180 protein-coding genes, 1 tRNA gene and 1 pseudogene (1 of these 182 cut by a window edge) are annotated in these 230,686 nt (G+C 40.2%); 100 read left to right on the forward strand and 82 right to left on the reverse strand.

All coding sequences use genetic code 11. From position 1 onward, the window contains the following. The first annotated feature begins 265 nt into the window (after positions 1–265). Complete coding sequence (locus DC498_RS26745) at positions 266–418, forward strand: LuxR C-terminal-related transcriptional regulator (RefSeq protein ID WP_370443896.1); 153 nt, start codon at positions 266–268, stop codon at positions 416–418. An 82-nt stretch (positions 419–500) separates the two neighbouring features. Here the strand turns inward: DC498_RS26745 and DC498_RS06065 are convergent, their stop codons facing one another. From DC498_RS06065 to DC498_RS06085, 5 genes are all read right to left on the reverse strand, one after another. Next, positions 501–1,526: an FAD:protein FMN transferase gene (locus DC498_RS06065; RefSeq protein WP_116873257.1), complete on the reverse strand. Its 1,026-nt coding sequence runs from the start codon at positions 1,524–1,526 to the stop codon at positions 501–503. Continuing rightward, a complete protein-coding gene (locus DC498_RS06070; protein WP_116873258.1) occupies positions 1,526–2,404 on the reverse strand; it encodes an alpha/beta hydrolase in 879 nt (292 codons plus the stop codon). The genes DC498_RS06065 and DC498_RS06070 overlap by 1 nt, the downstream gene beginning before the upstream one ends. A 50-nt stretch (positions 2,405–2,454) precedes the next feature. After that, positions 2,455–2,997 (reverse strand): hypothetical protein, encoded by a 543-nt coding sequence (locus tag DC498_RS06075; protein ID WP_116873259.1) that lies wholly within the window; start codon positions 2,995–2,997, stop codon positions 2,455–2,457. Between the two features lie 142 nt (positions 2,998–3,139). Then, positions 3,140–3,817 carry a gluconate 2-dehydrogenase subunit 3 family protein gene (locus DC498_RS06080; RefSeq protein WP_116873260.1) on the reverse strand — a complete coding sequence of 226 codons (678 nt, stop codon included), beginning with the start codon at positions 3,815–3,817 and terminating at the stop codon, positions 3,140–3,142. A gap of 47 nt (positions 3,818–3,864) precedes the next feature. Beyond that, on the reverse strand, positions 3,865–5,610 hold the full coding sequence (locus DC498_RS06085; RefSeq protein ID WP_116873261.1) for a GMC oxidoreductase: 1,746 nt from the start codon (positions 5,608–5,610) through the stop codon (positions 3,865–3,867). 133 nt (positions 5,611–5,743) lie between these two features. On the opposite strand from DC498_RS06085, the gene DC498_RS06090 reads away from it, so the two are divergent. The 3 genes from DC498_RS06090 to DC498_RS06100 all read left to right on the forward strand — a co-directional run bounded on the left by DC498_RS06090 (position 5,744) and on the right by DC498_RS06100 (position 10,440). Further along, complete coding sequence (locus tag DC498_RS06090) at positions 5,744–7,210, forward strand: gluconokinase (protein WP_116873262.1); 1,467 nt, start codon at positions 5,744–5,746, stop codon at positions 7,208–7,210. A gap of 311 nt (positions 7,211–7,521) precedes the next feature. Then, a complete protein-coding gene (locus DC498_RS06095; RefSeq protein ID WP_116873263.1) occupies positions 7,522–8,136 on the forward strand; it encodes a YdeI/OmpD-associated family protein in 615 nt (204 codons plus the stop codon). Between the two features lie 93 nt (positions 8,137–8,229). Further along, on the forward strand, positions 8,230–10,440 hold the full coding sequence (locus DC498_RS06100; RefSeq protein ID WP_116873264.1) for a DUF4954 family protein: 2,211 nt from the start codon (positions 8,230–8,232) through the stop codon (positions 10,438–10,440). Here the strand turns inward: DC498_RS06100 and DC498_RS06105 are convergent. Beyond that, positions 10,435–10,935: a GNAT family N-acetyltransferase gene (locus DC498_RS06105; protein ID WP_116873265.1), complete on the reverse strand. Its 501-nt coding sequence runs from the start codon at positions 10,933–10,935 to the stop codon at positions 10,435–10,437. The genes DC498_RS06100 and DC498_RS06105 overlap by 6 nt on opposite strands. 193 nt (positions 10,936–11,128) lie before the next feature. On the opposite strand from DC498_RS06105, the gene DC498_RS06110 reads away from it, so the two are divergent. The 12 genes from DC498_RS06110 (at position 11,129) to DC498_RS06165 (ending at position 28,274) form a co-directional block, all read left to right on the forward strand. Then, complete coding sequence (locus tag DC498_RS06110) at positions 11,129–12,055, forward strand: hypothetical protein (RefSeq protein WP_116873266.1); 927 nt, start codon at positions 11,129–11,131, stop codon at positions 12,053–12,055. Between the two features lie 51 nt (positions 12,056–12,106). Next, complete coding sequence (locus DC498_RS06115) at positions 12,107–12,640, forward strand: hypothetical protein (RefSeq protein ID WP_116873267.1); 534 nt, start codon at positions 12,107–12,109, stop codon at positions 12,638–12,640. Positions 12,641–12,829: 189 nt separating this feature from the next. Beyond that, the gene (locus DC498_RS06120) at positions 12,830–13,420 is read left to right on the forward strand and encodes an RNA polymerase sigma factor (protein ID WP_116873268.1); all 591 of its coding nucleotides are present in this window, start codon (positions 12,830–12,832) and stop codon (positions 13,418–13,420) included. Between the two features lie 396 nt (positions 13,421–13,816). Further along, positions 13,817–14,374, forward strand: a complete 558-nt coding sequence (locus DC498_RS06125; protein WP_116873269.1) for a hypothetical protein — start codon at positions 13,817–13,819, stop codon at positions 14,372–14,374. 102 nt (positions 14,375–14,476) lie between these two features. Further along, positions 14,477–17,893, forward strand: coding sequence for a SusC/RagA family TonB-linked outer membrane protein (locus DC498_RS06130; protein WP_206197539.1), 3,417 nt, complete (start codon positions 14,477–14,479; stop codon positions 17,891–17,893). Positions 17,894–17,924: 31 nt separating this feature from the next. Further along, complete coding sequence (locus DC498_RS06135) at positions 17,925–19,610, forward strand: SusD/RagB family nutrient-binding outer membrane lipoprotein (RefSeq protein WP_116873271.1); 1,686 nt, start codon at positions 17,925–17,927, stop codon at positions 19,608–19,610. Positions 19,611–19,714: 104 nt separating this feature from the next. Further along, the gene (locus DC498_RS06140) at positions 19,715–20,998 is read left to right on the forward strand and encodes a hypothetical protein (RefSeq protein WP_206197540.1); all 1,284 of its coding nucleotides are present in this window, start codon (positions 19,715–19,717) and stop codon (positions 20,996–20,998) included. 177 nt (positions 20,999–21,175) lie between these two features. Then, positions 21,176–22,516, forward strand: a complete 1,341-nt coding sequence (locus tag DC498_RS06145; RefSeq protein WP_116873272.1) for a PhoPQ-activated pathogenicity-related family protein — start codon at positions 21,176–21,178, stop codon at positions 22,514–22,516. A 118-nt stretch (positions 22,517–22,634) separates the two neighbouring features. Beyond that, positions 22,635–23,408 carry a rhomboid family intramembrane serine protease gene (locus DC498_RS06150; protein ID WP_116873273.1) on the forward strand — a complete coding sequence of 258 codons (774 nt, stop codon included), beginning with the start codon at positions 22,635–22,637 and terminating at the stop codon, positions 23,406–23,408. Between the two features lie 55 nt (positions 23,409–23,463). After that, on the forward strand, positions 23,464–24,606 hold the full coding sequence (locus tag DC498_RS06155) for an Lnb N-terminal periplasmic domain-containing protein (RefSeq protein WP_165813767.1): 1,143 nt from the start codon (positions 23,464–23,466) through the stop codon (positions 24,604–24,606). A 226-nt stretch (positions 24,607–24,832) separates the two neighbouring features. Then, positions 24,833–25,663 (forward strand): alpha/beta fold hydrolase, encoded by an 831-nt coding sequence (locus tag DC498_RS06160; protein ID WP_116873275.1) that lies wholly within the window; start codon positions 24,833–24,835, stop codon positions 25,661–25,663. 247 nt (positions 25,664–25,910) lie between these two features. Next, positions 25,911–28,274, forward strand: coding sequence for a PKD domain-containing protein (locus tag DC498_RS06165; RefSeq protein WP_165813768.1), 2,364 nt, complete (start codon positions 25,911–25,913; stop codon positions 28,272–28,274). Positions 28,275–28,296: 22 nt separating this feature from the next. Here DC498_RS06165 and DC498_RS06170 read toward each other — a convergent pair whose 3' ends face one another. Then, positions 28,297–28,863, reverse strand: coding sequence for a DNA-3-methyladenine glycosylase I (locus DC498_RS06170; RefSeq protein ID WP_116873277.1), 567 nt, complete (start codon positions 28,861–28,863; stop codon positions 28,297–28,299). Between the two features lie 226 nt (positions 28,864–29,089). On the opposite strand from DC498_RS06170, the gene DC498_RS06175 reads away from it, so the two are divergent. Beyond that, positions 29,090–30,763, forward strand: coding sequence for a tetratricopeptide repeat-containing protein (locus DC498_RS06175; protein ID WP_116873278.1), 1,674 nt, complete (start codon positions 29,090–29,092; stop codon positions 30,761–30,763). A gap of 14 nt (positions 30,764–30,777) precedes the next feature. Here the strand turns inward: DC498_RS06175 and DC498_RS06180 are convergent, their stop codons facing one another. Next, positions 30,778–31,974 (reverse strand): patatin-like phospholipase family protein, encoded by a 1,197-nt coding sequence (locus DC498_RS06180; RefSeq protein WP_116873279.1) that lies wholly within the window; start codon positions 31,972–31,974, stop codon positions 30,778–30,780. Between the two features lie 283 nt (positions 31,975–32,257). Then, positions 32,258–33,331, reverse strand: a complete 1,074-nt coding sequence (locus DC498_RS06185; RefSeq protein WP_133176775.1) for a hypothetical protein — start codon at positions 33,329–33,331, stop codon at positions 32,258–32,260. A gap of 115 nt (positions 33,332–33,446) precedes the next feature. Between DC498_RS06185 and DC498_RS06190 the strand changes: the two genes are divergently transcribed. From DC498_RS06190 to DC498_RS06210, 5 genes are all read left to right on the forward strand, one after another. After that, a complete protein-coding gene (locus tag DC498_RS06190; protein WP_116873281.1) occupies positions 33,447–34,394 on the forward strand; it encodes an aldo/keto reductase in 948 nt (315 codons plus the stop codon). After that, positions 34,391–35,410 carry a zinc-binding alcohol dehydrogenase family protein gene (locus tag DC498_RS06195; RefSeq protein ID WP_116873282.1) on the forward strand — a complete coding sequence of 340 codons (1,020 nt, stop codon included), beginning with the start codon at positions 34,391–34,393 and terminating at the stop codon, positions 35,408–35,410. Before DC498_RS06190 ends, DC498_RS06195 begins: the two co-directional genes overlap by 4 nt. Positions 35,411–35,578: 168 nt before the next feature. Then, complete coding sequence (locus tag DC498_RS06200; protein ID WP_116873473.1) at positions 35,579–36,412, forward strand: alpha/beta fold hydrolase; 834 nt, start codon at positions 35,579–35,581, stop codon at positions 36,410–36,412. Positions 36,413–36,686: 274 nt separating this feature from the next. Continuing rightward, positions 36,687–37,499: a sugar phosphate isomerase/epimerase family protein gene (locus DC498_RS06205; RefSeq protein WP_116873283.1), complete on the forward strand. Its 813-nt coding sequence runs from the start codon at positions 36,687–36,689 to the stop codon at positions 37,497–37,499. Positions 37,500–37,504: 5 nt separating this feature from the next. Then, positions 37,505–37,849, forward strand: coding sequence for an L-rhamnose mutarotase (locus DC498_RS06210; RefSeq protein ID WP_116873284.1), 345 nt, complete (start codon positions 37,505–37,507; stop codon positions 37,847–37,849). 142 nt (positions 37,850–37,991) lie between these two features. Here DC498_RS06210 and DC498_RS06215 read toward each other — a convergent pair whose 3' ends face one another. Then, positions 37,992–38,429: a hypothetical protein gene (locus DC498_RS06215; RefSeq protein ID WP_116873285.1), complete on the reverse strand. Its 438-nt coding sequence runs from the start codon at positions 38,427–38,429 to the stop codon at positions 37,992–37,994. Between the two features lie 85 nt (positions 38,430–38,514). After that, positions 38,515–40,950 (reverse strand): outer membrane beta-barrel family protein, encoded by a 2,436-nt coding sequence (locus DC498_RS06220; protein WP_116873286.1) that lies wholly within the window; start codon positions 40,948–40,950, stop codon positions 38,515–38,517. Between the two features lie 459 nt (positions 40,951–41,409). Here DC498_RS06220 and DC498_RS06225 point away from each other — a divergent pair, with 459 nt between their 5' ends. The 7 genes from DC498_RS06225 (at position 41,410) to DC498_RS06255 (ending at position 51,921) form a co-directional block, all read left to right on the forward strand. Then, a complete protein-coding gene (locus tag DC498_RS06225; RefSeq protein ID WP_240627888.1) occupies positions 41,410–43,653 on the forward strand; it encodes an alpha-L-fucosidase in 2,244 nt (747 codons plus the stop codon). 26 nt (positions 43,654–43,679) lie between these two features. Then, positions 43,680–45,947 (forward strand): cation:proton antiporter, encoded by a 2,268-nt coding sequence (locus tag DC498_RS06230; protein WP_116873288.1) that lies wholly within the window; start codon positions 43,680–43,682, stop codon positions 45,945–45,947. Positions 45,948–46,160: 213 nt separating this feature from the next. Beyond that, complete coding sequence (locus DC498_RS26625) at positions 46,161–46,289, forward strand: hypothetical protein (RefSeq protein ID WP_255415829.1); 129 nt, start codon at positions 46,161–46,163, stop codon at positions 46,287–46,289. A gap of 38 nt (positions 46,290–46,327) precedes the next feature. Continuing rightward, complete coding sequence (locus DC498_RS06240) at positions 46,328–47,071, forward strand: DUF481 domain-containing protein (protein ID WP_240627889.1); 744 nt, start codon at positions 46,328–46,330, stop codon at positions 47,069–47,071. A 755-nt stretch (positions 47,072–47,826) separates the two neighbouring features. Further along, complete coding sequence (locus tag DC498_RS06245) at positions 47,827–50,142, forward strand: TonB-dependent receptor (RefSeq protein WP_116873290.1); 2,316 nt, start codon at positions 47,827–47,829, stop codon at positions 50,140–50,142. Between the two features lie 5 nt (positions 50,143–50,147). After that, a complete protein-coding gene (locus DC498_RS06250; RefSeq protein ID WP_116873291.1) occupies positions 50,148–50,957 on the forward strand; it encodes a DUF4249 domain-containing protein in 810 nt (269 codons plus the stop codon). Positions 50,958–51,255: 298 nt separating this feature from the next. Beyond that, on the forward strand, positions 51,256–51,921 hold the full coding sequence (locus DC498_RS06255) for a hypothetical protein (RefSeq protein WP_116873292.1): 666 nt from the start codon (positions 51,256–51,258) through the stop codon (positions 51,919–51,921). A gap of 263 nt (positions 51,922–52,184) precedes the next feature. Here the strand turns inward: DC498_RS06255 and DC498_RS06260 are convergent, their stop codons facing one another. From DC498_RS06260 to DC498_RS06310, 11 genes are all read right to left on the reverse strand, one after another. Then, the gene (locus DC498_RS06260) at positions 52,185–52,448 is read right to left on the reverse strand and encodes a hypothetical protein (RefSeq protein WP_116873293.1); all 264 of its coding nucleotides are present in this window, start codon (positions 52,446–52,448) and stop codon (positions 52,185–52,187) included. 125 nt (positions 52,449–52,573) lie between these two features. Further along, entirely contained in the window at positions 52,574–56,401 is a 3,828-nt protein-coding gene (locus DC498_RS06265) for a hypothetical protein (protein WP_116873294.1), read from the reverse strand. Positions 56,402–56,702: 301 nt separating this feature from the next. Continuing rightward, positions 56,703–57,902 carry a DegT/DnrJ/EryC1/StrS family aminotransferase gene (locus DC498_RS06270; RefSeq protein ID WP_116873295.1) on the reverse strand — a complete coding sequence of 400 codons (1,200 nt, stop codon included), beginning with the start codon at positions 57,900–57,902 and terminating at the stop codon, positions 56,703–56,705. A 67-nt stretch (positions 57,903–57,969) separates the two neighbouring features. Continuing rightward, complete coding sequence (kdsB, locus tag DC498_RS06275) at positions 57,970–58,710, reverse strand: 3-deoxy-manno-octulosonate cytidylyltransferase (protein ID WP_116873296.1); 741 nt, start codon at positions 58,708–58,710, stop codon at positions 57,970–57,972. Next, positions 58,707–59,417 (reverse strand): phosphatase, encoded by a 711-nt coding sequence (locus DC498_RS06280; protein WP_116873297.1) that lies wholly within the window; start codon positions 59,415–59,417, stop codon positions 58,707–58,709. The genes kdsB and DC498_RS06280 overlap by 4 nt, the downstream gene beginning before the upstream one ends. Positions 59,418–59,623: 206 nt before the next feature. After that, complete coding sequence (locus DC498_RS06285; RefSeq protein WP_116873298.1) at positions 59,624–60,631, reverse strand: transaldolase family protein; 1,008 nt, start codon at positions 60,629–60,631, stop codon at positions 59,624–59,626. 16 nt (positions 60,632–60,647) lie between these two features. After that, complete coding sequence (gene kdsA, locus DC498_RS06290; protein ID WP_116873299.1) at positions 60,648–61,499, reverse strand: 3-deoxy-8-phosphooctulonate synthase; 852 nt, start codon at positions 61,497–61,499, stop codon at positions 60,648–60,650. Between the two features lie 3 nt (positions 61,500–61,502). Further along, positions 61,503–62,585 (reverse strand): iron-containing alcohol dehydrogenase family protein, encoded by a 1,083-nt coding sequence (locus tag DC498_RS06295; RefSeq protein ID WP_116873300.1) that lies wholly within the window; start codon positions 62,583–62,585, stop codon positions 61,503–61,505. A gap of 40 nt (positions 62,586–62,625) precedes the next feature. Then, on the reverse strand, positions 62,626–63,081 hold the full coding sequence (locus DC498_RS06300) for a hypothetical protein (protein ID WP_116873301.1): 456 nt from the start codon (positions 63,079–63,081) through the stop codon (positions 62,626–62,628). A 10-nt stretch (positions 63,082–63,091) separates the two neighbouring features. Continuing rightward, complete coding sequence (locus tag DC498_RS06305) at positions 63,092–63,661, reverse strand: hypothetical protein (protein WP_240627891.1); 570 nt, start codon at positions 63,659–63,661, stop codon at positions 63,092–63,094. 554 nt (positions 63,662–64,215) lie between these two features. Further along, positions 64,216–65,646, reverse strand: a complete 1,431-nt coding sequence (locus DC498_RS06310) for a phosphatase PAP2 family protein (RefSeq protein ID WP_116873302.1) — start codon at positions 65,644–65,646, stop codon at positions 64,216–64,218. A gap of 392 nt (positions 65,647–66,038) precedes the next feature. Between DC498_RS06310 and DC498_RS06315 the strand changes: the two genes are divergently transcribed. From DC498_RS06315 to DC498_RS06340, 6 genes are all read left to right on the forward strand, one after another. After that, the gene (locus tag DC498_RS06315) at positions 66,039–67,481 is read left to right on the forward strand and encodes a hypothetical protein (protein WP_116873303.1); all 1,443 of its coding nucleotides are present in this window, start codon (positions 66,039–66,041) and stop codon (positions 67,479–67,481) included. 253 nt (positions 67,482–67,734) lie between these two features. Continuing rightward, on the forward strand, positions 67,735–68,448 hold the full coding sequence (locus DC498_RS06320; protein ID WP_116873304.1) for a glycosyltransferase: 714 nt from the start codon (positions 67,735–67,737) through the stop codon (positions 68,446–68,448). A gap of 20 nt (positions 68,449–68,468) precedes the next feature. Next, a complete protein-coding gene (locus DC498_RS06325; RefSeq protein WP_116873305.1) occupies positions 68,469–69,698 on the forward strand; it encodes a glycosyltransferase family 87 protein in 1,230 nt (409 codons plus the stop codon). After that, on the forward strand, positions 69,691–70,494 hold the full coding sequence (locus tag DC498_RS06330; protein WP_116873306.1) for a DUF3473 domain-containing protein: 804 nt from the start codon (positions 69,691–69,693) through the stop codon (positions 70,492–70,494). The genes DC498_RS06325 and DC498_RS06330 overlap by 8 nt, the downstream gene beginning before the upstream one ends. Positions 70,495–70,567: 73 nt before the next feature. Then, complete coding sequence (locus DC498_RS06335) at positions 70,568–71,479, forward strand: cation transporter (protein ID WP_116873307.1); 912 nt, start codon at positions 70,568–70,570, stop codon at positions 71,477–71,479. A gap of 69 nt (positions 71,480–71,548) precedes the next feature. Continuing rightward, positions 71,549–72,355 (forward strand): hypothetical protein, encoded by an 807-nt coding sequence (locus DC498_RS06340; protein WP_116873308.1) that lies wholly within the window; start codon positions 71,549–71,551, stop codon positions 72,353–72,355. 367 nt (positions 72,356–72,722) lie between these two features. On the opposite strand, the gene DC498_RS06350 is transcribed toward DC498_RS06340, so the two are convergent. Then, positions 72,723–75,827: a ligand-binding sensor domain-containing protein gene (locus DC498_RS06350; RefSeq protein WP_165813769.1), complete on the reverse strand. Its 3,105-nt coding sequence runs from the start codon at positions 75,825–75,827 to the stop codon at positions 72,723–72,725. A gap of 80 nt (positions 75,828–75,907) precedes the next feature. Beyond that, positions 75,908–76,540 (reverse strand): response regulator, encoded by a 633-nt coding sequence (locus DC498_RS06355; RefSeq protein WP_116873311.1) that lies wholly within the window; start codon positions 76,538–76,540, stop codon positions 75,908–75,910. Positions 76,541–76,822: 282 nt separating this feature from the next. Between DC498_RS06355 and DC498_RS06360 the strand changes: the two genes are divergently transcribed. The 12 genes and pseudogenes from DC498_RS06360 (at position 76,823) to DC498_RS06415 (ending at position 87,273) form a co-directional block, all read left to right on the forward strand. After that, positions 76,823–77,338 carry a helix-turn-helix domain-containing protein gene (locus tag DC498_RS06360; protein ID WP_116873312.1) on the forward strand — a complete coding sequence of 172 codons (516 nt, stop codon included), beginning with the start codon at positions 76,823–76,825 and terminating at the stop codon, positions 77,336–77,338. Positions 77,339–77,626: 288 nt separating this feature from the next. After that, complete coding sequence (locus tag DC498_RS06365) at positions 77,627–78,076, forward strand: hypothetical protein (protein WP_116873313.1); 450 nt, start codon at positions 77,627–77,629, stop codon at positions 78,074–78,076. 21 nt (positions 78,077–78,097) lie between these two features. After that, positions 78,098–79,225 (forward strand): annotated as a pseudogene (locus DC498_RS06370) (transposase); the annotation flags it as partial. 305 nt (positions 79,226–79,530) lie between these two features. Next, complete coding sequence (locus DC498_RS06375) at positions 79,531–80,451, forward strand: MBL fold metallo-hydrolase (RefSeq protein ID WP_165813770.1); 921 nt, start codon at positions 79,531–79,533, stop codon at positions 80,449–80,451. A 229-nt stretch (positions 80,452–80,680) separates the two neighbouring features. Beyond that, positions 80,681–81,139: an SRPBCC domain-containing protein gene (locus DC498_RS06380; RefSeq protein ID WP_116873316.1), complete on the forward strand. Its 459-nt coding sequence runs from the start codon at positions 80,681–80,683 to the stop codon at positions 81,137–81,139. A gap of 465 nt (positions 81,140–81,604) precedes the next feature. After that, a complete protein-coding gene (locus tag DC498_RS06385; RefSeq protein ID WP_165813771.1) occupies positions 81,605–82,807 on the forward strand; it encodes a TonB-dependent receptor in 1,203 nt (400 codons plus the stop codon). A 2-nt stretch (positions 82,808–82,809) separates the two neighbouring features. Beyond that, positions 82,810–83,928, forward strand: coding sequence for a TonB-dependent siderophore receptor (locus DC498_RS06390; RefSeq protein ID WP_255415833.1), 1,119 nt, complete (start codon positions 82,810–82,812; stop codon positions 83,926–83,928). A 509-nt stretch (positions 83,929–84,437) separates the two neighbouring features. Further along, positions 84,438–84,824, forward strand: a complete 387-nt coding sequence (locus DC498_RS06395; protein ID WP_116873319.1) for a helix-turn-helix domain-containing protein — start codon at positions 84,438–84,440, stop codon at positions 84,822–84,824. Positions 84,825–84,897: 73 nt separating this feature from the next. Continuing rightward, the gene (locus DC498_RS06400) at positions 84,898–85,653 is read left to right on the forward strand and encodes an SDR family oxidoreductase (protein WP_116873320.1); all 756 of its coding nucleotides are present in this window, start codon (positions 84,898–84,900) and stop codon (positions 85,651–85,653) included. A gap of 69 nt (positions 85,654–85,722) precedes the next feature. Next, a complete protein-coding gene (locus DC498_RS06405) occupies positions 85,723–86,076 on the forward strand; it encodes a DoxX family protein (protein WP_116873321.1) in 354 nt (117 codons plus the stop codon). Positions 86,077–86,080: 4 nt separating this feature from the next. After that, complete coding sequence (locus DC498_RS06410; RefSeq protein WP_206197542.1) at positions 86,081–86,509, forward strand: hypothetical protein; 429 nt, start codon at positions 86,081–86,083, stop codon at positions 86,507–86,509. A gap of 17 nt (positions 86,510–86,526) precedes the next feature. Continuing rightward, the gene (locus tag DC498_RS06415; protein WP_116873322.1) at positions 86,527–87,273 is read left to right on the forward strand and encodes a hypothetical protein; all 747 of its coding nucleotides are present in this window, start codon (positions 86,527–86,529) and stop codon (positions 87,271–87,273) included. Between the two features lie 43 nt (positions 87,274–87,316). Here the strand turns inward: DC498_RS06415 and DC498_RS06420 are convergent, their stop codons facing one another. Together DC498_RS06420 and DC498_RS06425 are read right to left on the reverse strand one after the other, a co-directional pair. Continuing rightward, positions 87,317–88,240 (reverse strand): glycosylase, encoded by a 924-nt coding sequence (locus DC498_RS06420; RefSeq protein WP_116873323.1) that lies wholly within the window; start codon positions 88,238–88,240, stop codon positions 87,317–87,319. A 125-nt stretch (positions 88,241–88,365) separates the two neighbouring features. Next, positions 88,366–89,934 (reverse strand): M81 family metallopeptidase, encoded by a 1,569-nt coding sequence (locus DC498_RS06425; RefSeq protein WP_116873324.1) that lies wholly within the window; start codon positions 89,932–89,934, stop codon positions 88,366–88,368. A gap of 398 nt (positions 89,935–90,332) precedes the next feature. Between DC498_RS06425 and DC498_RS06430 the strand changes: the two genes are divergently transcribed. The 4 genes from DC498_RS06430 (at position 90,333) to DC498_RS06445 (ending at position 97,139) form a co-directional block, all read left to right on the forward strand. Further along, positions 90,333–90,929, forward strand: a complete 597-nt coding sequence (locus DC498_RS06430; protein ID WP_116873325.1) for an RNA polymerase sigma factor — start codon at positions 90,333–90,335, stop codon at positions 90,927–90,929. A 74-nt stretch (positions 90,930–91,003) separates the two neighbouring features. Next, a complete protein-coding gene (locus tag DC498_RS06435) occupies positions 91,004–92,098 on the forward strand; it encodes a FecR family protein (RefSeq protein WP_116873326.1) in 1,095 nt (364 codons plus the stop codon). A gap of 178 nt (positions 92,099–92,276) precedes the next feature. After that, positions 92,277–95,579, forward strand: a complete 3,303-nt coding sequence (locus DC498_RS06440) for a SusC/RagA family TonB-linked outer membrane protein (protein WP_240627893.1) — start codon at positions 92,277–92,279, stop codon at positions 95,577–95,579. A gap of 18 nt (positions 95,580–95,597) precedes the next feature. Continuing rightward, positions 95,598–97,139: a RagB/SusD family nutrient uptake outer membrane protein gene (locus DC498_RS06445; protein ID WP_116873327.1), complete on the forward strand. Its 1,542-nt coding sequence runs from the start codon at positions 95,598–95,600 to the stop codon at positions 97,137–97,139. Between the two features lie 261 nt (positions 97,140–97,400). Here DC498_RS06445 and DC498_RS06450 read toward each other — a convergent pair whose 3' ends face one another. Beyond that, complete coding sequence (locus DC498_RS06450; RefSeq protein WP_116873328.1) at positions 97,401–98,381, reverse strand: LacI family DNA-binding transcriptional regulator; 981 nt, start codon at positions 98,379–98,381, stop codon at positions 97,401–97,403. 220 nt (positions 98,382–98,601) lie between these two features. On the opposite strand from DC498_RS06450, the gene DC498_RS06455 reads away from it, so the two are divergent. Together DC498_RS06455 and DC498_RS06460 are read left to right on the forward strand one after the other, a co-directional pair. Then, a complete protein-coding gene (locus DC498_RS06455; RefSeq protein ID WP_116873329.1) occupies positions 98,602–101,556 on the forward strand; it encodes a SusC/RagA family TonB-linked outer membrane protein in 2,955 nt (984 codons plus the stop codon). A 36-nt stretch (positions 101,557–101,592) separates the two neighbouring features. Continuing rightward, the gene (locus tag DC498_RS06460; protein ID WP_116873330.1) at positions 101,593–103,239 is read left to right on the forward strand and encodes a RagB/SusD family nutrient uptake outer membrane protein; all 1,647 of its coding nucleotides are present in this window, start codon (positions 101,593–101,595) and stop codon (positions 103,237–103,239) included. 113 nt (positions 103,240–103,352) lie between these two features. Here the strand turns inward: DC498_RS06460 and DC498_RS06465 are convergent, their stop codons facing one another. From DC498_RS06465 to DC498_RS06480, 4 genes are read right to left on the reverse strand one after another with little or no spacing between them, the layout of a single operon-like run. Further along, complete coding sequence (locus DC498_RS06465) at positions 103,353–104,465, reverse strand: glycosyltransferase (RefSeq protein ID WP_116873331.1); 1,113 nt, start codon at positions 104,463–104,465, stop codon at positions 103,353–103,355. Positions 104,466–104,476: 11 nt separating this feature from the next. After that, the gene (locus DC498_RS06470) at positions 104,477–105,421 is read right to left on the reverse strand and encodes a glycosyltransferase family 2 protein (RefSeq protein ID WP_116873332.1); all 945 of its coding nucleotides are present in this window, start codon (positions 105,419–105,421) and stop codon (positions 104,477–104,479) included. An 18-nt stretch (positions 105,422–105,439) separates the two neighbouring features. Next, complete coding sequence (locus DC498_RS06475) at positions 105,440–105,976, reverse strand: DUF4199 domain-containing protein (RefSeq protein ID WP_116873333.1); 537 nt, start codon at positions 105,974–105,976, stop codon at positions 105,440–105,442. 18 nt (positions 105,977–105,994) lie between these two features. Next, on the reverse strand, positions 105,995–107,254 hold the full coding sequence (locus tag DC498_RS06480) for a dihydroorotase (RefSeq protein WP_116873334.1): 1,260 nt from the start codon (positions 107,252–107,254) through the stop codon (positions 105,995–105,997). Between the two features lie 112 nt (positions 107,255–107,366). Between DC498_RS06480 and DC498_RS06485 the strand changes: the two genes are divergently transcribed. From DC498_RS06485 to DC498_RS06535, 12 genes are all read left to right on the forward strand, one after another. Then, positions 107,367–107,440, forward strand: a tRNA-Pro gene (locus DC498_RS06485). Positions 107,441–107,838: 398 nt separating this feature from the next. After that, positions 107,839–108,612, forward strand: a complete 774-nt coding sequence (locus tag DC498_RS06490) for a phage integrase SAM-like domain-containing protein (protein WP_116873335.1) — start codon at positions 107,839–107,841, stop codon at positions 108,610–108,612. Between the two features lie 3 nt (positions 108,613–108,615). Continuing rightward, on the forward strand, positions 108,616–108,756 hold the full coding sequence (locus tag DC498_RS26105; RefSeq protein ID WP_165813772.1) for a hypothetical protein: 141 nt from the start codon (positions 108,616–108,618) through the stop codon (positions 108,754–108,756). Then, positions 108,720–112,451: an RHS repeat-associated core domain-containing protein gene (locus tag DC498_RS06495; RefSeq protein ID WP_133176777.1), complete on the forward strand. Its 3,732-nt coding sequence runs from the start codon at positions 108,720–108,722 to the stop codon at positions 112,449–112,451. The genes DC498_RS26105 and DC498_RS06495 overlap by 37 nt, the downstream gene beginning before the upstream one ends. Further along, entirely contained in the window at positions 112,433–112,849 is a 417-nt protein-coding gene (locus DC498_RS06500) for a hypothetical protein (RefSeq protein WP_116873337.1), read from the forward strand. Before DC498_RS06495 ends, DC498_RS06500 begins: the two co-directional genes overlap by 19 nt. A 574-nt stretch (positions 112,850–113,423) precedes the next feature. After that, positions 113,424–114,002 (forward strand): tail fiber domain-containing protein, encoded by a 579-nt coding sequence (locus tag DC498_RS06505; RefSeq protein ID WP_165813773.1) that lies wholly within the window; start codon positions 113,424–113,426, stop codon positions 114,000–114,002. An 86-nt stretch (positions 114,003–114,088) separates the two neighbouring features. Then, positions 114,089–116,755, forward strand: coding sequence for an RHS repeat domain-containing protein (locus DC498_RS06510; protein WP_116873339.1), 2,667 nt, complete (start codon positions 114,089–114,091; stop codon positions 116,753–116,755). A gap of 18 nt (positions 116,756–116,773) precedes the next feature. After that, on the forward strand, positions 116,774–117,412 hold the full coding sequence (locus tag DC498_RS06515) for a hypothetical protein (RefSeq protein ID WP_116873340.1): 639 nt from the start codon (positions 116,774–116,776) through the stop codon (positions 117,410–117,412). 372 nt (positions 117,413–117,784) lie between these two features. Then, positions 117,785–118,363: a tail fiber domain-containing protein gene (locus DC498_RS06520; protein WP_116873341.1), complete on the forward strand. Its 579-nt coding sequence runs from the start codon at positions 117,785–117,787 to the stop codon at positions 118,361–118,363. A gap of 596 nt (positions 118,364–118,959) precedes the next feature. Continuing rightward, positions 118,960–121,083: a PVC-type heme-binding CxxCH protein gene (locus DC498_RS06525; RefSeq protein WP_165813774.1), complete on the forward strand. Its 2,124-nt coding sequence runs from the start codon at positions 118,960–118,962 to the stop codon at positions 121,081–121,083. A 45-nt stretch (positions 121,084–121,128) separates the two neighbouring features. Continuing rightward, the gene (locus DC498_RS06530; protein WP_116873343.1) at positions 121,129–121,524 is read left to right on the forward strand and encodes a hypothetical protein; all 396 of its coding nucleotides are present in this window, start codon (positions 121,129–121,131) and stop codon (positions 121,522–121,524) included. Positions 121,525–121,542: 18 nt separating this feature from the next. Then, positions 121,543–122,898 (forward strand): hypothetical protein, encoded by a 1,356-nt coding sequence (locus DC498_RS06535; protein WP_116873344.1) that lies wholly within the window; start codon positions 121,543–121,545, stop codon positions 122,896–122,898. 64 nt (positions 122,899–122,962) lie between these two features. On the opposite strand, the gene DC498_RS06540 is transcribed toward DC498_RS06535, so the two are convergent. The 5 genes from DC498_RS06540 to DC498_RS06560 all read right to left on the reverse strand — a co-directional run bounded on the left by DC498_RS06540 (position 122,963) and on the right by DC498_RS06560 (position 129,278). Next, positions 122,963–124,120 (reverse strand): alpha/beta hydrolase, encoded by a 1,158-nt coding sequence (locus tag DC498_RS06540; protein ID WP_206197543.1) that lies wholly within the window; start codon positions 124,118–124,120, stop codon positions 122,963–122,965. 5 nt (positions 124,121–124,125) lie between these two features. Further along, on the reverse strand, positions 124,126–125,295 hold the full coding sequence (locus DC498_RS06545; RefSeq protein ID WP_116873345.1) for an N-acetylglucosamine-6-phosphate deacetylase: 1,170 nt from the start codon (positions 125,293–125,295) through the stop codon (positions 124,126–124,128). A 4-nt stretch (positions 125,296–125,299) separates the two neighbouring features. Beyond that, a complete protein-coding gene (locus DC498_RS06550) occupies positions 125,300–126,772 on the reverse strand; it encodes a sodium:solute symporter family protein (RefSeq protein WP_116873346.1) in 1,473 nt (490 codons plus the stop codon). 61 nt (positions 126,773–126,833) lie between these two features. Beyond that, on the reverse strand, positions 126,834–128,177 hold the full coding sequence (locus DC498_RS06555) for a Gfo/Idh/MocA family protein (protein ID WP_116873347.1): 1,344 nt from the start codon (positions 128,175–128,177) through the stop codon (positions 126,834–126,836). A gap of 48 nt (positions 128,178–128,225) precedes the next feature. Next, a complete protein-coding gene (locus DC498_RS06560) occupies positions 128,226–129,278 on the reverse strand; it encodes a Gfo/Idh/MocA family protein (protein WP_116873348.1) in 1,053 nt (350 codons plus the stop codon). 268 nt (positions 129,279–129,546) lie between these two features. Here DC498_RS06560 and DC498_RS06565 point away from each other — a divergent pair, with 268 nt between their 5' ends. Both DC498_RS06565 and abc-f read left to right on the forward strand, forming a co-directional pair. After that, positions 129,547–130,569 carry an LLM class flavin-dependent oxidoreductase gene (locus DC498_RS06565; protein ID WP_116873349.1) on the forward strand — a complete coding sequence of 341 codons (1,023 nt, stop codon included), beginning with the start codon at positions 129,547–129,549 and terminating at the stop codon, positions 130,567–130,569. 583 nt (positions 130,570–131,152) lie between these two features. Next, positions 131,153–132,739 carry a ribosomal protection-like ABC-F family protein gene (abc-f, locus tag DC498_RS06570; protein WP_116873350.1) on the forward strand — a complete coding sequence of 529 codons (1,587 nt, stop codon included), beginning with the start codon at positions 131,153–131,155 and terminating at the stop codon, positions 132,737–132,739. A gap of 10 nt (positions 132,740–132,749) precedes the next feature. On the opposite strand, the gene DC498_RS06575 is transcribed toward abc-f, so the two are convergent. The 3 genes from DC498_RS06575 to DC498_RS06585 form a co-directional block, all read right to left on the reverse strand. Then, entirely contained in the window at positions 132,750–134,903 is a 2,154-nt protein-coding gene (locus DC498_RS06575) for a S9 family peptidase (RefSeq protein WP_116873351.1), read from the reverse strand. A gap of 184 nt (positions 134,904–135,087) precedes the next feature. Further along, positions 135,088–135,582, reverse strand: coding sequence for a DinB family protein (locus DC498_RS06580; RefSeq protein ID WP_240627895.1), 495 nt, complete (start codon positions 135,580–135,582; stop codon positions 135,088–135,090). Between the two features lie 95 nt (positions 135,583–135,677). Further along, positions 135,678–136,619, reverse strand: a complete 942-nt coding sequence (locus DC498_RS06585; RefSeq protein WP_116873353.1) for a hypothetical protein — start codon at positions 136,617–136,619, stop codon at positions 135,678–135,680. Positions 136,620–136,646: 27 nt separating this feature from the next. On the opposite strand from DC498_RS06585, the gene DC498_RS26630 reads away from it, so the two are divergent. Beyond that, complete coding sequence (locus tag DC498_RS26630) at positions 136,647–136,769, forward strand: hypothetical protein (protein ID WP_255415832.1); 123 nt, start codon at positions 136,647–136,649, stop codon at positions 136,767–136,769. A gap of 59 nt (positions 136,770–136,828) precedes the next feature. Here DC498_RS26630 and DC498_RS06590 read toward each other — a convergent pair whose 3' ends face one another. From DC498_RS06590 to DC498_RS06625, 8 genes are all read right to left on the reverse strand, one after another. Beyond that, positions 136,829–137,911 (reverse strand): agmatine deiminase family protein, encoded by a 1,083-nt coding sequence (locus tag DC498_RS06590; protein WP_116873354.1) that lies wholly within the window; start codon positions 137,909–137,911, stop codon positions 136,829–136,831. 32 nt (positions 137,912–137,943) lie between these two features. After that, positions 137,944–138,822 carry a carbon-nitrogen hydrolase gene (locus DC498_RS06595; RefSeq protein ID WP_116873355.1) on the reverse strand — a complete coding sequence of 293 codons (879 nt, stop codon included), beginning with the start codon at positions 138,820–138,822 and terminating at the stop codon, positions 137,944–137,946. A gap of 117 nt (positions 138,823–138,939) precedes the next feature. Next, positions 138,940–140,694 (reverse strand): M56 family metallopeptidase, encoded by a 1,755-nt coding sequence (locus DC498_RS06600; protein ID WP_116873356.1) that lies wholly within the window; start codon positions 140,692–140,694, stop codon positions 138,940–138,942. Positions 140,695–140,709: 15 nt separating this feature from the next. After that, on the reverse strand, positions 140,710–141,093 hold the full coding sequence (locus DC498_RS06605) for a BlaI/MecI/CopY family transcriptional regulator (RefSeq protein WP_116873357.1): 384 nt from the start codon (positions 141,091–141,093) through the stop codon (positions 140,710–140,712). A gap of 374 nt (positions 141,094–141,467) precedes the next feature. Further along, positions 141,468–143,171, reverse strand: a complete 1,704-nt coding sequence (locus tag DC498_RS06610) for a T9SS type A sorting domain-containing protein (protein ID WP_116873358.1) — start codon at positions 143,169–143,171, stop codon at positions 141,468–141,470. A 382-nt stretch (positions 143,172–143,553) separates the two neighbouring features. Continuing rightward, entirely contained in the window at positions 143,554–145,752 is a 2,199-nt protein-coding gene (locus tag DC498_RS06615) for a sodium-translocating pyrophosphatase (protein ID WP_116873359.1), read from the reverse strand. Between the two features lie 70 nt (positions 145,753–145,822). Beyond that, positions 145,823–147,334, reverse strand: coding sequence for an NAD(P)H-hydrate dehydratase (locus DC498_RS06620; RefSeq protein WP_116873360.1), 1,512 nt, complete (start codon positions 147,332–147,334; stop codon positions 145,823–145,825). 130 nt (positions 147,335–147,464) lie between these two features. After that, positions 147,465–148,514 carry a serine hydrolase domain-containing protein gene (locus DC498_RS06625; protein WP_116873361.1) on the reverse strand — a complete coding sequence of 350 codons (1,050 nt, stop codon included), beginning with the start codon at positions 148,512–148,514 and terminating at the stop codon, positions 147,465–147,467. Between the two features lie 82 nt (positions 148,515–148,596). Between DC498_RS06625 and clpB the strand changes: the two genes are divergently transcribed. Continuing rightward, complete coding sequence (clpB, locus tag DC498_RS06630) at positions 148,597–151,248, forward strand: ATP-dependent chaperone ClpB (protein WP_116873362.1); 2,652 nt, start codon at positions 148,597–148,599, stop codon at positions 151,246–151,248. 766 nt (positions 151,249–152,014) lie between these two features. On the opposite strand, the gene DC498_RS06640 is transcribed toward clpB, so the two are convergent. Next, a complete protein-coding gene (locus DC498_RS06640; protein WP_116873364.1) occupies positions 152,015–152,911 on the reverse strand; it encodes an alpha/beta hydrolase in 897 nt (298 codons plus the stop codon). 12 nt (positions 152,912–152,923) lie between these two features. Continuing rightward, positions 152,924–154,138 (reverse strand): ADP-forming succinate--CoA ligase subunit beta, encoded by a 1,215-nt coding sequence (sucC, locus tag DC498_RS06645; RefSeq protein ID WP_116873365.1) that lies wholly within the window; start codon positions 154,136–154,138, stop codon positions 152,924–152,926. Positions 154,139–154,407: 269 nt separating this feature from the next. Between sucC and DC498_RS06650 the strand changes: the two genes are divergently transcribed. From DC498_RS06650 to DC498_RS06695, 11 genes are all read left to right on the forward strand, one after another. Continuing rightward, complete coding sequence (locus tag DC498_RS06650; RefSeq protein WP_240627897.1) at positions 154,408–155,049, forward strand: superoxide dismutase family protein; 642 nt, start codon at positions 154,408–154,410, stop codon at positions 155,047–155,049. 203 nt (positions 155,050–155,252) lie between these two features. Then, entirely contained in the window at positions 155,253–156,068 is an 816-nt protein-coding gene (gene epsC / locus DC498_RS06655; protein WP_116873366.1) for a serine O-acetyltransferase EpsC, read from the forward strand. A 3-nt stretch (positions 156,069–156,071) separates the two neighbouring features. Then, positions 156,072–156,944, forward strand: coding sequence for a cysteine synthase CysM (gene cysM / locus DC498_RS06660; protein WP_116873367.1), 873 nt, complete (start codon positions 156,072–156,074; stop codon positions 156,942–156,944). A gap of 316 nt (positions 156,945–157,260) precedes the next feature. Continuing rightward, positions 157,261–157,983: a YebC/PmpR family DNA-binding transcriptional regulator gene (locus DC498_RS06665; protein ID WP_116873368.1), complete on the forward strand. Its 723-nt coding sequence runs from the start codon at positions 157,261–157,263 to the stop codon at positions 157,981–157,983. A gap of 18 nt (positions 157,984–158,001) precedes the next feature. Continuing rightward, positions 158,002–158,655 carry a carbonic anhydrase gene (locus DC498_RS06670; RefSeq protein WP_240627900.1) on the forward strand — a complete coding sequence of 218 codons (654 nt, stop codon included), beginning with the start codon at positions 158,002–158,004 and terminating at the stop codon, positions 158,653–158,655. A 193-nt stretch (positions 158,656–158,848) separates the two neighbouring features. Further along, entirely contained in the window at positions 158,849–161,404 is a 2,556-nt protein-coding gene (locus DC498_RS06675) for a PIG-L family deacetylase (protein WP_116873370.1), read from the forward strand. Further along, complete coding sequence (locus DC498_RS26110) at positions 161,382–161,543, forward strand: hypothetical protein (protein ID WP_165813775.1); 162 nt, start codon at positions 161,382–161,384, stop codon at positions 161,541–161,543. Before DC498_RS06675 ends, DC498_RS26110 begins: the two co-directional genes overlap by 23 nt. 126 nt (positions 161,544–161,669) lie before the next feature. Beyond that, positions 161,670–163,397 (forward strand): sodium:solute symporter, encoded by a 1,728-nt coding sequence (locus DC498_RS06680; protein WP_116873371.1) that lies wholly within the window; start codon positions 161,670–161,672, stop codon positions 163,395–163,397. A gap of 120 nt (positions 163,398–163,517) precedes the next feature. After that, a complete protein-coding gene (locus DC498_RS06685) occupies positions 163,518–164,090 on the forward strand; it encodes a hypothetical protein (RefSeq protein ID WP_133176778.1) in 573 nt (190 codons plus the stop codon). Positions 164,091–164,409: 319 nt separating this feature from the next. After that, positions 164,410–165,078 carry a GYF domain-containing protein gene (locus DC498_RS06690; protein ID WP_116873373.1) on the forward strand — a complete coding sequence of 223 codons (669 nt, stop codon included), beginning with the start codon at positions 164,410–164,412 and terminating at the stop codon, positions 165,076–165,078. 94 nt (positions 165,079–165,172) lie between these two features. Then, positions 165,173–165,811 (forward strand): 3-keto-disaccharide hydrolase, encoded by a 639-nt coding sequence (locus DC498_RS06695; RefSeq protein ID WP_116873374.1) that lies wholly within the window; start codon positions 165,173–165,175, stop codon positions 165,809–165,811. A 29-nt stretch (positions 165,812–165,840) separates the two neighbouring features. Here DC498_RS06695 and DC498_RS06700 read toward each other — a convergent pair whose 3' ends face one another. The 20 genes from DC498_RS06700 to DC498_RS06800 all read right to left on the reverse strand — a co-directional run bounded on the left by DC498_RS06700 (position 165,841) and on the right by DC498_RS06800 (position 193,267). After that, positions 165,841–166,980 (reverse strand): NAD(P)/FAD-dependent oxidoreductase, encoded by a 1,140-nt coding sequence (locus tag DC498_RS06700; protein ID WP_116873375.1) that lies wholly within the window; start codon positions 166,978–166,980, stop codon positions 165,841–165,843. Beyond that, positions 166,977–167,678 carry a methyltransferase domain-containing protein gene (locus tag DC498_RS06705; RefSeq protein ID WP_116873376.1) on the reverse strand — a complete coding sequence of 234 codons (702 nt, stop codon included), beginning with the start codon at positions 167,676–167,678 and terminating at the stop codon, positions 166,977–166,979. Before DC498_RS06705 ends, DC498_RS06700 begins: the two co-directional genes overlap by 4 nt. A 32-nt stretch (positions 167,679–167,710) precedes the next feature. Then, positions 167,711–168,805 (reverse strand): type III polyketide synthase, encoded by a 1,095-nt coding sequence (locus DC498_RS06710; protein ID WP_116873377.1) that lies wholly within the window; start codon positions 168,803–168,805, stop codon positions 167,711–167,713. Then, positions 168,798–169,682: a UbiA family prenyltransferase gene (locus tag DC498_RS06715; RefSeq protein WP_240627901.1), complete on the reverse strand. Its 885-nt coding sequence runs from the start codon at positions 169,680–169,682 to the stop codon at positions 168,798–168,800. The genes DC498_RS06710 and DC498_RS06715 overlap by 8 nt, the downstream gene beginning before the upstream one ends. Positions 169,683–170,077: 395 nt before the next feature. Beyond that, a complete protein-coding gene (locus DC498_RS06720; RefSeq protein WP_116873378.1) occupies positions 170,078–170,596 on the reverse strand; it encodes a DinB family protein in 519 nt (172 codons plus the stop codon). A gap of 133 nt (positions 170,597–170,729) precedes the next feature. Continuing rightward, positions 170,730–171,896 (reverse strand): Na+/H+ antiporter NhaA, encoded by a 1,167-nt coding sequence (gene nhaA, locus DC498_RS06725; RefSeq protein ID WP_116873379.1) that lies wholly within the window; start codon positions 171,894–171,896, stop codon positions 170,730–170,732. Between the two features lie 21 nt (positions 171,897–171,917). Then, the gene (locus DC498_RS06730; RefSeq protein WP_116873380.1) at positions 171,918–172,865 is read right to left on the reverse strand and encodes a transglutaminase family protein; all 948 of its coding nucleotides are present in this window, start codon (positions 172,863–172,865) and stop codon (positions 171,918–171,920) included. A gap of 13 nt (positions 172,866–172,878) precedes the next feature. After that, positions 172,879–173,820 (reverse strand): alpha-E domain-containing protein, encoded by a 942-nt coding sequence (locus DC498_RS06735; RefSeq protein ID WP_116873381.1) that lies wholly within the window; start codon positions 173,818–173,820, stop codon positions 172,879–172,881. Positions 173,821–173,932: 112 nt separating this feature from the next. Then, positions 173,933–175,381: a circularly permuted type 2 ATP-grasp protein gene (locus DC498_RS06740; protein ID WP_116873382.1), complete on the reverse strand. Its 1,449-nt coding sequence runs from the start codon at positions 175,379–175,381 to the stop codon at positions 173,933–173,935. A gap of 125 nt (positions 175,382–175,506) precedes the next feature. Further along, entirely contained in the window at positions 175,507–178,956 is a 3,450-nt protein-coding gene (locus DC498_RS06745; protein WP_116873383.1) for a transglutaminase family protein, read from the reverse strand. 333 nt (positions 178,957–179,289) lie between these two features. After that, on the reverse strand, positions 179,290–181,287 hold the full coding sequence (locus tag DC498_RS06750) for a SusD/RagB family nutrient-binding outer membrane lipoprotein (RefSeq protein WP_116873384.1): 1,998 nt from the start codon (positions 181,285–181,287) through the stop codon (positions 179,290–179,292). 19 nt (positions 181,288–181,306) lie between these two features. Further along, positions 181,307–184,462, reverse strand: coding sequence for a SusC/RagA family TonB-linked outer membrane protein (locus DC498_RS06755; protein ID WP_116873385.1), 3,156 nt, complete (start codon positions 184,460–184,462; stop codon positions 181,307–181,309). 20 nt (positions 184,463–184,482) lie between these two features. Then, positions 184,483–185,232 (reverse strand): DeoR/GlpR family DNA-binding transcription regulator, encoded by a 750-nt coding sequence (locus tag DC498_RS06760; protein WP_116873386.1) that lies wholly within the window; start codon positions 185,230–185,232, stop codon positions 184,483–184,485. A 208-nt stretch (positions 185,233–185,440) separates the two neighbouring features. Further along, positions 185,441–186,539, reverse strand: a protein-coding gene (gene prfB, locus DC498_RS06765; RefSeq protein WP_116873387.1) for a peptide chain release factor 2 whose coding sequence is annotated in 2 segments (ribosomal slippage) — positions 185,441–186,478 and positions 186,480–186,539 — 1,098 coding nt in all. Because the reading frame shifts where the segments join, the coding sequence is not laid out codon by codon here. Between the two features lie 337 nt (positions 186,540–186,876). Further along, positions 186,877–187,773 (reverse strand): hypothetical protein, encoded by an 897-nt coding sequence (locus tag DC498_RS06770; RefSeq protein WP_133176779.1) that lies wholly within the window; start codon positions 187,771–187,773, stop codon positions 186,877–186,879. Positions 187,774–187,867: 94 nt separating this feature from the next. After that, positions 187,868–188,416 carry a heavy-metal-associated domain-containing protein gene (locus DC498_RS06775; RefSeq protein WP_116873389.1) on the reverse strand — a complete coding sequence of 183 codons (549 nt, stop codon included), beginning with the start codon at positions 188,414–188,416 and terminating at the stop codon, positions 187,868–187,870. A 192-nt stretch (positions 188,417–188,608) separates the two neighbouring features. After that, a complete protein-coding gene (locus DC498_RS06780; RefSeq protein ID WP_441351061.1) occupies positions 188,609–189,025 on the reverse strand; it encodes an HYC_CC_PP family protein in 417 nt (138 codons plus the stop codon). Between the two features lie 27 nt (positions 189,026–189,052). Then, positions 189,053–191,062: a putative porin gene (locus tag DC498_RS06785; RefSeq protein ID WP_165813776.1), complete on the reverse strand. Its 2,010-nt coding sequence runs from the start codon at positions 191,060–191,062 to the stop codon at positions 189,053–189,055. 74 nt (positions 191,063–191,136) lie between these two features. After that, positions 191,137–191,955, reverse strand: a complete 819-nt coding sequence (locus tag DC498_RS06790) for a purine-nucleoside phosphorylase (RefSeq protein WP_116873392.1) — start codon at positions 191,953–191,955, stop codon at positions 191,137–191,139. An 850-nt stretch (positions 191,956–192,805) separates the two neighbouring features. Continuing rightward, positions 192,806–193,267 (reverse strand): hypothetical protein, encoded by a 462-nt coding sequence (locus DC498_RS06800; protein ID WP_116873394.1) that lies wholly within the window; start codon positions 193,265–193,267, stop codon positions 192,806–192,808. 176 nt (positions 193,268–193,443) lie between these two features. Between DC498_RS06800 and DC498_RS26115 the strand changes: the two genes are divergently transcribed. Continuing rightward, on the forward strand, positions 193,444–193,593 hold the full coding sequence (locus DC498_RS26115; protein WP_165813777.1) for a hypothetical protein: 150 nt from the start codon (positions 193,444–193,446) through the stop codon (positions 193,591–193,593). Between the two features lie 30 nt (positions 193,594–193,623). Here DC498_RS26115 and DC498_RS06805 read toward each other — a convergent pair whose 3' ends face one another. From DC498_RS06805 to DC498_RS06815, 3 genes are all read right to left on the reverse strand, one after another. Further along, positions 193,624–194,454 (reverse strand): DUF2911 domain-containing protein, encoded by an 831-nt coding sequence (locus tag DC498_RS06805; protein WP_116873395.1) that lies wholly within the window; start codon positions 194,452–194,454, stop codon positions 193,624–193,626. A gap of 117 nt (positions 194,455–194,571) precedes the next feature. Beyond that, entirely contained in the window at positions 194,572–195,909 is a 1,338-nt protein-coding gene (locus DC498_RS06810; protein ID WP_116873396.1) for an energy transducer TonB, read from the reverse strand. After that, on the reverse strand, positions 195,909–196,481 hold the full coding sequence (locus DC498_RS06815; RefSeq protein WP_240627903.1) for an RNA polymerase sigma factor: 573 nt from the start codon (positions 196,479–196,481) through the stop codon (positions 195,909–195,911). Before DC498_RS06815 ends, DC498_RS06810 begins: the two co-directional genes overlap by 1 nt. A gap of 469 nt (positions 196,482–196,950) precedes the next feature. On the opposite strand from DC498_RS06815, the gene DC498_RS06820 reads away from it, so the two are divergent. Together DC498_RS06820 and DC498_RS06825 are read left to right on the forward strand one after the other, a co-directional pair. Then, on the forward strand, positions 196,951–197,250 hold the full coding sequence (locus DC498_RS06820) for a GIY-YIG nuclease family protein (RefSeq protein WP_116873482.1): 300 nt from the start codon (positions 196,951–196,953) through the stop codon (positions 197,248–197,250). 454 nt (positions 197,251–197,704) lie between these two features. Next, positions 197,705–199,660: a vWA domain-containing protein gene (locus DC498_RS06825; RefSeq protein WP_116873397.1), complete on the forward strand. Its 1,956-nt coding sequence runs from the start codon at positions 197,705–197,707 to the stop codon at positions 199,658–199,660. Between the two features lie 50 nt (positions 199,661–199,710). Here DC498_RS06825 and DC498_RS06830 read toward each other — a convergent pair whose 3' ends face one another. Further along, positions 199,711–200,499, reverse strand: coding sequence for a zinc-dependent peptidase (locus DC498_RS06830; protein WP_116873398.1), 789 nt, complete (start codon positions 200,497–200,499; stop codon positions 199,711–199,713). Positions 200,500–200,990: 491 nt separating this feature from the next. Between DC498_RS06830 and DC498_RS06835 the strand changes: the two genes are divergently transcribed. After that, the gene (locus DC498_RS06835) at positions 200,991–202,088 is read left to right on the forward strand and encodes a Gfo/Idh/MocA family protein (RefSeq protein ID WP_116873399.1); all 1,098 of its coding nucleotides are present in this window, start codon (positions 200,991–200,993) and stop codon (positions 202,086–202,088) included. A gap of 127 nt (positions 202,089–202,215) precedes the next feature. Then, positions 202,216–205,584, forward strand: coding sequence for a reprolysin-like metallopeptidase (locus DC498_RS06840; protein ID WP_116873400.1), 3,369 nt, complete (start codon positions 202,216–202,218; stop codon positions 205,582–205,584). Positions 205,585–205,608: 24 nt separating this feature from the next. Here the strand turns inward: DC498_RS06840 and DC498_RS06845 are convergent, their stop codons facing one another. Continuing rightward, on the reverse strand, positions 205,609–206,379 hold the full coding sequence (locus tag DC498_RS06845) for a cupin domain-containing protein (protein WP_116873401.1): 771 nt from the start codon (positions 206,377–206,379) through the stop codon (positions 205,609–205,611). Positions 206,380–206,396: 17 nt separating this feature from the next. Then, a complete protein-coding gene (locus tag DC498_RS06850) occupies positions 206,397–206,702 on the reverse strand; it encodes a hypothetical protein (protein ID WP_116873402.1) in 306 nt (101 codons plus the stop codon). Positions 206,703–206,782: 80 nt separating this feature from the next. Between DC498_RS06850 and DC498_RS06855 the strand changes: the two genes are divergently transcribed. Beyond that, a complete protein-coding gene (locus DC498_RS06855) occupies positions 206,783–207,226 on the forward strand; it encodes a hotdog fold thioesterase (protein WP_116873403.1) in 444 nt (147 codons plus the stop codon). A 2-nt stretch (positions 207,227–207,228) separates the two neighbouring features. On the opposite strand, the gene DC498_RS06860 is transcribed toward DC498_RS06855, so the two are convergent. Beyond that, a complete protein-coding gene (locus tag DC498_RS06860; protein ID WP_116873404.1) occupies positions 207,229–208,614 on the reverse strand; it encodes an aldehyde dehydrogenase in 1,386 nt (461 codons plus the stop codon). 41 nt (positions 208,615–208,655) lie between these two features. Next, complete coding sequence (locus DC498_RS06865) at positions 208,656–209,279, reverse strand: NUDIX hydrolase (RefSeq protein WP_116873405.1); 624 nt, start codon at positions 209,277–209,279, stop codon at positions 208,656–208,658. A gap of 26 nt (positions 209,280–209,305) precedes the next feature. Here DC498_RS06865 and pyrE point away from each other — a divergent pair, with 26 nt between their 5' ends. Both pyrE and DC498_RS06875 read left to right on the forward strand, forming a co-directional pair. After that, positions 209,306–209,938 (forward strand): orotate phosphoribosyltransferase, encoded by a 633-nt coding sequence (gene pyrE / locus DC498_RS06870; protein WP_116873406.1) that lies wholly within the window; start codon positions 209,306–209,308, stop codon positions 209,936–209,938. A 61-nt stretch (positions 209,939–209,999) separates the two neighbouring features. After that, complete coding sequence (locus DC498_RS06875; RefSeq protein ID WP_116873407.1) at positions 210,000–210,350, forward strand: heavy-metal-associated domain-containing protein; 351 nt, start codon at positions 210,000–210,002, stop codon at positions 210,348–210,350. A 381-nt stretch (positions 210,351–210,731) separates the two neighbouring features. Here the strand turns inward: DC498_RS06875 and DC498_RS06880 are convergent, their stop codons facing one another. Further along, a complete protein-coding gene (locus DC498_RS06880) occupies positions 210,732–211,727 on the reverse strand; it encodes a helix-turn-helix domain-containing protein (RefSeq protein ID WP_165813778.1) in 996 nt (331 codons plus the stop codon). A 348-nt stretch (positions 211,728–212,075) separates the two neighbouring features. On the opposite strand from DC498_RS06880, the gene DC498_RS06885 reads away from it, so the two are divergent. The 5 genes from DC498_RS06885 (at position 212,076) to DC498_RS06905 (ending at position 216,571) form a co-directional block, all read left to right on the forward strand. Next, positions 212,076–212,594 (forward strand): plastocyanin/azurin family copper-binding protein, encoded by a 519-nt coding sequence (locus DC498_RS06885; protein ID WP_165813779.1) that lies wholly within the window; start codon positions 212,076–212,078, stop codon positions 212,592–212,594. 90 nt (positions 212,595–212,684) lie between these two features. Further along, a complete protein-coding gene (locus DC498_RS06890; protein WP_116873409.1) occupies positions 212,685–213,608 on the forward strand; it encodes a UbiA-like polyprenyltransferase in 924 nt (307 codons plus the stop codon). A gap of 41 nt (positions 213,609–213,649) precedes the next feature. Continuing rightward, positions 213,650–214,831, forward strand: a complete 1,182-nt coding sequence (locus tag DC498_RS06895; protein WP_116873410.1) for a CPBP family intramembrane glutamic endopeptidase — start codon at positions 213,650–213,652, stop codon at positions 214,829–214,831. Between the two features lie 56 nt (positions 214,832–214,887). Next, the gene (ruvX, locus tag DC498_RS06900) at positions 214,888–215,310 is read left to right on the forward strand and encodes a Holliday junction resolvase RuvX (protein ID WP_116873484.1); all 423 of its coding nucleotides are present in this window, start codon (positions 214,888–214,890) and stop codon (positions 215,308–215,310) included. A 79-nt stretch (positions 215,311–215,389) separates the two neighbouring features. Then, positions 215,390–216,571 (forward strand): M20 metallopeptidase family protein, encoded by a 1,182-nt coding sequence (locus DC498_RS06905; protein WP_116873411.1) that lies wholly within the window; start codon positions 215,390–215,392, stop codon positions 216,569–216,571. A 193-nt stretch (positions 216,572–216,764) separates the two neighbouring features. Here DC498_RS06905 and DC498_RS06910 read toward each other — a convergent pair whose 3' ends face one another. The 4 genes from DC498_RS06910 to DC498_RS06925 form a co-directional block, all read right to left on the reverse strand. Beyond that, entirely contained in the window at positions 216,765–217,244 is a 480-nt protein-coding gene (locus tag DC498_RS06910) for a hypothetical protein (RefSeq protein WP_116873412.1), read from the reverse strand. A gap of 5 nt (positions 217,245–217,249) precedes the next feature. Further along, entirely contained in the window at positions 217,250–219,097 is a 1,848-nt protein-coding gene (aspS, locus tag DC498_RS06915) for an aspartate--tRNA ligase (protein ID WP_116873413.1), read from the reverse strand. Between the two features lie 245 nt (positions 219,098–219,342). Beyond that, a complete protein-coding gene (locus DC498_RS06920; RefSeq protein ID WP_116873414.1) occupies positions 219,343–219,861 on the reverse strand; it encodes a DUF7935 family protein in 519 nt (172 codons plus the stop codon). Positions 219,862–219,943: 82 nt separating this feature from the next. Further along, positions 219,944–220,444, reverse strand: coding sequence for an Lrp/AsnC family transcriptional regulator (locus DC498_RS06925; protein ID WP_116873415.1), 501 nt, complete (start codon positions 220,442–220,444; stop codon positions 219,944–219,946). 154 nt (positions 220,445–220,598) lie between these two features. Here DC498_RS06925 and ahcY point away from each other — a divergent pair, with 154 nt between their 5' ends. The 7 genes from ahcY to DC498_RS06960 form a co-directional block, all read left to right on the forward strand. Continuing rightward, positions 220,599–221,927, forward strand: coding sequence for an adenosylhomocysteinase (gene ahcY / locus DC498_RS06930; protein WP_116873416.1), 1,329 nt, complete (start codon positions 220,599–220,601; stop codon positions 221,925–221,927). Positions 221,928–222,192: 265 nt separating this feature from the next. Then, the gene (locus DC498_RS06935; protein ID WP_116873417.1) at positions 222,193–223,218 is read left to right on the forward strand and encodes a hypothetical protein; all 1,026 of its coding nucleotides are present in this window, start codon (positions 222,193–222,195) and stop codon (positions 223,216–223,218) included. A 22-nt stretch (positions 223,219–223,240) separates the two neighbouring features. After that, complete coding sequence (locus DC498_RS06940) at positions 223,241–224,566, forward strand: T9SS type A sorting domain-containing protein (protein ID WP_133176780.1); 1,326 nt, start codon at positions 223,241–223,243, stop codon at positions 224,564–224,566. Between the two features lie 165 nt (positions 224,567–224,731). Then, complete coding sequence (locus DC498_RS06945; protein ID WP_116873419.1) at positions 224,732–226,360, forward strand: nucleoside transporter C-terminal domain-containing protein; 1,629 nt, start codon at positions 224,732–224,734, stop codon at positions 226,358–226,360. A 235-nt stretch (positions 226,361–226,595) separates the two neighbouring features. After that, positions 226,596–228,797, forward strand: a complete 2,202-nt coding sequence (locus DC498_RS06950; protein WP_116873420.1) for a zinc-dependent metalloprotease — start codon at positions 226,596–226,598, stop codon at positions 228,795–228,797. Between the two features lie 208 nt (positions 228,798–229,005). Further along, positions 229,006–229,716 (forward strand): NUDIX hydrolase, encoded by a 711-nt coding sequence (locus DC498_RS06955; protein ID WP_240627904.1) that lies wholly within the window; start codon positions 229,006–229,008, stop codon positions 229,714–229,716. 56 nt (positions 229,717–229,772) lie between these two features. Next, positions 229,773–230,686, forward strand: the 5' portion of a protein-coding gene (locus tag DC498_RS06960) for a ribulokinase (protein ID WP_116873421.1). Its footprint extends 724 nt past the window's final position; 914 of the gene's 1,638 nt are visible here — the first part of the coding sequence; the start codon lies at positions 229,773–229,775; its stop codon lies beyond the right edge, outside the window.

Raw genomic sequence — 230,686 nt, forward strand, 5'->3', positions numbered from 1 at the left:
TCCACAATATGTGCGTTAGTTGTGCAACAGCCACGTCTCGCTTGTGCCGTTTATACAATCAAGCCCTTTTGCCATAAAAATCTCTTGCGCTGCTGTAGTAAATAATTTCTAAAAGTAATTGAAACTTGAATTTATCGGCACAAGCGGGACGCTTGCGACTGCTACCGGAGTATTTTTAACAGGCTTTATTTCATGAGTGAATATGCTGGCGCTATATGGTGAAGTTGTATACCCGCCCTGTCATATCTCCGCGGCTGCAGCTAAAATGCACATAAGTCCTTACACCGTTGAAGATTACAGGGAGACCTTATTTAAAAAGTTTGGGCTGAAAAACAAGACAGAGCTGATATTATTTGCACTAAAGCATAAGCTCGTTGAACAGGGCATAAGCAATCAGCCGTTGGCAATGAGCAGGTGAATAGTGAATGGGCAATGGTGAACAGGCAATAGTGTGGGGAGATGAGAGAAACCTGAGGAACCTGGAATCTGCAACTGCAATGTTATTTGCTGATCAGTTTCATAAACTTCGTACTCGCGGTATCTGCTATACTTCCGTCTGGTTGTTTATAGATAAAATACGCGCTCATATCATTTCTTTTTTCTACAAATTCCATTGCTTTTGTAAGCCCCATTGCTAATAATACATTGTCATAAGCATCCGCAGTCATAGCGTCATTGGCAAAAACAGTTACGCTGATCAATTCATTTTGCACAGGAAAACCTGTTTCTGGATTTATAGTATGGCTGAATTTTTTCCCGTTGCTTTCGTGGAATTTTCTATAGCTGCCTGATGTAGTAATAGCACCATCTTCAAGCGTAACAATTTTTTGCAAAATGGAAGGCGTTGTTTCATCATAATCACCCGGTGCCTCAATACCTATTTTCATCTTTTCATTTTCCGGAAGCTTTCTTCCCTTAACACGTATTTCACCGCCAATTTCTACGAGATAATTATGAATATTATTTTTTTCAAAAAAACCGGCAATCACATCTACACTGTAGCCCTGGGCTATGCCGTTTACATCAATGGTTAAACAAGGCTTTTTTTTAGAGAGATAATTTTTACGGAGCGTTATTTTATCTGTGCCGGTGCATTTAAGCAGCAATTTTATTTTTGCTGAATCCGGGTACTGGTGCACATCTTTTGTGCCGAAACCCCATGCCTGCACTAACGGCATTACAGTAATATCAAATAACCCACCAGATGATTGCCAGACTTCAATTGATTTTCTAATAACAGCAGCAAAATGATCATCTATGGTAATTCCCTTTTTTGCCCGGTTAAAGGTGCTGATCAGGGAATATTTTTTATAAATAGAAAGCGAGCTGTCTAATTTATTAAGTATACTGTCCACCTGTTTTTTGGTTGCGATACTATCTTCCGCGTAATAAGTAATATGCCAGGTGGTGCCTTGTGCAAAGCCGGCAAGCTGAATTTTTTGAATATTATTTTTGGCGGAAAACGATGTCAGCAAAATGCATAACATCAAAACAGGATAAGATGCTGAACTTGTAAATCTCTTCATTACTGGTGAAAGCTTTCCCCGATAAATTTAAGCGCGTCAGTTATGCCGGTGCGCCAGTATTCCCAGGTATGTCCCCCGTCCCGAACGCGATATTCATGTTTAACCAATTTCTTTTTTAACGCTATATGCAACAGGGAATTTCCGTTAAACAAAAAATCATCATCGCCGCAGTCAATCCAGTAACGCACTTTATTAAGGTCGGCGCCGTTTTTTTTATCAATAATGCTTAAAACAGAATTATCGTACCAGGCTTTATTCAACCGGTCTTTTCCTTTAAGGTTTTTTCCGAATAAAGGAGCAAAGATGATACTCCATTGCGATTCAGGCATCATTGTCATTTCTTCATCACCAAAAATACCTGCACTTAAAGGTGCAGCTGCAGCAAACAGTTCAGGATATTTTAACGCATATATCATAGTGCCGTATCCGCCCATTGATAAACCTGCAATGCCCCTGTATCTCTTTTCACTTTTAATCCGGTATTGTTGCTCTATCCCCGGAATAAATTCTTTCACAAAAAAATCTTCATACTTTTCTTTACCATCATATGAATTGATATACCAGCTTGAATCGCCATTAGGCATTACAATGATCATGGGCGGAATAGTACCGTCAAGTATCGCTTTATCAGCATAGCGGTTTATTTCGCCAAACTGCAGCCAGCCTGTATTGTCATCCGTATATCCGTGCAGCAGGTAAACTACAGGATAGGCTCTTTGGGAATAATCATAATCCGGAGGGAAATAAATAGTATACTTTACACTTCTACCCAAAATTTTACTGCCGATAGTATTTTCCTCAATAACCTTTCCTGTTTGCTGGGCAAATACACTGCACGTTAAGAAGAATGCAGCATATATTAAGGCAATCTTTTTCATCTATTGTATTTAAAATGCATTTTTACAAATACTACGGCTATACTTTACCGTTATTTCGGTTCAAAAGTGTAGCTGAGCACGCGGTCTTCATAGTTATTCAGCGTATATACTGTTAATGTACCATTACGCCTTATATAAGTATACCGGTTTCTTTGCTGGTTGGTTTCTTTTTTATTTGCCGGTCTGAACCATGCATCCAGTTGCCCGCGATGGGTATTGTAGGTTTCTATTTTTCTCACCTTGCTTTCTTTAATACTCCTGTTCATGTTGTCAGGATTGCCCGAAACCGGCTCAAATACTGCCGGGCGAAACAGGAAACTGCTTACGGTCTGGCTACTGTCAATATTAACAGTAAGTGTATCACCTAAATATCCGTACACGTATCTGTCTCCCCTGTCGCTGATGCTGTTTTTTGCAGGCTGCCCGAAAATTTTTATTACATCAGAAAGTGTGGTAACACCTTTTTCCAGCTTCCGCACATCACCTTCCGGTATAGGATGATAAATAGCAAAAGGAGTATTAGCAGGATTGTATTTTTTGCTGCACGAAAAGAGCGCAATTACTACAATAAGAAATAACAGATATTTTGCCATAGTAAATGTTTTGATAGCTGAGTCAATAATGCAGTGGGTTATAATACATGGTGTTAACGTGAAACGACAAACGATAAACGTGAGATGCGCGAATGTTCTCCATTCCTTATCCTACGGTCTATCGTTTCACGTTTCACTAATATTATGTATATGATGCGCACTCTTTCATATCCTTTTCAGTATAAGCTACACCATATTGTTTCAATACGTCATCAGGAACGCCATTCCACTGATTAGGCTGGTTGCCGGCATACCCTATATCTTTTATTCCAATTTCAGTAGTATAAAAGCCGGTACACACCAGGTCTCTCATTGTATTGAAAAAAGAAACCCCCTGCGACATGGAAGGCTTTGCTTTCCTGGGATACGCGATGTCGTCCACTATCTGTATTCTTTGAACGTTATCACAATCTTTGAAATTTTTTTGAAAGCGTATCTGGCTTTCCCTGTCAAGCCATCTTAAACCACCACGCACCGGTACCTGGTAATGCGGCATATCTTTTACAATAAACTCAATAAAGTCGGGAACCTTTGCTTCCGTAGCGTTGCCACTTACGTCGTCTTTGGGTATAATAATATCAGAAAGAATGGCGATAGTAGCCATTTCATGTTCTGTAAAAAATGTTGAAGATATTACATTTTTATAGTGTTCAATTTCCTCCGGTTGTCTTGCAGGTCCCGCGGCAGCATCAGCAGAGCCGGCCGCAGGAGCAGTTGAGTTGTCTGCCGGCTTTTTATCAGAAAGTTTACAGGCATCTAATAAAACGGAAGATGACAAAGAACCTACACCTATTATCTTTAAATATTTTCTTCTATCCATTGTTAAATATTTTTAAAATGAACAATGTTGTTTTGTTTGAGATGAGATCAGAGATTTTGTTTTTTCATTTCATCAATAATATACTCTGAAGCACGCATGGATAATGCAAGAATTGTCCATGTAATATTTTTATCAGCCTGCGATGTAAACGCTGCGCCATCAACCACAAATAAATTCTTGCACTCGTGTGCCTGGTTCCATTTGTTCAGTGCTGATGTTTTAGGATCACTGCCCATTCTTGCCGTACCGCCTTCATGAATGATCTTCCCGGGGCTTTCCAAACCATAATCATTTTCCGGGCCCACATTTCCTCCCCATGTAATAACAGCGCCCATATTGTGCATGATCTCTTTAAAGGTTTCAATCATGTGCTTTGCCTGTTTTCTTTCATAGTCGCTCCATTTTACATTAAAGCGCAAAACAGGTATACCATACCTGTCAACTACATTAGGATCAATTTCACAGCGGTTTTCAAAGCGGGGCACTGCCTCTCCGCGTCCAGCCATCCCTACACCCGCACCATAAAAGAAGCGTTGATCTTCTTTAAGCGAAGCGCCGTAACCACCGGCTTCTTTCTTTTTACCATTCACAGCGTAGTCGCCATTCTGGCTCTGTATACCCATGCCGAAACCATAAGCCGGCATTCCCATACCGCCCCAATATTCTATATGATAACCTCTCGGGAAATCCAGTTTTTTATTATCACCCCACCAGGGTGAGTATACGTGCATGCCGCCTACGCCGTCCTCATTATATCTTTTTCTTCCGAAAAGTTTGGGCAGGTAGCCGCCAAGCGCGGACCCTGTTGAATCGTGCAGGTAGCGGCCAACCACATCGCTCGAATTAGAAATTCCGTTGGGATGAGCTTTTGATTTTGAGTTGAGCATCAGCCTTGAAGATTCGCAGGCGCTGGCAGCAAGAATTACCACTCTTGCGTCAACCTGGTATTCATTCATATCTTCCTTGCTTACATAAGAAACACCTGTTGCTTTCCCGTTTTCATCTGTAAGCACTTCACGCGCCATTGCATTGGCAACAACATCAATATTGCCTGTAGCCAGCGCAGGATTTACCAATACTGAGCCAGAAGTGAAATCCGCATAAAACTGGCAGGATCTTCCGCACTGTCCACAAAAAACACAATTACCCCTGTCTTTATTATCGGGCAGTGGTTTGGTAAGCATTGAAAGGCGGCCTGGTATAACACGCACATTCGCTTTTGTTGCAGCATCTCTTATAAAAAGCTCATGCAATCTTGGTTTGGGAGGAGGTAGAAAAAAACCATCAGGATCATTTTCCAACCCTTCGTTGGTGCCAAATACACCAATCAATTTATCTACCCTGTCGTAAAAAGGTTTAATATCATCATAGCTGATCGGCCAGTCTTCTCCAAGACCATCAATGCTTTTTCTTTTAAAATCTTTTGGCCCAAAACGGAGCGAGATGCGCCCCCAGTGGTTGGTACGGCCACCCATCATGCGTGCACGAAACCAATCCCATTGTGTGCCGGAAGCTTTAGTGTATGGTTCGCCGTCAATTTCCCAGCCACCATAGCAGGCATCAAAATCACCAAATGGGCGAAAATTGGTGCTGGCACCTCTGCGCGGAGATTCATAAGGCCATTTGAATTGCGTAACATCTTTTTTGGGGTCAAACAAAACACCTGCTTCAAGCAAGCAAACCTTTACGCCTGCTTTTGCTAAAATATAGGCGGCCATACCGCCACCCGCACCGGATCCAACAATCACTACATCATACTTTTTGGCGCTTTTTTTAATCTGGAAATCTCCCATGTCGAAATTGAATTAAACGTTCTTTAAAAGTGTGCCTAAATGTAGTACATTATCAGATAATCAAAACCAATCCTGCCGAAATTTTACCTGAGATCAGAAATAATGATAGTATATATTTGAAAAAATATAACTGATGGCAATAATTATTGGTGTTGATATTGGCACTACTAATATTAAGCTTGTTGCAGGAGATGATAAAGGGAAGATTTTATTAAACCAGAGTTGCGCCTGCCCGGTCATGCAGCTATCTGATAAAAAAATTGAACAGGATCCTGAACTTGTTTTACAATCTGTTAACAAGTTGCTCCAAAAAGCATTTGCTGTACTACCTGTTTCAGATATTAAGGGAGTTTGTTTCAGCTCGGCTATGCACAGCATTATTGCGGTTGATGTAAACGGTGTGCCGCTGACAAATGCCATTTTATGGGGAGATACCCGGAGTGAGCAACAGGCAACAGCAATAAAAGAAAAGATTGATGAAAAAGCATTTTACCAGGAAGTGGCAGTGCCCGTTCATCCCTCCTTACCTTTATGTAAAATACTTTGGCTGAAACAGGAAATGCCTGAGGTATTTAACCAAACTGCAAAATTCATTTCAATTAAAGAATATCTTTTTTTTAAATGGTTTGGTAAATATATCATTGATCATTCCATTGCCGCGGCAACAGGTATGCAGCATGTTCATAACCTGCAATGGAGCAAAACAGCATTGGGTATTGCTGGTATAACCAGCGATAAGCTTTCTGAGATAGTACCGGTTACACATACGGAAACTGCTTTGGGTAAAGAATATATTAAGCAGTTTGGCTTGCACAAAAGCATTCCCTTTATTATCGGCTCAAGCGATGGTTGCCTTGCCAATATAGGCAGCGGTGTTTTTGAAGAAAATGAAGCGACACTTACTATTGGCACCAGCGGAGCGGTTCGTATTACGTTGTCCCAACCTGTATTAAGCGAAAAGCCGGCGCTATTCTGTTACCCGGTATTGAAAAATTTGTACGTAAAAGGAGGCGCTGTAAATAATGGTGGAAATGTTTTGCAATGGTATGCACAAAATTTTACAGATGGCAATTATGAAACTTTGGTAGAAAAAGCTGCTGCTATACATGCAGGCGCGGATGGACTGGTTTTTCTGCCTTACCTGCAGGGAGAACGTGCGCCGGTATGGAATGCATCGGCACGGGGCGTTTTTTTTGGAATAAACAGTCTTCATAATAAAACACATTTTGTGCGTGCAGTGATTGAAGGAATAGGTTTTGGATTGTATGATGTGTTTTGCGAAATCGCAAAAAACAATAAGCATATCAGCACAATTTATGTGAGCGGTGGTTTTACAAAGTCAGCTTTCTGGGTGCAGATGGTCGCGGATATTTTTAATAAAAAAGTTATTGTATCAGATATTGCTGATGCATCTGCGACAGGCGCTGTTCAACTGGGAATGTATGCAGCGGGATTGATAAAAGAAGTATCGCAGAATAAAACAGCTGCAGGAGGTCAAATATTTGAGCCTGTAAGGGAGCAGCATGATATTTATAATGAAAGGTTTGAAAAATTCTGTGCGCTGTATGAAACATTGAAGCATCACTTTGCAACACGATAATGTACAGAACATGCGGATGTTATGGATTAACGCGTATAAATTCTGTGAATTTCCGTCTTATCTGATTCATTAGTGTGATCTGCCTCGTTTTGACTGCCACGAATTTCCACGTTCCCTGTGTAGAATGATTCAGGACTACAACCATTAAGGAGTTAAGAGATATTAAGACCAATTATCCGGTATCCTTAATCTTCTTAATTTCTTAATGGTTATACAAAATGCACATGTGGAATTTGATTTGTGTAAGAGGATGAAAAATATTACTGAATTCATGGCATTAATCAAAGTATCTTTAAAGATAAATCAATGGTATGCCAACTACTGATAAACGTATTGATGCGTATATTGCCAAAGCGCAGCCATTTGCGCAACCAATTCTGCAACATATAAGAACTGTGGTGTACAAAGCATGTCCTGATGTTGAAGAAACCATTAAATGGGGATTTCCGCATTTTGAATATAAGGGCGCTATATTATGCAGTATGGCTGCATTTAAACAGCATTGCGCATTCGGCTTCTGGAAAGCTTCTATCATGAAAGACCCGGAGAAAATCCTTCATATCGGAGAAAAAGCATCAATGGGGCATTTTAATAAGATTACTTCTCCTGAAGACCTTCCTTCGGACAAGATATTTACAGCTTATATAAAGCAAGCGGCAAAACTAAATGAAGACAGCGTGCAACTCCCGTCTAAAACCAAAACAAAGTTGGCAGCACCTCTAGAGGTTCCCGATGATGTGCAAAAAGCTTTACAGAAGCATAAAAAAGCACTGGAAGCTTTTAATGCATTTGCCCCGAGCCACCGCAAAGAATACCTGCAATGGATAACCGAAGCAAAAACAGCGCCCACAAGGAATAAACGTATTGAAACAATGATTGAGTGGTTGAAAGAAGGGAAATCAAGAAACTGGAAGTATGAGCGGTAAAAAGGAAATAGTTAATAGTGAATTCCAGTTATTTTCAATATCTGCAACTTCCTCTCAATCTCAAATTGAGAATTTCAAATTTTAAATTTCCACATGAACCACATCACTAAAAGAAGTATAGATTCTCTTGGTTATAATTTTATAGCACCTGAATATCTTCCTGAGGGTAAAGATGAATATCACTTGCGCAATATTCAAAACAGGAGTGGTATTGATTACCGCGAACTTACCGCATGGGAGATTGAAGTGCTGGTGCGCAACAGGAATACCTCTGACAACTGGAATAAAATATTAGTGTCAGACGCTTTCGATCCTGAACTGGTAAAGAACTGCAAATTTTTTGGATTGGTAAGAATAGGGAAGCTGGAAGCCTGCTTTCTTGAATATCATAATCTCCGTATGCCGGTAGGTTTATACAACAGCACCATCATCAGTTGCGATTTTGGTGATAATGTGGTTGTGGATAATGTTAACTATCTCTCACATTATATTATCGGGAGCGAAGTTATACTTGTTAATATCAGCGAATTGGCAACAACAAGCGCTGCCAAGTTTGGCAATGGTATTATTAAAGACGGTGAATCTGAGAGTATCCGTATCTGGCTGGAGATATGTAATGAAAACGGTGGAAGAAAAGTCATTCCCTTTACAAGGATGTTGCCCGGTGATGCCTGGTTGTGGTCAAAATACAGGGATGATGAAGTGATGCTTGAAAAATTCAAAGCCTTTACACAGGCAGAGTATGATGTGCAAAGAGGGTATTATGGTAAGATAGGCGACAGAACAATTATTAAGAATACCAATATTATTAAGGATGTATGGATTGGCTCAGACGCTTATATAAAAGGCGCCAATAAACTGAAAAACCTTACGGTTAATTCATCCGCTGAAGCGCCTTCGCAAATTGGAGAAGGCTGTGAAATGGTAAACGGTGTGATGGGATTAGGATGCAAATCATTTTACGGGGTAAAAGCTATCCGGTTCATTATGGCATCTCACTCGCAGTTAAAGTATGGTGCAAGGCTGATCAATTCTTATCTTGGCAATAATTCAACCATCTCTTGTTGCGAGGTACTGAATTCATTAATATTTCCCTCGCATGAACAGCACCACAACAATTCTTTTTTATGTGCAGCCACGGTAATGGGGCAAAGCAATATGGCGGCAGGAGCAACTATCGGCTCCAATCATAACTCAAGAAGCCCGGATGGTGAACTGATTGCCGGGAGGGGGTTTTGGCCGGGCTTATGTGTAAGCCTCAAGCATAATTCAAAATTTGCCTCATTCAATATACTTGCAAAAGGAGATTACCCTGCCGAGCTGAATATACCTGTTCCTTTTGCTTTAATAAGCAATGATATGGCTAATGATCAGTTGGTGGTAATGCCGGCATACTGGTTTATGTATAATTTGTATGCCATAGCAAGAAACGGGTGGAAATATAATGACAGGGATGCAAGAATTGAAAAAGAACAGCGGCTGGAATTTGATGCATTGGCTCCTGACAGTATTCATGAAATGGTGAATGCTGTTGATCTTTTATGCTTGTATACCGGTAAAGCCCATGCGAAGCAAACAGGCAATACAGGGAAGCAGGATAGCTGGTATATTAAAACAGGCAAAAAACTATTGGAAGCGAATGATCCTGTTATTGACACTTTGGAAATTTTGGGAGAAGGATTTGAAAACAGTGACAGGAAGGTAATTCTTATTAAAGTACAGCAGGCCTATACCATTTTCCTTGACCTGGTAACTTATTACACTACCGGGCAGTTGATCAATTATATACAGGTTAATAATATCAGCAGTTTCCCTTCACTAAAAAGAAGCGTGCATTTTACCAACAGGATAAAAGACTGGCTTAATGTGGGAGGGCAGCTAATTCCTGTGGCAGAAGTAATGAAATTCAGAAAGCAGGTACATACAGGAAAAATAAAGAGTTGGGACGATGTACATCAATTTTATAAGATACAGGGTGAATTGTATGATGAATATAAATTAGCGCATGCGCTGGCAAGTTGGTCGGTAATATCAGGAATATCCGGGAACAGATTTAATGCTGCCTGTTTTAAGGATTTATTGGTTGCAGCTGTTCGTACAAAAGAATGGCTGACAAAAGGCATATACGAATCCCGCGAAAAAGATTATACCAATCCCTTCAGGCTTATGGTATTTGATAATAAAGAAGAGATGGAGAAAGTATGGGGCAGGCTGGAAGATAACAGTTTTATAAACCTGCAGAAAAAGGAATTAAAAGATTTTAAGAAAACAGTGAATCGCCTTATAACTGATTTCAGGTTATAATGTTTTTTTCATTATATAATCATTCATAAAATAGCCATTGCCAATATCAATATCTTCTTCTCTGACAATGCTGAAGCCCTGTTTCTCATAAAAGCCTTTGGCTTTATTGTGGCGGTTTACATTAAGCTCAAGAGATACAGCGCCAAGCGGGATGATAATACTGATGATGTGTTCGATCATTTTTTTTCCCAATCCTGTACCCTGCATTGACGGTAACACATAAATTTTATGCAACCTGTAATGGCTGCCGGCTGATGCATCTGTATGAGAATAGGAAGCGAATCCTACCGCCTCTTCATTATGATAAGCTATAATAAAAATATGCTGTTTCTGCACCATTTGTTCATTAAGGGATGACGGGCTGTACATCATCTCCAGCATGTAATCCATTTGAACAGGTGTTAATATTGCCGAATAAGTTTGAGGCCATATTTTAAGGGAAAGCTCCCTTATCAAAGCGATATCTTCTATGCCGGCTTTTTTGAATGAGACCATGGCTGGTATTCCTTTTTTCCGCAAGTTGGGGTAATTCAAACAAATAATCAATTAAAGCAGGCGAATAATAAACAGCTGTTTTGATTTAGATATTGAGCAGCTAATTTTAGCATACAATCAATATATGATTGAAAACATTACACCCTTTTAGTTTTTAACCCTTTGATTTTTTCTAACTACAAACCAGAATGATATGAAGTCTTTACTGCTGAGTTTCACATTAAGCTTTTGTCTGCTGTTGGCAGCCGCCCAAATCAACGAAGTGCTCAATAATAAGTCTGTTGTTGACCTTACCACTGCGGGAATGAGTAAAAAAATTATTATCAGCAAAATAGAAAGCTCTTCCTGTAAATTCACTACGGATACAAAGTCGCTGATAGCGCTAAAAAAAGCGGGAGTGGAGGAAGATGTTATCAATGCCATGGTAGAAAAGATGTCTGCAAAGCGTGCAGCAACCAGCACGGCTGCGCAAGCTGTTCCTGCAGCTGCCAGCACCTCAACCGCCACCAAATCTACGGAGAGTAAAGATGCGGAATCCTATACCACATCAGCTTCTTCATCAAAAGCTATAGCGCTGATGAAGCAGGAGGGAAGCGGTATATATTATTACCAGGCTTCGGAAGGCAAAATATACGAGCTGGAAGCTACTGTGTTTTCGCAGGCCAAAAACAACAATTGGGCAACCGCATTAAGCTATGGATTTGCAAAATCAAGTAAAGTAATGTCTGTTAGCGGATCAGAAGCCAATGTGCAGTTTAAAAATGCCAGCCCGGTATTTTATTTTTATTTTGATCCGGAAAATAAAAGCTTAAATGCCCAGGCGCCAACCTGGTTTGCAAGTGTAAGCAGCCCGAATGAGTTTTTGCTGATCAAATTTGAAAACAAAAAAGTGAAGAATTCAAGAGCTGTTACCACTGCATCTGCCAACGCTTATGAACAGGCGCAGGGGATAGATGATAAGTTTAAAGCGTCTTTTAAATTTAAAAGACTGGAAAAAGGCATTTATGAAATATATTTTGAAAAGCCCCTGGAAGCCGGGGAGTATGGTTTTATGTATGCAGGAGCAACGGCAACGAATGGGGGATCAAGCCCGCGCGTTTATGATTTTGGCATAAAATAAGCTATAATGTATTTTTGCAACCGGATTATTTAATTGAATAAAATTATAGTTATGAAAAAAGTATTCATGTATGCATCGGTAGTAGTTATTGCTTCGTTTGGTTTATCAAATGCAAGCGCCCAGGATGGTGGAAATTATAAAAGCGCAATAGGTCTTCGCGCAGGCGGGGGGTATTATGATATTATAGCTGCTTCTTACAAAACTTTTCTTACAGAGCCGGGAGCGCTTGAGCTTAATCTTGGATTCAGACCTTACACTTATCATTATGTTTCTTCCTACAATTGGTTCAACCTCTCATTCTCCGCATCGTATCAGCATCATTTTCCAATTGGCTCTATTGAGGGTTTTCGCTGGTTTGTTGGTGGAGGTTTAACAGCATTTAATACTTTCTCTAACTATGATGACTACAAGGGGTTTGGACTAGGCGTATTTCCAACAGGTGGTGTTGATTATAAATTCAGCAATATACCTTTAAATTTATCTGCTGATATCAGGCCTACGATTGCATTAATAAAACCATACGATTATTATAATGGATTTTATGCAGGTAACGTAGGTATTTCTGCCCGCTATACTTTCAGATAATAACACAAGCATAATATTCCGTTAAAGGAGGACTAACATTTAGTCCTCCTTTTTTCATTTCATAATTTCTGCTATTTTTTTTGTAAGATTTAACATTGGCTGTTTTTTGAAATTGGAATAATCTTGATCATTGAAATCTGGTTGACTTTGTGACGGACAAAACCCTTTAACAAAAACTGCTTAATCTCTATGCCGGAGTGTATATTTCAAAGCGATTCCGCTTGCTGGAAAGAACTAAAACAAGGTAATCCCGAGGCGCTGGGATACCTGTACGACACGTACATTGACCGCCTCTTTCACACTGCTTTTAAAATGACGGATAACCGGGAGCTGGCAAAGGACGCTTTACAGGAAGTGTTCATTGAGATCTGGCATTACCGCAACAGCATAGGTGAGGTAAATCATTCCCACAGCTATCTTGCCAAGGTTTTAAAAAGCATTATCCTTAAAAAGGTGAAAACAAAAATGGTGATCAACACTTTGTCTGATAACGAGCATGGTACTGATCATGATGATAATATAGAGCAGTCTATTATTATGGCCGACCTTGCAACAGAGCAAAAAAACCGTTTATACAAAGCATTATCACAACTCACCAACAGGCAGAAGCAGGTAGTTAAACTCCGTTTTTTTGAAGGACTGACTTATGAACAGATAGCTGTTAAATTATGTATGAATTATCAATCAGTAAATAATCTTGCTTTTCGGGCTATGCTTAACCTGAGAAAGCAAATGCAGCCGGTTGTGCCGGTAATAGCGATACTATTGCTGCTGGTTTAAGTATTTTTCCCCTGGAATTTCTAATAAAACAAACCCGCCAACTAATCCCGGCGGGTTTTATTTTTTTTTAATATTTCAGATTGAGGTAATAGTGTACATAAGAATTGATAAAGCCATCATAATTTTTGCTATCCTTTTTGTAATAATTAACATTTGTTAGCAATGCCATTTTGAATAAAATTGAGGTTTAATTTATACAGGCGATTGCTACCAGTGAACGGTTTGGGAAAAGGGGTGTTTTTGAGTATTGTGGTATTGATACTGTTGCCGGCAATTCAATCGTATTTGTTTCATAAGTTATTGTTTTATGAAATCTGCCAATGCTGAACACCTGAACCTATAATTAATGTTTTTTTGAAAAATTTTAATATTTAACCAAAACTCAACCGTTTGCTCATGAAAAGAAAATTGTACACATTTACAGCAATACTGCTTTTTTTTCCAACATTGTTTTTTTCGTCTTGTAAAAAAGATGAAGCACCTAAAGCAGACCTTGCCGCCATCAAAAAAGAATGGGTAACCGGCAGTTGGAAACAGAAAGACATTCAACTGGGCGTATCCACAAATGTTAATGTTCCCGGCGTAGGAAAAATACCGCTGAAAGAAGGTATGAGTATGCTGGATGATCCTACCATTAATGCACTTTTAACTGGAGCGGTGGGAGCTAATCCATTTGTGTATACCCGCAACAATATATATGATTTCAATAGTGATGGAAGTTATGAGGTTGATGGGGTTGTTGATTTTGGTGGCGGAACCCGTTTGCTGGCCGGCGGATATGGAACCTGGGATTCGGAAGTGTACGGTTCTGTCTTGGCCTTATTCCCTGAAAAGGATCAGCGGGATCCGCATTGGATCAATAATATCACAGCATCTCAGTTAAACCTTGCCATATCTGTTTCTCTTCCGGGTTTAGGTGATGTTCCCATGAAACTATTACTTGAAAAGCAATAGTCAGGACTGTAATTCTTACTTGAAAACAAATTCTTTCCATTAAACTAATCAATTGTTATGAGGACTTGTTGTTTTATCACCAGGTTATCCCTTTTCTTTAGCATGTTGCTATTTGTAAGTTTTACCGCGGTCGCGGGCGACTTTACCGTACGTGGCTCGGTAACAGATGAAAACGGACCTGTTGCCGGGGTTACTGTTACTGAAAAAGGTACTAAAAATGCTACTACCACTGACGGGAGTGGTAATTTTTCGCTGAACGTAAAAAATACCAACAGCATTCTTGTATTTTCTTATGTAGGTTACAAAACTGAGGAAGTTGCTGTAGCCGGCCGCTCAAATATTGCGGTAACCATTGAAAATACCGGGCAGGAGCTTTCCGGTGTGGTAGTTACCGCGCTTGGTATAACAAGGGCTAAAAAATCGCTTGGCTATTCTGTTGAAGAAGTAGCAGGCAAAGAAATGAACCGCGTAGCACAGGAGAATGTGCTGAATGCAATGTCGGGAAAAGTTGCCGGCGTAACCATCAATCAAACCGGTGGCGCAGGATCTTCTGTAAGCATGATCATTCGTGGTGCTACTTCACTGAGCAGCGATAATCAACCGCTTTTTGTGATTGACGGCGTGCCTATTGCCAATACCTTAAATAACGTTTCGCAGGTAGGTAATGATAACCGCGTAGATTATGGAAATGCTATCGCAGGCATCAACCCCGATGATATTGAAAATATATCCATTCTTAAAGGTCCCAGCGCGGCGGCTTTGTATGGCTCACGTGCAGGCAACGGCGTTGTGCTGATCACTACTAAATCCGGCAAAAGCGTTAAAAAGCCAACGGTAAATTTTATTTCCAATACTGTTTTTGATAAGCCTTACAAATTTTTGAACTGGCAAACCAAGTATGCCAGTGGTGTTTTCCCCGCCATCCCGGTTTCTATTTCAGGTAATCTATTTACTGATCCATTGGGCGTGGGCGATCCAAGATTTAACCCTGACTATGTGATCATTGATGAGTCTGGCGGCGCCGGTGGACCGGAACTGGATAAAGGCTATAATGCTATTCAATGGAACAGTCCATTAGATGAAAACGGTAACCAGATTGCTATACCACTTGTTTCTTATAAAAACAATGTAAAGAATTTTGTGCAAACGGGTATCACAACTACCAACGGCGTTTCATTAGCTAATAATAATGAAAATATCAATTACCGCATTTCATTATCCAATATGCGTAACCGTGGTATTATTCCCAATTCTGATTTGTTTCGTAATACACTTAACATAAACTCTTCGCTGAAGGTCAGCAAAAATTTCAGGCTAAGTACCAATATAGATGTCAGCAGGAATAATTCCAATAACCGTCCTGCCGGCGAAAGAGGTGCAAATCCTTTGCAATGGGCTTATGCGGTTTCTGCCAATACCAATATTATGGATCTGAAAGATTATTGGGTACCCGGGCAGGAAGGGCTTGCTGTAAGATCCCAGCACCCAAGCTTTAATAACCCCTGGTTCCTGGCATACGAAGTAAATAACTCTTTTGTAAGAGACAGGGTTTATGGAAATCTTAAAGCTGACTGGCAACTTACCAAAGGTTTGAGCCTGATGCTCAGGTATGGGTTGGATACTTATGATGAGAAGAGAGAAACCAAGATGGCAAATGGTTATACCAGCGATCCGCAGGGTGCTTATGGTATAACCAATATTAAAAGTTTCGAAAGCAATGCCGAGTTTCTTTTAAACTATAAAAAAGAATTAGGCGATTTCTCCATATCAGCTTCTGTAGGAGGAAACAGCCGTTATAATAATGGTGGCAGTGAAAGAACTGCAACAAAAAATGGAACAGGTCTTATCGTTCCCGGTGTGTATACTATACAAAACATACTTCCCGCCAACCTGGATTTTAGTAGCTACAGGTACGAGAAACAGGTAAATAGTATATATGAAATGGCAACATTTGGATTTAAGGATATGGTATATCTTGATGTGAGTGGTCGTACTGACTGGTCAAGTACTTTGCCCGGGGCTAAAGGATACTTTTATCCATCCGCTTCTTTAAGTCTTTTAGTGAATGAAATGATGGGTATAAGATCCGATAAGATCAATTTAATTAAACTGCGGGGTGGTTATGCCCAGGCAGGTAACGATGCAGGCGCTTACCAGTTAAAGCAGGTTTTAAACAATGCCGGCACATGGGATAATGTTCCGCGTTTAACCACTTCCGGTACCTTATTAAATGCAAACCTGCTGCCTGAATCAGCAACTTCATACGAATTAGGGCTTGATGTGAATTTGTTTAAGAACAGGTTGCGTTTTGCAGGTACCTATTACAGTGTGGATAATAAGAACCAGATATTCAGCACAGGGTTACCGCCATCAAGTGGTGCAAGCTATAAGAATATCAACGCGGGTTTATTAAGGAGTTCAGGTATTGAGTTAACATTAGGCGGTACGCCGGTATTAACCAAAAACTGGAGGTGGGATGTTAGCGTAAACCTCACCCGCAACCGCACTAAGGTGATGGAGCTGGCAGATGAGATGCCATATTTTACTTACTGGTCTGATGCTAAAGGCGGCGCGTATACATTTTTGGGAGAAGAAGTTGGAGATATATATGGTAATAAGCTCCGTGTAGTAGAAGACAAGTCTTCGCCTTATTATGGTTATCCATTGCTTGATAATGGCAATGAAGATGGTGCAAAATGGGTTCAGCTTGATGCTTTGGCAACGCGTAATAAAATCGGCAATTTCAATCCAAGATTTATAATGGGTGCTCAAACCACGATCAGTTGGAAAAACTGGACGTTGAGCATGACTTTTGACTGGAGAAACGGCGGTCAGTTCGTATCTCAAACATACAGGTATGGTATAGAAGATGGAAGGGCATCAAGCCAGTTTGATAATTTTATAGATCCGGGTACTATGTCGGGCAAGGAGTTAAGAGATTATCTTGTAGCGCATGAGGATGAATTGATCAAAGTGCATAACGGTCGTTTTCTGCGCGTGGGTTGGCCTTCGCCTGAGCGTGCCAGTTACCCTGTTATTATTGGTGGTTATAACCTGCCTTATGGTGGTTTGTTTGCACCGGGTGTATATCCTACCGGATGGGATGCTAACGGTAACCCTACCGGATATGCAGAAAACCTCGGCGAAAATATCCTAGGACTGGATGACCCCAATAATCCCAATAAAACCATTCCTATGCTTTACGCAGTAAGCAACCCCTGGGAATTTATGGAACCAACATTATATTCTGCATCATATATTAAATTAAGAGAATTGTCACTTACATATGCGTTACCCGCTTCGCTTGTAAGAGCAATTAAAATGCAGGATGTAAGTTTCTCTGTTTACAGCCGCAATATTATTTTATGGACTAAAGCCAAGATTGGAATTGATCCTGAAAACGCGTATCAGCCTACCACAGGAGTACAGGGAGGTATACAGTTTAAACAAGGTATAGAAAGGTATAATGTTACTCCATGGTCAATACCGGTAGGCGTTAAATTGAATATCACATTTTAATCTTTTGGTTGAATACCTAAATTAAGCGAATATGAAAAAAATATATATAGTAGCAGTGCTGGTTCTTTCAGTATTCAGTTTTTCGTGCAAAAAGCATCTTATTGAACTGAACGAAAATCCTAATGGTGCGGATCCTGCAACAACAAATCCTAACCTTGTTCTCGCAACGGTTTTATCCGAATCCGGAAGAGCATTTGTTTCACTTGGTTACGGAGATATTGCCGGTGTAATGCAACACACTCAAAAAGACGGCTGGGGTGGAGGACATAATAACTACGACTGGGGCAACAGCAACAGTTGGACAGGTTATTATGATATCTTAAGAAACAACCAGTTTGTACTTGATAAAGCAGTAGCGTCTGGTTATCCGCTTCACCAGGGCATTTCATTGGTAATGAAAAGCCTGATGTTTGGTCTTTTAACTGATTTATGGGGAGATGTTCCTTATTCAAAAGCGCTGAAAGCAGACCTGGGCGGAGCTGAAAATACTTTTCCTTCATTTGACGCTCAGCAAAGTGTTTATGATAGTATTTTATCTAATCTCAGCACTGCCAATAATTTATTGTCAGAAAGCCAGTTTAATAGTTCAACAGGTTCTGCAGATATTTTTTATAATGGAGATGCGTTAAAATGGAGAAAGTTTGCTAACTCCCTTGCGTTGCGGTATTATATGCGTATATCTGAAAAACTGCCTGATGTAGCTAAATCCGGTATTGAGAAGATTGTTGCAGATCCTGATAAATATCCTATCATTACAAGTGTAAGTGATGAGCCAACCATGACTTTTCCCGGCAACAGCGATGCAGATTCATGGCCGTCTTATGCTATCCCCCAATCAGATAGCAGTAATTTCCGTCGTATTAAAATGTGTAATACACTTGTTCAGGCGATGGTTGAAAGAAATGATCCCCGTCTTGCTTTGTGGGCGGCTCCGGTAAAGATATCTATCTATCTTGATGAAAGTTTATCCGGAAACGTTGATCGTACTGTATCGGATACTGTAATAGATGGTGTGCTGAGAAGCAGGGTAAGAGTAATTTCTCAAACATTTTTATCATCAAAAGTTTTAACTGCAAGCGATATCAATCAAAATCCATTTTATGTTGGATTACCGGTTGCGCTTAATGCACCTCAAACTTATAATTTAAGCCCTGATCCGCAACAGTCATCTAAAAATCCACATGTATCATGGGTGAATGACAGGTTTTCAAAAGGTGATGCTAATGGAACGAAAGTGAGATTAATAACCGCGGCAGAAGTGAATTTCATTCTTGCTGAAGCTGCACAAAAAGGATGGAACGCAGGTGATGCTGAAGAACGTTATAATGCAGCTATTACCGCATCATTTAATGCATGGGGTATTGCGGCACAGGCACCGGCTTATCTTGCCGGATCTGAAGTGGCATATGATGGAACACAGGAACAGATCATTACCCAAAAATGGATAGCCAGCTGGAGTATGGCAACAGAAGCATGGTTTGACTGGCGCAGAACCGGGTATCCTGAATTGCACGGTGTGCAGGGACGTACTGTAGCGCCTGAATTACCGTTGCGCTTTTATTACCCGATTGAAGAACGTAATCTCAATAACAGCAATGTTGAAGCTGCCAACAAAACACTGGAAAGTACACAGTACTCTAATTTTGGAGGCAACGGATCGCAAAACAGTCCATGGTCCAGGCCATGGGTGGTAAAAGGAACAGGAAAACCCTGGTAGAAGACAGGAGGCAGAAGGTTTATGGTCCAGGGTTAGATAGTGCAATCACGCTCTTCTGCCCTACACCTTATACCTTTCACCATTCGCCTCAAAACCCAAATAAGATGAATAAAAAAGTATTTGTTTATTTTCTCTGTATAATTGGTTTCATCCCTTACGCCCACACCCAAACCTTTAAAGCCGCAGCCGCAGTAAGGATCATTACACCTGATCCTTTACTGCCGGTTTCCGGCGGTATTGGCACACCAAAGCCTGCTACTGTAAAGCAGGGCGATCTATTTGTACGTGCTATTGTTTTTGAAAAAGGAAAAACAAGGATAGCGATTGTAAATGTTGATAATTTAGGGTGGCCTTCAGTGTTAGGAAATAAATCCAGGGCTTTAATTAAAGGAATTGCTCCGGAAAATATTTTAATAGGAGCAACGCATACGCATAGTGCACCAGATGCCTATGGATTTCCGGATGAAAATGGCAAATCATATGCTGATCTCAAATATCTCAACTGGTGCGTACAGCAAATTGCTGATGCTGTTAATGAAGCAGTGAGCAAACTCGAACCTGCTGCACTTAAAATTGCTGTGGCTGAAGCCAAAGGAAAAATTTCTTATAACTATTATGCTCCCCAGTTGTTTGATCCGCGCTGCGGCGTTATACAAGCCATAGCAACAGGTGGAAAAAATAAAAGCAAACCCATAGCCACACTGGTTAATTACGCGATTCATCCAGAGGTGATAGGATCGCGGCAGGGTATTTTAAGTCCTGATTTATGCGGGCCTTTATACAGCAGAATAGAATCAAGAGGAGGGGGGATTGCTGTTTTTATGAATGGTGCGCAGGGCGGAATGGTAACCGCGGATAACAGGCTTGAAAATGGTGGAGAAGCAAATGACTGGAAAGAATGTATTCGTATTGGAGAATTATTGGCTGATGAGGCATTGCGTATTGTGCAGGATGCGCCTGTTCAACAAAATCCTGATATTTATTGTACTTCAAAAAAAGTCAGTTTTCCTATTGATGCTGATATCATGAAGTATATTTTAACGCACTCACCTTTAAATCTTGCTGCAAACAACAGCAGTGTGGATGCTGCAACTACGCAGATTAATTTACTCAATATTGGTGATGCGCAGGTGCTCACTATACCCGGCGAAGCACTGCCTAATATCGGCTACTACGTAAAACGGAACATGAAAACAAAAAAGCCGTTTTTATTTGGCTTAACAAACGATGCCTTCGGCTATATGCTTACCAAAGTTGACTTTAACAGTTTTAAAAAATATGAGTATATAAGCAGAACCAGTTTGGGCGAAAATACCGGCGATATTTATATTGAGGAAGCCTTGAAAATGGTTAAAGAGAATCCGGCGCCGGGGGAAGAGGGAAGGTAGAAGTGGAAAGTGGGAAGTTGAAAGTGAAGGGTAAAAGATGGTAAGGGTTAGTCAGGCAATAATTGATAAAATGCTGATAACCGGCAACGCAACCCCCAAAAATCATAGCCCATAGCTGACGGTTGATAGCTGACTGCCACAGCCCATAGCTCAAAAAACTTAAACAAAAAAATATAGATGAAAAAAGTATTATTAGCCAGTTTTATAATTGTATACAGTCAGTTAATTATAGCGCAAAATGCTATTACGCCTTCTACTGCTCTGCAAAGTTACCTGCATAATGGCGATGCGAGTTTTGCATGGGAAGTAAAAGAAACCTGGGATGCCGGCAATGCTAAAGCATATGTGTTGCTGCTTACCTCTCAAACATGGAGAAATATTGTTTGGAAACACCAGCTTACGGTATTTGTACCGAATGAAAATAATTATGATGGCGCTTTATTGTTTATAACCGGCGGATCGGTTAAAAATGGAATGCCCAATTGGAGCGGAAAGGATGATAAACTGCATGCAAGCATGAGCCAGGTGGCTGTTAAAAATAAGGCTATTGTGGCAGTGCTCAGGCAAACGCCTAATCAGCCTTTGTTTGATGATCTTACAGAAGATGCTTTGATATCGTTTACCCTGCATAATTTTAAAAAAGATGGCGACTATTCATGGCCGTTGCTATTTCCTATGGTAAAAAGTGCGGTGAGGGCAATGGATGCCGTACAGGAATTTTCTAAAAAAGAACTGAATAAACCCGTAAACAGGTTTGTGGTTACCGGCGCTTCTAAAAGAGGCTGGACAACCTGGCTTACCGGCGCAAATGATAAAAGAGCGCAGGCAATAGCACCAATGGTAATTGATATATTGAATATGCCTGTTAGTCTTGATTACCAGATCAGGGCTTTGGGTGGATATAGTGTACAGATAGAAGATTATGTAAAATTAGGCATACCTCAAACAGCAAAAACCGAAAGCGGAGCTGCTGTAACTACAATGGTTGATCCTTATTCTTATAGAAAAACCTTAATCATGCCCAAACTGATCTTTATGGGTACCAATGATGAATACTGGGTGGTTGATAATATTAAGAATTATCTTGACAGTATTCCGGGTAAAAATCTTTTGCATTATGTGCCTAATGCCGGGCATGATCTTGGCGGTGGTAAACAGGCTACTGAAGCATTAAGCGCATTTTTCGGAACAACCTTACAAGGGGCTGCATATCCGGCATGCGAATGGACGACCACTGTTTCAAAAAAGAATGTAAAGCTTAATATAAAAGCCACAAAAGATGAGCTTACTGATGTGATAATCTGGCATGCCGATTCTCCTGATACAGATTTCCGCAATGATAAATGGACAAGTTCCGATTTAAAAATATCCGGAAAAAGTAAAATAAAAGTTACGGAACCTTTACCTGCATCCGGCTTTCGCGCATTTTATGTTGACCTGAAATACAAGAATATTAATGGCGGTACATATACGGTAAGCACACGTGTGTTTATGACTGATACGAAGAAGATATTGTAGTTTATAGTTTGTGGTTTATAGTTATTGCAAAACTTCAAACTATAAACTACAAACTTCAAACCTGAAACTTGTAACTATGCAGCAGATATTCATTACCTTTCGGCACTAAATATCCGCTATGCTTATACCTATAGGTGATGATAACTCAGACAGAACACTGACACCCTATATCAATTATTTGTTGATAGCGCTGAACATCCTGGCGTTTATTTTTTTACAGGCAGGCGGAGCAAATCTTTATTTTACCTATGCTTTTTCTACAGTGCCTGCGGAAATCATTACAGGTACTGATATTATTACGCAGCCACAGTTAATCATTGATCCCAATACCGGGCGTCAGTTTGAGATGCCTGGTTTGCAGCCTACACCTGTATCTGTATATTTCACTTTAATTACTTCAATGTTTATGCATGGCGGATGGGCGCATCTGGCAGGTAATATGCTATACCTGTGGATATTCGGAGACAATATCGAAAACAGGATTGGTCATTTCAGGTATCTTGTGTTTTACCTGGTTTGCGGAGTGATAGCATCGTTAAGCCATGTATTCTCTACATTAATGCTTAATCAAAATTCATTGGTACCCAGTCTCGGTGCTTCGGGCGCCATATCAGGCGTTTTAGGTGCATATCTTTTATTATTTCCAACCCGCAGGGTACATGCCTTTTTCTTTATTTTCAGGGTTTCTATTCCTGCTGTTCTTGCGTTAGGTTTATGGATCGCATTCCAGGTAACAAGCGGATTGGGGATGCTGGGCGGCGAGGAATCTGGCGGCGTGGCTTATGCCGCGCATATCGGCGGTTTTATAGCAGGCTTTTTGCTCATTAAGTTTTTTGATCCCGTAAAAATAACGGTTGCTAAAGAGCCGTATATTACCCGTGTGAGACGATGAAATATTATCTCCCGTCATCTGATCATTTTTACCGAAATTGGCGCAAATTTTATTTGTGAGGAAAGTTGTTGCAATTTTTATTTTTCTTTTTGGTTGTTTTATTGCGCCGGCTCAAACAGATTCATCTCATTTGCGGATCTCATTAATTACCTGCGGGCCGGGTGAAGACCTGTATTCCATTTGGGGACATAGCGCCATACGTGTTACTGATACAACAACACATGCTGACCGCGTTTATAACTACGGCACTTTTGATTTTTATGACCCTGATTTCTATATCAAGTTTGTAAGAGGTGGCGAACGCATGCAGTACTTTCTTTCAGTAGAAAGTTTTCAATCTTTTTTAAGCAGTTACAGGGAGGAGAAAAGAAGTGTGCATGAACAGGTATTGAATTTGTCGGGAGAAGAGAAGATAACCTTGTACAAGGCATTAATCAATAATGCAAAAGATGAAAATAAGTTTTACCGTTATGATTTCCTGTTTGATAACTGTGCCACCCGTATAAGGGATATTATAAGAAAGCATTCCGATAGCAGCTTAGTTACACATCAGGTGCTGGGTAAACCGCAAACATTCCGTGAATTGATACATGTTGATTTGAACCGGACTGGCATGTACTGGAGTAAATTTGGTATTGATATTTTACTCGGATCAAGGTTGGATAAAACAGCTCAGAACGAGCAAACGATGTTCCTGCCGGTTTATCTTGCCAAAGGATTCGACAGTACCTATTTTCAGTCAAAATATCTTGTAAAAGCTAAAGCTGAATTATATCAGTCATCATTAGCAGAAAGCGATAAGTCTTTCTTTACACCTTTTGTTGCGTTTACGATATTGCTGGTATTGTTTATTGTTTTTGCGGCGTTTAAGAATAAAGTTGTTTTAACATCGCTGGATTTTTTATTATTCCTCTCAACCGGTTTATTGGGTATATTATTGATTTTAATGTGGACGGCCACCGATCATGCATTATGTAAGGACAATTACAATCTGTTATGGGCATTGCCATTCCATACAATAGCCGTGTTTTTTGTCCGTAGCAAAAAAAGCCGGATAAAAAAATACTGGCTCGTAACTGCTGTTATCAATATATTACTGCTGGCTGCATGGTTTTTTCTTCCGCAACAATTAAATAGCGGGCTCCTTCCGCTTATTATATTACTCGCATGGCGCAGCTATGCCCTGTATAAAAAATGATGTTGCTGTATATGCATGAATGTTATTGAGCTATGAAATCAACCAGTTAGTATTTATATCAGTTTTGCACAGGCATCATGGCTCCTGTTTACAACATTTTTCAGTAAATTGAATAGTGAATGGGCAGTAGTGAATAGTCAATGATGAATAGTGAATGTACAGCCTGTAATAAATATGAATGTGCTTATAGCTGGATGCTTACAGCTGATAGCTTAAATCCATATCAATGTCCCGTCACTACATAAATTATAATAATTGTAATATCTGTTACCGTAAAACGGGCAGTGGACCTTATGTGGTATTAATTCACGGTTTTGGTGAAGATGGCAGTATATGGAGGTACCAGGAGGCTTTTCTTAAAAATAATTCCACGCTTATTATTCCTGATATTCCGGGCAGTGGTAAATCTGCAGTGATGGACCAGGGAGACACCAAAGATGCAAAGCTTATTGAAACATATGCAGATATTATAAAAAAGATCATTGATGCTGAGCTTATTGAAACCTGTGCTGTAATCGGTCACAGTATGGGAGGTTATATTGCATTGGCCTTTGCGGAAAAATTTCCGGAAAAATTAAACAGCCTGGGATTATTTCATTCAACCGCGTATGCAGATACAGCAGAGAGAAAAGATGCCCGCCGGAAAGGTATTGCTTTTATACAAAAGCATGGCGCTCACGAATTTTTAAAACAATCTATCCCTAATTTGTTTGGAGATGCTTTTAAGCAATCTCATCCTGAGCTGGTACAGCAGCTTATTGAAGCGGCAGGCAACTTTAGCAGTGAAGCGCTCGTACAATATTATAAGGCGATGATGGAAAGACCAGATAAAATTGACATACTTAAAAAAGTTTCAAAACCTGTACTGTTTATTGTCGGCGAGGATGATAAAAGTGTATATTTACAAGACAGCCTCAGTCAATGTTATCTTCCCGGTAAATCCCTCGTTAATATCTATCCCAGTATAGCCCACATGGGTATGTGGGAAGCGAAAAACCAAGCCAATGCTACCTTGATGAAATTCCTCAATTATTCATCAGATGCCGTATGTAGCTAAATATTGGTTATTGTCTGTTTTCTGTCTGTGTATAGCAACTGCGCTCTCAGCGCGCCATATTACGGGGGGAGAATTATCCTATAAATTTTTATCGGGTTCTGGTGTTGATAATAGATACGAAATAACATTAAAACTTTATCGCGACTGTTTTTCCAATGGCGCCCAACTGGACGGTTCAGCATTTATTACGATCTATAAAAAATCCACAGCCGGGCAATCTCAGATATTCAAGACCTATGAGGTAAATATGACTACAAGAAACACACTAACGCTGAGAAGCCCGGGAAAATGTATTGATAATCCACCGGCGGTGTGCTATGAAGTAGGGATATATACTGTTGTTGTCACGCTTCCGGCAGAGCCTGCAGGGTATGCTATTAGTTACCAGCGCTGCTGCCGTATTGAAAATATGTCGAATGTAAGCGGTTCCGGCCAGATTGGTGCAACATATAGCGCGGAAATACCCGGTACCAGCGTTTCCGAAGATGCTCCCAAAAATTCAAGCCCTGTTTTTGCAGCAAAAGATACCACAATAGTTTGCGAGGATAATTATTTTTTATATGATTTTAGTGCATGGGATGCTGATGGCGATTCTCTTGCTTATGTATTTTGCTCAGCATATTCGGGTGGCAGCTCTAATAATCCCCAACCTCAAATTGCAAATCCTCCCCCTTATACACCTGTTCCGTATTCCTTTGGTTTTGGAGCTTCATCTCCAATGGGAGCCAATGTTAAGATTGATAGTAAAACCGGCATTGTAACAGGTATAGCCCCTGCGGCAGGTATTTATGTTATGACGGTTTGTGTAAATGAATTCAGAAAAGGCGTGCTGATAAATGTGCACAGAAAAGATATTCAGATCAAAGTAGCTGCATGTACTATTGCCGCTGCAGCGCTCGATCCGGTATATATTACGTGTGATGGCTTTACACTTTCATTTCAGAATAAAAGCAATAGCAGCCTGATCAAATCCCATTATTGGGATTTTGGTGTTCCAAACAGCACGAGTGATACCTCTACTGCAGCCCGGCCTTCTTATACATATGCTGATACAGGAACTTATAAAATCATGCTTATTACAAACCGGAATGAAGAATGCTCTGATACTGCTTTTGCTTTGGCTAAAGTGTATCCCGGCTTTTTCCCGGGCTTTGTGTTCAGCGAAGGATGTAAAAACGTACCGATTTATTTTACTGATACTACCAAAACAATTTATGGTATTGTAGATAGCTGGAAATGGAATTTTGGTGTCCGTACGTTGGATAGCGATACATCAGCTCTCAAAAACCCCTCTTATACTTTTGCCGATTCCGGTACTTACCAGGTAGCACTTACCGTAACCAACAGCAAAGGCTGTGAAAAGACCACATATGCAGACCTTGTTGTCCGAAGTAGGCCTTTGCTGGCTGTACCGCACGATACCCTGATGTGTGATATAGACACTATTTCACTTACAGCAACAGGTCCGCCAGGTACGTACATATGGTCCCCATCTTATAATATTGATCCGCTCACAGGCAATACAGTTAAAGTAAGCCCTGATGTAACTACTACCTATACCGTCAACTTGACAACAGTGCCTGGTTGTACTTCCACGGACAGCATTCGTGTGAACGTAGTGAATTATGTTACATTGAATGCAGGCGAAGATTTTACCATGTGCTTAACAGACACTGTTATGCTGACACCTTTCAGCAATGGATTAAAATATGTGTGGACCCCCGCGGAAACATTGAATGATCCCGGTGCAAAGAATCCCCTTGCTACACCCATAAATAAAAATACGCTGTATACTGTTACTGCTTATATAGGTAAATGTTTTGCTACAGATAATATAAATGTTACGGCAATTCCTTATCCTGATGTACGTACTATTGCAGATACTTCTGTGTGTTATGGAGACCCCGTGCAGTTATTTGCAGAAGGAGGAGCTTATTATACGTGGACTCCTGCCATTGCCATTAATAATTTAAGCATACCTGATCCCGTAGTCAGCCCGCCTGTTACTACTACATATACTGTTAGCGTAACGGATACATTAGGTTGCCCCAAGCCAACAATAAAAGATGTATTGGTACGCGTAATTCCTCCTGTGCCCGCTTTTGCAGGCAATGACACCGCAGTTGTGCTTGAGCAACCGTTGCAATTGCAGGCAACAGGCGCTGAGTTTTACAAATGGTATCCCGGCGCTTATCTGAGTGATACAAGTATATCTAATCCTGTAGCCGTATTTGATGCTGATGTTGGAGAATTTCATACCTATAGTGTTAAGGTAAGTACGCCTGAAGGCTGTTTTGCATACGATACCATAAACGTGCGTGTATTCAGAACAATGCCGGATATATTTGTTGCAGATGCTTTTACTCCTAATGGTGATTATCTTAATGATGTGTTTCATGCCTATCCTGTGGGTATAAAGCAGTTTGATTATTTACGGATTTTTAATCGCTGGGGGCAGCTCATGTTCTCAACAACAAATCCTGAAGAGGGATGGGATGGTAAGCATAATGGCAGAGAACAGGCCTCTGATACTTTTGTGTGGATGGTAAGCGGTACGGATTACCTGGGAAAAAGAATATTAAAAAAAGGCACACTGGTTTTGATGCGCTGATAGTGGTGATGGAATGATAATATCAATTTCTCCTTGGCGGTTTCTTCTTCATCCACATTGGCTTTTGCTTTATTACGCTATTGTATATTTTACATTGTTCGGAATGTGCGCCGGGTAAAAACCCGATGCTCATTAAAAATTCATTTACAATTTCTCCGCCGGTAAACCTGAAAGTTTGCTTAAATAGTTTTACCCATTCTTCTTTTGTTTTGGGATGATGATGCTCAAGCCATTTTTCAAAAGACCCGAACTGCTTTTGGAGCTGCAATATTGTTTTCGCGTTTTCAATAGCGGCATTTATTTTTAACCGGTTGCGGATAATACCTGCATCAGCCAGTAAGCGCTCCCTGTCTTTTTCTGTATAGGCGGCAATTTTTTTAATATTGAAATTGCTATATGCCTTCCTGAAGCTTCCTTCTTTTTTAAGAATTGTTTCCCAGCTTAATCCTGCCTGGTTTATTTCCATTATCAATCTCCCGAATAATTCATTATCGTCGTGAATGGGAAAACCGTAATGAAGGTCGTGATAGTTTTTATGCAATGTCTTACGATCTTCCGTCATTGATTCAATAGCCTTGCAATATGACATAGTGGTATTATACTGGTTTATAAAACAAAAAGGGAAGATAAGCACAATTTAATTGTAGTTGTTATCCACAGCTTAAATCATTATTTTAGTACCGTCGTTACACAATTAATATCTTATTGATCTTCCTTTAAACCAGATATACACCTTCACATCTTTACCTGAAAACTACGCAGTCTTAAGCAAAGGACTTGACCTCGTAAAAATTATTTACGCTTAATTGAATATTATGGCGGGAACGTTAACTTGTTTTGTAATAACTGGTTTTGGCAAGAAAGCTGATTTGTTAACACAGCGCACACTTGATATGGACCTGGTATACAAAAAAATGCTTAAACCGGTTTGTGATGAATTTAAGGATCCGCAGATTGATTGTTTCAGGGCATGTGATAAATTATATACCGGAACAATAGATTCTTTTATGTACAGGTGGATTTTTGAAGCGGATATCGCGATAGCTGATATCAGCACTTTAAACCCCAACGCTATTTATGAATTGGGAGTAAGATATGCGCTGAAGCCCTATTCCACCATTGTTATTTCAGAGGATCAATTAAAATTTCCTTTTGATTTTAATCATGTGCTCATACACACCTACAAACACGCTGGAAACGATATAGATGAACAGGCAATAAAAGAATTTTCAAATAAGTTAAGACAACTGGTAGCCGGGATTATTCCTCAACTCCAGGAAAAGGATGCTAATGATAGCCCGGTATACGATTATCTTAAAGCCGATATTGCTCCGCCAAAGTCAAAAAAGAAAAAGCAAATAAAAAAGGAATGGGATACAACACTGGTAAAAGTTATTAAAAACAGCAATGTTAAAAATATTGCAGAACGAAATCTGCTCAATAAAGTTTCGCAGGACCAGGTTACGCAATTGCTGGATACTGCAACTACCGGTAATGACGTGGCTGCTTCCGCAAATAAAGATGTGCTGAAGGAAATGTACCGTGTTGCGTTTGATAAAATAGGGCTTAAAAATAAATCTGTTGATACTTATGGGCCTTACCAGGGATTATTTGATAATATAGGCGAAGTAGGTTTTACAAATACTTCTTTTCTTATACAAAGCCTTTCTAAAGAGGTAAATGCTCAAAAAGCAAAAGGGATGGATGAAAAAAGCATATCTGTATTGCCGGAAGTATCAGGTATTTTAAAAAATCTTAAACAAAGTTTGTCGGAAAAAAAGCTTTCTTTAGCCCAGTTGCTGGAGAAAGCAGAGGAAGCAAAAAACGACAATCGCCTCAGGGAGTCACTTGCATATTTTGCACTGGCATTAGATTTGGATGCTACAAATATTTTTATCATACAGCGGATAGTGCTTTTAACCTATAAATCAGAAAGCCCCGATAGGTTGACTGCCTGTAAGCTGGCAGAACAACTGCTTAAAGACCATTTACGTCCTGATGAAGTGATTGATGTGGAAACATTAGGATTGGCAGGAGCTATATATAAAAGACTGGCAGAAGTAGAAAATGAAAAAGAAAATATCAGTAAGTCGCTCCGGTATTATGGAAAGGGTTTTCTTATATCCAACGACTATTACAATGGCATCAATTGTGCCTTTATGTATATTTTACGGGCTTCTAAAACCAAAGATAAGATGGAGCGTACAGCAGATTATGTGGGCGCTCAGAAAGTATGGAAAGATGTAATTGATATATGTGATGCTGCCATCAAAAAAAACGATGATGGAGGCACCAGTAAAGACCTGGTATGGATATTACAATCAAAAGCACAGGCATTGCTTGGGCTTAACGGAGGCAGGATCAATAAGCATATTTCGGCGTTATTGTCACAGATAGCCGTTTTAGACAATCAGTTTTCAAAAGGGACGTTTGAAAAACAAAATAAAAAGTTGACAGACCTGGTGGCCCTGGTTCAAAGCAAACTATAGCTTAGGTTTTATGATCAGAGTACCTTAAATCTTTCAGGAAAATGCTCTTCCATTACAGAGGTTGCGGTAGTGATCTCATCAACCACAGCGCCATTGGCGGCAGCAATTTCTCCTAGCTTATACAGGTCAAACCGGCTGTCTGCATTGCTCATTTCAACAAGGTCGTCAACCTGGCTGCCGGTATAATGTTTGTTCATTAATGACTTCAGCGTTGGCGCATCTATCCATAAATTGTATCGTAAATAAGTAAGCAATCCCTTTTTCTGTTCTTCTCCTGTTATACTGTCATTGCTTAAATTTCCTATCTCACCATCAATAGACCAGGGTGTTGCACAGTTGGAAAGCCATTGGAGTATAGCCTGGTTATGCCAACTGGCATCCTGCATCAGCATATCCGGTATTTGCTGCGCCCAGTTGAGTAAATGTTGTTCTGTAACTTTTTGTGGAATTTTGCTCCACCGGCTCATACCTGTTCCCACCGATACAAGAAAGATATTATCTGCTCCCGGCTTCCATCCAAAAGGGAAACCTTTCAGTGTTGCGATCATCAATAGTTGCAAAGACGGGTTGTTGGCCATACTTACACCACCATCAACAAATGCAGCAGTTTTTAATCCGCCGCCTACATTTATGATTTGCGGCAGAAAATAAGTGGGTGCGGCTGCGCTGGCACGTACGGCCTTCCAAAGCAATATATCTTTATTTGTTCCGAATTCGGAATCGTAATATTTGCCCTTAGGATGGTTGATGAGGGGCCACACACTGTTAGTATCCGCACGCTTAGCTACAATACAAAGCCCTGTTTTTATTTTATCGCTTCCAAGTGTAATGTCTCCAAATACATTCTTTAATTCTTTTTCCAGCGGAGCTGCATCGTATTGGACCTTAATAAATTTTTTTATAGTAAACAGGTTCCACCATTTGTATTTCTGGTCAAATATTTTGCCACCAAGGTCAAGATACATTTGCGTGATCTCATCAACCGATCTTCCTATTGCCAGGCAGGAGGCTATAATGGAACCGGTACTGGTTCCCCCAATCAGATCAAAATAATCGCATAAGCGAAAATCAGGGTTGTTACCATGCTGTTTGCGCAGCAGGTCTTCTATTCTTTTTAAATACCCGAGCGTTAATGCGCCGCGAATGCCGCCACCATCAAGTGCGAGTATGCGTTTGGGTGAGCCCGGAGCGAAATGCTGTTGAAGCGTCATTGTGTTAAGTTTATTTCCTGCGGAAAAGTAAATAAAACATTTTTTGATTGAGCCTTTATTGGCTGTTAACAGCGGTAATTTATCATAGCTATAGTAGGTGATTTACCCGGAAGATAAGGTTAAACTAATTTCAGGCTTGATAAGTTTGGAAGAAGCTTTGACAGGGTTGGGACACTAAAGTATGATTAATTAATTGTTTATGCAACAGGCAGGCGTTACAAATTAAATGATCAGGTGTGCCTGCAAAACAAAGAACATATATTTATGCAGGCAAGCATGCACATTATTGTATATGCGGGATAAGCTTTTCAGCAGCCGCTTTTATTTGTACCCAGTCTTTATCCATTTCCGAAGGAGAAAGTAAGTCGAAAGGCGTAAAATTATGTCTTGTAATCCTGTCAAGACTACGGAAAGGCTGTCCGGCTTTCCATGTAGCGTTTGCAAAACGTTCAAACAGCTTTTTCTCAGGAGTGGTAAGGCTGTCGGTTACTATATCATGCAATACTTTTGACGGCAGCGCATTTTGAGCAGTGGCAAGATAGCTTAGCCCACATTCCAGCGCATAAAACCCTGCGATATTTACAGCGATTTTTTCGTCAAGCATGCTTTTACTTTGAGTAGCTGTATCTTCTCCAGGTTTTAAAAAAGGCGGTACAGCTTTATGCAGTGTGGTATAATAAACAGCCTCGGCATTCGCAGCTACATCAAAGGCAAATTGCTTGTCTTGCAATAATGCATTTATCCTTTGCAGCTGGTGAGATATGGAGGAATCTTTTACATCCGTCATTTTTTGCCGGAGCATTTTTGCTGTACTCAGTATATGGTCATAATCTTTTTGTACTTCATCTTCAGGTAAAAAAAAGGAAGAGATAAATACGGGTCTTTTAATCCGTTCAAGTCCGCGGAAAGGTTGTCCTGCTTTCCATGTGGCGTTTGCAAACCGATTAAGTATTAATACCTGTGTACTGTCAAGCTTGTTATCAATGATCTTATCTAGCCATTCAACAGGAGTTCCATTATATACCTCCATCAGTTGGCCAATGCCACATTCAAGCGCGTATAGTGGCGCTATGCCTGTGGCTATTTTTTCATCCTTAATATTTTTTTTAACCTGTGCCGTATCAATATCACCTGCAGTAAATGAAGGCACAGGTTGCTTTTCCGCAATATAATATGCTGCCTCCAGTGTTTCAGCCATTGCTCTTGTAAAACCGCTATCCTGGAGCAGGTTGCTGATCTGATTGAGTTGTGTTTTCATTTGTTCTTTATCCGGCATATCTTTTTGTTTCTGTTCAGCACATGAAAGCGCTGCAATTAATAGCATAACAGCTATAGATAAGACCAAATGAAATTTCATGCATTTCAATTTAATCCTAAGGTACCCAAAATAACGGAATTGTTGTGTTTCTTATTTGCTATCTCTTCATTAATTTGCCTTTCTCTCCTTAATTTTATTTTTAACAGGTTTTGATATGCAATACAGGATTTTAGGTAAAACGGAACTACAGGTATCAGTATTAGGTTTTGGCGTATCGCCTGTTGGCAATGTATTTGAGCCGGTAGAAGAAAGTGAGGCGATCAATGCTTTACATTATGGTATAGATAATGGTATTAATTTTTTTGATGTTGCGCCTTTTTACGGAGATACCCTTGCTGAAACCAGGCTGGGAAAAGCATTAAAAGGAAAAAGGCAAAACATAATCCTGGCTACCAAATGCTGCCGCTATATTGATCATTTTGATTTTTCGTATAACCGGGTAATTAAGGGTATTGATGAATCGCTGCAACGTTTGCAAACAGATTATGTTGACCTGTTTCAATTGCATGACATTGAGTTTGGCTCTGAAGAGCAGGTGTTGAATGAAGCCATGCCTGCTATCATGAAGGTAAAGGAAAGTGGCAAGGCAAGGTTTGTTGGTATAACCGGCTTGCCGGTAAGATATCTTGCACACATAGCAAGGCAGGCAGGTATTGATACCGTTTTATCGTGGGCGCATTTTAATTTGCTGGAAGATGAGATTAATGATGAGCTTGTTCCGCTTTCAAAAGAAAAAGGTTTCGGATTGATGAATGCCGCGCCTTTTCTGCAGCGCATACTCACGGATGCGCCCTTACCTGAATGGCACAGGTCGCCACAGGCATTAAAAGATATACAGCCTGTGCTGCAGGCACTATGTGGTAAATATGGTTTGTCTTTAAGTGATGTAGCATTATCTTACGCTGTATCTCATCCTGCTATTGCTACTACAATTGCCGGTATGTGTGAGGTAAAAACAGTAGAAAAAAATATTAAAGCGGTGGACATAGCAATACCCCCCGGTTTACTGACTGAGATAAATATAGCGGTAGCACCCGTAAAAAACCAGATGTGGTTTGAAGGGCGCGAAGAAAATAACATTCCAAAAAAACAGGTATCATGAAAGCGTTGGTATTAACAGCCCCGGGCAAAACTGAGATCAGGGATATTGAAAAACCAATACCTGCAGATGATGAGGTATTATTGAAGATAGGTGCTGTAGGTTTTTGCGGCGGCGATTTAAACGGCTTCCTCGGGTTGTTTGAATTGCAGGAATATCCCAATGTACTTGGTCATGAAGTGGGAGCGGTAATTGAAAGCACAGGAAAAAATGTGCCGGCCGAATTTCAGGCTGGTATAAAGGTTACACTGAACCCTTACCTGAATTGCGGTAAATGTATTGCCTGCCGCAAAGGCAAACCAAACGCGTGTATAGATAATAAAACGATGGGTGTAAGGCGACCTGGAGCTATGACGGAACACATCACTGTTGACTGGCGAAAGTTGCATGCGTCTGATAAATTATCATTACAGGAACTGGCATTAGCAGAACCATTAACAGTAGGCTTTCATGCGGTTGACAGGGGAGGAGTAACTGCAAAAGATAAAGTGCTGGTGATAGGCTGTGGTATTGTTGGGCTTGGCGCTATTGCCGGTGCGCTGCATCGTGGTGCAGAGGTATACGCGCTGGATGTAAGCGATTATAAAACAGGCATAGCCAAAAAAGTTGGCGTAAAAGCTGCCATTAATGGCGCTACGCAGGATGTTGCGGCGGCAATTGCTGATTTAACAGGCGGCGATGGCCCTGATGTGGTGATAGAAGCAGTAGGAAGTTATGATACATATAAACTTGCAGTTGAACTGGTGAGTTATACCGGAAGGGTAGTATATATTGGTTATAGTAAAAAGCCTGTAGATTATAATACCGGCACATTTGTGCGCAAGGAAATTGAAATTTTCGGGTCGAGGAATTGCCTGGGAGATTTTCCTGAAGTGATACGATACCTTGAATCCGGCAAATTCCCGGCGGAAGCTGTTATTTCAAAAACAGTTTCCCTGCAGGATTCAGGTGATGCGTTGAAAGGCTGGGCGGAAAACAGGGGGAATATTACCAAGATAATGGTTGATCTTTCTATATAAATTCAATGCCTGGGTTATTTTTTTGACGGGATTCACCCCGAAGTTGTCGTTTTTACACAGTATTAAATTTTGTTGGGAACTCTAATTTTGTATTGTCAATACAATACTCTCGGTAATAAATATAATGGTATGAAAAGTTTTCTCAACATATGCAACATGCTCAGGTTAATGCTACTGCTAATTGCTTTTACGTTTGTAGCATCTCAATCAAATGGGCAACAAATCAAACCTTCCAACAGCGGTTACGCACCTGTTAATGGGATTAAAGTGTATTACGAAGTGTATGGAGAAGGGAATCCCATAATCTTGCTACACGGTGCTTTTTATACCATTGATTTGAACTGGAGTCAATTAATCCCCCAGTTGTCAAAAAACAGGAAAGTAATTGCCGTTGAATTGCAGGGGCACGGACACTCTCCCTTTTCAGACAGGAAATTATCAATCACAACTTTAGCAAGTGATGTGGAAAAACTGATGGATTACCTGAAAATTGACAGCGCTGATATAGCAGGATATAGTATGGGTGGTTCCGTGGCTTACCAATTTGCTGTACAAAGTCCTAAGCGGTTAAAAAAATTGGTGATTATTTCTTCTACTTATAAAACTGATGGCTGGCTGCCTGTAGTAAACGGCGCGTTTAAGGATTTTAAGCCAGAATTTTTTGATAATACACCATTACAAACAGCATACGATGCAGTGGCGCCTGATAAAACAAATTGGAGAAGGTTTTTAGCGCAAATGTTTGCTTTTGCCAAAGAGCCATTTAATGTAGGAGATGCTAATATTGCAAAAATAGCTGCACCCGTGTTAATTATATCAGGAGACAATGACGGACTGGATAAAATTGAGTTGATGAAGACATATAAATTATTGGGAGGCGGTGTTTCAGACCTGCAGCCAATGCCGCAATCACAATTAGCCATTGTGCCTTCACAAAATCATGTTAGCCTGATGATGCAGGCTACAACCATTGTGACCTATTTGAACAATTTTTTAAAATGATCTGAGGCGCTTAGCTTACACTATATTTTCACTTAGCAAGCGCCGTTGTCATGCCTCCGGCAGATAAATGGGCATGCAGGGCAGGCAATGCGGGTGGCGTACCAACAACAGGAAGTTAAGGAAGCTGGTGTACTAATATAGCCTGTGCTGTAGAATGTTGTTGGTGATGCCAAAGTACAATTACCTATGCACAACACCAACGGCAGCAATATTGTTACAAGATGTAAATTTGGCCGGGAACAGGTTATACCTGGTTTCCAAATAAATCAAATTAATGAAACCAGCAATTACCATAGCATTAGTACCGGAGATCACAAAAGGACCCTGGGTATTTTGGAATGATATTGAAGCAGGTATGCAAAAAGCCTCAGCTTTAGGATTTGACGCTGTTGAATTATTCACGGCATCAGGAGCAGCGTTTGAACCGGGTTATATTGAGCAATTAACCAGCAGGTATAATATTAATATATGTGCCGTGGGAACGGGCGCCGGCAAAGTAGTGAATGGCTTAACCCTTACCGACCCGGATATATCAATACGGAAAAAAGCTATTGCATATATTAGTGAGATGATCAGGTTTGGTGCGGCATTTAATGCGCCGGCAATCATTGGTTCAATGCAGGGAAATACAGTGCCGGGCGTAAGCCGGGAAGACTCACTGCAATGGTTATCCGAAGGATTGAATATTTTAGCTGAGAAGGCATATATACTTGGTGTGAACCTTATATATGAACCATTAAACCGGTATGAAACAAATTTGTTTAACCAGTTGCCGGATGCTGTTGCGTTTATACAAAAGCTGGAATGGAAAAATGTAAAATTGCTGGCTGATTTATTTCATATGAATATTGAAGAGGCGTCTCTTGCGGTGAGTATTGAGCAATGTGGTGAGTATATCGGGCATATTCATTTTGCGGATAGTAACAGGATGGCTATTGGCTTTGGTCATACCGATATGGATGGAACTGCAGGTGCAATAAAAAAAATCGGCTATAAAGATTATATCTCGGCTGAAATATTTCCGCTGCCGGATAGTGATATTGCGGCATTGCAAACTATAACAGCTTTTAAAAAATGGTTTAAATAAATGATATGAAAAAATTTTGCCTTGCCCTTGATTTGATCAACGATGAAAAAAACATAGCCGAGTACGAAGATTGGCATAAGCCGGGTGTTGGGTGGAAGGAAGTACGGCAGAACGATCTGGATTCAGGGATAACCAATATAGAAATTTACCGCACAGGCAACAGGATGTTCATGATCCTGGAAACCACTGATGAGTTTACTTTTGAAAATAAGAAAGCATTAGATGCTGATTGTGCTAAAGTATTGGAATGGGAAGCGCTGATGTGGAAATACCAGCAGGCGATACCCTGGGCAAAGCCCGGAGAAAAATGGGTGTTGATGGATAAAATTTTTCAGTTTGAAAAAGAATAGCAGTTCATGTAATTCAGGCAGGGAAATTCTTATGTTTACAGGTTTTGCAGTCTTTAATCTTGTTGAATAGTATTACTACAGTACAAGGGTGCGACGCAAGGAACGATGATAATAGCAATGCAGCCGGGCTCAAAAAAATCAGTTATTTATTCACATACTCGCTCAGTATTTTCTCCAGCTTGCCGGTTGATTTTGCAGCATGGCTTTGATCGCCGGTATGAATATCTTCCAAAGTTGGAATTAAAGTAGTTTGACCATACACCTGGGTTACTTTTACTTTATACCGTGCGGTAGCTGTTGAAGGCAAGTTGCCGGTATCTGCTATAATTATATCAGCATCGCTGTCTGCTTCATTCCCACATTGTACAGGCACCGGCGCGGTAATGATGTATTCACTTGATTTTTCCGCATGAACAACCGGTATATTCTTACTGTTGAAAAAGGCTAATGTACTTTTCCAGGCTTCTTCAATATTTTTTGAAACAGGGTATGAAGGTAGAGAAGTATATGGTTCCTTATTAAGCGCACCTTTAAACGTGCAGGATGTAAAAATAAGTATGGCGGCAAGCAGCTTCATCATGTTATCCTGATTTTAACATTAATAAATATAACACAAAACCCGTACCGCTGCTATAAATATTATACACATTTATACACATTTGGGATTATCCTTTTGGCAATCCCTGCACGTCTTCATTATTTACTCTTTTGGTTTTCTGCTGGTTGAATAACCCGCCAAATTCCCAGTTAACAGTAAGCTTAACAGCCCTGTTATAATACCTGTTTTGCAGGGCGTAATAAAACTGCTGTGTCTCAATTACCCGGGTTTGTGGTATATAGCTTGAAAAGGGGTTGGTTAGTGCAAGCGTAAGGGAAATCTTTTTTGCCGGAAATTCTTTTTTGCATGCAATGCTGTAATAATAAATAAAGGATTCAGAACCCTGTAGCATTATTTTGCGGGTATTAATTTCCCCAAAGGCCTGAATGGAAAAACTATTGGGAAGTTTGAAGGTAGTATTGAGATTAATGTGTGTTGCCCAGCCTTTGCTTAAAATCTGCAATGCATCGCTGCTGTAATCGAGGTATTCAAGGTTCAGGTTCCCGTTGGTGCTCCACCAATCGGTTAGGGTAGCCATTGCCGAAAGGTTTAAGCCGTATGTTTTATTGGCGGCAAGATTTTGCTTTTTGGTGGTGGCAATACCATTATTGTCTACAGCCGTAAATTCAACAATGGCGTTATTGGTTTGTTTCCAGAACAGGGCAGTATTTAAAAAGAAGGCGGATGTTGGGTAGAAACCGTATGTAAATTCAGCCTGGTGCGCTATTTCAGGTTTCAGGTCGGGATTGCCTGTTGATATATTTTTGGGATCGCTTGCATTAATATTAGGATTAAGGTCCCATATATACGGGCGGGTAAGCCTTTGTGTATAGCTTAATGAAAATGTTTGATTGTCATTTATTTTTTTTGATACCGTTGCCGAAGGAATAAGATTGGTGAAATGATTATCAAACTTTGTTGCCGCCCGCTCAATATCACCATTAAAAGAAGTCAGTTCCAGGCGTGCGCCTGCTTCTGCATACCAGTTCTTTTTAAGGTTTGCTTTCAGCATACTATAGCCTGCCCAAACATCCTGGCTGTATGTAAAAACATCAGAACGGGAAGGCACGGGTTCTAATGCTTCCTGGTTTTCCGCGGCGGTAACATTATAACGGCTTGAGGCATTCCTGATGATCATTTTTAAGCCGCTCTCCAAAGTAAATATGCCATTATTTGAAAATGGATGGAGATAATCGGCCTGCACTGTCCATTCGCGGCTTTTAGCTAAATTATTATTTAACTCCTGGTACAACCGGATACCGTGGTTGTCATGCTGTAACATGTGATAAGGATCACGGCTTTTATTGGGAGAAAATTGCGCCAGCAATGTTATTTCCTGTCCCGGCTTTTTAAATTTTTTGCTATAGGCAAGATTCAGATCAGCTCCAACATATTTTTCTGCGGCATCCGTAGTTTGTTTATACTGTTCAGTAATAGTACCGCCGGGCTGGCGCACTGTGGTAAGTATATTATTGTCCTGTGGCCAATTGCCAAACCAAACATTTGCACCAAAACTTATTTCGGTAGAAGAATCTGCAGTATAGGTTACTGCAATATCTCCTGAGCCATGCGGCGCGGCGTTATCACTGTTCATTTCCTGCTCCAGCAACAGTGAGGGTGAGCCGTTGTTGTATTGTATGCGGTTTGCAGCATAGGCTTCTTTACGTCTTAGCCTATGCAGGTGACCATGCACACTCGTGCTCCATTTGTTGCTGTTAACGGCAATGCGTGGATTAAAAACCTGCTCAAGATTGCTTGCACCCAATTCCAGTGCGCCGCTCACGCTCTGCCTGCTTTTTTTTGTAATGATGTTTATTACACCTGCCGCGCCTTCTGCATCATATTTTGCAGAAGGGGTTGTAATTACTTCCACTGATTTAATAATATTGGCTGGCATCATATTCAATGCATCAGCCGGGCTGCGGGCTATCTGCCCTGAGTATTTACCATCAATAAGTATTTTTAAATTACGGCTGCCGCGAAGGCTGACATTACCCTGCGCGTCTACATTTAAAACAGGGGCTTTACGCAATACATCTGCAGCGGTTCCTCCTTTAACAGACAGATCGTTTTCTGCATTATAAATGAGCATGCCAGGGCGTAACTCGATAAGTTTTTTTCTTCCGGTAACGGTTATTTCCTGCAGGCTTTTGGCAGATTTTGTCAAAAGAATGTTACCTGCTGAAAATGAATTACCTGTTGTATTAAGATTGATATCAACATGGCGTGTATCATAGCCTACGGATGTTATTTCTAAAATATATATGCCTGCCTGCTGTACCTGTATGCTGAAGTTGCCTTCCTCACCTGAATAAGCTGAGCTTACAGCAGAATCCTGTTTCAATAATGTGATGGTAGCATACATGACCGGGCTGTGAGTAGCAGAATCTGTAATTTTCCCTGTAATGAAAATACCAGCCCGGTTGCCGGATTGCGCCATTAACAACGGTAGGGTAAATAATAGACAGATAACGATCAGGGCGAGCTTAAAACACATCCGCATGATATCAATTTTTAAGTGTCATAGTAAAGCAATATTCAAAGCAACCGTATTAAACTAACCACGGCAAATAAAATATAGCAATAACATGAATTATTGAGCTATTACATGAATCCGGCGCGAAGTTGAGGGTTAAATCTGAAAAATGTATATCATATCGGGAAATAGGGTTACGAAAAAGGGAACTTGTGGTTGGGGTGAGGTATCAGCTGTCAGCAATCACTTGTCAGCCGTTAGCGGTGTAAAGGCCGCAATGAATTAAAGCAGTGGTTGAAATTACTCAATCTCTCTCTTGGTATTGCCACCGTATGGTCAGATTTTAAGTGCTATGGGCTATCAGCCGTCAACTCATAGCCCGTAGCTGACCGCTATCCCCAAAATCATCTATACTTTCAGTCTGTTATTTAAATATCTTTACCCGGTTACAACTGCCAGCATTCATCTAAATAAACATAAGGCTTCATGATCTGCAAATTGAAATATATTGTTTTGGTATCATTGGTATTATTTATTGCCCCGGCATTTGCACAGGTTGCAGGTAATGCAATGGCTGTAAAAAATACCATAGCCGTTGATCCTTCTGATGCTAAAGAAAAAATTATTCTTAAAGCCGCGCATGTAGTGCCAACGCCCAATCAATATGCAGCGCTTCGTAATGAGTTTATCGCTTTTATCCATTTTGGTCCCAATACATTTACAAGAATGGAGTGGGGTAGTGGCATGGAAGACCCTAAGATATTTGATTTAAAAGAGCTGCATACCGATCAGTGGTGCGAAGCCATGAAAGCTGCCGGTATGAAGATGGTGATCATCACTGCCAAACATCATGATGGTTTTGTATTGTGGCAGAGCCGCTATACAAAGCACGGCATTATGTCTACCGGTTATAAAGATGGCAAAGGAGATATATTCAGGGAACTGGTGAACTCCTGCAAAAAATACGGTTTAAAGGTTGGTATATATTTATCGCCTGCTGATTTGTACCAGATAGAAAGTCCCGATGGCTTATATGGTAATCTCAGTAAGTATACCAAAAGAACCATTCCCCGCGCAGTGCCGGGTAGGCCATTTGCCAATAAAAAAACATTTACTGCGGAGGTGGATGATTACAATGAATATTTTATGAACCAGTTGTTTGAGCTGCTGACGGAATACGGACCGATAGACGAAGTTTGGTTTGATGGCGCTCATCCTAAAACCAAAGGCGGACAGAAATATAATTACATCGCATGGAAAAAACTCATCAATACATTAGCGCCCCGTGCAGTAATTTTTGGTAAGCAGGATATACGCTGGTGTGGCAATGAGGCGGGCAGAACAAGAGATACGGAATGGAATATCATTCCTTACCCCGAAGATCCCGGCCTGATGAACAGCTTTCCCGACCTCACAGATGCTTCACTTGGCAGCAGGGAAGATTTATACAAAGCAAAGTTTTTGCATTACCAGCAGGCAGAAACCAATACTTCTATACGGGAAGGCTGGTTTTACAGGGATGATGAACGCCAGCAGGTAAGAAGCGCTGATGATGTATTTGATATTTACGAGCGTGCGGTTGGCGGCAATTCTACTTTTTTATTGAATATTCCGCCCAACAGGGAAGGGAAGTTTTCTTCAACAGATCATGACGTGTTGATAGAAGTGGGAAAACGCATTAAAGAAACTTACGGCAATAATCTTTTTAAAAATGCCAAAGGCCCGCAACAGGTGCTGAATGATAATGTGCAGGATTTTATTTTGATTGATAAAAACAAACCTGAAATCATTATCAGTACAGCAAAACCGGTAACCATCAACAGGATAATGCTGCAGGAAGCTGTGGCAACGCATAGTGAGCGTGTAGAGCAACACGCTGTAGATGCATGGATTGATGGTGCCTGGAAGCAGGTGGCTGAAGCAACCAATATTGGTTATAAAAGAATTTTAAGGTTCCCGGAAGTAACTTCAGACAGGTTCAGGATACGCATTCTGCAATCAAGATACACACCTGCCATAAGTAATGTTGCCGCTTTTTATTATAAGACGCGTCCGCCGCAGTTGCAGTTTACCAGGAGCATACACGGGCAGATAACTATAGAGCCAAAATTGCAGGCTTTTGCATGGAACCCTAATGGTGAAAACGCGGCAAAGAATATCAATACAGGGTATACAATTTTTTATACGGTTGATGGAAGTGAGCCAATGCGGTCTTCAACAAAATTTACAGCGCCATTCAGTATAGAAAAAGGTATAGTTAAGGCCGTTGCCTATAATAATGGAGAAAAAGGCCCGGTTGCTGAAAGAACTTTTGGTATAGTAAAGCAAAACTGGAAATTGATAGATAGTGATGGTGAAACCGCAAGACATAAAGCTGTTTTTGCGTTTGATGAAAATGCAAGAACGTACTGGCAATCTGCTGACGGCGGTGCGGAGCATTTTATTACTATTGACCTGGGAAAAGAATATACGCTCAAAGCATTTGCATACACACCGCAGATACAATCTCCCAATGGATTACTGGCAAAAGGTATTATTAAGATCAGTGCCGACGGGCAAAACTGGAAGGATACGGAAAGTTTTGAATTCGGAAACCTTATTAATGATCCGGTAACACGTACCCATTATTTTGCATCGCCTGTGCAAACCCGTTATATCCGGGTGGCATCAACGGCTTTAACCGGCGATGGAAAAAATCTGACGATCGCTGAGCTGGACTTTTTTGAATAAAAATTTTAGATAAGAAATATTGCAGGATGAAGTATAAAAATCTAAGCTTTTATGCTATAACTATCATTGTATTCTCGCTGATTATATATTTTGTAATAGACCGGGGTATTAGGTTAGAAACGGAAAAGGTAACTAATTTTGTACCGCTGATATCGGCTTCCACATGGGATCAGTTTGCTAATACATTTATGGAAAATGTAAAGCATCCGCTTGCCATATTGCTGCTGCAGGTTATTACCATAATTCTTGTAGCACGAATATTCGGCTGGTTTTGTAAAAAAATAAGACAACCTACGGTGATAGGAGAAATAGCAGCAGGTGTATTCCTGGGCCCTTCATTTGTAGGTATGTATTTCCCTGAATTTTCTTCTTTTTTGTTTCCTGCAAAATCGCTTGGTAATCTTCAGTTCCTCAGCCAGATAGGTTTGATACTGTTTATGTTTGTAATAGGCATGGAACTAGATCTGAAAGTATTGAAAAATAAGGCAAAGGATGCTGTAGTGATCAGTCACGCCAGTATCATTTTTCCTTTTGCTTTAGGTATAACGCTTGCGTATTTCGTGTATGCCAATTTTGCCCCCGACAATGTGAAGTTTCTTTCTTTCTCATTATTTATGGGTATAGCCATGAGCATTACCGCTTTTCCTGTATTAGCAAGAATAGTGCAGGAGCGGGGGCTTACCAAAACACGGTTGGGCACTATTGCCATTACATGCGCCGCCGCAGATGATATTACAGCCTGGTGTTTACTGGCGGCAGTGATTGCTGTTGTAAAAGCAGGAACAGTGCTGAGTGCCTTATATACTATCCTTATGGCAGTGGTATATGTGGTAATAATGCTGAAAATAGTACAGCCTTTTTTTAAAAGAGTGGGTGATAAATATGCAGATAAAGAATCTTTCAGTAAACCGATAGTGGCCATATTTTTTGTAACACTTGTAATCTCTTCTTACGCTACTGAAGTAATAGGCATACATGCATTATTCGGTGCTTTTATGGCAGGTGTTATTATGCCGGCTAACACCAGGTTCAGAAGTATATTTATTGAAAAAGTAGAAGATGTTTCTGTTGTGTTGTTGTTACCATTATTCTTTGTGTTTACAGGTTTAAGAACACAAATTGGTTTGTTGAATGAGCCGTATTTGTGGAAGATATGCTTATTGATTATAGGAGTGGCGGTGGCTGGTAAATTCCTGGGAAGCGCAATTGCTGCAAAATTTGTTGGTCAGAGCTGGAGGGACAGCCTGTTGATTGGCGCATTAATGAATACCCGTGGGCTTATGGAACTGGTGGTGCTTAACATCGGTTACGATCTTGGCGTACTGAGTCCCGAAATATTTGCAATGCTTGTGCTTATGGCGCTCGCAACAACATTTATGACAGGCCCGGCGCTTGATATTATAAATAAATTTTTACCGGAGAAAAAAGAAGCTCTTGTTACATCCTTGCAGTTAAGCAGTTATAATATACTTATTGCATTTAGCAGTCCAATAAAAGGCGTGGCATTATTGCGGCTTGCAAATGCATTTGTAAAAAGGTCTGTTGGAGTATCAAGTGTTACAATGCTGCATCTTTCGCCAAGCAATGATCTTAATCAATACAACGAAGCAGAGTATGAAAAAGAAAGTTTTGAGCCTGTAAATCAGGAAGCGGGTATATTGAACCAGCCTGTTATTACCATGTTTCGTCCATCTGCCGCAGTGGAAAGCGATATTATAGAAATATCGCAGGAGGGAAATTTTGATATGCTGCTTATTGGTATGGGTAATTCTGTGTTTGAAGGTACTTTGCTTGGACGTGTGCTCGGGTTTACCAATAAAATTATTAATCCGGAAAAACTTTTTGATACTATAACAGGAAAAGAAAGTTTTTTTGATAATTCATTTTTTGATGATCGTGTAAAAAATATTATCAGATCATCAAAAATTCCGCTGGGAATATTTATTGATAAAGACATAGAGAAGGTTGAAAATGTTTTTCTTCCTGTATTTTCAATAAGTGATAGTTTTCTGTTGATCTACGCGCAAAAACTGATTCATAACAGCAATGCCACGATAATTATACTTGATGCTATCGGTGTAATCGATCAAAATCCTGAAATGAGGGAAACTATACAGATGATTGAAAAAATTGCACCGCAGCAAATCATATTACACAATGACCGACGCATGGAAAAAGAATTTCTGCAAAAACAGGACCTGATGCTGATCAGTCTTGACAGTTGGAACAAGGCCGTGGAAACCCAAAGTGTGTGGCTGTCGAATGTGCCTTCGGTATTGATAGTAAAGCCGTAGTCAGCAGCTTATGTTGCTTATTTTTAAATCCTGAAAATAGCAGCGAAGTATAGTAAAGTTCGCTAAGGATTGCTTTTTCGAACCCTGTCTTACATCTCTCCTGCGTTGGAGTGACAGACTGGGGTGTATACGTTCCGCAATATTACGGACTGTATTAAGTATAACGAACAACTTGTATCTGGTGAGCAGCAGCGGTATTGTTTTTATGTATATGTGCTTAACGATAGCATATCATTAAAGCAGGATATTTCAGGCAGGGAGTTACGTAATATTATCAGGGAATATGTCATTGCGGATGGTTCACTTATGGGTGAGTATGAAGAAATGAATGTAATGGTTTAATATTGCATTTTACTATAGCATTTTAATTCTTATCTGCTTTGAAAAGATATAGCTCAGCAATTTCTTTTTTTATATTTATCACCTGTTTTGCACAACGCTTATATGCGCAGTTTAACGACAGTGTGCATTATTACAGCAAATATGCTACAACCGGTATCATCAATAAAACCAATCAAAACAGGTCTTTTGTATTGAATAATGTTTTTGCTTTTAGTGTTAATAAAAAAGAAATTGCACTGAACAGCTCCGCATCCTGGATGTATGGCAAGCAGAACGGCAGCTTAACCAATAACGATTTTACAACCGGATTAAATGTGGATTTACACAAGAATACCCGAAAATTATATTACTGGGGGTTGGTAAATCTTACTTCAAGCTATTCTTTAAATATCAGGCACCAGTTCCAGGGAGGAGGGGGAATAGGTTATAATTTTGTGAACAAACCCAATATAGAGGTTGTTGTAAGTGACGGACTGTTATATGAACGAAGCAGCCTGAAAATAGATTCGGTTACCAATGAAAATTACCAGACCATCAGGAATTCTTTAAGACTACGGCATCGCTGGGTGATCAATAATATCATTACCTGGGATGGAATGCATTTCTGGCAGCCTTCCTTGCTTAAGTTTGATGATTATATTATCCGGTCAACCAGTAATATTTCCATCAGGCTTAAAAAATGGTTGAGCTTTACTTCTTCTCTTACTTACAACAAAGTATCCCGCACTAACCGCGAGAATTTATTGTTGAGTTTTGGTATTACCGCTGAAACTTATTTTTAGGGAGGGAGGTGGAAGGTTGAGGGTTAGAGGTGGAACATTTATCGTTTGTCTTTTGACGGGGTGCAATTCAAATTGGCCAGCAGGTGCGCCTGCAAAACAAGGGATATACACCAACTCACCTAACAAATATCCCGATATCAGGGAAGACAGCCTGTAATAGCGTTTTCTTAAAACCTTAGTAACACATTGCTAATAATTGTACAACCTTATTAGCTTATAACCGCAGCCGGTTAAAGTTAAATCTGACAGTTATTGAAACGAGATGCAATAATGTAATAAGGTTGAGCTAAGTTTCACGTTTCGTTACTAAGGTCATAAGGTTCGATTTTTGTAAAGGAATATTGTATGATTTGAAATATGCTGAGGATTGTACATATAAAACGAATTTGCTGCACAATAGCATGGTAACCAGAGCGTGCATCAGAGTGTATATATAATTTTCGCGTATTGGGCAATCATGTGCAGATGCCTCGTGCCTCGGCATGACAAACCGCAGTGCTGTGTTTGACGTTAGTGCTATTGTTGAACATTGCTACTAATGTTCAATATACATTCTTCCGCCTGTCATGCCGAGGCATCTACTTTAGCTGTAGTACCTACATACGAAAAACTGAAATGCACCCGTTTAACGTTTATCGTTTCCCGTCTCTCTATTAACATTATCTTCGCGCAGGTTTTAAGCATACTCCTCTAACTTTGGTCAACTAATGATTGCCTGTTCGTAAATTCCATGTATCAGCTTAAAGTGTTACTTCATGAAACAACTGTTTTTGTTAATGTCTTTATTGTTTTTCCTGCAAGGTTACTCCCAGCAGAAATTTACCATCAGCGGCTCAGTAAAGTCAAAAAACACAGGAGAAACTATTATCGGCGCCAGCGTGAGGAGCGGCAATGCAGGCACGATCAGTAATGAGTACGGATTTTATTCCTTAACGCTTCCAGCCGGCGAACATACTGTTGAAGTGTCTGCCGTAGGATTGGCCTTTTACACAAACAACATCAGCCTGAACAAAGATATTACACTAAATATCTTATTGGAAGATGAATCCAAAACGCTGGACAATGTTACCATTACCGCATCTTCCAAAAGCAGGAGTTTAAGCAGTCCGCAAATGGGCATAGAAAGATTAACCACCAAAGAAATAAAAAATATACCTGTATTGCTTGGTGAAAGGGATGTGCTCAAAACCGTACAATTATTACCCGGCATAAAATCTGCCGGAGATGGCAACAGCGGCTTTTTTGTAAGAGGCGGCGCGGCTGATCAGAATCTTATATTGCTGGATGAAGCAACCGTGTATAACGCATCGCACCTGCTGGGTTTTTTCTCCACCTTTAATTCAGATGCTATAAAAGATGTGACGGTATATAAAGGCGGTATGCCTGCACAATATGGCGGAAGATTATCTTCAGTTTTAGATATTAAAATGAATGATGGCAATAACCAGGATTATAATGTAAGCGGAGGTATCGGGCTCATCTCCGCTAAATTGAATGTTGAAGGACCTATTCAAAAAGATAAATCTTCTTTTTTAGTTACAGCGCGGCGAACCTATGCAGATATGTTTCTTAAGCTGTCCAAAGATTCATCGCTCAACCGTAATACTTTATATTTCTACGACATCAATGCCAAGCTGAATTATAATTTTGGTGATAAGGACCGGCTCTATGTTTCAGGATATTTTGGCAGGGATGTTCTGAAAGCCGGGGAAACATTCGGGCTGGATTGGGGAAATGCAACTGGCACGGTTCGCTGGAATCATATTTTCAGCAACAAACTTTTTTCCAATACCTCTTTAATCCTGAGCAACTACAATTATAATATCTCTATACGCAGCGGTGCCAATGATTTTAATATTTTTTCACAGATACGCGATCTTAATCTAAAGCAGGAGTTCCAATGGTATTTAACGCCGCGCAATAATCTGCGTTTCGGTTTTAATTCAGTATACCATATCATACGCCCGGGCGAAGTGGTGCCTGCCAGCGATCAATCCAGCTTTAACGCGCAGTACCTGCAAAAACGACATTCCTGGGAGAACGGTATTTACGCAACCAATACCTGGAAGGCAACTGATAAAATGAATATTACTTACGGCATAAGATTAACCACTTTTAGCGTATTAGGAAAAGGAGATTTTTTTGCGTTTGATATGGATGGAAATATAACTGATACCATGCATTATACTGCCGGGCAGTTTGTAAAAACATATATAAACCCTGAGCCAAGGCTGGCAGTAAGCTACCAGTTAAACAGCACATCATCCGTTAAAGCTTCGTATGTGCGCAATGTGCAAAACCTGCATTTGCTGTCTAATTCCACCACTGCAAGTCCAACAGATAAATGGGTGGCAAGTACCAATGTTATCAGGCCCGAAATTGCTGACCAGTTTGCTGTAGGCTATTATAAAAATTTGTGGGATAATAATTATGAGCTTACAGTAGAAGCATATTATAAAGACATGCAGAACCAGATAGATTACCGTGATGGTGCGGATATATTTATTAATTCGGACGCGGTAGAAGCGCAACTGCTTTTTGGTAAAGGCCGCGCTTACGGACTGGAATGGCAGTTCAAAAAGAAAGCAGGAAAATTTACCGGGTGGTTAAGCTATACGTTGTCTAAAACAGAAAAGCTGATCAACGGCATCAATAACAATAAATGGTATAATGCAAAACAAGACAGAACGCATGATCTTGCACTGGTGGTAGCATATCAATTGAGTAAGAAGTGGTCAGTGTCTGCCAACTGGGTGTATTATACCGGCAACGCCGTTACATTTCCGGCAGGCAAATACAGGGTAGATGACCAGGTAGTATTTTATTATACCGAGCGCAATGGTTACAGGATGCCCTCTTATCACCGGCTTGATGTTGGCGCTACCTGGATTTTAAAGCAGCGCAAAAGATTTTCATCAGAGCTTACCTTCAGTTTATATAATGCTTACGGAAGAGAGAATGCTTATACCATTTCTTTTCGCGAAAGCAAAGAATACCCCGACAGGACAGAAGCTGTGCGACTGGCTTTATTTAAGTATATACCATCAGTATCCTATAACTTCAAATTCTGATCATTATGAGGAACAAAATATATGTGAGCTTATCGGTGTTGCTGGTTGTATGGATTACTTCCTGCGAAAAAGTAATTGACATCAACCTGGATGACGCTGAAAAGAAGTATGTGGTAGAAGCTGTTGTAACGGATGAGCCGGGATCCGCTAAAGTATTGATATCTCAAACAAAAAACTTTAGTGATGATAACCAGATTGCCGGCGTAAGCGGGGCAACAGTAACCATCAACGACGATGATGGCAATAGTACTGTGCTTGCAGAATCGTCCGCAGGCGTTTATCAATCGGCAGGCATTACAGGAGAGAGCGGAAAAACATATACACTTAAAGTAGAGGTGGATGGTAATGTATTCACCGCGTCATCTGTAATGCCTGCCAGGGTGAATATGGATACATTGTATGTGTCGGATGAATTTATATTTGGCGAGGCAAGGAAGATGGCGAACGTAGAATTTAATGACCCTACGGGTTTAGGACAGAGCTACCGGTTTGTCCTGCATGTAAACGGTGCAAAACGCGGTGGCGTGTATATCCGCAATGATGAATACACCGATGGCAATTTAACGAACGTAAGATTATTTTCGGGCGGCGATGATGATGACGATAAAGGCATTAAAACAGGTGATATGGTAAGGGTAGATATGTTGTGTATTGATGAAACCGTGTATAAATACTGGTACAGCTTTGAAACCGGTGGCGCTACCGGGGGAAGCAATACGGCTTCGCCCGCCAATCCCGTAACGAATATAAAAGGAGGAGCTTTAGGTTATTTCAGTGCACATACCGTGCAAACAAAAATGGTGAAGGTGCCGTGATGAAATAATTTGCCGAGCCACAATGCATGCATTTCTGTACCTGCAATTTTTCCGCAAGGCCGGCTTGTTTAATGTTTATTGTGTCGCCTATTCATTCTGCTTATTCAATGTCACGCCTGGACAACACGGATTGAAGCCCTGCGGGCTTTCATGCTTCTGCCAGGAAGATAAGATCGTATTGTACCAATGAGAACAATACAAAATGATAATTTCAAGTGGTTGATTTTTAAGATTGTTTTTTTTTAAAACTGGGTGTTATAACATAAATTTACGAGTTGGCCGCCATAACGTTGAGACCATGAATTTCAAAATTGCATTTAGTTTTTTTCTAGTCTTTTACTCCTTGACTGGACACGCTCAAACAAATGACCAAACCTCATTGTTAGATACTTCTTTTTCAAAGAAGATAACTGTTTCTGGATTTTGCTTGTGCCAAACAACGTTGCCTGACTTACAAAGACTAAGTAACGACTTCAAACCCATAGAAGTTGAAGAAATGGATTTAGGAAAAAAATGTATCGCACAAGACAGCCGTTTTGAAAATGGGAAAGGATATTTTTCGGCAAAATTTCCAGGCATGATTTTTCAGAAAGACCAAAGCACAGACCAAATAAGTAAAATAAGACTTACAAAAGACTTTAAAGGAAACCTGCCTGATGGTACACCAATTGACATGCATAATTTAAGGCTCAGAGATGTTTTCAATATCTACCCAAAATTGAAAGACACTTGGGGGTCACGTGGCTGCTCTGACTATTGGCATTTTGCAAACGACACTTTGTTTTTCTATGTCAAGGTTGACACAACTAAAAAGCCACAGTTCCCAATTGATGAAGCATATTATTATGATAAGCCAATTGAAGCTATAGACCTCATGGTTTCTTGTTATAGAATTTTTGAGAAAAATGAACGATACAAACAATTACTAAACGACCCAATTTTTTTCATTGACAGCGTTAATTAAACCCAAATAGGTTTCGAACACCTGTGGCGAGTCGCTCCTGCTACCCGAGTATTTTTAACAAGCTTTATTTCATGAGTTCATATGCTTGCGCTATATGGTGAACAAATCAAAACGCAAAAAACTTTTTCCGGCTTTTTAAAAGCAAAAAAGCCTAAAAATCGTCTGAAGTATTCAATATTATGGAAACGGGATTGGGATAACAGGCCGGTTTTGATCACCTGTTGTAGTTATATGAGATCCCCATGATAATTAAAAGCATTGTTCTAAAGATAAACCTGTAAAGCAGAAATGTCAATATTTGCAAGATAAACGTCCAGTCTTGTCGGATCATCAAAAATACTTAGCATCCTTATGGGACTTTCTTCAATTTCCTCCAAATCATGAAAAAGCTCAACATACATTGATGACAACCCATACAGATAAATATGGCTACCCCAGCAAAATCTTTCTGCCAATAACACTCCTTCATTTTTCAGTATAAAAAACTGCTCTTGATTGGATTTATTTTTGAAATCAGCTATAGTCATACCAGGAATTACTTTTTAGTGTTCAATACAAAATTTGTTGCTTATTTAAGCATCTTGTTTGTAATAATTACTAATGATAACTATTAAGTATATTATTGCTTTTATGTCTTGTGTTGCTAATTTTTTTAATGATCAATATCAGTAAGTTTATATATCTCTTTATATTTGAGATACTCTTTGTAGTTTTTGTTCCGTTGAAATATTACCGCACTTGCAATAATTCCGCTTAGTTTCGTCTTAACCCAAAAATTAAATACGGATTTTTCCTGGTCACGCACAAAGAATACAATGGCAGGTTGTTTATTTCTCCTGTGCAAGGCAATATCATTTGCGAGAAAGCTCTCAATCTTACCCAATAAAGTTGATCGCCCCGCATTTTTGGGGCTCATCACTTTAATCTTAAGTCCGTCATAAATAAAGTTCATTCTTCCGGCTGCAGCGTATTTATTGCCAGCCCACCAGGCGAATGCCGTATCAATTCTGCCAGCAATAATATTTATATTGGCGTATGGCATGGTTATATAACTAACAGATCTTAACATCCCCGGCGATAGCCCTATACGTAACTTAAATGAGGAAAGACTATCTCCGTAAGATTCACTATACCGGAAACTGTTAAGCCTTGTGTTGAACATGTCGAGTGATGCTTCAAGAAACAAACTGTCTTCAGCATTGTCCCTGTTTTTTACATTTGTGACAACAGCATTAACATGCTCCAGGGGAATGTTTACTTCTTTGTGCAATTTCGCTGTTGTTTCATAAACATTTATATTGCCATTTCTCAGGATAATACTGTCTATTGCAATGGGTATTTCCAGGTTATTGATCATTTCCGTAAGCATTGGTTTCCGAAGGGCCTGCTTAAGGGGCTGGGTGTTGCCTTTGACAGTATTTAGCTTCAGGTCACTGACTATGACTTTCCGGGCCCTGAAAACTGAATCTCCCGTATCAAAACCCGGAACGATCCCTTTTACCTGGCACCCCAATTGAAATTCAGTATAGCCCTTTTGCTCCCCATTTGTTTTAAACGCCGTCCCGCTGGCATCATTCGGAGTTAGTTTGAATATCTCAACGCTAAAATCCCGTGACGGGCCTTCGTAGTTGATATTAGCCGCAGAAATCACGGACTTGCCTGTTTCATATAATAACGCCGCGCTATGAAAGGACAAATAAGCAGAAATGTTGTTCCATGGTAAATTTTCTTTTGTTGAAAAAGAAATCAAATGCTCTTTGATGTTTCCGGAAATATCTTTTAGCGTAAATCTTGAATTGCTTTTCCGGGTTAACGATATGAATGCATCGTTCCAGTTCGCGGAGAGGCGTGAATTAATAGCAACACTGTTGTGGTTTTTTTTGATATTTCCTTCTGACAAAAGCATATTTACCGAAGGAATGATTAATTGCAGTTTTGCTTTTCGTATATCCGTCGAAACCAGGCTTATCCCAAATGTTTTCCAGGAGAATAAACTATTTGCCCTGCCGGACTGGCTGATGTTACATGCTTTTATATTAAGTTTAGCTTCCATCTTCGTGGAGTCCGATGCAAGACCAAAGAAAGATACTCTTGCCTTTTCTACTTCCAGTTTATCGATTGATATCTCCGGGAAAGCTTCGGGTTTCACAGCAATCCCGGCAGTTGCCGTTTGGGCGTTTTTATACGCCGGCCCGATCTTATGAATTTCGACAGAAGGCCGTTGTGCAAACAATGACACAAAATGCAGGCACGATAAATCGCTTGAATGCACCTGCAAATCCATACTTATCCCCGGAACGGAAATTTTCGCTTTCATATCATTCTTTACCATTTCAATATCCAGATTATTCACTGCCGTTTGGGACTGGGTATTTAGGGTTACGTCCCGGATATTGATCTTTACGTCTTTCCTTTTAATAGCCAGATCGCTGAATAATCCTTCAATATTACCCCAGGTAAATCCATGCTTTAGAGAGTTAATATTGTCAACGCAGATCTGTGCACCGTTTGCAACCACTCCTCCTGCTGCATCGGTATGGCTAAAACCTATTTTGTCAATGTCTATTCTGTCAAGATGAATAACAGGAAAATCTTTGGAAAGATTAGTTTGTTGCATCTTTTCTTTGCCTATACCAGTAGCTACAGACAATTCTTTTATGTGGATGGTGTTTATATCAATGATCTTATGGTTACGGTATTTATCCCAATCAAATATGCTCCAGGAAATATCTTTTCCTTTTATTGAAGTTTTTTTGCCATGCGTTAAATCTAATCTTGATAGCCGGTTATATCTTCTTTCTCCTTCAAATAAATAACCGGCAGCGTTAAGGTGTATTGTAGAAGATTTAACTGTTATTTTACCTATCGACAGCTTTGGTAATGACCTTTTTATATCTATTAGGGAGTCACTTGAAAAAAAGCGCTCCGGAAGAATAAGGCTGTTGATTTTTTTTACATGAATATTTGCGACGGACGTACCAGTTGACTGAAAATTAAAACTTCCATTAATTATATAGAGTTGTTTAACAAATAACAGTTCATTTAATCCATGCAGAGCGTGATATAATTTGTGATCACCCTCGTTGTATTTAGAGTGATTATGTTTTCTTTTACTCTTTTTTATTTTAAAATCAATCTGAGGTTCATACAATTCTGCTAAAGATGCATTTAGTTTTTTTTCAAGAAGATCATCGATGTCGATACCGGATAATTTTAGTAAAGGAGATTTAAAAGTAAATGCCTGTGCGTTAGAATTCTTTTCTGTAGGTTCATATACAACATCTTTTAGAAATAGCGCCCTACTTTCTACAGAAAATTTTTTTATGTTGAGCCGGTACAGACTGTCTTTTGTTATAAAGCTTATGTTTTTTTGCTTAAGCGTAATGCTGTCTACTCTTATTGAGGTACTATCTTTATTAAGTATTAGATCATATACTTTAAAGTTGCTTCCTTTTGAGATAAACAAATGTTTTTTAGTATTCTTTTCAATGAGTTCAATATCTCCATCAACAATATCAACGTATTTTAAGTTTATCACATTAAATAAATGCCTGAAGGTTTCACTGATTTTATGTGTACTATCTCTTTTTTTTTCTTTTCGGGAGATCTCTAAATAGATATTTGGCTTGTAAAGCAGTAATGTATCAAGCAATAATGCTTCTTTGTCATAAAATGCAGTCAATTGTTTTGAATTGAAGAATAGTTTTTGAGCACTTATGGAAAAAATATTATGCTGTCTATCCTTCCCTCTTAACATACAGGAGTCTAATTCAAAAAACTGGTTACCTCCGGAAAAGTGCAGATTGGTAAAGCTTACTTCATGTAATCCATCTGGCAACTTCCAATGCTGGTTTAATATGGAAAGATCAATGTCATCAGACGAAAAAAATTTTTGATCACTATTATTGCCTTTCGAAAAATTTTTTACGAACAAGCTGATCCGGTTACTTCGAAAAGGATAAGGGTTATGTATATTCTCATAGTCAAATGATGCTGTATGAATACTGAATGAACGTATGTTAAGATGTGATTTTAAATTCTGAAGGATTTCAAAAACATTAGACACATGAAAGGCAGTATGTTTTCCATTTTTCCTGGTATGTTCATGTATGCTTAACTGAGGCATAGCAATGGCAATACTGTCTATTGAGAATTTCCGGTGTAACAGCATTTCACTAATGGATTGTACGGAAAGAAATATGTCAGGGATTCTCAGGTTATAATGAGCGGAAGCACTTGCGGTGTCTTTACAAATCAGGCTTGCATTGTTGATTTTTATTTGCCGCTTTAAAAGCGAAAGTTCGATTTGTGTTGCATTAAAAGTGTAAAGTCCATTTGACTCCTTGTTAACAATAAACCGAAGTGTATCTTTAAATCGTAAAACTATCGTATAATAGGATATGCCAGCTAATATTAGCAGTATCGTACAAAATATTGCTATTGAGGTTAACCATATCCTTTTTTTTCGTTCAACCGGCATATGTAAAGTTTATTTGGCCTGAGCTGCATTTAAAAATGTGTAAACATGTAATGCAACCTCCTTTCGTATTATAGGGGCTGTTCAATGAATACTTATGTAGAAATAGTATGGCTAAGTTAGCTGGCAGCAGGATGCTTTAATGGTAAACTTTTCTGGATTTTATCGCATCAACGGCTGCTTGCAAAACGTTCAGTTCGTTTATAAAAAATATTGAGTCAATAATCATTGCTGAATTAATATTCCATTTTCCTGATCCAGACAAAATACGGGAAATGAATACAGTAAGCAGCTTGTATTAATACTATCCTGGCAAAGAATTAAGCATGCAGTACTTAATTCCGTCTGCGAGGTGCTCAATTTCTTCCCTGCTCCAGGTACAACGAATGGAAAATGAAATGAGGCGCCCTATTACTTGCTGTGATTTTGGCAATGCCAGGTTTTGATAATCCTGAGGTGTTCCTGTTATTGCTATAGGTAACCTGGCGGCAGTTTTCAACTGTTTGATATGGTTCCACTGGTTAATAAAATGATACATATTAATATACCAGTAATTGAAGCCGCTCAAACCGGCTTTATCAAACTGATCTGCTGTCGCTTTAGCTTTTGGGATATCTGGCAGCAATAGATTAAGAAATGTTGCCGAATCACCGTCGGGGTCAGGTAGTTTCGAAAAAGCAATATCAGGCAGGTCTGACAGCAGATTAGTTAGTAATGATTTGTTTATTCTGTTGCGCTGAATAATTTCCGGCACACGTCTTGTTTGTGCTGTTCCGATAGCTGCATGTAATTCGCTGATGCGGTAGTTAAACCCTATAACCGGATGTTGTTCCATGCCGCGGTTATTACCTTTATGATCATGCCCGTGATCACAGTAAGCATCTGCCAGTTTATAAATTTTTTCTTCGTTGGTTACTAATACACCCCCTTCGCCCGCAGTAGCTATTTTAAAGAAGTCGAAAGAATAGCAGCCTGCTTTTCCGAATAACCCTACTGATATGCCTTTGTATGATGCACCAAAAGCCTGACCTGCATCTTCAACCAGGATCAGGTTATGCTTTTGTATCAGTGGCATAATGCTGACCATATCAGCCATGCCTCCGCACATATGCACCAAACAAACTGCTTTGGTGCGGGGAGATAAAGCTTTTTCAATTCCTGCAGCACTAAGACAGAGTGTCTCATCTATTTCTGCAAAAACGGGCAATGCGCCGGCCAGTAAAACTGCTTCTATCGTTGCCACATAAGTAAAAGGTGGTACTATAACCTCATCTCCGGCTCCTATTCCACATGAAGCCAATGCTGCTGAAACTGCGGCAGAACCGCTGCTGACGGCATGGGCATAACGGGCGCCTGTTAAATTTTTAACCTCTGCTTCAAACGCTTTGGCTTTCCAGATACCTGCGCGCAATTGATCGTGGTTGTATCTGAACAGGATACCTGTACGCATCACATCATCAATTTCCTTTTGCTCTTCTTTACCAAACAATTCAGTTCCGGGCATATAATAATATTTTATTAAATAATAACACGGTTCTTGCTGCTGACGAACGCCTGCCTGCTTAAAGGTGTTAATGTATGATGTTGTGTATTTTCTGCAGATCCTCCGGTGTATCGATGCAGCAGCTATAATATCCGGTAACAATACATTTAATGCGTAGTCCGTTTTCCATCCACCTGAGCTGCTCAAGCGATTCGGCTTCTTCTAATGAAGATGCCGGCATCCGTGTGATTTTTGCGAGTATATCCTTTCGATAAGCATACATGCCTACATGACGATAATATGTATGTTGTGTATGCCAGCTTTGTATGTTAGCTCCTTTAATAAAAGGAATTACTGATCTGCTAAAGTACAAAGCATAGCCATTTGCATCTGTTACAACTTTTACTTCTTTGGTGTCGAAAAGAGTGTCGTTATCGTTTATGGGTGTTATTTGTGTTGCAAGTTCAATCATATCTGTTTCTTTTAGTAAACCGGCCAACTCATCTATTTGCTCCGGGTTTATAAATGGCTCATCACCCTGAATATTTATAATATAATTAAAACCCTCTCCTATTTTATCTGATGCTTCTTTACAGCGGTCGGTTCCGCTGAAATGATGCTCACCCGTCATTAAGACCTTACCTCCAAATGCTTTTATATGATCAAATATTCTTTGATCATCTGTTGCCGCCACTACATCATCCAGCAGCTTACTTTTCATTGCCTGTTCGTATACACGCCGTATCATACTTTTACCCTTTATATCAATTAACGGCTTTCCGGGAAAACGGCTGCTTCCATATCGGGCAGGAATTACACCAACTATCATTTGCCAACTATTGTCAGATTAATATGATTGTGATTTGTAGAAAAAAAATCTGTTGATATCTCGTTCCGCTGCTTTATATAGTGTTGGTATGTTTCGGAAAACTCCGTCCTTTGCCGAATAGTTTGTTCAAAATTTCCGGATAACATCATAAAAATTTCTGAGGTTTCCCTAACTGCATAATTACCGCCATCATGCTGAGTAATGTAATCTGCCAGATGAAATTTTCTGACAAACTGCAGCAGGAGCGGGTTGGCAGATCTGCCAACCATACATCTTACACCTGCTATCATTGCAGCCGATAAATCAAGCACATCATCAAAAACAAATAATGTTTCCGATGGCAGCAAAGCAAATTTTTCGCATAGCCTTATCATTGCATCTTCCTTCCTGTATTCTTTGTAAAAAACCGAATGAAAATGCTCTCTTTTTGCAAAAGAAAATGCCAGGGGGTTATTTTCTCCTGTTATTATAGCCGTTACCGGCATTACACCATATCGGAGAAAATAGCTGAACCGCATCATATTCACACCCATAGCATCTATTTCACTAAAGCTGCTTTGCCCCTCTATATCTTTTCTGCCGTCATTAAAAACACCATCCCAGTCAAATACAAATGCCTTCACATTTTGAATTTTGTGATTTAGTATTTTGTAATCGTCAATAACCGCGTGCTCAAAAGGTATGTCAGAGGTACTGTAAGTGTGCATAACCGGGGTTTAATTAAAAATCTGCTTCAATAAACGTTAAGCGAACAGGTGTGTTTTTCATAGGTCTTATTTTCCGTTTTATTATTCTATTATATACTGCTGTTAATTTAGTCGCAAAAGTCCGGAAGGTAAAAGCGTAGAATCTCACATTTTACGTTTCTCTTCTCCCGGATATATGCTGATATTAGTCTTTACATAATGCTTCACTACTCTATATCCTGTACGTCCAGCATACCTACAGGCTTGCCTTTATCGGTAACCATAATCGTATCAACATTGGTTTTTTTAAATATTGATACTGCATCATTAAGTAACATGTGAGCTTCAATGCTAACAGGAGGCCTAAATTCCAATTTGTTCAGCTTACATTCCAGAATGTCTGCTCCTCCGCATTGAAGATATCTTCTCAGGTCCCCATCCGTAAATACGCCGCTCACCTGCAGATCATCATTTACCACGATAATAGCACCAAAACCAAATTCGGTCATTTTCACTATGGCATCTTTTATATTAGTATCAGCGGACACAACAGGGTTAATTCCGTTAATAACGTCCATTACTTTTACCGTCATTAGCCTTGTATCGCGCAAAAACTGTTCAGTACCCAGTGTGGTAAAATGATTGCTTGTAAGTAATTTCAACACTTTTAAGGGAACAGTTATAGTGTGAGCACCAATATTCAGCGCATTACGTACATGCTCAATATTACGTACGGAGCTGAACATGATCTTTGAATCAAAACCATATGCATGCACAGTTTCTACACACTGTTTTACAAACGCCAGTGCATCCTGCCCCTGATCCTGTAAGCGGCCAACTAAAGGACATACATAATTTGCACCTGCTTTCATGGCCATATAAGCCTGCTGCAACGTATATACCAGATGCACATTTACCAGCAACCCTTCATTGCGAAGTAATTTACAAGCTTTTATCCCTTCAATTGAAACAGGTATTTTAAAAACGGTTTTCGCAGGATCAAGACCGAGGAGAAGTTGCCGTTTTGCCTCCTGCACAATTTCAGCAGCAGTATTACCTAATGCCTCTATTTGAAGTACGGGTACTATTTCCGATAGTTTCAATATCATGGCATCAATATCCATAATACCTTCTCTCTGCATAAAAGTAGGGGTTGTTGTAAGCCCGTCAAGAATACCTAAGGTAAAGCCTTCTTCAATTTCTTTTAGGTTCGCCGAATCAAGATATAATTCCATATTGTAATTGATAATTTTATATTTTTTGCTTCTCTTTAATCCTGTATTTTAATTCAACCGCATGAAGCGCTATTAATGGTCTTAAAAATGATGCTAGTTCATTTACGGATAACTGGCTTGCTGCATCGCATAAGGCTTTATCCGGTTCGGGATGAACTTCAATAAATACGCCGTCTACGCCGGAGGCAACACCAGCTCTGCCTAAAACGGGTAAAAATTCCCTTGCACCACCCTTGCTATCTGAACTCGGAATTCCATATTTACGTATGGCATGCGTAATATCGAATACAACCGGGTAGCCCATGCTTTTCATCCAATAGAAGCTTCGGGGATCAACCACCAGGTCATTGTAGCCCATAGTATATCCACGTTCCGTAAGAATGATTTGATCATTCCCGGCATCAAGGCATTTTCCAACCGGATGTTTCATATTCTCCGGAGCTAAAAATTGCCCATGCTTGATATTGATCACCTTACCGGTACTTGCTGCGGCTACCATCAGATCGGTTTGCATACACAGGTATGCAGGGATCTGCAGCACATCGCATACTTCAGCTACCGGTGCCGCCTGGCCAGGATAATGAATATCTGTAAGAAGCGGAAAACCGAATTGCTCTTTTATTTTCGAAAGCATTTGTATTCCTTTCAACAATCCCGGACCTCTGTAATACCTGAGACTGCTGCGGTTATCTTTCTGAAATGATGATTTGAAGATCACCGGGATTCCAAGTGTTTCGCTGACCTCTTTAAGTTTTTCCGCGGTTTTCATCATTGTAACCTCATCTTCAATAACACAGGGGCCTGATATGAGAAACAACTGATCTTCCCCGCAAATAATATTTCCAACATTTATTTTATTCAGGCTCATATACTAAAGTCTTTTATACAGCTCCTTAATTTTTTCTATGGTAATTTTTTTCTTCCAGTCAGGGCCAACAGCATGGTTCCACATATGAGATAATGCATAGGCAACTTTTGCCATTGCGGTAATGGTATCCTCTGTCCATTGCTTGCTTAAACCCTGAGGCAGGTTAATTTGGTGGCGGGCAAGCATTTGTTTCATTTCCCTTACTCCTTCCGGATAATAGTCCTCCAGGTGCTGAAATACCAAACAGTTGGCATAACAATGTTTTTCATGCAGAATTTTTGAGAGCCCGTAACTAAGGGCGTGGCAAATGCCAACTTCTGAATAGGTAAGACTCAATCCACCCATCATCGAAGCAACCATCAGCTTGTCATCATTCCCGGGTGTTTTTCCCGCATGCTGATTGAGAAAAACATCCCGGCATAGCTGCAATGCCTGTTCTGCATAAGCATGACTATACGCATTATTCAGGTATCCGTTTTCACTTTCAATACAATGTATATATGTGTCCATGCCCGTATAAAACCATTTATCAGGGGGTACTGATGCGGTGAGTTCAGGATCAAGTATAACCTGGTTAAACACAGTAGAGTCGCATTTCAGTCCTAGTTTCTTTTCCGGTCCCGTCAATACAGCGGTCATAGACACTTCTGCGCCGGTACCGGAAATGGTAGGTACGCCCACATGATAAATACCAGGATGTTTGATCAGGTTCAAACCCTGGTAGCGTGTGGATGAACCGGGATTGGTAAACATCAGCGATGCTGCTTTGGTAATATCCATAATGCTTCCGCCCCCTATGCCGACGATACCGGAAGGAAGACCAATGGAGCCAAGTATTTCGTCGCGAATATTATCAACCTGTGCTGTGGTAGGTTCATGTGGATCAACATTTATTAACTTTACAACATCACCTTTTTCAGCAGGAATACGATAGAATAAATCTTTGTCAGCGAAATACTGATCCACTATAAATAAAAAGAAGTTATTATTAAGCAAACGCTTTTGCGTGATAATAGAGGACAATCCCTTGAAACTGCCCCGTCCGAAAGCAATCCGGTCGGCATTTTTAAAGTTTTTTACATCCATGCACCTAATCTTAATATTTTTGATTGATCATAATAATATATTATGATTTTTGCTGAAGGTATTTGATGAAGTCGGCATGTAAAACATTCTCAGTTATGTTGCTTGATGTGGTATTAGAAAAACCTGAGCCCTTATTCGTGAAAAGCATTTTATCATACCATTGCCTGTGATTAGAAACGCTGGTGTTCCAACTTGCAGCGGTTGAACTTGTAGTGCCAAGAACCCTTTGCTCCATATTGTAAATTATTACACCATCAGCTCCTCTTTTCTTTGCTTCCTCAATAATCTTTGATTGTATTTCCTCAAACGTAGAACCAAATACTCCTGAAATACCATCTGTTTTACCTATTACCTCGTAGTCTTTCTTAATATCATGTGTGTCCATATACAAGTCAACATTTGCAGTGGGGTTATAACTTTTACCAATATATTGAATGGTTGGTGCGCAGGCATTGAATAATATAGACAGTGCTATTGCCATAATTGTTTTTTTCATGTTGTATTATTTATATATAGTAATAATGTTTAAAAATGTAAACAAGGTTATATACAATGAGACACCCTACCAGGAAATAATGGAATTTCTGACTATAGCTATAAATGCCTGTAAGAAACAAAAGGATATGGGATGAAACTCTTAAAATATAATCGTTTCCAAGTGACTTCAGATAATTTTCCCCTTTAAGCAGCGTATCAGCAATGTCAATAATGAACACCAGTATTAAAAAAGAAAAAAACCATTTTTTCCTCGAGAAAAAATATTCCTTATAAGATTTGTAATCATTGATCTCATCAGGAAAAATTAAAACCGAGAGTGCATAATAAAGCGTTGTATATGCAATCAGGAATAAATATGATAGAACCGTCCAGTTTTTAACTATATGCAACCTCGCCTCCCACCACCAGAAAAGTATTATAAGAAGAAACACAAAAAAAGTCCAGGCAAGATGTAAGGGATACGCTTTTCCTGACCGCGGATGATTGATGAGCTTTATAGTATTCTTTAACAGTTGTGCTACCCCCAGTCCAAGAATAATGGCAATCATCTTTTTAACATGCCCGAATATTTCTTCCATTCCTGATAATTATTTGCAACCATATATATGTTCTGCTTCCGTTAAAATTTTATTTTATTTGTTCATTTGAACAACAGGTATATTTCTCAAATCAAGATGCGGAATGTATTATCTGCAAAAAATCACAGCTGCATTTTTTTACACCACAAAATCCTAATAAGGATATCCCCTTTTCCCTTGCCGGCGCTATGTCGGGTAAACGGGTTCGGCATAATATTGTGAAATGTGATGCGCCAGACAGATTTTCACACCTCATTTTTCACGTATCACCAATGTATTAGCCTTAACACAACGATGTGTTTATTATTTGAATAAAACAACACTCCTGATATTAACTACTAGGCAGCATGTTTGATCTGCCTGGCAGTTAGATCATACAATTTAAATCCACCCGTTTTAAAAAATTACCGATAGCAAAATTGGTATACTCATTGCTAAAAAAATGGTGAATTTTTAGGTTTATATAAGCAGCAATTAAAAATTGCTGCCAGATCACAATTCCTGTAAGTATTCCTCAATTTTTCTGATCTGGATATTTCGAGGCATACAAAATATTACCACAGGTATGCAGTAAGGGCAAGGCCAAATGTAAAATTGTTGAATTTTACTTTTTCATTCGACAATGTTTTATAGGTAAACTTTCCATCAGTATCTACATCATCAATGATATCAAGCCGGAAATCGTGTTTGCTTGCAAAGTAGTTTCCATAAGCTTTTATTCCAAGATTCCTGGCAATGCGTTTTTGAATTCCCAAGCCAGTTGACCAACTGAACGCTGTTTCCGGTTTATATTGAAAGAAAGTAAGTTCATTCGACTCAAAAGCCTCCTGAAATTCTTCTTTAAGTATCAGCATAATATCCCCTTTTGCACCGGCTGAAGTGCCGGCATTTAATTTTCCTGTAATAAACCAGTTATGAGTTAAGGGTATGCTGAAGTATGGACCTGCATGCAGATATCTGATACCCATTGGTTGTGTATAATGTCCATCACCTATTACTTCAATAGCAGGATCATTAAATATAACATTTCTGTCGTCCATAGGAAAGCTGCTGAAAGCAAATTCTCCACCTACGCCAAAATTCTTATGAAAGAACCACGCACCTTCCACGCCCATATTAAATCCCCTGTTAGCATGAAGCTCTGAAGCATTTGCCGTTAGATCCTTGCTGGTTGCAACAGCAAACCCGGCCCGCATTTCTAGGAAACTCGGTTTATCATCTACCGGCAGCGGGTTATTGCGCAACGGAGCGCGTATTCCTCTGTCCTTTAACACGTGGTCGGCAATAATATAACCAACCTTGGTTGAAAGTATCCCGATTCCTGCACCAGCAAGCACATCGGATATCCAATGCCTGTTGTTCAGTTGCCTTCCTATCGCAGTTGCCGTAGCCATTGTATAACCTGCCACTCCATATAAAGGATGCCGGTATGTGCCATACTCCTCGTTTAAAAAAGTAGCATTCATAAATGAATTGGCTGTATGTCCTGAGGGAAAGGAGTTTTTTGTGCTGCCGTCCGGCCTTTCTACTTTGGCTGTATATTTTATGCTATTTACAGCAATGGCCATTACAGCCGCGGAAAAAAAATAGGAGACAGCGGCTCTTTTAACCGTATGTTTGCCTTTAACGCCTGCAGCATTTAAAGCAAATACGGAAACTGCCGGAACATACTGGAAATAGTCATCGTAATGATTCCGGAAAGTAGGTATGTACCGGTTTCTCAGCTTCCTTATTTCTGTTCTTTTGTTCCAGGTAAGCGCGCTCCCGGCAAATAAAATCACAGGCGCCGTTGAAATACGTACTGCCTTGCTGTTGAAAAAACCCTTTTTATAATCTTTTAAAATTATGGAATCTTTCTCCTGGGCAAATGATTGCTGGATGCATAATAGCCATAGTAATATAAACGCCGTGCTGAAAATTGTATGAGGAGGAATATTCATTCCTGACCGTAATAATTTGTAATTCGTTGGTAGATACATATTCATACTCTTAAAGGAGATTTATATATTGTCGTTTAATCCTTCCGGTATATCAACTACGTTCTCAGGAAAATTCCGGATAAATATTAATGAATTCCGAAGCAGTGTATACCCTGTAATTTTCTTCCTGATTTGTATACCGGTCATATATAGTTATAGCAAGAAGCAGCCGCTCATGTAACAGGCGTTCTCGGCCATTGCAATGAATGTGGCTATGTAAAATGAAAAATGCAAAATTGCTTATGACGATTAAAAAAAAATGGTAACTTTTTAAGTATTTATTTCTGTATTAAATAAATGCAGATTTCTACATAGTTTTTTTATTATTATTGATATTGCTTCCCCGTTGTTTATTAATTTTGATCATTATTATTCCTACACCATTTACTCCACTCTTTATGTTTCAAAAATTGATAATTAATGTATTATTCCTGCTGGGATATTTATATAATGCTAAAGCACAGGATGCCAGTTATTGGGCCTCAGGATATGGTGCCGCAGGATTTTTTACACCAGGTGCGGTAATTGCCAATAATCATGATAGCGGTGTTTTGTATTTCAACCCGGCGCTGCTTGCCTATGATAAACGTAATGCAGCTTCCATTAGCGGAACAGTTTATCAATGGCAGTCTGTTTTAATAAACAATGGTGCGGGTACCGGGCATCACCTTATGTCTGCAAACGAAAGTATAGTACCGCTCATTGCATCTAATACAATACGGCTCAAAACAAAAATTCCTTTTACGTTGGTTTATGCGCTGGTACATACGCCGGTAATCAATTTTCAGTCATCACAGTATAAAAACAGTTCATTTGATGTATTAGATAACAGTTATAGCCCTGGTCCGGAAAATTTTATCGGTCAGTATTCCCTGGGCAGCAATGTCCGTCAAACAACGGCCCTTGTAAGCGCCGGGCTTAAACTCAACCCTAAGCTGGCAGGGGGCATAAGTATAGAAGCCCAGATACGCAATCAAAATTACTTATTGAATTATTCATCGCAGTCCATTATTAATGATGGCAATATGATTGGGTTTCCGAAATTCACAACTGTTGCAGAGTATTATCTTGCCCGGACAATGCATGCAGGAATAAAGCTGAAAGCCGGGATTTCATATGACATTTCTGACGCACACCATATAGGCGCTATTATCAGTTCTCCTTTGATGCACGCTGCAGGTAAATCAAATATTATTGCCAATAGCGAAATCAGCAACCTGAACTTAGGAGACGGCGTAGAACTTAACCTGCTCGCCAACACGAGGCAAAACAAATTAAAATCCAAATGGAAAATGCCATTTAGTATTGCTGCCGGATATATATATCACCACAGAAAAGGCGAGGTATATATAGTCGCAGAATATTTTGGCAGGCTTAAGGAGTATAACATTATTACACCATGCAAAGAGCAGTTTATCAGAACGGATTCTTCTGATTGGTCGGTTACAACAAATCTTCTTCGCATGAAGGATGTAAGAAAGCCAATTGTTAATGCAGGTATTGGCATGAGTTGGTTTTTCAAAGAAACATTAACCGGCTTTTTATCGCTGCGTACTGACTTTACTTATGCAGACCGCACCCTGTATAGTGATACAGATGGATATTTACCTAATATAACAGAATGGAATAATTATCACTGCCAGATTGGGGTGAATACAAAAAGAAAAAGGTTCAACCTAAGGACGGGTATTTTATTAACATATGGCGGTACAAGGCAAATGATGCAGGGCATAAATTTTGACGACCCTAATGAATCAAATTTGCTGCTTGGGAATACAGGTAAAACAAGAGCATCGCTGTTCAGCGCCGGTATAATGGTTTCATATATACACAACTTATAGTATTTGCTTCAACAATGCCCGGTCAACATACCTTATTTTACACGCAGGGGTACAATCGTACAGACATAGCAATTAATACAAAAAAAGTTGTACGGAAAATCCTTAAAACTTCACCATTTTAAGCAGAGAAGCGCTTTTACCTTCGCTACTAATATCATAATTAAGACGGAGATTTTAAAACAATGCCTGTTTAAATTAAAATAATGCGCTGAATAATTGTTGCGCAATATCGGTTACATACAAATTTAGCTACATGCCGGTACTTAGTATTTCTATTGTACTGCCATTCTATAAACCTTTGCCGGGTCGGAAACTGTCATTTCTTCAAAACATTGCAGAGCTGGAGCGTAAAATTCCCCCGAAAATATGCCTGGCTTATGTTGTTGTTAATGATGGCACAGAAGATGAAGATGCAATTGATTTTTTTGAAGAAATAAGTAAGCACTACAACCTCAGGTACGTTTGTTACAAACATAACCGGGGTAAAGGACATGCACTCAGGGCAGGAGTGGCTTTAAGCAATGTTGATTATATTGTGCTGAGTGATTTCGACTTTCCGTTTGGCACGGATAACATTGTTGAAGTGATCAATCAACTGCTAATGGGCTATGAAGTTGTGCTGGCCGAAAGAGATGAACATTATTTCCGGAACTTACCGGCAAAACGAAGGCTTATTTCCAAATGGTATATGAAACTCAGTAAACTATCATTGAGGTTATCGGTTGATGATGTACAGGCGGGCATTAAAGGATTCAATAATAAAGGAAGGAAAATATTTCTGGAAACGAGGATTGACCGGTTTCTGATTGATACGGAATTTGTGCTGAGAGCTGCAAAAAACAACCTTAGTTTTAAAGTAATAAAAGTTTCTTTAAGAGAGGGGATCTATTTTTCAGATTTTGGAGCAAGAACGCTGTTAACAGAATTCAGGAATTTTATTGCTATTGTAAGAACAATAGGTATGTAACATACCTGTTATTGATTAGAATGAAAGAAAATATTATAAAAAACCATTTGCTTTCAGCGCAGTTGTTATTTAATAAAAAGCTGGCAGTAGCCCTGTGGTTTGGATTGTCTTCATTTACTATAGTGCAAAACCTGCTTTCACACAAACTGAATAATTTTATTATATACAGGTACGTATTTTACAATACACTTGAAAAGGTAAATTTATACCTGCCTTATCCGGAACATTATGATGACGTAAACTTGTATGGTCCTTTCTTCAGCATCATAATAGCTCCTTTTGCAATACTACCGCTTTCATTAGGATGCACCGCATGGGTAATGGCAAACGTATTTTTTTTATGGCACGCATTTCGGCTCTTACCGATTGACGAAAAATGGAAAAATGCATTATTGATCTTCTGTGCTCATGAAATGATGAATAATAGTTCCTGGCTTCAAACCAATGCCCTGGTGTGCGGATGCTTACTTTTAGGGTTCGCTTTTGTCAATAAACAGCAGGATATCTGGGCTTTATTTTTTATAATGCTCGCAGGATTTATCAAAATATACGGGTTAGCGGGATTACTTTTTTTTGTTTTTAGCAAACAACGGTTAACCTTTATTATTTACTTTTTTTTATGGTCTGCTGTTTTTTTTCTTGCCCCGTTAGTAATTACCAACTGGAACTTTTTGACTCAGTCTTATTGCAACTGGTATGAAGCCTTATTGATTAAAGCAGCAAAGAATGTAAATCTTGAAAACGGCAATTTGTTCCAGGATATCTCGGTTATGGGTATGATAAGAAGAATGCTTTATCCTCAGATAGACAATACATTTATCCTGGCTCCGGCAGTGGTATTAATGTTAAGCCAGCTCTGTTATTTTAAATACTATAAGATGCTTCGCTACAGGCTATACATGCTATCTTCCGTTCTGATTTTCACTGTTATTTTTAGTACAGGCTCGGAGTCTCCTACCTATATAATAGCATTGCCGGGTATTTGTATATGGTATGTTTTGCAGCAAAAGACAAAGATGGTACAGGTCTTTTTTTCTTTTGCCTTACTTTTTACTACATTTTCATATTCAGACCTGCTTACCCCTTATTTCAGAAGTACGATTGTAATGCCTTATGCACTGAAAGCATTACCGTCTGCCATCGTATGGGGCGTTATCCTTTTTCAGGTTCATTCCGGAAAGGGTTTTTCTGCAAAAAAGTATTCTTTGCGTGGGAATGTACATAATAAAATGATTACGCAGCATGCATAAAGGATATATACTTTTGAGTTTTGATGTTGAGGAATTTGATCTTCCGCTGGAATATCAACAAACAATACCAGTAAGTGAACAACTGGAAACCGGGTACCGGGGGCTGCGCTGTATGCAAGAGCTTTTGGACATTACCAACGTAAAATCAACACTATATACAACTGCATTTTTCGCAGAGCATTTTCCCACCGATATCCGGGCGTTATCAGCAAAAAATGAAATCGCATCTCATGCATACTCACATTCGGAGTTTAAGCAAAGCGATTTGTTAAACTCAAGAAAAAAGCTTGAATCCATCACCGGCAAACCCATATATGGCTTAAGAATGCCCCGGATGAAGCCTGTTTGTAACAAAGATGTGCTCAATGCCGGCTATCTTTATAATTCATCTGTTAACCCAACTTGGCTACCGGGCCGGTACAATAATTTTTTTGCTAAAAGAACAGTTTTTGTGGAAAATGGATTGGTTATTATTCCTGCATCAGTAACACCGCATATACGGTTGCCTTTATTCTGGCTGACATTCAAGAACATTCCCTATCAATTTTTCTTAAAAAAGGTTATAAAAACATTGAAGCAAGACGGGTATCTTAATCTTTACTTTCATCCCTGGGAGTTCACTGACCTGAGCAGGTACAAATTGCCCATTTGCCTCAAAGGCGCAGGGCACGATACGCTTAGAAAAAAAATGATCCGGCTAATCAGTGATCTTTCTAATGAGGGAGTATTTATTGACACAACAGGTTTTTTGCAGAGATCCGGCTATTTACAACCTTCTACACAGCTTACCGTATGAATTGCTGAATAGTGCAGTATAAAAAAGGATAAATGACTGCGCTTTATTCTAAAAAAACAATTAAAACAATACCATGAGTACTTCTATACAACTTGAACAAAGAACACTACGTATTTCATTGTGTTTAACAGTTCTGCTTACTTTTTGGGGATTGATTTTTGCGGAAATTACTGAATCAAACATTATAGAACTTGATGCAGGATCTTATATTATCAGCGGCTTGCTGGGAATAGTTACCATCTATGTTTCAAAATTGCAGGATCGCCCTTCGGACCGTATCCATCCTTTCGGCTACGCTGGTTTTGTGCCTATATTAAACCTGATCAGGAGTTTCATGATCCTGTTGATTTGTTTAAAAGCCATTAGCGGATCTCTCGGTGATTTTGTAAATGGCCCCGAAGAAACTATTCACGCGGTTGTTTTTTTGTATGCCGGTATAACAATGCTCATTAATGGTATTGCGTACATTATTACTTACAAGGCAGCAAAAAAATCCGGATCAGCCATTTTGAAAATAGATGCGGTGGAATGGTTATTCGATATTTATTTTAATGCCGGGGTACTGCTCGCTTTTGGAGTATCTTATGTGCTTAGATTGTATGGATATTCAAAGATCGCTAATCATATTGATCCCGCTTTTTGTATCATTTTGTCAGTTATCATGTGCATACCTGTAATTCATATGTTTCATGAAAATATAAAAAAGCTCAGTGTTCGTTCCGTAGACAAACAAACATATAAACGTATCAGGCACCGCTTTTCTGAAGCATTTCCTAAATACCAGCAATGGAAACCACAACTGACAGCTGTTGATATGTCCGGAGTTGTATGGGTGGAATTAAAGTTTGAACAGGAAATTATAGATGGTATGCAGAAAGAAGATTGGCAAAGCATTGAAGAGACAGGGAAAAAAATACTTGCTGAAATCGCGGACCGGTATCATTTGACATTTAAATTAACCAACTCAGATCTTGAGGATGCATAACTGCTATACCTATTCTTATTACACACTTTATACTGGTAATATAAACTACCCTACTTTAAATACAATGAAATGATTTTACACAGGCTTATAATATTTTTTCTTATTGCAGTGATGCTAAATAACGGGAAGTGTTTTGCCCAACAGGAAAAGATTGCCCAACAGGAAAAGAAATGCGCAGAGCTGTATGCAAAGCTTCTGTCTTTTGTGCAAACAAGCGGTGATAGCGTTAATTTATACGCGGCAAGATTTGAAAAAAATCTTGTAGAATGTATTCGCGAAAATCCCTCTACGCTTCATTATGCATTCAGTGTACTCACAGACAGCGGGTTTTGCAGTATTCAAACCTCTGCCGATGGTAACTTCAGGATATATAGCTGGGATACATGGACTGGTGGCACTATGCATATTTTCAAAAATATATACCAATGGAAATCAGACGACGGCATTTTTTCAAGACATGACAAAGACAGAGGGGAGGATCCCGGAAATTTTTGCTCTGCCATCTACAGTGTAAAATTAAAAGATAAACCCTATTACCTGGCCATTACCAATGGAGTTTATTCAACCAGAGATGCCATACAATCCATTTCAGCTTTTACCATTAAAAAAAATATATTAACCGATACAGTGAGGTTATTTAAAACAAAGACAAAAAGGTTGCACACAATAGATGTGGCTTTTGATTTTTTCAGTGTTTCCGAAAAAGCTGAACGCCCTCTGAAGCTGATAACATACGATGAAGAAAGTAAAACAGTATATATCCCGGTGGTAAATAAGGATGATAAGGTGGTAAATAATCAGTTTCTGGTATATACACTTAAAGATGAATATTTTGAATTTACAGGTATCAGCTCAGATAAGCGCATTTCAAATTAACCGGGGATCCGGATATTCAACAATGATCACCTGCAGGTTATTATCGCTTCTTCCCGTTATTCCATGCCTTATTTTCCCTGCGGGTTTCACCTATTGCATATGCTGCGTGCTTGTTCCTTTTTCTGATTGACTGCAACAAAGGTCATGCTTGCCGCAGCTTCCGGCAGCCGGCTATATTCTTATACCGGTATCTGCAAAAGCCTGCTCGTGCGCGAGATCTGCAATACATCCAGTTAAAGGAAATGCTCAATAACGGGTTACTGTCACTGGTCTTTTCAAAATACAAGCAAGTGGCGTTGCAGAAACGAGGTTACACCCGCGGGGTGTATCTGATCATAAGCAATATAACATTCCGTTTATTGCACAATCATTCCTGCAGATCATTTAAATGAATACGCACTTTTGTGCCTTTGTTTTTTTCACTTTCGATAAAAATTTTTGCATCCAGCCTTTTCGCAAAATCCCTGATGATCCGGTAACCAAAGCTGTTATTCGTAAACCCAAAAAAATCGGTGTTACCTTCATTCAACCCTTTTTGCAATTCTGCAAGAATTTCGGCAGAAATGCCCTTGCCTGTATCTGTTACAGTTATTATTATATCCTTCCCCTTTGCTGACGCACTCAAAATAATGGATCCGTGTTCAGTATGCTTATTTGAGTTATCTACAAGATTATGCAGGATGATCTTCAGGAGTTGCCTGTCGGTCCAAACACCCGTTTTTTTATCCATTTCCAATAGGAGCTTATTGTTATTCCATTCCAAAATATTATGAAAGAAGGATTTCATTTCATCAAAAAGCTCGGTGATTGAAATGTACTCTTTCCTGACAACAAAACCGCTTTGCTGAGCAGAAAGCCATACAAGAAATTCTTTAGTGAATGTATTAAGATGCCCGGTTGTTTTTTTTAGTTCATCTGCCAGTAAAGACAGTTGCTCCTGGTTTCCTTTTGGAAGTGCCTGCTGAAGATGGTTGCTCAAAAGATTAATGAAACGTACCGGCGACCTTATATCATGCAATACTATTGACGTAAGCTTGTCTTTGAGCAGGTTGCTCTTGTGCAGGTTTTCTTCTGAAGTACGGAGTTCTTCTATAGTTGTCTGCAACTTGTTAACTGATTGTTTGAGTTCATTAGTTCTTGTTTGTACAAGCTCTTCCAGCATCGTTTTTCTTGCTTCAAGACGCATTACCCTTGAGCGGGATTCTCCATATACCATAGCGATAAAAGCGAGCCCTACCGCCACCCAAAACCAGGTAGTTTGATAGAAGAACGGAGCTATAGAAAATGAACGGGAAAGTGTCTTATATTTATTCACTCCGAAACCCGATTTCATTCTCAGATCAAGTGAATATTTCCCAGGCGGAAGATAATTTATCTCAATTACCCCGTCAGGGCTGACCGGTTTCCATAACGCTTCATAATCATTTACCCTGTACTCAGTCATCATGTTAGTAAGATTACCGAAATATGGAGTAGATATTTCAAAACGAAAGTTTTGCGAACCTGCATTAAATGAAAGCGTTTCATCGAGGTCTATCTCAACAGTATCTACTTTTATTTTTTCAATTCTCAAATCGCCTGTTGGCAGTTCGGGATTGATTTTTGCAGGATCAAATATAACAAGCCCATTCATAGAAGGCAGGGAAAAACGCCCGTCACTTAACTGCAGTCCTACCGGATGAAATCCGCCATTGAACTCATTTGTAAAAAACCCATCGTTTTTATCGTAATAATGATAATAAACCTCTGTTGTTTTTCCTTCCATATAGGCATTTAGTTCAGCTGTTAACACCTGAAATAATCCTTTGTTGGTGGGTATCCACATAAACCCTCTGCCATCTTCCATGAAGCAATGACTGGAAGAAAGATATCCTTTTCTGTCGAGGGGCAGTTGATAAAACTTCGATCCGTTGTAGCAGTAAAAGCCATCACCATAAGTACCAATCCATATCTTTCCATCTTTGGACCTATGAAAATTTCTTATATATTTTTCCTTCATCTCTTCTATTTCTTCATCATCACCTGTTCGAAGGTCACATACAAACAAACCCCGGTTGGTACCTATCCACGCAGTAGTATCGTTGATGAAACATATAGCTTCCGTGCGCGATAATTTTTGCTTTTTTTTGTAAATAAAACGTAATCCTTCCGGCTCAAGTTTCATCAGGCTGTTATTGGTAATGCACCATATCTGTCCTTTCGGATCTTCCGCTATCTCTGTGAGATAAGTATCTGGCAGGTTGAAGGATTGTATCTTATGCAAATCGGAATCGACACATATCAGGCTGTCGAGGCGGCCATACCATATCCTGCCCATATGATCCTTCAGCAATGTATTTATGATCGCATAGTCAAAAAAAATGGTGTTAGCTCCCCTGGGTGTAAACTCAATACCGTTGGCTGTAAATATTGTTTGATCCCGTATTTCGACGGCTGCGCCAAAATTGTTCTCCAAAGCCGTTGTGTTTTGTCCCACTCTTGCTATGAACGGTTTCTCTTTAATAAGATAGAATCCATCGGTTACAGACCGTACAATATACATTTTATAGTGGTCTGAATAATAGATACCCTGCGCAGTTGGTAGTTTTACATCATCTACGCAAAGTGACAGGGAGAGCGCCCCGGCTGATTCCCGAAATGAATAAATCCTGTTTTTATATTTCATGAAAGAGCCCGTTGCATTCGAAAATACGTCGGACTGTTTTATATCGAAAGAGGTGTAATCTCCGTTCGCCGATAAAAGCCCCGCTATTGCATACGTTAAGGGTAACCTGCGCCCCTGCTCGTATACGCGGATATCTCCTTGTAGAGTGATTGTATATAATTTCTTATTGATCGTAAAATGACGCAGTGTTTGATTCGGGATAGAATCCAAAACCATAAGCTTTCCGGAATCCCAATACTTCAATACGTTGGTAATGATAAAATATGCTTTATCCTGGTCAATACTAAAAAACTCATGCGCCAGCGTACGGTTTTCTGCGTGAAGCGTAAGAGGGCTTACGTAATAAAGCGAATCTTTTTTATTTTTTACCTGCGCCCGTATATCCAAGACATAGCCGTATTTGCTCAGGAGAAAATTTTTCCTAGCTACGAACTCAGGCTTGTGTGTCATTTTTCCTGACGAATCGATAGAATGAACGACCCCGTTCTCATCCGCCAGAAAAATGGCGCCGGCTACATCCCTGCCTATTGCAAATATCCTGTTGGATGACAGCGTAGGAAGGTTCGTGGTGTTGTACATCCTGAAATTGTTCCCGTCGAACTTTACAACCCCGAATTGTGTAGATAACCAGAAGTATCCATTGGTATCCTCAACGAAACCTGTAACGTCGTTTGATGGTAAGCCGGTCTCGTCATTATAATGAACTATCCTGTATTGCCTGAACTGCGGCTGGGCATGCGCCTGTGTTAGCAAAATGCAACAGAATACCAGTAAATTCAGCCATGAATACCTTGACCAATAATGCATAAAAAATGTGTTGTTAACACGCATTTGAAGTAATACTTCTTTTACAAAACAAACTTTACTTTTCCTCCCCGTATTTTACCTTAGGCAATAATGCCATAAAGTTTTGCAAGGTCAGTCAGTTGTATAATGTTATGTACACGCAGCTTTTGAAATATATTAGCTTTATGAGTGCCGATTGTGGAAGCATGCAGGCTCATCGTTTCTGCAATCAGGGAAACCGAATCCCCCTTAATCAATTGCAGTACTACCTCAAATTCCCTTTTACTCAATTCATCAAAAGGGTTTTCTTTTTTCCTGTCAAGCGCCTCTGCAGATAACAACTGAGCAAGATTATTACTGATATACCTGTTGCCCTTTAAAACCGTCCATACAGCCTTTCTGATTTCTTCATCAGGTGATTCCTTGTTAAGGAATCCTTTTACACCCATTTGTAAAAATCGCTTTCCGTACCCTTCCTCGGAGTTCATGGTAAAAACAAGTATTTTAGTTCCGGGGTATACCGTCAGCATATATTCAATAAAGCCTACTGTATCTGTTCCAGGTATATTAACATCAAGAATAACCAGGGAATAAGCTTTATTTTTGAGGAGCGCCAGGGCATTATTTCCATCTTTCGCTTCATCAATTTCAAGTGACGCACTTTCCTGAGAAAAAAGGTACATGATGCCTGCTCTTACTACCGAATGGTCATCCACTATTAATATGCTGTTCATTGCAGTTCTTGTAAAAGCAAAAATATTAAATATGATCGATCAGCGCGGAGCATCTTTATCCTAATAAATTAGAAATATCATGAAATTTAAGTAGTTATTTTTCTATATAACATTCGTATAATACCTTGTACAATGTCTTCCTGATTTTACAATCCCTGTTGCCAGCATTTTGAACCAGCTAGTGGTTTTTCCAAATCAAATTCGTGTTATTTCCAGCTTGACTTTCAAGGCATTACCGGCTATTAGCTTTAAGTTTTCAAAACATAAAATACTTATCCGGTTATGGAAAATAGAGAAAAAAAAATAACAAGAAAAGATGAAATATTACTTGCTTTTCTTTCACTAATGGAGAAACATTTTGATGATCTGCTGAAAGGTAAAGTGCTGAAGCTTTACAGAATCAGGGACTTTGCGGCATATCTTCACATTCATCCCACGCATTTCAGTGATACCATAAAAAAAGCCTGCGGCCGTTCCCCCTGGAACATCTATGAGGAAAGGATTATTTCTGAAGCAAAAAAGATGTTGCAAAATACCAGCCTGTCCATTTCTGACATTTCCTATAACCTCAGCTTCGATGATCCGTCAAATTTCACTAAATTTTTCAAAATGCGTGAGGGATGCACACCAAGCAGTTATCGCAAACGCAAGTGTGCAGAAATTAATGATGAAATGCCCCAAACCGTTTTTACAGAAGGATCTCAACTATATTTTTACCCCCAAAATGCCTGGATTAGCATGCCTGCCGCTAAGCTTTTCACAGGGATTTTACGAAGCCCGGAACCGGATTGCATATAGCAATCGAACTGGCAGGTATTGTTGCAGCACTATACAAAACAAAGAAAGGATTGCAAATTACAATCCTTTCATGCGGACCGGACAGTATAAGTCCGATGGTTCTATCTTATTGAGTATCAGCGCTGTTCTTTTTGAGGTCTACTTTTGGCCTACTTTTGAGAGCTAATTATCGCTTATCTTACTGCTCTTTATATTACTTAACGTTAATGCCATAAAATTAGGCGCCTTTTTAATTAGTTGACCCTCAAAAAGTGGTTAGAGTTCCGTAAAAGAATCGGAACAGCAGGAATGGAGGAGATATTTAAAGAAAGCATACGCATTAATGATAAAGATAGTGATGGCGATACCTTAACAGTAGATACCACCGTACAGGAAAAAAATATTACCTATCCCACAGATACTAAACTGCATCAAAAAATAATAAAGAAATGTGTTGGCATTTCCAGAGCTGAAGGTATTGTTTTACGACAGAGTTATCGCTTTACGCTCAGGAAACTGAATGTACTGTTACGTTTTCAACATACCCGTCAAGGGAGTGCGCAGGCAAGAAAAGCCAGGAAGAAGATTAAAACAATAGCAGGACGTTTACAAAGGGAGCTATGCAGAAAACTATCTCCATCAGCCTTTGAAAAGCATCAGCAACAACTCGCTATCTACAAAAAAGTATTACAACAAAAGCGAAGTGACAGCAATAAGATTTACAGCCTGCACGAACCAGAAGTAAAATGCTACACCTAGGGAAAGGAGCATAAGAAATTTGAGTTTGGCCGTAAAGTCTCCATTCTTATTACACAAAGCAGCGGGATAATAGTTGGTGCATTAAACTTTAATGAAAACATACACGACTCCAAAACATTACCATCTGTATTAGAACAATACGAACGCTTAAACAATAAGAAACCTGTAGAAGTGTATGCAGACCGTGGTTATCGCGGTCCAAAACAGGTGAATGCTGTAGACATAAAAGTACCTGTACCTAATAAAAGTATTGCAAAAGCACAGCGCAAAAAGCATAGCCGCCGTGCTGCCATAGAACCTGTCATCAGCCATTTAAAATTTGATTACAGGCTGATGCGTAATTTTTTGAAAGGGTCTGTAGGCGATAGCATCAACCTGTTATTAAGTGCAGCAGCCTTTAACTTTAAGCGAGTCATGAACCTCTGGCGTACAGAGGCAATACAATGTTGGCAACTATTGTTTTTATTGATAAAACAGTTTATCGGGTTTTTATGCCCCCAAAAATTCAAAATTGACTTTTTGAGGGTTAACTATTTAACTTTACTGCAAAACTCAACTGACGGTTCGCTATTGTCGCACCATCGCAAAGCCGCGTATGTTAGGCACAATACAATGCGACCTTTCATAATTATAATATTGACATTTTGGACATTTAGTTCTACTGCGCAGACTAAGCTTCTGAAAATATTTAAAAAGACAGAGTACATCAATGACAATATATATAGGCAGACTTACGATACATTGATATTGACAAATCCATTTATTGACATTTTTTTCTTTAAGAAAAATTTCTATTTTCCTCATTATTTACCAGACAAGTTTATTGATGAGAAATATAAAAATAAAAGAATATCAGTATGGAGTGATCGGAAAGGCAAGAAAGACTATAAACTGAACTGGGAAAACACGTATGCTTATGACAAGGCTGGTCGTTTAACAGACTATACTTATTCTGGATGTTTAGTATGTTCAGCTTTTCCATACAATTATAAAGTGACATACAATAAACAAGGACAGGTTGAGCAACTCAAAAACACAATCAATGAAAAAGACTGTTTTAAAATCTACTATTCCGATAAAGGCTACATTATTAAACTTGAAAAATATTCAATGAACAAATTAGAAACAGAAATATTAGTGGTGAACTGAAATGTGCTGTGCCTAACATGCGGCTTGGCCATATGGCGGCTGGACAAATATATGCCCGGTATTTTGTAAACCTATGCCAGGAATATTTATCTTTAACTGTCAACTTTTTTCAGGACGGGTCATATCTTATTAAGCATTTGCTTCCAGCGGAACGTTTTTCCAATTCCGTCACATACACAAATGCACAACTGTTGTAGGCAAGCATATTCGAACAGTAGTAATTTTAAACCGGGTTGACGCTCAACACTTTTTATTAAAGCTTATTGCTTATGCAAAATAGCCGGCGAGAATTTATTCGAAACTCAATGCTGCTTTCTGGTGGAACAGGGCTTAATATATCTTCGGTTTTAAATGAGACCTATTTCCCCAATAAAATGGGCGACAGGTTAGTATTGTTGGGTACACAGGGAGGGCCATTCATTCGCTCTTACAAGCAAACACCTTCCGCCAATCTGATCGTCTATAAAGATATTCCCTTTGTAATTGACACCGGATATGGAGCCACGTTTAAACTAAAAGAGGCTGGCATTAATTTAGCAACACTGAAGTATATTTTTATTACACATCTCCATACGGACCATTACCTTGACCTTGGTCCATTGCTTTATAACGCCTGGATTTCCGGGTTATCAGAACAGATTCACGTTTACGCGCCGGCAGGCGTTAAATCGCTCATTAAGGCTTTTTGGAAATCTAATCAGTATGACATTAATACACGCATAAAAGATGAAGGACGGACTGATATCAGAAAACTTATTACAACACATGAAATAAAGGAAGGGGTGCTCATAAAAAACCCTGATGTTGAAATCAGTGCTTTGAGAAATATCCATCCACCAATTGACAACAGTTACGCATTTAGATTTAAACTTGGCAAAAAAACTATTGTTTTTTCCGGAGACACAGCCTATTTCCCTTCACTGGCTACATTTTCGACAGGAGCTGATTATCTCGTTCATGAGGTTATGTATGTTCCTGCTGTTGATGACATTGCGAAAAGACGCCCGAATGCATCGAAACTAATTGCAAGTATCAAGTCGCACCATACCAGTGCAGAAGATGTTGGAAAAATAGCTCAGGCTGCAAGTATAAAAAATCTTATTCTAAATCATTTTGTTCCTCCTGACGATAAATCCTTGACTGATCAAAAATGGTTTGACGCCATAAAAAATACTTTTTCCGGGAACATAATAATTGGAAAAGATTTGTTGCAATTCGAAATATAAAATAAGAATATCTAATGCTATGCCTGCAACAACAGGCTATGTTAGATACAACCACCCCGGAAAAGTAATCAAGGAGATTATAACATGCAACGATCAGCAAACCTGGATTAACAAAGAAACTTTGCGTAAGTTATTATTTGGATAAGCTGGTGGACGAATTGGCGAAGGGTAAAAGGCGGAGAGGGATTTTAAGAAGTCAACTATTAAATAGACTAAACAATTAATAATTATGAAAAAGATACAATTTAATGTAAGTATAAATGCGCCTGCAAACAAAGTTTATGATGTAATGCTGGGCATTAGCAATAAGTCAACTTACGAGCAATGGACTGCTTTGTTTAATCCAACATCTACTTATGAAGGGAGTTGGGATAAGGGCAGCAAAATGCTATTCATTGGAACGGATGAGAAAGGAGAAAAAGGCGGTATGGTTTCGGAAATATTTGACAACATTCCTAATCGTTTTGTTTCAATCCGGCATTATGGAATTTTAAAAGCGAATGTAGAAATCACAGAAGGCCCGGAAGTAGAACAATGGGCGAATGGATTTGAGAATTATACTTTCGAAGAAAACAAAGGAACTACTACGGTTACTGTTGATCTGGACATTACAGAAGATTTTTTAGATTATATGAATCAGAACTACCCCAAAGCACTCGGCAGACTGAAAGAAATATGTGAAAAATAAAATGTCATGAAAACCTAACCATGACAAAGCCTGTAATATCCAGACTTTCGTTTCGTCACCAGAACGAGCAATGAAGGTGCTGTTGAGCGAAACCTAAGGTAGCAGCTCTTGCACTATGGAGTTGCGGCTATTTGAGCTTGAGCTTTTTATAGACCCGCATATAAAATTTCTTACCCGTAAATTTCAGCCCCGGACACAGGTTGGGTTCATAATTTTTTTGTTACCCGCATTTCAATATTAAAGACGAAACCTCCGCTTAAGGCAATCAACAGCCCGGTCACAATAATTCATCAGCACATCATTAGCGAATCAACCGGGAGGGTCATGGATTACCGCCATCACACTGTCATATAAAAGTCATTTTACCTTTTTCGTAAATTATTTTTCTAAATAGGTAAAACCTTCACACGCAATTTGAAGGACTTTGCGGTCCGTTTTTTAATTATCAAATAAATGTTTACTTACATGACAAAACTGCTTTTCTTCCTAAGCGCCTTTATATTTTCACTGCAAACCTTATATGCTCAATCCTCCGGAAGTATTAAGGGTATAGTGACTACCAGCGATAACAAACCTGCCGCTGCCGTAACAGTCCACATAAAAGGAACCAATAAATCGACCCTTACCGACGATAAAGGAAACTTTCGTTTCAAAAATATTGCTCCTTCAGCTTATATACTTGAGGTTTCATTAGTTGGATATGCTGATGTTGACCAACGTGTAACAGTAATCTCAAACGAGGAAGCAAGGGTAGGTATTCAGCTGCAGGTTACCGCCAATACTTTGCAGGAAGTTGTAATATCCGGCGGAACCAACAAATTTGCGAAAAAAGAAAGCGAGTTTGTTGCGCGTTTGCCGCTAACAAATCTTGAAAACCCACAATCATATTCAGTAGTTACAAAAGAAATTATGCAGGAGCAGCTTGTGACCACTACAGAAGGCGCTTTAAAGAACGCGGCCGGTATCAGCAATGCGGCGCCCGGACCCGGGGGTGGTGGCACAAGTGTTGGCTTTGCCTCAAGAGGTTTTCGCACAGGCTCTACTAACACCCGCAATGGTTTAACCGCGGGAAATGTTACACTGCTGGATCCTGTAAATATGGAAAGAATTGAAGCTATCAAAGGTCCCTCTGCTACCTTATTTGGATCGCAGGCTGTATCATACGGGGGGCTGGTGAATATTGTTACCAAGCAGCCATTTGAAACCTTTAAAGGAGAAGTTGGCTATACTGCAGGCAGCTTTGGTTTTAACCGTGTTACCGCCGATATTAATACTCCTTTAAACGAAGAAAAAACAGCATTGTTCCGCATAAATGCAGCAGGTGAAACGCAAAATGGTTTCCAGGATTATGGCCAGGCAAGCACCTTTGATATTGCTCCCAGCTTTTTATATAAAGCAAACGACCGGCTTGTTATTCGCCTCGATGCCGAAGTATTTACCACTAAGCGGCCCATAATTCTGTACGCACCCTGGGGTGGCGCCGGCGCCGGCAACTTTAGCGAACTTGGATTGGATATAAAACAATCTTTTTCCGGCGAAGGTTTAGATAGCCGCCAGGCTACTACTAACCTGTTTGCAAGAGCTGATTATAAAATTTCCGGCAACTGGACTTCTCAAACCAATTTCAGCTATACACTTGGCAATAATCACACTAAATACTGTTCCTGAATATTGAGCAATATCCGGATGATTCACGCTATGTAAGCCGGGAAAATTATGACGTAAACGGTACTTTATCCAGCACTGATTTTCAGCAAAATTTTATCGGCGATTTTACAATAGGCAACTTTAGAAACCGCTTGCTGATAGGCTTCGATTATCTGCGTTATACTTATGCCTCTACCCGTATTGATGCTTATTTTGATACGGTAGACATACACTACAGCACGCCACAGCCTATCAATATTTACAATGTAAACCAGGTACTGGCTGCATCACCTGCAAGGCGGTATGCAGGCAATGATCAAACCTATAGCGCCTATATTTCTGATGTATTCAATATCACGGATAAATTACTGGCAATGGCAAGCGTTCGTATAGACAGGTATGTTGAGCCCGGTGATGATGGTTTAAAGCAAACAGCGCTTTCGCCGAAATTTGGTTTGGTGTATCAGTTGGTAAAAAACAAGGTATCCCTGTTTGGTAATTATATGAATGGCTTTCAAAATTCTTATGGCGAAGATTCAAAAGGTAATGCCTTTAAACCTCAACAGGCAAACCAGCTTGAAGGTGGTGTAAAGCTCGATGTATTTGATCATAAGCTGAGCGCTACCATTAGCTACTACAATATTAAAGTACAAGATGTTTTACGTACCGATCCCAATGATCCAACATGCTCTATCCAGGATGGTACACAACGCAGCCAGGGTATAGATGTGGATATTATCGCTAATCCTTTGCCTGGTTTAAATATTGTAGCAGGTTACGCTTACAACGACAATAAATATATACAGGCTGAAGATTATTTAATTGGCAAAAGAAATACCGGCACACCGTGGAACACGGGTAATATTTGGGTGAGCTATAAAGCTGTCAGGGGTGCATTACACGGTTTAGGCATCGGCGCCGGCGCTAATTTCTCCGGTTCAACGTATGCCTTAAATGATGATAACAGTTTTGTATTAGATGGCTATAAAATTTTTGATGCAACTGCATTTTATGATTTCACAAAATGGAGGCTCAGCGTTAAATTAAATAATATTGGTAACCTTAAATACTGGGTTGCTGATTATTATCCTGTGCCGCAGGCGCCAAGACAGTTCCTGGCGAGCTTAACGGTGCGTTTTTAATTTTTTAAATCCGGATATTCAAGGGACGTTTTTATTGTACTGTAACAGCTCAAACTTTTATAAACCTCACAGGTTGAAAGACTGTGAGGTTTATTTTTCCTCCACCGGCAAAAACACATTCACATCAGGGTGCATGGTATACAGCCTGTATCCTTTTCCATTATTTACCACAATGCCGCTCGATCTGTAAAGTAAAGACCTATAAGGTTTGCCGGGCTGGATTGCTGCGCTGCAAACCTTATAGGTCTCATAGGCTGTTTACTGCTCATATACCTTTACTAAAATTAAAAAGCGGCAGGAATAAAATGGCACGACAGAGATATTAGGAAAGATTAAAAAAAAATCAAGACTTTCAGGATATAATTTCTACCCGATAACTTTTTAGCCAGGGCAACAACTCCAGGCATAATATATTTATTGATTCAATCCATCTAAAATCCGTAAAGTTCACCATATATGTTTGCTATAGTTTGCCGAACTTTATAAGTTGATAAAATCGTATAGTTGCAATGGGTTATTCAGAAGGCAAAGAAGAAAAAAGGAGTATAGAAATAACAAGACAATATTTTGATTTTTTAGATCAGCATATAACCGATGTGATCAGTGGTCGCGTACCAGCGTTTATGGAACTTAATCAAATTGCCCGGGAGCTTGCGGTGTCACACAAGCATCTTACCGATATTATTCAACAGGAAAAAGGAAATCATCCCTGTCATTTTTATGATGCTAAAATTATTGATAAGGCAAAAAGGTTGTTGATAAATACCAATAATTCAATAGCTGAAATTGCTTTGACGCTGACGTATGATCCTTCTAATTTTTCAAAATTTTTCAAAAAATGGACCGGTGAAACGCCGGGTAATTTCAGGAAATCAAATAAAAAAAACGTTTCGTAATATTTCCGTAAAGTTCACCATAATGCACCTGTTACGTTGTGGAACTTTGCCATACAACAAAATTTTAAAGATTATGGCACGTAACGATGTAAAAGGACAAGTAATACTTATTGCCGGAGGCGGTAAAAATTTGGGAGGTTTATTAAGCAGAGATTTTGCTGCAAAGGGAGCGAAGCTTGTTATTCATTATAACAGCGGCAGTACAAAAGATGATGCCGAAAAAACACTGGCAGATGTAAAGTCAGCAGGCGCAGAAGCCGTTCTGGTACAGGGTGATCTTACCAAAATTGAAAATATCTCTAAGCTTTTTGATGCTGCTACAGAACAATTCGGAGGTATAGATATTGCTGTTAATACTGTAGGTAAAGTGTTGAAAAAACCTTTTGTAGATACTACCGAAGCAGAGTATGATAGCATGAGTGATATCAATTCCAAAGTAGCCTATTTCTTTATTCAGGAAGCCGGGAAGAAACTGAATGACAATGGTAAGATATGTACTATTGTTACCTCCCTGTTGGCAGCATATACAGGCTTATATTCTACCTATGAAGGTATGAAAGCGCCTGTAGAGCATTTTACAAGAGCCGCATCCAAGGAATTTGGCGGACGGGGCATTTCTGTAACCGCTGTTGCACCCGGACCAATGGATACGCCATTTTTCTATGGTCAGGAAGCACCGGAGGCTGTAGCTTATCATAAATCAGCTTCCGCATTAGGAGGGTTAACTGATATCAGAGATATTGCACCATTGGTTGAATTTTTAGTTACAGATGGATGGTGGATTACCGGGCAAACCATTTTTGCAAATGGCGGGTACACTACAAGATAATATTGTCTAAAATATTAGCAAAGGCAAATAGCATTTATTGTTTGCCTTTGCTTTTAAATTAATGATGAAATGCTTTTTAAAATAATTAATGCTGTGCTTATACTTGTTGCTGTATTTATGGGCTTTAAACAGGGGTATGCTATGTATTCCGGAAAACCGGAAATGATGGAAATGTTTGGTAAATGGGGATTTACAAAGAATGCTGTAATGGTTACAGGTGTAGTTACCATGCTGGCAGCTATACTGATTTTGTTTCCTAAAACATTTGTATGGGGAAATTTTCTGATGGCGGCTGGAGTTTTAATGATTATCTGTTTTCATCTTTTAGATAAAGATTTAAAAGGGGTGGCAATAGAACTTCCTTTTTTGTTATTGAACCTGATTGTAATTTATTTACAGCATCCGCTAAAATCTTTTACATAATCACATGAAATATTTTATAACACTTTTGGTTGTTTCGCTTTCATTATACACCTGCGGGCAAAATAAAAACAATCGTATATTATCAAATAAAAACAATAAAGCTGATCAGAAAATGGATATGTCAAAAATAAAAAACGAAAAAGTAAAGCAGGCCATTGAAGCGCTGCAATCCGGGGATAAAAGCTGGTATTCATTGTTTACCGAAAACCCGGTTATGACTGATGACGGTAACCAGGTAGATTTTAAAAACTTTTTTTCAAAAGCATTGGGTAAAGAAAAATTCATAACTATTGACAAAGTTGAAAATAACGGAAGAGAGGTGTACGGAAATTTTAAGGCGGGGCAATGGGGAACATTTAAAGTATTTTTTAAATTTCATCAGAACGCAGAAGGAAAGTTTGACAGACTAGATATAGGACAGGCGAATTATTAATTTCTTATGTAATCATTATGAATAATCAACACTTAGATACAGTAAAAAACTGGTATCCGAAGGCTTTAACCTCTATTGATACTGTTAATCGTTTATTAGATACGATTGAGAGAGAATTAGGATTAAAACCTAACCAGTTAATGCACGCCGACAGCATGTGTTGTGATGATGTGAACGCCATTCAATATCCGCCGAGAGCATTAAATATGCTTGGACCTTTTCATATGGGAGGATTAAATGGTTTTCCTTTTGCCGGCATTACCGGAATGAACGCTTTTGCCCATCATGTTCCCGAAGACGGAGCCGTTATTGTTTTTTACGCCCCACACATTGGTATTACGAAAGATGGTACTATCGGCGAAATTAGCCGTATTGGTCAAAGTAACAATTCTGCCTGTTGTGGAGCAGCTAAAGGCGCTTTGGGTAAATTGGTAAATGGTGAGATTATAGAAGGAAATATTTCATCCCTGGATTTTCAGATGAATACGATTGAGCAGATTTTTTTGCATCATAAAGAAAGAATATTAAAAGCCGGGAATCAGCTTTTTGAAGCTACTGAAGTAATGTATGAAGCCATTGATGACCGCATTGAAGTACTTGTGAAAGAAACACATTATTCATGTAAATATGTATTGCTTGTAGGAGCTGTTTTCATTAATGGCGATAAAGAAATGGGATCATTCTGCCAGTATAAAAAGTTCGATTGCCTGAATCTCGAAACCGGTGAAAGAAGTAGTTTGATGGATAAGTATTATGAATATTGATTTTCCTTGATTAAACATTGTTGTGTTTTCTAACGAGTAAAATCTATTTTTCTCCAAGAGGTAAAAACACATTCACATCAGGGTGCATGGTGTACAGCCTGTATCCTTTTCCATTATTTACCATAATGCCGCTCGATCTGTTATGCTGCATTATAGGATTATGCTCATACTTTTTCCAGTGAATAAGATCATCACTCATGGCAATATTAACACTCCATTCTTTCCATTCTTTAGTATCTGATGCGTGATAGTATCCATAATATTTACCATCGTATTTTATTACCTGGTTCATGGCTACGGCATATTTATCGTATGCATCAGGGCCTAAAGCCAGCACAGGATCATCCTGCACATTTGTCCAAACGTTCATATCCTTTGATGTTGCCAGCCAGATACCGAGATCGCCTCTTTCATAAAACAAATACCATGTTTTGTTTTCGTACCATATGGTTGGAGTGCCATATTCGCCTTTGTCAATAGGCTCGCCATTGGTTTTTCGGATATCAATATTGCCTTTTTCTTTCCAGTTAATACCATCCGCTGAAATAAGTATATGCGCTATATCGTTTCTGCCTTCTGCAAACATATAGTAGATACTATCGTGCTTAATGATACACATATCTTCTACCCAATCAGCATCGTATATAGGTTTGTCACTATAACGTTTCCATGTAAGTCCATCGGTTGATGTTGCATAACCAGGATGCCTGTCTGCTTTTTCATTGTTATAACCGGTATACCACATGCGGTAAATACTGTCTTCAAATAATATATACCCACGTTCCCGTATTTTTTTATCCCAGGTATTGGCATTGGTGCCGGTAAAAACAGGATTGTGCTGATAAGGTTCAAAATGAACGAGTTCAGTTGGAAAGGAATCTGATACAGGTATATTTTGTTTTTGCTGAGATTGCCGGCACCCTGATAATATAACAATAGCCAGCATTACCGTATATGATTTAGTCATAGTTATTATGTATAAATATATATGAGATAGAAAGGGTGGAAGTATACCCTGTGTTATGTAAGGGGAAATGTAAAAAATCGTTTCAGGCTCACATTTCACGAAAAATATACCCAACCCTATGTTGATTAGTTTACAGCTACTTCATCTGATGACTTTACCCAACGTACTTTTAAGTCAGGTTCCGGTATGTTTTTATCTACCGGGAACATTGGACGTTGAATGCTTTTATAAGGCAACCTTGCCAGGTCCTGGTCAACACCACCGGGTGTAAGCGCCAGTAGCCAATCAGCCCGCATATTATATAATTCTGGTTCCAGGTAACCGATCTTCACCACAACAATCGCCGCTTTGCGGGGTTCGAGCTTCAGGTTTGTAAAGTCGGCTTCTTTGTGATAGGGCTTTCTTTTTTGTGTAACAATAACAAATACCGACCCGGTTTGAATAACTGCTTCCACACCTGCATTGGCATCGCCTTCACGAATAGCATACACTGTTCCTTCTATTAATAACGGTGGCGCATACCTGCTGTCTACCTCCGCGCCAACCAGCCCTTTTACCTTTCCGCCAACGCCTGCAGCCAATGCTTTTTTTATCATATCCGGTCCCGGGATAGATGCATACATCAAAACAGGTCCGTTTGGTTTTTTAAATTCTTTTCTTGCTAATATCTGTTGCAGCGACCAGGTAACATCACCCGCTCCGCCTGCAGTGGGGTTGTCGCCGGAATCACTGATAAAGAATGGATGCTTTTCACTTGATACCGCCTTATCAAGGCATTCCTTAAGATTGCCTGTAGGCGCCACAAAATGAAACTCATTCCTTACACGCCAGAAATGATTTGCTAATTCCTCTGCAGCATTTGTTACTGCTTCTTTGTCATCACCGGTAACCATTATCACGCCATGATTACGTGGTTCATCCGCCCAGGGGTAACCCATCCATACAGCGGCTTCAATTACACCATCTTTTACAGCGGCTGTCCTTACATTTTCATATAAGCTCTTTGCCGGTTCAATGCGGGTGCTGGTTTGTTCACCGGGCAACAAAATGGGCACAGGTATCCATGCTTTGTATTTTGGTTTGCCACTGCCAGATTCAAGTCGCTGTAATAATTGTTCAACAGAGCGTTGCTTGGTTTCCTGCGCATCTTCATGCGGCGCCATCCTGTAGCAGGTGATCAGGTCCGATTGTTGTGCTAAACGCATAGACACATTTCCATGCAGATCCATTGAGGTGGAGATAATGGTTTTTGGCCCTGTTATTTTCCTGATTCTCGTTATCATATCGCCTTCGGGGTCATCCAGTCCAACAACACTCATAGCGCCGTGTATATCAAAGAACAATCCGTCGTACGGAAGATTTTTCTTCAATGAATCAAGCATATACCCAAGCATTGTTTCGTATGCTTCACGGGTTACTGCACCGCCAGGCAGGGAGCGGGCTGTAACAGCAGGCAGCCACACAGCGCGGCTTCTTACATTTGAACCGGTTTGCATAAAGCCCGGGTAAGAAGTATAAATCTGTTCTCCTCTTTTAATAGTAAAGGCGGCTTCGGTGCTTAATGCAGGAGAAAAGGTGCTCGACTCAATACCAATGCCGGCAATGCCGATACGGGGCAGTGGATCATTACTTTTAGCAAACAGGGGAAGATATGCGATCAGTAATGTTGACAGGAATATAATATGTTTGAGCATAATGCTGCTTTTTTGAATCGTTATTCAAATAGAATTATTTAAGTGTAAATTATCGAATTAATAACCATGAATAGTAATGATCATTGGCGTATGCTGAAGTTAAAGCAATTAAGGATACCGGTAATCAGTCTTAATGTGTCTTAAGTTCTTAATGGTTGTAGTGCTATATCAGAGCTGACTAAAAAACTTGTGAAATGATTGTTAGGTCGTGAATACAACCTTCTGGCTTAGTCCGGTTCCAATGATTATTGGTTTCAATAGTGTGTGAATTGTTGCAAATGAGAAAGAGGATAATAAATCTCTTATAAATGATGGCTAGTATTAAATTATTTTCGTTATTATTGTTGATTTTAGTAATTGTAACTTTTACTCCACTATTACCAAAACTTTAAGCTTGCATGAAGGATCAGTCCGAATATATAAAGGATTTATTGATGCAGATAAGTGAAGCTGATGATATGAGGGCTTATGAAAAGTTTTATTATTCCTTTTACACTCCGCTATATAATTTCGCGTTTTCTATTGTTGGTTCAAAGCAGCAGGCAGAAGATATCATATCAGATGTATTCATTAAAATATGGCGATTCCGTAAATCCTTACCTAAGGTTAATAATATAAGCACTTATCTTTATACCAGTGTTCGTAACGGGGCTATTGATTATCTCAACCGGAAACGTAAGTATAAAATTATACACTTCTCACCCAGCGATTATAAGGATATATTCATAGAACTGAGAAATCCCTCAGATCATTGTATATCTACGGAGTTGATGAAAAAGATCAATGCCGCTATCAATCAGTTGCCTCCCCAATGCAAGGTTATTTTTAGGCTGGTTAAAGAGGATGGTTTAAGTTATAAGCAGGTAGCAGAAATTATGCATATATCTCCATTGACTGTCAGGAATCAATTAGCCATCGCAACACGCAGAATGGGGGAAATTCTGCCTGAATATATTCATGAAGACTTCAGTTCCGGTAAAAAGGAAAAAGTGTAAAAAAAAGTATCCCATCCTTTGGTACATTCCGTACCCTATACAAGTCTGTATTTACCACATTGACAAAATATATTATGGATCAGCAGCATTTCTGGCTATTGGTAAGTTTAAAGTTAAGTGGTGAAGCTACTGAGGAAGAGCTGCAGGAATTGGAAGCTCTTATACAGCGTTACCCGGAAACCGGGCTTAAACTGGAAGCGATCTCCGGAATATGGAATGATAACACCCCTCCTCCGGATATGACTCATTTGTTCAATAGCCATGCAAACCGATTGAAACAGTTAGGTGACTGGACAGAAAATACGGCAAACCACTGGGAGGAAACTCCTGGGACGCTGCCTGTAATGAAAATAAAGCCAAGGCTTGCATATTTTTTAATGGCAGCCGGTATAGTAATCATTTTTTTGGTGGGTAGATATTTTATGCAAGAAAGCGGGAATTTGAAAAATGAAGAACTCAGGGCTACCAATATTATAACCACTCAAAGAGGATCCAGAACAACAGTACAACTGCCTGATGGTTCAAAAGTATGGCTCAATGCCGATAGCAGAATACATTATGATGAGCGTTTTAAAGACGATTTACGTGAGGTTCAACTGGAGGGAGAAGCTTTTTTCGATGTAAAAAAAGATTCTTCAAGACCGTTTGTTATTCACACAAGCTTTATAGATATAAAAGTATTAGGTACAACTTTTAATGTGAAATCTTACGAAGATGAAGACGCTACGGAAACTTCTTTAATATCCGGAAAAGTAGAGATAAGCATTAAAAATAATCCGGAAAAAAAGATCATCCTGAATCCGAATGAAAAGCTTGTTGTAAAACATAACATTGATAATGATGCCATTAAAAATAAAGCAGGTGATGAAAGTGCTTTGATTGTCGTAAAAGCATTGCGCAAAGATCCGGCGTATAAAAACTCGCTGGAAACTTTATGGATAGACAATAAACTGGTGTTTGACAGCGAAACCCTGGAAGAAGTTTGTAAAAAGCTGGAAAGGTGGTACAATGTAAAAATCAATATAAACGATGAAAAAATGAAGAAGGATAATTATACCGCCATTTTTGATGGAGAAACATTGCTGAATGTACTTACCGCATTGAAAATGGCAGACAAGCTCGATTTTACCATCCAGAATAACGAGGTATCCATCTTTGCCAAAAAATAGTGCATAATCGCATTTCACTAACTCCCATTTTTAACCAAACAATTGCTTTATATGAAAAGAATAACATAAAAAACAATAAACAAAAAGCGGAAGATGGTTGCAACATCCTCCGCCAAACAAAAGAAAAAATCCGCATGTAAATGCGGGATTCCTTCACTGTTAAATCAATATGCAAAATATGAAAAAACTTGCATTTGCACCTGCAAAAAAGCGGGTAGGTAGTTATTTCAAATACCTTATAATGACTAAAATTACCTTAATACTAACAATTATTTTTTCATCACAATTATTTGCGAAAGGCGTTGGACAAACTGTAAGCGTAAAATTTGAGAAAATAGAATTAAAAAAAGCGTTGAAGGTTCTTGAAGAGAAAAGCCCTTACCGGTTTGTATACAAAGATGATGTATTATTAAAATGGCCGAAAGTGACTTTGAACATGGAAGATGTTCCACTCACCACAGTGCTCGACAAGCTATTAGAGAAAACAACATTGAGATACCAAAAAGTAGGCAATACGCTCCTGGTATTAAGTAATGCAAAACCTGACGATGCTCCTTTACGCGATATGTTACAGGCTGTAACTGTTAAAGGAAAAGTATCCGGGGCAGCCGGCGAACCGCTGCATGGCGTTACAATTATGGAAAAGGGAAGCACCAACGGTACCTCTTCCGATGCAAGTGGAAATTTTACAATTGATATAACCAATGCCAATGCTGTGCTGGTATTCAGCTATGTTGGTTATAAATCTCTGGAAGTATCTGTTGCTGGTAAAACTTTTCTGGATGTAACACTTAATGAAGAGTCTGAGAGTTTAAAAGATATAGTAGTAGTAGGATATGGAACTGTTAAAAAGAAAGATGTGACTGGTTCTATAATTTCTTTGCAGGCGAAAGATTTTAATAAAGGAATTAATGTAGCTCCCGATCAGTTAATACAGGGTAAAACACCTGGTGTAATGGTGATAAATAATACCGGGCAGCCGGGTGGATCCACAACGGTAAGAATCCGAGGCAACTCTTCTATAAGGGCAGGTAACAACCCATTATTTGTATTAGACGGCATTCCATTATCAGGAGGGTCTGCCCGTCCTGGAGGAAGCGGAGGTTTTGGATCGGATGCCGGTAACCCGTTGACCTACCTGAACCCCAATGATATAGCCAGCATGGATATCCTGAAAGATGCTTCTGCTACTGCAATTTATGGCTCAAGGGGAGCCAATGGGGTAGTTATTATAAATACCAAAAGAGGAGTAAGCGGAGATCCCACGATTAATGTAATGACATCGGCCGGTATTTCAGGCCTGCTGCGAAAACCAGATGTATTAACTGCAGATGAGTTTAGGGAAGCTACTAAATTTTATACACCAAATGATGCAGCTTCTGCCGATCATGGCGATGATGTAAATGCTTTTGATGCTATTACCAGAACGGCTTTTACACAAAATCACAGTATAGCTATGAGTGGCGGTACAGACAGGGGGCGTTATCGTTTGTCGCTGGGTTATCTGAACCAGGACGGGATTATTAAAAGTTCAAATCTTCAAAAGTTTACTGCTAATCTCAATACCAATTTTAAGTTCCTGGAAAACAAAAAGCTGGGACTGGATATAAACTTATTTTTTACCCAAACCAATGAAAAAATTGCAGCTATTGATGTTGGTGTTGGTTTTGAAGGTAACCTTATTTCGCAGGCGCTTAACTGGAATCCCACCAGGGCGTTGCGGGATGATGACGGAAAGTTGACGTGGGTAAGTTCTAATGTAATTAACCCATTGGCTACTTTAGAAGCCTTTAAAGACAGGGCTACCGTAAATACTATTATTGCCAATATTGCACCTTCGTACAAGATAACAGATTATCTGGAATATAAGCTGGCTTATAGTTTAACACGTCAAACCGGGTTAAGAACGGGCATGTATGACAGGTTGTTAATTAATCCTACTAACAATGAAAAAGGATTTGCATTTGTGGGTAATAATTCCAATACCGACCACCAACTTACACACACGCTTAGTTTTAATAAAGATGTAGCGGAAGATGTAAGCCTGAATGCAGTAGCGGGGTATGAATATTTGAGTTATGATTCCAGGTGGTACTCCGAAAATGGTAATGGGTATACAAATGTAGGATTAGACTTCTATGACTATCTCGGATATTCGGTGGCTTCATCCAGAGGTATTAATTCAAACCGCTCTCCCAAAAATGAATTGCAATCATTATTTATGAGAGTAGGAGTAAACTATCATGACAGGTATCTGCTTACAGGAACAATCAGACGGGATGGATCTACAAAGTTTGGTGTAAATAACAAATACGCTAATTTCCCATCACTTGCTTTTGCCTGGAATCTTTCAAATGAATCATTTTTAAAAAACAAGCTTTTCAACAACCTGAAGCTTCGACTGGGTTGGGGTAAAACCGGTAACAGCGAATTTCCGTCCGGTGCATCAAGAGACCGCTATGTATTTGGAATGCAGAGTATCAGCCAGGCTAATTTTGGGAATCCAGACCTGAAATGGGAGACCTCTTCTACCTTTAATGCGGGACTGGATTTTGGGTTGCTTCAAAACCGTATTACCGGTTCTATTGACTTTTTTCATAAAACAACTACGGATGCATTGTTTGAAAGGACAATTGCACAGCCGGCCCCAAGTGGAAGAATTTGGGTGAATCTTGATGGAGAAGTAATAAATAAAGGTGTGGAGATTTTACTAAGCGGCAATATTGTACAAAGCGAAAACTGGGGATGGAATATAACCGGAAATGCAACCTTTTTGCAAAATAGTGTAACCGGATTACCAGGCTATTATGAGACAGCAACACTCAGAGGACAAGGGTTCTCCGGCGTAGTGGGTCAGCGCATGGTCAGTGGTCAGCCGTTGAATGTTTGGTATCTCGCAGTATTTGAAGGGGTAGACCCTTCAACAGGTACAAGCCGTTATCGCAGCAAAGATGGCCATTCCGGAACGGATGTTGACCCCGCGCAGAATAAGTTTTATGTAAACAGCCCGAACCCAAAAATGCTTTTAGGCTTTTCAACAGATGTATCATACAAAAGGCTTACGGCTACCGTGAATTTCAACGGAGCTTTCGGGCACTACCTGTTTAATAATACAATGGCTACCGTACTTGGTATTAATAACCTGTCGGGCAAAAATATTTCTCCGGAATATTTCAAACCTGAACTTAAAGAATTAGTATCCAACTCAGCAGCGCCTTCTACACGTTATCTTGAAAAGGGTGATTATATGAAGCTGGCGAATGCCACTATCAGTTACAGAGTGGGAAATATAGGCAAGGCTATCAAGAATATGAATATCTCATTAACCGGTCAAAATATTTTTGTGCTCACAAAGTATAAGGGATTTGATCCGGAAGTTAACACAGATGGAGGAACAGGTGGAATCCCATCACTCGGTATTGAATATATTCCCTATCCTTCGGCCAGGAATTTCCTGCTTGGTGTAAATTTTTCTTTATAACAATTAAAACAACTTATTATGAATACAGGGAAAAAAATTTACGCAGTATTCATCTTATCTCTTATATCCTTTTCATGTACAAAGCTGAACGAAGAGCTGAGAAGCAACCTGGAGGAAGGTGTAAGCGGGAGCACAAATACTGCGGAACTATTGATAAGTGCTTACTCTACGCTAAATGGCCCTTACCAGCATGATAACAGATGGTGCCTGCAGGAGCTGTCAACAGATGAAGCGATAGCGCCTACACGTGGCGGAGATTGGGATGATAATGGTATACACAGAGCTATCCATTTGCATACATGGAATGCTGATAATGGTTATATGAATGGTACCTACAACGGTCTGGGTACTGTAGTGTTTCAATCATCAAACGTTCTTAGGAACAACCCTTCTGCACAGCAGGCCGCAGAAGCAAGGTTTATAAGGGCATTGGCATTATTTGATATGGTGGATCTATGGGGGATTGCAGTATACAGGGAAAATCTGGATGATTTCAGAATGGACCCGGTTGTATTGAGTGCAGAGGAAGGTCTTGAATTCATTATTTCTGAAATCAATGGTATTATAAATGATCTGCCTTCATCCGGACCTGCCTATGTTGCTAATAAAAATGCAGCCAGGGTATTATTAATGAAGGTATATCTTAATAAAGGCGCTTTCCTGAATCGTGAAAGCCCGACTTTTGCAGCAGCGGATATGAATAAGGTCATAGAATTGGCGGATCAGGTAACTGGTTACACCATTTCTGCTCCTGGTAAATATTTTGACAACTTTGCCCCGGATAATGATGTTAAATCTACAGAAAACATCTTTACCTTATATAATAAGGAAGGAGACAGAGGCGGCGGCATGAGCAGGACGTATAACACTATTGCCCATTATAATATGAACCCCGGTGGTTGGAATGGATGGGCAACGCTTGGAAGTTTTTATGACAAATTCAGCGCAGGAGATGAGCGTAGAGGCATTAATTATTCATATCCCGCATTTGGCCGCCCTAATCCTGCTAACGCAACAAATGTAGGGTTCCTGATTGGCCAGCAATATAATCAAACCACGGGAGCCGCATTGATGGCAAGGAATCCATCCAGTGAATCACTTGTATTTACGCATGATATTACTATCAGAACATCAGGTAATACATTAGAGACTGCGGGGATAAGAGTGCTAAAATATGCTTATGATTATTTGTCACAAAGCGGACAAAAAAATAATGACTGGGTAGTTTATCGTTATGCCGATGTATTGCTGATGAAAGCAGAAGCCATCTTGCGCGGTGGAACCGGAACTCCTGCTGATGCATTGGATATAGTAAACAATATCCGCTCCAATAGAGGCGCCGCTGATCTGGCTTCTCTTAATCTTGACGAATTGCTGAATGAACGCGGTCGCGAATTATATTGGGAAGGTTGGAGAAGACAGGATTTAATACGTTTTGGAAAGTTTTTAGGAACCTGGGAAACAAAACCCAATGCAGGAGATTCAAAAGAATTGCTGTATGCAATACCCAGTCAGCAAATCTCTGTGAATCCGGGTCTTAAACAAAATCCGGGATACTAATGTTACGGGTAAATATTCAGTAGAGTAGTTTCTATATATGTAATGCTGAACAGAGTATGGCAGAGCTCCTTTATAATTAACTGATGGAGTAATGCAAGAAAGATGCAAGGTGCCCTTTCATGTTTCAGTATCCATATTTTTTTCACAGGCGGATGGCAACATCTGCCTGTGAAATTTTAAAGCAGGAGAAATATAAATTTTTTCCTGCTTTAATAATTGAAAGCAACTTCTGCCTGATGCAGGAGAAAAATGCTGTATGGTTTATATTGATTGACCTCTTACCAATACTGATTCAATTGTTCTGTCCTGTATAAAGGTACTGCCGGAAATTGTACTCATCATGCTTTCAAAAGCGAGCTTGCCAAGTTTTTTTCCGCTTGTTTCTATATAGGTTATACTGGGATAATATAATGTGGGTATATATCCGTTGCTGATAGCAATAACAGATATATCATCAGGAATTTTTAATTGTTTCTTTTGGATAGCTCTCATTACACCGGTAAGTATCTCATCTGTCATGCAAAAAATGCTGTCAGGGTTTTCAGCAAGATATATATTCGTCAGCTCTTCAGAATGTGTTTCGTTTGAGGAATAAGCTGTGATGCACGCTATGTTATGAGCACTCATGATTTCAGTGAAAGCGTTAAACCTCTTTTTTGTAATTAAAAAATTACTGTTACCAAACAGCGCCAGTACTTTCTTTTTTTGTTTTTCGGCTATAAGATTCGCGGCCATAGTAGCGGAGTCAATATCCGCAACGCATACCTTATGGCAATCTGATCTTTCAGGAACCCTGTCAAAGAAAATAATGGGTATATCTACTTCTTTCAGCTTGGAGAATGATTCAATGTTTTTAGTTTCAGGAGTAATGCAGGCAAATAGTCCGTTTACCCTGTTTTGCCGGCACAATTTTATATTATCGCTTTCAATTTCAGGATCATCTCCGGATTGTAATATCATAAGGGTATAATTGTTTTTCCTGCATTCTTCTTCAAGTGCTGCAATTACCGACTCATGAAAAAAATTAGAGATTGATGGTACGATTACTCCGAAAAGCCTGTTGTTTTGGGTACGCAGATGTACTGCGTTTATGTTTGGCTCATAATCTAAAGTATTAGCAAGTTCAATAACCAGTGATTTTGTTTTTTCAGATATATCGGGATGGTTTTTTAATGCCCTGGAGATAGTGGAAATACTTAGTCCTGAAACCTGGGAAAGTTTTTTAAGTGTTGTATTAACCATTGGCTAACAATTTGATAATAAAGTTAAGGAAATTATCAACTGCAAACGTTTGCGACAATGTTTGCAGTATTCTTCGCGGCAGCTTATGCTTCCTCACTGATGTCTGTGTGTTAAATAAAGCTATAGTTTTACTTTTCGATTGAATAATGTGTTACTAATTCAATGAACGCTTTATTTGAAAAAACAAATTTTAAATCTTTAACTCCAAAACAAACGAAACATGATGATTGCTTTGCGATATACCGCGATGCTATGTCTCACGGTATGTGCTTTATTCTCTTTTGCACAGGCACAAACTGTAACCGGTACAGTTATGGATAATAAGGGGGCCAATCTTCCGGGAATTTCAGTAGTAATAAAAGGCACAAGTACAGGAACGGTAACCGCTGAAGACGGCACGTTCACATTAAATAATGTAAAAGCCGGAGCCAAACTTGTTTTTTCCGGTGCTGGTTTTGCCTCGCAGGAAGTTAGTGCAACACCAGGCACTGCTATGAATATTGTTTTAGAAACTACTGTGGCTAACTTGAATGAGGTGGTAGTAATAGGTTATGGTACCGCACGAAAAAAAGATCTTACAGGGGCTGTTGCCAACGTAAACAGCAAAGATTTTAACCAGGGTCCGGTAAATAATCCTGTTCAGCAGATTGCGGGTAAAGTATCGGGTGTGGTAATTACACAGCCCAGCGGAGATCCTAACCAGAATATAAGTATACGTTTGCGCGGGCAAACTTCTTTAACAGGTAACCAGGCTCCATTGATTGTTGTAGATGGAGTGCAGCTTCCTGACCCCAATCAGATTTCCAGTATCAGTCCTGCAGATATTGTTAGTTATGATGTATTAAAAGATGCGTCAGCAACAGCAGTTTATGGAGCAAGAGGCGCGAATGGCGTTATTCTTATTGCTACCAAAAGAGGCAGCGCAGGAAGAACACAGGTTGATTATACCGGTATGGTTGGATTTGATAAAAATGCAAGAAAATATGACCTGCTGAATGCTGAAGAGTTTGTAGCCGCAGGTGGAACAACCGACAATTTTGCCGGAGGTGCAACACTGAGAAATGGTAACACAGACTGGGTTGATGCTATAACAAGAACAGCTCCTACTACAAGCCATAATATAGGTATATCCGGCGGAGCAGGCGGATTTAACTATCATGGTTCTTTAAGTTATTTAAATAACCAGGGTATAGTTATCAACTCTGGTAAAGAAATGTATGGGTTAAATTTAAATGCCCAGCAAAAAGCATTAAATAATAAGCTTACCATTAACCTGGGTGTAAATGCCAACAGGGCAAATAGAAAATGGACAGATTTTTCTGTTTTCTATTACGCGTTACAAATGGCGCCCATAGCACCTGTTCATGATTCTACCGGAAATTATTATGCTTTCCGTAACGACTTTGATATTTACAATCCTGTACCCAGGCAGGAAATGCAGTTGAACCGCTCTATTGATCAAACAAATTTGTGGAATGGTTCTATAGATTATGAAATTGTTGACGGGCTGAAATTGGGCGCGGCCGGATCAATGTCTTACTTTAACAGGCAATCTGATTTTTATCAACCGGCATTGCCTGGATATGGAAACATTAATAATGGAAACAAATATGTAGAGAATAATGATTCTAAACGTGGTGAACTGCATGCATACTATGTGAAAACTTTTAATGATAAACATAATGTAAATGCAACAGCCGTATATGAATACAATTACTTTACGACAAATAACGGACGGGCAGCCGGGGAAAATTATTTATATGATCCTAATGAAAATAATAACCTTGGCGGTGGCAACCCGGCAAGAAATTCAGTAAGCTCATTCAAAGATGCGTATAAGCTGATCTCATTTATGGGACGTGTGATGTATAATTACGATACACGTTATTATTTAACTGCGAGTTTACGTCGTGATGGTTCTTCAAAATTTGGTACCAACCACCAGTGGGGATATTTCCCGTCTGTAGCTGTTGCATGGCGCTTAACACAGGAAGAGTTTCTGAAGAACACAGGATGGCTAAATGAATTAAAAATAAGTGCAGGGTGGGGCAGAACAGGTAACTCGGATGCTATAAGTCCTTATCAAACACTTTTACTGTTAGGTGGAAGCGGTACATTTTACAATCCCGCTACGCCAAGCTTCAACTACCGTACGGCATATTCTCCTTCACAAAACGCGAATTCTGATTTGAAATGGGAAACCCGCCAGGGAATGAATTTCCAGGTTGACTTCTCTATATTCAACCGGATTACCGGTAATATTAACGTGTTTAATGATAAGACTAAGGATCTGTTATATAATTATACCGTGCCAACTCCTCCATTTTTTGTTAGCAATATATGGGCAAATGTCGGCGACTTAACAAACAAAGGAGTAGAAGTTCAGTTAAATGCGGATATTATTAAAGGAAAAGATGTAAGCTGGAATCTTGGCGGACAAATCAGTTTTGTGAAAACAAGAGTTGAAAGCCTTCATGGAACATATAACGGATACGATCTTAATACTGATCATATTGCTGCCGGTTATGCGCAGGGAAGAGGATTATCCAATAACCCCATCACGTATCTGCAGGTAGGTTATTCTCCTTATGTATTTTATCTTCCTCATTATGTTGGTCTTGATTCAGAAGGCAAGCAGTTGTTTGACGATGGAAAAGACGGCACAGTAGGTAAAGGAGATCTGAATGATGATATGAAGAAATATATTGACCCTGCTCCTAAATTTACCTATGGCATCAATAACCTGGTTACATATAAAAAATGGGCGCTTAATTTCTTCCTTCGTGGTGTTTCAGGAAACAAATATTTCAATAACACACGAATGTTGATTGATAATGTACAGAATCTTAAAAACGGCAACACAACCAAAACAGGGTTAGAAAGTGGCGACAAGGATGATAAAGTTGCTTCTGACAGATGGCTGGTAAATGCATCCTTTATAAGACTGGATAATGCTACATTGAGCTATACGGTTGGAAAAATCTCGGATCATTTTGACAATCTCAGGTTTTTTATTACCGGTAATAATCTTTTCGTTATTACCAAGTATACCGGGTTAGATCCTGAAATTCAGGTAACCGGCACCAATAACGCATATATTGATATGTATAATGCCGACAATGCTTATTACAAATCACGTTCATTCAGTGTTGGCGTTAACTTATCAATTAAATAAAACAAACAGTATCTGTTATTTAAAAATATTTGCAATATGAAGTGTTTAATAAAATCAATGCTCATTATAAGTATAGCACTATCCGGGTGCACTAAGCTGGATACACCGGTTTACAGTAACATTGAAAACTCAAACTTTTGGTCTACACCAGACCAGGTTGCTGCCGGAATAGCGCCGGCATATACGCAATTGCAGGGGCTTTGTATATGGGATTACCAGGAAATGCAGGGCGTAACTACAGATGAAATTATTATTCCTACCCGTGGTAATGACTGGTATGATAATGGTGGGCACCAGCGCATGTATCTGCATACATGGACCGCTAATGATGACATGGTTAATGGTGTTTGGTCAACCATATTCGGAGGAATTGGTAAATGTAATTTTATTCTGGATGTTGTTAATAATTTAAGTGAAAAGCCGGCTGACGTAGATAACATAAATGCTCAGCTTAAAGTATTAAGGGCTTATTACTATTTGTTAGCAATAGATACTTATGGCAATGTTCCTATAGTGGATAGTTACCAGATTGATCCCAGCAGTGTTAAAAATAATACCCGCCAGGAAGTATTTGATTTTATCGAGTCTGAGTTGAAAGAAAATGTTCCGCTGCTTTCTTCAACCGTTGATTTATCTACTTACGGCAGGGCTACAAAATGGATGGGTTTTGCAGTGTTGGCAAAATTATACCTGAATGCCCAGGTGTATACAGGTACAGCGAAATGGGCAGAATGTGCCGCGGCTTGTGACTCTATTATTCTTTCAGGAAAATATTCTCTGGAGCCCGGATACTTTGATAATTTCAAACCACAGAATGATGCCTCCAAAGAAAATATTTTTGTAGTACCGTTTGATAATAAATATATAGGCGGTAATGATAAAGAACGCCAGACCCTTCATTACAATCAGAATCCTACATTTGGCCTGCTGGCTGGTAGCATGTATAATGGATGGTGTACTCACGGCGATTTTTATTATGGTAATTATGATACAGCTTCTACTTATTCCAATAACGGTGGAAAAATCTATCGCAGCTTTAAAGATCAAAGAACGGGTCAGTTTTTGGTGGGGCAGCAATATTCAGACCTGTATCCTTATCCGCCTGATAAAAATGTTTTAAGCCATTCAACCACTAATTTATTATATGATGATATGCCATTGGCATACCAGCCAAGCTTCACATTAATTTCTGATCCTTCAAATGCAGGAAGATTAGTTGGTGCAAGGCAGATCAAATATTATCCTGAGGCCGGCGCCAATGGAAGCCAGAGTAATGATGTGGTACTATTCAGACTGGCAGATATTATTTTGATGAGGGCTGAAGCTACAATGCGGGGTGCAGCTGTAGGTGCTACCGGCACTGCAGATGAGTTGGTAAATAAAGTAAGGCTTCGTGCATATAACGGTGATGCTTCGTATAGCTGGACAGGCGCTAATATTACCCCGGCAAACCTGTTGGCAGAAAGAGCAAGAGAGCTGGCCTGGGAAGGCTGGAGAAGGCAGGATCTGATTCGCTTTGATGTAGCTGATGGTACCAATTATTTTGCCGGAGCACGTGGTGGTACACGCTCACCTGCTAAACCTGCAGATGGAGGAACTTATACAAGATTGTTCCCGATACCTGGTCCTCAGCATTCATCTAATCCAAATCTGGTTCAAAATCCGGGCTATCCTGCGTTTTAAAAAGCAGTGAATTTGTCCGTTTAATAAAGTAAATCTTTCTCATCCCAACCACAATAACGTGGTTGGGATTTATATATATATCCGTATACTTTTGTTGCTCAACATATATCATGCTATACAATACCAAGCAGGGTGGTGGTAAGTTTTGCCCAGGAGTATTTTGCTTTTTCTTCTTTTAAAAACGGTGTAAAATGGTTTGCATCAATTGAGAAAAAATTATCAATGGCTTCAGCTATTGACTGAGGTGTTGGTTCGCAAACAATACCTGCTTTCATATCAGGTACCATTACCGGCAGGCTTCCAACATTAGTAACGATCATTGGTTTTTCAAAATGATAGCAAAGCGGGGTAACGCCACTTTGTGTAGCACTGCGGTACGGTTGCACAATAACATCAGCAGCACATATATAATATTTTACTTCGCTGTCGGGAATGAAATTAGTGCGCAGGATAATTTTATCGCTGATGTTGAGATGGGCTATTTGTTCCAGGTATTGTTTTTCATCTTCATAAAATTCCCCGGCTACCAGTAGTTTATAAGGTTCATTTACCAGGCTTATGGCTTCCAGTAAAATATCTAAACCTTTGTAACGGCGTATAAAACCAAAGAATAAGATTATCTTTTCGTTGAGGGGCAGGTTAAGTTCCTGCCTTGCTGAGGCAGAAGAAACCGCATCGCCAAAATTATCGTACAAGGGATGCAATACCTGTGCAGCAGGTTTTGTTTTTTCAAAAGTTCTCAGGTCATTCAATACCTTTTCGCTCATGGTTACAAAGGCATCACAACTTTTTAAAAAGTATTTGGTAAAAGAATGATCGCCGGGTCTTTTTTCATGCGGGATTACGTTATCTGTGATGGCAACAATTTTTGTGTGTTTATTTTTTTTCACACGCCGTAAAATAGTGCCAAGGGCTGGTCCCATAAAAGGAAGCCAATAGCGAACTACGATAATATCCGGGCGCTCCTTTTTTAACCGGTTACCAACCTTTATCCAGTTGAAAGGGTTAACGGAATTGATTACTGTATGTATATCAATATCAGCAGGCGCAGGTTCTGATGAGTATTGCGTTGTGCCCGGAAAAAGAAACGAAGGATATTGCAAAGAGAATGAATAAATGCTGCATTGATGTCCTTCATTAAGGAACTGCCTGCATAAACGTTCATCAAATGTTGCTAATCCTCCACGCAAAGGATGTGCAGGTCCTATAATAATGATTGATGCCATGAGGTATGATTTTACTCAAAGCCTGATTTGGTTTCTATAAGATAATTATTCCTGTTGGGAGAATTCCTTGCAATGAGCTCACCCAAAAAACCTACAAGAAACAGCTGGGTGCCTATGATCATAATGGTTAGCGCTATATAAAAAGGAGGGCGGTTGCTTAAGCCGGTAGATGGATCGAGCAAACGGGTGATGATAAGATAAATGGTTACCAAAAAACCCAGCACAAAAAATATAGTGCCAAACAAACCAAAAAAGTGCATGGGCTTTTTGCCGTATTTGCCAACAAAAGTTACAGAAGCCAGGTCGAGAAAGCCATTTATAAAACGTTCCCAGCCAAATTTGGTTACACCGTATTTTCTTGCACGATGCTCCACTACTTTTTCACCAATTTTTTTAAAGCCTGCCCATTTAGCCAGCACGGGAATCTGCCTGTGCATTTCACCGTATATTTCTATACTTTTTACCACTCTTTTTTTATAGGCTTTTAAGCCGCAGTTAAAATCGTGCAAATGAATGCCCGACACTATTCTTGTTGCCCAGTTAAAGAATTTTGAAGGAAGATTTTTGGTAAGTTTATTATCATATCTTTTTTTCTTCCAGCCGCTCACCATATCATAACCGTCTTCTGTGATCATTTTCCGGAGCGAAGGTATTTCATCAGGCGAGTCCTGCAGGTCTGCATCCATAGTAATTACAACTTCTCCCTCTGCAGCTTTAAAACCCTCATTCAATGCTGCGGATTTTCCATAGTTGCGTTGAAATTTTATGCCTTTTACAGCAGCATTTGCCTGGCATAATTGTTCTATTACCTGCCATGAACTGTCTGTACTCCCGTCATCAACCAAAATTACTTCATACGAAAATGCATTTTCATCAGCAACCTTTTTAATCCAGGCGCATAATTCAGGTAAGGATTCTTCTTCATTATATAAAGGCACTACGATGCTGATGTCCATGCTTTATTATTATGATAATTATTGTGCTGCAGGAAACTCCGGTTTTTTCTTTTTAATTATAGCAGCTATGATGAGACTTACAATAAACCAGAAAATACATAGGAATGCAGCAGATAAGCTTGTTTTGCCCAAAGTATAATTATTTCCTTTCAGCGATTCTTCCGTGGCTTTATCAATTGCATCCTGCGGAGCGCCGAATTTCTGCATCATCTCCTGCATTTTTTCTGTGCTTTCCTGTGCTAACGCTTCCCTGAAAGGGATATCAATAAAATTGAGTAAAATATAATTGAAAAAAGATGAAATGACTGTACCGATCACAAAAGTTGTAAAAATCACTTTCAGTGCTGCTGCAAAATCAAGATAACCTCCATTGGTTTTTTTCTGTTTTGCTGCTGCTAAAACAGCTACAACAATAGGAATGGCAAATCCTAACCATGCTATTGGACTAACAAAAGATTTTGCACCATTCAAATAGAGCAGCAGCCCGAAAATTACTGAAGCAAGCCCGGAAATAAGTCCATAGGTCATACCTATGTTTGTACTTTTTGTTTCCATACTGTTTTTTTTAGAGGATCAATTATTCAAAAATACCTTCTCTCCATTAATTATCCCAATTACTTTTCCTTTCAGCGTTTTGCCAATAAAAGGAGAGTTTTTTGATTTGGAGCGAATGTCTTTTTCAGTGAAAGTCCAGGAAGCAGAAGGATTAAACATGGTGAGATCAGCAATATTGCCTTCTTCGATACTCCCTTGTGTAAAGGAGAAAATGTCACGTGGTTTTACCGCACATAATTCAATCCAGCGATCAGTAGTAACGCCAACTGATCCTGCAACAGCGTAGGCGGTTTCAAGCCCTATCATTCCATATGCGGCGTATTCAAACTCACACACTTTGCTATCCCACTCCTGGGGGAAGTGATGGGATGCTATACAATCTACCTTGCCATTATTTACGGCATCTTTCAGTGCCTGCATATGATCGGCCGTGCGTAATGGCGGGTTCACTTTAAGGTTGGTGTCATAACCCATCAAATCTTCATCGCTGAAAAAAAGATGATATGGTGTAACAGAGCAGGAGACCTTTATTCCGTTATCTTTTGCTTTTTGTATTAATGCTAATGATTTTTTAGAAGATATGCCGGTGAAATGAAGCTTGGATTCGGTGTAAGCAGCAAGTTCAACATCTCTGGCTACCATCATTTCTTCTGCAATTACAGGCTTACCCGGCAGTCCTAATCTAGTAGATATTATGCCTTCGTTTACCAATCCGTGTGTACCGATGCTTTTGTCGTCAGGCATCTGTATTATAATACCATCAAAAGCTTTTACATACTGCAATGCTTTGAGCAAAAGTCCGGAAGATTGAACAGGCTTTGTGCCATCGCTGAAGGCCATTGCCCCGCTGGAGAACATATCGTACATCTCTGCAAGGTCTTTCCCTTCCACGTTTTTGGAAATAGCGCCTATCGGGTGGATATTAACAGGCAATATCCTGCTTTTTTCTTTTATATACTCCACTTGTGATTTACTGTGCACGGCGGGATTAGTGCCGGGTAAAATAAGTACATGCGTGTACCCACCGGCAGCGGCAGCATTTGCACCTGTTTCCAATGTTTCTTTAAACTCGAATCCGGGGTCGCAGAAATTTGAAAAAATATCAATCCATCCCGGCGATACATGTATTCCTTCCTGTTCTATAATGGTATCAGCATTATCTGTAATATTTTCCCCGATTTTAGCAATAACGCCGTGAGAGATCAGAATATCTTTTACATGCCCGTTAACCGTAGAGCCAGGATGAGAAATTTTGGCTTTGCGAATAAGAATTGTCATTGTATAAAGTTGCGCGAAGATACTTGATGTTTATTGATTTTTTGAAATTGGAATTTTGAATTACTTTTGCCGCCCCTGACAATAATCCCCACAGTCAGGGATTTAAAAGAATCGGGAAGTGGCGCAGCCCGGTAGCGCACTTGTATGGGGTGCAAGGGGTCGCAAGTTCGAATCTTGTCTTCCCGACTTTTTGTCATTTCAATTGACATCAAATCCTTGCTAATCGCATGATTAGTAAGGATTTTTTTATTTCCTTCTTTTCAAATGTGTTCAAAATAACGCATTCTTCCCGTGAGTAATTCCGTGAGTAATACCCGGTATGTTGTTTGTACTCACAGAAACTGTATAAATTTCTGTATATCAAATTAGTACAACAATTTAATGGGTGTTGTTCTGATATGTTTTGAAAAATGCCGGAAAATTGGATTCGAACGGAGTTTAAAGGCTGATTCGAACCTGCGGGGAGGTTGGATTCGAATATGTTGCCCTCCGTTTTTTACTCACGGCATCACTATTTACATATCGCAGACATGAATGAAATGTGAGAACGAAATCAAATTTTTAAAACTATTAAAAGAATTTGTATGTGTGAAAGGCAAACATTCAGTATTGATTTTATTGCCCGTAAATTAAAGGGCGAAAAAGACAAAGCAATCATTTTTGCAAGAGTTACGGTTGACGGAGAAACAAAAGAAATTTCCACTAAAGATCAGGTAAAATTTAGCGCCTGGGACAGCCGGCAGGAAATGGTAAAAGGCAGAACAATAGAAGCATCTGCCATTAATAACCATATTAATGAAACCCGGTTTAAGCTTCAGCAAAAATACCGTGAGTTAGAAAAGCATGAAGCAATGATTACTGCACAGACTGTAAAAGATGCTTACCTCGGCGTTCAGAAAAAATTGAAAGGTCACAGCTTATTTGAGCTTACTGATTATTTCAAAAAAATATGGGTAGATAAAATAGAGTTTAAGAACTATGCTACCACGATTGACTATCTCAAATTATTTGTAAAAAGTCAATTTAAAACAGAGGACATATTCTTATCCCAGGTTAATAAACAATTTGCTACTGATCTGGAGTATTATATAAAAACGTATCCTATCAAAAAGCATGATAAATGTGATGGTAATGGTCTGGCAAAGCACATTCAGCGGTTTAAAAGGATTTTAAATTGGGCGGCTGACGAAATTGAGTGGATCGATTTTAATCCATGTGCTAAATATAAATGTCCACTAAAGAAGAGTAAGCGTAAGAAGCTATCCTTTCAGGATGTAATAACGATGGAAAACAAGGTCTTCGCTTTTCCTAATCTTGCATTTGCAATTTCCGCAATGCATATATATCAAAATGCTTAAGCAATGAGGCAACTGCCAACCTGGAAGGTGAGCAGTATGAATATCATTACACGCTGTATTATTATGACCAGGCTGGGAACCTGGTTAAAACCATTGCTCCGGAAGGTGTGGATCTACTACAGGGAAATGACCTGGATAATATAGATATTTACAGGAATATGGGAAGTGTCTGCGATGGCACAGGACTTCCGCAGACAGAAGACCAACAGGCTGCGTTTACTGATGTAAGCAGCAGTTTACAAAATAATACGGCAAAATCTCTTGAGCTTTGGTTGTACAGCAATGGTGGCGCTACCCGCCAGTTCCGTATTGTAACACCCGATCATAAGTATATATGCCAGGCAGCCTTGCAAAGCGGCAAGTTGTGGATTGAACTATATACGCTCAATAAGATCAATAATCAGCAGATAGCTATTACGGCAACCAATCATGTAGTGACAGATGTTTCGACTATTACATTAAAAGACTGGTCACATCTTGTAATACAATCTTCTACTGGTATAGCTTCCGGGGCGTTGAGCGTTTATTTTGATGGGCAGTTATTAACCAGTCTTGCTCCCGCTGCTTATCCGTTAAGCTGGGGAATAGACTATAGTGGCAGTAATTATGTAATGCCTGCTATAGATGCAGCAATATTTAAGCATCTGCGTGTATACAACAGGATAATTACCACCCAGGAAATTGCCGCCAATATGCAAAGCGCTTGCTTTATGCCCGAAGGCAATCTTGCGGTTACCGGCAACCCGCTACTGCTGTGGTATCGCTTTAATATTCCTTCCGGGGGAGTTGCAGAAAGTAACCCTGAAGGTCAGCCGCCTTTTTTGGTGCCGCAACACCGTATGGCAGTCAATTATTATTACAATAGCCTGAACCAGGTGGTAAAGCAAAGCTCGCCCGATGGTGGCACCTCAGAGTTCTGGTATGATCGTTTGGGCAGGTTAGCTATCTCGCAAAATGAAGAGCAGAAATCACCGGCAATGGTGGATCCTGAAAACCCGGCCGGCAGGTATAGCTATACAAACTATGATGAACTGGGACGTATAAAAGAAGTGGGAGAAAAGTTAGGGGCCGGCAACGTTACGGAAAGCAATGCCCGTACCTTGTCGTGGCTCAGTGCATGGCTGGCATCTGGTAACAACCGCCAGGTTACGCTTACGTATTATGATAGTGAGCCACTTGGTGGATGGATACCATCATCCCTCACAGGTACGTTATCAAACTTACGTAAACGCGTAGCCGCAACAGTATTATTATCCGCAGGCTCCGACCCGGCCTACAACAGGCAGGCAGCCACGTATTACAGTTATGATATCAGCGGCAATGTTAAAACGCTCACGCAGGAAAATACAGCATTAAAAACTCGGGAAGCGGCATATGTAACGGGTAGCACCGGGTTAAAGCAGATCAAATACGAGTACGACCTTGTTAGCGGTAAAGTAAATAAGGTGTTGTACCAGGATGGTAAATGGGACCAGTTTTATTATCAATACGTTTATGATGCAGATAATAGAGTGACAAAAGCTCTGAGCAGCCGCACCAATGACGGAGACCCTTATCTGTGGGTAACCGAAGCTCAATATCGTTACTACTTGCATGGACCGTTGGCAAGAGTGGAGTTAGGAAAGAACAAGGTGCAGGGGATGGATTATGCTTATACCCTTCAGGGCTGGCTGAAGGGCGTGAACGGACAGCTCTTAGACCCTGAGCGCGATATGAGTAAAGACGGCAAAGCAGGTGAACCCTTTGCCAATGTTGCAAGGGATGTGCTGGCATTTAGCCTGGGGTATTATGCAGACGATGATCCTGCAGATGGCAAGGAAGAATATGATTATGTGCCGGTTGGAGGCATGACCAATGCGCCGGCATTTAAAATACCATTCAGCGCACCGGCTTATGATAAATCAGGTGTGGTACGGGATAGTTATCATGGTAAGAATTTATTCAACGGTAATATCAGCAGCAGCACATACGCGATCAGCAATATTGAATCAGGTGCGGCAAGGGGAAAGACATACAGGTATGACCAGCTAAACCGTTTGACAGGCGCTGTTTTTAAAACAAATGTGTTAACGACTTCATCGCCCACTTGGGGATCAGGGACTTCTTATTGGAGCTACCACATGGAAAGGTTCCAGTACGATGCGAACGGTAATATTAATTTGAAGTGGTGTCTTCCCTATCCATTGTCTATGGCAGCGCAGAGAATGGATCAATTAAGTTATAAATATAATGTGGATGGCAATAATAAATTGATCAATAACCGCCTGAATTATGTTACTGATCAAGCCGCAGCGGGAAATTTTCCGGATGATATAGACAGTCAGTCTCCCGATAATTATACTTATGATAAAATAGGAAATCTTATAGGTGATGTATCTGAAACAATCACCCGCATCAACTGGACGGTATATGGAAAGATAGCAAGTATAACCAAAGGTGGCAATCCCATGAGCTACGGCTATGATGCCGGTGGTAACCGTATAACCAAAACCGTAAGCGCCACCAAAGAAGATTATTATGTAAGAGATGCGCAGGGAAATGTATTAGCTTTGTACGGTTACGACAACAGTTCTTTTACATGGGCGGAGCAGCATTTGTATGGCAGCAGTCGTGTAGGCATGGTAACACCGGGTTTAGCTATACAAAGCAGCACACCACTTGCCAATGCGAATTACAATGCCACCGGCGATCCGATTACCAATGGTACGGAAGGTAAACGCATCTACGAGCTCAGTAATCATTTAGGTAATGTGATGGTAACCATTACCGACCGGAAGATAGGAGTGGATGAGAACAGTGATGCGGTGATTGATTATTATATAGCAGAAGTATTAACGGCGCAGGATTATTATGCAGGCGGTATGCTAATGCCGGGAAGGACATACTCTAATGCAGGTGCAAAATATAAGTATGGGTTTAACGGTAAAGAAAATGACGATGAAGTCAAAGGAGCAGGAAATCAAATTGCTTTTGAAGAACGTATATATGATCCACGACTAGGTCGTTTTTTATCTGTTGACCCCATCGCAAATAAATATTCTTATCAAAGTCCTTATGTGTTTGCTGGAAACAACCCAATTGCACTTGTAGATGTAAAAGGTATGGGGCCAGGAGATCCTATGGAGCATAAAGTTGTTAAAGGAGACAATTTAACTAAGATATCAAAAAAATATGGTGTTTCAGTAAAAGACCTTATGGCTATGAATGATATTACGGAGGGAAATAAAAACAAGCTTTCTATCGGACAAGTCTTGGCTGTAAATCCAGAAGCAAATTTTTCAAAGAATCCTAGAGGTGGATATCACAATCCTGATAATCCATATGGAGAAGAAAAGAATATTGATAACATTGCTGCGGTAGGTATTGCATTTGTGATGGGTGGAGGAGATGAAAATACCGTAATAGTTGGCGGTGACGCTTTGAACTCTGTTAAAAATTGGAGAGAAGTACAAAATCGTGTAAATAGTTCTTTAGCGGAGTTAAAAGCAGATGGCAAATATACTCCAGGTGAAGCAGCATTTAGAACTTTTACAGCAGGAAGTTTACCCGCCAATTTAAAGAAAGGGGTAGCTGAGGCTTGGGAGAAAATTAAGAATCTTGAGAATCCATGGACTGAGAATAGTCAAAATAGTCCGATCCATGTACTCGGATCATTTAATATAACAGTTAGAGTGAATGCAAACGGTACAACTGCGACGGTCGCGGTATATGACTCAAAGACGTTTAGGTCTTTCAGTGATGGGAATGCTGGAACTGGTGCAAACAAAGAGAGAAAAGATTCAGATGTAAAAATGTTTACAAACACTTATCAAAGATATATATGGAATATAGATTTATAATTAGATTTCGTTTGTTGTTGGTATTGATGTCTTCTTTTACGTCTTTCAGTTGTGGTTATTTTGATAATGATAAAATTGAATATCAAAAAAGGGTTGCTCAAAATATTACTATTCAAAAGCAGGAAAATGACAATTCCAACAATTTAGTATTTGAAGAAACAAACAATGTATCTGCTGTCATTTTAAACAATTGTTTTAAGATTTATTATGATTCCTTAGATAAGAAAATATACGTTGAGACTTCTCAAAATAAAGTAGATAAAGATTATTGGCAGATAAAAATTTTAAATTCTTCTGCTCAATATGTTTTTGAGGCCATTCAAAAGGAGGTAATTACGAAAGAAGTTTTTGACGAAAAGACGAAAAATGTTTTAATGAAATGGGAGGTTAATAAATAAGTTATTAATAGGATGACTTACTGTTAGCCTGTAGCTTAGAATTGTTAATTTCTGATCACCGCATATATTTTAGTTGTGTGCAAAAAAGAGTAACTGAAAAGAAGTTGCTGCAATTTGTAGCGACTTTTATTTTATTTCTTCCGCACTAGCGCTGGCCTGTAGCGTGGCATTGTGCAGAGATGAACAGTGCTTATGTGTTACTTGATTAAGCAATAAAGAGGGTGATAAAATATATTACTCAATCTATCGCAGGCGTGTAGCCCATAGTAAGCTGGCGCTGTTTTGGTAGCGTTAGGCATGCAGCTAGGCCAGACCCGTGCTAATGCGTTATTTGTGTAAAAAATATCAGTAATAAAACCAACTCTAAACTTATATGCAAAAAGTTGTCTTCATAAGCGTGCTGCTGGTAATTTTTTTTATTTCTTCTACTGATGTGTGTCTTCACATACCAGCATAAAAGAATAAAATATTGTCGGGATGGGAAGACACATTCGATAAGAGAAATATAGAGAACATACTACTTAAGATATATATGAATGAATATTACGTAAACCACATTATAAACCGAAACAAAATGAAAAAACAAATTTTATCAGTAGCGTTTTTGTTATTTGCGTCCATAGCTTTTGGGCAAATTCAGTTAAACCCCGGTTACGTAACAATCGGGCCTGTGGCTTATAAAACCAACTACTATACAACTGCTCACGGAAGCCTCTATTTGACAAATGACAATACCTCCACTAATTTCTTTCAGTTTGATATATGGAATGGCAGGATAGCCACCACAGGGAACTGGTGTGTTTTTTACAATTCTCAAACCAGCACATTTAATGATCTTGCAGTTGGTACTGTATACAATTATTCAGATAGTCGTGCTAAAAGAAATGTGGCGCCAATAAAGTATGGTCTGTCATCACTCAGTAAATTAAAGCCTGTAAATTACAATCTCCTTAAAAATCCTTCTGGCCAGGCAGACCACCTGGAGCTTGGCTTGCTTGCACAGGAAGTAGAACAGGTAATGCCGGAACTGGTGCGTACCGATGATGAAGGCAAGAAGCTGTTAAATTATGTTGGGCTGATTCCCGTTCTGATACAATCAATTAAGGATCTGCAGGCAGAAGTTGAGGCATTAAAAGCGGCAGCAGCTAAATAATAAATTGCAAACCTGATGTAAGCGTCAGCTATTCCTCCCTTACGGGCACCTTATCCAACTTACGTAAACGGGTAGCCGCAACAGTATTGTTATCCGCAGGATCAAACCCGGCCGCCAACCGGCAGGCAGCCACCTATTACAGTTATGACATCAGCGGTAATGTAAAGACCCTTACACAGGAAAATGCCGCACTTGCGGCAAGAGAAGCTGCATATGTAACCGGCAGCACGGGGCTGAAGCAGGTAAAATACGAATATGATTTAGTGAGCGGTAAAGTAAATAAGGTGTTGTACCAGGATGGCAAATGGGACCAGTTTTATTATCAATACATTTATGATGCAGATAATAGAGTAACAAAAGCTCTGAGCAGCCGCACCAATGACGGTGACCCTTATCTGTGGGTAACCGAAGCTCAATATCGTTACTACTTGCATGGACCGTTGGCAAGAGTGGAGTTAGGAAAGAACAAGGTGCAGGGGATGGATTATGCTTATACCCTTCAGGGCTGGCTGAAGGGCGTGAACGGACAGCTCTTAGACCCTGAGCGCGATATGAGCAAAGACGGCAAAGCAGGTGAACCCTTTGCCAATGTTGCAAGGGATGTGCTGGCATTTAGCCTGGGGTATTATGCAGACGATGATCCTACAGACGGTAAGGAAGAATATGATTATGTGCCGGTTGGAGGCATGACCAATGCACCGGCATTTAAAATACCATTCAGCGCACCGGCTTATGACAAATCAGGTGTGGTACGGGATAGTTATCATGGTAAGAATTTATTCAACGGTAATATCAGCAGCAGCACTTATGCAATCAGCCATATTGAATCAGGAGCGGCAAGAGGAAAGACATACAGATATGATCAGCTAAACCGGTTGACAGGAGCTGTTTTTAAAACAAATGTATTAACAACTTCATCCGGTAACTGGGGGTCAGGCACATCTTATTGGGGCTACCACATGGAAAGGTTTCAGTATGATGCGAACGGGAACATTAATTTGAAGTGGTGTCTGCCATATCCATTGTCCATGGCGGCGCAGAGAATGGATCAATTAAGTTATAAGTATAATGTGGATGGCAACAATAAATTGATCAATAACCGCCTGAATTATGTTACTGATCAAGCCGCAGCGGGAAATTTTCCGGATGATATAGACAGCCAGTCTCCCGATAATTATACTTATGATAAAACAGGAAATCTTATCGGTGATGTATCTGAAACAATCACCCGCATCAACTGGACGGTATATGGAAAGATAGCAAGTATAACCAAAGGTGGCAATCCCATGAGCTACGGCTATGATGCCGGTGGTAACCGTATAACCAAAACCGTAAGCGCCACCAAAGAAGATTATTATGTAAGAGATGCGCAGGGAAATGTATTAGCTTTGTACGGTTACGACAACAGTTCTTTTACATGGGCGGAGCAGCATTTGTATGGCAGCAGTCGTGTAGGCATGGTAACACCGGGTTTAGCTATACAAAGCAGCACACCACTTGCCAATGCCAGTTACAATGCCACTGGCGACCCGGTTACCAATGGTACTGAAGGTAAGAGAGTATATGAGCTGACCAATCATTTAGGTAATGTGATGGTAACCATTACCGACCGGAAGATAGGAGTGGATGAGAACAGTGATGCGGTGATTGATTATTATATAGCAGAAGTATTAACGGCGCAGGATTATTATGCATTTGGGTCGCTGATGCCGGGAAGAACATATTCCAATGCGGGAGCGAAATATAAGTACGGGTTTAATGGTAAGGAGAATGACAATGAGGTAAAGGGTGAGGGTAATCAGCAGGATTATGGGATGAGGATATATGACGCAAGGTTGGGGAGGTTTTTGAGTGTTGACCCTCTCTTTAAAGATTATCCTTGGAACAGTACTTATGCATATGCCGAGAATGAACCTATCGCAAATATTGATTTAGATGGATTAGAAAAAGTAAGAGCACCAGGTTTAGGAACCAAAATATGGAATGCTTTTACCGGTGATTATTATAAAACCAGGGCGCAGCAGTTTGCAGCTGATCACGGCATTGACGAGAAGAATATGTATTACCTCAATGATGCCCAAGTACCTGCGGGTCTAAGAAACGCCGATCAATCTAGCGTTATCAGTGGATATGGTGGTTCTGTAGTGATTTATCAACCTGTGCTAAATAAAGAAACAGGTGAAACAATTGAGTACAAGCATGTATTCTACAAATCAAATGCAGCGTCTGGTAGTTGGTGGAAGGGAAGCAATCAAGATGTTCTTAATCAGCATTGGGATTTGTATTGGGATGATGAAGGCAATCCGATGTTTACTTCCAATGAACTTTCAGGGATGACTATTGATGCTCCGATTGGAGGAGGAGCCGGTAAAGTAGCAAAAGGAGTTACTATATTAGGCGGTGCAGGAAAAGTTGCTAAAGCATGGACGATCTATCAGTTTATTGATAAAGCGAATGATCTTAAGCAATACACTGGCTTGACTGTAGATTATGTACGGAGAATAGGGCAGCATGCAGGGAGAGTTTTAACAGGTTCACAAGCAGAGGTAGTAAAGAATCTCCCTAGTAAAAACTTGGCAAGAGGAATCGAGCAATTATTTATTGAATATGGCAGGAAAGTGGGTGAGATATCAAACAAAATCAATAGCATTAATCCTAAAGGTAAAAATTATCAAAGTTTGATGGATAAAGCACTTGATTACCTGAAAAAGAATCGTTCCGATCTTGATTTTCTTTGGAAAGACAGAAAATGATTTTACAAAACAAAGGTTATGCGAAAACTTGTCAGCGGTAGTATAATAGAGGTTTATGTGAAAGAGATTAACCGATATGTCTACTTGAAGTATATAGATGTTCGTGAATTTATTGAGAAAATGAGCTATCCTTTCCAATTCAGGATACATAGATTCTTTTATAAGCAGCCATTAACATCTATTGAGAATTTAAATTTTTCGGATTTATTAATATCTCCACTTCATTTGACAGGGTTTAAAGAATTAATAAAGACTGGAGAATGGAAAGTTGTAGGTGTGCAGGATATAACCAATTACGACAAGCTACAGCATCATTACAAGATGGCATGGCCGCCTAGTTTAATTGTACTCTTTGATAATGTGGAACAGTGGCGAGTGCTGAAGAATATTAATAATGTAAACGAAGGTCAGATTGTTCCTTATTATCGTTGTGCACATTTGGAATATGCTGAAAATTTGGGAGCAAGTCATTTATTGCTGCGGGTTATTATTGAGTATTACAAAGCGAAGAGTCAGGAAGTAAATTTAGATAAATCGAAGTGGGGCAAATTTGATTATGTTTTGTACAGCAGATATGTAAATATGCCCTTGTATACCGAAGTTCCGGATGAGTTTAAGGGCAAACTTTTACCTGAGGATTATTCTAACTCCCCGTAATTTAAAATTATTGAGGATATATATGGATTAAATAAAACAGAACTTGAAGAATTTAAAGAATTGGATATTGTAGAACTACCAGTCGTATAGGTAATCATGACAATAGATATTGATAGGGTAATTTAGTAGTTGGATAATTGAAAGTAATAACAGCCTCATCCTGGCCCTGGTGCAGTGAGCGTCTCCTCAATCAGGTGCAAGATTGTAAATAATCATGATGCAGCCGTAGGCGTCTCGCTTGTACCGGGAAAGATTTTTATTTATGGCAAGAAAGAATTGATTGAATTATTATAAGTGATATAAACGGCGAGAGAATATACTACTTAAGATAAAAATGAATATTTATTGAACCACATTATAAACCTAAGCAAAATGAAAAAACAAATTTTATCAGTATCATTTTTATTATTTGCTTCCATAGCTTTTGCACAAATTCAGTTAAACCCAGGTTACGTAACAATCGGGCCTGTGGCTTATAAAACCAACTACTATACAACTGCTCACGGAAGCCTTTATTTGACAAATGACAATACCTCCACTAATTTCTTTCAGTTTGATATATGGAATGGCAGGATAGCCACCACAGGGAACTGGTGTGTTTTTTACAATTCACAAACCAGTACATTTAATGATCTTGCAGTTGGCACGGTATACAATTATTCAGATAGTCGTGCTAAAAGAAATGTGGCGCCAATAAAGTATGGTCTGTCATCACTCAGTAAATTAAAGCCTGTAAATTACAATCTCCTTAAAAATCCTTCTGGCCAGGCAGACCACCTGGAGCTTGGCTTGCTTGCACAGGAAGTAGAACAGGTAATGCCGGAACTGGTACGTACTGATGATGAAGGCAAGAAGCTGTTAAATTATGTTGGGCTAATTCCGGTTCTTATACAATCAATTAAGGATTTGCAGGCAGAAGTTGAGGCATTAAAAGCGGCAGCAGCTAAATAATAAAATTCCTTACAGTCGAGCTTGGAAGAATAGACATTATTAGGTGTTATATTAAATTGTGTGTACTTCCAAAAAAATTAATTATAAACAATACATCCATTGGTTCAGATGAAGATATTTTATGTTTGAGGTGAGCCTCAACCTGTTTCAACAAATGATTCCTGTTTAACCTCTGAATCTTCTCGGATCATTATTTAATTCTTTCCGGATGTTTAGTTTACATCAATTATTAGCAGGATTACTGTTAATAACGGCTATTTTGATGTTGTTACCTTTGAGAGGCGTGAAAAATTTAGTTGTTCCGTCTGTCAACATGGATGCCTTTATTGTGAAATCAAATGGCATTGTTAATTATTCCGTAATCAAGGCTAAAGCGTAAGTAAAATTCATTTCTTAAGCAGATTGTGCCTGGCTTTACCATAGGCTCATAGAAAAACAAATACATCTGCATATATCTGTATGAGCAAAAGGCGACACAATCACGATAAAATAAGTATATTGAATGGCAGTATCGTACAATGCTATATTTGAGAAAATAAGATTGTTAATAGCTGGTAATTGAATATTCTTGTTACCTAAAATTCTAAATGATGAATATGATGCCAACGCTCCGGTATCCATTTTTTATTGTGATGTGTATATTGTTCGTGTTTTTTTCCTGTAAGGACGCTCCGGAAAAAAAATACCCGGATGTAAAAACGGTTGAAGAAGAGATCAGGAGTTTTCAGCTGGCAGAAGGATTTACGGTCAGGAATGTAGCCGCAGAGCCGCAAATTGTTATGCCGGTTTCAATGGCTATTGATGAAGACGGCATAACCTATGTGGTGCAGATGAACGACTATCCATTTATTGCCGATGCTGTTAATGGAAAATGCTCTATAAAAGTATTGCTGGATCAGAATGATGATGGCGTCTATGATTCATCTATATTGTTTGTGGGCAAAGTGCCCGACATTACAAGTGTTATGCCCTTTAAAAAAGGACTGCTCGTAACCGCGGCACCACATATTTTTTATATGAAGGATACTACCGGTGATTTTGTGGCAGACAAAATTGATACCTTATTCAGTGGGTTCTTCACCGGTAATTCTGAAGCGCAGATCACTAATTTAACTTACGGATTGGATAACTGGATTTATGCGAACAACCACGGACAGGCCGGGCAGGTTACCTATTTACCCCAGGCCGGAAGTGCTCCTTTATCAATGGGTGGACATGATTTTCGTTTCAGGCCAGATAAAGGATTGTATGAAGCAGAAAGCGGCACAGGCCAGTATGGTTTAGCATTGAATGATTTTAATCACCGTTTCTATACACAGAATACACTGCACATTCAAACCAACCCTATTGCGTGGCGCTATCTTCACCGTCATGATGCCCTGGCTTCTTACAGGGCAGATAAAAATATTTCTGATCACGATCTTGAAATGTTTCAGCTTACTCCGCCGCCTTACTGGCGTAAGGTAAGAAGTGAAAGAAGACAGCATACCTATGATTCACTAAAGCTTAATCAAACAGAATGGCCTGACAAGCATTTTACCGGCGCATCTGGTGCCACTTTTTATGGTGGAGATGCTTTTCCAAAAGAATATTATGGTTCAATATTTACCGGTGACGTTGCAGGCAACTTAGTGCACAGGGATGTATTAACCAGAAATGAAGATGATATCGTTTATACTGCAAGCCGTGGTGGAAAAGAAAAAGATAAGGAGTTTCTTGCTTCCACTGACAGCTGGTTTCGCCCGGCAACATTTTATTCAGGTCCCGATGGCAACCTGTTTTTAATAGATATGTATCGTCAGCATATTGAAACGCCGGTTTCTATTCCGGAAGATTTAAAAGCCGGTATGGATTTTTATGCCGGTAATGATAAAGGCCGTATTTACCTTATTACTCCTGCAGACTACGATAGAAAAGATTATAAAAAGCCAAACCTGAGTATAGCGGCAACAACTGAGCTGGTAACTTTGCTTGCGCATCCTAATGCATGGTGGCGTACAACGGCGCAACGTTTAATTGTGGAGCGGCAGGATAAATCTGTGGCTGCTGCCTTGCGGGAATTACTTCAAACTGTTGCTGAACCTTCTGCAAAGCTTCGTGCTTTATATACATTGGATGGATTAGATGCCCTGACTGCTGGAGATATAACAATTGCATTGAATGATAAAGCGCCCGGCGTGAGGGAGCATGGTATTATGCTTGCAGAAAAGTTTCCTGCACTGGCAGGTGAAATTGTAAAAGCAATAGATGAACCTGCAAAATTTGTAGCATTCCAGGCAGTGCTTAGTGCCGGTAATCTTTCAAAGGATAAAGCCATTCCTGCATTGGTTCATGCTTTAGATAAGTATAGTGCTGATTCTTTGTTTACAGTGGCAGTATTAACCTCTGAACCCGGTATCAGTGCCGCAATGTTACCGGCGCTTGAAAAGACTGGCTATTTTAAAACAGATGGTAAGTTTAAGCAGGGATATGTCGCCGCAGTTGCATATGCATCCGGCTTCCGGGATGATGCCGGTAGTGCGCCTGCGCTGATGAAACTGTTATCTTCTCCTGTTGTTACGGAAAACAGTGCCTGGGAAAAGTCTCTGATCAGCGGATTGATGAAAGGCGTTAAGGCCTCAAAACGCACGAAGCATTCTGCTGAGCTAACAGCAGTAATAAAAAAGCTTGCTGAAAAAACAAAAGATGAGGATTTGCGAAAATTATTGAGCGCTTCCTGATTATGACCGGTGATGATTGTTCTTTATTAATAACTACCCGGATTAATGAAAAAGGTTGATATGTATGACAGACGACGGTTTCTGAAACAGGGTTTTGGCTATATTTCCATATTAGCCATTGGCGGTGTAGTATGGGGAGCATGTAACAGTGGCAATGTTTCCAAAGAACAGAAACCTGCTGCCAACGCTTCTGAAGAGCCGCCGGAAAAAGTTCCGGCTTCTTCAGATCCCTGTGATATTACTGCTTTAACCGAACAGGATATCAAAAACAGGAAGGCTTTGGGCTATGTTGAAGATACACCCATCCCGGAAAAAACATGTGACAGTTGTAAATTATTTATACCGGCAAATGATATAAAGCAATGTGGTACATGCGCTTTATTTAAGGGACCTGTTCAACCGGGAGGATACTGTACTTACTGGGCTGATAAAACAATATGACTAAATTAAAATTCAGGCATGTATAAAGTGAAATTGTTAATAGCTTTTGCAGCATTGTTGCTGGCAACGCACCAGGAGCTATACGCACAACAATTAAAGATCGCTGTTTTTGAAGTGAACGCCACACCGCCGCTGGGAAGCCCGGTAGCATACGCGAAAGCACGTTCTGTTACTGATTCACTAAGCGCAAGGGGCATTGTATTTATTACGGATAGTTTGCCGGTAGTATTTTGCGTTGTTGACTGGATTGGTATTTCAAACGAAGGTCATGATGTCTGGCGAAAACAACTGGCCGCCGCCGCGGGTACAACTATTGACCGAGTTTCCGTACATGCATTGCACCAGCATGACGGGCCAAGATGTGATTACACTATTGAAAGAATAATGATGGAATACGGGTTGGGTGGGCAAAGTATTGATAATCGTTTTACAAATGATGTAATTATAAGAGCAGGCGGGGCCTTACGTAAGGCAATGAATAATGCTGTGCCTGTAACACATATCGGGATCGGCCAGGCTAAGGTAGATAGCGTTGCCTCTAACAGGCGGGTGGATAAAGACGGTAATATCGTAACACGGTATAGCAAAGCAACAGACTCTTTTTTGGTGAATGCACCTGAAGGAGTGATCGATCCCTGGCTTAAATGCATAAGTTTTTGGAATGGGAAAAAACCGGTAACCGCACTCACTTTTTATACTACACATCCACAAAGCTATTATGGGCAGGGCGATGTTACCTGCGAATTTGTAGGTATAGCAAGAAATGACCTGGAAAAAAAGCTTGGCATACCACTGATTCATTTTAATGGCGCCAGCGGTAATATAGCGGCTGGTAAATACAATGACGGATCAGTGCAACGCAGGGTGGTTTTAGCCAATAGGGTAGAAGCGGGTATGCTGAAAGCCTGGGAAAATACAACATTGACCAAGCTGAAACCCGGTGATATATCCTGGCGCACTGTTGGTGCAGCTCTTCCGCTGAATGATTATATTAAAGAAGACAGGCTGAGGCATATGTTAACAAATGACAGCCTGAATATTCACATGAAGCTCAGAGCCGCTGAAAAGCTGGCCTGGTATCAAAGAAATACTTCCGGGCTATTGGTTGATGTGGCAGCATTGCGGTTAGGAAAAATATGGATGTTGAGTTTGCCCGGCGAAAGTTTTGTAGAATACCAGCTTGCGGCACAGCAAATGGAACTTAGCGGTGTAGTATGTACTGCTGCATATGGAGATTATGGCCCAGGGTACATCGGAACAAAGAAATCTTATTTTGAAAACGGAGGCTATGAAACATCAGACCTTGTTTCAGGAACCGGGCCAGGTGTGGAAGAAGTGTTGCTGAAAGCAATAGAAACTGTGTTACGGCAGTAAGTGAAATAAGCGGTATTGGTTTGACATAAAATCAGCATGATGCTTGCAAAAGGATATTCTGTCTTTATCTCTTGGGTGTTGATCCAAATACACTGTCAATCAATTGATACGCCAGCCGTTTTTCCTGTAAAGGAAAATCATGACCACTATCGGGATAGCATACACGAAGATTACCGGGTACATTCATAAACGCATATACTGATGCTATACGGGTTATTCCTTTTTTTACACCTGCTGCACTAAAGTTGGCATCATTTAATGGTGAATTTGAAAAGAAAGTACGGGGAGCTATAGCTGCTATCGTCTCATCAAAGTCAAAAGGAATTTTGTCCGGATCAAGATGATATTTATCTCTTATCAGCGGCATATACCTGTTCTGTGCCCAGGGCCATAACTTACCACCATACTTTTGAGCAGCAGCCGTATCTCCGTTAAAATAATCATGCACTAAAGTCCATCCGCAACTACTCACCACTACTTTTAACCGGTTATCAAAAGCTCCGGTGAATATGGCATTATGACCACCGAGGGAGTGCCCTATCACACCAATCCTGTCGGGATCAACATCCGGCAATGATTGCAACAGGTCAATGCAACGCATATTGTTAAAAATGTTTTTCATGGTTCCTGATTCATAACGATCCGCATTAAAATCATAATCTTTCAGATCGCCGAAACCCGGGTAATCCGGTGCTATCACAATATACCCACGTTGTGCGAGCTCTTTGGCATAGGCAAGGTTGATATAAGGTCCTTGTCCATCAACGCTTTTTTTTCCGATAAGTTCTGTTTGATGAAGCGCCAGCATGGCTGGAATCTTTTTATTTTTTTTCCGTTTAACAGGAATATACAAGAACGCCGGCAGGGTTTCACCGGCAGCTACCGTAAATTGTATGGTATAGCGGGTATATGTCTTTGAGGTCAGGCTGTCGAGCACCTGTGTGTTGAAGGGAGGAAGATGTTTTCTTTCGGGCAGCTTGCCCATAACTGCCTGCATGCCATCCAGTATCTGCAGTCGCCTGGTGTTCCATTCCTCTACGGTATGAACCGGCTTTCTATTACCGGTCTTATCTATATAATAAAGCAAAGTGCTGCCCGGTAAACTGTCTGTTTTCCCCGTTATATATCCGGGAGGAAGGGCAGGTAACGATGGTATTGCAGCAGGCAGGCTTGTAAGCATTACAATAATGAGCGGCCACCTGCTACAAATATTTCTGCCCATGTTTTTCATTTTTTCAGAAAAACAATTGTTCCGTTTTTAACAACCGTTTCAATATCAATGGAACTGTCATTCCTTGTAAAAATCACCATATCATTAACCGGGGCTGTGTAACCAGTGCTGTTGTGTAACAGGAAATCCTGTATATTAACAGATGCCATTTGCCATGCGGTTTTAAGATCAAACAGTTTATGTTCGAGCAGTGTTTCAACGTTTTCCGGTAAAGATTTTGCAGCGCCTGCAAGAATGCCTGGTTCGGCTTTTAAAGAAACTCTCTTATTTTCATCGAGCACCACATCACCGCCTATATGCCGCGTATATGCCCCTGGTTTCATACCGGCAAAGCAGGTGGCATCACTTACAATCATGGTTTTGTGTTGCTTGGTTTTTTGCACAACTTTAATAAACGTGTCAGGAATATGAATACCATCTGCAATGATACATGCGTATAGTTCATCTTCTGATAATTGATCCCAGATAATATTGGGATGACGGGCAAGCATAAGCGGCACACCATTGCCGATATGTGTTGACATGCTTGCTCCCACTTTTACCGCGTTGCTTATTTGTGTATTGCTGGCGATGGAATGTCCTATTGAAACTATCACCCCGCTCTGTACACATTTTTTGATGAAATCCTCTGCATTGCTCCATTCAGGAGAAATGGTAACAATTTTTATGCTGTCTTTGGCCGCTTCCTGGAATTTTTTGAACAGTTCCCAATCCGGTGCTTTAATATATAATTCATCATGAGCGCCTTTGGCGCCGTTAGCCGGGGATATAAAGGGGCCTTCAAGATGAATACCGCCAATGCAGTTATTAACCAATGGATCAATTTCGCAAGCCTTTACTATAGTACCAAGCAGCGCAATAATACTTTCATCTGAATTAGTGATTACTGTCGGGTAAAATGTTGTTACACCCCGGCTCAGCAAATATTCAGTGGCACTGATAACATCATCTGTAGTGAGCGTAGTATCATTAAAGTCAATTCCATTAATGCCATTGATCTGAAGGTCTGTTAACCCGGGTGCTGTATAGAACCGGCTGTTGATTTCACCGGTTTTTTCAACGGATAATAACAAGCCATTGCTGAAAGAAATATTTTCATTTTCTCCTGTTATGCAATTTTTGCATGATAAAACCTTAATTCCCGTATCACTCAATGATGTTTTCATAATATTAATTTTGAGTTGATTTTTTTAAAGATGCCATCAGGTTTATAACCTTTTCAGGTACAGCAGGGGTTAACAACCCGGTAATAATATACACAGCAGCAGCAACTATCGTAGGCAGGCCTACTTCAAGCGCCAAACTGTTAAATGTAATATTTTTAGTGATGATAAATGTAATAATACCTGCGGCAATGGAAGCAATGGCAGCCTTTGAGCCACATGTTTTAAATGCGGGCAGTAACCCGAATAATAAAGGCAGGGCTGTTGGTCCAAGCAGTGCGCCAAACCATTTTACGATCAGCCCAAGCACTCCACCAAACCTTTCATAATTTATGGCTACAACAATGGTGGCAAGTGTAAACAGGAAGGTAGTTATGCGGGCAGTACGTAAAGGATTTTTATCGTTCGCAAATTGCTTTGATAATACAGGAAGAATATCCCTGGTAATAACGGCTGCAATAGTGTTCACATCAGACGATGTCATTCCCATTGTAGCTGCAAACAGTGAGGCAATAACCAGACCTATCATTCCTGCGGGAAGCATTTCAAGCATAAGTCTTCCGTAAGATGTACCGGGGTCTTCCAATCCCGGAAGTATTATGGGCGATGCCCACATAGGAAAGAATAAAATCAACGGCCAGATAAGATACAAAAACCCCGATAACCATGCGGCTTTTGATGCTTCCTTTTCTGAAGGGGAGGAAATATATCTTGTAGCCAGGCTCCACATTCCTCCATTGTAACTCAGAAAGTATAGAAAGAACATAATGCCTACAAACCCTGCTGTATACGGATCATTAAACAACTGGCTGTGTTCGGGTGGTAATTGTTTCCAGATGCCTGTTATGGATGCTGTACCTCCAAGCCGTTTAACCACCAGTACAAACATTACTATACTGCCCACCAATTGCACAATAAATTGTATAAGATCGGTAATGATCACGCCCCATAATCCTCCGAATGTTACATAAATTAAAGTAACAATACCTGATATAAGAATACCTTGTGTCATAGGTATACCGGCAACCACATGCAATAATATTCCTATAGCGGCCCACTTGGCGCCTACATCAAATACTTTTAGCAGCGTGCCGCTCCATGCCATAATTTGTTGTGTGGCGAGATTGTACCTTGTTTTAAGATATTCCAATGGTGATTGTATGTGAAAGTTTTTCCGGAGGCGAAACCAGTATACCGGGAAGATTTTGGCGCTTGCCATAATAACAATGGCAACGGGGAATGCCCACCACATATACATTGTAAAGCCATGGGTATATGCTACGGCAGCATATGCAACAAACACGGCACCACTATGTCCTGATACATGGTGGGATATGCCGGATAGCCACCAGGGAAGCTTTCCCCCGGCAACAAAATAATCTTCCGAGCTTTTACTTCTAAAATAAGACAGGATGCCTATTACGATCATGCTCAGGAAAAAAAGCGCAACTACAAAAATATCTATAGGGTGAAGTGACATTTAATAAGGTTGGTCAGTTAAAAAGAGGTTCATCTTGTATACTATTACAGGATTTGTGGTTTTAAACAGAAGGCTCCCAGCCCGGTGCATATTGCCTTTTCCACATGGCTGCTGCTTCCTTATTGCCGATGATATGCCCGTTGGTATTATCAATTTTTAACTCACCGGAGGTGCGCTGGGCAATATTGGCTAATTGATTCAACAGGGTACTTTTATGTCCTGTTTCAATATCTGCGTTCAATGCTGTTCCTTTTCTTATACTATCAAAAAAGTTCTGAATGTGCAGGGCATCTAAAGCTTGTGAAGGGTTAACGGTATTTCCTGCATCTACCGGCGCTTCGTCTTTTACTTCTTTGATAAGCTTGTTTTTCAGATCATATATTTTGTATGCATTCCCCGCACTGATCACCAGGCTGCCGTTTTCTCCATAAAATATTACACCAACACTTGAATCTTCAATGTTACGGTTGTTACAGCTCCTGCCTTCCCATTCGATCATGGTGTTATTACCAAATGTCCAGGTTACCACCTGTGTGTCCGGTGTTTCCCAATCATCTTTATAGCGGAAGCGACCGCCGGTAGAAGCTACTGTTTTCGGGTATTCAACTTCCATGCCCCAGCGGAGAAGATCAATTGTATGTACGCCGTTATTGCCTCCTTCTCCTGTGCCCCAGTTCCAGAACCAGTGCCAGTTATAATGAAGAATATTGTCCCTGTAATCTTCACGCGGCGCAGGTCCCTGCCACAGTTCATAATTCAGCCATGATGGTATAGCTGTTTTTGTTCCCGTGCCGATGGAAGGGCGATTATTAGCATACCATCCTTTGCCATAATAAGCGCGGCCTATTGCCCCATCTTTAACTTCCTGTATTGCCTGTATGACATTAGGCCACGAGCGGCGTTGTGAACCCATCTGCACTTTGCGTTTGTATTTTTTAGCCGCAGCCACCAAAAGTTCTCCTTCGCGGGGGTTATGAGAGCAGGGCTTTTCTACATATACATGTTTACCTGCTTTACAGGAGAGAATGGCAGCAGGAGCATGCCAATGATCAGGCGTTGCAATTATCATGGCTTCCACTGCTTTGTCTTCAAGCGCTTTTCTGAAGTCGCCGGCGGCTTTTGGTGCTGAGTCCTGGATTTTTGTTACCGTATCAACGCATTTATCCATAGCGCGGCTGTCTACATCGCTTATATAAATAACCTCACAGTTTTTCTGGCTTGAAAAGTTCTGAGCCAATGCAAGTCCTCTGGCATTCACTCCCATAATAGCCACCTGTATTCTTTCATTGGCACCTGCAATACGGGCATAGCTTTTAGCGCTGAATCCTGGTAAAATGCCACCAATTGAAACAGCGGCTGAAGCAGCCAAAGAATTTTTCAGGAAGACTCTTCTTGATCTTTTCATAAAATGATTGTTTAATACCGGCTCGGGTATATGGAATGCTAAAAATGATTAATAGATTTTTTTCAACTTAGTGTGTGCTTCGCTGTTAGCCTTCTTCCATACTGATTCCAGGGAAACAGCTGCACTTTTTTTACGTTTGCTAACATCCGCGGCTTCCATAAAAGCTAATATTTCCAGGGTCTCTTCCGCTTTAACAGGAGGAATGCCGGTATTGAAGAACTTTATAATTTCTTTTAGCAGCGGTTCATATCCCTGTAAGGGCCCGAGCACGGCGGTGCCATTGTCTCCAAAAGCAGTGCCCCCATATAAATGTTTACCACTTCTTGTTCCTCTGAAGGTACCGGTTTTTCCGTCGGTCCAGCTACCCACAGCTATATCTGTATTGTCTGTGTGAATACGAACAACTTCCTTACAGCCTGTGCCCATTACGGTATAAAGCAGTTCAACTCCATGAATACCATACCAGAAGAAATCAGGATGTGTTTTTTCCAGCACACATGGGCTGTAAGCATCCGCGCCAACTACCTTACCGATCTTGCCGTTTACTACTTCCTGTGCTGAAGTCATATACCGTAATGATGAGGAGGAGAATACCGGGGCGCCATAATGTTTTGCTGCCTCAAAAATAGCAATGCCGTCTGCAAGAGAGGCTGATACCGGCTTATCAATAAATACACTCTTGCCGGATTGTAATACGGGTATAGCTTGTTCCAGGTGGCGGCGGCCATCGTTGGTTTCGAGTAATACCACATCCACTTTTTGTAAAAGTTCTTCTATGCTGTTCACGATTTCCACACCCAGCGCTTTTACCTTTTCCGTATACTCAGGAATTCGTTTTACGGATGATTCAATATCCAGGCTTCCCTGCGGATATGCTGCAATAATCTTATAGCCATCATAATCCGGTGATGGATTTTGCTGGTTAAACACCCGGGTAAATTCTATACTATGAGATGTGTCAAGCCCGATGATGCCCACTCTTTTTCCGGTTGCAACTGTGCTGGCAAAAACAGGCGAAAAAGATCCGGCTAAAGGCAGCCCTATACCTGTGATGAGCGTGTTTTTTATAAACTGTCTGCGGGGTGTGGTTTTTTTGATCATAAATATATTTGTAAATAATATCTAATGCCGGCAAAAGAATTCAATCAGTCATCTGGTTAAATAAAATCAGCGTATTCCTGGTAGTGTTGAATACAAGGAAGCAAAAAGAACTTTTTAATTAAATTAATTTTAGTGTACGTAAACAAATATAATTTTTTTTAAAACATAATATTTGATTGTTGTACCGTTCAGGCTGATGCAAAAGAAATTATTATATCCAATGGGAAATAGATAATAATAATTGTATTTTTCCTTTGAAAAAGAATCTATGAAGAAAATAGGATTTTTATCGTTTGGGCATTGGGCTAATCATCCTGCTTATAAAACCCGTACTGCGAGCGACACTTTACTTCAATCTGTTGATCTGGCTGTTGCTGCTGAAGCGCTTGGTTTAGACGGTGCCTATTTCCGTGTGCATCATTTTGCGGCTCAGTTAGCATCGCCGTTCCCTTTGCTTTCAGCTATCGGCGCAAAAACAAGCAGAATAGAAATTGGAACAGGTGTGATTGATATGCGTTATGAAAATCCATTGTATATGGTAGAAGATGCCGGCGCGGCTGATTTAATTTCGCGTGGGCGATTGCAACTGGGGATCAGCAGGGGATCGCCGGAGCAGGTAATTGATGGGTGGCGCTATTTTGGATATGAGCTGCAGGAAGGGGAAACTGATGCAGATATGGGCCGCCGTAAAGCCCTGGAATTCTTGGATAAGTTAAAAGGTGTTGGTTTTGCTCAGCCTAACCCTAACCCCATGTTTCCGAACCCGCCGGGACTACTGCGTTTGGAACCATATGCTGAAGGCTTGCGGGATCGTATCTGGTGGGGTGCCGCTTCTAATGCTACGGCTGTTTGGGCGGCTGAAAATGAAATGTATCTTCAAAGTTCTACCCTTAAATATGATGAAAGTGGAAAACCTTTTCATATACAGCAGGCTGAGCAGATCAGGTTATACAAAGAGGCATGGAAAAAAGCAGGGCACCGGCGCGAACCAAGAATTTCCGTGAGTCGTTCTATTTTTGCCCTGGTAACCGAACAGGACCATTACTATTTTGGACAGGAAGCAAACCGCGCAGATACCATCGGGATGATTGAACAGGATAAACGTGCCATCTTTGGCAGAAGTTATGCTGCGGAACCCGATCAGCTTATAAAAGAATTGGCAGCAGATGAAGCGATTAAGGAAGCAGATACAATTCTTTTAACAATACCCAATACCTTAGGTGTTGATTATAATGTGCATGTACTGTCTTCAATTTTAGAGCATGTCGCACCCGGATTAGGTTGGCGTTAATTTATCTGCCGGAACGTTAATCCTATATGAGCATTGAAATTTTTACCTCCTACCTTGTTGACAGGAGCAGCGCCGTGTAACATCGCCTGTACGGGAGGTATCTACCGTAGCAATAGTACCTGCATACGAAATTTGAATATATCCCGTGAATTTAATGATACTAAGAAGCTGTTTAAAATTAGTCTTTTAAATAACCCATGATATATTTCCTGCCACGAATTCCGGTGTTCGCATCGGGGAACAGGATTTGCTACACAAAGAGCCACAAAGCATACACAAAGTTACACAGAGTGTTTTATTATGCTTTGTGGCTCTTTGTGTATCCTTCGCGTACCTCTGTGAAATAACCAGGTTATTACGCCGGAATTATTCGTGGTAATGCGTGTGATTCGTGGCTAAAAGTGTCGCAATCATTATATCAAAAAATCCCCGTAATCGTTTTTAAACGGCTTCTAAGAAAAGCCCGTATATTTGCAGATCTGAATTTTTAAGTAACCCAAAATGTAGAATATAATTTCTTTCAGGCAAACAAGAACCACAACCGCGAGGCGGTTATTGTGAATTTTAATATACGAAAGAAATTATGTTGATTTTAGAGGATATCTCATACACTCATCCTAATAAGGAGTTACTGCTTAACAACGTTAGTCTTATTGTAAACGATCACGAAAAGATAGCATTGACCGGCAATAACGGAACAGGAAAATCTACCCTGCTCAAAATTATTGCCGGCGAACTGCAGCCTTCGGGTGGGCTATTGAAGGTTGATATACAACCTTATTATATTCCGCAAATTTTCGGGCAATATAATCATTTAACTATTGCACAGGCATTGAGCATTGATCATAAGCTTGATGCACTGAAAGCAATGCTGAATGGAAATGTTACTGAAGAAAATTATGCATTGCTTAACGATGACTGGACGATTGAAGAACGCTGTAATGAAGCTTTATTGCATTGGCAACTGACAAATATAAACCTGTCGCAAAAGATGGAAACCCTGAGCGGCGGACAAAAAACGAAGGTCTTTCTCGCCGGTATTTTTATTCATTATCCTGGATTAATATTGCTGGATGAGCCTAGCAACCACCTGGATGTTTCGGGCAGGCAATTATTATATGAATTTATCCGGTCTACAAAAAGCACACTGATTATCGTAAGCCACGACAGGAAACTGTTGAATATTTTAAATGTTACTTGCGAATTGAGTAAACATGGCATTAAATCGTATGGTGGTAATTACAATTTTTATAAAGAACAAAAGCAAATTGAGCATAATGCTTTAAGCCAGGATATTCAGAGCAAAGAAAAATCTTTGCGGAAAGCCAAAGAAAAAGAACGGGAAACATTGGAGCGCCAGCAAAAGCTTGACGGACGTGGAAAGAGAAAACAGGAAAAAGCAGGGGTGGCCCGAATAATGATGAATACTTTACGAAACAATGCTGAAAACAGTACATCAAAACTCAAAAGTATTCATGCAGAAAAAACAGATAGTATTTCACAGGAGCTTCAGGAGCTGCGTTCTGTATTGCCCGATATGGATAAAATGAAATTTGGCTTTGATAATTCTTCATTACACAAAGGGAAAATTTTATTTACAGCATCGGATATCAACTATGCTTATTCCGGTCAACCTCTTTGGAAAGAGCCGCTTAATTTTCAGATAGTAAGCGGGGAACGTATTGTTTTAAGCGGAGCGAATGGTTCTGGAAAAACAACCCTGATCAAATTGATTTTGGGAAATATAGCCCCGCAAACAGGAATAGTTAACAGGGCAGAGAACAGGTCGGTTTATATTGACCAGGATTATTCTTTAATTAATAATGAGCTGAACGTTTACGAACAGGCACAACGGTTCAATACTTCCGCTTTGCAGGAGCATGAAATTAAAATCAGGCTGAACCGCTTCTTATTTACCAGGGAGGATTGGGATAAGCCTTGTGGCGCATTGAGCGGTGGTGAAAGAATGCGTTTGTTGCTTTGTTGCCTGACGATTAATGGCAAGCCCCCGGATATTATTATGCTCGATGAACCAACAAATAATTTAGATATTCAAAATATTGAAATACTAACAGCGGCTGTAAAGGAATACCAGGGCACACTGATTGTTGTATCTCACGATGAAACCTTTTTGGCACAAATTAATATAGAAAGGAAAATAGAACTTTAAAAAAGCAATATCAGCGCCTTTCAATCTTATATTCCTTTGGCGGTACTGCATTTAAAAGATGTTGCACAAAATAATCCCACCTGCGGCGCATCATATAATAGCTGTCTGCGCCAAAACCATGTCGGGCATTAGGAAATATAAGTAAATCAAAATCTTTATTTGCTTTCACTAACGCATCCACAACAAGATATGCGTTGTAAGGCGGCACGTTATCATCCATTCCACCATGAACGATCAGGAGTTTGCCTTTAAGGTTTTTTGCATATACCTGGTTGGCTTGTTTTTCATAGTTGTCACCGTTAAGCAAGCCGATATATCTTTCGCCCCAATCATCTTCATAATTACGATTGTCATGGTTGCCCGATTCCGAAATGCCTACTTTAAAAAAATCAGGATACCTGAACATTGCAGCGGCTGTTGCAAAGCCTCCGCCGCTATGCCCCCATATGCCAACCCGGTCAAGATCAATATAACTGTATTTTTCTGCCAGTTGCTTTAAGCCTGCTACCTGGTCTGGCAATGTGTTAACGCTCATATCGCCATAGCACTCATCATGAAAAGCTTTTGATCTGTCAGGATTACAACTGCCTTCCAGTCTCATTACAATAAAACCTAACTCTGCTAATGCCTGAAAATCTCCTGCCATAGGCCGGAAAGACCAGCTACTGACGCTTCCACCCTGCGGACCGGGATAGATATATACTACCACAGGATATTTTTTGCCTGGTTCAAATTGTGAAGGTCTGTAAAGCAATCCGTACAAATCATATTTTGCATTGGCAGATTTTACCGTGAATATTTCAGGGGCTACCCATCCTGCATCAATCAATGGTTTGATATCTGTTTTGCCGAGTGCTGTAATTATTTTTCCATGTATGTTTCTGAGCTCTGTTACAGGCGGAGTAACAACTGTTGAATATTTATCTATAATGAATAAACTATCAGGTGAGAAACTGATGGAATGGTCTCCCGGAGCTGGAGTAAGCGAAATAAGGTTTTTTCCGTTAAAGTCTATTTTATAAAAATGGCTGTAATATGGATTTTCCCCGGGTTCTTTTCCTTTTGCTTCAAAAATGATCTGTTTGTTTTTGGGGTTTGCACTCAGCATTCGCGTTACCACAAAATCACCCTTTGTGATCTGATGCTTTATATTACCGCTAACGGCATCATACATATACAGATGCCCCCATCCGTCTCGTTCAGAATACCAGATAACTTCATTTGTTTCAGGAAGATATTTCCAGTTTATAGCACCTTGTCCTGATTCATATTGGGTGGCAACACTTTCCTGGAATATAGTGTTGATATCGCCGGTTTGTGTATTTGCAATCCTGAATGTTGCTATCTTATGATCACGGCTAACCGAAACAAAAGCCAGTTGTTTTCCATCAACTGTCCATTGGTTGTCATCAAAATTACCGCTACATGCAATATCATCGCAGAGCGTTCCACGCCTGTCATCAGCAGGCATTTTAAACCGGACCATTGCTCCACTCTCCACATCAATTACCAGGCGATGTATTTTAATAATGGCGCTGTCTCCGGGTAATGGATATTTCCACTGTTCCAGCTCAGGCGAACCAACTTTTGTGCGAACCAGGTACATGTCTTTTACATGCCGCTGGTCCTGCTGAAATGTGGCGATCTTTTTGCTATCCGGCGACCATAGTACTATGGCGTTATTGGAATGTTTCCATCCTGCATTATCCGTAGCATAACCAAAATCTTTTACACCATCCGTTGTTAATTGCTTTTCTTTTCCTGTCTCAATATCCTTTACCCACAGGTTCCAATCTTTAATAAATACTCCCTTTTTACCATCAGGTGATGTTACAAGAGAACCGGTTCTGTTAATACGGGGGTTATTACTGTTTACAGCAGCGGGCTGACCGGTTGCAATGCTTTTTTTATTCTTTTTGGGATCAATAATTGTATAGGAGCTTTCACCCGGTGTTTTAAACCAAAGTCTGCCGTCCGGCAGCCATTGTATATTTATATCCTGTTTTGCAAAAACTTCTGAAACTTTAAAGCCTAGTTTGCTCACTGCCCTGTCATAATCCGCTGAAGTTAATATTTTTTTATCCTGTGCATTGATTGATAAGTTGGCTACAATGCAGGTTAACGCAAATGCGATACGGATTAATACAATGAATAGTTTTCTCATGATCTGTGATTTTTTACTTAAACGAGCATGTTGGCAAATTTGAGTAAAAAATCACAGCAGAGAAAAAATATTGTAAGGCTTTTACAAAGTAAAAAAGCCATTCGTGAAAGGTGAGACCCCAAACGTGAAATGCTCACACCTTGCCTTTAGCTGTCACGTCTCACGATTAACCAAATATACTGGCTTAGTTAAAACTCGCTTCATCAGCGCTTGGCCCATAGCTGCCTGGTATCGGAATATCCAGCAAGCGGAGATATACACCTAATTGTGCCCGGTGATGAACAACCTGGCAGTAAGTAATCCGGATGAACTCACCTCTTGTGGAAGTGCTGTAAATTTCTTTTCCATTTCTCAATGTCCATGCAGGCTGCAAATCTTCATCCGCAGCCTTACTTAAATGAGCTTTGCCATCTTCCAGTGATTTTTCAAAATATGCCATCAGCTCTTTACCGTTATTAATAATCACCGGGTTGTATGGTGCTGTGGCAAAATCAAGCTCATTCGTGTTCAGCACCATGCTTACCCATGTTGGCAGTTCCGCAATATGGGTAGAGAGCTGGCGTACAGTCATACTTTTAGGATGCGGTTTCCAGTCGTATTTGTCATCAGGAACACGCGATAACATTTTCCTTGTGGTTTGAGCTTCCTGCTCCATTTCTTTTAAAAGCGTTGCGATCATTGACATAGTTGTATTGTTTTGTACAACAAAATAACAATGCCCCACTGTCAGCCCTATGGCAGTGTGAATAATAGAAGAAACTTTTTTTGAAATAATTATTGTGAAGACTTCCTGATGTCGAGCTTACTTTCTTTAACCGGTTTTTCTACAGGAGCCTGGCCATCCTGCAGTTTAAAATCAAACACCTTATCAACGTGTATCCATCTTCCATTCTGCCATTTGAATGCTTCATAGTCTCCATCCGGCACATAGGTATACTTTTTTTCAGGCTCATTATTTTCCGGTATCAGGTGATCAAATAAGATCAGGTTTAATTCATTATCGTAACGCATTAAAGCATTAGCATCTTTCTTATATTCAATAGAAAATCTTGCCTGCGGAGGAGCCGGTGCCCCGTTTTTTGTCAGGTTAAAGAATGGTGCGCCTCCAAAAACAGGTTTGCCATCCTGGTTGAAGGTTAAAACTTCAATGCGTTTTTTTGTGCTCTTAAATGAGTTTTCGTCATAGCCAAGTAAGGTATAATATTTTTGACCATTATAGGTATTGAGGAGTATTTTATAATAAATAGCGCCAACCCAGTTATCGTTGCCTAATGCGGCATTGTTGATGTTTTCAATAGCGCTGGTTTTATCAATAAGGGGAAATAATACCAGCTCACCGTTTGCTGTATTCATTTGAATAGCACCGTGCCTGCGGAATACGCTCTCATCTTTTACTACCTGCCAGGTAAAAATCCTGAAACTGCTGTCAGGTGCATATAATCTTGAAATGGTTTGTAAGGAGTCGAAAGGATAGTAAAAGGAATGGGGTTCTTTAAGCGCTCTTACCAGCATTTTTGTAAAAATACTGTCTGCATTAAAACGATCAACAGGTGAAGCCGCATTTACAATACTAAAAGCATATTGTTTCATCGAATCTTCACGGGATTGCATTGATGCGCTGAATGTTTTTTTTGCAGACTGTGCATAAGCATCAACCGATAATATCCAGCAGCAGGAAATGCTCAGCAAAAGAAAATATGTGTGTAAGCGCTTCATAGAATGATGTTTGCAAAAATACTAACTATGTCGCTTAACAACGGCAAATCACCGGGAATAGTGCTTAAAGTTTTGATAAAAGACAGGATTTCAACCATTAAGAAGTTAAGAACCATTAAGCCAATTATTCGGGATACTAAATTCTCTTAATTCCTTAATGGTTCAAAAAATTGAGTATCAGAGTTACCCGTTCCTTTAGATACATACTTTTAAGCCAAAGGCTCCTGCTGGCTCAGGCAATGGAAGCTCCCCAATCCCCAGATAATATCTGTAGAATCGATGCCCACCACCTTCCGCTCCGGAAAACATTGCTGGATAATTTGCAGTGCCCTGTCATCTTTGGCACAATTAAAAATGGGTACCACTACAGCAGCGTTAGAAATGTAAAAGTTTGCATAAGATGCCGGCAGCCTTTGATCTTCATATATCACCGCATCAGGCATGGGCAGCTCAATAATATTGAGTTGTTTGCCATTAAGCAGGCGCATTGCTTTCAATTCTGAAAGGTTTTGCTGAAGCAGGTAATAGTTATCGTCATTCTTATCTTCTTCCACCACAGTAAGCACAGTATCTTCATTCACAAATCTAACCGTATCATCAATATGCCCATCAGTATCATCACCCACAATTCCTTCGCTTACCCACAGTACCTGATCTATTCCGTAGTAGTGAGATAAATATGCCTCAATTTGTTCCTGGTTTAATTGAGGATTACGATTGGGGTTCAGCAGGCAGGCAGTTGAAGTAAGCAGGGTTCCTGTCCCATTAAATTCAACAGAACCTCCTTCCATTACAATGCCGGGATGATATACGGGGATGTTATATTTCTCCCCGATTAATGTAGGAATAACATCATCCAGGTCGTAAGGAGGATATTTGTTTCCCCAGGCGTTATAATCCCAGTCAACAATAACTTTCTTTTGTTCAGCATCAGGATTAATCAAAAAAGCAGGACCATGATCACGGCACCATGCATCATTGGTAGGATGTAAATAAAAAGCGATTTTGTTAAGATCAACACCAGCTTTCAATAACTGTGCTGTAGCGAAGTTTTGCATTGCTTCGTCAGCCACGTTAATGTGCACACTTTCACCTGCAGAAACCTCTTTTATAAAAGCGCAATAATTTGGATAGATTGATGCGATCTTTCCAGGCCATGACGCTTCTTTATGCGGCCAGCTCAACCATGTTGCACTATGCGGCGCAAACTCAGCAGGAAAATAATAGCCAAGCTTTTTCGGTGTTGAAAAATTAAATGGCGAAGGATTGGCAGATGTTGCAGCTTTGCTCACTATAGTATCTTATTAAAATTTGAAAGTTGGTATTATGCTTCTTCGTCTATATACCGTTTTGTTATAGGCTGGTAGCTGTCAATTCTCCTGTCGCGGAGAAAAGGCCAATGTGTGCGATACCTGTCAGATTTTTCTGTGTCCAGTGTAATTACATACACTTCTTCCTTATCATGAGGCGCCTGGTATAAAACAGTTCCAAATGGGTTTGATACAAATGAACCGCCCCAGAATTTCATGGCGCCGTCCTGCTCAAAACCAGCTCTGTTCACACTTACAACATGCACGCCATTGGCTACCGCATGACTGCGTTGAATGGTTTGCCATGCATTGTATTGCTCGGTATTGGTTGCTTCATCCTGGGATGTTGCCCAACCAATAGCTGTGGGGTAGAATAAAATTTCAGCGCCCATTAATGATGTTATCCGTGCTGCTTCAGGATACCACTGATCCCAGCAAATCAATACACCAATGGTAGCAAATTTTGTTTTGAAAACTTTATACCCGAGGTCGCCGGGAGTGAAATAAAACTTTTCGTAGTATGCAGGATCATCGGGAATATGCATCTTACGGTATTTGCCAAGATAAGTGCCATCCGCATCTAATATGGCAGTGGTATTGTGGTATAAACCCTCCGCTCTTTTCTCAAAAAGCGAAGCGATAATTACAACGCCTTTTTCTTTAGCAACCTTACTTAATGCATCTGTGGAAGGCCCTGGTATAGGTTCTGCCAGCTTAAAATTATTGTAGTCCTCCACATCACAGAAATACAACGAGGTGAACAGTTCCTGGAGACAAACGATCTGCGCTCCTTTATCTGCCGCTTCCTGCACTTTTGTAATTGCCTTATCCAGGTTTCCCTGCTTATCTGCACTGCAGGTCATCTGCACAAGACCAACATTAATTTTTGCCATATTCCTTTGATTAAGGGTGCAAAATTAACTGGTAAAATTCAATTTTACGGGGAGAATAATTAGCCTGCGGTAAGCAGTAGCTAAACTGCTGTTAAATTTGCATTTACGGGAGGACTATTATATCCATATTGTCTTTTGGATGACTTTCCTTTTTATTGGTTTTACATTCATACTGTCTGTGCGGTTTTCCCTTTTGCGTATTTGGTCAATACCCAACCTTCTTTGTTCCGCTAATAAAGTGTGTTGTAAGGCTTGAACTTTTTTTTGGTTTAAATTCTTCTGAATTAACTGTTGCAGGTATTTTTCAGCTACCTGTCTTTTTTGATCAGCCTTTAAAATCTCATTTAAAGATTTTGATTCGCCTGCAATAATGAATTTGAGGTCTTTGCCTATTACATCCAGGTTGATAGAATAGGATTTTTCTAAATCACGCTGTGCCTGTTCCCAGTCAGTATTATTAAAGTACAGCTCAACATCTTTTGAGAAGGCTATTCTGTCTTGTTCCGGGTATTCACCGGCAAATGCCATAGGATATTCAGGAGTAAAAATCATGTTTCTTCTCACCTCAACACCACCTGTTAATGGGTCAGTAGCGGCGATACCAGGAGGATTTGGTGGTGCCGGCGGAGCAACGGCTGTGCCCGGGAATACTGAATCAACAGTAGTGATATTTGCAATTACATGATTCTTATCCTTAATGATTTTAATGCTTTCAGTCCTGGCTGAAGGAGTATTTTTTGTGCCGGCTGTGGGTTCAGCAGAAGCAATTGCCTGCTCGCTTGTAATAGTTAATGCTTTATGCATAGTGTGCCGGGCGATAGTTGTTGATGCATTATTGATATGCTGATCCGGCGAGGGCGAAAGCCAGGCAAGCGATAAAAGAATAAAGGCGGTTATTACCAGTGCGGTCAGTTTCTGACCATAGTTGAAGCTGGTATTTTTTACATTCATTATCCTTTTTACCCTGCCTAATAGTTGTCCGCTTTCCCCGGTAGCGGCTACAGCCAAAGGCTGTATACCAATACGCATTTTTTCAAGAGAAAGTAGTGCTGATGCATAGCTGTGCGGATCAATGGTATGGCAAAGCACAAGATCATCGCAGCAGTGTTCTCTTTCTTTTTTTAATGACTGTGCCAGTAAATGCACAAAGGGGTTGAAGAACAAAACAGTTTCTATTACTGAAGCAACAATATTTATTAAATAATCATTACGGCGAATGTGTGCCAGCTCATGTAATAATACAGATTCAACCTGCGGTATGGTAAGATGATTGAATGTTGCAACAGGAAGCAGTATGATGGGTTTTAAAAAATCCATTGTAGCAGGCACATCTATTTTTTCACTCAGAAATACTTTTACCTTTCTTTTAATGCCAATGCCCGCCGCGTATTTATTAACAAATGTCAGCCAATGATCTTCCAGCTCAATCAGCCCCTGCGTTTTTAATTGTACAGAAAAAATATAAGCTCTGGTAAGTTTAATTAACAGGATAAGCAATATGATAAGATATGCGGCGGAGAGGTAAGGTAGAAAACTATTGAAAGCTGTGGTGATACTGCTGCCTGCAGCGCCTTCAGTTGCTGATATGCTGAACAATGCCTGTGCAAGGGTGATATTGTTGTTGGCAACATTTTCCAGCGATTGTTTTAATGCAGCTACCTCATTATAATTCTGAGCAAACGTAATACCAAACCATGCGAATGAAATAAATAAAAATGATACAGCAACTGAATGTTTTAAGGCAGGTGAAACTTTTCTTCCTCCGCTGCTTATCACCTGGTATGCTAACCATAGCAACGCTGCCTGCCAGAGGCTTGAAGCAATTGTCCAACCCAATGCTATTAAAAGCGGGGAATCGTATAATGCAGTCATTGTTTGCGGTTTTGATTATTGCTTTTTCAATGAATTCAATAATTGCTGAATTTCTTCCAGTTCATCTTTGCTGGTTTTGTGGTTGCCGAGTGCCTGCATAACCAATTGCGCGGGAGAGCCGGAGAAAAGCCCGTCAATCATTTTTCCCACAAGATGTTTCTGCGTTTTTTCACGGCTTACGGCTGCCTGGTATATATGCGTTTTTGAAGAGTCATCGCGGCTCACCAACCCTTTTTCATGCATGATCTGCATTAACTTGAGGGTGGTAGTATAGCCTACATCCTTGCTTGCCGCCAGCACTTCATGTACTTCTCTTACGGTTGCTTCTTCTTTATCCCACAATACCTGCAAAATCTCCAGTTCACTTTCTGTGGGCTTGCCTGGTTTTTGTTGCGCCATATTTACGATTTTGTTCGTAAGCTAAAATACGATTTTGTTCGTATCTGGCAAAAATGTTTTAAAATTCTAAGAAACAGTTTAAAATTAGTTTTTAAATAATCATTGATATATTTCCCGCTACGAATTCCGGTGTCTGCCCGGAGGGAATGGGTTTGTTGCACAAAGAGCCGCGAAGAAGACACAAGGTTACACAGAGCGTTTTATTATTCTTTGTGCAACTTTGTGTTTTTTTGTGCCTTTGTGAGATAACCAGGTTGTTATACTGGAATTATTCGTAATCATTAGCGTGATTTGTGGCTAAGAGTTGCGCAATACATTATAAAAGCGGCATACACAAAGTTGTATGCCGCTAAGCTATCAGGATCGAAGGAGCTTTACTTCTTCATTAATTTGATAATATCTGTTGTGCCATCTTTATTGATGATCTGCAGCATGTATATACCACTTTGCAGTTGTTGTATATTCATATTAAACAAGCCGCCGTTCTGGCTTAATGATGGCCTGTATTGCATTACTGCCTGGCCGCTGGCGCTCAATACATTTACCTGCGTTATGGCTTTGCCTGCTTTAACCGTTACCTGGTTAGATACAGGGTTGGGGTATACCCTCAATGATGCGCCCTCACAGTTCATTTCTATTAAGCGGATAGGAGTGCTGCTGTATTGACCGTCAAAATCAACCTGTGTTATGCGGTAGTAGCTTTTTCCGCTCAAAGGAGCTTCATCTGTATATTCATACGATTTTGTGGTAGTGCTGTTACCTGCCCCACTTACCTGTGCAATGGTGCTGAAGTGTATACCGTCCTGGCTTCTCTCAACATTAAAGTGGCTGTTGTTTTGTTCGGTATATGTTTTCCATTGTAACAGCGCTGTGCATTTAACAGGTTTTACTGTAAAGTTGCCAAAGGTTACCGGTAAAATAGCGCTAACGCTTCCTATAGCTAATGCTGTAATAGTAACCCCTGCCGGAATAATACCGGTAAGCGTGGAGCCTTTCGTTACGCCTGTAGCTCCCGTATTACCGCTGAGATTGATCCATTTTTCAGTGCCGGCATTCCAGCCTACCAAACGCAAATCGCCCGCTGCTGCCGAAGAACTCTCAAGGCTGGGAATAGAAACCGTAATGGTTTGATCATGACTTAAAGCTATAGCCGAATATGTATCATCACCTGTAGACTGATAATGCCAGTCCCAAAAACCAATGGCAGATACAGCAGCTATCGGGGCAGTCAGGTTTGTTGTTTCAGTATAGTTTATGGATCCACCTGCACCACCAGATGTTCCGGTGAGGTCAATGGTTGTATTAGGGTCACCATCTACCCAACCCACGGTTAACAAAGTACCCCAATCATCTAACGTACCCGAGCGCTGCAACTGGTACGCTTCTGTAGTATTTCCTACCGGGTAAATAAAATTGCCTCCATGCCCGCCTGCACCGGTTGAATTATTAAAATGTACAAATTCCGTAACAAATCCATCCACGTGCTGGGCATCGCTTAATGCTGTGCTATATTGATAGGAGGCATTGTTTACAAAGGCGATGGCTCCCTGTATCGGATAATCCCTGTTGGTTGTTGTTATACCATTATTGAAATATAACTTTTTTGTAACCATTATACCGCAGGGAGGCATACCGAAATTTTGTTCCCCATACTGAAAAACACCTTTATAATTCGTAATATTCATAATATTACTTACACCAATGTTGAAATACACATCATCGAAAATAATATTACCGTTACCTATAATATTATTTGTTCCCTGAAATTGAAAGTTATCTACGTTGTTGCCAATTTGGCCAAAATTTGCTTCATTATAACTAAAATCTGTTGCCCATGCATTGTCTGCAGGCGCACTTGGAAATCTGAACGTTTGAGTTGTGTGATTATAAGTAACTCCGTTTATTCGAAATCTTATACTATTTACTGTAGTTGAACCTCCAACAACGCCCGAATCTGTTAATATTGCATATCCAGGAACACTTCCATCCCAGGTTACCTCATCATTATAGTTAATACTTTGCCCAAAAACCGTTACTGAAAAAACTACAGCAATCAACAAGGGTAGAATAAACTTCATACAAAAATTTTATTAATTATAGACGTCAGGATGAAATGCACTATTTAGTACGCAAATAGTTAATATAGGAGCCTGGTGTGTAGTTTTTTCAAAAGAAACTTGAATAATGGCGGGGTGATTCAAGGATGGAATACTTAGGATACAGGGGAAAAGAGTTGTGAAGATATGAAAACTTACAAAACCAAAAAGATATTGATCGTAAATTTTCTATGTTTAAATACGTTTAAAGTGGCTTTTCAGATGCGTATTTAAACAAAAAGAGGCAATTTTAAAAATTGCCTCCTGATAATCAATGGTTACTATGCTTTTTATAAGAAGTTATCCTATGTCAAATTTATTCTTCAATCAGGCTGATAACAATTTATTAGCGAAAAACAGCACATTATTGAGCTGTTTTTTCCATCTTGCCCACCATTTCAATATTGTTTTTCTTAACCGCTGCATGGTCTTTTGTACCAAACATTTGAGCCAGTGTTGGCGCAATTACCAATGATACAATAGACATCAGCTTAATAAGAATATTCATAGAAGGACCGGAAGTGTCTTTAAATGGATCTCCAACAGTATCACCGGTTACAGATGCTTTATGCGGCTCCGATTTTTTATAGTACATCTCTCCGTTTATCTCAACGCCTTTCTCAAATGATTTCTTCGCATTATCCCATGCGCCACCGGCATTATTCTGGAACATGCCCATCAATACACCGCTAACAGTAGCGCCGGCTAAAAATCCGCCCAGTGCTTCGGGACCTAATAAAAAGCCTATGATCAATGGAGAAACGATAGCTATAGCGCCGGGCAGCATCATTTTTTTAATAGACGCTTCGGTTGAAATAGCCACACATTTATCATATTCAGGCTTGCCTTTTCCTTCCATAATTCCGGGGATGGTACGGAACTGGCGGCGTACTTCTTCCACCATGCTCATAGCAGCTTCACCAACAGCGCGGATAGCCAGCGATGAGAAAATGAATGGTATCATACCACCTACAAAAAGAGAAGCTAATACTTTTGCTTTGTAAATATCAATACCATCAATACCTGCCACACCTACAAACGCTGCAAACAGCGCCAGCGCAGTTAATGCCGCGGAAGCAATCGCAAAGCCTTTACCGGTAGCGGCGGTAGTATTACCCACGGCATCCAGCACATCAGTTTTTTCACGAACTTCTTTAGGCAGTTCACTCATTTCTGCAATACCACCCGCATTATCAGCTATAGGACCAAAGGCATCAATTGCCAACTGCATAGCGGTTGTTGCCATCATACCGGCAGCGGCAATAGCCACGCCATATAATCCTGCAAATTCATAAGAACCCCAAATACCACCTGCCAGCACTAATATGGGTAAAAACGTAGATTCCATACCAATCGCCAAACCGCCAATTACGTTGGTAGCATGACCGGTAGAAGATTGTTTGATGATAGACATAACCGGGCGTTTACCCATTGCTGTATAATGCTCGGTTATGATGCTCATTAAAGCGCCTACAACCAAACCAACGGCTATAGCGCCCAATACACCCCATTTGGTAAAGCCATGACCACGAAGCGTCATTGTTTCGGGTAAGATATAATATACCAGCCCGATGGATACCAGCGCTGTAAGTATTATAGACCCCCAGTTACCAAGGTTTAATGCTTTCTGCACATTATCTGTATTGATACCTGCAGCATCACTTACCCGCACAAACCAGGTGCCTACTATTGAGAATATTATACCTGCTGCAGCAATGAGCATTGGTAATAAGATCGGTGCAAGCCCGCCAAAATTATCAGTTGATTGTGTTTCCTGGCCTAACACCATTGTTGCAAGAACGGTTGCCACATAAGAACCAAAAAGATCGGCGCCCATGCCCGCAACATCCCCTACGTTATCTCCCACGTTATCTGCAATAGTTGCAGGGTTACGGGGATCATCTTCAGGAATACCTGCTTCTACCTTACCCACCAGGTCAGCACCAACATCGGCAGCCTTGGTATAAATACCACCGCCCACGCGGGCAAATAACGCGATACTTTCAGCGCCCAATGAAAAGCCTGTTAATACTTCAATGGCTTTAAGCATAGCGTCTGAATATTCCTGTGTGCCTGCAGTATAACTGCCAACAAACTGCATATATAAAATGATGAATACACTGCCTAAACCCAGTACTGCCAGACCGGCAACACCCAATCCCATTACAGAGCCACCGGTAAAGGATACCGATAAGGCTTTAGACAAACTTGTTTTAGCCGCCTGTGCCGTGCGCACATTGCTTTTGGTTGCTATGCGCATGCCTATATAACCGGCAGCAGCGCTGAACACAGCGCCTACTACAAATGCAATAGCAATAGACCAGTGTGAATGAGGATTTGCCTGGGCCATTACACCTAAAAGAATAGCTACAATTACCACGAAATAGCCAAGAATTTTCCATTCGGCTTTTAAAAACGCCATAGCGCCTTCAGCGATATAATTGCTGATTTCTTTCATGCGGTCAGAGCCGGCATCCTGTTTAGAAACCCAGTTGAATTTCACGTAAGTATAGAGCAATCCAAGAAGTCCCATTGCGGGCACGAGGTAGAACAATTTGTCCATAATCGTTAAGTTCTGATTTTGTGAGTTTTTTGGGTGGCAAAAATAGGGGATTAGAGCCTAATAACGCCATTTACCGAAAATATTCAGGCTTTTTAATTGCCAGCCAAACCCGGGGCAGGTAATCTGCTATATCACCCGCTATTAAGCCTTCTTCGGATTTTTCAACAGCCGCCACATCTCCGGCCAGCCCATGCAGGTAAACGCCGGTTACTACTACTTTTTCAGGGTCGCTGGTTTGGGCATATAATCCAAGCAATATACCGGTAAGCACATCGCCACTGCCGGCGGTAGCCATTCCGGGGTTACCGGTAGGGTTAAAATAGCCTTTCCCACCCGGGGTGGCAATAAAGGAATAAAAGCCTTTTAATACAATATATGCCTGTAATGCTTTTGCTTTATCAAGCGCCAGTTGCATCCGGTCAAAATCGTTTTCAGCTTTGCCGAAAAGCTTTTCAAATTCTTTGGGATGTGGGGTAAGTATGGTATTTGCCGGAAGCTGGCCCAGCAAACTCGGGTGCGCAGCCAGTATGTTTAAGCCATCGGCGTCAATAATCAGCCTGGCAGGCTTTTGCTGTAATAATGTTTTAAGCACTGCAACAGTTGCTTCACTTTGCCCTATACCGGGTCCAATTGCATAAGCATCATATTGCATTTTTAACCGGAGGCTGGTATGATGTGTTTCATTTTCATCAGTTACGCACATAGCCTCAGGCACAGTGGATTGCAGCACAGCATAACCGCATTTAGGAATATAACAGGTAAGCTTGCCTGCTCCGCTTCTCATGCAGGATTGTGCTCCTAACACTGCCGCCCCCATCATACCATGACTGCCGGCAATAAGCGCTGCGCTGCCATAAGTGCCTTTGTGTGAGAATCTTTTCCTGGGCGAATAACAGTTATGGATTGTTTTGTGGGATGTTATTTCAAATGCGGCATCAGTATGATTGTAAAAATCGCGATGCAGACCTATATCGAGTACTGTTACTTCTCCAGTACATGGCGCATTTTCCGGCAGCAAAAAAGCAAGTTTCATTATCTGGAAAGTGAGCGTATGTGCTGCCTCCGCTATAGTGTTTCCTTTTGAGCTTTTGTCGGCAAATAATCCGCTGGGAATATCTATGGAAACAATAGTTGCTTTAGATTGATTGATATGCTTTACCAAAACGTCGGCTATGCCAGATAATGGTCTGTTCAATCCATAGCCGAAAAGCGCATCAATAATGATATCCTCATCTCTATGCTCCGGAAACAGATCCGGGGAGGATAATAATACCGGTGAAATATTATGTTGCAGCAACCGCTCAAAATTGGACTTGAAATCCGCGGACTGTGATCCATCTACAAAATATACCTGTACTTTTCTTCCCCGGAGCAATAAAATCCTTGCTATTACCAAACCATCTCCGCCATTATTACCCGGGCCGCAATAGATAATGATGTTTTTATTAAGATCAGTATGTTGAATAACCCACTCCGCGCATTTTGTAGCGGCACGTTCCATAAGGCCTAAAGAACTTACAGGTTCATGCTGCATGGTATATTCATCCCATTGTTTTATTTGCGCCGCGGAAAAGATTTTCATGTTATTGATCGAAACAGTTTTGTCTTTACAGTCCGTAAACCTATAGGGTTTGCAGCGCTGAATCGCCGGGCTTCAAACCCTATAGGTTTAATGGCCCACAGCGCATCGCTCATCTCCCACATCCCATCGCTCATCGCCCATTACCCAAAGCTTCATCAACTACAGCCTTAAATTTAGTATACATTTCTTTCCCTTCCGGGCCGGAACCCGGCTTTACAAGTAATATAGCTGCATAGTTATTTTTCTTATCAATAAACGGCCACGTACCGCCGAACGATGGGCTTGCAATTACCGTTCCTTTGCCACCGTCTTCTTCCATCAGCCAGGCGCCAAAACTATAATGCAAACCTTCTGTACCTTTTGGGGTATACTTAACCGGTAGTTCAGGAAACTGCGGCGTACTTAATGCTTCAATGGCTTTATCACTCAATATTTTTTTGCCTTCAAATGTACCGTTATTCAGCAGCATCGCCAGGAAATTGATATAGTCGTTAGCAGTTGTTTGTGCGCTTGTGGAAGGGTTTACCGACATATTATCATTGAAAAAAGTAGTATTCCTCATCTTTAACGGACGAAGAATTTTTTCAGCGATGATCCTGTCAAATGTTTTTTTACTTACCACTTCCATCATACGCCCTGCTATATCCATTCCTACATTACTATAGTAAAATTCGGTTCCGGGATTGGTTACAATTTCTTTCTTTTTAGCAAAATGCTCCATTTCCTCTTCCAAAGATTCAAACTTCATTTTAGGCGCTAATTTTCCGATACCTGTTTTTTCACCTTCCAGCCCGGTTGTATGGGTAAGCGATTGTTTTAAAGTTATATATCCTTTCATGTATTTTGCAAGGATAGGTATCAGCTTGTTTACCCTGGTATCAAGGGTAAGTTTGTTTTCCTCTATATAGGTCATTGCCAGCGCCGCTGTAAGCCACTGACCGCTTGCACCAATCCAGACCGGCGTTTTACTGTTAAAATCCTCGCTGGTCTCTTTGCGGTATACTACTTTGCCATCCTTCCAAACCAGCGCAATCACTTCGCCGCCAAGCGCTTTCTTGTTCTTTTCAATAAAGTCATCAATCGTTGAAAAATTTGATTGGGAAAAGCCTGCCTGTAATAATAGCAGAAAACTTAATAAAATACTGAAATTCAGGCAGATTGATCTAAATTTATATGACATATTTTCTACTGTGTTTCTTTGGATTGTGTTTTGCTGTAATGAGTAAAGTTATTTTAAAACAGACAAAGGAAATCTTAAAAATATGAATCTGAATAATTTCACTATCAAAGCGCAGGAAGCTATCGCCAAGGCACAGCAGATAGCTTTCGATAACCGCAATGCGAACATTGAAAGTGAGCACTTGCTGAAGTCTTTATTAAGCGATGATGATTCTCCCATAGAGTTTTTGTTGAAGAAGAATAATGTGAATGTGAATTTTGTGGAATCAAAGCTGGATGAAAGCATTGCAAAACTTCCCAAAGTTTCGTCAGGAGAACCTGCCCAATCGGTGAGCAGGGATTTTAATAATATCATTCTTCGTGCCGGCTCATTACTGAAAACATTCGGTGATGAATTTGTAAGCGTTGAGCATTTGTTGCTCGCTGTTTTACAGGGCAGTGATAATACCGCTAAGTTATTAAAGGATGCGGGGCTGACTGAAAAAGGACTGGTCGCTGCCATCAAAGATCTTCGTAAAGGTTCAACTATAAATTCTCAAACGCAGGAAACGCAGTTTAATGTGTTGAGTAAATATGCCAAAAACCTGAATGAAATGGCAAGGCAGGGCAAACTTGATCCTGTAATTGGCCGCGACGAAGAGATACGCAGGACATTACATATACTTTCGCGCCGCAATAAAAACAACCCTATGCTGGTGGGTGAGCCCGGAGTGGGTAAAACCGCCATAGCAGAAGGATTGGCTATGCGTATTGTAAATGGCGACGTTCCTGAAAATTTGAAAAGCAAAACCATATATGCGCTGGATATGGGACAGTTGATTGCAGGCGCTAAATATAAAGGCGAGTTTGAAGAGCGTTTGAAAGGGGTGGTAAATGAAGTAGCAAAAAGCGAGGGCGAGGTTATTTTATTTATTGATGAAATACATACACTTGTTGGAGCCGGTGGCGGCGAAGGCGCTATGGATGCTGCCAACATTCTGAAACCCGCTTTAGCCCGTGGTGAATTAAGAGCCATTGGTGCCACTACTTTAAATGAATATCAAAAATATTTTGAAAAGGATAAAGCACTGGAAAGAAGGTTTCAGAAAGTGCTGATTGACGAACCAAGTGTAGAAGATGCAATTTCAATTTTGCGTGGTATTAAAGACCGTTACGAAACGCATCACCATGTACGTATAAAAGATGAAGCGATCATAGCTGCGGTTGAATTATCTAACCGCTATATCGCCGATCGTTTTCTGCCTGATAAAGCTATTGACCTGATTGACGAAAGCGCTGCAAGACTTCGTTTGGAAATGAATTCCATGCCGGAAGAACTGGATCAGTTGGAAAGACAGATCCGCCAATTGGAAATTGAGCGGGAGGCCATCAAACGTGAAAATGATGAACCAAAATTAAAAGAGCTGGCTAAAGAAATTTCTGTATTAAGCGTGGAAAGAGATACGCTCAAAGCCAAATGGCAACAGGAAAAAGAACTGGTTGAAAAAATACAGGCAGGTAAGGCAGATATAGAAGCTTTAAAGTTGGAAGCCGAAAAGGCCGAACGCAACGGCGACTATGGCCGCGTGGCTGAAATACGCTATGGTAAAGTAAAAGAAGCGGAGCAAAACATTAATAAATTTACTGCGGAACTGAATGAAGTAGCACCTGAAAAAAGATTATTAAAAGAAGAAGTAGACGCAGAAGATATTGCGTATGCCGTAGCTAAATCTACCGGCATACCGGTAACAAAAATGCTGCAAAGCGAGAAGGAAAAATTATTGAATCTGGAAGATGAACTGCACAAACGTGTGGTAGGGCAGGACGAAGCGATTGAGGCGGTGGCTGACGCGATACGCAGAAGCAGGGCCGGGTTGAATGATCCTAAAAAGCCAATAGGTTCGTTTATATTTCTCGGCACTACAGGTGTTGGTAAAACAGAGCTTGCCAAAGCATTAGCAGGTTACCTGTTTGATGATGAGAACATGATGACACGTATTGATATGAGTGAATACCAGGAAAAACATTCTGTAAGCCGTTTGGTAGGTGCGCCTCCGGGGTATGTAGGTTATGATGAGGGTGGTCAGCTAACGGAAGCGGTCAGACGCAAACCCTATAGCGTAGTACTGCTGGATGAAATTGAAAAAGCGCATCCTGATGTATTCAATATTCTGTTGCAGGTATTGGACGACGGTCGTTTGACGGATAATAAAGGCAGGGTAGTGAATTTCAAAAACACTATTATCATCATGACCAGCAATATGGGAAGCCAGGTGATACAGGACAATTTTGAAAATGTTACAGAAGCCAATAAAGAAGAAGTGGTTGAGCGGACAAAAGTTGAAGTGATGAATATGCTGAAGCAAACCATTCGTCCTGAGTTTTTGAACCGTATTGATGATGTGATCATGTTCCAGCCTTTGATGAAGAAAGAAATACGCGGCATCATTAATATACAATTGAATCAGCTTAAAGATTTGCTTGCAGTGAATGGCATTGAGCTTGAGTTTACAGATTATGCTATAGATTATCTTGCAGATAATGGTTACGATCCGCAGTTTGGTGCAAGACCTTTAAAAAGGCTTATTCAAAAGGAGATCATTAACCAGTTAAGTAAAAGAATACTTGCAGGTGATATAGATAAATCAAGCCCTGTGCTGGTGGATGTGTTTGATAATACGGTTGTATTCAGGAATGAACAACCTAAGGAGAAGAAGGAAGTGAAGAGTGATAAAAAGAAGAAAACGGTTTCTTAATAGTTTTGAATATAAAATGAAAGGTTCGGCAATCCGGGCCTTTTTTTATTTCCTGTTGCGAGCGCAGATTCCTCCTGCGTCGGAATGACAAGCTGAACTACTATGTTGAGCTATAGTACAAATGCTAAACAAATGCCCCAATGCTGAACACAGTGCCGCTGCTTGTCATTCCGAGTACCAAACCTGATTCAGGAAAAATATAAAGATGACATTTGCTTTCTTTCTACAAACAGTTGGCCGCTATGCGGCAGGATGCCGGTTACAGCTTATAAGTTCCCGGCTTACCTGTTGCATTATTCACTGGTTATTTCACGGAGGTACACGAAGGCTACACAAAGCGCCACAAAGCATAATAAAACGCTCTGTGTAACTTTGTGTATGCTTTGCGGCGCTTTGTGTAGCAAATCCTGTTTCGCCGATGCGAACACCGGAATTCGTGGTAGGAAATATATCAGGGGTTATTTAAAAATAACTTCGGGCATCCCCAATACACAGAATGGAACACAGATAAAACGGATATGGCGGATATTTACGGAATGTATTGGTGTTTATCAGTATCATCAGTGTATTCCGTGTGCTATTCTATAAAAAGTATTTGTTGTAATGCTAAATCATTATACACACGGCGCAACGCAGGAAACCTGATTTTCAATTCATCCATAATGATGTTATTATAACGCAGGAGGAATCCATTGCAACGTGATGCATATGCAAATAGCAATGGATGCCGATAACCGGTCTGTTGCTGTTCAGGTTTGGTCAGGCATTATTTTATCAGCGCCCATTCCAAAAAATCAGGCATAACGGTTTTCCAGGCTTCAATATTATTGGTGTTTGCTTTTTGATAAGCAATATCAGCAGTATTTATAAAACTTTTATTACCGAGTAATTGTATCAATGCATTTGTGTTAGCTTCTATATCAGTTGCATCATCACTTTTAATTTCGGCAGCCCCGTTTTTACCTGCATAAAACCAATATTGTGTTTTGGGTCTTTTTCTTGAAGCTTTTATCTTTTCATACATTTCTCCGTTAGCAGAGGTGTCGGCTTTGCTTTCTTTTCTTGAAAATGCGCCGGAAAATATACCCGCTTTCGAAATTTTATCCGCATTATCCCAGGCAATATCAAGTGCAGATAAAGCGCCTGCGCCAAAGCCCGCTATGGTAACCGTGTTAAACTTTCTCACCCCGGCATTTTTCTTAGCATAAGCATACAGCTCATTATCAATAAAACAGGCATAATGGTCTGCTTTGCTTCCTGCTCCCCCGGACCTGGCATAGTCAGAAATACCATACTCCTGCAGGCGGTTACCGGCATGTACACCTACAATTACAACAGGAGTAATTTTTTTAGCCGCATATAAATCCGCTACTATTTCCTTCATGCCGATATCATCAAGCAATTGTCCATCATTAAAAATGATAAGGTTCAGTTTCGACTTATCATCCGGAACAGGTGTATTAATGATGGTAAGCTTCACCTGCCGCTGTAAATGCCTTGAATAGAGCTGATCGTTTTGTTCATTCACTTTTTTGCAGGAACAAAATGCCAATGCATTCAGTGCAACAAAAAATACAGTATTAAACCGGTAAATCATCATAACATTAAATATACAGCAATAAAAAAGGTGAAAGAAAATCATTCCTTCACCTTTCTGTTTCATCGGGATAATTATTTATGCGCTAACTGCTTTGTTTACCAAAGATGCAGCTTCGCTCAATAAGATAGCGGATTGCACTTTCAGGCCGCTTTCTTCTATTAGTTTTTTAGCTTCCTCGGCGTTAGTACCCTGCAAACGAACAATGATAGGTACTTTAATATCGCCAATAGAATTATAAGCATCAATAACACCCTGGGCTACACGATCGCAACGAACAATGCCGCCAAAAATGTTGATCAGTATCGCTTTTACTTTAGGGTCTTTCAGAATAATACGGAAGCCGGCCTCCACAGTTTGAGCATTAGCTGTACCTCCCACATCAAGGAAGTTAGCCGGTTCACCACCGCTTAATTTGATCATATCCATAGTAGCCATAGCCAATCCTGCGCCATTCACCATACAACCTACGTTTCCATCAAGCTTAATAAAGTTAAGATTGTATTTATGCGCTTCCACTTCAGTAGGATCTTCTTCACTAACATCGCGTAACGCTTCAAGATCTGTATGACGCATCAAAGCATTATCATCAAGATTCATCTTACAGTCAACTGCGATTATTTTATCGTCACTGGTTTTAAACAGCGGGTTAATTTCAAGCATACTGCAATCCAGCTCAACATATGCTTTATAGAGATTGGTAACAAACCTCACGCAATTTTTAAATGCTTCACCACTTAATCCTAAATTGAAAGCGATCTTTCTTGCCTGAAAGCCAAGTAATCCGCCGGCAGGATGCACCCATTCTTTAAATATTTTATCAGGAGTATCATGTGCAACCTGCTCAATATCCATACCACCTTCAGTGCTGTACATGATCACATTTTGTCCTTTGCCGCGATCAAGCAGAATAGAAAGATAAAATTCCTTTACAGGATTGGGCCCGGGATAGTATACATCCTGGGCAACCAATACTTTACTAACCAGCTTACCAGCGGGGCCGGTTTGTATTGTTACCAGCGTTCCGCCGATGATATTGCCGGCGATGGTTTTAATGTCTTCGGCGCTTTTACCAACGGCAACACCACGCTGTTCTGTTCCCTGTATTTTTCCTTTACCGCGTCCGCCTGCATGTATCTGGGCTTTCACCACAGCGAAACTGTTACCATATTGTACTTTCAACTGTTTGTAAGCTTCTTCAGCTTTTTCGGCAGTATCTACAGGTATACCGTCTTGTACAGGAACGTTGAATTTCTTGAGTAGCTCTTTAGCCTGGTATTCATGCAAGTTCATGGTTCAAAAAAATTTCCGCGAAAATAACGTAGAATGAGCGAATAGAAAAATCGGGAATAAGGTACATTTTAATTGGGGTACGAAAGAATGGCACACGGAGCACAAATATGATTTTCTGTTTATTTTCAATCAGTCCCCGATGTGGTGATAAATTTCCTCAATTAATGTTTATCATCATTCGCTTAACTCCAAAAACAAGTTTTTATATTCTGGGTAAGGTTTTTGTAGTTTTGCTACCATTCAACATTTCTATATTAAAAATTACAATCATGAAATTAAGCGTAAATGGCAGATCTGTGCTTTTTAGTACAATCGTTTTGCCTGCAAGTATTTTCTTTTTTTCCTGTGGTGGAGGTTCAAGCTCTGAATCTGCTGAAGCTACTGTAGACAGTACTCAAAATATGCCGGCGCATGATCATGCCGCAGCCACAGACAGCGTTCCTGCAACTGTTCCGTTGGTAAAGCAGGCTGAAGTAATAATAGCCGCAACTTATACAGATACTGTAGTAAATGGTAAAGCAAAATTTGATGCATTGGATAATGGTAAAGTAAAAATGGAATTGGAAATAGAAGTGCCCTCTAAAGCTGGCAAAAGCGTTGCGGTTCATATTCATGAACATGGTGATTGCGGAGATAATGGAAAAGCTACTCACGGTCACTGGAATCCAACCAATGCACAGCATGGCAAATGGGGTAGTGCCAGTTTTCATTTAGGTGATATTGGCAATGTGAAATTAGATGCCAAAGGAAAAGGCACCTTGACTATGGAAACAGATTTATGGTCTTTGGGTGGAACTCCTGATAAGAATATTCTTGGTAAGGCTATAATTGTGCATGGCGGGGTAGATGATTATACCACTCAGCCAACCGGTAATGCAGGTTCAAGAATTGGTTGTGGCGTAATACAATAATTATTAACTCAGGCATTTATCAAAGAGCTGTCATTTTTATGGCAGCTTTTTTAATTATATCATATCCCCCAACAGGTGTATACCCGTTATAAAAAAGTGAATTTTGCCAGGTTGCATTTACATCCGGTTTAATTATTTACTTTGCACATTAAATCTGGCAAGGCCAAAACTAATAGCTGGTTTGTGCCGGGCTGAACACACACATGAATAAAGAACTAGCGCAGCAGATTTTTGACAAACAGCAGATGCTGGAAGATGTTCCGCCAAACAGTGTAATCTCGGATTGGGCATCACGCCTTATTTGTCTTTTATACCCGGAATTATCAGACAACAATAAAAAAGGTACACAAGAGATAGAAGCTACATTTAAAGTATTACAAAGTGAACTTGCTGTAATGCTGCGGGCTACCAAAGCATGCTGTAATTGCGATATAGATAAAGTGGCTGCAGATTTTTTTAAAGCAGTACCTGAGCTGTACAGAATTTTAAATACGGATGTGTCTGCTATTCTTAATGGTGATCCTGCTGCAAAAAGCGAATTTGAGATCATACGCGCATACCCTGGATTTTATGCTTTATGCTTCTACAGGATTGCGCATTTGCTGCTGCTGCTTGATATACCACTTTTACCAAGAATACTTACTGAGCACGCCCATTCCAAAACGGGTATTGATATTCACCCCGGGGCTGTAATTGGTGAGCATTTTTATGTTGATCATGGTACCGGCATCGTTATTGGAGAAACGGCTATTATTGGTAGCCATGTTAAACTATACCAGGGCGTAACGCTTGGTGCATTGAGCGTTGACAAGAGTATGGCTTCCACTAAAAGACATCCTACCATTGAAGATAATGTGATCATTTACTCCAACGCAACTGTGTTGGGCGGTAATACTGTTATAGGAAGAAACAGCATCATCGGTGGCAATGTCTGGCTCACTGGCAGTGTAAAGCCCGGGTCGCTGGTATATCATAATTCAGAAATAATAATTGAAGAAAGAAAATTAAAAAGCTATTAGATTATGGCGTTGATAGCTGATATGATTGGTAATACACCAATGGTGGAACTGCAAAAGCTGAATACAAATCCCGGTGTAAAAATATTTGTAAAGCTGGAAGGAAATAATCCCGGGGGCAGTGTAAAAGACCGCCCGGCTTTTAATATGATAAAAGCTGCGATCGAACGCGGGGACATCAACAGCAATACCAGCCTGGTGGAAGCTACAAGCGGTAATACAGGCATTGCTATTGCACTGGCCGCAAGCCTTTTTAATATAAAAGCAGAGCTGGTAATGCCTGCTTCGTCTACCCGTGAGCGTGTGTTAACGATGGAAGCATTTGGTGCTAAGGTTACTTTGCTGGAAAGTATTGAAGCATGCCGCGATTATGCAGAAGCAAAGGCTGCCAAAGGAGAAGCTTTTTTACTGAACCAGTTCTCAAACCCGGATAATTACCTGGCTCATTATAAAACTACAGGGCCTGAAATCTGGAAAGATACCGAAGGGAAGATTACACATTTTGTGAGCTCGATGGGCACAACGGGCACTATTATGGGATGCTCCCGTTTTCTGAAAGAAAAAAATCCACAGGTGCAGATAGTAGGTTGTCAGCCTACAGAGGAATCCTCCATACCCGGTATAAGAAGATGGCCGAAAGAATATGTTCCTAAAATATTTGAGCCCGAAAGAGTAGACAGGGTAATTGATGTTTCGCAGGCTGATGCAGTTACTTATACCCGCAGGTTAGCGAAGGAAGAAGGTGTATTTGCCGGAATGAGCAGTGGTGGCGCTGCATATGCTGCATTAAAATTGAGTGAAGAAATTAAATCGGGTATAATTGTATTTATTGCCTGCGACAGGGGCGACAGATATCTGAGCAGTGATTTGTTTGGGTAAGGTCCTCACTCTCTTTCTCTCTTCTTACAATGGAGAGGAACGGTGCTATAGAATAACTCCAAACTATATTAACTACCACATCAGCTACAAAGCAAAACCATGCAAAGCGTTTAAATATTCGTCACGCTTTTAGATTTTCAACCTTCCCTCACGAAATTGGTCAACCTGATTTGAATTTAAGCACCCCTCGCTCCCGAAACTTCGGGATGTAGAGGGGCTGGGAGTGAAGGGCATTTTCAAATTTTCAAATTGCTCCATTTTCAAATTCATTACATTTGCCTCCCCGAACTGATAACCTGAATTTAATTTTTGAATAATGGGAAGAATTTTTGAAGTACGTAAGTCAACCATGTTTGCCCGCTGGGACAGAATGGCAAAACAATTTACACGTATTGGTAAAGAAATCGCTATTGCTGTAAAGGCCGGTGGTCCCGACCCGAATACTAATCCTGCATTGCGCCGCTGTTTTCAAAACGCTAAAAGCGTGAACATGCCCAAAGACAGGGTAGAAGCTGCTATTAAAAGAGCGCAGGGCAAGGAAATGGAAAGCTATGATGAGATTTTATATGAAGGATATGCTCCGCATGGCGTGGCTGTGCTTGTAGAAACAGCAACGGATAATCATGTTAGAACAGTGGCAAATGTAAAAAGCCATTTTAATAAAGGCGGTGGCGCATTGGGCAATAGCGGAAGCGTTGCTTTTCAGTTTAAAAAAATGGGGGTATTTAAGTTAAAGCCAGAAGGTTTAAATGCAGAAGATCTTGAGCTGGAATTGATTGATTATGGACTTGAAGAATTAGGAGAAGGCACAGGTGAAAATGGCGAAGAAGTATTGGTGGTTCGTTGCGGCTTCACTGACTTTGGGAATATGCAAAAAGCACTTGAAGAAAAAAATATTACTCCTATAAGCTCGGAACTGGAATGGATACCGACAACTACCGTTCAGTTGCAGGAAGAACAGGCACAGGATGTGCTTAAACTTATTGACAAACTGGAGCAGGATGAAGATGTACAGAAAGTTTTCCATAACTTACAGTAATATAACAAGCACAACCTGATGGTATCTTACGAACAGATTTTTGAGAATAACAGGCAATGGGTGGCATCAAAAGTTTCAACGGATGCCAATTTCCTGGAAAAGTTATCACAGGATCAAACGCCTGATTACTTATATATAGGTTGTAGTGATAGCCGCGTTCCTGCTAATGAAATTATGGGGCTTGAACCGGGTGAAGTGTTTGTGCATCGTAATGTAGCCAACCTGGTGTGCTCAATTGATTTGAATGTAATGGCTGTTATTAATTATGCTGTAAGATATTTAAAAGTTAAGCACATCGTGGTTTGCGGCCATTATAATTGCGGAGGGGTAAAGGCAGCAATGCAACCTAAAGATTTAGGCATACTTAATCCCTGGCTCAGAAATATCCGTGATGTATACCGGCTGCATAAAGACGAACTGAATGCTATTAAAGACGAACATGAACGTTATAACCGGCTGGTAGAACTTAATGTTCAGGAACAATGCATCAATGTAATTAAACTTGCCAGTGTGCAGCAGGAATATGCCGGGCATGGTTATCCAAAAGTATATGGGTGGGTTTTTGATTTAAAAACCGGCTTGCTGAAAGATTTGAAACTTGATTTTGAAAAGATCCTCCACGATATACAGGAGATATACAATCTTACTGATACAAAATGGGAGTTAAAATAAAGTTATAACTACGCTGAGGTTTCTTATTTCCGGTGCTATATTTTTATTTTTCACTACCGGTCGTGTGTGCCTTCATCTGCCGGAAAAGTAAAATGCCAAAGTTAAATGCTCCCTTAAAGCGTATAGCAGTATATAATATGCTATATTGGGTGGCTTTTATTAAATATTAACTGCATAAACAAAGGTAAACTACATGAAAAAAAGCTTTACCCTTCTTTTCTCTATTTTTTCATTTATAATTTATGCGCAAAATCCTGCTACATTGAACAGCGCAGATATACTGCTGCGGTTAAAAAAGCTAAAAGTAACAGGTAATGTGTTGTATATAGCGGCCCATCCTGATGATGAGAATACAAGATTACTGGCTTATCTCGCAAATGAAAAATTATACCGTACCGGTTATCTTAGCTTAACAAGAGGGGATGGAGGGCAAAACCTGATAGGAGATGAGCAGGGCATTGAGCTTGGATTGATCCGCACACAGGAATTATTGGCAGCAAGAAGAATGGATGGTGCGGAGCAGTTTTTCAGCAGGGCTTATGATTTTGGTTTTTCTAAACATACAGAAGAAGCACTGGAAAAATGGAATAAGCAACTTATTTTAAGTGATGTGGTGTGGGTAATAAGAAACTTTCAACCGGATGTCATCATCACACGTTTTCCGCCTGATAGTCGTGCAGGGCATGGGCATCATTCCGCATCTGCGGTTTTAGCGCAGGAGGCTTTTACAGCAGCAGCCGACCCGGCTAAATTTCCTGAGCAATTAAAAGATGGTGTTACAGCCTGGAAAACCAAACGCATATTCTGGAATACTTTCAATTTTGGAGGACAAAATACGCAAAGCGAAAACCAGCTTAAAATAAATGTAGGCGGCTTCAATACGCTGCTTGGCAAGAGTTATGGGGAAATAGCCGCTGAAAGCCGGAGTCAGCATAAAAGCCAGGGCTTTGGTGTGCCTGCGCAAAGAGGTGAAGCCTGGGAATATTTTTCATTTACTGCCGGCGATACGGCAACAGCAAACCTGATGGATAATGTTGTTACAACATGGGCAAAAAATGGGAAGATAACATCCGCGGTTTATATAAAAGCGTCTGGTTTGCTGGATAGCCTGATCAGCAACTTTTCATATGAACATCCTGAAAAGGCTGTGCATGGTTTGGTGCAGCTATACCAGTTGATTATGGGAAGTGGAGAAGAAATATTATCTCCTTTACAAAAAAGAAAAAAACTACAGGAAATAGCAGCATTAATAGAAGCTTGCGCCGGCCTTTATTTTGAAGCGGTTACCAATACGCCATATGCTGTTGCAGGCGATTCACTTCGCATAACCTTAAACGTTATTAACAGGAGTAATATAAAAATTTCGGGAAATTCCATTCGGCCGTTTAATTATAACCTGCCTGGTCCCTTGCCCGAAAACCAATTGATCAGCTATACCAAAAATATTTTCGTGCCGGTAAATGCTGATTATTCGCAACCCTACTGGCTTGAAAAGGGATTAAATGATGCGCATTTTGTAGTAGATGATCAGAAGCTTATAGGAAGACCTGAAAATGAACCGGCTTACAGTATTGCTTTATCTGTAGAAATTGACAACCAGTTTTTTGTTTTTTCAAAACCGGTACAATATAAATACACAGATCCTGTTAATGGCGAGATATACCAGCCTGTTTATGTTGTTCCCGCCTTATCATTAATGGAAGCGCCCCGGTTTGTTTTTACGAAACTTAATAGTAATCCTGTTTCTCCCATAAGGCTGAGTGTAACATCATTTACTAATATACAAAAAGCGGACGCCAGGTATTATCAATATGAATATAGCGGGGAGAAGAGAGTGCAGCACCAGGTATACATGGATTCATCATTGTCTATTCAAAAAAACAATACCAATAATTATACACTTAATACGGCAGATATACTAAAGAAAACAAAAGAGAGAGAACTGCTTTTTTATACTGACCTGAAAGCGCCATATAAATATCCTTATCAGAGCTATACATTAAGAAAGATTGAGTACCCGCATATACCTTCAATTACTTACTTCTATCTTAATAGGGTGAAAGTAATTGATGAAGAAATAATAACTGCCGGGAAAAAAATAGGGTACATTACCGGCGCCGGTGATAAAATTCCGGAAGCATTACAGGATATGGGATACGAGGTAAGTTTTTTAGGTGAGAAAGAAATAGTAACGGCAGACCTGAAACAGTATGATGCTATCATTGCAGGCGTAAGAGCCTATAATGTGCATGACTGGCTTAACAATGTTTATGATAAGCTGATGAAATATGTAGAAGATGGCGGAAACCTGGTTGTACAATATAATACCAGTAATTATATTGGACCGGTTAAAGCTCAGATGGGCCCATATCCTTTTGCAATATCACGTGGAAGGGTAACCGATGAAAAAGCCACTGTACATTTTATTGATCCCGGTAATACATTGCTCAATTGGCCAAACAAAATAACACAGAAAGATTTTGCCGGATGGATACAGGAAAGAGGGATTTATTTTGCAGATGATCTTTCCAAAGAATACAAGACCATTTTCAGCATGAAAGATCCAGGCGAAGAAGAACAGGCAGGAAGCCTTATTGCCACTGATTATGGCAAGGGCCGGTTTATATATACCGGATTGGTTTTTTTCAGGCAATTACCCTCAGGGGTTGGTGGTGCATACAGACTTTTTGCAAACATTATAGCAAACCCAAATCTTAAGAACGCAAATGGCACAGCAAAAAAAAGATGATATAAATAAAAGCTCAGGCGTGGGGATTATAATAGGCGTAGCCCTTGGGGTATTGGTAACCCTGGTGTTTAAAAAAATTGGTATAGGTATTTTAATGGGAATAATAGTTGCGTTTTTACTGCGCAAATCATTTAAATAAAACTAACGATATGCAGCCAGATGAGCGTCCTCCTTTTTTTAAAAACTGGAGTAGTTGGTATGCCGCTGTTATAATAGCACTTGTATTGCAGATCATTTTCTTCATCTACTTTACTAAATATTTCGCATGAGCTATTTCGACTGGACGGTACTGATCATAACCCTTGCCGGAATTATTTTTTACGGATTATATAAAAGCCGTACAACAAAAAACCTTGATGGCTATTTCCTGAGCAACCGGGAAATGCCCTGGTATATTGTTTTGTTTAGTATAATGGGAACACAGGCAAGCGCTATAACTTTTCTTTCAGCACCGGGCCAGGCATATACTGATGGAATGCGCTTTGTGCAATATTACTTTGGTTTGCCCCTGGCGATGATCGTGCTTTGCATAACTTTTGTTCCCATTTTTCACAAAACCCGTTTATATACCGCTTATGAATTTCTTGAAAAGCGGTTTGATGTAAAAACAAGAACGCTCACCTCTTTTCTATTTTTGCTTCAACGTGGTTTATCAACAGGTATAAGTATATACGCTCCGTCAATTATTTTATCTTCCCTGCTTGGCTGGAATATTTACTGGACGAATATTTTTATGGGCGGCTTATTGATTATTTATACCGCAATGGGCGGCGCCAGGTCAGTTGCATATACACAACAGTTACAGATCATCATCATATTCATAAGCCTTTTTATTGCCGGTTATCTTGTAGTAAAATATATGCCTGAGGGTATAAGCTTTCTGGACGCATTAAAAGTTAGCGGCGCAGAAGGAAGAACAAATGTTATTACAACCGGTTTTGAAAAGGGCAACGGATTTGACTGGCGCGACAGGTACAATTTACTAAGCGGTATTATTGGTGGCTTTTTTCTCGCATTATCTTATTTTGGAACAGATCAAAGCCAGGTAGGAAGATATCTAACCGCTAAATCAATAAAAGAAAGCAGGCTTGGCTTACTGATGAATGGTTTGGTAAAAGTGCCGATGCAGTTTTTTATATTGTTATTGGGCGTTTTAATTTTTGCTTTTTACCAGTTCAACAATGCTCCGTTATTTTTTAATGAAGCACAGGTATCTAAAATAGATAAAACAATATATAAAGACAGTTTACAGCAGATACGACAGCAATATGATTTACTTGAAGCGAAAAAAACACAGCTTGCCCGTACAATGGTTGCAGAAAACGCGGACGATTCCGGAATAAAAGCAGAGTTGATGATGGTGAACAGGCAAAGAGATAGTTTACGCAAAGCCGTAACAACTATTATCAGTAAGCCCGAAGTAGGCGGCGACTCTAATGATACCAACTATATCTTCCTTAGGTTTGTTTTAGACTATTTACCCAAAGGGTTAATAGGATTATTGATCGCGGTAATATTTATTTCTTCATGGGGAAGTATTGCGGCCGCGCTGAATTCTTTGTCATCAAGCACTATAGTTGACATTCATAAAAAATTCATCAATAAAGATATGGATGAAGCAAAAGACTATAGTGTGTCGAGGAAATATACCATAGCGTGGGGCATATTCTGTATAATAGTGGCGCAGTTTGCTTATAATATTGGTAACAGCCTGATTGAAGCGGTTAATATTTTAGGTTCGCTTTTTTATGGTGTTATACTTGGTGTGTTTCTCGTGGCTTTTTATGGAAAGAAAATAAAAAGTAATGCTGTTTTCTGGGGTGCTATTGCCGGCGAAATATTGGTTGTAACATTATTTATCTTAAATGAAAATAAGGTAATTGATCTGGGTTTTTTGTGGCTGAACGCAATAGGCGCATTAGCGGTAGTATTTTTTGGATGGATACTTCAGGTTAGTTTTTTTTCAAAAGATAATTCGCGTTTTAGTATATAATACCACATATTTTTTTGGTCGAAAAATAACCTTCACTGGCCGATTACATGTTTCTTATGTCAGTTTCATGAGTAATTTCACTTACGGTTTAAGAAATGGAATTCACTAAAATCTGTAATCATGAAAATGTATCTATTATTAAGAAACAATGTTGAGTCGGGACCCTACTCTGTTGATTGCTTAAAGCAAATGCGCCTTGAAAAATTTGATTTGATCTGGATAAAAGACGAAAGCATTACCTGGAAGTATCCATCAGAATTACAGGAGTTAAGGCAATATGCTCCCAAAGCTGAGCTTACATATGCATCACTTGTGAACAATGCTAAGGAGAAACAAATCAGGTATTTCAGGGAGTATAATATTAACCTGGATTATAAAAAGATGAATATATCATATATCAACGAGCCTGATGCTTTCACTTCAGATATTCCTGAAGGTTACGAGTACCTTGTAGCCGCTGATAATGCAAACAGGTATGGAGGCAGCATGAGTGTGTCGGCAGGCTCAGATTTTAACACACCAAAAGAGGCCGGTAATGCGCCAGAGATTATAAATTATAATCTTATAGGGGAAAAGCAAAAGTTGGATACTGCTGAGATAATTGCTGATCATCAACAGTTTACAACCGTGATAAGTGTCAAAATCAAAAAGAAGGACCAGTCTTCGGGCTCAGGCTTTACAATCCGCAAATAAATCATACTGCGGATATTGCTGATTTATGGTTTTTATTCATTGCCTGTTGATCAGTTTAAATTATAAAATATACTAAAAACTGAGCTGATATTATTAAATGCTCAATTTTATGTAATAACTTAGAGAACAGTTTATCGAAAATCATGGTAAACTGTTCTTTTTTTTGAAATACTCTGATAACTTTGTGCAACCCGCACACAACTTCTACTTGACCCGTAAATCCTTTCCTACGAATGTCTGTAATCCGGATTAATGCTTTGGATCATCCATTTCCTCTGAAATATGCCCATTAAGCTTTAGATCATAAACTACAACATTCATGAAAGCGTATTTGTTATTGCGGAACAACAAGCAAACAGGTCCCTATTCCCTTGAGGAATTGCAGCAAATGGGGCTGAAACCATTTGATCTTGTATGGATAGAAAGAAAAAGCAGCGCCTGGAGGTATCCTGCTGAAATTAAAGAGCTTGTTGCTTACACTTCTTCTGCGGAAAATTTTAATGATGCTATAATAGATAACCCTGCACAGAAAGTGGTTAATATTTCAAGTGCGCCTGCACTTGCGAAAACAGGGTCAGATAATGTTTATGATTATGATTCACTGGAAATTTCAGAGAAATATATACGGCATGTTGTAGCATTGAAGCCTTCAATTGATAATACGCGGATACGCACCATCAAATCAAATACCTCCAAAAATATTGTTCATGTGCAGGTAAGGGATGCTGCAAACGAAGAACCTGTTGCTACAAGCACTGCAGGGGATTTGCAGAATGTTGCTCCTGCAATCAATAAGAGTTATATTGTTTTGCCTGAGCACAGGAGCACACAGGATGAAGGAAACATGGGTTATTCTTCTGAAAACGGGGCAATCCATATATTGAAAGGTCAGCATATTACGGATAATAAGCTTGAATGGGCGGTATTGATAATAGGAGCTGTTTCCCTGCTCGCAATAGTGTATCTATTAGTTACCTCCCCCTACTGATAATAAGCACTCTTTTTTAGGAACGAACGGTTAAATTATTATGCATTTCATTGAGTATACTTTCTATCTTTGAAAGAACACTCAATGTTTTTTTATGTATTATCTTAAACATATCAGCGGTTGCATCATATTACTTGCATTTTTTTCTGTTAATATTTCTGCTCAGAAAAAAGCAGTTAAGCTATTTAACGGATACAACTTTGATGGATGGGAGGGTGATACTGCAAAAACCTGGCGTATACAGGAGGGCAGCATTGTGGGAGGATATTTTGACAAGGTTGTTCCTGAAAATGATTTTTTAGTTACCACGAAAAAGTTCTCCAATTTTAATTTAAAGCTGAAATTTAAACTGATTGGCAAAGAGGGGTTTGTTAATACCGGCGTACAGTTTCATAGTATAAGGTTAACCAATCCTCCTAACGAAATGAAAGGTTACCAGGCTGATTTAGGCGATGGCTACTGGGGAAGCTTATACGATGAATCAAGAAGGAACAAAACACTAACGCCTATGGATACCGTGCTTTTAAAAAGGATTTTAAAGCGCAACGACTGGAATGATTACGAGGTACGATCAGATAATGGCCATATTACTATTTTCCTGAACGGCCATAAAACAGCTGATTATACAGAACCAGATAAAACCATACCTCAGTCGGGTTTGATAGGTTTGCAGATTCACGGAGGAGGAAAAGTTGAGGTTTATTACAGGGATATTTTTATTGAGGAGTTATAATCCTCAAAAGTTTTATTCGGGCATTGTTGTTAAAATGGTTCTCCATGTGTTTGCCTGATAAGCTTTTCCACCATATTAGGAAATGGGTTCAGCGCATTAATGAATGAATTGGTTATCCATCTCTTTCCAAACATACCCTGGATTAAACGCCCTGTTGTAAGCCGGGTTTTGAAATGTTCATTCCATTTATCCTGGTAAGCTTTTTCCATTTCATTCCTGCTTATTTTTCCCTGTAAAAAAGGATGTATTTGTTCAAAAGCTATTTTGCTCCCATGCATAGCCATGCTCATGCCGTTGCCGCAAAGCGGGGCAATCATACCGGCTGCATCGCCGATCATGAGCATATGATGTTCAAGCTGTGTTTTTTTATCAAAACTGATCTGCGCTATGGTTTCAGGTAAATTGTATAAAAATTCTGCTTCTGAAAATATTTTATTAAGATGTGGATTTTTACGAAGTATCTTTTCTTCCAGTTCCGGTATTGAATTATTACAGCGTTTCAGATTTTTAGCAGTTGTGAGATAGCAAAGGCAGTATTTATCATCTTCTATTTTAGAAATGCCGCAGTAACCGTCATCGAAATTATGCAGTGCTATGCGGTTTGAAGGAAAGTTTGTTTTAATGTGATATTTAACGCCTATATAGTTATTGAGTTTATTCGGCTTTTTCTGTACAAAGCCTCTTTTCATTTTTATATCAAGATTGCTTCGCTTGCCAAAGGTTCCGCAAACCTGTTTTGCCTTGTACATTTCATTGTCATACTGCACATGAAAACTGGAGTTATTGAACCAGATATTATCAATTTTTGTTTCTTCTATTATTTCCGTACCGATGCTTCTGCTCAGGTTTGCAAGATATGCATCAAGCTTATAGCGACTGATACCAAAGCCTCCGAGTGGCAACCTGTGTTCAATGGTTCTGCCGGAAGGTGAAGAAACAGTAAGCTGCATAATATGAGGCAGATCCCAATCACTTAAAGGCACGCCCAGTTCTTCCAGAAAGTTCCAGCACTCAAAACTGATGTATTCACCACATACTTTATGAAATGGATATTTGTTTTTTTCAAACACAATTACTTTATGACCCTGCCTGGAAAGCTGGATGGACAGGCATAGCCCGGCTAACCCACCACCAACTATGGCGACATCATATGTCTGTTGTGTTGTCATTTTACTGTTATGAGCCACCTGAAAGCCCATTTCCATTCAATTGAGTAATGTTGTATACCCGATTGTTGCATAATGCGCACCCAATCTTTTTTAGTAAACCCTCTGGCAACGGACAAAGGGGCGTCGTGCTTTACAAGATAACTCTTTGAAAATAATTTTGTTAAACCTTTTATGGAAAAAAAAGCTAAAAAATGACGGTGAAGATCATTGATAAAAAAACCTTTTGCGCTGTTATTGTGCATCCAGCGCATCATCAATATAAGCTCCGCATCAGTAAAATGATGACAAAACAGGGAAGAGAAAATAATGTCTGGTTTAATGCTGCCGAGATCGGCTGTTTCATAACTGCTGTGTATCCATTGGTATGCGGGACCGTTTATTTTTTCTTTTGCAAAATCAATGCATTCTTTCTTTTTGTCGATACCGGTTAAAGTTAGCGTATATCCTTTTTTCTTCGCCCATCTATCCAGGGCAATAAGATTATCTCCACCACCGCAACCAATCTCACAGACATTATATATTTTATTTTTGCTTTCCTCTGAGCAAAGTATTTTTTGTAAGCCTGCTATTGTAATACTATGTCCGCCTAGCCAGGTATTGATGAAGTTCAGTTCCTGCATATTCTGCTTGATATCCTCAAACGGAATATCGTCATTATCCAGCAATTCTTTTTGGTATGAGCGATAGGGGAAGAACATGGAATTAATACAATAATATGGGATATTAATACTTAGCCAATCATTTTGCCAATAAATGTTTCCATCGTCAAACCCGGGCCAAATGCTGCGCCAAATATTCTTTTGTTTGTTTTGGAAAGATTGTTTTTCATCATTTCCTTTAATACAAATAGTATGGTTGGAGAAGACATGTTGCCGAAATTCTCCAGTACATTATAACTATCGCCTAAGCTGCTGTTATCAATCTGCAGGCTGTTGCTAACGGCTTCGAGTATGCGCTTTCCACCGGGATGGATGCACCAGCCGGCTATATCATTTTTATGCACAGCACAGCATTGAAGCGCTTTATGTACAAGCTGATCAAAATCTTCTTCAATTAGATCAGGAATATAGCCGCTTAACGTCATCTGGAAACCTGAAGACGAAAGTTCCCATGCCATATCTCTTTTACCGCGGGGAATAATCTCAGCATAAAAATTTTCAATTTCAAAGCCGGGTAGCGCATGGTCGTTATGTGTAACAAGCGCTGCGGCAGAGCCATCTGCAAATAACATGCTTGAAGTAATATTATCAACAGTCGCTTCTTTTTGAAAATGCAAAGTGCACAGCTCTGTGCAAACGATCAGCACTTTGGCGGCCGGGTCATTCTTACAAAAAGCATCCGCGATTTTTAATGCATGTATGGCGGCATAGCATCCCATAAAGTTTACAGATGTACGGAATGTGGTAGATGGCAAATCCAGTAAATCAACAATCTGCAGATCAAGCCCCGGTGCACTCATGCCCGTGCAGCTTACGGTTATCAGATGTGTAACCTGATCAGCAGGTATTTTGCCTGCTATACAATTCCGTATTGCATCAACAGAAAGCGGCGCGGCATGCCTGTTATACAAAGCCATGCGTTGTTCCAGGGAAGGGAATGGTTCCAGGTTCTCACTCTGAGGATAAAATTTCCAGTCTACCACAGGCTTGCTGTAATCTGCTATTACCGAATATCTTTTTTGTATACCGCTTTGATGATACAGGAATTTCATTTTTCGCTGATCTGCTGCATTATTCGCGTATACACGTTGCATAAACTGCAAAATATCTTCCTGCTGATGTTTGTAAGCGGGCACTGCAGTGCCTATATGAATGATTTTACTCAAAGTAATGGTTTAAAAAAATGATGATGAAAGCTATATTGGTACATATAGATGCGATGATATTCATGCGCATGGTATTTTTATAGTTAGCATTTGAATTATTGTGCCAAACTTTTATCGCCCATATAAAAAAATAAATTATTACCGGCGACATACAGATGCTGAAAATATAGAAAGCAGTGGTTTGTAAGCTATAAAAGAAATAAAAGGACAATAGTAAAAACGCCGATGTGTATACAATGCCACAATACAAAAAAGTACCTTTGTAACCGAGTGCATAGCTGAGGGTTTTTACGTTGTCTTTAATATCTGCCTCATGCTGGTAAATTTGTGTTAACGGATAAAATCCTCCGATCAGGAGGCTGGCTACGATCATTGGGGTAACGGGAGCGGATAAGGTTTTGCCAGCACTGCAGCCGTGGTATACCAGCCAAAACGTTACTGCGCCCTGAAATATAATAACAGTCAGGTATGCTGTAAAGGGATATTTTTTTAGCCGTATACCCCGGTAGCTATATGCTTTTGATGCCAGTATATAAGCAGTTATTCCTATGCCAAAATATATACTGATAAAAAAAGAAGTGATAATGGCTACACTGTCGAGCAATATAGTTGTGTGGAATAATTGCCTGGTGGGTTTCAGCGGCTTTTCAATGCCACCAATGCTTCCGGTATCCCTGTCCATATAACTATTGTATCCGTTGCTTGCAGGGTAAACCAGTATATGCAGGATGATAAATATAGCGATGGTATGCATCACATTTATTTCAACCAGTTGGCTCAGGGCAAACCAGTATACAGGCATAAGAAACAGGGAGAAGTGAAATCTCAGCAACTGTATGGTTGAAAGCTGAATAAATGTATTTGATGTAGCAGGCATATATGGATATAATAAGATAGACGGCTGAAAAATCAGGTATTGTAAGGTAAGATTTTAGGTGATATTCCGGATTTGTTTATTTTTTACCGCAAAGTTGCACAAAGATTTACGCAAAGGTCCACAAAGGAAAATTGCGCTCAGCGGGCCTGCGATATCCCTATGCAATGCATACAGCGGTAAGCTGGTGCTGGTTCGGTAACGTTAGGCAAGCAGCAGAGCCAGACCAGTGCTAAGTCGTTATTTAATTAAACAGTAGTACAGTTTATTTTTCTCTAATAATTTTTGAAAAATTTCAATTAATCCATTTTTCTCTTTTAACATCTGCTCAAAGAGCGCGATTTTTTCTTCACGTATATATGACAATGAATACGATGTTCCCGGGTAAAACGCTGCTTTTAATTAGCGGCATATTGCGCTTTCAGGATATTTACTGTTACCATTAATTGCCCTGTATGGCGCTGCGTATGTTCCGCGGCATGAAAAAGCAATCCTGATACAGTAGAGGGAATTTGCTTCCGCCCAACGCCGCGGATTTCTGTTAATGTATTTTCATCGGTAACGGAGAGTTGGGCAATGGCTTTATCAACCTGTTTATTGAAATATTCAACAAGTTCTTTTGTACTGATGTCAGATGGTATTTCTTCCTGCTTTAAATACTGTAATTGTGGCTCAGCTAAAGTTTCTGCTTTTGCATAAGTAAACAGCCTGTCAAGCACGCCAGCCAGGTGCCGCAGGTGAAACCCGGGCGAAGCAACACCTGCTGGTTTTTCCCAAAGCATATTGTTGGGAAAATCATTCATGAAATAATTGATCTCTTCTCTCGCCTGTAATAATGCATGCGCTGTGGGTTGCAGCAAAGCTGGAATACCTGCTATTGGGCCGCGAAGCCAGACTTCCGGTAATGAATTGTTCATAAGTAAAATTACATTTATTCTGCGCAAAACGGAGATTCACCAACACTGATTACCACGAATAATCTAGGTGTAAGAGCCTGGTTATTTCACAGAGGTACACAAAGAAGACACAAAGTTCCACAAAGCGCTCTGTTTAACTTTGTTTTTCTGCAGAAGTAAACCGTAACCACACATAGCCTATTACCATTGATAAAACCGATCCTGCCAACACACCTACTTTCGCCATATCCTGTATTGCAGGCTCATTAAATGCAAGCATTGCTATAAAAATAGACATGGTAAAGCCAATACCTGCCAATATACCTACGCCGGTAAGTTGCCGCCAGTTTACTCCTGCAGGAAGTTCCCCCCATTTTAACCGCACCAGCATTCTGCAGGCTAATACTATTCCCAGGGGCTTGCCGAGCATTAACCCTAAAATAATACCATAACTGAGCGTGCTGGTAAATGCATGCGTTATATTATCAGGAATGACTATTGCGGTATTTGCTATAGCGAATATGGGGAGTATAATGAAATTTACCGGCACATGCAGGGAATGCTGCATTTTCTCAAGTTGTGATAGCGGAATGGTAAACGCGAATATCACTCCGGCTATAGTTGCATGAACGCCTGAGTTGTACATGCAATACCAAAGTAAAATCCCCAATACATAATTCCACCAGCCAAAAGATATTTTCAGTTTGGGCAATGAAATTAAGACTATGGTAATAGCAATGCCTGTAAGTAAATATATCCATTGCACGGCGCTGCCATAAAAAAAGGCAATAACAAGAATAGCGCCCAGGTCGTCAATAATAGCCAGCGCCATCAAAAATATTTTCAGTGCGGATGGCATTTTCTTACCCAGCATTGAAGCTACTCCCAACGAAAAGGCAATATCTGTTGCCATTGGTATGCCCCATCCATGCTCATAATTGGTTGCTTTGTTGAACAGCAGGTAAATTACTGCCGGCGCTATCATTCCGCCTACGGCGGCAAATATGGGCAGTAAAGATTTTTTTACAGATGACAGCTCTCCTGCCAGCAGTTCTCTTTTGATTTCCATACCAACTAAAAAGAAGAAAACCGCCATCAGCCCATCGTTTATCCAGTGCAGTAAAGCGTGGGGGAGGTGTAAGTATCCGGGTAAATGAAATGCCTGGTTCCAGAAGCCAAGGTAGGCATCGCTGATATCAGTATTGGCTAATACCATTGAAACAGCACTGCCCGCAAATAATATTATGCCAACAGACCTGCTGTCATTAATAACCCGTTGCCAGGGATTGATCAATATCCTGGTTATAAGATTTTTTGCCATGCGATAAATGTACAGTTGACTCTACTGTTGTTGTTGCCCTGCCAGCCCTTCAACTATTGGTTCTTCCGGCCTGGCAGAGTGCTGCACACTCATTTTTACATTATTTAATTCTTCAAATATATGGCCATCTTCATAACCAACCGATACATAGAGCGATAATGTTTGCCTTGCAGGTCCTTTAAAAGCGCCTTTTACCGGGGTGCAGTCTTTAAAATGTCTTCCTGCAGCGAGCTTAACATGCGCGTTGGTTACCCATACATTATTGGTGGGGTCAATGCCTGCCCAGCCATAACCCGGAATCCATACTTCCACCCATGCATGTGTAGCACCTTCGCCACGCATCCCGTTTTTATTGGGGCAAATGTATCCGCTTACATAACGGGAAGGTATACCTGCAGTTCTGAGCAATTGGAGCAACACATGCGCAAAGTCCTGGCAAACGCCGGCTTTGTGCGCTAATATTTCGTCTATAGTGGTTTCAATACTGGTAACATCTTTTATATATTTAAAATGCTTAAACACATATTCAGCAAAATATTCTACCGTAGCGGCAACACTTTTACCTGAGCTTAATATGGGATCAACAATTTCTTTGATGGCTCCTGTTGCTTTTATGGTATCAGGTGTTGCCAATTCTAAAAACAGCAACTGGTTTTCCATCTCTTTTTTAAGATCGGTAAAGCTGCTGTGAAAATTTACATGTAACTGGCTACCGAGCGTAGTGCGGATGATAAGCCTGCTTTCAATATTCAGAAAACGATGTGGAACAAGCACATTAAAAGAGCCTGTTTTGTTCCCCCAATAATCCATATAGATTTCAACTTTAGGAGAATCGGTAATAGTAATATCGTGTTGTAATGTTTCCTGTTCCCGGCAAATGAAAGGATATAATTTTATTTCATTCGTGCTTTCCCGAACGGGCCTGTCATATTCATATCTGGTGATATGATGAATTTTATATACGGGCATTTAACAATGTTAGTTATTGATAAGAAAAAAAGTTTTGTCCTAATTGATTACTGAACTGTAACATCTCGTTCTGTGCCTCATCAAGAAAGGATTTTAAATTACTGCTGTTTAACGAAGTTTGATCCATGTATTTAATCCTGCTGCTTAATTTCCGGAATAATCTGAGTAGCTCATTATTCGCCGGGGATTGATTTTCCTGCACAATATCGTTCAGGTATTTTTCAATGCGGGTTAAAGTATAGATAACGGAATGTGGAAAGTCTTCATTAAATGTAATCTGGTGCAGTACATTGCGGTTATAATTGTGTGTACGGTAAGTTTTCAGATGCAGTTCATAACCGGATAAGGAGAATAGTAATTCCTTCCAGTGTATCATTGCTTTATCAGAACTGAGATCATAATTGATCATTTCATAATGCTTATCGCAAAACGTAAGTATTTCAAAGCACCTTTCTGTAAACTTACCCATGTTCATAAAGCTCCAGCCAAGTCCGCGTGGCATGGTCATATCCGCAATGCCTGTAAATAAAAGACTGTGTTGTGTCAGTTGCTGTAGTATCTGCAAAACATCACGCTCATCAAAACGTTCGTTTATAGTTGATTTGTTGATATAGTGATACATGGCGTTTGTTTCTTCCCACACTTCCTTTGTAATATGATCCTGTGCGCCTCTTGCATTTTCGCGGGCACGGGTTAAAATAACTTTCAGCGAACTGTGGTTATTCTGATCGCTGATAAGCATACGCAATGCCGCATGTGAGTCATATTCAATTTCCTTAATAGTGCTTTGGTCTGCAGTAGTAAATATTTCAAGCACGGGGCGCCATGATTTGTCGCCCAACACCACATTATCGAGCGACATAAGATAGTGTGTTCTGGTTGCTCTTAATAAACCATCGGCCCTTTCCATATATCGGCTTAGCCAGAATAAAGAGTCAGCAATTCTACTTAACATGTTTTAGCATTTGAGATTTGAAATTGGAAATTTGAGATTTGAAATTTTAGATGTGTTTGCAAAACTGTCATGAAATCTGAAAGCAAGTAATTTCAAATCTCAAATCAATAATTTATAAGTCTACTATCCAGGTATCCTTGCTTCCGCCTCCCTGCGAGGAATTTACCACAAGTGACCCTTCTTTAAGCGCAACCCTTGTTAACCCGCCAGGCACAATGGTTACGCCATCTGGTCCACACAATGCATAAGGTCTGAAATCCACATGCCGCGGTTTAAACTTACCATCAATAAAGCAGGGAACCGTTGATAGTTTGATGATAGGCTGAGCTATAAAACTTCTCGGGTCTTTTTCAATTTCCACTTTTGCTTTTTCCCATTCTTCATCACTTACTGTGCTGCCCATAACCATACCATAACCGCCGGACTGGTTGGTCCTTTTTACCACCATTTTCCTGATGTTTTTAAACACGTGTTCTCTTGCATCGGGCTCACTCATTTCGTAAGTCGGTACGTTTTCCAAAATAGGTTCTTCGTTAAGATAGTATTTTATCATTGCAGGCACATACGCATATACCGCTTTGTCGTCTGCAACGCCATTGCCTATGGCATTTACGATAGCCACATTCCCTTTTCTGTAAGCGCCCATTAACCCCGGCACACCCAATACGCTTGTTGGGTTAAATACCAGCGGATCAAGAAATTCATCATCCACCCTTCTGTATATTACATGCACCTGCTCCAGTCCTTTGGTTGTTTTCATATATACTTTATGATCGTCTACCACAAGATCGCGGCCTTCAACCAATGAGATGCCCATCTGCTTTGCAAGAAAAGTATGTTCATAATACGCAGAGTTATATATGCCCGGTGTTAATAGTACAACAGTGGGATTAGATACCTGGGTTGGTGCAAGCTTCAGTAAGTTCTGGTATAATATTAAGGGATAATTATGGATAACCCTTACGTTGTTTGCGGCGAATATATCAGGGAAAATTCTTTTCGTTACTTCCCTGTTCTCCAGCATATAGCTTACGCCTGATGGTGTGCGCAGGTTATCTTCCAGTATGTAAAACCTGCCATCATCGCCTCGTATCAGATCAATGCCTGATATATGCACATAAATATCATGCGGGACTTTAATGCCATGCACTTCACGCAAAAAATGCGGGCAGGAAGCAATGAGCTCTACAGGAACTACTTTATCATTGAGTATCTGCTGTTGATTATAAATGTCTTTCAAAAACATATTCAGCGCTTTAAGGCGCTGCGTTATGCCCTTTTCAACTACGTCCCATTCCTTACCGGTTATAATACGCGGAATAATATCAAACGGAAATATTCTTTCAATACCCTTGTTATCGCTGTATACAGTAAATGTTATACCCTGGTTCATAAACAATTCACTCGCCAGCAGATCTTTTTGCTGAAGATCAGGAACGTTGAGGTTTTGAAATGAAGAAACCATTTTGGTGTAATGGCTGCGTACTTTTCCTTCTGTGCACATTTCATCCCAAATGTCTGGCGGGCAGGTGTACTCATTTAGCAAAGTTTCAATACTCATAATAAAGTGGTTTATAGTGCGGCAATACATCAGCGCATGTGCTGTATAATATTTACCTGCTATTAACGGAATATACCGATAAAATCAACGGTAAAAAAATTTTGACAGGGTTATCTGTATGCATCCTAATACATTTTTTTATTCCAGTGCTGCCTGAGATCAAGCGTTTTTGGAAATTCTTTATTGATCTCTACCTCCGGCAAATGCCCTACAGCGGATACTGTATTTTTTTCTGTGATATAATGCCGCGAAGGAGAAATGTCTGCACGGGTTTGTATTACACCCTGTGTATGCCCGTGATCCCAGAAGCGGCTTACCCTTCTTGATTCTGCTTCGTAATTGTTTACAGGGAATGTATCATAGCTTCTTCCTCCGGGATGAGATACATGATAGGTGCATCCGCCTACAGAACGTTTACTCCAGGTATCAACAATATCAAATACCAAAGGGGAGTCTACGCCAATGGTTGGGTGCAGTGCGGATGGTGGTTGCCATGCACGGTAACGTATACCTGCAATATATACTCCTTTTACATCGGTTGCCGAAAGCGGCACACGGCATCCATTGCACAGCAATATATACCTGTCGCTGTGCAGGTTTGTTAATTTAACCTGTACTTTTTCCATAGATGAATCCACAAATCTTGCGGTGCCGCCCGAAGACATCTCTTCGCCTAGTACATGCCATGGCTCTATGCCCATTCTTATTTCGAGCGTTATATCTTTTACCGTTATCGTTCCGTAATGCGGAAACCGGAATTCAAAATATGGATCAAACCAACTCATATGGAAAGGATAGCCGGCCTCATTCAGAAATTCTACTACATCCTGCATGTCTTTATGTACATAATGGGGCAGCATAAATTTATCATGCAGCTCTGTTCCCCATCTTATCAGGTCATGTTTATAAGGTTTTTTCCAGAATGTGGCGATCAATGCTCTTATCAATAGCATTTGTACCAGGCTCATTTGCTTATGCGGCGGCATATCAAATGCGCGGAACTCTAATATGCCTAATCGTCCTGATGATGAATCAGGAGAGTATAGTTTATCAATACAAAATTCTGCCCTGTGTGTATTGCCGGTTATATCGGTAAGTAAATGCCGGAATAACCTGTCTACCAGCCAAAAAGGTACACTGCTGTTTTCAGGAATTTGTTTGAAAGCAATTTCCATCTCATACAACTTTTCTTCCCTGCCTTCATCAATACGTGGCGCCTGGCTGGTTGGGCCAATAAACGCGCCTGAAAACAGGTAGGAGAGGGCAGGATGATGCTGCCAGTAGGTGATGAGGCTGCGCAGCAGATCTGGCCTCCTCAACAGCGGGCTATCTGAAGGCGTAGCGCCGCCAATGGTAATATGGTTGCCGCCGCCCGTGCCGGTATGTCTTCCATCAAGCATAAACTTTTCTGTGCCGAGGCGGGATAAATATGCCTGGTGGTAAAGCGTGTTGGTATTGTATAACAGATCTTCCCAGCTTTTTGAAGGATGAATGTTTACTTCAATTACACCAGGGTCTGGTGATACTACCAGGCGCTCAATGCGATAATCTCTCGGTGGTTCATACCCTTCAATGCGAACAGGCATCTGCAACTTTTCAGCGGTTCTCTCAACAGAAGCTACAAGATCGAAGTAGTGCTCTAAATAACTTACCGGCGGAAGGAAAATATATATAATGCCATCACGTGCTTCAATACAGATAGCAGTTTTAATAACATCAGTTTCAAAAACCGGCGGTATGGTTGATTCCTCGTCTTCATCTGTCTTTTTCTTCCTGCCTTTTTCTTTCTCTTTTTTATCAGATATTTTTTGAGCCTGCAAAGGTTGTTTTACAGCCGGGTGTTCTGCCACTAACCCATACCGTGAGGTAATGATCTCCTGGTAAGAGGGTAGTGGTTCAAATTCTTCAAACAAACTTCTTTCTACCTGTTGCGGTTCTTTGTTTTTTGCAGCAACAGGTAAACTGTTAAGTGGTAGCCTTAAGCCGATAGGTGAATTACCAGGCATAAGAAAAAGGTATTCCCTGTTGAGCCGCCATTTGCAGCTACGCCATTTATTATTCCAGTGATTCCATTCAACAGGGAGTATAAATCCGGCGGGAGAATCGAGCCCGCGATCGAGCAGTTGTCCCAGGGTACGGCGTTCTATAGAATCTTTTAAATTATATTTAAGCGGATCAATATTTACAGGTGTTTTACCTTCCGTCCACAAGAAATAAAAAACATCCTCATACGCAGGGGTAATATTTTCAGTGCTTACTGCCAGGCATTTTGCCAGTTCTTCCATGAACAATTGAGCGTCTTTGTACGTATATTTCTGCGGACTGTTTTCCAGCGCCATGAGTTCCTTGTTTTTCCAGACAGGAAAACCATCCTTACGCCAGTATAAGCCATATTGCCAGCGGGGTAGCGGTTCGCCGGGATACCATTTTCCCTGTCCGTGATGCAACATCCCGTTCGGACCGAAAGCTTCCCGCAAACGGAAAATGAGATCATGAGATAAAATACGTTTGTGCAAACCGTCAGCAGCGGTATTCCATTGCGCTGATTCCATATCATCGATGGAAACAAAGGTTGGTTCGCCACCCATTGTCATGCGCACATCCATTGCTTTCAGGTCTTCATCTACTTTGTATCCTGTAGCATCTATTGCTTCCCATTGCTCATCAGTATATGGTTTGGTAACGCGGGGATCTTCATGTATCCGTGTAACTGTGTTTAAAAAACTAAATTCAGTTTCACCCGGGTCCTTAGCGCCAACAACAGGTGCTGCGCTTGCATAATCCGGCGTACATGCAAGGGGAATATGCCCTTCGCCTGCAAATAAACCGGAGGTAGGGTCAAGCCCTATCCATCCTGCACCCGGAATATATACTTCTGTCCATGCATGCAGATCGGTAAAGTCGGCTTCAGGACCTGAAGGTCCGTCAAGCGATTTAATATCCGCCGTTAGCTGAACCAGGTAGCCTGATACAAATCTTGCAGCCAGCCCAAGATGGCGAAGTATCTGTACCAGTAACCATGCGGAATCCCGGCAGGACCCCAGGGCTTTACGCAATGTCTCATCAGGTGTTTGCACACCCGGTTCCATACGTATAGTGTATGCAATATCTTTATTAACAGCCTGGTTTATCTTCACCAAAAAATCAACTATCGGCGTTTCTTTTGAAATATCAATATGCTGCAGCCATTGTTTTAAAAGCGCGCCGCTTTCCTTTATTTCAAGATAGGGCGCCAGTTCTTTTTTCAGTGTACCCTGGTATTCAAACGGAAAATGCTCAGCATATTCTTCTACAAAAAAATCAAAAGGGTTAATAACCGTCATTCTGGCGATTACTTCCACTTCAATGCTCAGTTCCCTGGTTTTTTCAGGGAAAACCACTCTTGCCTGGTAATTGCCGAAAGGATCCTGCTGCCAGTTAATGAAATGTTCGGCAGGTTTTAGTTTAAAAGAATATGCTTCAATGGGAGTGCGTGAATGTACCGCAGGACGTAAACGAAAAATATGCGGTGACAGCGACACGGGTCTGTCGTAAGAATAAGTTGTTTTGTGGTTTATTGCTACTCGTATTGCCATATTGTGTTATTGATATAGTATATAACTATAACTCTTGCTATCTAAAGGTTGAAACTTATACACGCAGGAAATACTTACGAGCTACGGTACTTGAATCATCTTTGATATGCAATAGGGCAGTAGCAAACTGTGAGAATGAAATTAACGTGTTTTTCTAAGGTAACAAAATTTGGAGCAGGATTAATTGAAGCAGATTTATAATAGAATTGAGGCTTTTCATGTTTTTGATGCAGGTTATACATCCTTATATATTGCAGGGGATAAAAAACAAAAAGTGCTGAGCATCTTTGCCCAGCACTTTTTGTTTTTATTAGAGGCTTCTGTATACTGTTACTATTTAAGGTAATTATAATACTCTTCATCTGTTGCACAATCCCACCAAACAGGCATGCCCCATATATTCGGCTCAGCAGCATGGCGATTTAAGGCAAGTGTATTTATGGAGTTGTATTGTATTTCATAAACCGGTGGCAAAGCCCAGCGGCGCATCCAGTAGTTTACATCTGTTGGAGCGCCTCCGGTCAGTTGGGTTGCACCTGTAAATAATGCCCCACGCTGGTAACCGGGATAAACAACGCCATATCCGCCTACATTTCCTGCGCTGAAGTTAAACCGGCGCATATCATTCCAGTTTTCAATACTGCATCCCATAGCGATGTATTTCTGCAGCATAATGTCAGACATAGTTAAAGCGCCGGAAGACTGGCAAACCGCATCGCTTGCCAGGTAAGCAGTGATGTCAGCATCATCCATAGGCGCCATATCAGGATTGGTATTGGTATAGCCGCCACCCTGCCATTCGGTTAATTTAGCCTGCATCATATCCATATGTGCTCTTATGCCGTCTGTATACGCGGCATACGCATTACCTGCATCTCCTTTTCTCATGAAAACTTCAGCTTTAATAAAGCACATTTCATGATAAGTCAAAATTTCCTGGTCAGAAACCGGGCGAACCTGGAATGATCCTGTGGAGCCAACAACGCCCGCAGCATACGCTGCTGCTGAAGGATACCAGCTAACATCGTTAGAAGGCTGGTCGATGATTCCTGATGTAGCCAAAGCGCTGCTACGCATATTTACATAGGCTGTATCACCGGCAAGTACATAATTGGTTGTATTGATGTAGATAGAACCGGCAGGATAGGTTACGGTTACAACATTCCCGTTAACTGAGTGGGTACGTCCTGCCGCAACCTGCGCGGCAATAAACTCGTCACGATCCGTTGCATCGGCTATGGTATAGTCTTTTGATACATTTGTAGCAGCATAAGTAGCCGTAGCAATAGAAGCCGGGCCTCCTCCTTTTATCAACCTGGTTGCCGCCCCGTAAGAATCAACGCCCAAAGAACGGTTCCATGTATAAGAAGATACTTTGCCGCTGGCATCTAATTTAACGTTTGCCATGGAAGCAGGCACAATTTTAGTCATCCTGGGATCTGTTATTCCTGAACCACGCAGGTTTGTTAACAGGTTGTAATAATATTGGGAAATACGCTGGGTACTACCATAAGCCGCATAATTAAAGTTGCCATTGGTTACAACCGGATCGCCCAATAAAAAGTCGGTTACCGTGCTGTTGTTAAAGCATGGCACTAATGTGTTATCAACATTTGACTGCGGACCTTTTGATAAAAAGTAAAGAACGGAATCAGCATTATACAGGTCTGATTTTTTTGACAGCTTCAGCATGTAGCGGGCTTTCAATCCGTAACATAATTTTATCCATTTGCTTACATCGCCGTTATTTACATAATCGCCGAGAGAAAGAGAGGGCGTGCCAGCTTCCTGTGTCATCTCAAAAAGGCTGATAGCCTCGTTCAGCTTATCCATACAACCGTTGAAGATGGTTTTGCCATCATCCGGTTTAGGGCTTGGGTTTCCTGTAGCGGCTTCCGTATAAGGCATTTCGCCATAAATATCCAGCATTTGCATAAAGCCAAGTGCATGAAAAACATTTGCCGCTGCCATATAATGATAAGCGCCCTGTTTCTGAGCGGTGTTGTACATATCAATCACATTAGACGATACTGCAACAAACCAGGTTTGGTAGGGCGTTGTTGAGTTTCCGCTGGCGGCAGCCCATGTTGTACTGAACGTATTGCCATTGGCATTGGTAGTATAAAAAACGCCTGCCTGCAAGGCGGTACGGTAATTGGCAACTCCGGAGGAGTACATATAAAAATGTTCAATCCAGGGCAGCCTGTTTTGGATCAGTACGCTTTGATTATTGGGGTTATCAGGGTCTGTATTAACATCCAGCCATTTTTTACACGAAGTGGATCCTGCCACAAGTGCACAACCCAATATTATATAGATCAACTTTTTCATAACTTGTTTTTTTCATTAATTAAAATGTAATGTTTACTCCGAATGTGAAGCTTGCTACCGCGGGCACGCCCAGGTAATCAATACCTGTAGAACCCGAACCACCTGTTCCTCCTGCCGCGCTTACTTCAGGATCCATTCCTTTGTAATTTGTCCATGTAAATAAGTTGGTGCCAACTGCTGTTGCAGTAAGTCCTTTGATAACTTTCTGACGCTTTGATATACCGGAGAAATCATACGTTAATGACAGAGAGCGCAGCTTTACCCAGTTTACCGAAGTAATAAAGTTGTAGGAATTAGCCGCATAGTTTGACCAGTAACGCTGGATCATGTTTGTACCTGCGTATGTTGTATTGCCAATAGTATAGGACTGGTTTGCTTCGTAAGTTTGTGTAAAATCTTCTCCTGTTACACTGTTCACGCCGGTTACAGTTACCGATTGCCTGTCATTCAGCAAAGTTCTTTTGCTTAGACCGTTTACAACCAGTGCATATTCTGTACCGTTAAATACATCTCCGCCTTTGCGAATATCAAGAAGGAATGACAAAGAAAGTTGTTTATACCGGAAGGTATTATTGATACCGCCAATGAAACTTGGTTCACGGTTGCCAACAACGGGGTTGGTGGTATTCAATTTATATAACCCGGTAGTAGGATCAACCTGGTAGCGCCCATTTGGTATTTCAACTCCTTTTGAGTCTACTTCACGCAAATATGGTTGACCTGTCATCCCAAGAAAATAACCACCGTTAGGAACAGACGCCGCTTTTACTGTTCCAAACTGGGCATCTGTAGGATAAAAATAGGCTACGCCCGGAAGGAAGTCACCCAATCTGCCTTTGTTATAGGAGAAATTAAACGTAATGTCCCATCCGAAATTCTTTTGCACTACAGGCTTACCTGTAAGCATTATTTCCATACCCTTATTAATAACAGAGCCGGTATTAAGAGAGCTGAAAATGAAACCTCCGGATTGTGCTAAACGGGGTTGAGCGATCTGGTTTTTTGTCTGGCTATGATAGTAGGTGTAATCCAAACCGATACGTCCCTTCAGGAATTTAAACTCTCCTCCAATTTCCCAAGAGCTTTGAATTTCAGGTTTTAAAATAGGGTTACCTGCTGCCCACTGGTTCCCCACCAGCACAAAAGAGCCGATAGTGTATGGAGCCCATACATAGGTATTGGTGGCATATGCATTTGCATCTTTACCAACCTGTGCCCAGCTTGCCCTGAGCTTGCCAAAAGAAAGTATATCATTTTTGGGTAATAGCTCTGTAAACACAAGAGAGCCGCTCAACGAGGGATAAAAATAAGATCTGTTCTCTAAAGGTAATGTGGAAGACCAGTCATTACGCCCTGTTGCAGTAAGGAATACAATATTCTTATAAGATATTCCCGCTTCTCCATAGGCGCCTACCAGCCGTTTGCGTCCTGTTGCATCATTAAAAAACTTGTTGTCTGTAGAGATATTGTTAAAGCTGATAGTGCCGGCTGTTACAAAGTTATATCCCCAATGAACCTGGCTGCTTGTTTTGGTATTTTCTGAAGTAGTACCCAGCATCAGGTGCGTATCAAAATCGCCGAATGTTTTATGAAAATTACTCATTACCGTTGTTGTAATGAATGTATAATCATATTTAGGTTTGCTCAAACGGCCGTTCTGATACAAAGGCGCCACAGCGGAACCTGGTGCGATATAAGTATAATCATCAGTTGTATACTGGTCGTATCCCAAACGCGCTATCACATCCCACCAGTTTGTGATTTTGTAATTGCCGCTCACACCTCCTGTAATACGTTTGGTTTGAGATGTAAGCTTATCCTGGTTAATGATCCAGTAAGGGTTATCAATATCGTTTTCCAACGGAAGGGTTCCGGCAAATGGACGATATTGCGTTCCATCCTCGTTAATATACTCTTTTATGTCGAATGTTTGCGGCCAGTTATACAATGCCTGCATACTTCCTACTCCGCTGCCATATAACCCTGCGGTAGTCAGCGTTCTGTTGGTTTTGGCAACAGAATAGGCAACATTTGCGTTCAGGGTCAAACGACCGTATTTCTGTTCACCGTTAAAACGGAAAGTAGTTTTATCGTATTTGGTGTTGGGCACTATACCTGCCTGGTTAAAATTAGAACCAGACAAATAAAAAGAGCTGTTTTTTGTGCCACCGGAAACGTTAACATTATTATCGTAAATCAGCCCTTTCCGAAAGAAGTTGCCGATATTGTCATATATTTTCTCTGATGCTGTAATCTTTTCTCCCCACGAACTATAAATATTGTCTTTGGTGAAAACGCCATTAACAGAATATGTTCCGGTGCCAAACTCGGTTTGAACCTCGGGCAGTTTGTTAGCCCAGGAAGTGCTTATCCTGCTGGTAACATCAACCTTTACTGTTCCTTCCGCTCCCTTCTTTGTGGTAATAACAACAACACCATCCGCCGCGCGGGAGCCATATAATGCTGCAGCAGCAGCTCCTTTCAATACAGACAGGCTTTCAATATCTTCCGGGTTGATATCCATTATACGGTTTGAAAAAGTTGTATTGCTGCGGCTCATTCCATCGGTGCCGGTGTTGCCGGTAACCGTGGTGGAGTTATCATATATAACACCATCAATAACAAATAAGGGCTGGTTTTGCCTGCTTTCTGATGTGGAGTTACCACCACGGATGGTAATTGACGCTCCTGCTCCGGCAGAACCACTGAACTGTGTAATGTTTACACCGGGAACTTTACCCGCCAGGGAATTAACAACATTCGTATTCTTGTTTTTCATTAACTCCTCTGCATTTATTTCGGAAACAGAATAGCCCAAAGCTTTTCGTTCCTTTTTAATGCCCAGCGCTGTTACCACCACTTCTCCCAGTTCGCTGCTTTTAACCCTGAGTGTTACATCGGCCACCGCATTTTGACCAACTACAACATACTCGGGAGTATAACCTACATAAGAGAAACTCAGCACATCGCCCGGCTTTGCAGAAATACTGTACTTGCCATCGGCATCTGTTTTGGTTGCCGTGGTAGTGCCCTGAATAGATACACTAACTCCTGGTAGCGGCATACTGTTTTCACTAAGTACAGTGCCGGTAACAGTTTTGACTTGGGCATTTATTAATGCCGGCACAAGAGCTAACAGCAGTAATAAAATACCTGGATAAAAACACTTTCTCATAAGCGTTGTTTTATTGTTTATTAAATTAATTGGATGCCCATTTTTTTATAAGCGCTCAGGCGTTCATCATCAGGGTTTAGCTCTGTGATCAGGTAGTCTATGTTTTGTAGGGGGCAAATGTGAATAGGTTGATATGTATCTATTTTTTCAGAGATGGCAAGTGCAACTACGTTTTGTGAGGAATCTATCATCACCTTTTTCAATTGTGCCACATCCCAGTCACAATCGGTAACGCCATGCTTTATATCTATAGCATTAATACCAAGAATGCATAGATCTACTTTTAATGACCTGATTTTCGCAATGGCATCGGCGCCAATAGTGATCCTGGAGTTTTTGGAAATCTTATCACCAATTACAATAACATCAATATTCGGGTGATTGCTGTATTCAAGGATAGCAGGAATACTCCCGGAAATAAATGTGGCTTTTAATTCCCGCGGCAGGCTGCGTGCCAGTTCATTGATGGTGGTACCGCCACTGGTAAGCACAACCATATTCTCTTTTATTAAACCAATGGCTTTTCGGGCAATAACCTGCTTTTCATCCTTACCATATACGTTGTTGTTGTGAAGATTAAAGTCTGAAAAAGACAGGGATAAAGCTCCTCCATGCACTTTAATGATTTTGCCGGAATCTGCAAGTTCCTGCAGGTCTCTGCGAATGGTATCTTCCGACACATTTATAGCTTCACAAAGCCCTGAAGACAATACTTTATTGTGCAGATTAAGCTGATGCAGAATATATGCCTGGCGTTCTTTCTTAAGCATTTAAAGTTTTTGGTGCCAGAAAGTTACGAAATTCCTGCAAAAACCTGCTGAAAAAAGAAAAATTTCCTGCAAAAAATCTTATTAATATTATATTTAATTTGTATGAATGCAGAAGCTTTGTACTATACAACTATACCCATTATAGGGCTGAATTAAACCCTGTTGCAAAAAGAGATTAAGTAAGGAAGATATAAACAGGCTGTGTTTTTTAGGATCCCGATTCTGCTTCTTTTTCCATCATTAAATAGGCTTTAATAAATCCATCCAGTTCTCCGTCCATAACGGGTTGCACATTGCCCACTTCATAATCAGTGCGGTGATCTTTTATCATTTTATAGGGATGGAATACATAAGAACGTATCTGGCTTCCCCATTCAATTTTTTTCTTGCTGGCATTGTTGGCATTTTTCAATGCTTCTCTCTTCCGCAGCTCTTCTTCATACAGGCGGCTCTTCAGCATTTTCAGTGCTTTTTCCCTGTTTTCACCCTGTGTACGCGATTGCTGGCATTCTACAATTATACCTGATGGAATATGTTTTAAGCGGACGGCAGTTTCTACTTTGTTTACGTTCTGGCCTCCTTTACCGCCACTCCTGTAAAACTCCCATTCCAGGTCGGCAGGGCTTACTTCTATCTCAATAGAATCATCCACCAGCGGGTATACATATATAGAGGCGAATGAAGTATGTCTTCTCGCATTACTGTCAAAAGGAGATATGCGTACCAGGCGATGCACGCCGCTTTCCGCTTTTAAAAAACCATAAGCAAATGGTCCTTCAAACTGAAGTGTTGCGGATTTTATTCCTGCTCCATCACCTTCCTGCCAATCCAGTTCTGTTACGCTCCAGCCCTGCTTATCACCATACATGCGATACATGCGGGCAAGCATTTCAGCCCAGTCCTGGCTTTCGGTACCTCCTGCCCCGCTATTGATCTGCAATACGGCAGGCAATTCATCTTCAGGTTGATTAAGTGTGCTTTTAAATTCTGCTTCCTCAATTTTAGCTAAAGCATTTTCGTAAGCGATTTTCACTTCCTCTTCAGCGCCTTCGCCTTCTTTCCAGAACTCAAATAATACGGCAAAATCTTCTATGGATGTTTGCACTTCTTCATAGAGATTTACCCAATATTCATTGAGCTTAATATCTTTCAGTATTTGTGTTGCTCTCTTGTTATCATCCCAAAAACCGGGAGAAAGTGTAAGCTGTTTATCGTTGGCTACTTTATCACGTCTGTTAGCCACGTCAAAGAAACCTCCCCAACACGCCAAGGGCAAGTCTCATATCTTTAAGTTGTTCCTGTGTCATAGGGTGCAAAAGTAGGGGAAATATCCGGAGGAATAAGTGTTATTCAAAATTTATGCAGTGAATATGCTTCACACAATTATGAATAGCACACGGAATACACGGATAGTGATGAATAACGCGGGTACACTTCGTGAATATCTGTTACATCCGTTTCATCCGCGATCCATTCTTCGCACAATGATGAATAACATACGGAATACACGGAAAGTATAAAATAGCACGGATATACTTCGGGAATATCTGTTACAAAAGTTTTATTCGTGCCAGGCATTACTTACAACAATCCTTCTTTATAAATAATCCTTTAATAAAGTTCAGGATAGATATTACAATTGTTTTACCGCTCATTGCTTTTTTTTGACAGTGCATTTAAAAAATAATACTCATACCGCAGCATCCACGATGATGTATTAAACCTGCTCATACTACCCGTAAGCTGGGTACGGTATGCAATATCTACTCTTGATATAGAGTTGAATATAAATTGGATTCCCGGCGCTATGTCAATAAAGTTTCCTTTTTTATCTAATGATGAACCTGCCAGGAATTCTGTATACAAATTTAAGTTAGTTTGTTTGTAGTTTTTGTATGTTCTCGGCAGCAACAGGTAACCTGCAGATAAACTATAGCCCATCATATGATTACTGATACCAGGTGCTGTTGGTGAACTTATGTTCTTCCATCGGTTGTTATAAGTTACGGTACCTGAAATGGCTAACTTATGCAATAATTGTGTAGCAGTTATTCCTGTGTTGAAACCGCTGTTGTTGCCGTCAGGTTCAATTTCATCACTGTATATTTTATAGGTTTCTTCATGCACCTGGTTATTTATATAATGCAGTTTTGTGTGAGTAATAAAAGCAGGGTTTTTTATGATGCTAACCTTTCCTGACGCGGCCATCCTGAAATGAGAATGAAGGTTGTCAACCGACAGGAACCGGTATTTGCCATATACAGCACCGCCTTCAAACATAAATTTTTGGGTAAACATATTTGAGGCATACAGGTTGCCGTGTATCATGAAATTTTTACTGATACCAAACATGAGCTCAGGTTCAATCCTGTAACTGTACGATTTATCAAATGGCATTGGCATCAGTTTGTTGGTAAGCCGTATACCAAAACTTTTTGCAGGCATATTGCTTGCGGGCTCGGTCATTATATAAAGTTCCTGTGCCGATGTATACTGTATGCACAGGCAAAGAAAGATAATAAAGCTAAATTGTTTATGCATTGCTGATGATTGAAATGTCGAATGGGCAATAGGCAATTGTTAAGAACTGACTCGCTATTCACCATTCACTATTGCCTATTGCCCATTGCCTGTCCTAAATAGTTACATGATACACTCTCTGAGCGGCAGAATTATCTTTTTTTACGTTGCAGCAATCGGCCATATAGCCAGTTTTAAAGCACTCCATTGGGGTGGCGTTGCTGAATTTTTTATAGGCTTTGGCAGTTAAAAAATCTTTGTCAACAACCAGTATTTTTTTCTCGCCTGAAATGACCTGCTCTTTAACATTCACAAAATGGATATTTATGCCATCAAGGTTAATATGCGCGTCATTTTTTATTTGCTGCTGGTTGAAATTGGCATACACCCAAAGATTCGCTACTGAAAAACCTGCATCAGCTACTTTCTTTTTCAATAAATCAAAATCTGGTTTTGTGCCTGGTTTAAAAACAATAGAAAACATATTGTTGTTGATGTCTGTTTCAACAGATTCAACAAAAATGAGTGTTTTTAAAGCGGTATTGATAGACTTGCTGCACATAGAGCAGGTTAATCCGCTTGCCTGTAGATCAGCTTTAACTACCTGGCTGCTGGCAGCAAATGAAAATGAAAGGAATGCTATGATCAGAATTAAATTTTTCATACAATGTTTTTTAGAAAATGATAATTACAGGTTATATAAATTATGACCCTGTGTTGCTTTATGATAAATGCACCTTGATGTCATGTTAACTAAAGCATGTCGGTACGTTGTCGATAAATGTGAGACGTAATATTTGTTTGCGTGCCTCACATTTCACGTTTGACATAACATTAGCGTACATTCAGCATAATATCAAATTCTGAAAACAGCGTATAAAATGGAGCGTGATGGGGGATTCACTCCCGGCGGATGTGAATTATTATAAGGTTTAAAGGCAGTGTAAAAATGCTGCTGCAATAAAGTTGCTTCAGTATAATCATGCTCCTGTAAAAGCGGCTTTAATGCAGGGAGCTTAAAGTGAATAGCTGCAACTGAATTTTGAACATTTTCAAGTTTTACAACCTGTATATTGTCGTGGCAGCAACCGGAATTATCCATTCCGCAATTATCGCAGTGGTTTGAAGCAGTAGCGGCATGATATTTAACACCAGCCGGCTTACCCATGCAATAATGCGTATTAATTACTAAACCGCAGGAAACTGCGAAATAAATAAAGGTGATTAATATGGTCGTAAATTGTTTCAAACCTGTTACAAAGGTATTACTCAATGCTTACAAGTACAAACATTCAAGTATTTAATTAACAAAGTTCCAGAAAATACCCAGTTTAAATAATAAACCCTGGTATGGATATAACGGCGCGGCCATATTATTATTGGTGAAAGTGAAGCCGTCAAAGTTTACCGTGTTTAAATTTTCGAGCCGTACAAAACCGCTGAAGCTCCTGATGCGAAAATGAACAAATGCCGCGATATCAGGCAGATTGGAAATTTTAATGCTGTCCTGCGGAAAGAACTGTCCCAGCAGCGGCGAATAATTGTCCGGCGTATAGGCGGTATAATATCTTGTATCTAACCCGGTGGCAAGCACCAGGTTCCTGAAAAATCTTCCCTGGAACACAAAACGGTTACGCGTATACGCTAATGGTATATTTACAGGCGTGTTCCCTGCAGTTTTCTGTATAACGATATCGGTATACCAATGCCAGTGCGTGCCTATCGGGAAATCTTTGCTTGCTTTTATTTGCAACACATTGAATAAATCTGCTTGTTCAGCTTCGTAAAAATTTTTGAGATAAGTATAATTGCCCATCAGGTAGTAATGCCCGCTTAAATCCATTTTAAGAGAAGGCAGTTGCAGGGAAGCAAACAGGTGCGTAATATTTTCTTTGTTGGTACCGTTTACTGGCGCTTTGACCGGAAAGGAAGTATAATTTCTTAAAAGGTAAGAAGGCGTTTTGTTCACATTTTGAAAACCAACCTGCAGCGAACCTATTTTTTTACTTAATAAACGTTCAAGACTTATAAATGCACTGTAATCTCCGGCATTAAACCCGGTTACGTATAAATGACCATACGCTTCTATATCCCATTTTTGATTTTTTGTGTGATTCCGGTATTCACCATGGAGAAAAATATTGTAAGGCCGGTCCCGCACGGTATCTTGCCATTGCAGCGCTAAGTTTTGAACACTTACGCCAACTTTTAAAAATTGTTGCTGGTTTTTTATATCAGGGAACTGGTAGATAGAAAGATCATTAATGATCTCCCTCCACCGGTTGCTGTACGAAACAGTATCCCGTATATCGTGAATAGTAATATTATAATTCTGCGCGTAAAAAGAGGCGTCAGGGTATACGTTTTGAAATAAATATTTGTAAGTGTTATACTGAATGGTATGCTCAAACCTGAAACGCGGGTAAAACAATTTTATAACAGTTGAGTCTGTTACCAAAGAATCCTTTTTCCCAAAATCATATTGTTGCCTGATAAGCAATTTAAGCTGGTTATACCTGTTGCCGGTTTTAAGCGCAGCATTAAATATATCTGTAGAATAAAGAGAGCTGTCTGAAATATTGATGGGTATATTAAATCTGGTATTATATACGCCGGTTTTGCTGGTAAGAAAAGTATCACTTCGTATACCACCGTTTTCTGCCGATTGCAGGCTGTTGCTTAGCCCGATAAAATATATACCGTATCGCTTATTGGGAGATTGATAATAGGTGTTGAATCTTAAGTTGGAATGATTGGTATTCTGGCTTTTAAAAAAACCCGGTGCATTGATAAGCCGGAACTGAAAGGCGAAGTTCCAGTTTGGCTTAACGTTTTGTGTGTGCAGCACCTGTATAAACTGTTCCGAGCCGCTGCCTATCTGGTAGTCGAGCTCGGTAAAAGGCCGGGTTGTATTAAAAAATCTGGTTTGTTCTATAGTTAAGGCATAAGGATCCAGTGCATGAAAACCAGCATCCCAGCCTGGCTTCATGTTAGGATTAAACAGCAATGAAGTAACCGCAGTGCCATTATTGCCTAGCCAGATATACTCAGGCTTCAGCGGAACCTTAATAGAATAATCAATGAGCGATGAATCAAACGTGTAAGAGCGTACAGAATCAATATACTTAAAACGGATACTTACGGAATCTAAAAAAGGATCACGGTGCTCAAATTTTATGGAATCACCGCCGCCCCTGCCGCCACCTCCGATATTTCTTAAATTATTCAGCCTGCCCGGCAACTGTCCGAATACGTCAGCAGCAGCGAATATGAATAAACCTGTAATTATATATGGTAGTACTTTTTTCAAAAGCAGCCTGTAGTTTTTGAGTAACGGGCGAAAATACCTGAAATGATAGTTTGATGTATAAAAAATATCATAATTCAGATAGCTTTAACTAATGCTTTGAATATAGCGGAAAATTTAGGTTCTGCTTCAGCCGCGGCATGTAAAACTTCTTCATGTGTTATGGTATTCTCTTCCTCCCTGATGCCTATATCTGTGATAATGCTCATGCCAAACACTTTTATGCCTGCATGCACTGCTACCATAACTTCCTGCACGGTGCTCATACCTACCGCATCGCCACCCAGTAAATTGATCATTTTATACTCTGCACGGGTTTCAAAAGTTGGGCCGGTTACGCCAAAATACACGCCTTCCTTTACCGGGATATTTAATTGCTTCGCAACTTCCTTTCCTTTTTGTATTAAATCCTTTGAATAGGGCTCACTCATATCAGGAAAACGTGGTCCAAAAGCTTCTTCATTTTTGCCAATCAACGGGTTAACTGTTGCAAAACTGATGTGATCAGTAATGATCATAAGATCACCTACTTTAAAGCCTGTGTTTACACCACCTGCTGCATTGCTGATCAGCAAAGTGTGTACGCCAAGCAGCTTCATTATACGGATTGGAAAAGCTACTTCAGCAGCAGCATATCCTTCATAGAAATGAAATCTCCCTGCCATTGCCACTATTTTTTTGCCGGCAATCTCACCAAAAATTAATTTACCTGAATGTCCCTTAACTGTTGAAACAGGGAAATGCGGAATATCATTATAGCTGATCTCTTTTTCAACATTAATTTCATTAACAAAATTGCCCAGCCCGCTGCCTAAAATAACCCCAACCTGCACAGTAGGTGTGTGTGCTCTTTTTATAAAAGCAACCGCCTGTTCCAGGTTTTCCGGTATCTGCATGTATTAAAATTTATGGCGGCAAAGATAAGGATTGCTTGTTTGTGGAGGAGTGGCTTGTATATAAAGGGCGCATTTAAAATTGTCGTACCGCTTTTCCCTTTCCGCGCAGCGGGGAGGGAAAAGAAAGACTTCCTGCCGGCAGCTGCCCTGTATACATATCTATTTATTCCGGCAGCGCAGTATACAAGGTGTTTACATAGCTGTAGCGCAGCGATAATACCTGCCTGCCGGTAAGCAAGTTTGTAGCATTATAGTAGATATTTCATTTTCAGGTGCAGCGCACCGAAATATTGAAACATAAATGCGCTGGGTTAATATTACGCCGCTCTGCGGTTTGCTTCCTGTTATTTTTCCTGTTGCTACAAATATTAAGGTAAGCTGCACCCGCGCTGCCCAGCCATTCTCCTTAGTAAAATATCTCCTTGCGTATACTGCGTAGTTGCCGGCAGGCAGGGGTGAGGCAACTAAATATGCAGCGAAAATTATATATACACTTTGCTGCACGTTCTGGTTACCAGGCTAAGTTCGTTTTATATGTACAATCCTCAGCATATTTCAAATCATACAATATTCCTTTACAAAAATCAAACCTTATAACCTTAGTAACGACACGTGAAACTTAGCTCAACCTTATTATATTATTGCATCTCGTTTCAATACTAAGGGTTTAAGAAAATGCTATTACAGGCTGTCTTCCCTGATATCGGGATATTTGGTTAGGTGCGTTGGTGTATATCCCTTGTTTCGCAGACGCGCCTGCGGGGCTAATTTTAAATACGCCCTTTATAAAAGCAAAAACCCGGATTGCTCCGGGCTTTTTGTTGTTTTATGGATTTGGGTTAGTATGTCATTAATCATTTTGGGGAATACCGGTTAAAGTATATACTTCTTTAATTGTTTTGCCACTGCTTTTGTCTGTTTTGTTAAAATCAATCTGGGCCGATTTACTGGTTGTGATTGTAACCCTCAGCACGGAATTGCCCTGTACAATATCTGTGTTTTCAACCAATTGGAAAATATAACCATTTGAAGATGTTTCAGGACTTACTAAAGGAAACTGATACGATTTGTTTGCAACAGAAGCGGTAGTATTTACTGTAATAATTGCTTTCTTGTCTTTATAAACAACATCAAAACTGCTGTTATCATCTGTTCCTGTTGTTTTAACTCCGTCAACGGTCTGTTCCCAGCTAAGTTTTCCTCCTGAATAATGATCAGCGACTCTGTTGATACCTTCTTTGGGAGCAGTGCTTTCTTTTTTTGAGCAGGAAAAAAATACAATAGAGAGGATGAGAAAAGAAAGGTATCTCATGGATATTTTTTTTCTACAACGTAAGTTGTTGTGAAACTATTGTGTATTTATTAAAGAAATGATAATGATTATTGCTTAAGCCAGTTATCATATATCAGTTAATAGCTCAAAAATCCGTTTTTTATAATAATCTTTTTACATTCAGCATTAAATATTCAACTCCTAAGCCATAATATATGATTGCTAAAAAATTAAAGCTATTTTTATTCGCGATTGTATTGCCCGCATTGCTGCTGGTAGCTTTGAGTTACCTGCAAAAAGGTAATGATGCTAAAGCCGGTAAAGAAGCAGCCGGGTATAATAACAAAGCGGATGAACATCAATGATCACCCGCTTTGTTTGTTTTATTGAGTAAATTATTTAACTGATTCTATCAGCTTTTTGTTAAGCGTTACATAATCATCGTTTTTAGCTTTTGTAGCTAACTCAATAGATTTATTAGCCGTTGCAATAGCTTCTTTCTTTTTGCCAAGTTTAGCTTCGCATTTTGCTTTTTGATGAAGCACCCAAAAAGCTTCAGGATTTTGCTGGGCAGCTTTATCAAACCAGGTTAAGGCGGTATTCAGATCTTTACCTTTTTCAAGGTAATATACCGCGGCATTGTAATAAGGGAAATTCTCTTTTCCTTTCAGGCTTTCAATCTGTGCATTGATTTTTGCATCAACCTCGGTTGTTACAGGGATTACAGCAAGCTTTCTGTCCCAGCCTATCATCAAATTAAGGCTGTTGCCGGTAATATTATCAAATAGCATGGTGAAAGATTCAAGCGAAAAGTCAAGATCAATAGGGTTTACTTTAATACGGATCACATCCTGGTCTTGTTTGTAAGCAGCAGGGCTTGTAACATCTAATTGTTTGGTAATAATAACTGTCCATTGATACGCTTCAGGAATAGTTAATAAACCGTATTTGCCGGCAGGAACTTTTTGTCCGCCAAAAATAACATCATCCCCAAAGGTGATGGTTGTTGCTCCATTAGCGCCTGTGCGCCATACTTTACCATAAGGCACAAGATCACCCCATATTGTTCTGCCTTTTACTGCGGGGCGGGAATAGGATAATTCAATGGATGATAAACCGAACTCCTGCTTAACCGTTTGAAGAGGAGATGGGGCAGGTGTTTTTAATTGCGCCATGCCGGCACAAGCAAAACCTGTAAAAGCGGCAAGTAAAAAGAATTTTTTCATGTTGTTTCTTTTGCTTTTATAAAATTGATAATAGATTAAATAAGGGTAAACTCTTCAGAATTTTTATTATGCGGCGAAGATAACAGATACGATAATAACAGGCGAAAATTATTCTTTTCAGAATTGTAATGTAACAGTAATTTTTTTAGGTGTGGTTCCCCTGGTCAGTTTCCACTTTGGTCCTTCCCTGATCAGCCTTATCGCTTCTTTCTCACATAAAGGGCATGTTGAGCTTTCAATAATGAAATCTGATACGTTTCCCCATTTGTTTACGGTAAAAGACAATTCTACAGAACCCATCAGTTTATTATAACCCTGTTGTGGAAGGCGTTCGTTATTTAAGAGATAAAGATCATAATTGCTCCAACCGTCGGCAGGCTCGGCATCAGGTTCATCCTCATCAGCTTTTTCAGCACTTCCGGTTATTTTCTTTTTGGATTCTTTACCATAGCCAACAACAACTACTTCAGATAAATCCTGTTGGAGAGCTTTTAAGCTGATGGTATTAGACGTTTTCCCGGAATGCAATGTAAAGTCTTCGGCTTTAAAACCAACAGATTTAACCTGCACCACCATTTGCGTGTCGCCACTCATAAGTGTGAAATTTCCGTGGGCATCGGTATATGCATAAGTGCCTGTGCCTGGAATAGTAATGTTCGCAAATGGCAGAGGTTTATGCTGATCATCGGTTATCTTTCCTTTAAATATATATGCGGGAAGAGATGGCGCGGCATTCCTGTTTCCCGGGGCACGCTCAGCATTGCTTACGGCAGATCTGTTTTTAAAATTATCTGCTGCCTGTATTTCTGCTTTTTTTGCAACAGCTTTATCCTCCTGCTGTGCAATGCCTTTTAATGGCACAGGCGCAGTTGCGATATCATTTTCATTTGCTTCCGCATCTGCCGCTGCTGCAACAGGCTTTTGTGCTTTCTTCGGCTTAGCCGGAGATGTTACGTGCCCTGCTGGCGGTATGTTTTCGGTTACGGGTAACTGTGATATATCTTCTTCTTTGGGAGATGTTTTTGCATCAGGCACAGAATCCTGTAATGCAGGAGCCGCTGCCGGAGATTTTTCTTCCTGTTCAGCGGTTGGTAATTGAGCTTCTTTTTTTTGTGCGATACTGTTTTCAGCAGAGGGTTTAAGCCATATCCAGGTAGCTGTTGCCCCAAGCAGGATAAAGATAGCCGCGGCTGCTACCCAGCTTATTTTTTTATACAGCGGAATAATTTTTACGGGTTCATCTTTTTTTTCAAGCCTTTCTTTGAGCTCTTTTATATCGGCAGGTATGGAAGCAAGAGGAGTGCCGGTATATCCTTCCAGTGCCTCAGCAAGGAAAGGATCTTCCAGCGATGCTTTTTCAAAAGCATGCATTTCGGCGGGCGTCATCTGCTTATGCAGGTAACGCTGAATATCTTCCGCGGTATAATGCTCCGTATGTTTGTGCTTTTCCTCCATTATTCATCCTCTTTATCCATGCATATTTTTAAATTTCGCCTGCCATTTTGTATATAGCTTCTTACTTTATTCCAGTCGTGGCCGGTTATTTCCACTATTTCTTCATAGCATTTTTGCTTCAGGTAAAACAGTTCAATCGTTTCTTTCTGCTGGGGCGAAAGTGTATCTAAACATTTTCCCAGTTTGCTGAACTGTTCTTCTTTCTCCAGCATGCCATTCAGATGCACTGTTTCCACAGATTGCATATAATCCGGGTTAAATTCGGTGGTTTTAAGGTTTTTAGGCGTTCGCAACTGCATAAGGCAGTAGTTTTTGGTTAAGGTATGCAACCAGCTTTTAAAGTTGCTCACTTCATGTACCTGCAATTTTTGTACAAGTTCTTCAAAAATGCTCATAACCGCATCTTTGCTGCGTTCCTGTTCTTTAAAATACTTTAAACAAACACCATATACAAGCTCCATATGGCGCTGGTACAGCGCGGAAAGTACCTGCATGTTGTTGGTTTGCTTATATTTTTCCAGCAGTTCAGTATCGGTGCTGTCCTTAAACGATATGTCTTTAATAAAGGTCAATGGCGCTTAAAAGCGAAAGTTAAGGATGTATATGTTAAAAGCCAAGTGGATGGTTGTGAGCGGCTGAAGGAGATTGTATCAGTTTGCAATAATGCATGCCGGTTCTGTCATCCCGAACGGGCAACACGGAGGCTGTAGTTAATCGCACTGACGCAGGTAAGAGATATGCCGGGCATTGTACTTATACTCAACATTTGCATTACTGTCCAACAGATTGCTTCACCCGCCGCAAGGTACTTTTAATTCAATCTTCGTACGGGCGGGTTCGCAATGACGATGAGCGTGTTTGTTTTTTACTATCAGCACTGAATCAAAGTATATAACTACTCAACCTCTGCATCGTCATTGCGAGCCGCTTAATCAAGCTCAAAACATAAACCTGCTTCGCGGCGAAGCAATCTCATTGCAAAATCTTACCCCGTCACAAAAAGATAACATTAACTTAGCAAAACAACTTAATGCTAATACTATGAACAAAGGGGGATGCGTATATATCATTACCAACAAAAATTTTACAGTTTTATATACTGGTGTTACTTCGGATTTAATACTAAGGATTCAACAACACAAAGAAAAATTCTACCCGGATTCATTTACAGCTAAGTATAATTGTTTCATACTGGTTTATTATAAATTTTTTCCTTCTATTGAAGAAGCGATTTTTGAAGAGAAAAGAATTAAGGCAGGCAACAGGGCAAAAAAAATAAAATTAATAGAGGGAGTAAATCCCGATTGGAATGATTTATGGGAGGAAATAAAGCAATGGTAATGTAAAACATGAGATTGCTTTACCCGCCGCAAAATGCTTTCAATTCAATCTTCGTATGGGCGGGTTCGCAATGACGGTGAGCGTGTTTGTTTTTTACTATCAGCACTGAATCAAAGTATATAACTACTCAACCTCTGCATCGTCATTGCGAGCCGCATAATCAAACCCGAAACATAAACCTGCTTCGCGGCGAAGCAATCCCATTCCTGAAGTTCATTAAAGATTGTTTCACCCGCCGCAAGGTACTTTTAATTCAATCTTCGTATGGCCGGGTTTGCAATGACGAAAAGAGTGATTTGATTTTACTACCAGTACTTAGGCAGAGTGTCATTTCTTATAATTTTCAAATATCAACAACCAATACCTTAACAGCATAAAAAAATATTTCCCCCTTTTATGTATTCCCTTTTTCCGCTGCATCCATCTTCATACAAAATCATTAAAACTGTTTTTTATGAAGTACATATTTTTCTTCAACGCGATAGTGCTCACATTTTTAATGGCTTTTATGCCTGAAGACCCGTTTACTGTAAACGGTAAAGTAACAGACACCAACGGAAACGTGATTGCCTATGTTGGCATTGCCGAAAAGGGAACCGGCAATATTACCCAGACAGATAATAATGGCGCGTTTACCATAACAGTAAAAAAGGAAAACGCGGTATTGATATTTTCTTATGTTGGCTATGAAACGCAGGAAGTAAAGGTTGCCGGCAAATCGAATCTCAATATTATTATGGTGCCTGCAATTCGGAAGCTCGAAGAAGTTGTGGTGATAGGATACGGCACACAGAAAAAGAAAGACATTATAGGAGCTGCACAGGAGTATAAAGCCTCTGCCGTGTTGCAAGGAAAAGCAAACGGTGTATACGTAAGACGTGCTCCGGCTCCTGCCAGCCGCATGTACGACAAAGCGGAGTATAATTTGTATGACCAGGAGGATGAAGGCTATAACACAGAAGATTATAACGGTATAACCGAAAACAGGTTTCTAACGGTAAAAGATAATCCCCTTTCTACTTTTTCAATTGATGTGGACGCAGCTTCTTACAGTAATATCCGCCGTTTTTTGAATAATGGACAACTACCACCTGCTGGAGCAGTGCGTATAGAGGAAATGATCAATTACTTTCATTACGATTACGCGCAACCGAAAGATGATAAGCCTTTTGCCATTCATACGGAAATAGCTGAATCGCCCTGGAACGCAGCGCACAGGCTTGTGCTGGTAAGCCTGCAGGGAAAGAAAATACCAACAGAAAATATTCCTGCATCCAATCTTACTTTTCTGATAGATGTTTCCGGCTCAATGCAGGATGAAAATAAATTGCCGCTTGTAAAACAATCAATGAAATTACTGGTTGACCAGATGCGTGAGCAGGATAAAGTGGCGATAGTAGTATATGCAGGTAATGCGGGACTGGTATTGCCTCCAACCAGTGGAGCTAACAAACAAACCATTAAAGACGCTATTGAAAAATTAGAAGCAGGCGGATCAACCGCAGGTGGTGAAGGTATAATGCTGGCATATAAAGTTGCCGGTGAAAATTTTATTAAAGGTGGTAATAACCGTGTTGTTCTTTGCTCCGATGGCGATTTTAACGTTGGTATGAGCAGCGATGCTGAAATGGAAAAGCTGATTGAACAAAAGAAAAAAATGGGCATTTTTTTAACAGTGCTGGGATATGGAATGGGTAATTACAAAGACAATAAAATGCAGATACTTGCGGATAAGGGTAACGGTAATCACGCTTATATTGACAATATGAGCGAAGCAAAAAAAGTACTGGTAAGCGAATTTGGCGGTACGATGTTTACCATTGCCAAAGATGTGAAGCTGCAGGTGGAATTTAATCCCTCAAAAGTGCAGGCATACCGGCTGATAGGTTATGAAAACCGTATGCTGAATAAGGAAGATTTTAATAATGATAAAAAAGACGCCGGTGAAATGGGCAGCGGGCATACCGTAACTGCTTTGTATGAAGTAATACCCGTTGGCGTAAAAAGTGACTTTGTTGAAAAAGTTGATGCACTGAAGTATCAGAAAAATTCCGGTGATATAAATAATCACTCTCCTGAATTAATGACGGTGAAATTCCGTTATAAAAACCCGGATGCAGATGTAAGCAAATTGATTGAGCATGCGGTGTCAGATGAGCATATTGCATTACGCAATACTTCTGATAACTTCAGGTTTGCCGCTGCTGTAGCACAGTTCGGTATGTTGCTGCGCGATTCTGAGTTTAAACGAAATGCATCTTTCAATAATACCTTGTCATTAGCAAGCTCCGCATTGGGCAGTGATGAAGAAGGTTATCGCAAAGAATTTGTGCAACTGGTGCAGAAAGCCGGTGGGCTTGCGAAGAAAATATCAAAACACAAACGTGATGATATTGCAGGACGGGAATAATCTATGAATATGGAGGGTGCGGATAATATATTCCGCACCTTTTAATAGCATTAACTATTGTCAACTTCATCCTTTTTAAATATTGCTTCCAGCATATTATACAGTTCCGGATGTTTTCTTTGCATCAGGTCTGGCCGTTCAAAAAAATATTCTGACACAACTGCAAAAAATTCCGCCTGGTTGGTGGCGCCATAGGGGTTGATGTCAGATCTATCCTGCATAATATCCTTAATGTTTTTCCGCATCATTTCAACCCAGGGTAAAATATACCGGTGCTGTAAAAATACCTCAGGTATACCGTCTGTATCGCCATCTGTTTTATCGATCAGGTGTACAAATTCATGAAGCGCAGTATTGTTTTTATCTGTTTTGTTGCTGAAACCTTCTCTTAATGCATGCTTTGAAAGTATCATTACGTGGTTCAAAGCGCCGGAGCCGATCATGCCCATAACAGGACGGTCGTTGCCGGTTTGTTCGAACTGTTCGTTAAAAGTTTCAGGGTATAATAATATTTCGTGCAGGTTGATATATTCCCAATCCGGAAATGCGAATATGGGGATGATAGCGCTTGCGCCAATCAATACCCTGTCAATATCTTCTACTTCAGTACCAACCCCTGTTATTCTTACAGAAGATAAAAAATGCTGTACTCTTTCCTCGAATTGTAATTTATATGGTTCGCTTAATTTTTGATAGAACATAACATTTTGCAGAAGTAATATTTTGTAATCGCCTGGTAATTCTTCAATAAATTTTTTCTTCCTGCTTTTAGCAGAAAGGCGGAAGAGAAATGCAAACAATGCTGTTGCAAAAAGAAAGAATATGATTATGTTCTGCATATGAGAGCAAGGTAATAAAATAGTAAGAGAGGAAGAGCGTAAGGAATCACCAACTTAACTTTAATGCTGACAATAAAATGAAATCACTCTTTTCGTCATTGAGGGTCCGCCCGTATGAAGATTGAATTAAAAGTACCTTGCGGAGGGTGAAGCAATCTGTTGGGTGGGCAGTAATGCAAATGTTGAGCATTGGTAATATTGCCCGGCAGATATCTCTCCCGCCAGAAGATGCCTTAACTTAATATAACGTAAAGGCGGGATCGATATGACGCATAGCCTCATCCATATTTTAAACCCACCGGCATGAAGATTGAGTTTAAAAGCATGTTACAGCGGTGAAGCAATTTTCCTGGCTTTCAGCAGTTGAGAATACTGTCTCTAACCCGAAACGGTTTTTATTTTCTTAATGTTTTAATCACGCTTATGCTGATATTATTTATTAACTTCCAGACCTGTAATAAACGGTCGTTTTTATTTTTAAAAAATTCCATATGAGCAATCTTTCACGGAGAAACGTCATTAAGTCGTTAACGCTTGCAGGTGCGGGCGCTATTATATCACCAAAAATATTATGGTCGTTTCCTAAAAAGAAAGATAAGCTTGGTGTGGCATTGGTAGGGCTGGGATATTACAGCACAGATCTGCTTGCGCCGGCATTGCAGCAAACAAAGCATTGCTACCTGGCGGGCATAGTAACCGGCACGCCTTCCAAAGCAGATACCTGGAAGCTAAAATATAATATTCCTGATAAGAATATTTATAACTACCAGAATTTTCACGAGATAGCCAATAACGATGATATTGATGTGGTATATGTGGTGTTACCACCTTCTATGCATGAAGAATATGTGGTGAAAGCCGCAAACGCAGGTAAGCATGTGTGGTGTGAAAAGCCGATGGCAATGACAGAAGCTGAATGTGCCCGGATGATTGAAGCCTGCAAAAAAAATAAACGAAAGCTGGCGATCGGGTATCGCTTACAGCATGAGCCTAATACAAAGGAGTATAGAAGAATAGTAAATAATAAGTTGCTTGGTAAAGTATTAAAATTAGAAGATGCTGCGGGATATGTTGATAACAGAACCAATCACTGGAAACAAACCAGGGAGTTGGGCGGTGGTGTTATGCTTGATATGGGCGTGTACGCAATACAGGGAGCGAGATTAGGAACAGGAATGGAACCATTGTCTGTTGTCTCCGCAAAAACTTCTACGACAAGACCGCATATTTATAAAGATGGTTTGGCAGAAACCGCTATTGCTACATTGGAGTTTCCTGGTGGAGTAATGGCAAACATCAAAACCAGTTTTGGTGAAAATGTAAACTTTATGAATATAACCTGTGAGAAAGGGATTATAGCAATGGCGCCATATTCAGCGTATGCCGGTGTAAAGGGGAAAAGCCCGCTAGGTGATATAAATACGCCTTATGAAACACCCTGGCAACAGGCAAACCAGATGGATGATGACGCGCAATCCATTATGAATAATAAGCCAATGCTTGTGCCGGGGGAAGAAGGTTTACGGGATATCAGGATTGTGGAAGCTATTCTGAAATCAGCAGATACAGGTCGGTCTGTTAAATTGTGACCTGAAATAATGTTGTGATTCCCCCTTTTTTATAACTACGGTTACTGCTGTTAATTTTTTTGCAGCGTATTATCTTATCTTGTGTTGTCGCTGTTACTGCATTGATAAGCACATCAAACCGGATTTTATGAAAAGACCGCCAAAACTATTATTGCTTTGCCTTTTTTTTGTATCGCTCCAACATATTCTTTTTGCTCAAACCAATAAATTTTATGCTGATTACGATTCTCCGGGTATTTCAAAAAGAGGGGCAGAAATAACAAATGACATTAAGAAATACAGGATCGTAAAGCAGGATATCTCAGCTATACAATCTTTCCGTCAATCTTCAGTTGAAAAAAAGACGTCCAAAAATGAACGGGTTGGTGTTATCTCAATACCATTGGAAAATAATACGGATGTAGAGTTCAATATATCACCTGTTAAAACTTTATCAGAAGAATCGAAATCGGTTTTCACCCAGATACAAACTTATACCGGCATTTCTGCAGACGGCAGAATGAAGCTCAGGCTTACACTCTCGCAACTTGGCATGATGGGTTCGGTGAGGAATAAGGATGAAGGCACTCTTCATTATTTTACTATCCTTGATAACCGGCAGCCGGATGTGTTGATAAGTTTTAATGCCGCTGATGTTGTTGCTCCGTTGCCCATAACCTGTGGAACAAATGATATCAGTGCTTTGCAGGAAGATGTGGCAGGCTTGATTCCCTCAAAACGTACATCAGGTGATTGTATGTTACGTACATATCGCTTTGCTGTTTCTGCAACGGGTGAGTATACGCAGTGGGCAGGCAATCAAAGCAACGCGGTTGCTTTGATTACAGCTACAGTAAATAATATTAATGAGATATATGAAAATGATTTTACCATTCATTTTTCACTTGTAGCACAGTTGTCTAATATATATACTGATACAGCCGCAGATCCTTTTCTTACAGGAAAGGTATTAAATAGTAGTACTATTATTCAGAATAATGAGGCATTGAATAATAATACCGGTGCAGCTAATTATGATGTAGGAATAGTATTTGGTTATGGCTGGAGCGGTGGACTTGCCAGCTTAAATGCAACCTGTACAAATGGTAAGGGCCAGGCTGGCGGTGGGCTGAATTCGGGGTTTACTTTAGGTTCTTCCGGATCAATATTTGATAATGTTATTGCACACGAAGTAGGGCATCAATTTTCAGCCACCCATACCATGGCTGCCAGCAACGGGGGATGCGGTGCAAATCTACAAGCTACTACTGGTTGGGAGCCTGGCGGGGGTTCTACCATTATGGCTTATGCAGGCACCTGCAGCGGAAATGCATATCAATCCAGTTCAGATAATTATTTTCATGGAGGATCAATAGCGCAGGTACAAAATTTTGTAATAAACGGTAATGGAAAATTATGCGGAGCAAAAACTTCTTCGGGAAATAATGCTCCGGCTGTTACAGTTGCATCACTGTCTTACAATATTCCTCACAGTACACCTTTTGTATTAACTGCTGATGCAACTGATGCAGATGAAGATAATGTGCTTACGTATAACTGGGAACAGGTGGATGCTGTAGGAGGCACAGGTATATCCACACCGCCGCAATCCTCGTCAACCAGTGGACCGCAGTTTCGCTCTTTTATACCATCTGCTTCATCTGAAAGATATTTTCCCAGGAGAGAAGTGCTGCTTGACAGAGCCAATGGTACGTATGACGTACTGCCGGCAGTAGCGCGTACATTACATTTTAAAGTAATGGTAAGAGATAATAATGAAGGGTCAGGCTGTCTGGCTTATGAAGATGTAACAGTGAATGTGCAAAATTGTGGTGCTTTTGAAATTACCAATCTCTTAACCCCTGATGCTTTTGTAGCTAATGGAACAAATACAATGGCAATAACCTGGAATACTGCTACAGCTTGTATAGCGATGCCTGCAATAGATATTTTATTTTCTACTGATGGTGGAATGACGTACCCATACACCATATTATCCAGTACGGCTAATGATGGAGCTGAAACTTTTATTGTGCCCAACCTGCCAACAGATAAAGGCCGGTTTATGATAAGGTCTGTGGGTAATATTTACTATAATATCAATGCTGCCGATATAACCATTGTATCAGGTTGTATTGCCAGCGGAACATCTATTACGCCTGCAACGGATTTTACTGCACCCGGCGCCGGCGACGCTTCGTTAAACCTTATTGAATCTCCGGTATATGGTTCCTCAATAAGTTTACCCATTACCGGCACTATTACAACAACTGATTTGCCGGGCAATCTTTCTTTTTATGATAATACTGTTTCTTCATGCAAAGGTCCCAGCAATAGCAACTATTATGATATAATCAATTTCTACCCTTCTGTAAGCGGGAACTATACATTCCGTTTGGTCTCTCCAACATCAAACGGTATCATTACTCATATTTATGTTGACAATTATTTGCCAAACGAGGTTTGTGCCAATTTCATAGCATCTTCCGGAAAAAAACTTACAGCTGAAGGAAACACTGTAACACTGTCAAATGAAGTAACGGCTTCATTAACGGCAGGGTTAAAATATGTACTTGTTGTTTCTTCATTCAGTCATTCAACTCCTGCGCTACCTGCTGATTATTCCATTAACCTGGTCTCAACTCCTGCAGGTGGCGGGATATATTCCGGCAAAATAAATCCGGGACTTAATTACGGTTATGTTATAGTTGATAACAGCACCGGAAATATTGTTGATATAAAAGTTGTTGCAGACCTCACAGATCATACCAGGTATCTTTCAGATAAAGCATATACAATTTATGGTATTTCGTCTTCTGCAACGGCGGCATCGCTATCATCTCAATATGCCGGCAGTTCATTTAATGATCTAAGAACAGATGTAAATGAACAGGCAGGCGGTTTATGCGCACAACTTTCTTCCAATAGCAGGAGAGTGGCGATAGGCAATGCTGTGTTGCCGGCAGATATGCTGAGTTTCTATGGTAAATTGATCAACAACTACCAGGCTTCGCTTTCGTGGAATGTGTCTTTTGAATATAATGTAAAGGCGTATGTTTTGGAGCGCAGCATTGATGGAGTATCATTTGTTGATGCGGGAAGTGTTGCGCCGTATAACCTGAACAGTGCTGTAGCACAAATATATTCTTATACAGATAAATCAATCCCTGCCGGTGCTGTAAAAGTTTTTTACCGGTTAAAAATTCAGGATATAGATGGAACAACAACTTATTCACCAGTAGTAATACTTCAGTTGAACAGAAAGTGGTCTGCACGTATTTATCCAAATCCTGTTCAGCATACTGCACTTACACTTTTTGTGGATGCTTTGTCAGCAGATAAGGTAGTATTAGAAGTGGTAGATATGTCGGGCAGAGTGGTAATCAATAAACCGGTGAAACTGAATAGAGGAAATAACCGGATCATGCTTCCTGTTCAGCATTTAACCAACGGAATGTACCTGCTGCATATAAAAGGCCACGCAGAAAAAACTGTACTTAATTTTATAAAGAAATAAATTCAATGCTAAGCGGTGTTGTTATTATTGCCATTGAAATGCAAAGTACTCGCATTCGCTGTCACCCAGGTTTTTTAAAGCATGTGGAATGCCACTGTTCAGGAAAATGAGGTCACCAGGTGCTGCCTTATGAAAAGTATTTCCAATCTGCATTTCAATCTTCCCTTTTCTGATAAGGATAATTTCTTCCTGCCTGTGAGTGTGTGGTGCATGGCTTACCTGCCCTTGTTTTAGTGTTGTGGCATGCATGTCAAATTTTTCAAACAATACGGTAGGCTGAATAAAATGTTCCCTCCTGAATCCCCTGTCGGTTGTTAATACTTTTACTTCATTCCAGTCAACCATCAGTGAAGGGATAGCTTTTGTATTTGCCGTAATAGAGTCTGTACCTTTTTTTGTATACTTCAACAGGTAGTAGCTTGTTTTTTCTTTTCCGGCATTAACTGCTTCATGAATATCTCCCGGCATAGACAATGCCACACCGCCCGGCCCCAATATTTTTGTTTTACCGGCAATGGTTACTTTAAGGCTACCTTCTTTTACAATGATCAGTTCTTCGGTATTGGCATGTTTGTGCGGAGGGTGTGCAGATCTGCCCGGTTCCAGTATAGTGATATGGGCTTCCAAATTGGAAAGATAGGGAGTGTAACCATCCAGTATCTGTATTCTGTACCTGCTTGAATCGGTAATAACAGGCAACTCATTTACATAATATACTTTTGAAGGAATACTATCTGCCTGAGCATACGAGATGATAGTTGCCGGCAGCAGCAAGAGTGTATATAAATATTTCATGATGGCAGGAAGATGTTTTATAAAACAATATACAAAAATACAGGCAAATCAATATAGCGGGATGGTTTAAGCATATGGTATCTGTAAAAAAAACAGATAGAAGTAAAACCAATAATGGCGAAGCATAGTAAAACCGCCCTGCTTCTTTTGCTTTCAATCCTGGAAATAAGCAATGCTATATAGATGATTAATATACCTCCTGCGATAAACATCAGCGTAGACACAAAAGGATTGAGCCCCATTATTATACTCCCGTTCAGGAAATAAAACTCCAGTATCATAACAAGGGTTATAAGTATAAAGGCAATGATGATCTTTGTCATAATTACTGATATTAATACAGATAGGATACCAACTATTCTTTAATTTTCAATATTATTCAGGCTAAATCATAACACAGTATATGGCTAATATATGGTTCAAAAAGGAGTTTTCATTGGAAAAATTGCAGCAAACCAGTAAAGGCACAATGGCTGAATACCTGGATATTCTTTTTTCAGAAATCGGAGATAACTACATTAAAGCTACAATGCCGGTTGATCATCGTACCAGGCAACCCTATGGATTGTTACATGGCGGTGCTTCTGTTGTGCTGGCGGAAACACTGGGCAGCGTGGCCTCTTCTTTGGTAATTGACATGGAAAGATCATTGTGTGTAGGTTTGGAAATCAATGCAAACCATATCCGTGCTGTCAGAAAGGGACTGGTAACCGGAACGGCTACCCCAATACACCTCGGGGCTTCAACACATGTGTGGGAAATTAAAATTCATGATGAGCATGGAAAGCTTGCCTGTATCAGCAGGCTTACGGTTGCTATACTAAAGCGAAAAGACAACAATGACTGATATTACCCTATTATTTTTTTTATCCATTTTAATTTTCCCGATAGCGGGGGATATTTAATAGCAGGATCAAACCAGGTTGGCGTTTTCATAACCGGTTTGGCATGGGTAAAAGTCAGGAATCCGTATTTGCCGTGGTATGCGCCTGCTCCGCTTTGTGCTATTCCTCCAAAAGGTAAATAATGGTTAGTGAATTGCCATGCGGTATTATTAATGCAGCCGCTTCCAAAACTAATGGTATTTATCCAGAATTGTTCAGTTTGGCTGTCTCTCGTAAAAAGATAGAATGCCAACGGATTATCATTGCGTTTTACAATATTTACAGCTTCCCTGGTTGTTATATAAGAAATGACCGGTAACACAGGCCCGAAAATTTCTTCATGCAGAACAGGTGCATCTGCAGGTATGTCAACAAGAATGGTTGGTGCAATGAATAGTTCTTTGTGGTCAACTTCACCACCTGTAAAAATTTCGCCATCACTTAAATAAGAACAAATTTTCTCAAAACGTTTTTGAGAAATAATCCTTCCGTAATCTGCACTTTGCTTTGGGTTATCTCCCCAAAAATTTTTTACATTATCGCTTAATGCCTGCAGTAGTTTAGTTTTTACATTCTCATGCACAAGCACATAATCCGGCGCAATGCAGGTTTGTCCTGCGTTAATGAATTTTCCTACTGCAATTCGTTTAGCCGCAATTGTTATATCCGCGTCTTCCTCTACTATAGCAGGGCTTTTTCCGCCCAGCTCTAATGTTACCGGGATAAATTTTTCCGCTGCCATTTTATAAATGCTTTTGCCAACCCCTGTGCTTCCTGTATAAAAAACATGATCAAACCGGAACGCATTCATCATTTCCGGCACAACGGTTTCTCCTTCGCCATTTATTACTTTTATATATTCTTCAGGAAAAAAATCAGTGATCATCTTTTCGATAAGTGTTGCTGTGGCCGAAGCCAGTTCGGATGGTTTTAAAACAACACAGTTACCACCTGCTATTGCACTGATAAGCGGTATCAATACCAACTGGAGCGGGTAGTTCCATGCCCCGATGATTAATACCACACCCAAAGGGTCATGGTATATTTTACCGGAAGAAGGAAAATTTACAAGATTGGTGCGGGCTGTTTCGGGTTTCATCCACGTTTCAAGGTTTTTAAGCGCTGTTTTCAGTTCTGATAATACCAGCCCATTCTCAGTTACATAGCTTTCCTCTTTGCTTTTTCTTAAATCAGTATGCAGCGCATTAAAAATGGCTTCTTCGTTTTGTAAGACCATCTCCTTCAGCTGCTTCAGTTGCTGCCGGCGAAAGGAATAATGCTTTGTTGCGCCGCTTTCAAAAAAATGGCGCATTCGTGTCAATTGGCTTATTACTACAGGCGTGTTTTGCATACAGCAGGTATTGAATTTTTAAAATGAACCCCCGTTTACAATTACTGCCCGGCGGTTTTTAATACATCTTTTATAGATGGAAAAGTATTCCTGAGTTTTTCGCCGATAGCGTCCTTGTTAACCCAGGTTATTTCGAAAATATCTTCTTCTGTTTGCGGTGTAGTCTTTTGATTAGAAGATGCATTCATCAGGTACCAGTAAGATTCTTTAAGAATATGTTTTCCAAAATCATTATAAGTATGATAGGTGGTTATGAGAAAGTGTTGAACAGTAATGTTTTTTAAACCGGTTTCTTCTTCCACTTCCCTTATCGCGCAGGATTTAAGGTTTTCTCCTTCTTCCAGCTTGCCTTTGGGTAAATCCCATTTACCTCTTCTGAAGATCATTAATGTTTCTCCTTTTTCATTTTTTACCAAACCGCCCGCAGCCAGTATGATGGTAAAATGCTTCCAGAACATTTTTTTTAGCTTTTCAATATCTTCACTGTAAAGAATACCTGAATGAAAATCAGGTTTGGCAATTTCATGCAATAGTGATTTTATTGCCGGTGTTGTAACCTCGTCAATAAATATGGCATCAGGATGATGGCGATGTGCTTCAATGGTGCTGTTTATTTCATCGCAAAGAAAAACAGGCTTATCATCAAAGTATATTTTCAATACCATAATTTCAATTGTATTATTTTCGCAGCATGACAAACGAAAAAGCCGTCGCCGAAAAGCTGCTACAAATTAATGCTATCCGGCTGAATCCCCAACAACCTTTTACATGGGCGTCCGGGTGGAAAAGTCCTATCTATTGTGATAACCGTAAAACATTATCATTTCCCTATATCAGGGATTTTGTAAAATCTGAGCTATGCAATGTGATTTTTGAAAGTTTCCCGGATGCGGATCTGTTGGCCGGCGTTGCTACTGCCGGTATTGCATGGGGCGCCATGGCAGCGGACCAGTTAAAGCTTCCTTTTATTTATGTAAGACCTAAGCCCAAAGAACATGGTTTGGGTAACCAGATCGAAGGATATTATGAAGCAGGGCAAAAAGTTGTGGTGGTGGAAGACCTTATTTCAACCGGTAAAAGCAGCCTGCAGGTTTGTGATGTGCTGAAGCAGCAGGGGTTACAGGTGGAAGGAATGGTATCAATATTTACCTATGGTTTTGACGTAGCCGCGGAGGCGTTCGCAAAAGCAGGGGTTACGCTTAAATCGCTTACTAACTACAACACGCTGATAGCGCTTGCACTGGAAAAGAATATTGTAACGGCAGATAATGAAAATACCTTGTTAAACTGGCGGGAAAACCCGGCGCAATGGACAGGTGCATAAACTGTTGTTTAAGAAATTGTGTATCTTTCTGTATTATAATTAAACCAGTAAAACTATACCAATGAAAAGAATATTCGTTCTCCTCGCATTTATCTGCGGAATAACAATGAGTGTAAATGCGCAGCAACCTAAAAAACCGGTTACGGTAAAAATTTCAACGCCAACTGTACAATGTGAGCAGTGCAAAAAAAAGATTGAAAATTATATGAAGCAGGAGGAGGGGATATCTAAAATCAATGTTGACTTTAAAAGAAAAGTTACTACAATTACTTACCTGCCTGAAAGAACAAATATTGAAAATGTAAAAACCGGCATTGCCAATGCAGGATACGACGCTGATGATGTAAAGGCAAATGAAGATTCTTATAAAGCACTGCCCACCTGTTGTAAAAAACCGGAAGATCAGAAATAGGGTACGGATTTTTGAAAATACTGATAATGAGAAGAGGCTGTCTTTTAACGGGCAGCCTCGTGGGTTTATAGGCATGCAAACATTGCTGATTTTAAAAAAAACTGTGCTCGAAGCTTGCGCTTCAAGACACAGTTAACCGTGAAACCCCTCAATCCATCGGTTTTTCACCGGAGTTACAGAATATGATTTTAAAAAGCGATGTTATTGTGCAAACAAGGTTTCACAGGGCACTGATCGCATTAATAAGTTCCAATGGATTGAGGATTATTTCAAATGCGGTGCAAAGATATAGGGGTAAACAGGCTTGCTGTTAGCCCACTGAGGCATAATATTGCTCCTAAAAGACACTGTTAAAGGGAAGTTGTATTTGAAACCGGAAGATTAATTGCTGTTGATTTTGCCAGGGGTAATTTTAAATTTACTCTTAAAGGCTCTTGAAAATTTGCTGAGATTATTATAGCCCAGCAGGTATCCTACTTCTGATACATTCATTTTTCGTTTTTCAAGCAATTCTTTAGCCTTATACATCCGCACATTTTTGTAGTATTGATAATAAGACTGACCAAACATTTGCCTGAATAATTTTTTAAACTTGGTAGGAGACATGCCTGTTCTCTTCGCCATTTCTTCTATAGGAGGACACCCGAGCTTGTATCCTTCGGATAATTGCTTTCTTACTTCTTTGAGTTTCACAACGTCATCAGGGTGAATTTTGACAACATCGGAAGCATTTCTTTGTTCAATCCTGCTTAATATCTGGTAACAAAACTCAAGCGTTCTTGAATGTATGAGAAGATTATTAAGCCTGTCATCATTCATTTCTTCGTCAATATCTTTAAGCATCTGAAGCAGGGATGCATCAAGATATTCCACATGGTAAATGGGTTTGTCCTTATCAATAATTGATTGAAGCAGGTCGTGTTGCCTTTCGGGTTGCCTCGCTATAAAATCTTTAACCCTGTCGTGAGAAATAATAATGTATATGACATGATAATTTTTTCCCGGCTCAATAAAAAATGAAGAAGAAAGCAAAGGAGAGCTGAAGTATATTCCTTCCTCGCTGGTATAGCCTAATTCAAATTGTTGATCAGTAATAGTAGTTTCTATAGATTGCTCACCCAGGTTCGATAAAAGTATATAATGACCTTTATCAAAATCAGGTACCGGGTCGCGTTCAAATATCACAGGTTGGTGAAAAAATGCTTTCATTTTCCGCACGCCAAGTCCCCAGTCAATATCTACTTTATAAATGGTGCCTTTACCAATTTCATTATCAAACGACAGGCTGTTTTCATTAATAGTAGCCTTTAATGAAGCAGTAACCTCCGGAAGCCATGTGCCCGGATTTGTATAATGAATGATCAAAGGCTCTTGCATACCCATACGTTTGGAAAATGGTGTTACTGCAGGCTAAAGAAGATAATTGCTTGCATATTAAAAATACGCAAAATAATCAGTAGAAGGTAAGTATGTTCACCCGGAGAAAGCGCAGAAGTGTTTGCCCTCTTCCTGCTCTCCATACCTCTTCTTCAGAAATCCATACAGCACCGGTGCGTGGTGGTGCGGTCTTCTGCTTATGAATACACATCACGCACATACACTGAAAGTTACTGCTGCAACAAAGGCAAAAGAAAAGCGTGATGCATTGTTTTCATAATAAAACCTCTATAATTTTCCTTTTCCTTTCAGATTTGCGCCGTACATTTGCAAAAAATTTTTTAAGCCATGAAATTAATTAAATACGCAATGATTGCCGGTGTTGTAAGTCTTGCAGCATGCGGTGGTGGCGATGAGTCAAAGAAAGCTGACCAGCCTGCCGAAGAGCCAAAAACAGAAACGCCTGCAGAAACTACTGCTCCTGCTTCTGATGAGGCAGTTCTTGAAATTACAGGTAATGATTTAATGAAGTTTGACAAAGCAGAGCTTCGCGCCAAAGCAGGTCAGAAAGTTAAAATTACTTTACACCATGAAGGTAAACTTGCTAAAGAAGCAATGGGACATAACCTGGTGATACTGAAATCAGGTACTGATATTGCTGCTTTTGCTGCAAAAGCTGTTGACGCAAAAGCAACAGAGTATATTCCTGCATCAGAATCTGCAAATATTATAGCGCATACCAAACTTATTGGTGGTGGCGAAAGCGATACTATTGAATTTACTGCTCCTGCAGCAGGCACTTATCCTTTTATCTGTAGTTTCCCCGGTCACTACGGATTTATGAAAGGTGAATTTATTGTAGAGTAATCACTATAATAACACTGCTATAACAAAGCCCACTGCTGAATACAGTGGGTTTTGTATTTGTATAAATCAACCAATTTGTACATTTGTACGATGTCAACCGTTAAAAATTACCTTTCCCTTATAAAGTTTTCCCATACCATATTTGCAATGCCCTTTGCGATGATCGGTTTTTGCCTGGGCTTTTTTAATCAATCTCCTTTTTCTCACCAGGAAACGTCTGATTACACTATCAGTTGGGGGTGGAGCGAAATGGTTCTATATTCGTACATATTCAAAAAATTATTTCTCGTAGTCCTTTGCATGGTTTTCGCCCGCTCGGCCGCAATGGCATTTAACCGCTATCTTGATAAAAGCTTTGACGCAAAAAACCCCAGGACGGCGATAAGAGAAATTCCGGTGGGAATAATCAAAGCTAACAGCGCGTTGTTGTTCACTATTGTTTGCAGTGTACTTTTTATTGTTACTACATTTTTTATCAATAAGCTTTGTTTTTTTTTAGCACCTGTGGCATTATTGGTTGTGCTGGGGTATAGCTATACCAAAAGATTTACAGCTTTATGTCACCTGGTGTTAGGTTTGGGGTTAAGCCTTGCACCTATCGGCGCTTATCTTGCAGTTGCAAACAGGTTCGATTGGTTGCCTGTTCTGTTTTCCTTTGCTGTGTTATTTTGGGTAAGTGGGTTTGATATTATTTATGCCCTGCAGGATGAAGAGTTTGACAAATCGAACGATCTTCATTCCATACCAGCCGCCCTTGGTAAAACAAGAGCATTAAGGGTTTCAGAGCTACTGCATATATTATCCGCGCTGCTTGTTATAATTGCGGGAATATATGGCAGCTTCGGGTTGTTTTACTGGATGGGTGTAGCGGTTTTTGCCGGTATGCTTATTTACCAGCATTCTATTGTAAAACCCAATGATCTGAGGCGTGTGAATATTGCATTCATGACGGCGAACGGTATTGCAAGTGTTGTGTTTGCTGTGTTTGTGATAGGAGATATGTTTTTGAAATAGCATTGCATATAATTCAACTGATATATTTCTAAACCCTGTTTATGGCTTATCAATCTTCGCTTAAAAGAGCGCTTATTACCGGAGGTATATATACGCTGCTCCTGTCAATGCTTTTCATTTTAATAGCATCAACCTATAGTACTGCGTCAGCAATTTTTCTTGCCCTTCCGTTTTTTGTAATACTGTATTTTATCTTTTTTACACTGGGCAGACCGCAGGTGTCTGGCTGGCTGCGGGAGCGGATGCAGGGAGATATCAGGTATATTATGTTATTCCCGCTTTTATTGATCGTGGTGTATTACGGGTATATCATACTTAATGGTGATAATCCATTTATGGGAACAGTTTTTCTTGTACCGTATCTTTTATTTTTTCCTGTGTTGGTTTTTGCTGTAAAAAACAGCAAGAGCCCGCAAATTAACTGGGTTGATTTCCTTACGTTTGTCCTTTTCTTTTTCCCGGTAACATTGGTAAAAATAAATATTGATGCTGATCTGCCTTACAAAAGCGGCACTTTTGATTCTGTGTACCGTATTGCCGTAATGCTCACCGCGATTTTTGCATTTGTTATCGTCAGGAATCTTGAAGATACAGGCTGTTATCCTGTTTTCAGGTGGAAATACCTTTTTACCACGCTATGGGTTTGGATTGCATTTTACCTTTTTGTTTTTGCCATTGGTTATGGTGTAGATTTTATCAGGTTATCTGCAGATCGTCAACTCAACTACCCTTACATAGAAAAAACAGGTATCCGGTTTATTGCCATTTTTTTGCATACTGCTTTATTTGAGGAGCTGGTTTTTCGTGGATTATTACAAAATATGTTGGGTAAGCGCATTGGGCAGGCGGCTTTCTGGAAAGCCGGGTGGCGCTGGGGTTTAATTATACTTATACCGGTTGCGTTGCTTGCCGGTTACACTTTAAAAGGAGGCATGCATTGGTTTCCTGCGCTTATAACAATGCTGTTGTTTGGAGTTGCTTACGGGTTGGAAAAAAAGCCTGTTGGCAGAATGGGTGATTATACGGCGCTCGCAATCACAAGCGTGATTTTTGGGTTGGTGCATTATCATTCCGGGTCAATCATATTTACCGGATTGGCCTGCATAGGCGGCTGGGCTTACGGATACGTATACCTGAAAACGAAAAATGTTTTTTATTGTGCCTTACTGCATGCTTTGGTAAATACTTCACCACTTATTTTTGGGCTTGAGCTGGCTAAATAATCGGCGCTGGTATGCACCTGCCGGCTTTAAAGTCGCTCAGCTTTGTATATTTGCGCATGGCTCGCATAATGGCTATTGATTACGGACTAAAGCGCACCGGCATCGCTGTTACAGATCCTTTGCAGATCATTGCAAGCGGGTTAACTACAGTTGAATCGCCGCAACTCATTAATTTCCTGACTGGCTATTTTCAGAAAGAAGAAGTAGAAAAGATAATAATAGGTGAACCCAAAAACCTGGATGATTCCGATACGCATGCTACCCCGTTAGTGAAAAAAATAATTGAGCGTATTAAAAAGAGCTTTCCCGCTATACCCGTTGAAACCGTTGATGAACGGTACACTTCAAGTATGGCTAAGCAGGCTATGATTGATATGGGAATGAAAAAAAAGCAACGGCGTGATAAAGGAACTGTTGATGAAATAGCAGCCACCATTATGCTGCAGGAGTATATGCAGAGGAATGGCAGCCTGCTGTGAGTTATGGGCTGCAGTTTATGTTCTTAAACCCCAAACTACAAACCATAAACAATAGCTTTCTCCTCATTATCTTTGTGCAATGTTAAAAGAGAAGATAAAAGCGCTGGCATCGCAATATGCACCTGAATTGATAGCTATACGTCATCATATTCATGCGAATCCCGAATTGAGCTATAAAGAGTTTGAAACATCAAAATTTGTGCAGGATAAATTATCTGCTTTACATATTCCTTTTGAGATAAAAGCAACAACAGGCGTTGTTGGGTTGCTGAAAGGAAAAAATCCTGGTAAAAGGATTATTGCATTACGTGCTGATATGGATGCGTTACCCATAACTGAAGAAAATGATGTGCCTTATAAATCCAGGAACCCCGGCGTAATGCACGCCTGCGGGCATGATGTGCATACTACCTGTTTGTTGGGAGCTGCAAAGATTTTGAATGAAACAAAAAATGATTGGGAAGGAACTATTAAGTTCATTTTTCAACCAGGGGAAGAAAAAAATCCGGGAGGGGCGAGCTTGATGATTAAAGAAGGTGTGCTGGAAAATCCAAAGCCTTCGGCTATATTAGGATTACATGTGCACCCCCAGCTTGAAACAGGAAAATACCGCTTCCGCGGAGGTAAGATAATGGCGAGCGCTGATGAAATATACATCACGATAAAAAGTAAAGGAGGGCATGCCGCTGCTCCGCAACAAACAGCTGATACTATACTTATTGCTGCTCAACTGGTGGTGGCATTGCAGCAGATCATCAGCAGAAACCGGAACCCTTTTTCGCCATCGGTATTATCTATAACATCTTTTCAGGGTGGCTATACCACTAACGTTATTCCGAGCGAAGTGAAGCTGATGGGCACTTTCAGGGCTATGGATGAACAATGGCGTTTTGAAGCGCATACGCTTATCCGTAAGTTGGCTACAGAGCTTGTACATAGCATGGGTGCTGAGATAGATCTTCATATAGATGTAGGCTACCCCACTGTATATAATGACGAAAAGCTTAATACTGTTGTAGAATCCTTTGCTGCAGATTACGCCGGTGCTTCGAATATAGAGGAGTCTGAGTTGAGAATGGGCGCCGAAGATTTCGGTTATTATTCGCAGGTTATTCCCGGTTGTTTTTACAGGCTTGGAGCAGGTAATGTGAGCAAGGGGATAATATCAGGCGTGCACACACCAACTTTTAATATTGATGAGGATGCTATAGAACTTGGTGCGGGTATGATGGCCTGGTTGGGTGCAACGGTGCAAATCTGAAAATCTGAGATTGAATGGCAGGCTGGTCCACAGGGCGAAGCATACCTTAATAAGAGAATCTATATAAGCAAATCATTTAAACTCACTTCTAACATATTTTTGAATAAACGCGGGAAATGAGACAATGATCTTTTAAAATACGCTGCAGGAAAAGCTTTTACATTTTCAGGGAGCCTCTCCTTACGCTCCAATCTCAGATCTTCTTCCCTGCCATATATCCTCTCAATAACTGGAAACTAAGCATCACATTAGCTGCCACACCAATACTGAAGAGGAGAGAGAATATGCCTGTGAATTTGATAGCTGCTACTATATCAAATCCTTCTGGCTTAAAGGGCAATGTAATTTGTTTTGCTGCTTCAGGTGCATTCTGAATGATCATCACTGCGCTCATTATATTCATGATGGCAAAAAACAAAGCCACAAATCCAACCATTCTTAATCCTCCTGATGTCTGGTTGCTCAATGGTATTTCAGGATTAAGTATGCTTTTTCTTAATTGCAGTGTAGCATAACTGTGTAAAACGATTGAGCCTGTAAGTACAACAGACAGGAGCATAGTTAATGCTCCGGCTGACATTAATGTGCCTATCAAACCACCCAGCACCAGTATTCCTGCAATAATTATATTGATCCAGGAAAGGACATTCGTTATTTTTAACGCGGTTTTCATGCGTACTATTTATCTTTTAAAATAATTGAAAGCTCATCCAGTTGTTTATCATCTATTGTTGAAGGAGCATCAAGCATTACATCACGGCCGCTGTTGTTTTTAGGGAAAGCAATAAAATCGCGTATGCTTTCACTGCCACCGAGTATAGCACAAAGCCTGTCGAAGCCAAAAGCAATGCCACCATGCGGAGGAGCGCCATATTCAAATGCCCCTAATAAAAACCCGAATTTGTGAATAGCTTCATCATGACTCATACCCAGCGCCGCAAACATTTTTTCCTGTAATGCTCTCTGGAATATCCTTATAGAGCCACCGCCAATTTCATTTCCGTTCAATACCATATCATAAGCATTCGCTTTGATGTTGGCATAAGGATGCGCAAGGTAATTGGCAGCATCTTTTATTACCGGCGAATTGCTGATCATCGTTGCTATATCAGATGGCTTTGGCGATGTAAACGGATGATGCCTTGCTACCCAACGGCCTGCCTGTCCGCCAGTCAGGTTATCTTCTTCGCTGTATTCAAACAAAGGAAAATCAAGCACCCACAACAATTTAAACTCATCCTCTTTTCTAAGCCCCAGTTTTTTGCCCATTTCCAGTCGTAATTCACTGATAGCCTTACGCGTTCTTTCTTCCGCACCGGCAAGTATCAATATAAGGTCGCCGGCGTTAGCCTGTGCTGCACCGGCTATAGCTTTTAATTGCTCTTCAGTAAAAAACTTATCAAAACTACTTTTATATGTTCCATCAGCATTACATTTTATAAAGGCGAGCCCCTTCATGCCGATCTGTGGTCGTTTAACCCATTCCGTTAGTTCATCTGTTTGTTTGCGGCTGTATTCGCTGCACCCGGGCACTGCTATAGCTACCACAGTCTCGGCTTCATCAAATACTTTAAACCCTGCAGGTAATCCATTTGCTATTGCAGGTGTTTTTGAAGGAAAAGTATATGCAGGAAATTTGAGATTAGCCATCTGCATTCCAAAGCGGATATCGGGCTTGTCATTTCCATATTGCCACATGGCTTCTTCCCAGGTCATGCGTTCAACAGCATCTGTGTAGCTTATACCTTTTACTTCTTTAAAAATGTATTTGATCAGCCCTTCAAACATATTCAATATGTCTTCCTGTTCCACAAAGCTCATTTCACAATCTATCTGTGTAAACTCGGGCTGGCGGTCGGCGCGCAAATCCTCGTCTCTGAAACATTTTACAACCTGGTAATAGCGGTCGTAACCACTCACCATTAATAATTGCTTAAAAGTTTGCGGGCTTTGGGGCAAGGCATAAAATTGTCCCTCATTCATGCGGGAAGGAACCACAAAATCCCTGGCGCCTTCGGGGGTAGATTTAATGAGAAAAGGTGTTTCAATATCCATGAAACCATTTTCATGCAGGTAATTTCTCGCAGCCCTGTTTACCGCATATCGCAGCTCAAGGTTTTGTTTTACCACGTTGCGCCTTAAATCGAGATAACGATATTTCATCCGCAGATCATCACCTCCATCAGTATCATCCTGTATGGTAAATGGCGGGGTAACAGATTTATTTAAAATAGTGAATGATGTAACGGTTATTTCAATATCACCTGTTAGCAGTTGAGGATTTTTACTGCTACGTTCCTTAACGGTTCCGGTTACCTGCAATACAAATTCACGGCCTAAGGGATTGTTTTCAAGTTCCCGGTTTAGTTCTTCTCCAAACAAAAGTTGTGTTATGCCATAACGGTCGCGGAGGTCAACAAAAGTAATAGCGCCAAATTTCCTGATGGTTTGCACCCAGCCTGCCAGTGTAACTGTTTTGCCTGCTTCCTGTATGCTCAATGCTCCACATGTATGTGTTCTGTACATCCTGCTTTTTTTAAGGACAGCAAAGGTAATAAAATAGTAAGTAGTAAGTGGTTGCGGATTGCAGGTTTCGGGTTACATGTTTCGGGTTGCTGCTTACAGGCAGATGGTTCTTTTAAAAGATGATCAGGGATATGCAGATGAACGGAGCGTCGCCTCAAATGTGCAATCAGGGGTATAACGATGGCTTCATAAAAAATAAAACTACCTGCACCTGCTATGTGTATTATACACCGCCGGGTACAACGCTATTTACCTTTCATTATTTTTCCTGCTTCAAACTTCAACGCGTCGAGCACTACAAAATGCAGCGACGTTTTAGGATCGGCGTCGAGCAATTCAAGCATACGTTTACTTAATTCAATACCAGGTGCATTGGCGGGGAGCGTGCCGGCTAACTGGTGAATAATAAAAATATTCTGTTCTTTCAGATTGGTTAATGCTTCCCATACCTGGTTTGATACATATAACTGCTGGGAGAGGTTATATTCATACTCCTGCTTAATGCTTTCAACCAGCAATGATTGATATACGCCTACCTGCATATCGGCAGGAGATATACGGGAGAGCAGGTTTTTTAATGAAATACGTTCGGTTAATATAGTAAGGCGCTCATAAGCCTGCAACTGCAATGCTGAATCGGCAACAGATTTTTTTTCCAGCTCTTTACCAATTTTTATATCAGTTCTGTATGTAAAAAAATACAGGGCAAGAAAACAGATTATAATCACTACAGCAATAATAATAATGGCGGTGTTGCTCAGCATATGTATAGTTTGTTGTTTTTGGTTTGTAGTTTATAGTTGAGGGTTCCCGGTTTGAAGTTTGTAACGATAAACCATAAACGCTTTAATACACCAGCTGGTGCGTTTGTTTTATCACTCCCATCACAAATACGCTCTGCACATTACCTATATTATCCGCTTCACTCAGTTTATTTACATGAAAATTATAATAGTCATCCATGTTTTCTGCCATAACCTTCAGCATAAAATCAAAGTCGCCTGAAATATTATAGCACTCCACCACTTCATTCATTTCCTGGATGGCTTTTATAAACTTAGCCCCGGCTGTTTTATTGTGTTGTTTTAAAGAGACATAGCATATTACCATCAACCCTTTTTTCACCTTTGCATGATCAAGCAGGGTAGCATATTGCTTTATCACACCTGCTTCTTCCATTCGTTTTATTCTTTCATGCACAGGCGTTGTGCTCAGGTGAACGGTGTCTGATATTTCTCTTACGGTAGCCCTCGCATTTTGCTGCAATAGCCTGAGTATCGCCATGTCCTTATCATCCAGCACCGGTGCAGGCAAAGGCAGATTTTCTTTTTGCACGGCTTTTTTCATGTGCAACTATAATTTTGTTCTTTTTAAATAGAAAAAACAGGTATTTGTTCCAAATATACGATCAATGACTAATATTCTGTTCTGTAATTGTAGTTTTGCTGCCTGATTCTTTTATAAAACAGATCTTCTTCAATATTTAAAAAACATTTAAATCATGTCAACAGCATCTAAATCAACTATTGATTTTACGTTGCCTTACAAGGTAAAAGATATTAGCCTGGCAGCCTGGGGCCGCAAAGAGATTAAATTAGCTGAAGCTGAAATGCCCGGGCTGATGGCCATACGCGAAGAATACCGCGCCGCCCAGCCACTTAAAGGCGCAAGAGTAGCTGGTTGTCTTCACATGACCATTCAAACCGCTGTTTTAATTGAAACATTAATTGCCCTGGGCGCTGAAGTAAAATGGAGCTCCTGCAATATATTTTCCACACAGGATCATGCCGCAGCCGCTATCGCTGCCGCAGGCATTGGTGTATATGCATGGAAAGGACAATCCAACGAAGAGGCTGAATGGTGCATTGAGCAAACCTTATTTTTCGGCAGCCCTGACCGCCCGTTGAATATGATCCTTGATGATGGTGGTGATCTTACCAATATTGTATTTGATAAATATCCTGAGCTTATTCAGCATGTAAAAGGATTAAGCGAAGAAACCACTACCGGCGTTCACCGTTTATACGAAAGAATGCAAAAGGGTACATTGCCTATTCCTGCTATCAACGTAAACGACTCTGTTACCAAATCAAAATTTGATAACAAGTACGGTTGTAAAGAAAGTTTAGTGGATTCTATCCGCCGCGCCACTGATGTAATGCTTGCAGGTAAAGTAGCTGTTGTGGGTGGTTATGGTGATGTGGGCAAGGGTTCTGCTGCTTCACTGGCAGGTGCAGGTTGCCGTGTAATCGTTACCGAAATTGATCCTATCTGCGCTTTGCAGGCAGCAATGGATGGTTTTGAAGTGAAGAAAATGATTGATGCGGTTAAAGAAGCTGATATTATTGTAACAGCAAGCGGCTGCCGCGACCTCATAACCGGCGAACACTTTAAACTGATGAAGGATAAAGCTATTGTTTGTAATATAGGCCACTTTGATATTGAAATTGACGTAGCATGGCTGAACAAAAATTACGGCAATACAAAAGATACCATCAAACCGCAGGTAGATTTATATACTATTGACGGCAAAGACATCATCCTGCTGGCTGAAGGCCGCCTGGTTAACCTGGGTTGTGCAACCGGTCACCCAAGCTTTGTAATGAGTAATTCATTTACCAATCAAACGCTTGCCCAGATTGAGTTGTGGACAAATCACAAAAGCTACGAAAACAAGGTATATGTGTTACCAAAACATCTTGATGAAAAAGTAGCCCGTTTACACCTTAAGAAAATTGGCGTTGAGCTGGATGTGTTAACTACTGCACAGTCAGATTATCTCGGCATATCCAAAGAAGGTCCGTTTAAACCTGAACATTACAGGTATTAAAATAAATAGTTTGAATAGTTTAGAAAGCCTCCAAAACAATGGGGGCTTTTTGATGTATGGGTACATTTTTTGGCTTTTTGATTTAATACAGTTAACTTCATTACAAATTATTCCTTAATCCATTTCATATCTTGTAAAGCCTTCTCAAAAAAGGGGAAATCCCTGTTTTTTATCTCTCTTTTTAATATAGTTTCAAATACCCTGTAGAAGACATTCGTCTCTTTCGTGCCTGTTTAATCATTTTTTAAACTTAAAAACTTGCTTTATGAACTACAGGTTTTACACACTGCTTTCCATTTGCTTTTTTTTCATGGTATCTGTTAGCAACGCTAAAATTTTCCGGGTAGGTTATACCGGCCCGCAGGTAACGGGTACGGATTATGCGGATTTCCAGTCAGCACATGATGAAGCCGATCCGGGAGATACATTATTGTTTTACCCGGGTAATACCTATACTGGTAATGCCAGTAAGCCATTGGTATATATGGGGTACGGTTATTTTGTGTCGGGGACTGATGCTAATACAGGGTTACAATTAATTACCGGAAACTTAGGTTTGGTAATTCATCTTTTGGCAGGTAGTGAGGAAAGCAGCTTTGAAGGAATTGGGGATAATAATGGATATCTGCAGCTTTATGTAGATGTTCCTATAAATGATATTACAGTCCGCCGTTGTAATACTGTATATGTGTATTCCAGCATTTCTGGAGATTGCTCCAACTGGCAGATAATACAGAGCTATAATGTTGTAATTCATCCCTCCGGCAATGGTGGGACAACGCGCCTTTTGAATTTAAGAGTAGAGAATTGTCATCTTTCATATTTTGATCTACGCAATTTACCTGCCGGTAGTAGTGGGCAGGTAAGTAATTGTGTAATAAACGGAGGAGTAGATTTAACAGGCGCCAGTATTTATTTTCTGAATAATGTTTGCTATGGTGCATCATTCACGGGTGCAGCGGGAACACTGTTTGAAAATAATCTGTTCGACTTTGCTGAAGGTGCATATGATATTACCGGTGGCACAGACAATCAGTTTAGTGTAGATATGTCTAATGTTTTTGTAGGTTCTACAGGCAACAGCACCGATGGCCAGTGGCAATTAAAAGCCGGCAGCCCGGCTATTGGCGCCGGTGCCGGCGGCACTGATTGCGGTATGTTCGGTGGCACAAATCCTTACCGTTTATCAGGCATTCCATCTATACCGGTATTTTATAAGCTTACCGCGCCAAGCCGCACAGCTACAACCAACCCTTACACTATTACATTTAGTGTTAAGAGTAATAATTAATATCACCATCAATACAAATGCCATGAAAAATTTTTTCTCAAAACATGGGTGGTGGTGTATGTGTTTGCTCGCGGTTTCAGCATTCGGTCAATCCAATATAACAAGGGTTGAATATTTTATAGATGCTGATCCCGGGTATGGAAATGGTACTTCCATCACAATACCTGCCTCGAACAATATAGCTGATCATACATTCGATATTAACCCAGCCATACTCAACCCGGGCGTGCATGTAGTAAGCATTCGTGCTATTGATGCAGATGGAAAGTGGAGTTATAATTACCGCTGGCTTATTATAAAGCCATACGATGATCTTGAAGGACCGGGATCGCTGGTTAATATAACCCGTGTTGAATATTATATTGATGCAGACCCGGGATATGGTAACGGAACTGAAATTACCATATCACCAGGTACCAACCTTGTTGATCAGGCATTTAATATTAATCCTATCTCATTGTCCCAGGGCGTGCATATAGTAGGATTGAGAGCGAGGGATGCTAATGGCAACTGGAGCCATGACAACCGCTGGCTGATCATAAAGCCTTATGATGACCTTGAGGGGCCGGGATCGCAGGGAAATATAGTACACGTGGAGTATTATATTGATACTGATCCTGGTTACGGAAATGCCACCCCCGTAACAATAACCGCAGGAACTGATCTCAGCGATATTCAGTTAAATGTAAATTCCGGAGCTCTAACAGCAGGAGATCATGTGCTTGCTATTCGTTCTTTAGATGCCAATGGCCGCTGGAGTCACGATAATTTGTGGGAATTTGAAGTTTCATCAACATTGCCTGTAGACTTATTGAATTTTGGAGCAAGGTATACCAATGACGTTGTTGTACTGGATTGGAAAACCGCTTCAGAACAAAATGCATCTCATTTTATAGTGGAACGTAGTGACAATGGTATTTCATTTATACCGGTTGGTAAAGTGGCAGCTTCCGGAAGCAGTAATGCGGTAAGGAATTATTCATTTAATGATGAAACAGCTATAGGTACCGGCTCATTAAAATTATACTACCGGTTAAAACAGGTAGATTTAGACGAAAAGTTTGAATACAGTAAAATAGTCAGTGTAACGCTTCCCGAACAGGCATTGTTCACTGTTGGTCCTAACCCGGCTGCGAATAATATCAGTTTGCGGTATAGAGTTTCAAACAACAGCGGCAGGGCTTTGGTACAAATTAGCGATATGAATGGTAAAAAAGTTGTTGAACAAAGTATTTCCGCGGGAACAAATATGCACACTATAAATATAGTAAACCTGGCAAAGGGGGCTTATATACTTACATTAATTGATAAAGAAGCAAGATTTACAAAACGTTTTGTAAAACAATAAAACAGCATTGTATCATTATTCCGCTGTCTGCAGATTCAAAATAGCAGGCAGCGGTTTTTTATTTTACACCTGTGAATCGTCTTAAACTTTTCATCGTTTAAACATTACTCACTCCCTTCAAATCCGTATATTGCCTGTAAAATTCCGCAATAAACCAACTAATTCATGACATCCCATTTTGAAAACATCAGTCGTGGCGCTTTGGGCATGTGTTTTTTAATACTCGTTTGTTATTTACTCAGCAATAATAAAAAAGCAATAAACTGGAAACTGGTAGGCATCGGTATTTTTGCACAGGTAATGTTTGCGATGGGAGTGCTCAATACCAAAATTGCAGGGCAGCCTGTATTTTGGGTGTTGTTCGGTGCCATATTGCTGTATATCATCTTTAATAAATTACAACGTATTGTAAAAAGTACAGAACCGTTTAACTACAATGGCATCGCATTGGCCATAGCCTGGCAACTCATCTTTTTTTTCGGAATGATAAGAAGCACAAGCTTTGCTAATACAGGTATGGCCATTTTACTGAGCATTGCCGGTATAGCTTTTATCATAAAGTTTTTAAAGCGCAACACCGAATTATTAAAATGGTCAATACTGGCAAACGCGGTCATTCTTTGTATTTCCATCTATACCGGAATATGCAATCCCGACATCTTTAAAGTCTTTCTTGGAGGCGTATCGTCTGCTTTTGTGGAGCTGCTTAACCTGAGCCACAAGGGAACTGAGTTTTTATTTGGCAGCATTGCAGACGACAAACAGAGTTGGGGTTATATTTTTGCAGTACAGGTATTGCCTAATATAATTTTCTTTGCCGCGCTTTCTTCAATCCTTTATTACCTTGGCATTCTTCAGAAAATTGTATATGTTTTCGCCTACCTGCTTAATAAGATGAATATTTCCGGCGCGGAAAGTCTATCAACAGCAGCTAATATTTTTCTCGGGCAAACAGAAGCGCCATTAATGATCCGCCCCTACCTCGAGAAAATGACACGCAGTGAAATACTCTGTATAATGGTTGGGGGGATGGCCAATACAGCCGGAAGCGTGCTGGCTGCCTATGTAGGCTTTTTAGGCGGTTCGGATCCTGCACAGCAAAATTATTTCGCATTGCATATGCTCAGCCAGTCTATTATGAGTGCGCCGGCCGCTATTGTATGCTCAAAACTGCTTTTCCCACAGGCACATAGCGAAGAAGTATCCAAAGACTTAACTATACCCAAAGAAAAATTAGGTGATAATTTTTTAGACGCTTTATCGCTTGGTACTACTGACGGATTGAAACTGGCTGTGAACGTTGGAGCTATGCTGATTGTATTTACCGCCATGATGTATGTGGTAAATGCCCTGCTTGGCTGGGCAGGCAATATCACTAATGTCAATGCACAAATTGCAGCGGCTACAGGAGGGCGTTATAATGAACTTTCTTTACAAATGATATTCGGCTACGTATTTGCACCTGTTGCCTGGTTGATTGGGGTTGCAAAAGCGGATATGGTTGCCATAGGTCAATTATTGGGAGAAAAAACGATCCTGAACGAATTTGTGGCCTATATTTCCCTGGGTAAAATGAAAGCTGGCAATGTAATTACCGACCCTAAATCATTGCTGATTGCAACTTATGCGCTTTGCGGTTTTGCCAATTTTGCTTCCATTGGTATTCAGATTGGAGGTATAAGTCAACTGGCGCCCAACCAGCGCAGGAACCTAACGGAATTAGGCGTAAAAGCTTTGATAGGCGGAACTATTGCCTGCCTTATGTGCGGATGTATTGCGGGAATGCTGATGTAGATGTGGGCTGTCAGCTGTCAGCCTTCAGCCTTAAAGCTCACAGCCTGCTGTTTTTGTAAACCTGTAAGATGCTGTGTTTATAATCTTAAAGGGTTGCCGCCTGGCTACGCAGCGTTCAAATCTTATAGATTTCGCCGGGTTAATGGCTGAAAGCTGAAAGCTGACCACCAATTTTCTGTATAATTGCATTATTATCCTGCTGCTATAAGAAAATGAAATAGTTAAACTTTTTTTTGTGAATAGAACTTTTATATTACGCTATATAATACCACTGCTTTTTTGTTTTGGCTGGTATGCTGCATCATCCCAGGATAACAGCATAAGATATCGCGGCTGCGTTACCGGCGATGTGATGGAAAAATATTTTCAAAAACACCCGCAGGAAAAAATTGCTTTTGAAAAACGGCAACAGGATTTTCAAAAAAAATATGAACTGGTAAGAAAGCAACGGCAGGGTTTGCAGGCGCAGCAAAGAGTGAATGCTACAGTTACTATTCCTGTTATTGTGCATATTTTAATGGAAGATCCCTCACAGGTTACCGACGACCAGGTACAAAGCCAGCTTGATGTACTGAATGCTGATTATGCCGGACTAAATGCAGATTCCGTTAATATACCTGCTGCCTTTAAATCAAGATTTGGCAAGAGCGAACTGCGGTTTTGCCTTGCACAACGCACGCCGCAAGGGGCACCTGCCACCGGTATTGAAAGGATAACTTCTGTTACCAAATCGCTACCGGGCGAAAATGACCCGGTGAAATACTCGGCAATGGGAGGCGTTGATGCCTGGGATGTAAATAAGTATCTCAATATATGGGTGTGTGAAATGGATGATGAGAATGATCTTGGCTACACATTTATGCCCGGTCTTGGTATTGCTGCCGGAGAAAGAGGATTTGTAACAGCTTACCATGCATTTGGAACAATAGGCTCTGCAAGAGCTCCCTTTAATAAAGGCAGAACCGCTACACATGAAATAGGGCATTTTTTTAATCTTTCGCATATCTGGGGTGCTAACAGTTGTAATGTTGAATCTTGTAGTGATTCGGATAACGTTGATGATACTCCAAACCAGTATGTATGTTTTTTTGGAACTCCCGAGTATCCTAAAACAGATAACTGCACTGCTGCAGCTCCGGGTGTTATGTTTATGAATTATATGGATTATGTAGATGACGCGGCGATGTGCCTTTTCACTATTGGGCAGACAGACAGGATGGCTTCAGCAATGAATTCTTTTGCTGAGTTAACGCCGCTTCTGTCTTCCAATGGTTGTGTTCCGCCATTATTATATAGTAATGATGTGGAAGTACAACGTATAGCTTCTCCTGATAATATCATTCTCAATTGCGCAACTTCATTTACACCCCAATTGCATATTAAAAATATTGGAAGCGCAACCTTAACCTCTGTAAATATTAATACGGTTGTAGACGGGCAGGCTCCATCTGTAAAAACAGTTACGCTTTCATTACCGTCATTACAAACGACTACCATTTCAGGAGATGCGGTTGCAGTCAGCGCAGGTCATCATTCCATAAAAATATATACTACCCTGCCCAATGGCTCGGCAGATCAGTTTGTGGCTAATGATACCGCTACCAGCATCTTTTCTGTAACAGGAAACGCAGGCACTCCTTTATCTGAAGGTTTTGAATCAACCGCAATGCCTCCGCAGGATTGGGGTATAGGAAATACCAGCGATATAAAAGAATATAACCCGGTAAGGGTAACCGGCGTTTCGCATTCAGGTAATGCATCAGTTAAGTTTGATAACTATCATTACCAGTTATTTGGTAAAAACGCTATACTTAACAGCCCGGAACTGGCTATTCCTATCGCAGCGGATTCCGTAAAAGTAACCTTTTGGCGGGCTGCCGCCAAGGCTTCTTTGGCCAGCAACGATTCTCTTGTTGTTGAATATTCAACAGACTGTGGTCAAACTTTTGTAGCTGCATATAAAAAAGGCGGTAATGATCTGAAAACAAAAGCAGATAATACCAGCGCAGATTATGTGCCTGCTGCAAGCGAATGGGTTGCCGACACACTCGACCTGTCTCCCTATATAGCAGGTAAATTTGATAAGGTGATGGTAAGGTTCAGGATTATCAATGGCTATGGCAATAATGTTTACCTGGATGATATACGCATCTACAGCGTTACGCTTCCCCCTGCGCTTAAGCAAAAAGGATATATACTCACGCCCAATCCCACTACGGGATCATTGGTTTTACAGCATTACAATGCTTCCACACCGCTAAAAGCCATAGCTGTGTTCAGCAGCATAGGGCAAATGGTATGGAAAGCGGAATATGAAAATGCCGGCACGTCTAATTATATTTCTATAAACCTAAGGAACGTTTCGCGGGGCATTTATTTTGTGAAACTGGTATATAGCGATAAAACGATTGTTGAAAAAATACTCAAAATAGATTAACTCCTTCTGCCGGGTAAATTCCAGGTTTTCGCTGGTTAGTGGATATGTCAGCCAGGTCGGCGCCGTGACTGCATGTCTACGCCTGCTTTCAGCGCAGAAGTCTGAATTCCTCCCCTCTGCGTTGCCGAAACATTATTCAATAGATTTATATAATTTGATAAAACTCTATATTTGGTGAATTATTTTGCCCTTGTAAAACCCACATTTAATGAAGCTGAATTATTATTCTCACAAAAACAAAATGCTCGTTGCGGTTGATTGCATCATTTTTGGTTTTGATGGATCGCAGCTGAATGTGCTTCTTATTAAACGCGGGTTTGAACCTGAAAGAGGTAAATGGAGTTTGATGGGCGGATTTGTGCATAAAGACGAAACCGCAGAAGCTGCTGCAGCCAGGGTACTTAAAATACTCACAGGATTAAGTGATGTATACATGGAGCAACTGCATGCCTTCACAGATATAAACCGCGATCCGATTGAAAGAACGATATCACTTGTATTTTCAAGTTTGATTGATATTAACCAGTATAAGGAGCAACTGAGTGATGATTATGAAGCACACTGGTTTCCAATAAATGAAATGCCCCAGCTTATTTTCGATCACCAGAAAATGGTGGAAATGGCAAAACAGAAGCTCAGGTATAAAGCTGCTTTCCATCCTATAGTATTTGAACTGTTGCCTGAAAAATTCACGTTGCCGCAACTGCAGATATTGTATGAGGGCATTTATAACCAGCTTATGGATAAAAGAAATTTCAGCCGTAAAATTCTCTCCACGGGCCTGCTCGTTAAGCAAAAAGATAAAGAGAAAGCCAGCTCCAAACGAGGAGCTTTTTACTTTAAGCTTGATAAACGGAAATACCAGGCAAAACTCAATGCCTTCCTTAATTTTATCCCCAACCCGGATAATCTCAATTAAAATAATGTGAAATTTGAAATAATAAGTGTTAATTTGACACCGATTTTCAAAAAATTATGCCACAAGATTGCTTTGTTATAGGAGTGGATTACGGTACTGATTCCGTACGCTCCGTTATTGTAAATGCTGCTAATGGTAATGAAATCAGCTCTTCTGTTTTTTATTATCCCCGCTGGAAGGATGGCTTGTATTGCGATCCTCTAACCAACCAGTTTCGTCAGCATCCGCTGGATTATGTGGAAGGGCTGGAACATACCATCAAATCCTGCATTAACCAGGCCGGCGCCACTGTAGCTGAAAATATAAAAGCTATTTCGGTTGATACCACAGGGTCAACACCGGTAGCGGTTGATAAAACAGGTACACCCCTGGCTATGCTTTCCGCGTTTCAAAATAATCCCAATGCAATGTTTGTATTGTGGAAAGATCATACAGCTACCGGAGAGGCTGCCCAAATTAACGCGCATGCTGAAAAATTTGCTACCAATTACCTGCAGTTTGTAGGTGGTATATACTCCTCAGAATGGTTTTGGGCAAAACTGCTGCATGTTCTGCGGGCAGATAAAGAAGTAAGAGAAGCCTGCTACTCCTGGGTAGAACATTGCGACTGGATCCCGTTCCTGCTAACAGGAGGCACAGATGTACACAAGGTGAAAAGAGGCGTTTGCTCAGCAGGCCATAAAGCGCTTTGGGCTGCTGCATTTAACGGTTTGCCGCCCAATAATTTCTTTTCATCACTAGATCCGTTATTAGATGGATTTACTTCAAGACTTTTTACCGATACGTATACTGCAGACCAGGCAGCCGGAACCATTTCAGCGGAATGGTCGCAACGACTTGGCCTGCCCAAAGGCGTAGTGATAGGTGTTGGCGCTTTTGATGCACATATGGGTGCCGTTGGCGGACAGATTGAACCATACCATCTCAGCAGGGTGATGGGCACTTCTACCTGCGATATGCTGGTAGCGCC

The sequence above is a fragment of the Terrimonas sp. genome (assembly GCF_003075435.1).
Lineage (GTDB): Bacteria > Bacteroidota > Bacteroidia > Chitinophagales > Chitinophagaceae > Agriterribacter.

Coding starts and splice junctions, on each gene's coding strand:
- DC498_RS26745 (WP_370443896.1), top strand. CDS start 266: ATGCACATAAGTCCTTACACCGTTGAAGATTACAGGGAGACCTTATTT.
- DC498_RS06065 (WP_116873257.1), bottom strand. CDS start 1,526: ATGAAGAGATTTACAAGTTCAGCATCTTATCCTGTTTTGATGTTATGC.
- DC498_RS06070 (WP_116873258.1), bottom strand. CDS start 2,404: ATGAAAAAGATTGCCTTAATATATGCTGCATTCTTCTTAACGTGCAGT.
- DC498_RS06075 (WP_116873259.1), bottom strand. CDS start 2,997: ATGGCAAAATATCTGTTATTTCTTATTGTAGTAATTGCGCTCTTTTCG.
- DC498_RS06080 (WP_116873260.1), bottom strand. CDS start 3,817: ATGGATAGAAGAAAATATTTAAAGATAATAGGTGTAGGTTCTTTGTCA.
- DC498_RS06085 (WP_116873261.1), bottom strand. CDS start 5,610: ATGGGAGATTTCCAGATTAAAAAAAGCGCCAAAAAGTATGATGTAGTG.
- DC498_RS06090 (WP_116873262.1), top strand. CDS start 5,744: ATGGCAATAATTATTGGTGTTGATATTGGCACTACTAATATTAAGCTT.
- DC498_RS06095 (WP_116873263.1), top strand. CDS start 7,522: ATGCCAACTACTGATAAACGTATTGATGCGTATATTGCCAAAGCGCAG.
- DC498_RS06100 (WP_116873264.1), top strand. CDS start 8,230: ATGAACCACATCACTAAAAGAAGTATAGATTCTCTTGGTTATAATTTT.
- DC498_RS06105 (WP_116873265.1), bottom strand. CDS start 10,935: ATGGTCTCATTCAAAAAAGCCGGCATAGAAGATATCGCTTTGATAAGG.
- DC498_RS06110 (WP_116873266.1), top strand. CDS start 11,129: ATGAAGTCTTTACTGCTGAGTTTCACATTAAGCTTTTGTCTGCTGTTG.
- DC498_RS06115 (WP_116873267.1), top strand. CDS start 12,107: ATGAAAAAAGTATTCATGTATGCATCGGTAGTAGTTATTGCTTCGTTT.
- DC498_RS06120 (WP_116873268.1), top strand. CDS start 12,830: ATGCCGGAGTGTATATTTCAAAGCGATTCCGCTTGCTGGAAAGAACTA.
- DC498_RS06125 (WP_116873269.1), top strand. CDS start 13,817: ATGAAAAGAAAATTGTACACATTTACAGCAATACTGCTTTTTTTTCCA.
- DC498_RS06130 (WP_206197539.1), top strand. CDS start 14,477: ATGTTGCTATTTGTAAGTTTTACCGCGGTCGCGGGCGACTTTACCGTA.
- DC498_RS06135 (WP_116873271.1), top strand. CDS start 17,925: ATGAAAAAAATATATATAGTAGCAGTGCTGGTTCTTTCAGTATTCAGT.
- DC498_RS06140 (WP_206197540.1), top strand. CDS start 19,715: ATGAATAAAAAAGTATTTGTTTATTTTCTCTGTATAATTGGTTTCATC.
- DC498_RS06145 (WP_116873272.1), top strand. CDS start 21,176: ATGAAAAAAGTATTATTAGCCAGTTTTATAATTGTATACAGTCAGTTA.
- DC498_RS06150 (WP_116873273.1), top strand. CDS start 22,635: ATGCTTATACCTATAGGTGATGATAACTCAGACAGAACACTGACACCC.
- DC498_RS06160 (WP_116873275.1), top strand. CDS start 24,833: ATGTCCCGTCACTACATAAATTATAATAATTGTAATATCTGTTACCGT.
- DC498_RS06165 (WP_165813768.1), top strand. CDS start 25,911: ATGACTACAAGAAACACACTAACGCTGAGAAGCCCGGGAAAATGTATT.
- DC498_RS06170 (WP_116873277.1), bottom strand. CDS start 28,863: ATGTCATATTGCAAGGCTATTGAATCAATGACGGAAGATCGTAAGACA.
- DC498_RS06175 (WP_116873278.1), top strand. CDS start 29,090: ATGGCGGGAACGTTAACTTGTTTTGTAATAACTGGTTTTGGCAAGAAA.
- DC498_RS06180 (WP_116873279.1), bottom strand. CDS start 31,974: ATGACGCTTCAACAGCATTTCGCTCCGGGCTCACCCAAACGCATACTC.
- DC498_RS06185 (WP_133176775.1), bottom strand. CDS start 33,331: ATGAAATTTCATTTGGTCTTATCTATAGCTGTTATGCTATTAATTGCA.
- DC498_RS06190 (WP_116873281.1), top strand. CDS start 33,447: ATGCAATACAGGATTTTAGGTAAAACGGAACTACAGGTATCAGTATTA.
- DC498_RS06195 (WP_116873282.1), top strand. CDS start 34,391: ATGAAAGCGTTGGTATTAACAGCCCCGGGCAAAACTGAGATCAGGGAT.
- DC498_RS06200 (WP_116873473.1), top strand. CDS start 35,579: ATGCTACTGCTAATTGCTTTTACGTTTGTAGCATCTCAATCAAATGGG.
- DC498_RS06205 (WP_116873283.1), top strand. CDS start 36,687: ATGAAACCAGCAATTACCATAGCATTAGTACCGGAGATCACAAAAGGA.
- DC498_RS06210 (WP_116873284.1), top strand. CDS start 37,505: ATGAAAAAATTTTGCCTTGCCCTTGATTTGATCAACGATGAAAAAAAC.
- DC498_RS06215 (WP_116873285.1), bottom strand. CDS start 38,429: ATGATGAAGCTGCTTGCCGCCATACTTATTTTTACATCCTGCACGTTT.
- DC498_RS06220 (WP_116873286.1), bottom strand. CDS start 40,950: ATGCGGATGTGTTTTAAGCTCGCCCTGATCGTTATCTGTCTATTATTT.
- DC498_RS06225 (WP_240627888.1), top strand. CDS start 41,410: ATGATCTGCAAATTGAAATATATTGTTTTGGTATCATTGGTATTATTT.
- DC498_RS06230 (WP_116873288.1), top strand. CDS start 43,680: ATGAAGTATAAAAATCTAAGCTTTTATGCTATAACTATCATTGTATTC.
- DC498_RS06245 (WP_116873290.1), top strand. CDS start 47,827: ATGAAACAACTGTTTTTGTTAATGTCTTTATTGTTTTTCCTGCAAGGT.
- DC498_RS06250 (WP_116873291.1), top strand. CDS start 50,148: ATGAGGAACAAAATATATGTGAGCTTATCGGTGTTGCTGGTTGTATGG.
- DC498_RS06255 (WP_116873292.1), top strand. CDS start 51,256: ATGAATTTCAAAATTGCATTTAGTTTTTTTCTAGTCTTTTACTCCTTG.
- DC498_RS06260 (WP_116873293.1), bottom strand. CDS start 52,448: ATGACTATAGCTGATTTCAAAAATAAATCCAATCAAGAGCAGTTTTTT.
- DC498_RS06265 (WP_116873294.1), bottom strand. CDS start 56,401: ATGCCGGTTGAACGAAAAAAAAGGATATGGTTAACCTCAATAGCAATA.
- DC498_RS06270 (WP_116873295.1), bottom strand. CDS start 57,902: ATGCCCGGAACTGAATTGTTTGGTAAAGAAGAGCAAAAGGAAATTGAT.
- kdsB (WP_116873296.1), bottom strand. CDS start 58,710: ATGATAGTTGGTGTAATTCCTGCCCGATATGGAAGCAGCCGTTTTCCC.
- DC498_RS06280 (WP_116873297.1), bottom strand. CDS start 59,417: ATGCACACTTACAGTACCTCTGACATACCTTTTGAGCACGCGGTTATT.
- DC498_RS06285 (WP_116873298.1), bottom strand. CDS start 60,631: ATGGAATTATATCTTGATTCGGCGAACCTAAAAGAAATTGAAGAAGGC.
- kdsA (WP_116873299.1), bottom strand. CDS start 61,499: ATGAGCCTGAATAAAATAAATGTTGGAAATATTATTTGCGGGGAAGAT.
- DC498_RS06295 (WP_116873300.1), bottom strand. CDS start 62,585: ATGGATGTAAAAAACTTTAAAAATGCCGACCGGATTGCTTTCGGACGG.
- DC498_RS06300 (WP_116873301.1), bottom strand. CDS start 63,081: ATGAAAAAAACAATTATGGCAATAGCACTGTCTATATTATTCAATGCC.
- DC498_RS06305 (WP_240627891.1), bottom strand. CDS start 63,661: ATGGAAGAAATATTCGGGCATGTTAAAAAGATGATTGCCATTATTCTT.
- DC498_RS06310 (WP_116873302.1), bottom strand. CDS start 65,646: ATGAATATGTATCTACCAACGAATTACAAATTATTACGGTCAGGAATG.
- DC498_RS06315 (WP_116873303.1), top strand. CDS start 66,039: ATGTTTCAAAAATTGATAATTAATGTATTATTCCTGCTGGGATATTTA.
- DC498_RS06320 (WP_116873304.1), top strand. CDS start 67,735: ATGCCGGTACTTAGTATTTCTATTGTACTGCCATTCTATAAACCTTTG.
- DC498_RS06325 (WP_116873305.1), top strand. CDS start 68,469: ATGAAAGAAAATATTATAAAAAACCATTTGCTTTCAGCGCAGTTGTTA.
- DC498_RS06330 (WP_116873306.1), top strand. CDS start 69,691: ATGCATAAAGGATATATACTTTTGAGTTTTGATGTTGAGGAATTTGAT.
- DC498_RS06335 (WP_116873307.1), top strand. CDS start 70,568: ATGAGTACTTCTATACAACTTGAACAAAGAACACTACGTATTTCATTG.
- DC498_RS06340 (WP_116873308.1), top strand. CDS start 71,549: ATGATTTTACACAGGCTTATAATATTTTTTCTTATTGCAGTGATGCTA.
- DC498_RS06350 (WP_165813769.1), bottom strand. CDS start 75,827: ATGCATTATTGGTCAAGGTATTCATGGCTGAATTTACTGGTATTCTGT.
- DC498_RS06355 (WP_116873311.1), bottom strand. CDS start 76,540: ATGAACAGCATATTAATAGTGGATGACCATTCGGTAGTAAGAGCAGGC.
- DC498_RS06360 (WP_116873312.1), top strand. CDS start 76,823: ATGGAAAATAGAGAAAAAAAAATAACAAGAAAAGATGAAATATTACTT.
- DC498_RS06365 (WP_116873313.1), top strand. CDS start 77,627: ATGGAGGAGATATTTAAAGAAAGCATACGCATTAATGATAAAGATAGT.
- DC498_RS06375 (WP_165813770.1), top strand. CDS start 79,531: ATGCTGCTTTCTGGTGGAACAGGGCTTAATATATCTTCGGTTTTAAAT.
- DC498_RS06380 (WP_116873316.1), top strand. CDS start 80,681: ATGAAAAAGATACAATTTAATGTAAGTATAAATGCGCCTGCAAACAAA.
- DC498_RS06385 (WP_165813771.1), top strand. CDS start 81,605: ATGACAAAACTGCTTTTCTTCCTAAGCGCCTTTATATTTTCACTGCAA.
- DC498_RS06395 (WP_116873319.1), top strand. CDS start 84,438: ATGGGTTATTCAGAAGGCAAAGAAGAAAAAAGGAGTATAGAAATAACA.
- DC498_RS06400 (WP_116873320.1), top strand. CDS start 84,898: ATGGCACGTAACGATGTAAAAGGACAAGTAATACTTATTGCCGGAGGC.
- DC498_RS06405 (WP_116873321.1), top strand. CDS start 85,723: ATGCTTTTTAAAATAATTAATGCTGTGCTTATACTTGTTGCTGTATTT.
- DC498_RS06410 (WP_206197542.1), top strand. CDS start 86,081: ATGAAATATTTTATAACACTTTTGGTTGTTTCGCTTTCATTATACACC.
- DC498_RS06415 (WP_116873322.1), top strand. CDS start 86,527: ATGAATAATCAACACTTAGATACAGTAAAAAACTGGTATCCGAAGGCT.
- DC498_RS06420 (WP_116873323.1), bottom strand. CDS start 88,240: ATGACTAAATCATATACGGTAATGCTGGCTATTGTTATATTATCAGGG.
- DC498_RS06425 (WP_116873324.1), bottom strand. CDS start 89,934: ATGCTCAAACATATTATATTCCTGTCAACATTACTGATCGCATATCTT.
- DC498_RS06430 (WP_116873325.1), top strand. CDS start 90,333: ATGAAGGATCAGTCCGAATATATAAAGGATTTATTGATGCAGATAAGT.
- DC498_RS06435 (WP_116873326.1), top strand. CDS start 91,004: ATGGATCAGCAGCATTTCTGGCTATTGGTAAGTTTAAAGTTAAGTGGT.
- DC498_RS06440 (WP_240627893.1), top strand. CDS start 92,277: ATGAAAAAACTTGCATTTGCACCTGCAAAAAAGCGGGTAGGTAGTTAT.
- DC498_RS06445 (WP_116873327.1), top strand. CDS start 95,598: ATGAATACAGGGAAAAAAATTTACGCAGTATTCATCTTATCTCTTATA.
- DC498_RS06450 (WP_116873328.1), bottom strand. CDS start 98,381: ATGGTTAATACAACACTTAAAAAACTTTCCCAGGTTTCAGGACTAAGT.
- DC498_RS06455 (WP_116873329.1), top strand. CDS start 98,602: ATGATGATTGCTTTGCGATATACCGCGATGCTATGTCTCACGGTATGT.
- DC498_RS06460 (WP_116873330.1), top strand. CDS start 101,593: ATGAAGTGTTTAATAAAATCAATGCTCATTATAAGTATAGCACTATCC.
- DC498_RS06465 (WP_116873331.1), bottom strand. CDS start 104,465: ATGGCATCAATCATTATTATAGGACCTGCACATCCTTTGCGTGGAGGA.
- DC498_RS06470 (WP_116873332.1), bottom strand. CDS start 105,421: ATGGACATCAGCATCGTAGTGCCTTTATATAATGAAGAAGAATCCTTA.
- DC498_RS06475 (WP_116873333.1), bottom strand. CDS start 105,976: ATGGAAACAAAAAGTACAAACATAGGTATGACCTATGGACTTATTTCC.
- DC498_RS06480 (WP_116873334.1), bottom strand. CDS start 107,254: ATGACAATTCTTATTCGCAAAGCCAAAATTTCTCATCCTGGCTCTACG.
- DC498_RS06490 (WP_116873335.1), top strand. CDS start 107,839: ATGTGTGAAAGGCAAACATTCAGTATTGATTTTATTGCCCGTAAATTA.
- DC498_RS26105 (WP_165813772.1), top strand. CDS start 108,616: ATGAGGCAACTGCCAACCTGGAAGGTGAGCAGTATGAATATCATTACA.
- DC498_RS06500 (WP_116873337.1), top strand. CDS start 112,433: ATGGAATATAGATTTATAATTAGATTTCGTTTGTTGTTGGTATTGATG.
- DC498_RS06505 (WP_165813773.1), top strand. CDS start 113,424: ATGAAAAAACAAATTTTATCAGTAGCGTTTTTGTTATTTGCGTCCATA.
- DC498_RS06515 (WP_116873340.1), top strand. CDS start 116,774: ATGCGAAAACTTGTCAGCGGTAGTATAATAGAGGTTTATGTGAAAGAG.
- DC498_RS06520 (WP_116873341.1), top strand. CDS start 117,785: ATGAAAAAACAAATTTTATCAGTATCATTTTTATTATTTGCTTCCATA.
- DC498_RS06525 (WP_165813774.1), top strand. CDS start 118,960: ATGATGCCAACGCTCCGGTATCCATTTTTTATTGTGATGTGTATATTG.
- DC498_RS06530 (WP_116873343.1), top strand. CDS start 121,129: ATGAAAAAGGTTGATATGTATGACAGACGACGGTTTCTGAAACAGGGT.
- DC498_RS06535 (WP_116873344.1), top strand. CDS start 121,543: ATGTATAAAGTGAAATTGTTAATAGCTTTTGCAGCATTGTTGCTGGCA.
- DC498_RS06540 (WP_206197543.1), bottom strand. CDS start 124,120: ATGGGCAGAAATATTTGTAGCAGGTGGCCGCTCATTATTGTAATGCTT.
- DC498_RS06545 (WP_116873345.1), bottom strand. CDS start 125,295: ATGAAAACATCATTGAGTGATACGGGAATTAAGGTTTTATCATGCAAA.
- DC498_RS06550 (WP_116873346.1), bottom strand. CDS start 126,772: ATGTCACTTCACCCTATAGATATTTTTGTAGTTGCGCTTTTTTTCCTG.
- DC498_RS06555 (WP_116873347.1), bottom strand. CDS start 128,177: ATGAAAAGATCAAGAAGAGTCTTCCTGAAAAATTCTTTGGCTGCTTCA.
- DC498_RS06560 (WP_116873348.1), bottom strand. CDS start 129,278: ATGATCAAAAAAACCACACCCCGCAGACAGTTTATAAAAAACACGCTC.
- DC498_RS06565 (WP_116873349.1), top strand. CDS start 129,547: ATGAAGAAAATAGGATTTTTATCGTTTGGGCATTGGGCTAATCATCCT.
- abc-f (WP_116873350.1), top strand. CDS start 131,153: ATGTTGATTTTAGAGGATATCTCATACACTCATCCTAATAAGGAGTTA.
- DC498_RS06575 (WP_116873351.1), bottom strand. CDS start 134,903: ATGAGAAAACTATTCATTGTATTAATCCGTATCGCATTTGCGTTAACC.
- DC498_RS06580 (WP_240627895.1), bottom strand. CDS start 135,582: ATGATCGCAACGCTTTTAAAAGAAATGGAGCAGGAAGCTCAAACCACA.
- DC498_RS06585 (WP_116873353.1), bottom strand. CDS start 136,619: ATGAAGCGCTTACACACATATTTTCTTTTGCTGAGCATTTCCTGCTGC.
- DC498_RS26630 (WP_255415832.1), top strand. CDS start 136,647: ATGTCGCTTAACAACGGCAAATCACCGGGAATAGTGCTTAAAGTTTTG.
- DC498_RS06595 (WP_116873355.1), bottom strand. CDS start 138,822: ATGGCAAAAATTAATGTTGGTCTTGTGCAGATGACCTGCAGTGCAGAT.
- DC498_RS06600 (WP_116873356.1), bottom strand. CDS start 140,694: ATGACTGCATTATACGATTCCCCGCTTTTAATAGCATTGGGTTGGACA.
- DC498_RS06605 (WP_116873357.1), bottom strand. CDS start 141,093: ATGGCGCAACAAAAACCAGGCAAGCCCACAGAAAGTGAACTGGAGATT.
- DC498_RS06610 (WP_116873358.1), bottom strand. CDS start 143,171: ATGAAGTTTATTCTACCCTTGTTGATTGCTGTAGTTTTTTCAGTAACG.
- DC498_RS06615 (WP_116873359.1), bottom strand. CDS start 145,752: ATGGACAAATTGTTCTACCTCGTGCCCGCAATGGGACTTCTTGGATTG.
- DC498_RS06620 (WP_116873360.1), bottom strand. CDS start 147,334: ATGAAAATCTTTTCCGCGGCGCAAATAAAACAATGGGATGAATATACC.
- DC498_RS06625 (WP_116873361.1), bottom strand. CDS start 148,514: ATGTCATATAAATTTAGATCAATCTGCCTGAATTTCAGTATTTTATTA.
- clpB (WP_116873362.1), top strand. CDS start 148,597: ATGAATCTGAATAATTTCACTATCAAAGCGCAGGAAGCTATCGCCAAG.
- DC498_RS06640 (WP_116873364.1), bottom strand. CDS start 152,911: ATGAAACAGAAAGGTGAAGGAATGATTTTCTTTCACCTTTTTTATTGC.
- sucC (WP_116873365.1), bottom strand. CDS start 154,138: ATGAACTTGCATGAATACCAGGCTAAAGAGCTACTCAAGAAATTCAAC.
- DC498_RS06650 (WP_240627897.1), top strand. CDS start 154,408: ATGAAATTAAGCGTAAATGGCAGATCTGTGCTTTTTAGTACAATCGTT.
- epsC (WP_116873366.1), top strand. CDS start 155,253: ATGAATAAAGAACTAGCGCAGCAGATTTTTGACAAACAGCAGATGCTG.
- cysM (WP_116873367.1), top strand. CDS start 156,072: ATGGCGTTGATAGCTGATATGATTGGTAATACACCAATGGTGGAACTG.
- DC498_RS06665 (WP_116873368.1), top strand. CDS start 157,261: ATGGGAAGAATTTTTGAAGTACGTAAGTCAACCATGTTTGCCCGCTGG.
- DC498_RS06670 (WP_240627900.1), top strand. CDS start 158,002: ATGGTATCTTACGAACAGATTTTTGAGAATAACAGGCAATGGGTGGCA.
- DC498_RS06675 (WP_116873370.1), top strand. CDS start 158,849: ATGAAAAAAAGCTTTACCCTTCTTTTCTCTATTTTTTCATTTATAATT.
- DC498_RS26110 (WP_165813775.1), top strand. CDS start 161,382: ATGGCACAGCAAAAAAAAGATGATATAAATAAAAGCTCAGGCGTGGGG.
- DC498_RS06680 (WP_116873371.1), top strand. CDS start 161,670: ATGAGCTATTTCGACTGGACGGTACTGATCATAACCCTTGCCGGAATT.
- DC498_RS06685 (WP_133176778.1), top strand. CDS start 163,518: ATGAAAATGTATCTATTATTAAGAAACAATGTTGAGTCGGGACCCTAC.
- DC498_RS06690 (WP_116873373.1), top strand. CDS start 164,410: ATGAAAGCGTATTTGTTATTGCGGAACAACAAGCAAACAGGTCCCTAT.
- DC498_RS06695 (WP_116873374.1), top strand. CDS start 165,173: ATGTATTATCTTAAACATATCAGCGGTTGCATCATATTACTTGCATTT.
- DC498_RS06700 (WP_116873375.1), bottom strand. CDS start 166,980: ATGACAACACAACAGACATATGATGTCGCCATAGTTGGTGGTGGGTTA.
- DC498_RS06705 (WP_116873376.1), bottom strand. CDS start 167,678: ATGTTCTTCCCCTATCGCTCATACCAAAAAGAATTGCTGGATAATGAC.
- DC498_RS06715 (WP_240627901.1), bottom strand. CDS start 169,682: ATGCCTGCTACATCAAATACATTTATTCAGCTTTCAACCATACAGTTG.
- DC498_RS06720 (WP_116873378.1), bottom strand. CDS start 170,596: ATGAACAATTCATTACCGGAAGTCTGGCTTCGCGGCCCAATAGCAGGT.
- nhaA (WP_116873379.1), bottom strand. CDS start 171,896: ATGGCAAAAAATCTTATAACCAGGATATTGATCAATCCCTGGCAACGG.
- DC498_RS06730 (WP_116873380.1), bottom strand. CDS start 172,865: ATGCCCGTATATAAAATTCATCATATCACCAGATATGAATATGACAGG.
- DC498_RS06735 (WP_116873381.1), bottom strand. CDS start 173,820: ATGTTAAGTAGAATTGCTGACTCTTTATTCTGGCTAAGCCGATATATG.
- DC498_RS06740 (WP_116873382.1), bottom strand. CDS start 175,381: ATGAGTATTGAAACTTTGCTAAATGAGTACACCTGCCCGCCAGACATT.
- DC498_RS06745 (WP_116873383.1), bottom strand. CDS start 178,956: ATGGCAATACGAGTAGCAATAAACCACAAAACAACTTATTCTTACGAC.
- DC498_RS06750 (WP_116873384.1), bottom strand. CDS start 181,287: ATGAAAAAGTTGATCTATATAATATTGGGTTGTGCACTTGTGGCAGGA.
- DC498_RS06755 (WP_116873385.1), bottom strand. CDS start 184,462: ATGAGAAAGTGTTTTTATCCAGGTATTTTATTACTGCTGTTAGCTCTT.
- DC498_RS06760 (WP_116873386.1), bottom strand. CDS start 185,232: ATGCTTAAGAAAGAACGCCAGGCATATATTCTGCATCAGCTTAATCTG.
- DC498_RS06770 (WP_133176779.1), bottom strand. CDS start 187,773: ATGCATAAACAATTTAGCTTTATTATCTTTCTTTGCCTGTGCATACAG.
- DC498_RS06775 (WP_116873389.1), bottom strand. CDS start 188,416: ATGAAAAATTTAATTCTGATCATAGCATTCCTTTCATTTTCATTTGCT.
- DC498_RS06790 (WP_116873392.1), bottom strand. CDS start 191,955: ATGCAGATACCGGAAAACCTGGAACAGGCGGTTGCTTTTATAAAAAGA.
- DC498_RS06800 (WP_116873394.1), bottom strand. CDS start 193,267: ATGAGATACCTTTCTTTTCTCATCCTCTCTATTGTATTTTTTTCCTGC.
- DC498_RS26115 (WP_165813777.1), top strand. CDS start 193,444: ATGATTGCTAAAAAATTAAAGCTATTTTTATTCGCGATTGTATTGCCC.
- DC498_RS06805 (WP_116873395.1), bottom strand. CDS start 194,454: ATGAAAAAATTCTTTTTACTTGCCGCTTTTACAGGTTTTGCTTGTGCC.
- DC498_RS06810 (WP_116873396.1), bottom strand. CDS start 195,909: ATGGAGGAAAAGCACAAACATACGGAGCATTATACCGCGGAAGATATT.
- DC498_RS06820 (WP_116873482.1), top strand. CDS start 196,951: ATGAACAAAGGGGGATGCGTATATATCATTACCAACAAAAATTTTACA.
- DC498_RS06825 (WP_116873397.1), top strand. CDS start 197,705: ATGAAGTACATATTTTTCTTCAACGCGATAGTGCTCACATTTTTAATG.
- DC498_RS06830 (WP_116873398.1), bottom strand. CDS start 200,499: ATGCAGAACATAATCATATTCTTTCTTTTTGCAACAGCATTGTTTGCA.
- DC498_RS06835 (WP_116873399.1), top strand. CDS start 200,991: ATGAGCAATCTTTCACGGAGAAACGTCATTAAGTCGTTAACGCTTGCA.
- DC498_RS06840 (WP_116873400.1), top strand. CDS start 202,216: ATGAAAAGACCGCCAAAACTATTATTGCTTTGCCTTTTTTTTGTATCG.
- DC498_RS06845 (WP_116873401.1), bottom strand. CDS start 206,379: ATGAAATATTTATATACACTCTTGCTGCTGCCGGCAACTATCATCTCG.
- DC498_RS06850 (WP_116873402.1), bottom strand. CDS start 206,702: ATGACAAAGATCATCATTGCCTTTATACTTATAACCCTTGTTATGATA.
- DC498_RS06855 (WP_116873403.1), top strand. CDS start 206,783: ATGGCTAATATATGGTTCAAAAAGGAGTTTTCATTGGAAAAATTGCAG.
- DC498_RS06860 (WP_116873404.1), bottom strand. CDS start 208,614: ATGCAAAACACGCCTGTAGTAATAAGCCAATTGACACGAATGCGCCAT.
- DC498_RS06865 (WP_116873405.1), bottom strand. CDS start 209,279: ATGGTATTGAAAATATACTTTGATGATAAGCCTGTTTTTCTTTGCGAT.
- pyrE (WP_116873406.1), top strand. CDS start 209,306: ATGACAAACGAAAAAGCCGTCGCCGAAAAGCTGCTACAAATTAATGCT.
- DC498_RS06875 (WP_116873407.1), top strand. CDS start 210,000: ATGAAAAGAATATTCGTTCTCCTCGCATTTATCTGCGGAATAACAATG.
- DC498_RS06880 (WP_165813778.1), bottom strand. CDS start 211,727: ATGCAAGAGCCTTTGATCATTCATTATACAAATCCGGGCACATGGCTT.
- DC498_RS06885 (WP_165813779.1), top strand. CDS start 212,076: ATGAAATTAATTAAATACGCAATGATTGCCGGTGTTGTAAGTCTTGCA.
- DC498_RS06890 (WP_116873409.1), top strand. CDS start 212,685: ATGTCAACCGTTAAAAATTACCTTTCCCTTATAAAGTTTTCCCATACC.
- DC498_RS06895 (WP_116873410.1), top strand. CDS start 213,650: ATGGCTTATCAATCTTCGCTTAAAAGAGCGCTTATTACCGGAGGTATA.
- ruvX (WP_116873484.1), top strand. CDS start 214,888: ATGGCTCGCATAATGGCTATTGATTACGGACTAAAGCGCACCGGCATC.
- DC498_RS06905 (WP_116873411.1), top strand. CDS start 215,390: ATGTTAAAAGAGAAGATAAAAGCGCTGGCATCGCAATATGCACCTGAA.
- DC498_RS06910 (WP_116873412.1), bottom strand. CDS start 217,244: ATGAAAACCGCGTTAAAAATAACGAATGTCCTTTCCTGGATCAATATA.
- aspS (WP_116873413.1), bottom strand. CDS start 219,097: ATGTACAGAACACATACATGTGGAGCATTGAGCATACAGGAAGCAGGC.
- DC498_RS06920 (WP_116873414.1), bottom strand. CDS start 219,861: ATGCTGAGCAACACCGCCATTATTATTATTGCTGTAGTGATTATAATC.
- DC498_RS06925 (WP_116873415.1), bottom strand. CDS start 220,444: ATGAAAAAAGCCGTGCAAAAAGAAAATCTGCCTTTGCCTGCACCGGTG.
- ahcY (WP_116873416.1), top strand. CDS start 220,599: ATGTCAACAGCATCTAAATCAACTATTGATTTTACGTTGCCTTACAAG.
- DC498_RS06935 (WP_116873417.1), top strand. CDS start 222,193: ATGAACTACAGGTTTTACACACTGCTTTCCATTTGCTTTTTTTTCATG.
- DC498_RS06940 (WP_133176780.1), top strand. CDS start 223,241: ATGAAAAATTTTTTCTCAAAACATGGGTGGTGGTGTATGTGTTTGCTC.
- DC498_RS06945 (WP_116873419.1), top strand. CDS start 224,732: ATGACATCCCATTTTGAAAACATCAGTCGTGGCGCTTTGGGCATGTGT.
- DC498_RS06955 (WP_240627904.1), top strand. CDS start 229,006: ATGAAGCTGAATTATTATTCTCACAAAAACAAAATGCTCGTTGCGGTT.